General features: G+C 53.2%; 160 protein-coding genes and 1 tRNA gene. 100 read left to right on the top strand and 61 right to left on the bottom strand.

Annotated elements, in window-relative coordinates; genetic code table 11:
• Positions 1 to 10 precede the first annotated feature (10 nt).
• The 4 genes from Pla144_RS16800 (at position 11) to Pla144_RS16785 (ending at position 4584) form a co-directional block, all read left to right on the top strand.
• Positions 11 to 1222, top strand: a complete 1212-nt coding sequence (locus Pla144_RS16800; RefSeq protein WP_146451858.1) for a lysophospholipid acyltransferase family protein — start codon at positions 11 to 13, stop codon at positions 1220 to 1222.
• Between the two features lie 139 nt (positions 1223 to 1361).
• A complete protein-coding gene (locus Pla144_RS16795; RefSeq protein ID WP_146451857.1) occupies positions 1362 to 2732 on the top strand; it encodes a GntP family permease in 1371 nt (456 codons plus the stop codon).
• 23 nt (positions 2733 to 2755) lie between these two features.
• Positions 2756 to 3787 (top strand): galactitol-1-phosphate 5-dehydrogenase, encoded by a 1032-nt coding sequence (locus Pla144_RS16790; RefSeq protein ID WP_146451856.1) that lies wholly within the window; start codon positions 2756 to 2758, stop codon positions 3785 to 3787.
• Positions 3784 to 4584, top strand: coding sequence for an SDR family NAD(P)-dependent oxidoreductase (locus Pla144_RS16785; protein ID WP_146451855.1), 801 nt, complete (start codon positions 3784 to 3786; stop codon positions 4582 to 4584). Before Pla144_RS16790 ends, Pla144_RS16785 begins: the two co-directional genes overlap by 4 nt.
• A gap of 57 nt (positions 4585 to 4641) precedes the next feature.
• Here Pla144_RS16785 and Pla144_RS16780 read toward each other — a convergent pair whose 3' ends face one another.
• The 3 genes from Pla144_RS16780 to Pla144_RS16770 form a co-directional block, all read right to left on the bottom strand.
• Positions 4642 to 6636: a hypothetical protein gene (locus Pla144_RS16780; RefSeq protein ID WP_146451854.1), complete on the bottom strand. Its 1995-nt coding sequence runs from the start codon at positions 6634 to 6636 to the stop codon at positions 4642 to 4644.
• The gene (locus Pla144_RS16775; RefSeq protein ID WP_146451853.1) at positions 6633 to 7457 is read right to left on the bottom strand and encodes a hypothetical protein; all 825 of its coding nucleotides are present in this window, start codon (positions 7455 to 7457) and stop codon (positions 6633 to 6635) included. The genes Pla144_RS16780 and Pla144_RS16775 overlap by 4 nt, the downstream gene beginning before the upstream one ends.
• 1227 nt (positions 7458 to 8684) lie before the next feature.
• Positions 8685 to 9146, bottom strand: coding sequence for a hypothetical protein (locus tag Pla144_RS16770; protein WP_197530761.1), 462 nt, complete (start codon positions 9144 to 9146; stop codon positions 8685 to 8687).
• Positions 9147 to 9809: 663 nt separating this feature from the next.
• On the opposite strand from Pla144_RS16770, the gene Pla144_RS16765 reads away from it, so the two are divergent.
• Positions 9810 to 14264, top strand: a complete 4455-nt coding sequence (locus Pla144_RS16765) for a sialidase family protein (protein ID WP_146451851.1) — start codon at positions 9810 to 9812, stop codon at positions 14262 to 14264.
• Between the two features lie 625 nt (positions 14265 to 14889).
• Here Pla144_RS16765 and Pla144_RS25590 read toward each other — a convergent pair.
• From Pla144_RS25590 to Pla144_RS16730, 7 genes are all read right to left on the bottom strand, one after another.
• On the bottom strand, positions 14890 to 15039 hold the full coding sequence (locus Pla144_RS25590; RefSeq protein ID WP_391580972.1) for a hypothetical protein: 150 nt from the start codon (positions 15037 to 15039) through the stop codon (positions 14890 to 14892).
• Positions 15040 to 15187: 148 nt separating this feature from the next.
• Positions 15188 to 15508 carry a hypothetical protein gene (locus Pla144_RS16750; protein ID WP_146451850.1) on the bottom strand — a complete coding sequence of 107 codons (321 nt, stop codon included), beginning with the start codon at positions 15506 to 15508 and terminating at the stop codon, positions 15188 to 15190.
• A 672-nt stretch (positions 15509 to 16180) separates the two neighbouring features.
• The gene (locus Pla144_RS16745) at positions 16181 to 16606 is read right to left on the bottom strand and encodes a hypothetical protein (protein ID WP_146451849.1); all 426 of its coding nucleotides are present in this window, start codon (positions 16604 to 16606) and stop codon (positions 16181 to 16183) included.
• Positions 16607 to 17091: 485 nt separating this feature from the next.
• The gene (locus Pla144_RS16740; RefSeq protein ID WP_146451848.1) at positions 17092 to 17325 is read right to left on the bottom strand and encodes a hypothetical protein; all 234 of its coding nucleotides are present in this window, start codon (positions 17323 to 17325) and stop codon (positions 17092 to 17094) included.
• Positions 17326 to 17493: 168 nt separating this feature from the next.
• Positions 17494 to 17634 carry a hypothetical protein gene (locus tag Pla144_RS24675; protein WP_197530760.1) on the bottom strand — a complete coding sequence of 47 codons (141 nt, stop codon included), beginning with the start codon at positions 17632 to 17634 and terminating at the stop codon, positions 17494 to 17496.
• Between the two features lie 55 nt (positions 17635 to 17689).
• Positions 17690 to 17971 (bottom strand): carbon storage regulator, encoded by a 282-nt coding sequence (locus tag Pla144_RS16735; RefSeq protein WP_146451847.1) that lies wholly within the window; start codon positions 17969 to 17971, stop codon positions 17690 to 17692.
• 33 nt (positions 17972 to 18004) lie between these two features.
• Positions 18005 to 18406: a DUF2294 domain-containing protein gene (locus tag Pla144_RS16730; RefSeq protein WP_146451846.1), complete on the bottom strand. Its 402-nt coding sequence runs from the start codon at positions 18404 to 18406 to the stop codon at positions 18005 to 18007.
• A 425-nt stretch (positions 18407 to 18831) separates the two neighbouring features.
• Between Pla144_RS16730 and Pla144_RS16725 the strand changes: the two genes are divergently transcribed.
• Positions 18832 to 19209, top strand: coding sequence for a DUF2294 domain-containing protein (locus tag Pla144_RS16725; protein ID WP_146451845.1), 378 nt, complete (start codon positions 18832 to 18834; stop codon positions 19207 to 19209).
• A gap of 69 nt (positions 19210 to 19278) precedes the next feature.
• Here Pla144_RS16725 and Pla144_RS16720 read toward each other — a convergent pair whose 3' ends face one another.
• On the bottom strand, positions 19279 to 19461 hold the full coding sequence (locus Pla144_RS16720) for a hypothetical protein (protein ID WP_146451844.1): 183 nt from the start codon (positions 19459 to 19461) through the stop codon (positions 19279 to 19281).
• 156 nt (positions 19462 to 19617) lie between these two features.
• Positions 19618 to 20958, bottom strand: coding sequence for a hypothetical protein (locus tag Pla144_RS16715; protein WP_146451843.1), 1341 nt, complete (start codon positions 20956 to 20958; stop codon positions 19618 to 19620).
• A 594-nt stretch (positions 20959 to 21552) separates the two neighbouring features.
• Here Pla144_RS16715 and Pla144_RS16710 point away from each other — a divergent pair.
• From Pla144_RS16710 to Pla144_RS16680, 7 genes are all read left to right on the top strand, one after another.
• Positions 21553 to 21753 carry a hypothetical protein gene (locus tag Pla144_RS16710; protein WP_146451842.1) on the top strand — a complete coding sequence of 67 codons (201 nt, stop codon included), beginning with the start codon at positions 21553 to 21555 and terminating at the stop codon, positions 21751 to 21753.
• Between the two features lie 417 nt (positions 21754 to 22170).
• Positions 22171 to 22929, top strand: a complete 759-nt coding sequence (locus Pla144_RS16705) for a helix-turn-helix domain-containing protein (protein WP_197530759.1) — start codon at positions 22171 to 22173, stop codon at positions 22927 to 22929.
• Between the two features lie 371 nt (positions 22930 to 23300).
• Positions 23301 to 24224, top strand: a complete 924-nt coding sequence (locus Pla144_RS16700; protein ID WP_146451841.1) for a hypothetical protein — start codon at positions 23301 to 23303, stop codon at positions 24222 to 24224.
• A gap of 193 nt (positions 24225 to 24417) precedes the next feature.
• Complete coding sequence (locus Pla144_RS16695; protein WP_146451840.1) at positions 24418 to 25407, top strand: hypothetical protein; 990 nt, start codon at positions 24418 to 24420, stop codon at positions 25405 to 25407.
• 75 nt (positions 25408 to 25482) lie between these two features.
• Positions 25483 to 26148, top strand: coding sequence for a PEP-CTERM sorting domain-containing protein (locus Pla144_RS16690; RefSeq protein ID WP_146451839.1), 666 nt, complete (start codon positions 25483 to 25485; stop codon positions 26146 to 26148).
• Between the two features lie 217 nt (positions 26149 to 26365).
• Positions 26366 to 27634 (top strand): hypothetical protein, encoded by a 1269-nt coding sequence (locus Pla144_RS16685; RefSeq protein ID WP_146451838.1) that lies wholly within the window; start codon positions 26366 to 26368, stop codon positions 27632 to 27634.
• 1182 nt (positions 27635 to 28816) lie between these two features.
• Entirely contained in the window at positions 28817 to 34618 is a 5802-nt protein-coding gene (locus Pla144_RS16680) for a choice-of-anchor Q domain-containing protein (RefSeq protein WP_146451837.1), read from the top strand.
• Between the two features lie 504 nt (positions 34619 to 35122).
• Here the strand turns inward: Pla144_RS16680 and Pla144_RS16675 are convergent.
• Positions 35123 to 35815, bottom strand: coding sequence for a gamma-glutamylcyclotransferase family protein (locus Pla144_RS16675; protein ID WP_197530758.1), 693 nt, complete (start codon positions 35813 to 35815; stop codon positions 35123 to 35125).
• 527 nt (positions 35816 to 36342) lie between these two features.
• Here Pla144_RS16675 and Pla144_RS24670 point away from each other — a divergent pair.
• Entirely contained in the window at positions 36343 to 36501 is a 159-nt protein-coding gene (locus Pla144_RS24670; RefSeq protein ID WP_197530757.1) for a hypothetical protein, read from the top strand.
• A gap of 561 nt (positions 36502 to 37062) precedes the next feature.
• Here Pla144_RS24670 and Pla144_RS16670 read toward each other — a convergent pair.
• A complete protein-coding gene (locus Pla144_RS16670; RefSeq protein ID WP_146451835.1) occupies positions 37063 to 37728 on the bottom strand; it encodes a tetratricopeptide repeat protein in 666 nt (221 codons plus the stop codon).
• 285 nt (positions 37729 to 38013) lie between these two features.
• On the opposite strand from Pla144_RS16670, the gene Pla144_RS16665 reads away from it, so the two are divergent.
• A complete protein-coding gene (locus Pla144_RS16665) occupies positions 38014 to 39174 on the top strand; it encodes an STN domain-containing protein (protein ID WP_146451834.1) in 1161 nt (386 codons plus the stop codon).
• Positions 39175 to 39206: 32 nt separating this feature from the next.
• Here the strand turns inward: Pla144_RS16665 and Pla144_RS16660 are convergent, their stop codons facing one another.
• The 4 genes from Pla144_RS16660 to Pla144_RS16645 all read right to left on the bottom strand — a co-directional run bounded on the left by Pla144_RS16660 (position 39207) and on the right by Pla144_RS16645 (position 41334).
• Complete coding sequence (locus Pla144_RS16660; protein ID WP_197530756.1) at positions 39207 to 39512, bottom strand: polyhydroxyalkanoic acid system family protein; 306 nt, start codon at positions 39510 to 39512, stop codon at positions 39207 to 39209.
• Between the two features lie 66 nt (positions 39513 to 39578).
• Positions 39579 to 39776, bottom strand: a complete 198-nt coding sequence (locus Pla144_RS16655; RefSeq protein WP_146451832.1) for a hypothetical protein — start codon at positions 39774 to 39776, stop codon at positions 39579 to 39581.
• A gap of 251 nt (positions 39777 to 40027) precedes the next feature.
• Positions 40028 to 40795, bottom strand: a complete 768-nt coding sequence (locus tag Pla144_RS16650; protein WP_146451831.1) for a (5-formylfuran-3-yl)methyl phosphate synthase — start codon at positions 40793 to 40795, stop codon at positions 40028 to 40030.
• On the bottom strand, positions 40792 to 41334 hold the full coding sequence (locus Pla144_RS16645) for a hypothetical protein (protein WP_146451830.1): 543 nt from the start codon (positions 41332 to 41334) through the stop codon (positions 40792 to 40794). Before Pla144_RS16645 ends, Pla144_RS16650 begins: the two co-directional genes overlap by 4 nt.
• A gap of 375 nt (positions 41335 to 41709) precedes the next feature.
• Here Pla144_RS16645 and Pla144_RS16640 point away from each other — a divergent pair, with 375 nt between their 5' ends.
• Both Pla144_RS16640 and Pla144_RS16635 read left to right on the top strand, forming a co-directional pair.
• Positions 41710 to 43332: a sodium:proton antiporter gene (locus Pla144_RS16640; protein WP_146451829.1), complete on the top strand. Its 1623-nt coding sequence runs from the start codon at positions 41710 to 41712 to the stop codon at positions 43330 to 43332.
• Positions 43333 to 43491: 159 nt separating this feature from the next.
• On the top strand, positions 43492 to 44682 hold the full coding sequence (locus tag Pla144_RS16635; RefSeq protein ID WP_146451828.1) for a ribonuclease D: 1191 nt from the start codon (positions 43492 to 43494) through the stop codon (positions 44680 to 44682).
• On the opposite strand, the gene Pla144_RS16630 is transcribed toward Pla144_RS16635, so the two are convergent.
• Together Pla144_RS16630 and bioB are read right to left on the bottom strand one after the other, a co-directional pair.
• Positions 44679 to 47024 carry a DUF11 domain-containing protein gene (locus tag Pla144_RS16630; protein WP_146451827.1) on the bottom strand — a complete coding sequence of 782 codons (2346 nt, stop codon included), beginning with the start codon at positions 47022 to 47024 and terminating at the stop codon, positions 44679 to 44681. The two genes, Pla144_RS16635 and Pla144_RS16630, sit on opposite strands and share 4 nt — an antisense overlap.
• Before the next feature lie 154 nt (positions 47025 to 47178).
• Complete coding sequence (bioB, locus tag Pla144_RS16625; protein ID WP_146451826.1) at positions 47179 to 48234, bottom strand: biotin synthase BioB; 1056 nt, start codon at positions 48232 to 48234, stop codon at positions 47179 to 47181.
• A gap of 130 nt (positions 48235 to 48364) precedes the next feature.
• Between bioB and Pla144_RS16620 the strand changes: the two genes are divergently transcribed.
• The 4 genes from Pla144_RS16620 to Pla144_RS16605 all read left to right on the top strand — a co-directional run bounded on the left by Pla144_RS16620 (position 48365) and on the right by Pla144_RS16605 (position 54886).
• On the top strand, positions 48365 to 48925 hold the full coding sequence (locus Pla144_RS16620) for a PSP1 C-terminal domain-containing protein (RefSeq protein ID WP_146451825.1): 561 nt from the start codon (positions 48365 to 48367) through the stop codon (positions 48923 to 48925).
• 1116 nt (positions 48926 to 50041) lie between these two features.
• On the top strand, positions 50042 to 51871 hold the full coding sequence (locus Pla144_RS16615; RefSeq protein ID WP_146451824.1) for a B12-binding domain-containing radical SAM protein: 1830 nt from the start codon (positions 50042 to 50044) through the stop codon (positions 51869 to 51871).
• Between the two features lie 583 nt (positions 51872 to 52454).
• A complete protein-coding gene (gene aroC / locus Pla144_RS16610) occupies positions 52455 to 53594 on the top strand; it encodes a chorismate synthase (protein ID WP_146451823.1) in 1140 nt (379 codons plus the stop codon).
• A 56-nt stretch (positions 53595 to 53650) separates the two neighbouring features.
• Positions 53651 to 54886 (top strand): hypothetical protein, encoded by a 1236-nt coding sequence (locus Pla144_RS16605; protein ID WP_146451822.1) that lies wholly within the window; start codon positions 53651 to 53653, stop codon positions 54884 to 54886.
• A gap of 9 nt (positions 54887 to 54895) precedes the next feature.
• On the opposite strand, the gene Pla144_RS16600 is transcribed toward Pla144_RS16605, so the two are convergent.
• Positions 54896 to 56398, bottom strand: coding sequence for an adenylate/guanylate cyclase domain-containing protein (locus Pla144_RS16600; RefSeq protein WP_146451821.1), 1503 nt, complete (start codon positions 56396 to 56398; stop codon positions 54896 to 54898).
• A gap of 200 nt (positions 56399 to 56598) precedes the next feature.
• Here Pla144_RS16600 and Pla144_RS16595 point away from each other — a divergent pair, with 200 nt between their 5' ends.
• The 3 genes from Pla144_RS16595 to Pla144_RS16585 are packed head-to-tail and all read left to right on the top strand — an operon-like array spanning position 56599 to position 60710.
• Positions 56599 to 57882, top strand: a complete 1284-nt coding sequence (locus Pla144_RS16595) for a 2Fe-2S iron-sulfur cluster-binding protein (protein WP_197530755.1) — start codon at positions 56599 to 56601, stop codon at positions 57880 to 57882.
• 57 nt (positions 57883 to 57939) lie between these two features.
• Positions 57940 to 58950 carry a cytochrome c family protein gene (locus Pla144_RS16590; protein ID WP_231936413.1) on the top strand — a complete coding sequence of 337 codons (1011 nt, stop codon included), beginning with the start codon at positions 57940 to 57942 and terminating at the stop codon, positions 58948 to 58950.
• Positions 58951 to 58964: 14 nt separating this feature from the next.
• Positions 58965 to 60710 carry a cyclic nucleotide-binding domain-containing protein gene (locus Pla144_RS16585; RefSeq protein WP_146451819.1) on the top strand — a complete coding sequence of 582 codons (1746 nt, stop codon included), beginning with the start codon at positions 58965 to 58967 and terminating at the stop codon, positions 60708 to 60710.
• Positions 60711 to 61545: 835 nt separating this feature from the next.
• Here the strand turns inward: Pla144_RS16585 and Pla144_RS16580 are convergent.
• The 3 genes from Pla144_RS16580 to Pla144_RS16570 all read right to left on the bottom strand — a co-directional run bounded on the left by Pla144_RS16580 (position 61546) and on the right by Pla144_RS16570 (position 66005).
• Positions 61546 to 62631, bottom strand: a complete 1086-nt coding sequence (locus Pla144_RS16580) for a GNAT family N-acetyltransferase (protein ID WP_146451818.1) — start codon at positions 62629 to 62631, stop codon at positions 61546 to 61548.
• 417 nt (positions 62632 to 63048) lie between these two features.
• Positions 63049 to 64443, bottom strand: coding sequence for a Gfo/Idh/MocA family protein (locus Pla144_RS16575; protein WP_146451817.1), 1395 nt, complete (start codon positions 64441 to 64443; stop codon positions 63049 to 63051).
• A gap of 143 nt (positions 64444 to 64586) precedes the next feature.
• Complete coding sequence (locus Pla144_RS16570; protein ID WP_231936411.1) at positions 64587 to 66005, bottom strand: SUMF1/EgtB/PvdO family nonheme iron enzyme; 1419 nt, start codon at positions 66003 to 66005, stop codon at positions 64587 to 64589.
• Positions 66006 to 66279: 274 nt separating this feature from the next.
• On the opposite strand from Pla144_RS16570, the gene Pla144_RS16565 reads away from it, so the two are divergent.
• On the top strand, positions 66280 to 67335 hold the full coding sequence (locus Pla144_RS16565; protein WP_197530754.1) for a 3-keto-disaccharide hydrolase: 1056 nt from the start codon (positions 66280 to 66282) through the stop codon (positions 67333 to 67335).
• Between the two features lie 149 nt (positions 67336 to 67484).
• On the opposite strand, the gene Pla144_RS16560 is transcribed toward Pla144_RS16565, so the two are convergent.
• From Pla144_RS16560 to Pla144_RS16540, 5 genes are all read right to left on the bottom strand, one after another.
• Positions 67485 to 75464 carry a choice-of-anchor Q domain-containing protein gene (locus Pla144_RS16560; RefSeq protein ID WP_146451815.1) on the bottom strand — a complete coding sequence of 2660 codons (7980 nt, stop codon included), beginning with the start codon at positions 75462 to 75464 and terminating at the stop codon, positions 67485 to 67487.
• Positions 75465 to 75666: 202 nt separating this feature from the next.
• A complete protein-coding gene (locus tag Pla144_RS16555; RefSeq protein ID WP_146451814.1) occupies positions 75667 to 76899 on the bottom strand; it encodes an Lpg1974 family pore-forming outer membrane protein in 1233 nt (410 codons plus the stop codon).
• 198 nt (positions 76900 to 77097) lie between these two features.
• Positions 77098 to 77901, bottom strand: coding sequence for a methyltransferase family protein (locus Pla144_RS16550; RefSeq protein ID WP_146451813.1), 804 nt, complete (start codon positions 77899 to 77901; stop codon positions 77098 to 77100).
• A gap of 76 nt (positions 77902 to 77977) precedes the next feature.
• Positions 77978 to 78718 carry a methyltransferase family protein gene (locus tag Pla144_RS16545; protein WP_146451812.1) on the bottom strand — a complete coding sequence of 247 codons (741 nt, stop codon included), beginning with the start codon at positions 78716 to 78718 and terminating at the stop codon, positions 77978 to 77980.
• Between the two features lie 183 nt (positions 78719 to 78901).
• Entirely contained in the window at positions 78902 to 80479 is a 1578-nt protein-coding gene (locus tag Pla144_RS16540; protein ID WP_146451811.1) for a bifunctional GNAT family N-acetyltransferase/carbon-nitrogen hydrolase family protein, read from the bottom strand.
• A gap of 344 nt (positions 80480 to 80823) precedes the next feature.
• Here Pla144_RS16540 and Pla144_RS16535 point away from each other — a divergent pair, with 344 nt between their 5' ends.
• Positions 80824 to 81051 carry a hypothetical protein gene (locus Pla144_RS16535; protein ID WP_146451810.1) on the top strand — a complete coding sequence of 76 codons (228 nt, stop codon included), beginning with the start codon at positions 80824 to 80826 and terminating at the stop codon, positions 81049 to 81051.
• A gap of 566 nt (positions 81052 to 81617) precedes the next feature.
• Here Pla144_RS16535 and Pla144_RS16530 read toward each other — a convergent pair.
• Entirely contained in the window at positions 81618 to 82898 is a 1281-nt protein-coding gene (locus Pla144_RS16530) for a thioredoxin domain-containing protein (protein ID WP_146451809.1), read from the bottom strand.
• Positions 82899 to 84184: 1286 nt separating this feature from the next.
• On the opposite strand from Pla144_RS16530, the gene rho reads away from it, so the two are divergent.
• A complete protein-coding gene (rho, locus tag Pla144_RS16525; protein ID WP_146451808.1) occupies positions 84185 to 85504 on the top strand; it encodes a transcription termination factor Rho in 1320 nt (439 codons plus the stop codon).
• A gap of 93 nt (positions 85505 to 85597) precedes the next feature.
• Positions 85598 to 85679 (top strand) — tRNA-Ser (locus Pla144_RS16520).
• 103 nt (positions 85680 to 85782) lie between these two features.
• On the opposite strand, the gene Pla144_RS16515 is transcribed toward Pla144_RS16520, so the two are convergent.
• Together Pla144_RS16515 and Pla144_RS16510 are read right to left on the bottom strand one after the other, a co-directional pair.
• The gene (locus Pla144_RS16515) at positions 85783 to 87114 is read right to left on the bottom strand and encodes a sugar porter family MFS transporter (RefSeq protein WP_146451807.1); all 1332 of its coding nucleotides are present in this window, start codon (positions 87112 to 87114) and stop codon (positions 85783 to 85785) included.
• Between the two features lie 169 nt (positions 87115 to 87283).
• Positions 87284 to 88888 (bottom strand): divalent metal cation transporter, encoded by a 1605-nt coding sequence (locus Pla144_RS16510; RefSeq protein ID WP_197530753.1) that lies wholly within the window; start codon positions 88886 to 88888, stop codon positions 87284 to 87286.
• A gap of 458 nt (positions 88889 to 89346) precedes the next feature.
• Between Pla144_RS16510 and Pla144_RS16505 the strand changes: the two genes are divergently transcribed.
• Entirely contained in the window at positions 89347 to 89598 is a 252-nt protein-coding gene (locus tag Pla144_RS16505; protein WP_146451805.1) for a hypothetical protein, read from the top strand.
• A gap of 56 nt (positions 89599 to 89654) precedes the next feature.
• Here the strand turns inward: Pla144_RS16505 and Pla144_RS16500 are convergent, their stop codons facing one another.
• The 12 genes from Pla144_RS16500 to Pla144_RS16445 all read right to left on the bottom strand — a co-directional run bounded on the left by Pla144_RS16500 (position 89655) and on the right by Pla144_RS16445 (position 104715).
• Positions 89655 to 90413: an SDR family NAD(P)-dependent oxidoreductase gene (locus Pla144_RS16500; protein ID WP_146451804.1), complete on the bottom strand. Its 759-nt coding sequence runs from the start codon at positions 90411 to 90413 to the stop codon at positions 89655 to 89657.
• Between the two features lie 53 nt (positions 90414 to 90466).
• Positions 90467 to 91384 carry a sugar phosphate isomerase/epimerase family protein gene (locus tag Pla144_RS16495; protein ID WP_146451803.1) on the bottom strand — a complete coding sequence of 306 codons (918 nt, stop codon included), beginning with the start codon at positions 91382 to 91384 and terminating at the stop codon, positions 90467 to 90469.
• Positions 91385 to 91420: 36 nt separating this feature from the next.
• Positions 91421 to 92656 carry an alginate lyase family protein gene (locus Pla144_RS16490; protein ID WP_197530752.1) on the bottom strand — a complete coding sequence of 412 codons (1236 nt, stop codon included), beginning with the start codon at positions 92654 to 92656 and terminating at the stop codon, positions 91421 to 91423.
• Between the two features lie 22 nt (positions 92657 to 92678).
• Positions 92679 to 94142 carry an enolase C-terminal domain-like protein gene (locus tag Pla144_RS16485; protein ID WP_146451801.1) on the bottom strand — a complete coding sequence of 488 codons (1464 nt, stop codon included), beginning with the start codon at positions 94140 to 94142 and terminating at the stop codon, positions 92679 to 92681.
• A gap of 38 nt (positions 94143 to 94180) precedes the next feature.
• On the bottom strand, positions 94181 to 95548 hold the full coding sequence (locus tag Pla144_RS16480; RefSeq protein WP_146452009.1) for a Gfo/Idh/MocA family protein: 1368 nt from the start codon (positions 95546 to 95548) through the stop codon (positions 94181 to 94183).
• On the bottom strand, positions 95538 to 97766 hold the full coding sequence (locus Pla144_RS16475; protein ID WP_197530751.1) for a polysaccharide lyase 6 family protein: 2229 nt from the start codon (positions 97764 to 97766) through the stop codon (positions 95538 to 95540). The genes Pla144_RS16480 and Pla144_RS16475 overlap by 11 nt, the downstream gene beginning before the upstream one ends.
• Before the next feature lie 120 nt (positions 97767 to 97886).
• Entirely contained in the window at positions 97887 to 98345 is a 459-nt protein-coding gene (locus tag Pla144_RS16470; protein WP_146451799.1) for a hypothetical protein, read from the bottom strand.
• Positions 98342 to 98710, bottom strand: a complete 369-nt coding sequence (locus Pla144_RS16465) for a hypothetical protein (protein WP_146451798.1) — start codon at positions 98708 to 98710, stop codon at positions 98342 to 98344. The genes Pla144_RS16470 and Pla144_RS16465 overlap by 4 nt, the downstream gene beginning before the upstream one ends.
• Positions 98711 to 98931: 221 nt before the next feature.
• Positions 98932 to 99966, bottom strand: a complete 1035-nt coding sequence (locus tag Pla144_RS16460) for a DUF1559 domain-containing protein (RefSeq protein ID WP_146452008.1) — start codon at positions 99964 to 99966, stop codon at positions 98932 to 98934.
• A gap of 319 nt (positions 99967 to 100285) precedes the next feature.
• Positions 100286 to 101788, bottom strand: a complete 1503-nt coding sequence (locus tag Pla144_RS16455; RefSeq protein WP_146451797.1) for a PEP-CTERM sorting domain-containing protein — start codon at positions 101786 to 101788, stop codon at positions 100286 to 100288.
• Between the two features lie 506 nt (positions 101789 to 102294).
• Positions 102295 to 103236: a hypothetical protein gene (locus Pla144_RS16450; protein WP_146451796.1), complete on the bottom strand. Its 942-nt coding sequence runs from the start codon at positions 103234 to 103236 to the stop codon at positions 102295 to 102297.
• A gap of 318 nt (positions 103237 to 103554) precedes the next feature.
• The gene (locus Pla144_RS16445) at positions 103555 to 104715 is read right to left on the bottom strand and encodes a XylR family transcriptional regulator (RefSeq protein ID WP_197530750.1); all 1161 of its coding nucleotides are present in this window, start codon (positions 104713 to 104715) and stop codon (positions 103555 to 103557) included.
• 410 nt (positions 104716 to 105125) lie between these two features.
• Between Pla144_RS16445 and Pla144_RS16440 the strand changes: the two genes are divergently transcribed.
• The 9 genes from Pla144_RS16440 (at position 105126) to Pla144_RS16400 (ending at position 120960) form a co-directional block, all read left to right on the top strand.
• Positions 105126 to 107924, top strand: coding sequence for a hypothetical protein (locus Pla144_RS16440; RefSeq protein ID WP_146451794.1), 2799 nt, complete (start codon positions 105126 to 105128; stop codon positions 107922 to 107924).
• A 33-nt stretch (positions 107925 to 107957) separates the two neighbouring features.
• On the top strand, positions 107958 to 108812 hold the full coding sequence (locus tag Pla144_RS16435; protein WP_146451793.1) for a hypothetical protein: 855 nt from the start codon (positions 107958 to 107960) through the stop codon (positions 108810 to 108812).
• 58 nt (positions 108813 to 108870) lie between these two features.
• Complete coding sequence (locus tag Pla144_RS16430; protein ID WP_146451792.1) at positions 108871 to 110178, top strand: polysaccharide lyase 6 family protein; 1308 nt, start codon at positions 108871 to 108873, stop codon at positions 110176 to 110178.
• 185 nt (positions 110179 to 110363) lie between these two features.
• A complete protein-coding gene (locus tag Pla144_RS16425; RefSeq protein ID WP_197530749.1) occupies positions 110364 to 111173 on the top strand; it encodes an alpha/beta hydrolase in 810 nt (269 codons plus the stop codon).
• A 150-nt stretch (positions 111174 to 111323) separates the two neighbouring features.
• Positions 111324 to 114659, top strand: coding sequence for a transglutaminase family protein (locus tag Pla144_RS16420; protein ID WP_146451790.1), 3336 nt, complete (start codon positions 111324 to 111326; stop codon positions 114657 to 114659).
• Positions 114656 to 117319, top strand: a complete 2664-nt coding sequence (locus Pla144_RS16415; protein ID WP_146451789.1) for a circularly permuted type 2 ATP-grasp protein — start codon at positions 114656 to 114658, stop codon at positions 117317 to 117319. The genes Pla144_RS16420 and Pla144_RS16415 overlap by 4 nt, the downstream gene beginning before the upstream one ends.
• A 72-nt stretch (positions 117320 to 117391) precedes the next feature.
• Positions 117392 to 118267: a transglutaminase family protein gene (locus Pla144_RS16410; protein ID WP_146451788.1), complete on the top strand. Its 876-nt coding sequence runs from the start codon at positions 117392 to 117394 to the stop codon at positions 118265 to 118267.
• A 143-nt stretch (positions 118268 to 118410) separates the two neighbouring features.
• Complete coding sequence (locus Pla144_RS16405) at positions 118411 to 119907, top strand: circularly permuted type 2 ATP-grasp protein (RefSeq protein ID WP_146451787.1); 1497 nt, start codon at positions 118411 to 118413, stop codon at positions 119905 to 119907.
• 72 nt (positions 119908 to 119979) lie between these two features.
• Complete coding sequence (locus Pla144_RS16400; protein ID WP_146451786.1) at positions 119980 to 120960, top strand: alpha-E domain-containing protein; 981 nt, start codon at positions 119980 to 119982, stop codon at positions 120958 to 120960.
• A gap of 76 nt (positions 120961 to 121036) precedes the next feature.
• Here the strand turns inward: Pla144_RS16400 and Pla144_RS16395 are convergent, their stop codons facing one another.
• Positions 121037 to 122146 carry an aldose epimerase family protein gene (locus Pla144_RS16395; RefSeq protein ID WP_146451785.1) on the bottom strand — a complete coding sequence of 370 codons (1110 nt, stop codon included), beginning with the start codon at positions 122144 to 122146 and terminating at the stop codon, positions 121037 to 121039.
• 254 nt (positions 122147 to 122400) lie between these two features.
• Between Pla144_RS16395 and Pla144_RS16390 the strand changes: the two genes are divergently transcribed.
• The 11 genes from Pla144_RS16390 to Pla144_RS16340 all read left to right on the top strand — a co-directional run bounded on the left by Pla144_RS16390 (position 122401) and on the right by Pla144_RS16340 (position 136111).
• Entirely contained in the window at positions 122401 to 123783 is a 1383-nt protein-coding gene (locus Pla144_RS16390) for a glycoside hydrolase family 88 protein (protein ID WP_146451784.1), read from the top strand.
• Between the two features lie 12 nt (positions 123784 to 123795).
• Positions 123796 to 124578, top strand: coding sequence for a 3-ketoacyl-ACP reductase (locus tag Pla144_RS16385; RefSeq protein WP_146451783.1), 783 nt, complete (start codon positions 123796 to 123798; stop codon positions 124576 to 124578).
• Positions 124579 to 124772: 194 nt separating this feature from the next.
• Positions 124773 to 125546 carry an imidazole glycerol phosphate synthase subunit HisF gene (gene hisF / locus Pla144_RS16380; protein WP_146451782.1) on the top strand — a complete coding sequence of 258 codons (774 nt, stop codon included), beginning with the start codon at positions 124773 to 124775 and terminating at the stop codon, positions 125544 to 125546.
• A gap of 20 nt (positions 125547 to 125566) precedes the next feature.
• Positions 125567 to 126733, top strand: a complete 1167-nt coding sequence (locus Pla144_RS16375; RefSeq protein ID WP_146451781.1) for a type IV pilus twitching motility protein PilT — start codon at positions 125567 to 125569, stop codon at positions 126731 to 126733.
• The gene (locus Pla144_RS16370; protein WP_146451780.1) at positions 126733 to 128637 is read left to right on the top strand and encodes an ATPase, T2SS/T4P/T4SS family; all 1905 of its coding nucleotides are present in this window, start codon (positions 126733 to 126735) and stop codon (positions 128635 to 128637) included. Before Pla144_RS16375 ends, Pla144_RS16370 begins: the two co-directional genes overlap by 1 nt.
• Before the next feature lie 87 nt (positions 128638 to 128724).
• Positions 128725 to 129255, top strand: a complete 531-nt coding sequence (locus Pla144_RS16365) for a CvpA family protein (RefSeq protein ID WP_146451779.1) — start codon at positions 128725 to 128727, stop codon at positions 129253 to 129255.
• Between the two features lie 81 nt (positions 129256 to 129336).
• A complete protein-coding gene (locus Pla144_RS16360) occupies positions 129337 to 130053 on the top strand; it encodes a hypothetical protein (RefSeq protein ID WP_146451778.1) in 717 nt (238 codons plus the stop codon).
• A gap of 236 nt (positions 130054 to 130289) precedes the next feature.
• Entirely contained in the window at positions 130290 to 131741 is a 1452-nt protein-coding gene (locus Pla144_RS16355; RefSeq protein WP_231936410.1) for a DUF3108 domain-containing protein, read from the top strand.
• Positions 131742 to 131747: 6 nt separating this feature from the next.
• A complete protein-coding gene (locus Pla144_RS16350) occupies positions 131748 to 133736 on the top strand; it encodes a sensor histidine kinase (protein ID WP_231936408.1) in 1989 nt (662 codons plus the stop codon).
• Complete coding sequence (locus Pla144_RS16345) at positions 133733 to 134431, top strand: response regulator transcription factor (RefSeq protein WP_146451777.1); 699 nt, start codon at positions 133733 to 133735, stop codon at positions 134429 to 134431. The genes Pla144_RS16350 and Pla144_RS16345 overlap by 4 nt, the downstream gene beginning before the upstream one ends.
• Before the next feature lie 414 nt (positions 134432 to 134845).
• Positions 134846 to 136111: an outer membrane beta-barrel protein gene (locus Pla144_RS16340; RefSeq protein WP_146451776.1), complete on the top strand. Its 1266-nt coding sequence runs from the start codon at positions 134846 to 134848 to the stop codon at positions 136109 to 136111.
• Here the strand turns inward: Pla144_RS16340 and Pla144_RS16335 are convergent.
• The gene (locus tag Pla144_RS16335; protein ID WP_146451775.1) at positions 136108 to 136344 is read right to left on the bottom strand and encodes a hypothetical protein; all 237 of its coding nucleotides are present in this window, start codon (positions 136342 to 136344) and stop codon (positions 136108 to 136110) included. The genes Pla144_RS16340 and Pla144_RS16335 overlap by 4 nt on opposite strands.
• Positions 136345 to 136374: 30 nt before the next feature.
• Between Pla144_RS16335 and Pla144_RS16330 the strand changes: the two genes are divergently transcribed.
• On the top strand, positions 136375 to 137664 hold the full coding sequence (locus Pla144_RS16330; RefSeq protein WP_146451774.1) for a hypothetical protein: 1290 nt from the start codon (positions 136375 to 136377) through the stop codon (positions 137662 to 137664).
• 81 nt (positions 137665 to 137745) lie between these two features.
• On the opposite strand, the gene Pla144_RS16325 is transcribed toward Pla144_RS16330, so the two are convergent.
• The gene (locus tag Pla144_RS16325) at positions 137746 to 138447 is read right to left on the bottom strand and encodes a J domain-containing protein (RefSeq protein ID WP_146451773.1); all 702 of its coding nucleotides are present in this window, start codon (positions 138445 to 138447) and stop codon (positions 137746 to 137748) included.
• A 179-nt stretch (positions 138448 to 138626) separates the two neighbouring features.
• Here Pla144_RS16325 and guaB point away from each other — a divergent pair, with 179 nt between their 5' ends.
• The 8 genes from guaB to lysA all read left to right on the top strand — a co-directional run bounded on the left by guaB (position 138627) and on the right by lysA (position 148148).
• The gene (gene guaB, locus Pla144_RS16320) at positions 138627 to 140108 is read left to right on the top strand and encodes an IMP dehydrogenase (RefSeq protein WP_146451772.1); all 1482 of its coding nucleotides are present in this window, start codon (positions 138627 to 138629) and stop codon (positions 140106 to 140108) included.
• Positions 140041 to 141231: a hypothetical protein gene (locus tag Pla144_RS16315; protein WP_146451771.1), complete on the top strand. Its 1191-nt coding sequence runs from the start codon at positions 140041 to 140043 to the stop codon at positions 141229 to 141231. The genes guaB and Pla144_RS16315 overlap by 68 nt, the downstream gene beginning before the upstream one ends.
• Positions 141232 to 141273: 42 nt before the next feature.
• Positions 141274 to 141945: an NAD(P)H-hydrate epimerase gene (locus Pla144_RS16310; protein ID WP_146451770.1), complete on the top strand. Its 672-nt coding sequence runs from the start codon at positions 141274 to 141276 to the stop codon at positions 141943 to 141945.
• Positions 141946 to 142232: 287 nt separating this feature from the next.
• Positions 142233 to 143060, top strand: a complete 828-nt coding sequence (locus tag Pla144_RS16305; protein ID WP_146451769.1) for a biotin--[acetyl-CoA-carboxylase] ligase — start codon at positions 142233 to 142235, stop codon at positions 143058 to 143060.
• Positions 143061 to 143076: 16 nt separating this feature from the next.
• Positions 143077 to 144789, top strand: a complete 1713-nt coding sequence (locus tag Pla144_RS16300) for a M14 family zinc carboxypeptidase (RefSeq protein WP_197530747.1) — start codon at positions 143077 to 143079, stop codon at positions 144787 to 144789.
• A 73-nt stretch (positions 144790 to 144862) separates the two neighbouring features.
• Entirely contained in the window at positions 144863 to 145837 is a 975-nt protein-coding gene (locus Pla144_RS16295) for a S66 peptidase family protein (RefSeq protein WP_146451767.1), read from the top strand.
• Positions 145837 to 146841 (top strand): D-cysteine desulfhydrase family protein, encoded by a 1005-nt coding sequence (locus Pla144_RS16290; protein WP_146451766.1) that lies wholly within the window; start codon positions 145837 to 145839, stop codon positions 146839 to 146841. The genes Pla144_RS16295 and Pla144_RS16290 overlap by 1 nt, the downstream gene beginning before the upstream one ends.
• 35 nt (positions 146842 to 146876) lie before the next feature.
• Entirely contained in the window at positions 146877 to 148148 is a 1272-nt protein-coding gene (gene lysA / locus Pla144_RS16285) for a diaminopimelate decarboxylase (protein WP_146451765.1), read from the top strand.
• Positions 148149 to 148155: 7 nt separating this feature from the next.
• Here the strand turns inward: lysA and Pla144_RS16280 are convergent, their stop codons facing one another.
• Positions 148156 to 149328: an AraC family transcriptional regulator gene (locus Pla144_RS16280; protein ID WP_146451764.1), complete on the bottom strand. Its 1173-nt coding sequence runs from the start codon at positions 149326 to 149328 to the stop codon at positions 148156 to 148158.
• 227 nt (positions 149329 to 149555) lie between these two features.
• Between Pla144_RS16280 and Pla144_RS16275 the strand changes: the two genes are divergently transcribed.
• The 13 genes from Pla144_RS16275 to Pla144_RS16215 all read left to right on the top strand — a co-directional run bounded on the left by Pla144_RS16275 (position 149556) and on the right by Pla144_RS16215 (position 167111).
• On the top strand, positions 149556 to 150299 hold the full coding sequence (locus tag Pla144_RS16275; protein WP_146451763.1) for a nucleoside recognition domain-containing protein: 744 nt from the start codon (positions 149556 to 149558) through the stop codon (positions 150297 to 150299).
• The gene (locus Pla144_RS16270) at positions 150299 to 150856 is read left to right on the top strand and encodes a spore maturation protein (RefSeq protein ID WP_146451762.1); all 558 of its coding nucleotides are present in this window, start codon (positions 150299 to 150301) and stop codon (positions 150854 to 150856) included. Before Pla144_RS16275 ends, Pla144_RS16270 begins: the two co-directional genes overlap by 1 nt.
• 271 nt (positions 150857 to 151127) lie before the next feature.
• Positions 151128 to 152144 carry a DUF1559 domain-containing protein gene (locus Pla144_RS16265; protein WP_146451761.1) on the top strand — a complete coding sequence of 339 codons (1017 nt, stop codon included), beginning with the start codon at positions 151128 to 151130 and terminating at the stop codon, positions 152142 to 152144.
• An 8-nt stretch (positions 152145 to 152152) separates the two neighbouring features.
• On the top strand, positions 152153 to 153736 hold the full coding sequence (locus tag Pla144_RS16260) for a glycoside hydrolase family 10 protein (protein ID WP_146451760.1): 1584 nt from the start codon (positions 152153 to 152155) through the stop codon (positions 153734 to 153736).
• Between the two features lie 6 nt (positions 153737 to 153742).
• Positions 153743 to 155071, top strand: a complete 1329-nt coding sequence (locus Pla144_RS16255) for an AmpG family muropeptide MFS transporter (protein ID WP_197530746.1) — start codon at positions 153743 to 153745, stop codon at positions 155069 to 155071.
• A complete protein-coding gene (locus Pla144_RS16250; RefSeq protein WP_146451759.1) occupies positions 155068 to 156627 on the top strand; it encodes a glycoside hydrolase family 3 protein in 1560 nt (519 codons plus the stop codon). The genes Pla144_RS16255 and Pla144_RS16250 overlap by 4 nt, the downstream gene beginning before the upstream one ends.
• Before the next feature lie 321 nt (positions 156628 to 156948).
• Complete coding sequence (locus Pla144_RS16245; protein ID WP_146451758.1) at positions 156949 to 158028, top strand: DUF1611 domain-containing protein; 1080 nt, start codon at positions 156949 to 156951, stop codon at positions 158026 to 158028.
• Between the two features lie 75 nt (positions 158029 to 158103).
• Complete coding sequence (locus Pla144_RS16240) at positions 158104 to 159126, top strand: dipeptide epimerase (RefSeq protein WP_146451757.1); 1023 nt, start codon at positions 158104 to 158106, stop codon at positions 159124 to 159126.
• A 30-nt stretch (positions 159127 to 159156) separates the two neighbouring features.
• Positions 159157 to 161205, top strand: coding sequence for a serine hydrolase (locus Pla144_RS16235; RefSeq protein ID WP_197530745.1), 2049 nt, complete (start codon positions 159157 to 159159; stop codon positions 161203 to 161205).
• Positions 161206 to 161265: 60 nt separating this feature from the next.
• Complete coding sequence (locus Pla144_RS24665) at positions 161266 to 162954, top strand: Na+/H+ antiporter NhaC family protein (protein ID WP_197530744.1); 1689 nt, start codon at positions 161266 to 161268, stop codon at positions 162952 to 162954.
• Positions 162955 to 162975: 21 nt separating this feature from the next.
• Positions 162976 to 164241: a dipeptidase gene (locus tag Pla144_RS16225; RefSeq protein ID WP_146451755.1), complete on the top strand. Its 1266-nt coding sequence runs from the start codon at positions 162976 to 162978 to the stop codon at positions 164239 to 164241.
• Positions 164242 to 165083: 842 nt separating this feature from the next.
• Complete coding sequence (locus Pla144_RS16220; protein WP_146451754.1) at positions 165084 to 165398, top strand: hypothetical protein; 315 nt, start codon at positions 165084 to 165086, stop codon at positions 165396 to 165398.
• A 267-nt stretch (positions 165399 to 165665) separates the two neighbouring features.
• Positions 165666 to 167111 (top strand): J domain-containing protein, encoded by a 1446-nt coding sequence (locus Pla144_RS16215; RefSeq protein ID WP_146451753.1) that lies wholly within the window; start codon positions 165666 to 165668, stop codon positions 167109 to 167111.
• A gap of 378 nt (positions 167112 to 167489) precedes the next feature.
• Here Pla144_RS16215 and Pla144_RS16210 read toward each other — a convergent pair whose 3' ends face one another.
• The 3 genes from Pla144_RS16210 to Pla144_RS16200 form a co-directional block, all read right to left on the bottom strand.
• The gene (locus Pla144_RS16210; RefSeq protein WP_146451752.1) at positions 167490 to 168347 is read right to left on the bottom strand and encodes a lipase family protein; all 858 of its coding nucleotides are present in this window, start codon (positions 168345 to 168347) and stop codon (positions 167490 to 167492) included.
• Between the two features lie 267 nt (positions 168348 to 168614).
• Positions 168615 to 170336, bottom strand: coding sequence for a gamma-glutamyltransferase (gene ggt, locus Pla144_RS16205; protein ID WP_146451751.1), 1722 nt, complete (start codon positions 170334 to 170336; stop codon positions 168615 to 168617).
• Between the two features lie 38 nt (positions 170337 to 170374).
• Positions 170375 to 170677: a hypothetical protein gene (locus Pla144_RS16200; RefSeq protein ID WP_146451750.1), complete on the bottom strand. Its 303-nt coding sequence runs from the start codon at positions 170675 to 170677 to the stop codon at positions 170375 to 170377.
• A 30-nt stretch (positions 170678 to 170707) separates the two neighbouring features.
• Here Pla144_RS16200 and Pla144_RS16195 point away from each other — a divergent pair, with 30 nt between their 5' ends.
• On the top strand, positions 170708 to 174070 hold the full coding sequence (locus Pla144_RS16195) for a golvesin C-terminal-like domain-containing protein (protein WP_146451749.1): 3363 nt from the start codon (positions 170708 to 170710) through the stop codon (positions 174068 to 174070).
• Here Pla144_RS16195 and recQ read toward each other — a convergent pair.
• The 3 genes from recQ to Pla144_RS16180 form a co-directional block, all read right to left on the bottom strand.
• A complete protein-coding gene (recQ, locus tag Pla144_RS16190) occupies positions 174067 to 175917 on the bottom strand; it encodes a DNA helicase RecQ (protein WP_146451748.1) in 1851 nt (616 codons plus the stop codon). The genes Pla144_RS16195 and recQ overlap by 4 nt on opposite strands.
• A gap of 101 nt (positions 175918 to 176018) precedes the next feature.
• Positions 176019 to 184007 carry a hypothetical protein gene (locus Pla144_RS25315; protein WP_261342329.1) on the bottom strand — a complete coding sequence of 2663 codons (7989 nt, stop codon included), beginning with the start codon at positions 184005 to 184007 and terminating at the stop codon, positions 176019 to 176021.
• Positions 184008 to 184254: 247 nt separating this feature from the next.
• Entirely contained in the window at positions 184255 to 185484 is a 1230-nt protein-coding gene (locus Pla144_RS16180; protein ID WP_146451747.1) for an Lpg1974 family pore-forming outer membrane protein, read from the bottom strand.
• A gap of 488 nt (positions 185485 to 185972) precedes the next feature.
• Between Pla144_RS16180 and rpsO the strand changes: the two genes are divergently transcribed.
• The 19 genes from rpsO (at position 185973) to Pla144_RS16085 (ending at position 210754) form a co-directional block, all read left to right on the top strand.
• Positions 185973 to 186242: a 30S ribosomal protein S15 gene (gene rpsO / locus Pla144_RS16175; RefSeq protein WP_146451746.1), complete on the top strand. Its 270-nt coding sequence runs from the start codon at positions 185973 to 185975 to the stop codon at positions 186240 to 186242.
• Positions 186243 to 186529: 287 nt separating this feature from the next.
• The gene (pnp, locus tag Pla144_RS16170; RefSeq protein ID WP_146451745.1) at positions 186530 to 188653 is read left to right on the top strand and encodes a polyribonucleotide nucleotidyltransferase; all 2124 of its coding nucleotides are present in this window, start codon (positions 186530 to 186532) and stop codon (positions 188651 to 188653) included.
• Between the two features lie 194 nt (positions 188654 to 188847).
• Positions 188848 to 191973, top strand: coding sequence for a PSD1 and planctomycete cytochrome C domain-containing protein (locus Pla144_RS16165; protein ID WP_197530743.1), 3126 nt, complete (start codon positions 188848 to 188850; stop codon positions 191971 to 191973).
• Between the two features lie 20 nt (positions 191974 to 191993).
• Positions 191994 to 193457, top strand: coding sequence for a DUF1501 domain-containing protein (locus tag Pla144_RS16160; RefSeq protein ID WP_146451743.1), 1464 nt, complete (start codon positions 191994 to 191996; stop codon positions 193455 to 193457).
• A gap of 133 nt (positions 193458 to 193590) precedes the next feature.
• Positions 193591 to 194367 carry a two-component system sensor histidine kinase NtrB gene (locus Pla144_RS16155; RefSeq protein ID WP_146451742.1) on the top strand — a complete coding sequence of 259 codons (777 nt, stop codon included), beginning with the start codon at positions 193591 to 193593 and terminating at the stop codon, positions 194365 to 194367.
• Between the two features lie 102 nt (positions 194368 to 194469).
• Positions 194470 to 195864: a sigma-54-dependent transcriptional regulator gene (locus tag Pla144_RS16150; protein ID WP_146451741.1), complete on the top strand. Its 1395-nt coding sequence runs from the start codon at positions 194470 to 194472 to the stop codon at positions 195862 to 195864.
• A gap of 121 nt (positions 195865 to 195985) precedes the next feature.
• Positions 195986 to 197869 carry a DNA mismatch repair endonuclease MutL gene (gene mutL / locus Pla144_RS16145; protein ID WP_146451740.1) on the top strand — a complete coding sequence of 628 codons (1884 nt, stop codon included), beginning with the start codon at positions 195986 to 195988 and terminating at the stop codon, positions 197867 to 197869.
• Between the two features lie 118 nt (positions 197870 to 197987).
• A complete protein-coding gene (aroE, locus tag Pla144_RS16140; protein ID WP_146451739.1) occupies positions 197988 to 199490 on the top strand; it encodes a shikimate dehydrogenase in 1503 nt (500 codons plus the stop codon).
• Between the two features lie 23 nt (positions 199491 to 199513).
• On the top strand, positions 199514 to 200131 hold the full coding sequence (locus Pla144_RS16135) for a shikimate kinase (protein ID WP_146451738.1): 618 nt from the start codon (positions 199514 to 199516) through the stop codon (positions 200129 to 200131).
• A gap of 35 nt (positions 200132 to 200166) precedes the next feature.
• Positions 200167 to 201513 carry a prepilin peptidase gene (locus tag Pla144_RS16130; RefSeq protein ID WP_146451737.1) on the top strand — a complete coding sequence of 449 codons (1347 nt, stop codon included), beginning with the start codon at positions 200167 to 200169 and terminating at the stop codon, positions 201511 to 201513.
• An 18-nt stretch (positions 201514 to 201531) separates the two neighbouring features.
• Positions 201532 to 202071, top strand: a complete 540-nt coding sequence (locus tag Pla144_RS16125) for a hypothetical protein (RefSeq protein ID WP_146451736.1) — start codon at positions 201532 to 201534, stop codon at positions 202069 to 202071.
• Between the two features lie 108 nt (positions 202072 to 202179).
• Positions 202180 to 203007 (top strand): OmpA/MotB family protein, encoded by an 828-nt coding sequence (locus Pla144_RS16120; RefSeq protein ID WP_146451735.1) that lies wholly within the window; start codon positions 202180 to 202182, stop codon positions 203005 to 203007.
• 162 nt (positions 203008 to 203169) lie between these two features.
• Positions 203170 to 203778: an imidazole glycerol phosphate synthase subunit HisH gene (hisH, locus tag Pla144_RS16115; RefSeq protein ID WP_146451734.1), complete on the top strand. Its 609-nt coding sequence runs from the start codon at positions 203170 to 203172 to the stop codon at positions 203776 to 203778.
• A gap of 190 nt (positions 203779 to 203968) precedes the next feature.
• On the top strand, positions 203969 to 204709 hold the full coding sequence (hisA, locus tag Pla144_RS16110; protein ID WP_146451733.1) for a 1-(5-phosphoribosyl)-5-[(5-phosphoribosylamino)methylideneamino]imidazole-4-carboxamide isomerase: 741 nt from the start codon (positions 203969 to 203971) through the stop codon (positions 204707 to 204709).
• A 99-nt stretch (positions 204710 to 204808) separates the two neighbouring features.
• Positions 204809 to 206899 carry an elongation factor G gene (locus tag Pla144_RS16105; protein WP_146451732.1) on the top strand — a complete coding sequence of 697 codons (2091 nt, stop codon included), beginning with the start codon at positions 204809 to 204811 and terminating at the stop codon, positions 206897 to 206899.
• Positions 206900 to 207089: 190 nt separating this feature from the next.
• Entirely contained in the window at positions 207090 to 208022 is a 933-nt protein-coding gene (locus tag Pla144_RS16100; RefSeq protein ID WP_146451731.1) for an ABC transporter ATP-binding protein, read from the top strand.
• Positions 208009 to 208974, top strand: coding sequence for an ABC transporter permease (locus Pla144_RS16095; protein WP_146451730.1), 966 nt, complete (start codon positions 208009 to 208011; stop codon positions 208972 to 208974). The genes Pla144_RS16100 and Pla144_RS16095 overlap by 14 nt, the downstream gene beginning before the upstream one ends.
• A gap of 65 nt (positions 208975 to 209039) precedes the next feature.
• Positions 209040 to 209969, top strand: coding sequence for an ABC transporter ATP-binding protein (locus Pla144_RS16090; RefSeq protein ID WP_146451729.1), 930 nt, complete (start codon positions 209040 to 209042; stop codon positions 209967 to 209969).
• Positions 209966 to 210754, top strand: coding sequence for an ABC transporter permease (locus Pla144_RS16085; RefSeq protein WP_146451728.1), 789 nt, complete (start codon positions 209966 to 209968; stop codon positions 210752 to 210754). The genes Pla144_RS16090 and Pla144_RS16085 overlap by 4 nt, the downstream gene beginning before the upstream one ends.
• A 53-nt stretch (positions 210755 to 210807) precedes the next feature.
• Here Pla144_RS16085 and Pla144_RS16080 read toward each other — a convergent pair whose 3' ends face one another.
• The 3 genes from Pla144_RS16080 to Pla144_RS16070 all read right to left on the bottom strand — a co-directional run bounded on the left by Pla144_RS16080 (position 210808) and on the right by Pla144_RS16070 (position 213871).
• Positions 210808 to 212154 (bottom strand): matrixin family metalloprotease, encoded by a 1347-nt coding sequence (locus tag Pla144_RS16080; protein ID WP_146451727.1) that lies wholly within the window; start codon positions 212152 to 212154, stop codon positions 210808 to 210810.
• Positions 212155 to 212582: 428 nt separating this feature from the next.
• The gene (locus Pla144_RS16075; protein ID WP_146451726.1) at positions 212583 to 213443 is read right to left on the bottom strand and encodes a pirin family protein; all 861 of its coding nucleotides are present in this window, start codon (positions 213441 to 213443) and stop codon (positions 212583 to 212585) included.
• Positions 213440 to 213871, bottom strand: a complete 432-nt coding sequence (locus tag Pla144_RS16070; RefSeq protein ID WP_146451725.1) for a DoxX family protein — start codon at positions 213869 to 213871, stop codon at positions 213440 to 213442. The genes Pla144_RS16075 and Pla144_RS16070 overlap by 4 nt, the downstream gene beginning before the upstream one ends.
• A 226-nt stretch (positions 213872 to 214097) precedes the next feature.
• Between Pla144_RS16070 and holA the strand changes: the two genes are divergently transcribed.
• The 4 genes from holA (at position 214098) to Pla144_RS16050 (ending at position 219091) form a co-directional block, all read left to right on the top strand.
• Positions 214098 to 215150 carry a DNA polymerase III subunit delta gene (gene holA, locus Pla144_RS16065; protein WP_146451724.1) on the top strand — a complete coding sequence of 351 codons (1053 nt, stop codon included), beginning with the start codon at positions 214098 to 214100 and terminating at the stop codon, positions 215148 to 215150.
• A 247-nt stretch (positions 215151 to 215397) separates the two neighbouring features.
• Complete coding sequence (locus tag Pla144_RS16060) at positions 215398 to 216795, top strand: hypothetical protein (protein ID WP_146451723.1); 1398 nt, start codon at positions 215398 to 215400, stop codon at positions 216793 to 216795.
• A 99-nt stretch (positions 216796 to 216894) separates the two neighbouring features.
• On the top strand, positions 216895 to 218373 hold the full coding sequence (locus Pla144_RS16055) for a Gfo/Idh/MocA family oxidoreductase (protein WP_146451722.1): 1479 nt from the start codon (positions 216895 to 216897) through the stop codon (positions 218371 to 218373).
• A gap of 13 nt (positions 218374 to 218386) precedes the next feature.
• Positions 218387 to 219091 (top strand): class I SAM-dependent methyltransferase, encoded by a 705-nt coding sequence (locus Pla144_RS16050; protein WP_146451721.1) that lies wholly within the window; start codon positions 218387 to 218389, stop codon positions 219089 to 219091.
• A gap of 95 nt (positions 219092 to 219186) precedes the next feature.
• Here the strand turns inward: Pla144_RS16050 and Pla144_RS16045 are convergent, their stop codons facing one another.
• From Pla144_RS16045 to Pla144_RS16030, 4 genes are all read right to left on the bottom strand, one after another.
• Positions 219187 to 220728, bottom strand: coding sequence for a sulfatase family protein (locus tag Pla144_RS16045; protein ID WP_231936406.1), 1542 nt, complete (start codon positions 220726 to 220728; stop codon positions 219187 to 219189).
• A 149-nt stretch (positions 220729 to 220877) separates the two neighbouring features.
• Complete coding sequence (locus Pla144_RS16040) at positions 220878 to 222800, bottom strand: ABC transporter ATP-binding protein (protein ID WP_146451719.1); 1923 nt, start codon at positions 222798 to 222800, stop codon at positions 220878 to 220880.
• Between the two features lie 156 nt (positions 222801 to 222956).
• Complete coding sequence (coaD, locus tag Pla144_RS16035) at positions 222957 to 223448, bottom strand: pantetheine-phosphate adenylyltransferase (protein ID WP_146451718.1); 492 nt, start codon at positions 223446 to 223448, stop codon at positions 222957 to 222959.
• Positions 223449 to 223676: 228 nt separating this feature from the next.
• Positions 223677 to 224831 (bottom strand): aminotransferase class V-fold PLP-dependent enzyme, encoded by a 1155-nt coding sequence (locus tag Pla144_RS16030; RefSeq protein WP_146451717.1) that lies wholly within the window; start codon positions 224829 to 224831, stop codon positions 223677 to 223679.
• Positions 224832 to 225035: 204 nt separating this feature from the next.
• Here Pla144_RS16030 and Pla144_RS16025 point away from each other — a divergent pair, with 204 nt between their 5' ends.
• The 5 genes from Pla144_RS16025 (at position 225036) to pdxA (ending at position 230535) form a co-directional block, all read left to right on the top strand.
• On the top strand, positions 225036 to 226259 hold the full coding sequence (locus Pla144_RS16025; protein WP_146451716.1) for a protein-L-isoaspartate(D-aspartate) O-methyltransferase: 1224 nt from the start codon (positions 225036 to 225038) through the stop codon (positions 226257 to 226259).
• Between the two features lie 241 nt (positions 226260 to 226500).
• Complete coding sequence (locus tag Pla144_RS16020; RefSeq protein WP_146451715.1) at positions 226501 to 227469, top strand: TIGR03000 domain-containing protein; 969 nt, start codon at positions 226501 to 226503, stop codon at positions 227467 to 227469.
• 309 nt (positions 227470 to 227778) lie between these two features.
• Positions 227779 to 228531, top strand: a complete 753-nt coding sequence (locus Pla144_RS16015; RefSeq protein WP_146451714.1) for a hypothetical protein — start codon at positions 227779 to 227781, stop codon at positions 228529 to 228531.
• Positions 228531 to 229493, top strand: coding sequence for an HTTM domain-containing protein (locus tag Pla144_RS16010; RefSeq protein WP_146451713.1), 963 nt, complete (start codon positions 228531 to 228533; stop codon positions 229491 to 229493). Before Pla144_RS16015 ends, Pla144_RS16010 begins: the two co-directional genes overlap by 1 nt.
• A 28-nt stretch (positions 229494 to 229521) precedes the next feature.
• Positions 229522 to 230535: a 4-hydroxythreonine-4-phosphate dehydrogenase PdxA gene (gene pdxA, locus Pla144_RS16005; protein ID WP_146451712.1), complete on the top strand. Its 1014-nt coding sequence runs from the start codon at positions 229522 to 229524 to the stop codon at positions 230533 to 230535.
• Positions 230536 to 230686: the final 151 nt, after the last annotated feature.

The following is a 230686-nucleotide window of genomic DNA, read 5'->3' as shown; positions in this document are numbered from 1 at the left end:
GGCCGCACGCATGCAGAATGTCATCATCGATCAACCCTACGAATTCGTGCCTCCGGTCTACGGCAAGTTCTGGCCGTGGCTGATGCAGTTTTATCTCAAGCGTTATCTGCGCAAGGCATTCGCCGTCCAAAGCGTTGAGAATCGCGACGTGCATCTGCTGCAGGAATCGCTCGATGCGGGCCACAGCCTACTAATTGCCCCCAATCACTGCCGTCTATCCGATCCACTAACACTTGGCTACGTCTCGCGAGTAATCAAGCGTGAGATGCATGCGATGGCCTCCTGGCATCTATTTAAGCAGGAGCCCCTCAAACGATTCGTCCTCCGACGCATGGGAGCATTTAGCGTCTACCGAGAAGGCATCGACCGCAAAGCAATCGACACGGCGGTAAATATCCTGGTGGAGGGAAAGCGACCACTGGTTGTGTTTGCGGAAGGGGCGATCTCGCGACATAACGACGTATTGATGCCGCTGATGGATGGCACGTCGTTCATCGCTCGCACCGCAGCCAAACGTCGTGAAAAACTTGGTACTCGCGGTGGAGTGGTAGTACATCCAGTTGCGATTCGTTATTTCTTCAAGGGAGACGTTGTCAAGACGGTCGAACCCGTGCTGGAAGAAATCGAATCTCATTTCTCTTGGTATCCTCAGCAGGGGAAAACACTCACGCGGCGACTGCAACAAATCGGCCAGGCTCTTTTGTCGCTTAAAGAGATCGAATACTTCGGCCATGCTCGTGCGGGAGACTTCTACGAGCGTGTCGACTCGCTCATGGAAGACGTACTCGCTAAGCTGGAAAAGGAATGGCAGATCAAAGACGTCGGGGAGAGCATCGTCTCGCGGGTTAAAGTGCTGCGTTCGGCAATTCTGCCCGACATGGTTAAAAACAATATTTCTCCGGACGAACGTCGCCGCCGTTGGAAGCAGTTGGCGGCCTGCTACTATGTGCAGCAAATGTCGCACTACCCGCGAAACTATGTACGCAACTCTGAGAAGAACATTCCCGAGCACATCCTCGAAACCGTTGAACGCTTCGAGGAAGACTTTACCGATCATGTTCGCGTCCATGGCCCGCTGAATGCCGTCGTACAAGTCGGCCAGGCGATCCCTGTTGCCAGCCAGCGGGATCGAAGTCAAACCGAAGACCCCATCATGGTAGGTATTCGCACGCAATTGACAGACATGTTGACCAAGCTGAGTGCGGAGTCGGTAAAGATCTGAGAACGCGGACCCATCGAGACAGCTTCGCGCTCCCATCCGGGTTACGGCTAAGCAGGGAAGATTGGGTTTCTTGCTCTATGTTTCTGCGCTATACTGGGCGGACTTATAAATCACTTCTTCCGCTTGTTTTCATTCGCCTATGCCCGTTCTCTCTCCCCTTTGGATTCTGATTCTTGGTATTGCGATTGTTGTGGGGATGATTGTAGTGCTGCGGTTGAACGCTTTTTTTGCCATGGTGACGTCTGCCATCGTGGTGAGCCTGCTGGCTCCTGGCGAAGTGGTCGAGAAGATAAGTCGGGTGGCAGAAGCCTTTGGAACAACTGTGGGAAAGATCGGCATTCCGATCGCGATGGCGGTGGTCATTGGCAAATGCATGCTCGATAGCGGAGCGGCCGATCGACTCGCTCAAGCGTGCCTAAGGCTGTTTGGACAGGAACGTGGCGGAATCTCCTTGGCTGCAAGTGGTTTTGTGCTGTCGATTCCAGTGTTCTTCGATACAGTGTTTTATTTGCTGTTCCCGATTGCCAAATCGATGCATCAGCGAACTCAACGAAACTATCTCAAATACCTGCTGGCGATCGGGGCAGGAGGAACAGCGACTCATACCCTAGTTCCACCGACGCCGGGACCTCTGGCTGTAGCGGATAGTCTTGGCGTGGATATTGGCTTGATGATTCTCATGGGAATCCTCGTAGGAATTCCCGTGACGCTAGTAAGTCTGATTTATGCCCAGTGGATTGATCGACGCCTCCTGCTAAGCAATGCGCCTGAGCAGGGCCCCCTGGGGCATGATCACGCTGCCCCTGAGACGCCGCAACCTGGTTTGTGGGCGGCTTCGCTGCCAATTACGTTACCGATTCTGTTAATCTCAACAAATACGATCGTCAGTCGTGCAGACCTGGATTCGCAGAATGTGCTCGTCCAAACAGTGGCCATTCTAGGAAATCCCCTGCTAGCCATGATGTTGGCAGCCACCGCGGCATTGTGGGTGTTCCGGCGGCAAACGCGTGCCAACTCAGCAACGATCTCTCAACTACTGGAGACTTCGTTGATGGATGCGGGACCGATCATCTTGATCACCGCTGCGGGCGGGGCTTTTGGAGGGATGCTCAAGGTGGCCAACGTCGCCGAAGCAATCCAGACATTGGCCTCAGGGGACAATACTCCAGTTACAGGAATTGCCCTTTTGTGGCTCGCGTTTGGCATCACCAGCATGCTAAAACTCGCGCAGGGTTCCACGACGGTAGCCATGATAACCGCGAGTGGAATGTTGGCCGCCATGACAGAAAATATGTCGTTGGCCTATGACAAGGTCTATCTAGCTGCGGCGATTGGTTGCGGGTCGATGGTCGGAGTCTGGATGAACGACAGCGGTTTTTGGATTTTCGCTCGCATGGGGGGCCTCACACCACGCGAGGCCATGAAGTCGTGGTCACCGATGCTCGCGTCGGCTGGGCTGGGGGGAATGTTGTTTACCGTGCTTATGGCAACATTGCTACCTTTGGTGTGAACCTGTGCGTCGAGAGCAAATGCATGAAAGCTTTATTGCTGACTGAACCAGGCAAATTGGAAATCACGGAGCTGGAGAAACCTGCGTTTGGTGCGGATGAGGTGCTCGTGAAGGTCGCGGCTTGCGGGATATGTGGTAGTGACATTCACGGGTTCGATGGCTCAACGGGGCGGCGGATTCCACCACTCGTGATGGGGCACGAAGCTGCTGGGACCATTTGTGAAGTTGGTTCTTCGGTAACAGATTTCCGCATCCGAGACCGAGTCACTTTTGATTCCACGATCTCCTGCGGAAAATGCAGTTTCTGTCAGCGGGGCCAAGTGAATCTTTGTGATTCTCGGCAAGTGCTGGGTGTTTCGTGTGGCGAGTACCGACGCCACGGTGCATTTGCAGAGCTTGTGGTAGTCCCGGCAAGAATTCTCTATCGCTTGCCCGACGAACTGGCTATGGAACATGCTGCTCTAGTAGAAGCCGTTTCCGTCGCTGTTCACGCTGTACGGCGTTCTCAGTTGTCGCGTGGTGAAACGGCGGTAGTCGTTGGCACCGGCATGATCGGTTTGCTAGTTGTACAGGTGCTGAAACACTTCGGATGTAGTCGCGTGCTGGCCGTCGATCAGAATGAGCGACGACTAGAACTGGCGCGAGATTTGGGCGCAGATGAAACGTTTACCGCTGACGAGAATGATCTACTGGATCGTCTATGGACTGCAAACAAAGGCCAAGAACTAGACCATGCATTTGAGGTGGTAGGGATCACTGCGACAGCGCAAACGGCTGTGCATGCGGTCCGTCGAAGAGGAACCGTCACTTTAGTGGGAAATCTCGCTCCTGAGGTACTCCTGCCTTTGCAGGCAGTGGTGACTCGAGAGCTTTCGTTATATGGCACCTGTGCTTCGAGCGGCGAATACCCAGAATGCTTGGAACTAATTGCCTCAGGGGCGGTTCAAGTTGCTCCGTTAATTTCAGCTACGGCACCTCTTGAAGAGGGCCCAGTGTGGTTCGACCGATTATTCCAAGGCGAACCCGGTCTGATGAAGGTAGTGTTAAAGCCATGATTAATCCGTCACCTACAGAATTGTTCAATCTCAGTGGTAAGGTTGCCATCGTCACGGGGGCCAGCCGTGGGTTGGGTCAATACTTCTCCCGTGCTTTGGCGAGTGCTGGTGCTGAACTCGTAATAACGAGCCGGCAGTTGGCCTCGCTGGATGCTTTCCAAAAAGAACTAGCAGACATTGGCTGTCGCGTAGTTCCACTGGAACTTGACGTGACCGACCTTGGCAGCATTGAGCAAACGGCAAGCGCAGCCTTCGAGGCCTATGGCAAGATCGACATCCTGGTGAATAATGCGGGATGCAACATTCGTAAACCGGCGCTCGACATCACCTGGGATGACTGGAACACGGTCCTTGACACCAACTTGCGCGGCCCTTTTTTTGTCGCACAGGCAATTGCCAGACACATGATTCCCCAGAACTCCGGCAGGATCATCAATATCGGGTCGGTTACCTCTGTGGCTGGCTACGCGGGCTTGGGACCCTACTGCGCTAGTCGCGGTGGCATCAAACAACTCACGATGAGCCTGGCAGACGATTGGGGGCCGCACGGGATCACCGTGAATTGCTTGGCACCCGGGTGGTTCAAAACAAAGCAGAACGAAATACTCTACGAGGACCCCAAATGGGTGGAATATCTGGTGGACCGCATTCCGCTCAAACGACCGGGTGAACCACATGACTTGGATGGGGCGCTGTTGTTTCTCGCCTCGGATGCAAGTTGCTATGTCACGGGGCAGACATTGCTAGTCGATGGGGGAATCTCGACGGGGGCGACTCGGGCGACGAGTGAGAAGTGATTCGCGCGTGAAATACGCGCTCCGCTTTACTGAGCAGTTCTCAGTGGCGCGTCGCGGTTAACGAACATCTGCTGCGTGGTAGCGGTGGCATTGGGTACAGCTGTCCCCGGCAGCACCTGGTTTGTGGCACTCGGCGCAGTCTTGGCGAGTCAGCTCGTGGAATTCGGGTGTAAATAATCTCGGATCGGTTTGCTCGTAAGTTTTCATGGCCTGGGCCGTTTGATTCAAGCTGTGGCAGGCGGTGCAGTCAGCCAATTCGAATTGCAGCACGTGTGGCGCATGAGAGAAGACAGTGAACTGGGGACCGTGGTTGAATGATTGCTTGGCAAACCAGTTTACTGTTAATTGGCCATTTTCCGTGCGGTCGACGCTGTGGCAACTGCCACACAAACCGGCGGCGGTGGGTTTCATCATTTGCGAAAATAGTTTCTCGGCGGCGACTTTGTGCTGGCCAGCGGTGGCTTCGACCAGGATATCGATCCAAGCAGTGAGAAAAGGGTCGGCGTGTCCCGTGGCTCGGTAACGGAGCGAGAAAGTGACTGGATCGGTGAACCATCCTCCCGCGGCAACCTTGTTCGAGTCTACTTTATCGTCTGGTGAGGAGAATGAATTTGCGCCCTGCTCCGCTAGCCAATCCGTTGCGAGAATACTGATACTCGCAGGCGAAAGATTTGCTGAGGCGGCTGTAAGCTCTTCAGCGGAAAGTGGTCGACCTAGCAGTTTTTCTAGTCGCGTGTTGATCGCAGTCTGACCGTTGTACTGTAGATCAGCAATCAACCGCTTCGTGGCCTTGATCACATTCGCCGCAGCTTGCAATTGCGCGGGTTCATCAGGGTCTATGTCGTAGAAATCGAAGTCTGCTCCCAGCGTGTCGATCGCTGCTGAAGCTTCTTCGTCGGCAAGTAACAAGAGCTTGGTAAAGAAGGGCAGGGCACCGTCGAAATCACCGGTTGCAGAATCGGGCCAGATGCCAATGTCGTGCCCTGCAGTACTTAAAGTATCGACATCGATCATAGGGAGTAAGATCGCCGGAATGCCGGCAGTCCAACTTGTCTGGATCTTGCTGTCGTGACACTTGGCACATGTGGATTCATAGTCGAGGGTTTCTTGGAACGCACCGCTGGGCCCCTGACGATGGCAATCGCTGCACGCAAAAGTCTGTTTCTCGTCTGGGAAGTGCTTTGCCTGATGGGAAGCGTGATCAAAAGCAATGCGAGTGCGGCGTCGCTCGGGCCACTTGTCGAACTCCGGATGATCGGTCGCAAAGCTGTGAAACTCCTCTCGATGGCACGCCTGGCAGGAGCTGTCGCTCATTGCAGTCAGATCATGTTCGGCACCATGATGCTCCTGGTGACAATTGCTGCAAGCAATTCCGATCGCGGGATCACGGCGGCGAGTGGAGTCGGAGAAAGTTTCAGGTTTGGACTGACCTGGCTCACTGATTGAGAGCAGAATTTCTGGCTCGATATTATGCGCCCAGAGAGCCGCGTCAATTGGGAAGTCCTTCTTGTGGCACTCCAAGCAAAGTGTGCTTTGGGTCGGAGTGGCGAGAGTAGGATTGGTCGCATGGGCCAACCATTGCAACATAGATTGGTTGCCAGCGACGTGGCAGCTTGCGCAGCGATTGGTCTGCTCCTCGCCGCGGACAAGTAACTGAGCGTGATGGACCGAGAGCTTGCCAGGGGCAATAAACTCGTTCCGCCAGTTGCCGCTGAGCAGCAGGCAGAGCGCACCGATGCTCGCCAGAAGGCAGCCCTTCACGAACCGGCCCCGCTTTGCTCTGAGTGAGCGTACAGGGTGGCAAACATAGTGGTGACAACATTTACCCTCGGGAGTCGGGCCCTCGCTGCATTCGCCACCGCGCAAAGGCGCGCGATTGCACTTCCAGCGATCCCCTTCGCGCAGCGGATGGCACGCGGCAGACTGAGGACAATGACCGTTCACGCCAGGCCCCAAGGGACACTGCGGTCCTTCCTCCGACAACCCGCAGATCCACGTTTGATTGGGGCGTTCGTAGCTGTCGCTCTGATCGAAGGAAAATGGTTCTCTCACAGCGCACCCCCGTAGAAGAGGTGTGCAAGCCATCCATGCAGACATGCGACCAAGAGCAGAGGATAGGTCAGCCCGATATGCAGAAACAACCAGGCCTTCAGTCGCCATTGCATGGCGGCGTGAAAATCTAAATCATCGCGGCGGCGAATCAGAGCGAAAAGGGTCTCACTCGCATTCCGCTCGGGTTCTGAGAGGTAGCGAGAAACTTCGGTCAACTCGGCAAGCAGCCTCTTACGAACCTTGCTTGTCGGTCGAAACCAGTAGTCGAGGCCACGAGGTTTTTCTAGATAGCCTTGGACCCGTTGGGCGAAAAATTCGCCGAGCGTATCGCTGCCCGTGGCACGCACCGTCTCGAGGACCGTCTGCTCGGCTCGAGCCTGCACTTGGCTCCGCAAGGCGGGGATGCGTTCGTAGAGGAATTCTTCGCTGACTCGAGCTAACTTGGGAGGAATCGACCGTGTCCAGTACAATCCCACGAGTCCACTGGCAAATGTAAGGAGGTACAAGGCAGCAAGGGCTATTTCCAAGTAACCACTGGGAATCTTGCAAGCAACATGAATACCAAAGACTACGGCCGTGAGCAGGCCGACGTAGATGTGTGTTTGCAACCAGCCTGCTGAAGTGGTCCAGGCAAGCACGGGGAGCTTTTTGCGTGTGTTGTATAATGCAAGGAACACGAGGCAGGAGAGCAGCAGATAGCCGGTCGCAAACTCGGGCCGCCCCAGTCGTGCCTTGCTCCACCAAGCATACCACCCGACTGCCACCGCAACGACAATTGTCAGAATGCTGTTTCGTAGTCTCCGACTAGCGAACGATTTCATGGCAGACGGGGTGAGAGATTCTTGTGAGTTGGCTAGGGTCGAGGGCGACCGGATCGATTGATATAACAGGGTACCCTTTCATGCACTATGTGCGAAGAGAGTTGCAAAAGGTTCAGCAACTTACTCAGTCGGAAAGTTAACCCAACTTGCCCAAATGACTGCCAGAGGCCTCGTTTAGGACGCAGTAAACCCAAGGTGCGCTGCGCGACCCCGGGCTTCGGACTTAAACACCTTCGGCGTAAAGAAAGGCACTCTTTGGTCCCGGGCATAGGCCGCGACAAATCTTCGCAACTTGCGCAAACTGATTGAACAGCAAGTCACAAAAAAACGGAGCGTAAAAAGATGGTTGGACTACTAATCTTCGCTAATCGACGCGAATTATTACGGCGAAGATAAGCGAGGATTATGGTTCCTTTCTTCATGCCTTTGATTATCTCTGCTGCCTCCGTTTCCTCATGTTCACAATAATATTGGTTGCGGCTTGTAGCCGCGCTGGGATGAATCGCAGCTCGTCCCGCGAACAGAGTGCCTACGATCTGTGTGAAACCAGCAAAGGGTCAAAATTAGGGCCTGTTGAGCATGCATTCGTGGCATTGTCCTGCGATAGGCATAGAGGCCCTGTATGGCGCTGGTTCGCTTGGGGCGATCTGTTTTGCAGGGTTGTGACAATCGTCTCCTGAAAATCGAATTGGGAGGGCAATGGATGCGTTCACAGTTTTTGGCCAATTCGCGTAACTGGCCGCGGATTGGTATGCTAACGTGACTTAGCACCTTGCAGCTAAGTGCGGCGGTCAGATTCACCTCAGCAGGTTAGCACGGACTGCCATCTGCTCAGGGTGATGCATCCTCAGCGAGTTGGCCAGTTGCCAAAGTGAACGAAGTCAGATTCACCTCCGCACCTAAAAGGTCACTCCAAATCCGGATGAGAACTGACTCTTATGCGTGGTAGAACTATCTATAAGGTTGTCTCAACCGGCACCGATTCGAAGGCAGTCTGCCACTATGATTGATGACATGGCTTTAGAAACAGCGTGGTGCGAAGATATTGCCGTATTTAGACTAATGTCGACGAGTGCAGTCAAACCAATCTTGTTGATTCGGTGGCTAAACCGTCAAGCCCAAGCCACGTAATAGTACTCGGTCCGGTACTCCAACCGCTGACCGCGCAACGAAGAAGCCGGGCGTCTCGGTGACGCCCGGCTCGAGTTGGAAGATCCAGGAGTTCTACTAGCTCGCTGATCGATTGCGCTTAAGCATACTCTTGGTTTTGCCGACGCCTTTGTTGCCGCCGTTTGGTGAACCGCCGGTGGAGGTGCCGATGTTCGCATTGGGCTCGGCCAATGTCGGACTCGCTCCATTTAACTTCCCGCCCGGGCTCTTGCGGTAGATGAGGCTGCCAAAAGTGCGTGAACAAGGCGAACCGTTCCATTGCTGAATAATGGACTTTAAGTTTTCCAAAGCGGCATCGTACTGGGCTTGGGTTCCGTTCTTGGAGGCATTTTCCAGGTCCCTGACAGCTTTGTCATACTTGTCTTGGACCTGTCCACAACCGACTGATGCGCTGTCCAAACGCGGGCCAGTGGGGACGCGGGCGTCGGCTTCCCGCTGGGCAAACGCCCAGACGGCGAAAACAGCAACGGCGGCGGACAATACAACCAAGCGGCGAGAATTCAGTGATCTTAACATCATTAGCTCCTTTCATGAAGCACGTTGCGGCATGACATTGTCGCATTAGGCGAGGCCAGGATGACGGCCTCTAGCACTTTAAGCGGAGGAATCTGTGGTTCGTTACAAGGCTAGATGGAGATAGCTAGCTTCCGAAATCCGAAACGCGCAAGGTGAAGGCTTGCTTGATGCCCCAAAACCACTCCGTCCGCTCCCTCTAAACTAGAGTCGGTTGGCGTCTCTTAACCCGTCGATGCGACAGCTTCCTGACACAGATTACGGCCTGTATGAAAGCCATACGTTTTCCCGGAATGAGACGCTTGGGAGTTTTTGCCCCGTCGGATCCCTGATCAAACCAACACTTATGACTTGGATTGTTCTCGTCCTGATTACAATCTCCTTTCAAGCCTCAACTCCGGACCCAACGGGAATTCTCTCAAATAAGACTTAATTCTGATTGACTTTCCCACTTGGGCGCTCGACAATACCGCCAGTCCTTTTGGAGGCTATCTTAGCAACATTTCTGGGCGGGGCGTTGCTAGCCCCGTGTGAATTGGAACTGGCGCCAGAGTGCTTTTGCACTGCTGGCCTCTTCTCATCTAGTTTCCCCCCCTGAGACGATTGGTTACGACTCAACCTTGGGAGCAATCTGCGCCCAGAGTACGGCCAAATCTACGGAATCAAAGAATGCGAAATCAACACCGTTCTCGCCGAATTAACAACGTGAAGTCCCCTAATCCGCTCACTCGGCATTTGGCCTTCGAGACGCTAGAAAATAGGCAGATGCTCTCGGTATCGCTGGCGCTCAACGGCCCGCAGACGATTGTGCCGGGAACCACGATCAACGTCAGTAACAACATTAATCAGTCACAATCGGAAATGTCCTTGGTCATAAATCCGACTAATCCGCTGAACGTCGTGGGATTCAGCCATCGCCTCGGCAGTCCCATCACACTCGACGTGTATTCGAGCTCTGATGGGGGACTCACTTGGTCCACTAATGAGATCAACAATACCGACGACGCCCTGGGATCGATCGGTAATCGGTTCGACCCGGCGCTACAATTCGATGCCAACGGTGTTCTTTATCTCGCCTACGGTTATCGGGGTCAGGCTACTGCTCCGCTGCGAAATACCATTCTGGTGGTGGCCAAGAGCACAGATGGTGGATTGAATTTTGGAAACTATGTTCAAGTGGACTCGCAGGCCGACATCCTGACGCCAAGTACGACCGACACTGACATACCGGGGCTGGATAAATGGTACGTGACCACTGGACTCGATCCGATCAGTGGCAATCAAGCCGTGTACTTGGCTTACGTGGCATTTGTTACCGAGGGGTCGGGAATGAGTGCGGGGACAGATGCGCACATTTCCATCATTGGGTCGCGTGACGGCGGCAACAATTGGACCCCTCGGCTGGTCATCAACGACGACTCTGCGCTAGGCTCTTTTGATAGCTCGAGCTATGCCTCACCTATTGTCGATAGCTTCGGTCGATTAGCAGTTAGCTGGATCGACACGGATGAGAATTCAGTCATGTTCGATCGTGATACGGACGGCCTCTGGAGCAACGCTCAGACGTTTAGCAACGACATTACCGTCCGCACCGGTGTCGACGTAAACCGATCCACGGAACTGCCGCCCTCGCAGCCGACGCGCGGCGTCAATGCGGCCCCTATGCTCGAGGTTTGGCGGGGCGCGAATGTGCTCTACATTCCAGTTGTAGAGAAGTTTAACGGCAGCAATACTGATCTCGATATTTGGGTCGGCAAAAGCATTGACTTCGGCAGCACCTGGACATTCACTCGCATTGACGACAGCACCGGCACGGAGTTCAATCCCTGGTTGCAGGTCGATCAGCGATCCGGCACTGTGAATGTCCTCTACTATACGACCGATGGCGACGTCGCTACGGGAAACGACGATGTGCGACCTCGCCTGGCAATGAGCAATGATGCCGGGGCCACCTGGACCAGAACCTTTCTGAGCACGCAACAGTCGAACGAATCGCTCGGTACTGTGGCTGCAGGCAACTATGGCGGTGATTATCTCGAATACATTGGGTTAGGTGTGCGCGACGGGACGGCGCAAGGGCTTTGGGCCTCGCGTTACCCGAGCCTTAATGCTCCCAACGATCTCGATGCCTTTACCGCCAATGCAGCGTTCGTGAGTTCCATTGGAGACAATCGGTTGTTTATCGGTGAGAGCGCGGGGATCGACGATTCCTTCCTGGTCCAGCTATCTCCAGTCAACCCCGCATTTCTTGAGGTGTTTGTCGACGGCATACGGGAATTCACCGGGCTCGTCGCGACGCTTGACAAGATCATCTTCAACCCCGGTGCAGGGATCAACACGTTCATCATTGGGGCCCTCACAGGAATCAGTTCGCTTACCATCAACGGCACGAACAACACGGATGTCTACGACATTATTTCGCTTGGGCTCAATGCGCCGCTGAGTATTGTGCTGGGCGGTGGCAACGATATTGTCACGCTCGGTTCAAGTCCCTTCGCCAGCCAATTCATTCAATCGCCTGTGAACATCTTTGGCGAAGCTGGTGATGACACCTTGTTCCTCGGATCCAATAATGCCGACTCGATTCTTGCCAATGTCACTTTCAATGGCGGAACGTCCGTAGGCGTATTGGGAGATCGGATCATTTTCAACGACACCGCCCCAAATTACGAGATCGACTATGACATAGCCTCGACCGTGATCACACGCGATGGTTTCAATCTCCCGCAAACGGTCAGTTATGCGGCTGTCGAAGGCATTGTCATCAACGCTGGCAGCGGCAGCGATACGGTGACTGTGGGCAATGCTATCCCGGCGACTGTCACCGCCTATGGCAATGACGGCAACGACAACTTCATCGTCGGAGGTGGGAATCTCACTTCGATTCCCGGGACTTTCAACGGCGGAAACGGGAACGATACCATCACGTTTGACGACCATTTCGATTTCGCGCCGAAAATCTGGGAGATTGGCAATAATCAGGTCGGCTTCGGCAGTGTCCACCCGCTGGTCCCGCTGGACACAACGGGCTTCGAGTCCGTTGCAATACTTGCAGGAATCAACGGCGATACGTTCGGCTTCTCGGGTACTATTTCCCAATCACTGTACGTAGATGGCAACTTCGGCAGCGATACGTTTACGATTGGTTCCAATTCGCGAGCTCAATTCTTCGCGCCGGTGACAATCCTCGGTGGTGTGGGGGATGAAAGTTTTACTTGGCAGAACGCGTCGAACAACTGGTACTTTGGTCTCTTCGGCACGATTACCTATCCAATATCGCTCGACGGAGGCGCCGGGTTTAATTCGTTATCAATTAACGAATCGACGCGCACCACCGCCGCCAGCTACCAGTTATATGCTGATCGTTTTTATGCCAATGATCCTGCGGCCTTTCCTCTGGGCGCCGACTTCAATTATGACAATATGGGCGCGATTGGCATCACCCTCAACAACCTTGCCAACAACGTTGCCGTTTACGGCGTATCGTCAGATATTGCCGTCGGTCAACAGGTGACCCTGCTGCTCAACGGTGGCAACGACGGAGTATCGATGTACCCACGGGACTCCGGAGGAAATCTTACGATCAACGGCAATTTCGGCATCGGCGGCGGTTCGGGAACCGACACATTTACCATCCAAAATGCCGCGTCTACGCTGCCCATCGCCTATAAGTTTCAGAATCTTTTCGGATCGGGAACAACTAACATCTCTGGACTCGGAACCGGTGGCTTCGGCGCGGGCAACGATTTTGAGAGTATTGTCATTAATGCTGGTCTGGGAGACGACACCTTTGAGATCGAGAAATATCTGGGCTCTATCCCGTTGACCATCAATGCGGGCGATGGGAACGATACGTTTGAGATCACGCCCGTTTCGAAGAACCTCTCCGCGAATCTTTCGGCGGGAAACAACATATTTGCTTACAACGGCGGGTTGGGTTTCGACACGTTGAGAATTTACAACGACAATAACAACCTTCGTAACTCCTATATCGTCAATGGAACTTCACTGAACATCTCGAGCTTCTTTGACTCACCAACGTTTGCGTTCTTCCTTCAACATTCCGACGTTGATCAAACTTATGTGACGGGTGGACCCAAGAGCGACGTCTTCGGAGTCTATAGCACGCTAGCCGACACATTCTACAGTTTTGAGGGTGGACCAGGAGCTGTGAACGACTCTTTTGGCCTTGGCTATCCGCTAGGAGCGCAGAGCATCACGAGTGTGATCCGCGGCGGTGTGCGATTTGACGGCAGCGGCGGCGGCAGCGACGATGTCACCATATATGACACAGCGGACACGACCGGACGCACCTTCCACATTGCCAACAACTCCCTCGGGCAAGCACCCGGCGACGACCTTTTCGGTCAGGGTGGCTACCTAGAATTCGTTGGTATCACGGGTGCGATGTCCATCAATTTGGGAGCGGGGTCCGACACGGTCTATGCCAGGCCCAACGCGCAGTCGCCGATCACGATAAGGGGAGCCAACCCCACGACGGCACCGGGCGACAAGCTAAATCTCGATCTATCTACGGCCGCCAACTACGTTGTTAACGGAACCCCCCTTTCAGGAAACGTCACCAGCGACAACTTAATGACGCTCACTTACACCGGCTTCGAGACGGGCCCGATCCTCGCCTCCGCTGAATTCGATGGCGACGGCATTATCGATGGCCGCGATTTCCTTGTCTGGCAACGCGGCTTCGGCATACCCAATGCCCAGAAGGCCGATGGCGATGCCAACAATGATATGTTTGTCGATGGCGCGGACCTCGGGGTGTGGCAAGCTCAATTTGGGCTGGCACCACCGTTAATAGCGAGTGAGAGTTTAGAGTTGAGCGTGGAGTGTGGAAGTTCTTTGCCACTCTTGAATAGTGAACTCGTTGATCTGGCGCTGGCAATGGAGTGGATTAGGAAGGCGACGGTCGAGGATGGATTTCAGGCGGTCGAGCGATCAACTTCGGAGGAAGCCCTGATCGACTCCGCGTTCGCTGCGGACGATCTCATGTCAACGGCGAATGTCGCTGAGAAAATGGACTTGGTATTCATTGATTCCAACGATACTGAAGAAATCCCTGTAGCGTGGCTCACCGAAGAACTGCTGGAGCAGGTATTTGGATAACGGCGGTGGGGCAAGAACTTAAACGTTTTTCGAGACTTTCAAGAAACCACTGTATTTGAATCACTTTCTTTTCCAGGGGTGCCTATCCGAACCTTGCGGCAAAGCGACGGGCTCGATGCTTCGCGTACCATTGACGTCTTGCCTTATTCACTGAATGTCTTCTTCTTCTTTTGCCGTCTGGCATAGTAATGCCCTCCTTATTAATACAGCGAAGGAAAGCAGCACTTGTTACAGCGAGTTCAAGGTATATTCGCCGATCTTTATATAGGCGGCCTCGCCAACAGACGCATCAAGGTTTCATGCTCCATGAAAGGAACAATTTTGGCGCGGAGCGTCGCCGCCCAGCGTCCGTCGGACGCCTGCACCGCTGGCTCTTAGCGTTGTATCGAACTTTCTGAGGGTGGACAAGTTTTAGCCAGTTTCGGTCGACGCCAAGTTGCGGAGGTGTCTGACCAGAAGCCACACTGCTTGCAGTTCGCCAGAATTCTTAGCCGCGTTGGCTGATGCATGGGATAGTAAAGCATCGCTCGCAGCATGCTTTCCGGATTGATGACGAACACCGCTCGTACCGCGGATGTATCACCGGCTCCCGACTGGACCATCGCTCCCAGTTTCCCCCAGTACCTCATGCGGTCGCCCGAGTGTGGTACCCGACGACATGTTCTGCCGAATAGTAATCTTTGCCGATCATCGACAACTTTTGCATGTCGAAGCCCCCATTCTGCAATTCACGGATGGCACGCTCTGCCTTTTGGTGAGTATGAAATATAGCCACCACAGTGTTTGTATTTGACTTTTTGAGATTCCAGTTCTTCTAATTGTTTGATGCGACAGTGCCGTCATGGCGGGTACAGCCAACTGAGTACTGGCGTAAGGACGGCACTCGTCGCATCAACCAAGCAATCACCGCACGATTGCCGTCCTCAACTACAACACTTGCCAAATTCGGCATTAGTGTCGAGAGCTTCAATGCCGATTGCTACTCTTCGGTCGTTCTGCTTCGTTGTCACACGAATCTTTGTCCCGGACGTAAGTTCCGCAGCCTTGCAGATTGTTCCATCGCAAGTGAACTGGGCATCGTCGGCCAACGTATGGGAGTACTGCTTACCTTCTTTGTTCGCCATCACCAGCTTGTTGCCGGACACACCGACGACGGTGCCTGCGAACACGTTCGGACGGCATATTTTCTTGCTGATGGTTGTGTCATCGGGTGACACTTTCTTCTCTTTACTGGTTGTAATCATAGTAGTCTCATTTCCTTAATAGTTGCTCAGGCTATCTAACAAACGCAACATACGCCTGTCTTCCAACAGTCTTTTTGATCTATGGGGTCTTCGGTCCCCGCTTGCGTGCGGCTTGGACTCAATTCGCTGCTGGATCAAGACGCCCTCTTCTTCTGGCAGTTTTGCCGACGTGAGTTTCCTTTTCTATTTCCAAGAAGTTGTTTTCCGAGATTTCAACGCGCGCTTAGCGCTGCGTCGAACGAATCGGGAGAGGAAACTCGATTCATCAACAAGTTCCGTCCGGCCATTCTCCAAACGAATACATGAACTGCTTGGAAGGGCATCTCTTTTCGGGCACTCGCTCCCGGTGCGACACGACTCCAACGCCCCACGCGCCGGCATATGTGCCATTTGCGCGAGGCGTAGGATCGTTCAGTGCAGCTGCTACTTTTTAGTAGCTGGCTTTGGCTTGTCCGTCGGCTTAGTGGCGGGTTTGACCGGTGGCTTACTGCCCTTTTGCTCTCCGGCTTTGGTATGACCGGGTTTCTTGTGATCAATCATTGGTTTTATCCTTTCAAAAAACTACCTAACCAAAGGAATCCGTGACGCGGTGCGTCGACAAACTGATTCACTCTGGTACGAAACATTTCCGTCACGGCTCCTTGCCGTGCGCTGCAAACCGTCCGAGGGCGATCACTGGATTCTGCGCGCCGTCGCGACGACCTGCTTCTTCGCCTCTACCTTGGCATCTTTGCCGGTCTTGGGGGGCGCGACTCCCTGCTGCTTCATCATGCTTTCATGGGCTTCGTTCGCCTTCATAATGGATTTACTCACCGCTTTGGAGTGTTCGGCTACTTTGGCGGCATTCGGCATCGACTTGGAAACTTCAGCTTTTAATTCTGTCAACTGTTTCATCGCTTCGCCGTGCTCCTGGTGAATCATCGCCAGGGTATCCTTCGCACTCTGTTTCTCGCTCGCTGTGAGCGAGCCTTCAAGAGACTTCAGCTGCTTATCAGCCGCATCGAGTTTTTTCCCGATTTCATCGACGGTTTCTTGGGCCGTCTCTTGAGGGATCGGTGCATTCTTCATGGCGTGCTGCTCAGCGTGCTCGCGCATCATGCCACAGTTTTCCAGTGCGTGACTGTGCTGCAAATAGAGCGAGCGATGACGCCAATCTCGGGCACCTCTGTTCGTCGCATCTGCAGGTTTCTGATAAACCTGTGCATTGCTCACAGTCGCAAGAACCAACACCAATGTTGCGCCAACTAGGCTTTTTAATCCACGCATAGCTTTTTTTCCTTCAAATCACAAGCGTTCTCGCACCGGCGACTATCCTCGGCGACACTGCCGAAAAAATGACAGTCGCGGTCATTAACGCCCTAACAATTACTTCTCAACTCTCTCACTAACTCAGCTCCGCGCCGTTAGGTCGATTTCGGGGGCTAGCGGATTTCGGCAGAATCGCACCCGGCACGGATCGTGTGGAACCGACCGGAAGTAGCGACTTAACAAGAATCGCAAAGGCCAGAGTACCTAACGCAGCATTTAGTTCTTTTCAATATGGACCCTCGTCTATTTCTGCGAGTGCTGAAGAGCAGACTCCGTCAGCTTCTCGGCTTCCTGGGCGTGGGGCTAACCCCACAGGTCAGTTCGGTAGTCTTGTCTTTTGCCGTTTGGACATCCTGTTTCATCTTGCTCGGGTCGGTTACGAGGATGATGTTTACCTTGCTGCTTCCCGCCTCGGCGGCTGGTTTCGACAAGACGAACCAGCCTCGGTAGAAGCTTAGGGAGATTCCAAGCATCACCAGCGCCATGAGAGCCGCACCAATTTTCTTCATTACTCACCTATCTCGTGCATTTCTTAAAAGTGTGGCTGCTGCCAAGTTGAATCAGAGTCCGCTGCGGATGACCCCGTGACAATCTTATTGCTTCATCAACGTTGCTAAATCGCAATTGCACGGGATCACCCGACGAGCGTTGTTCCTGCCTCTTGATTCACCAGCCATTTAAATCTTGCCGCTGTTCCCCGCTTTGTTGCTTACCTTCTTAGGCGGGGGAGTCACTTGTCGGAACCAACCTTGGCTGTAAGCTAGTCCGGCAGCGACAAGCCCTAGGAGGGCCGCTAGTGTTATTGTCGTGATGTTCATGGATGGTTGCTCTCGCTTAGTCAGTGACGAACTTTTTAATTACTTCGTTGTGGACTTAATAATCTGACCCGGAGATCAGACCTTCGTTCGGTAGCTCGGCATAAGACAGTCGATTTCCTGATTCTGGAACGCGTGGATCGGGATCAAGTAACCTTTCTTCTTCGTGGATACGTTCCCATAGTTCCGCCCGATGAATTGGCACCTCATGGCTGGCCTCAAAGCCCAATTTCACTCTGCCATTGCGAACGTCCAGCACCGTGATTTTGAGCTCTTTCTCAAAACCATGCGTCTCACCGACCACCAAGGATTCCTGGCACTTTCGAGTCAAAACCAGCATGGCGAAACTCCTGGGTTACGAATGAATACTTGATTAACTCTCAATACCAACTGCAGATCCACTGTTCGTGGTAAGCAAGAATACTTGTACAACGTTCCCGGTAGTAAAGGCATGCACGACGGTCCCAGTCGCAGGCTCGACTTCGGCGACTGCCTCACGCACATCCCGACCCGTAATTCTTTTAATTTCCGTTTGTAGGGCCTCAGCCGAAGTTTGAAACAGTTGCCGATGAAACTCTTGCACCTTGGCTGCTCCCTCGGCACTTAGCGTCAGGGCCTTTTCGGCCGGCGTCAACGCGTCGTGCAGTGTGATCACCAGAGTATCCTCGTTTAAGACCACGTTGACCGAAGCAGGCGCATGGCCCGTTCTTTCCGTCTGGAACGCGAGTGCCACCTGGGCAATCTTTTGTGCCATCACGGTTTCGGATTCATTCATGCGATTTGTCCTTGCAGGTGTTCGAGTATCTTTCACTCAACTAGCGATTAGGTGTTCACACGGAGCTTATCAACCTGCACATAATCACAAAAAAAACCGACGTGGCGGAACACCCGAAGGTATTCCGCCACGTCGGCTTACTTGTTACCGAGCCCTCCACAACTTGTGGATTGCCCTTTATTTAGTCATCCGAAAACTACTCTTGGAAACTTGTTTGCCGCCCAAAAGAATCGTCCCGCTGGCAGCAATCTAAAGTTCCTTTTGGCGCATCCTACGACATTCCTATTGAAGAGCAATCCCCTTCGACCCGCCTAAGGACTATAATAATATTGGCTAAAAGGCTTCTTGCTCTTGAATGCCCACGATTTGGTGCCTCGCGGGGCTAGTCGTTGCCTTTAACACTTATTTTGAAAATCGGTAATTCAATGGAGACACGTGGCGAGATCGAAGCTGCCGTATGTGATGGGGTTTCCCATTTCGAGCAGGAGTACATGGGACGCGGCCCAAAAGACATCCGAGCCCATTTGCTTGGCGATCTACTTGTCGTGCGCCTCACGGGAGTTTTGACTGCCGCGGAGCAGCATCTGGTGAAAACGCTGCCCCCTGAAAAGGGGAGAGACCTGCTCAAACAGGTTCGGATTCAACTCATCGAAACGGCTCGGTCTGCCTTGGAGGCAGTGATACAAGGTATCACTGGCATCAAACCAATCAGCTTACACCACGACATCAGTACGCTAACGGGTGAGGAGATTGTTGTCTTTACTCTCGTCGAGGCTCCAATTTGCCGTGAAACGAAGAAGTGATCAATGGGACACCTCGTCCAATGAAGTCTATATCATCCACTTAAGATAGCCGCATTTATAGTCACCAGTTCATGCCGGGCGAACTCGTTGGAGGAGACGACGGTGAATTAGCATCTGCAAGCCGATGACCAAGGCGGCTGAAGTTGCTGCAGGCTCGGGGACGGTTGAAGCTGCACTCAACGCGCCGGCAGAACCGATAGCATAGCCATAGGCCCAAGCATCCAGATCGTCTGCGGTAAAAGTACTGCCCAAGCCTCGCTGCCAGGCGAGAAAGTCCGCACCGTTGACACTGCCGTCGCCATTCAGATCCGGGGAACTGCCATCGGCAAGATAAAATGTGCCGACAGAAAGGAACTGCCCAGCCCAGCCTGTATCAGTCAGTTCAACATCGGTACGGTAAACAAAACGCTAACCTGATGGTACGATGCCTCCGCTGGGGAGGACCCCTACCAACTCGGTCTCCAGCAGCAACGACTCACCCGGTAAGAAGGCGTCAACAGGTTGCCCCTTGTAGTCTGAGTAACCGATCGATGCGCCAAAAGGTAGGGGAGCTTCGCCGATCCCGTAATAGAGTGGCGATGCATCGTGCGCAATGCCTGTCACTTCGGGACGTGGATCCCACCAGCCGACTTGCCCGTCGGCTGTCTCGTAGACAAAGGTGCTGGTGCTGGCCAAAGGGCTTTTGGGAGGCAAATTTATCATAGGGGTTCCGGTCGCGACACCGTTCACGGGCGAATCATCGGCATTGTTTCGCCACTGGCCGTTGGCAGTGTCAAAATGAACTTCCGGCGCGCCTGACTCGTTGTAGGTCACATCGTTCAAGATGCTATTATGAGCCCAACTGCCGGGCACGGAGAGTACGCGACTCTCCCAATTGAAGGAATCGAATCCCAATTCAGCGGCGAGGTCAGCAGGATCGACCCAATCGCCATGGCTATTGAGGGGCGTGTAGGAAGCAGAGAAATTCCAGCTGTCCTGTGCCACATCAATGCCTGCTTTGTTGTGAAAGATCTTCCAGGGGTCTTCTTCGACGAATGAAAAACCCAGCGAGGTAGTATCCGTCAATGAGCCGTCGTAAACAATTAAAGGGGCCGGGTAATATCCATTGGGATACGACGTTCTTGCCGATGCCGCCGCAGACTCCCGGGGAGGGATGTAGCCGGGAGGGGAAACATCGTAGGTTACTTCTGGGACACCGTTTCCGAGAACGTTATCTTGGACAATATCATAGCCCCACATGCCGCCCAATTTGGTGCTGACACTAACCGTGGCTTCACCGAAGTGATTCATCCAGGCACCCGTGGTCCCGCTGCCGAAGTTGTCAGTGCGTACCGCGCTAATCACGGCATCGTATAACACGCTCCCTATGACGACTGTGCCTTCGCGACCTGGGCCTCTCTGGAAAACTTCCACGCTCAAATCAGCTTGGGCGTTGCCACTCCAATGCCCTTCTTCCGCGGGACTGTAGCAGCAACCAGCCCAATTGGTGAAGACATTCGACGAGGCAGCCTGAAAGCTCGCCAACTCGACGATGCCGGATTCAAAGGTTACGGGCCCATCCGCCGACTCATCGGGAGTCGGGGCGAAAAAGTCTGCCGCCACGACGTGCGTAAACGCTTCGCCAGTAAGTGCCCGGGATTTTTGTGGTGGAAGGGCCAGCACCGTTCCCACGGCCAGCAAGGAGAGAATCCAACAACGACGGTGCAACACACATCTGCAAAGACGATGCGACGCGATCTGAGGACACATTCTTAAGCTCCAGTGAAGCCACTTTGCATCCGAATTTCGAACCTTATCTGCGCCAGAATGCCAACCGATTGGTGGCTTCACATTTTCTTCGTGTGGTGTTCTGGAAGAGATCTCCCTGTGGGGATCAACCTGAAACGATTCCAAGCTTGAGGCTTCTCGCATCATAGCCGAACTCCCTCCCCACTTGTCTAGAGATCCTGCTATAAAATCTTCATTCCATAGCGTACCTTTGCTAGCTTTCACCGAGGGCAGTTTCGAAATGTGTACTTTCGTTGCTCCTAAACTGGCGTGGCGGGCATTCTTGTTACGAAGTCCGCTTGGAAGTACCAGGCCAAGCGGGTGCCGCTGCATTTTCGGAGGTGCGACACTGCACGCGAATCCTACCTCCGCAGGACGCGTCGGAGTGCCAAACTTTCGGTAGAAACGGACGCAAACGGAAGTCTCTCAGAATGACCTCACCACGCAAGGTAACCGCGTGTGACGACTCTTTGCCACCACACAAGATAGCGAATGACAAGCATCCTGGGGCTTGTGTGTGACCATTTGTACAGATAGGGTTGACGTGTGAATCCCGGCAACAAGGAGAACGAAGCGATGGAAAACAGCACAAGAATCGAAATGATGGAATCTCAGGGATTCAATGTGGAGCTGAGTGAGACTGGCCGCAAGGACGTCGACCTGTGGGCTTGCTACCTGTACCGAGCAAATTGCGGAAATGGATTCTTTGGAATGAGCGAGGCGGCTGCGATCAAAAAGGCTTTGGAGGCGGTAGAGGCTGGAAACTTGGGGTCGTGATAAGCTGATCCGACTGAAGTCGCAGGCAAACGCATAATGCAAGCGGCGTCGGCCAAATCGTGATACGGGCTCCCCGGCGAGGCGGGACTGATCTGATCCGCCAGCCATCGGTCGCCGGGGTAATCCTGGGGAACTTGGTGGCTCGGCTGTTGTTATAAGTAGCATGCCGTCGCTCGTGAGCAGGTAGGCCGGCGACCGTTGCCAAGCCGTCGTACTGTGGAAAAATAAGACGGTGATAATATTACGACTACCTTTAGCGTCGTATGCAAAGTTTTACGGCAGAAGGCTAGTCGCGGCAGCGCTGAATTCCGCTTCACAAGCGGCCTGTGGCAATTGTTGCAGATCACTACCACAGCCGTTGTTGACTCTAGACCGATCGCCCAACTAGGAAAAAGACTTCCATCAATTAGAAATCGCATGAGCCATCTACCCTTAGCGACCGTCGAGGAGATGATCGCACTCGTTTCCGCTGCTGGGAATCCCACGTGTGAGACGTCCATCGAGAGTTGCAGACGAGCGCTATTAGCCGGCCTTGCCCGTCTTGTGCGAGCGGATTTTTGGGTTTGGTCCATTGCGATCAACAGTCGTGCGATCCTCGGGGATGCGATGACAACCCATACCGTCGATGGCGGCTGGGAGTCGGAGGAGAAACCCGCGGCCTTCGATAGCATTATGAGCGATCCCCGCTTTCGTTTCGCCGAGACTCGGGCCATTGAAAGTTGCTCGGAACGACATGTCACGCATCACCAAGGCATTCTGAAGACGGTCGCCGAACGAAAGCAGTTCATGGAGACTTGGAAACCGATTGGTATAAGCCATCTCCTGCTGTCAGGCTACCCCGTCGGAGAAACCATAGTGAATTTCTTCGCATTCTATCGAAGTTCGCAGCGTCTGGATTTTGACGAACGAGATAACATGATCGTTCACTCGATCGTGGGCCAAGTGAATTGGTTACACAGTTTCAGATCGGTGCAGCCGCCGAATTCGAAAGTGATAAAACTCGCGCCCCGCGAACGGGAAGTGTTGGTATTCTTGCTCGGTGGCGACAGCATCAAATCAATCGCATGCAAAATGGGGCTTAGCCACCACACTATCGGCGACTATGTGAAAGCGATTTACCGAAAGCACTCGGTACGTAGCCGAGCGGAACTGCTCTCTCATTTCATTGGCAAGTGAGGCCGAATAGGGCTCAGCCGTCGACTTCGTTGTCATTTCACGGCGACGCTTTTTATGCTCCCGGATGAACCTCTCTCTAAAGCAAGTGAAGAACCGTTGAGGACTTCCCATCGCTCTTGGTTCAGCTGGGTAATATCTGTATCGCTAGGCGTTGGTCCTACTGCAACGTCGGTATTGAACCCCCGTGTTTTCGGGGATTGCAGCCTGTTGGAGCTGCCCCAACAATTAGATATGTGGAACATTCCACGTTTGAGGCTAGCTAGGAGCATCGCTCATGGACCAGCACTTATTGAACACGTCGACGTGGTACGCAGTTGTATCTCTTGTTGAGTCACCACGTCGGCCGTAGCCCCCCGCAGAAAGCACTCTCCGTGTCCCTTTCCTCTTTTCATAGTTCAACTTTCTACTGCGCCGCTTGTTTGGCACTGACGTGCCTGCTACCCGCGACAAACGCCAACGCTTCACTCTTCGGTGCATTCAGCTTGAGTTCCACCAACTCCGACGTTCCGCCGGTGCCTCCCAATGAGGAGACGTTTGACATCAACAGCTTCCCGGCCACGACCATCGTTCGGCAAGTATTGAGTGGGTACACCACGAATGTGATGGGAATTCCCACGCAGGTCATCAAAGAAACGACAACCGGGCGTCTCTCGGCAGTGAGCCCTCATGTCTTCGGCGCCTCGGCCACCGCCCTCCAAGAAGTCGACCAAACGCATTCAATCAGCGTCGGTAGCTCGGGATCGCCTGCATCTGCCGCCGCGCAAATGCAGTACTTAGACGAAGTCACGGCTACCTACCAGGATGGAGAGCCCTGGACAGGACAACTGCTGATGTTTTGGCACCTCGAAGGAGAACTTTTCATCGAGTCGACGACTCCCCTGGGCGGCCGCATCTCCGATCAGTATGCCGGGGTAAGTATATACTCCGAAACCGATGGCATCCCGGAGCAACAGTACCTGTCGGAGGCGGCCTTCTACTCAAGCTTTACCGGGAATGGGCGGCCAGGACGCAGGATCGACCAAGTCCTTGCCGTGCCGCTTAACATTGACAGTGGTTACGGCTATCTGCAATTGTCGCTCGTAACATTGGCCCAGTCGCACCTTGGTTACGCTGCCTCGCTATTCAGTGACACGATGTCCGTCACCAGCATCCAACTTGCCAATGGCGACAGCCTCGCGAGCATCGGGCTGGACCTGCAATTTGCATCAGACAACGCCGTGCCCGAACCGTCAGCCATATCGCTCGGTCTCGCTCCTGCGATCGCTCTAGTGCTTCAACGGCGTAGGCGGCAATAGCGAACTTAAACGCAAGAGATAGATCGCGCTTGCAGAAAAACGAAACGACACTATTTTTTGGGCCGCGCAACGATCACCTATTTTTAACTATCCACATTGATTGGAGAACGAACAAAAACAGCAGCGAATGTCGCACTAATGTCTGGAGCGTTAGTCCATTTTTCGAGTCATACCTTAACAGGAGTCTGATCTAATGAAGTACACCATTATCATCGCAACTTTCCTTGCCGCGTCCTGGCTGTCAACGCCAGCAAACGCTTACCTCGGTAGCTTCGCTCCCAGCGATGGCTACAACGTTCAATCGGGTTTCGTCTATGGCGACGTTAGCTATTACAATGCTGGGCAGTATGGAGTCAATGCAGGCGGGGGCCCCGGACCCACACAGATCACCGCTGACTCGGGGCTTTGGTCGGTAACAAGTTCCGTGGGCGGCTACTTCAGCACCGTCGTTGATCGGGCAAATTACATTTCGGGAGCGCCTCCCTATGTAAACCCGACCACAAATGCATTGGGGGCTTACATCGTCGGCAACCACGGACCAGGACGCACCGATGGCAGCAGCTTGGCGATCCGCAACGACACCCCGTTGGGCGTCACAGGTCCGCTGGTTTACAACTACGAACTCGACACGTTCGACTTCGGGGGCATCGCCCCTGCCAGTGTGACGACTGGACCACTGCAGTTTGGTTTCTATTTCTGCCCCAACCCGGGAGATACTCCGAGCCCGGACGGTACGTCCAAAGACAAGTTCTTGATGTCGTTAGTCGATAGCGGGGGCAACATAGGTCTCGAGTGGGGCTACGCCCGCGACAACGCGGTCACTTGGCGTGACGGTCCTTCCAGCTCTTGGAACTCAACCGCATTCATCGCCGACCAAACGAACTGGGATGGCGTTCAATTTGACCTTGACCTGACGGCCGACACCTTCTCGATGGACTATTTCGACGTCTCAGCCAATACATGGACGAATGTTGTACCCGCCGGCACCGCCATGGGGCAGGCGATGAACGACTTCACGAATATCTATTGGCAACTCGAAGATGGTCTGTTTGCCGGCACCGGCGGGAAAAATTTCTTCGACGATTTCAAGATCGAGGTGAACGTGCCCGAACCCAGTTCGGTCGCAATGGCCACGCTGGCTTGCATCACCATGCTTGGTGCCTGCCGCAGACGGCTTGCGTGACGTAACACAGTGTCCCCTCCTCCGGAATGCGGCGCTGGATCGCCAACGTTCGGCAACAACAACGGAGAGAGAACCATGAAACGCATTTTGTTCGGATTCGCGGCGTCCATATGTGTCGGAAGTATAATGCACATTCCAGCTGCGAATGGGGCTTTAATTACTATCGTTAATCACAGTTTCGAGGATCCATCGTTGACCGACGGAGTGGATGTTGTTGACTGGAATGGGTGGAACTTTACTCTTGGCACCGGTGGCACTTGGAATATCAACGGCAATGCGTTTTGGAATGTGCCGGCTCCCGATGGCAACAACGTTGGCTATTTGACTAATAGTTTAGAGCCTGGGATTCCGGCCGAGGCAACTCAATCGCTTGACGTCAACTTGTTGGCCAATTCGAGCTACAAGCTTCTTTTCATTGTTGGCCACCCAATTGGATTTGGGGCAACGGTCGGAACAGAATTCACTGCGGACTTACGGGCAGGGGGAAATATATTGGCGTCAGTTTCCGGGACAGGTTTAGAAGGTAGCTTCCAGCAAGTGCAACTTCTATTTGACAGCACAGGTTCGTCGTTTATCGGCCAAGAACTGTCGGTCAACTTCTATAGTAGTCAACCCCAAACCGCATTTGACAGTGTTCAGCTAAGTGTAACGACAGTTCCAGAACCAAGCAGCGCGTTACTGTTCGCGTTTGGGCTGGCGGCGGCAATGCGATTTCGCAGGAAGCGAAGTCTGCCTCAGTGATTATGTACGAAAAGGGGCCGGGCTGGTGAGAAAGCTAGCTCGGCTGACTGGAGAAGTAGGGCTAAGTATGGGTAATCATTGTCTATCTTCATTGAGAGGCCCCTTCGAACGAAGGGGCCGTTTCGGCTGGGTAACGCGATCGTTGGCACCAACGCGCGCGTGTGATATTGTTGGATCAATTAGATTGTCATTTTCGCCTGCTCAAGGAGACGTTTCCATGTCACGTATTCAATACCAGGTTTTATCTGCTGAGGAGCGGATCGGCCAGGTCTGCTCGAATGGTTTACTCGCCGGTGTCCTATCGAGTGATTCAGCAGTTTCGATCCGCGCTATCAGCCTCGGTTTACTGTGCGCGCTTATCGTCCTGATGGTTGCAATAGCAGATGTCGGAACTGCAGCGGGCGGAACGTGGGAGATCGGGGCGTTCACCCGTGCAGAGGTTCACTATCAAGGAATCCCTGAGAACGTCACATTCATTGATAGCTCGAATGTTTTCGCAACCTCGCCGGTTGGAGTTGCAAGATCAGTGTCGACTGCGATACAGGGCGGGAGCACTGCCAGTGCTGTTTCCGCCACCTATGTCAACGTGCCTCCAGACTTTCGGTCGGGCGTATTTTCGAGTTTCAGCAGAGCTGAAGTCTCAGTTGGACCCACTCCCGTTTCCTTGGGTTCAAATGCCTTTGGTGGCACCGGCGGTGTAAATTGGCAAACCGAGGTTGGCGACGAAACCTTGAATATCGCTTACGCATTCACAGGGCAAGGAGGGGATGCATCCATCGATGTGGATTCTAATGGTGGTCTAGTTAATATCAGCGAAGGCACTGGATTCTTAACAATTCCATTAGGGAGCAGCATTGAACATCGGCTCTTGCTGAGTGCAGGGTTTGGAGTCGTCGCTCACGCCTTGACCCCACAAGATTCGCTTCAATTTGCCGTTACGTGGGGTAGGGACGGGCTGCCCGGATTGTCCGTCATGAACCCGTTCCCGCCACAAACGGGGCAGCAATCAGGCACATTTCAGTTCACAATTCCTGTTATGCAGGACTATGGAATTGGCAACACGCTATACTTCGATCCAGTCTTCGCGCATGGTTATGAATACAGAGTCGAAGGGAGTCGATTCGCCAGCTTTACGATCCCTCACGTGCTGCCGAATGGCGACAAACTGTTTCAGCTGGAATTTGATGGCGTCACCTACGATCTGATGGCGGGCAGCGTATTTGACTTTACGTCAATCGACGCATTGGGAGCATCTCAGTTCTTCCTTCGCGGAATCGATGTCGGTGAAATGGTTGACCCGGACATTCACCCACCTTTTGTGAGCGGCTTGAGTTTTACAAGCGAGGGCATCGCGAATGTCAGTCAAATTGCCTTGAGCGTCCCGGAACCAAGTACGTTCGGCATTATGATGGCGACGATGGCAATCGCTGCCGTTCGCCGACGCGCTTCGTGCCGCTCATGTCGATCAAAGTGCGACCGAAGTTAAGAGGCTGAGCCAACAAGACGTCAGCAACGTAGGCCAATCTGGGTCAGAAGGCTTGAGCAGGCCTGGTTGTTAAAAAACCAGCTCAGCTGCTTGGTTGAGATGGAATGAAATCCTAGGCCCTGAGCCGAGGCTTGGCGTTTGCCGCAGACGGCTTACGTAGTGCAATAAATTGTGTCCGCCAATAGCCGCCTTGGCCCTGATTGCTGACGGTACTAGATGACCTTGTAGTATCGAATCGCATGTCGCAAAGCTGCGGCAGCGTGAACACCCGCCTTCAAGTGGAGGCAAGTCTAATCTGCAGCGGATGGACCACTGAATGTCACTAGCTTAAGCCCTCCGGAGGAGATCAGCCACGGGTGCCAGCTACGATTCAATCGAAAAACGGGACGCTAGCACGGTGCGTGTGATCCTTAAGCTAGTGCCATTCGATGGACCACTCGCTGCGAGTTTCGGGTGGAGCTAAGTCACTGAGGTGTGTCTCAGATCTAGACACCTCCGCGCATTGGAAGAACCTCTTCGAGCTGGCGGCTGATGCATCCGCCATCTCGAACCGAATGCCGTTAACAGCAGCGGTCTCGATACCTGCGTCGTTTGGTGACCTGCCTTGGTGACTCCGGTCGGTAGGTCATCGGTCAGCAAGCTCGGCTGCCGTTCCCGAGCCAAGCTCGCTGTGGTTGATCATTCCAATCGCAATCCTCGTAATGCTACCGCCGCGGCACAAGATGGCGGTCTAATTCACCGTAGGGTTGCTCATGTGGGAAGAAGTCCAATGGATTTGTGAGAGGCTAGTCAGAAAGATGGCGAGCCGGGAACGTATGTGACCGGAGTTTATCGCGGGGCAACGTAGACGCGCTGCGCATCGCGGCTAACAAGATGGGCGTTGCGGTTTCCACGCATAATGATTAGTGCCGACGCCCTATTTCTTGATATTCGCCCTCAAAGTAGAGATTTCATACGAAATGCTTGTATTCCCCTCCCAGGTGGCTAGACTCAGAGAGTTGAGGTTTTTTAAATCGGCTTTGCTGAGAGACGATTTACGTCCCGATTGAGCCTTGTGATTCTCGCGAATTGCTGACCTTGGCCGCGCTTTTTCCCCCTGTCGACCAGGTTCCTGTTTTCTTAGCAGCCTATTGCTGCGATGTCTTCTTTAGCCTGCTTGACTTGCATGGAAGGACATTCCCCATGTCCCGGATGCGACGTTTTGAGTGGTTTCGACGTGAGCGAAGTTCTCGTACGAAGACTTCCCCTCGCCACGATCGGCGCTTGCGGATCGAATCGCTCGAAGACCGGCGGATGTTATCGTTCATTACGGTCACGTCGCTGACCGACGATCTTATTGTTGGCGACGGGGTGACGCTCCGCGAAGCGATTTATGCCGCTAATCTCGACATCAGCGTCGATGGTTCGGAGGCTGGATTCTTTGCCGATACGATTATTTTCGATGCATCGCTCTTCGCCACACCACAGACGATCACCCTCAGCAGAGGGGACCTGGATATCACCGAGGCACTCACGATTGACGCCAGGTCGCTACCCCAGAACGTGACGATCGACGCAAACGGGCTGTCGCGGATTTTCAACATCACGGTCGGCGCCGGCAACGTTACACTTGACGGGCTCTCGCTCACCGGTGGTCGGACGACCGGTGACAATCTAAACTCCGCAGACCTCACGCATGCTGGCGGCGGTATCCGCTTTCTCTCAGACGGCGCGTTAACTCTTGCTAGTAGCATCCTCAGCGGAAACAGCACAGCCGGGACTCTCGCCCGAGGCGGCGGAATTTTCTCCTTGGGTTCCGTCTCGCTCATAAGCAGCACCCTCAGCGGAAACAGTACGGCGGGGAACTATGCACATGGCGGCGGCATCTACACCTCTTCCGGCGTGGTGACACTCACCAGCAGCACGCTCAGCGGAAATAGCACGGCGGGGTTCGGCGCCGATGGCGGCGGGATTCACTTCCGAGGCTCCACCGTCACGCTCACCAGCAGCACCATCAGTGGGAATAGCACGACGGGGGATCGATCCGATGGCGGAGCGATTTACTCCCAGGGCGCCGTGACTCTTGCCAGCAGCACCGTCAGCGGAAACAGTACGGCGGGGCTGCTTGCCGATGGTGGCGGGATTTACTCCAAGGGTGCCGTCACGCTGATGCACAGTACGATCACCGACAACCACGCGAACGGCGTAAGTGCCACCGCCGGAGGACTCTGGAACCTTGATGACCCGGTCACCATCACGAATTCCATCGTGGCCGGCAACACGGCCGGCGGCGGCAGCCCTGATATACGGCCCGGCACCGGCATTTTTGCGGTCAATTTCAGTCTCATCGGCGATCGAGCCGGGACAGGCCTCGCCGAGGCACAAGCGCCGGACGCCAGCGGCAATCTTATCGGTAGCGCAGCAGGCGCCGGCATCATCGATCCGCTGCTCGGTCCAATTGCCAACAATGGCGGACCTACCCAGACCCACGCGCTGCTGGCTGGCAGCCTAGCGATTGATGCGGGCGATCCGGGCATCGCCCTCAATTTCGCAGAGTTTGACCAGCGAGGAGCGCCGTTTGTGCGGGTGTTTTTCAGCCGCATCGACATGGGGGCGTTTGAATTGCATTATGGATTTCCTGCCCAGGGCCTGGTTGTGGATACGGTGAGCGATCTATTCGATGGGGATTTCACGATCGGTAATCTGGCGCTGCGTGAGGCTGTTTTCTGGGCCAACCTGAATCCCCTCGCTGATACGATTACCTTCGACGCCAGTCTCAGCGGCCAGACGATCACACTCGGCGGCACGGAACTAGAGATCAGCGAAGCACTCACGATCGACGCCACGGCGCTCGACGCCAACGTGACGATCGACGGCAATATGCAGTCGCGGGTACTCCACATCAACGCCGCCACCGGCGACTTCACGCTGGCCGGGCTCAACCTTACCGGTGGCCGGACGATTGACGGCGATTTTACCGGAGGTGGCGGCGGCATCCACATCCGCTTCGAATACATAAGCACGCTAACACTAACACTTAACAACTGCACCGTCAGCGGCAATAGCACCACAGATGCTGATGCCTCTGGCGGCGGCATCTTCTCGGGTTCCGGCGCTGTGACGCTCACCGACAGCATCGTTAGCGGCAACAGCACCGCGGGTTCTAATGCCCGTGGCAGCGGCATCTACGCGATTTCCGGCGCTGTGACGCTCACCAACAGCACCGTCAGCGGCAATAGCACCACAGGTTCGGCTGCCCATGGCGGCGGCATCTTCACGGCTTCCGGCGCCGTGACGCTTATGGACAGCACCGTCAGTGGCAACAGCACCGCGGGTTTTTTTGCCGATGGCGGCGGCATCCTCACGTATTCCGGCGCCGTGACGCTCACTGGCAGCACTGTCAGCGGCAACAGCACCACGGGCAATTCTGCCGATAGCGGCGGCATCTACACGAGATTCGGCGATGTGACGCTCACCGGCAGCACCGTCAGCGGCAACAGCAGCGGTAACGGCGGCGGCGGCATCCACACGAATTCCGGCGCCGTGACGCTCACCCGCAGCACCGTCAGCGACAATCACTCGTATGGCAACGATACGTACGGCGGCGGCATCCACACGAATTCCGGCGCCGTGACGCTCACCCGCAGCACCGTCAGCGACAACAGTGCCACAGAATCTTTTTTCAGTGGCGGCGGCATCGGTACGTTTAGCGGCGCCGTGACGCTCACCGGCAGCACCGTCAGCGGCAACAGCAGCGGTAGAAGTGGCGGCGGCATCTACACGAGACATGGCGATGTGATGCTCACGGACAGCACCGTCAGCGGCAACAGCAGCGACAGTGGCGGCGGCATCGGCACCACTGAAGGCGCTGTGACTCTCACCAGTAGCACGGTGACAGGGAATTCAACCTACGGGTTCGGGGGCGGGGTCTTCATTCGAGGCTTCGCCACCAACCCAACGCTGACGATTGCCAATTCGATCGTCGCCGGAAACACGGCCATCGGTGCGGGACCCGATTTGATGCCCGATCCCGACAGCACGCTCGTCGTCGATTTCAGTCTTATTGGCGATACGACCGACTCGGGTATTACTGTTGGCACCGGAACAGGCAATATTCTCAATCAATCGGCCCTGCTCGGCCCGCTGGCCGATAACGGCGGATCCACGCTCACCCACGCCCTGATGGTAGGCAGTCCGGCAATCGACGCAGGCGATCCGGACGTTGGTCCCAGTGTGTTTCTGTTCGATCAGCGAGGCGCACCTTTCATTCGCGTCGTTAACAATCCGACCATCCCCGGCTTTCGCGTCGACATCGGGGCGTATGAGCGGCAGTTCGTAGCCGGTCTGAATCTGACAGTCGATACCAATGTCGACGAGAACGACGGCGTCTACAGCGCGGGCAACCTCAGCTTGCGCGAAGCCGTGGGACTGGCAAACGGCAGCATCGGGGCCAACACAATTCTCTTCGCTGCGACCCTTTCCGGTCAGACAATCACCCTCGGTGGAACGGAGCTGCTTATCACGGACACACTTACGATCGACGCCACGGCGCTCGCCGCCAACGTGACGATCGATGCCAATATGCAGTCGCGGGTGATCAGATTCTCCACAAACCCGGGCGACTTGACGCTCTCCGGGCTGACGATCACCGGCGGCCGGACCATCGGAGAATTCGAAGATGGCGGCGGAATCCTTTTTGGCTCCAACAGCACGCTAACACTTAACAGCAGCACCGTTAGCGGAAACAGCACCACGGGTTCTAATGCCAATGGCGGCGGCATCCGCACGTATGGCGGCGCTGTGACGCTCACCGACAGTACCGTCAGCGGAAACAGCACCGCGGGTGCTCTTGCCAATGGCGGCGGCATCCGCACGTTTCAGGGCGCCGTGACGCTTACGGGCAGCACCGTCAGCGGAAACATTACCACGGGAATTGGTGCCAATGGCGGCGGCATCTTCACGAATACCGGCGCTGTGATACTCACGGGCAGCACGGTCAGCGGCAACAGCACCACGGGAACTTTTGCCGATGGCGGCGGCATCTTCACGCTTTACGGCGCTGTGACGCTCACCAGCAGTACGGTGACGGGGAACTCGGCAGCGGGGTGGGGGGGCGGGGTCTACTCATATGACTCTTCCAACAACCCAACGCTGACGATTGCCAACTCGATCGTCGCCGGAAACACGGCCGTCGGCCAGGGACCTGATTTGAAGCCCGATTCCAGCAGCTTTCTCAACGTCAATTTCAGCCTCATTGGCGATACTACCGGCTCGGGCATCTTCGCCGGTACCGGATCAGGAAACATTCTCAATCAAGCTCCCCAGCTCGGCCTGCTTGCCAATAACGGCGGATCCACGCTCACCCACGCCCTGATGGTAGGCAGTCCGGCAATCGACGCGGGCAATCCCAGCATCGTTCCCAATCCCGCGGAGTTCGATCAGCGCGGGGCGCCGTTTGTACGGGTGTTTGACGATCTGGCGGCCGTGGGCACAGGAATCGACATCGGTGCCTACGAGCGTCAGACGTTGCCCGGATTAAGCTTAGTCGTCGACACGAACATCGATGAGAACGATGGCGACTACAGCGCCAGCGATTTGAGCTTGCGCGAGGCGGTCGATCTCGCCGCCGGCGGTCTAGGTACCGACACGATTACATTTGACGCCGCACTTACCGGGAGCACGATCTTTCTCGTCCACGGAGAACTTGTAATCTCCAGCGATGTCACACTCGCGGGCCTCGGGGCAGACGTGCTCACGATCGACGCCCAGGGCATGTCGCGCGTCATAAGAATCTTCGACAGCGCCACGGTCGCCATCAGCGGCCTCACTCTCACAGGTGGCAATGATAACCGCGGTGGCGCCATCCATAATAGTGACGGTGGGACGGTTAATGTTACTAGCAGCACCATCTCAGGAAGCTCCGCGACCAGCGGCGGCGGCGCCATCTACAACACGGGCACGCTGACTGTTACTGACAGCACCATCTCAGGAAGCTCCGTCCCATCAAGCCGCGGTGGTGGCATCTTCAACAGTGGTATGGCGAATGTCACCAGCAGTACCATCTCGGGCAACTTGGCGGAGTATGGCGGCGGCATCTGGAATCACAGCAGTGGCACGGTGACTGTCACCAGCAGCACTATCTCGGGCAACTCAGCGATCGACGAAGGCGGCGGAATCTCTAACAATGGAAATGCGAATGTCACTCACACCATTGTGGCAGGGAACATAGCTGGCAGCGATGCGGACGTTTTTGGCTCTCTGAATACAAATACGTTCAATCTGATTGGCGGCGACCCGATGCTCGGTGCGCTACAGGACAATGGCGGCCCGACCGAAACCCACGCGCTCTTGCCTGGCAGCCCGGCCATCGATATGGGGGACATAGCCGCCTCTCCCGGCGTCGGCAACGTACCCCTCTTCGATCAGCGCGGTGACAACTATGGTCGTGTGCAAAATGGCCGCATCGACATCGGAGCGTTCGAAGTGCAACCAATTGCGGCCTCTGCCGATTTCGATGGAGACGGCGACGTCGATGGCCGCGATTTTCTGGCTTGGCAGCGCGGTTTGGGCACATCGCCCGCCGCAAAGACTGATGGGGACGCGGACAACGACCTGGACGTCGATGGCGACGACCTCGACGTATGGCAGCTGCAATACGGAACTGTCCCGCCAATGGTCGCGACGTTAGCTGTTGGCGAACCGGTCGAATCGGTATCACTGCTTGCGAGTACTACGGAAGACCCCTTAACGAGCTACCAGGCTGCCATCGATGCCGCCATGGCGCTGAATCTGTTCGAGGAAAGTGGCGAGCCCCAATTAGTTCCCCTCACCGAGTCCCCATGGGAACAGGAAATTAGCTACGATTCCATGTTTGCGGATGACACTTTTCTCCCGCGGGGAGGGGGCACTGAGGAAGTCGACTTTGGATTCATTGATTCCAAAGATGCCGAAGAGGTATCCGAAGGGTGGCTCACTGAAGAACAGTTGGAGCAAGTGTTCGGATAACGGCGGCGGGGCAAGAACTCATTGATACATGTCAGTGGTCAACAAGCCACCGTTTTTCGGGGTTCCGGTTCGGGCGTGTGACGTTCGACGATTGCACCCAGTCAAGCCGTGAAGGGTCGCAAGCGAAACCTACTTTGCTCCAATCGACCTACCGCAGTTCACGGATTTCCAAACTGCCCGAGGATGGACCACTCTCAGCAGCTTTGCAATTTGGGCTATGTGCAGAGGTCGTCTTCGAATTTCGACACCTCTGCGAGTTTGCAGAAACCCTTAGAAGCTTAGAGAGATGCAACCGCGAGCACAAAGGAAAATGGTAAACTCGCAATAGTCTAAACCACCTCGTTCGTTTCGGCAGCCGGCGTTCGTGACACGCTCGGGTGCTTCTGATCTCGGAGCTAGACCGACGCACGCTGGAATCTCTTCGCAGCGTCTAACGCAGGCACTGTCATCACAAGGCGCAAGCGCGGCCGCCAAAGCAACTTTGCGCACCTGTCTAGTCGCTGACTACGGATCGATGATTTTCGCCGCGATGGCTTCTTCGATCAGTTTTTGGATCGACGGAAATCCAGAACTGCCCTTTACTAGCTGTTGCATGATAGCTTCTGTTTCTGCTACGGTCAGTCTGCGCCCACGGGTCTCTCCCCACATCAAGCGCGCCTCGCGACAAGGCTGACAGAGCATATGCAGCCGATCTTCCTCCTTGATAAATACGACCTCTTGTTTCCTCAGGCAGCAGGCACATTCGCCGAGATAGGTTTGAGACTTGTTTAGTGCCTCAAAGTATTGCCGCGAGAGAAAGTCTTTTGCCGACAGGATATGATTCAGATAATTCCGAGACGGTTTGAGGCCGCTAGCGATCTTGTCCGGAAGAGCTTGGTAAGTAGTGCACGGCACCAATTTATCCTTTGTTTGGACCGTGATTGCGATTCGCGTGTAGTGATCTGGATATCGTTCCGATTCGTCCAAGAGCGCGAGATGATCGTCAACGATGTCGTATAGTATACCTTCGACAGTACCGGTTGGGTCCTCGTTGATGTTGGCAAAACCGATGTCAGGCGGCAGATTTTCCCGCATTGCCTTCTTGTTGAATAGAAGTCGGTACCCTGGCAACACGGCGTGTTGACAAGAACTGAAGCGGACTCCCTTCTTCTCCATGACTGCGTGGTTGCAGTTTGAGCCGTATGCAAAGTACTTCATGAATTCAGCAACCTGGTTGGCGAATAAGCCTATGTAGGAATTGAAAGGTGTTCTCCGGCACACCATGAACTGACTAACCGTCCAAATAGTCTAGCAAATCCCGGCTGATTGCGACACGACTTTCCTGCCCACCCAACCGACACCATACTGAATATCAAGGACGCTCGGCAGGTCCAAAATCTACGCTGTCCCCCGCCAAAGCACTGCTTCGGCTTTCTTCGCGAAAAATTTCTAGACGGCCTGATTCACAAACTTCGATCCCGAGGAGGTGTAGTGCGAGCGAGCGTCAGAAACTGCAGACGCCCAAAGGTCTGCTGCACTATTGAGAGCTTCTCGAGTTGCGGAAGTTGGAAAACCCAACTCCGTTGGGAAGAACAAGCTATCTGCGGAAGTGTGCGAATCCGCTAACGATAACTGCAGCTAGCACGGTTCCGTGACATCATATGAAAAAGTCTTGAAAAAATAGCGGTTATCCTCTCGCTGAGGGATGCTGTCCATCACCTCCCACTACCACAGGAAACCTATCGATGTTAAGCCTTGGAATCGACCAACATGCACGGCAACTGACGGTTTCACTCCGCAACGAAGAGGGGGACGTCCTGCAGGGAAACAAAGGGGAAGAGAGTCGTTTTCGAACAAGGCTCCCGACCGGCTCTGTAGAAGAAGATTCATTCTTAAAAGGTTAATCGGAGTACTGCCCGTGCAGGGTTGATTGCATTGTCGTGGCTCCCGAAACCTGGGCGATACAGGCGTGTGTGAAGGTTCTATCTGTTCCTACACTTTGTCGCAACTTTGCGCAAGTTTTTGGCCGCGCGTTTTGTTAGAATCGGCCTTGCACAAGTTGCCGTGGCCCACGTTCGTGCTGCGCAGATCTTTGACAATTGAACCCTTTCCACTCTAGCTCAGGTAGCCACCTCGCTCGCAGCGACTGGGCTAGAGATCCGTCGGTAGAGCGCCTGGCCTTCAATTGCGCGAAGCGATTTCTTTTTGTCACGAGGAGCCATAGTTTTGTGTTACAAAACTCACATAAACCTAGAGAGTCGGATGCAACACAAGTCCTGACCTGCCAATGAGTTGAAGCGAGCATGACTAATAGAAAAAGAGGGAGTTTTGTTTTGTAAAAAAAGATTTCTACGAAAAGACCGTGACAAAACCCCTGCCACGGTGCGCAGAAGTGAGCAAAGATGGTTGGCTCTGTGCAACCCGCCGTCGCTAGGCGGGCTTCGAATGAGTGAGGCTACAACTGCTCAGCTTTTGTCTCGCAGAGTGCGCTGCAGATGGATGACCTGGGCGCGGACTTCTTCCATATTTGGATTCAGTCGCAAAGCCCGGCGGAATGAATCCAGCGCCGAGATCGAGTCGTTCATTTGCAAATAAGTTTGTCCCATGGTCGAAGCAGCCAGGAAATGAAACGCGTTGACTTCCAAAGCTTGATGGCAGTCGCGGCTGGCGGCTTCGTATTGTCCCAATTGCAGAAATGCCTTGCCACGGTAGTACCAGGCCTGGGAAACCCAGGGTGCATCTTCAACCAATGCCGTCGCAAGTTGGGCGGCACGTTCAAATTCCTTGTCGTCAAGCTGTTCACCGATCGCCACCAAGTGCCGCTGTTGGGTCGAAGTGCCGATTCTCATCCAGAGCTGTTGGATGGCCGTTTCGGCCAGCGTTCGCACACCGCGATCTTTGTCTACGAGGGCTCTTCCCACTGACGAGTTGGAGCGATAGTCCGCCAGTCGCCCGAGTGCCAAAACGGCTCCCCGTCGGACGGCAATCTCTCCGCCAGCTAGCAAACGTTCCAATCCTCCTGTGGTATAGCTGGAAGAGACGCTGCGGATATAAGAACCGATGTTTTGATCGATCTGATACCGCTCGTAGTGGTAGATGAGCAAAGGCCGCTGGGTGAAATTTTGACTCATGAGAAGAGATATCCCTTATTTTCGGAAAAGACAGAACTAGCCTTCCCAGAAATTTGTCCCCAAATCGAGCACTCCAGCTCGACGACTACCAGAAGAACGATCCAGTGCAGTGCGGTATTGCTTCAGAAGAGTGTAATTACCGCCCTACTATTTCAGTTTAATTACTAGTCATTTTTTCTCAACGAATTTGTGTTGCAGTTTCCGCAGATTCACGTGGGCGAGTAGAATATGGAAAGGGGGGCAATCGCTATATCCGCAATTCAATCCCAGCAGAGGGAAAAATATTTGCGAAAATTTGCTTGCAATTTTTGTAGATTCTTGCTGCGCGGGTGGCGAGTCGGGTTTCTTGTGGTGCTGATCTCATTGGACCATAGCCGAATCGAAGGCGCAGAACATTTGGCTCCTCCTACTGGTCAATGGTATTTTCGCCTCAATGCACCTGTTTCTGCCGTCTGGAAGGGGCAATCCTTAGGAGTCGTTCTAGAGCGCTTGGCCGCTTCTCAAGGAATTCCATTCTGGGTGGATCGCCGCGTAGATATTCAGCGGACCGTGGACTTGCAGTTCAATGACGTTCCTCTTACTGAGGTCCTCGATCGACTAACTAAACTAAACTCGCTGGGTTGGTCTCCCTTGGGAAACATCTGCTATGTCGGGCCACGAGATGCCGCTAGAGAGATTGCCACGCTTCTTGAACTGGCGAAGCAGTCCGTTGAGGGGTTATCAACCGCTAAGAGAGTCCTATGGATGCGCACCAGTCCTATTAGCTGGCCGCGGCTAAGCCAACCGAGATCATTGCTTACTGAATGGCTCAACGATCAAGGAATCACGCTCCATCTTTCTGAATTGATCGAGCACGATCTGTGGGCGGCGAAGAAGCTGCCACCCTTGCCTCTGGTCGAGCGGGTCGTCCTGCTCTTGGCCGGTTTTGATCTGACCTGTCAAATCTCACCAACTGGAGACAAATGCACGGTCGTACAAATCCCACGGCCGGTGAACATCACACTCACATATGAAGCCGGGCAGAAATCGCGAGCAGCCATCGCCCAATTGAGCCGTGAATCACCTCAGTTTCACATCGAGCGGCAAGGTGAAGGACTGACCGCGACAGGTCGATGGGAGGACCACGTTCGTTTCTCCGAACTCCTTGCTGGAAAATCATCACGTGGACAGAATCGTCAAGCTGGTCGTGCCCGTCAGGTATTCAGTTTGAAATTGGAAAACGAACCCTTCGGGAAAGTGATCACTGCGATCGCCCGGCAAGTCCAGTTAGAAGTCGTCTGGGAAGAGGGGCTGCTCGATTCTCCTGCAGACCCGCGACAGCGGCTTATCTCTTGTGAAGTAGTCGATGCCGATCTATCAACGCTATTGCAAGAGCTGATCACACAAGTTGGCGTTGGCTACCGAATAGAAAGTGGCAAGTTACTACTATCTACAGGTGATGAGTAGCCAACTTGAACGAATTAGCAAAGCGTTGAATTTCACACCCGAACAAGCCGCTCAAGCTGCTGCTGTATCTCGGATTCGATCTTACCCTTGAACATCATCGCAGCAATAGGCAGGTCACCGCTCACGACCAGTTTGTCGGGCTCGACACCTATCTTGCCATCGATCCTCATTCCAAAAGTCTTGAAACCGAAAGACAACACATTGTCCGTCCAGGACTGAGTCACGTCCTTGGCTTGGTCACCAAAGCGGCCATGGAGTGACTCGGCAAATCGTTCAAGCCGATCTTGTGCCTCATTTTGTGGAAGTGTGTGGGGAATCTCCAAGTGTAACTTTGGCACAGAAACCTCTCCGTTGCAGTTAGTCCAAAATCTTATCGCGATCAGCGTCGTAAAGGTTACCGGCCCTCAACGCTCGTCATCATATTCCGTGCGATCGCTACCATGCCAGAGGGGCAATCCTGACTCAACACGTTCGGCCAATATGGACAGCTTCTCTCGCGTTCCCGGCATGGCACCCGTGGGATCAAAGCAGTCTTCTTTGACTGATTTCGGTTCAAAATCCCAGACGCCCTCTCTGATTGCTTCCAAAACAGATTTTTGCACGATCCGATCCTCATTTGAACACAGAAACGAACTATCCTAACCGATTCGTTGAAAGGCTTGATAAGAAAGGCGTAGTTGATTCACAACAACATTGCTGAAAACCGCTTGCTTCTAATCCCCCGAACAAACTGGTCGTACAGCCCACGAGTATCGCTGATTTCCACAATTAGTCAAGCATTTTTTCATGCTTGGACATCGGAGGTTCGGATTGATACCGTTTTATGATACTTTCGTCTACTAGTTGAATTCTCCTATTGGTCTATGGTCACAGTAAAGTCAGCAGATGTTGCTAAATCAAGCGCCTCTCGGATTGCTCGTACTGAATCTGGATTAATCTTATTGGTACGCAATCCTTCACATGCAGCACCCCGCACTGCGATTATATCGGCTCCCATTTCTGTCGCTGAGGGAACATCTGCCAATTGCAGGCTACCCGCCAGGACTGTTGCCATGCCTGAGCGATTGATCTGGCTTACGAATTGCTCCAATTCTCCTGGTGAGAAACATGACATCGTCGAACAGGACTTCTTATCCCAAGTGTCTATTAGCACATACTTAGCCCCAGCTCGAATCGCCATAGCCAGTACAGCATCGGGCTGTGGAGCAACTGCACGCTGCCAGTCTGCGTAGACTACTGCTGCCAATTGCTTTCCTTGATCAAATGCATGCTGATTGAAGTCTAGCCACATCGCTTCCCAATTTCTTTCTGAGGCAAGACCGGCCAAACCCAACTTCACAACGCCAATTCCCTGCACTGTCAATATTCTTTGCGAAGGAGAATTTTGCCAATCTACTAGCTCGCCTAGAGCGGCTGAGATCGGCGTTCTTTCGTTGATGGCTTCCACCATGCGACTTGCCATTTCGACAGACACAGGACCCAAGGCTCCTTCGTCGGGCTCCTTAAAATCTATCCAATCGGCTCCACCCGAGATTGCATCCTCCAACTCCGATTCGTCCCGGACGCTTACAAGTAGTCTCGGACGCCGCCCTCTACCAATAATTTCGTCAAGGCGACTCATCGCGTAGCCTCCGCTACTGCGCTTTGTTCGCGAGAGACTTCTCCTAATCGTCGATTGAGTCGGCGAATCAGATCGCCCGTCAGCGGCTCACACCAGCTACCTCTGATGCTGACATAACCCTCGCTCCAACGACCGAGCGCCGGCTTCACCTCAACTTCGGCCCATTGAGTTTCCTTTTGAGATAGGCGAGCTACCAGGTTGATAGCTAATCGGCTATCAGCAGGAACTAGTGGTAGATGTGCAGGACCCTGTCCTAGGAAGAAAGCCTCAACTACATGTACAGGAACAGCAATGGGTGGGCCAGCCTTCAAATAGAAAAGCACATAGCCCTCGCTATATGCAACGCGAGGTGAGAAGAGTTGTTTCATAATAACGAACAAGAGCAGCCCGCTCAGAGCAAGAAATCCAAATGCGACAATTGCCAGCAGAGAACTCTCGGCTTTCACATAAAGAAGTACACCAGCCACAGACAGCAGGGCTACGGGGAGCAGTCCCAGGGCAATGACTCTTCGATTTGAACGCAACCAGACTTCTGGCATGGGACTTTCAACAGCGTGATGGGAGACCCGAGAAACTCTCTTGGTCAAGTCTAACGATCACTTCGGCCCACCGAAAGCGGCATCAGACTAGTCCGATTCTGCTGATTTTGTGGCATGTCTGAGATAGTACGTGGCGCCCTAAGCTGAGATTCCAGACCCGAATCTGAAGAGGAGGCCGCTCGTAACCTAACATTTCCAAGGACTTGAAATAGTGCAATGCCTCAACGCGGGCGTTGGTGACTGCCATGATTGGCTCCAAGAAATGACTGACAGGCGTAGACGAACGCAGAAGCAGACTTTAACCTTTCACCTTAGCTGCGCGGTGCAAGTGCAACCGCCAGAGGCATTAAACAAGTGGCGACGGATATCACGAGCATGACTTCCAGTGGACATCGTAGTCGAGGCAACTCAGTCCTCATAGCGATCGTAAGCGTGGTGGTACTCTATTTGCTGAGTGCGGCGATTTGGGGCCATCCTCAGTATGCGACGAGTCTTGTCGTAGGCGCCGCTTCGAACCACTCTGAGCATTCTGAACCTTCACACGAAGAGGGGCATGACGAGGCTACGGCGCCCCCAGTCTGGACAGTACTACCCTTTGTCTTGCTCCTGGGGGCGATTGCGGTGTTCCCTCTCTTGCATGCCACAGAGCATTGGTGGGAGAGTAATGCCAGCCGGTTTAAGGTTGCAGCAGGACTAGCGCTGATCACACTTTGCTACTACGCATTTATACATGACGCTGCCGTTGAGTCTCACTGGCCTGTCCACTCGTCCGTGGCACCGTCAGAAAGCGCGATCCAAACCGGATTCGTCGGTGCGATGCTGGGAAATGCACTCCTAGCAGAGTATATCCCGTTCATCGTTCTTCTGTTTAGCCTTTACTCAATCGCCGGGGGAATTCGCATAGAAGGTGACCTACGAGCCGACCCTCTCACGAACGCCGCGTTCATGGGCGTCGGAGGCTTGCTGGCAAGCTTTGTGGGAACCACTGGCGCGGCCATGTTGCTGATTCGCCCGTTGCTCGAAACCAATAAAGAGCGCAAACACGTAAGTCACACAATTGTCTTCTTCATTTTCGTGGTCTGCAATTGCGGTGGCTGTCTGCTTCCCATTGGCGATCCTCCGCTGTTCTTGGGCTATCTGGAAGGGGTAAGTTTCTTCTGGACTCTCACTTTGTGGCGTTCATGGCTGCTGGTGAATGGACTACTCCTCCTGGTTTATTGCCTCATCGATCAACTCTATTTCTACCGCCAGGAAACCATCCGAGACATCAAACGTGACATTTCTCAGACACGCAAATTGAAGATTAGCGGTCTCGCACTGAACGGCCCCTTGCTGTTAGGCGTAGTGATGGCGGTCGCACTGCTCGATCCTCGTAAGGCGGTGCCAGGTACCGATTGGCATGCCTGGATGTTTTTACGTGAAGTCGTCCAGCTCGCTTTAGTGGCGCTATCCTTGCACTTCGGCTCAAAAAAGATAAGAGAAGCAAATAACTTCAATTTTGCTGCGATCGTGGAAGTTGCGGCTCTCTTCATAGGTATCTTTGTCTGCATGCAACCTGCCTTGCAAATCCTCACCGAGCAGGGCGATATGTTAGCAAAGTCTCTTGGGCCGGGGGGGTACTTCTGGGCTACAGGTGCTTTGTCCTCCTTCCTCGACAATGCTCCTACCTACCTCGTGTTCTTCAAAACAGCTCAAGATCCGACGATGATTCACTCAGTCACGGCTGGTGTTCCAGAAATAATTCTCAAGGCAATTAGTCTCGGTGCTGTGTTTATGGGTGCCATGACTTACATCGGCAATGGTCCCAACTTTATGGTCAAAGCGATTGCGGAAAAATCTGGTGTGAGAATGCCTAGTTTCTTCGGCTATATGGGTTACAGCTGCTTGATTCTGTTGCCGATCATGCTTTTAAACCAATGGCAGAATCTCTCACACGTCGATGGAGTTCCTCACGAGACCGGCAATACGCAAGTTGCAGCTCCGGTGGAGGACCATTGAGGCTTGGCTTTGCTTTTTGTCAGATTCTATCATACTGCTGTGCGCAGGCGGGCTGTTCGTGACACCTTCGTTCGATTAAACTACTCCCAGTAACTGTCCAATTAAACCAATTCCCCACTATGTACTTCCTAGACTCGTCCACTGTTTGATACCTGCCAAGTGCCCCCTCCGACCATTACCAGCCCCGAAGACCTTGAGAAGCTGTGCGACAAATTGCAGAGCGCTCCGATCATCGGGATCGATACGGAATTCGTTTCCGAAGATACTTTTCATCCTGAGCTTTGTTTAATCCAGGTTGCTACTGCGGACGTTCTTGATGCCATCGATCCGCTTGCTTTGGATGACTTGACTCCTTTCTGGCAAACGATGGTGTCTGGAGACCATGTCACTGTGCTCCATGCCGGCCGCGAAGAGCTCAATTTTTTCCTTCGAGCAGTCGATGCCGTCCCTAAGCACCTTTTCGACGTTCAAATTGCCGCCGGCTTTTGCAGCAATGAATACCCTTCGTCATATAGTTCCGTCGTTAACAAGTTTGTGGGGCATCAACCGGCCAAAGGCGAACAGCGTACTGACTGGAGGCGTCGGCCATTAACTAAGGCCCAGATTGATTATGCCCTGGAAGATGTCCGCTATTTATTGCCACTTCATGAGCGATTCACCCAACTTTTGGCAACGCTCGAACGTAGCGAGTGGTTCGCTGCCGAAATGCTTTCCTGGCAACAAGAGGTCATTTCTGCCAGTAGTCGCAAGGATTGGCGCCGCGTTTCGGGTATTGGAAAACTCAGCTCGCGGAGTCTCGCGATAGTTAGGGAGCTTTGGAACTGGCGACAGCAAGAGGCTGAAAGCCGCAATCAACCGCCACGAAGGATTCTTCGGGATGATCTCTTGGTAGAGATCGCCAAACGCAAGGTGGACTCTCCAGATCGCATCATGGGGATACGTGGCATTGAACGCACCCCTGCCAAGCGGAAGGCACAGGAACTGGCTGACTGTGTTAAGTGTGGCTTGGAAGGCCCCACAGAAAGACTCAATGGAGGAAACCGCAAAGTGGAGCTACCTTCTCAATTAAATCTGCTCGGGCAATTTCTCGCGCCGGCTTTGGGAACTATTTGCCGTCGTGCTGAGATTGCGACCAGTATGGTGGGCACCGCCTCGGACGTACGAGAGTTAATCGCTTATCGCATTGGACTTATCAACGGCGATCAACATATGCCCGCTTTAGCCCAGGGTTGGCGATCTGAAGTTGTGGGGAATGTCATCGACGAACTACTCGAAGGAAAGCGTTCGATCCGAATCAACAATGCTCGTGCAGAAGACCCGCTCGTATTTGATCGAGTTGAACCGGCTTAACGTGTGATTGCCCCAGATTTATCGTTGGAATAGGCCGATTTACCATCAGCCCAGCGATACTGGTCTTCGTAGAACTTTGTGGTCTCCTCTGCCGCCAGCTTGATGTCGAGTTCCTGGCAAGTTACCTCTGCTCGAAAGACATGAGTTCCTTCGCGTGCCGCGACAGCCCGAATTCGCAGCACCATTTCCTCTCCAGCCGGAAGCGTGTTTGGATGGATACTCACGCGGCCATCTCGAACCGTAAACTGAGCACCCTCGACGGCTGTGGGATCGATTCCTTCGGAGAACAAGCCGACTACCCCCACGTTGGGCGCCTCCGTGGTACCCCGATTACGAATGCGAATTTCGTAGATTGCGGTCTCGCCAACCGCGACTGGACCCTTGGGGTCGCTTACATCGAGCTTCAGGTCCGCCACAGCAATCACGTTGGTTTCGATTGAATTAGAAGCGCGTAGTCCGCCTCCTTCCGTTTGAGCGATTACCTCAAAACGATTTGTACCAGCCCGGGCAACCTCGCACCGGATTTGTAGGAACTGTGCGTCTCCGGCCTTGATCCCAGGAAGTTGCCAACCCAAGACTCCCGTAATCGCATCATGCCGATAGCCTTCGCTGGCGGAAGCAAGTTTGGCGCCGCTGGGAAGCTTTAATTGCACTGTTACCGGCTCGGTATCTGCCGTACCAGGATTGCGAATGCGAAAGTAATAGGACGCTTCGGTTCCAGCGTATTTTTCCTCACTGCCACGCCAATCGATTTCGAGTTCGGCTTTATGGCAGAGTACATTCTTGATCGCTTCGGACTTCAATCCTCCTGCTGCGGTGGCAGTTGCCTTCATGGACAACTCACCTGCTTCGCGAGCTGTGAGTTCAAGTTCGATTTCCTTAGAGCCACCTGCCGGCAAGGTGCCGACAGAATGAGAGCTAGCTGAATGTTCGTCCCCGCCAGGAGGAACCAGCTTGACGACAACGTTCTCTGCATTGCCGGTTCCAGGATTTCGAAGCGACAGGCGATAGCGTTGGGCCTTGTTGTAGAGCACCTCTTCCGGACCTCCCAAAGTCATTTCTAGCTTAGGTTCTTGCACCTCTACAATTGTCTGAGATGCAATCGGAGCGAGGGTCCACTGGACTGAGATATTCAGCGGTTTTCCACTGCGGGGTATGAGCTTGAGCGAGAGTGATTGGGACGAACGCCCCGCTAGGTTCTGCAACTGCCATTTGAGTATCCCTGCCGCTTGGGGGTCTGCTTGCTGGACAACACCACTCGTGGAAGTTGCTTCGACAACTTCGGCCCATTCCGGGATCTGGACTTCCGCTGAAAGCTCGCTCGCAGTGGTGTCGCTGGAGTTCTCCAGCGTCACCCGATAAGTTGCTTCGCGACCGATGAGAATCTGTCGTGGACCCTCGACTCGCGAACCAATCAAGGGTTGCTTGCTGCTAAAAAGTATGTTGCCACTCGCTGGCGGGTTGCTAGAAGCGATCCGTGAAACTGGCTGCTGACCTGGTTGATGAATGCCACTAAAGGCTCGCTCTGCCTGGCGATCTCGTATGGGGTTGAGAATCTCTCCATGAGAAGGAGATCGCAAATTCGAGTCCGCCTGTTGTTCCAAGAACTCCAACTGCTGGCGCCGGTCATCGATTGCTTTGGATGAATTAGTGCGGATTGAGGTTTCATTCCTGGGACGCGACACACCTGAAGAGCCACTCTGAGATTTACTAATCAATGCTCTCCGGAGATCAAATTCTTCGCTTCCATTCGATCTTGCCGTTGTCCGCTCGCTGTCGGCAGGCATTCGGTCGAAGGAGTCTTCTGGAATTGGTTCTTCAAATTCCACTTCTGATTCATCGAGTTCTGTTGCTAATAAATCCGCCAGGGCTTCCTGCAATTCATTCTCACGAGTTGTGCTGGGTGACTTACGGCTGTTTTCCACTTCTGGAGTACTGGCAGAACTACTTCCCCGTCGAGGCGAGGCGTTGAATACTTCATCTCCCAATTCATACTCATTGCCGCGATGCCCTGGGTCCGCATTCCGGTCAAAGATTCCCTTAGGAAGTAAATCGCCCTGTTGCACGCGTCCAGTGGAGGGAGATCGAGTCGGTTGCCGCGAGTTGCGATTGGCAGCATTGCGATTACTTGTGGTGCGATTTCCGGCAGAAGCCCGAGCGGTGTGATCCGACTCATCATTCTTTGAGCTCTGATCGCGGACAAAGACACTCTTTAATTGGCCTAAGCGATCAATCAGTGTTGATCCACCAGACCTATTGGTGGGTGTTTGGGCAGAACTCAAAGTCCTAGTGCTGACTAGAATTCCAACTAGAGCAATACCGAATAACAATCGTCGAGACATTTTTCGCTTCCCTGCGCATGGAGATAGATAGAGTCTGCCCCCAGCACTTCCTTGACCTTATCGGCAATGACGCCTGGATAAAATGAGCTGAACTTCAGAGAAAATCCGGTCGAGTAGAGTAGGAAATCCGGAGGGCCTGGAAAAGGCCGATCTGCTAGCGAGAAGCAGTAGTAGCAGGTCGAGATTCGTTCGTTACCTCGAAACCAAGATCGCGAATCATCGCATAATCGGCCTCAGGCAATTGGCCTTTCGTGGTGAGATAGTCTCCCACAAAAATCGAATTCGCTGCGTAGAGGCCCAGTGGCTGCAAGCTACGCAGGCGCAGCTCTCGGCCCCCGGCGATGCGAATCTCACGATCAGGATTCACTAAGCGAAACATTGCTAGCACCTTCAAGCAGTAGTTGGGTGTAAGTTCTGTCTGTCCCGCCAGTGGTGTACCCTCGATGGGATTGAGGAAATTGACGGGAATGGATTCGACTCCTAGTGCCCTCAATTCGAGAGCCATATCCACCACATCCCGGGGAGCCTCGCCCATGCCGATGATTCCCCCAGAACAAAGTTCCATGCCGGCCTTCCGTACAGCTTGCAGCGTTTCGATTCGATCTTGGTATGTGTGAGTCGAGCAAATTTCGCCATAGTATTCGCTTCCCGTGTTCAAATTATGATTCACCCGGTCAACACCGCAGGCTTTCAATCGCTCGGCCTGCTCAGAGGTCAAAAGCCCCAGACAAGCACAGACATCCAGCTTGTAATGCTGCTTTATCGCAGGGATAAGTTCTTCAACTGCTGCCATTTCCCGCTCGTTTGGTCCGCGAGCTGAAATGACGATGCAATAAGTCTTAGCGCCCCGTTCGGCAGCCGCTTGTGCCCCAGCAAGGATTTGCTCTCGATTGAGGAGATTGTATCGCGGGATTTCCGCCTCAGAGACCTTGGACTGGGAACAGTAGCTGCAGTCTTCCGGACAGAGTCCGCTCTTGGCGTTCATTAAGAAATAGAGTTGGACGGTCTTGCCGAAGTAGTGCTGTCGAACGCGGAACGCCCCATGCAAGAGGTCTAGGACCTCTTCATCAGGGCATGCCAACACATCCGCGGCCTCAGATTTAGATAGCTCATCTCCCTTCAGAACACGAGTGGCCAGGGCCTGCCAAGTGGTTTCAACTGAGGATTTTTGACAGGTCGTGGAAGGTTTGGCGGGGGCTGCATTCGTCATAAGTTAGCTCACATTTAATGAAAGAGACGCTTTTTACTCCTATGTAGTATGCAAACCAACGCCTAATTCGCAAGGTGGAATCACCAAACCCCAACTAGCCTTCGACGCCCCAAACCGTCAAACTAGGGATATGGGATACCATTTAGTTCGCTACAGCTTGCTAGGACACGTCGGGCGTTTTGCGTCGGTCGATGCGACCCGCTACCCTCGCCAGACCCGGGTGATCGTCCGCAGTCCGCGGGGTCTAGAAATCGGCGAAATCCTGGCTACCCCTGAGCCTGAGGCCAGTTTCATCCAGGAGGCCGCCGCCGAGGGTCAAATCCTGCGACGCGTCACCATAGAGGACGACCTTCTGCTTGCCCGCCTGGAAAAGCACCGCCACGAGGCCTTTGCCGCCTGCAGCGACCTGTTGGCGTCAGAAGCGGTCCCCGCCGTACTCGTCGACGTGGAGCATCTCTTCGACGGCCAGGGCCTCTTCTTTTATTTCCTCGGCGAGGTCCCTAGCTCCGCCACTGGGGTCATCGAGCGTCTAGCCGCCACTTACGAAACTAAAGTTGAATTCCGCAAGTTCACCGAGACGCTCACCGAAGGCTGCGGCCCCAGTTGTGGTACCGAAGAGGCCATGGGCCAAGGGGGCTGTGCAAGCTGTACCTCCTGCGCCGTGGCAATTGCGTGTGGCACCAAACACTAGACTGCTCACGAATTATCGGCGCCTAGAATCTCCCCATACTGATATCCTTTCGGGCTGATCACATCTATACCGAGGCGACAAGATTCTGGCCCCCAACTACGCCGACTTTGTGTTTGCCCAAGGGAAAGTGAATTTCTGAGAATTATTGGAGTAGATTGTGCGAGCGTCCTCGTCAGGTTACTTGACAAATCTGGACGACACAAAGTGTTCCGAAATACTCTTCCCAATTGTTTGGGGCTGCACTCGAATCATACTAGCAAACGTTGCTAGACAGTCTCCGAGCGCGAAATAGCTGAAGCAATCGGGAATGAACTTTATCAAGCGCAATCGAATTATTGTGCGTTGCCATCGGCAAGGCGAATTGGGATCGGTTGAAAATTACCAGATGTTCTTGAAAAGATATCGTGAGCACCTGCCGTCAGTCGAGGCGATTTCAGGGAGATCAATTTCTGCAAGAAGAAGGATTGCGACCAGCCCGCATAAGCCGGCGCGAAGTGCTTTGCAAGACACTATAGATGGTTTCGTTTGTGAGGTCCGCCTATTGCCAAAAGAGAAAGAACAACTCGGCTATAGAATCCATTAAACCTAGTTTCAGGCCAAACTATCGCGAAAAATCAAAACCTTATATCCAGTATGTTGCTCGGGATAATTGGATCTGGGGATGATCTCACCATCGGTCGTTAATCACTGTGTAAAATCGTAACTATTGCCAGGGAAAATGGTTAGTTTCGCACTGATTGAGAGGTTTCTCGGACCGCCCAGATTTCCGCTCTATATCGCTCGTGGATGGTATAGGGATTGATGCGAGTGGGCTTGTCAGCTCCCAGCGGGGCTTAACGGGGGATTTTTTCGAACAAAAACTCCGGGCGATATATTGATTTGGGATGTTGCCGGAGCCGTCGACCTACTCCAGAGAATACTGGTATGCCCACTTGGCATCACTTCCCAGATCTCAAGTCTTTTTCCACTTCATCGCCAACTCGACCATTCGATGGAACTGATGTAGGATAAGTGTTGTATTACGGCAATCACCGACCACATAGTCGTCGTTTCAAGTACTGCGCTGAGGACCCTGTTGGTTGGTAGCCAAGCGACTTTTTCACGAGGTGGTTTGTCATGTCTAAGCCTACTTCCAACCATCCGCTGCATCCCAGGGGTACGAACGCCCGCGTACTGCTCACTAGTGTCTTCGGGCCTTACGCCCAAGACGACGCCTACGGCAGTCGGCTCATCAATCCGATGGAGCTTTACCACAATCAGGTAACCCGAGTGCAGCAAGGCTTTTCACTACGCACTTTCAATCGCTCGTGGGGTCTGATGCTGATTCAAGTCAATCTGCAAGCCCCTTGTACGTTACTCGATTTCCCTACGGAAGCACGATTCGTTGAGGAACTCAAAACCAACCAGTACGACATCATTGGCATTAGCTCGATCATGACCAACTTGCTCAAGGTTCGCCGCATGTGCAAGCTAATACGCAAGCACCAACCGACCGCAACGATTGTGGTCGGTGGGCACATTGCAAATCTCTCGGTGTTGCCGAAGTACGCCGACGTAGATCATATCGTTCGGGGGGATGGAGTACGATGGATGCGTAAGTTCCTCGGTGAAGATGAGCATCAGCCCATTCGACATCCCGTGGTACGTGCAAATATTGGTTCACGAATCATGGGCGTCATTCTGCGCAATCATCCGGGTGACGACTGCGCGACTTTGATCCCATCAGTCGGCTGCCCGATAGGCTGCAATTTCTGCTCGACCTCAGCGATGTTCGGGGGTAAAGGCAAATTCATTGAGTATTACCAAACCGGTGATGAACTCTATGAGATCATGTCCGAACTAGAATCATCCCTCTGCGTGAAATCTTTCTTCGTCATGGATGAAAATTTTCTCCTCGACCAAAATCGTGCTTTAGGACTGCTGGAGCGAATTGAGAAACATGGTAAACCCTGGTCACTTTATGTCTTCAGCTCGGCCAATGTCTTGCAGAAATACACCATGGAGCAATTGGTTGCACTGGGTGTCTCGTGGGTTTGGCTCGGGCTTGAAGGCAAAGGGTCCCAGTACACAAAGCTCTCAGGCACCGATACGGTCCAGTTTGTAAAGGTGCTCCGAGATCACGGGATTCGTGTCCTGGGATCGAGCATCATCGGACTGGAAGACCACACGCCTGAGAACATTGACGAAGCCATCGAACATGCCGTGAGTCACAACACAGAGTTTCACCAGTTCATGCTCTACACTCCGATTCCCGGCACTCCTTTGTTCAGCGAGCATGAGGCGAATGAGTCGCTCAAGAGTTTAGGGGATGTTTCCATCGCCGACATTCACGGGCAACACATATTTAACTACCATCATCCGCACATCAAAGATGGCCAAGAGACGGAGTTTTTGCTCCGTGCATTTCGTCGTGACTTTGAAGTCAACGGCCCCAGCGTGGTCCGCATCGTCCGGACAGTTCTGCGTGGCTGGCTTAAATACAAGAATCACCCTGATCCGCGTATCCGTGCGAGGTTTGCCCACGAGGCAACGAATCTTCCGGTCCGCTATGCGGGAGTCCTCTGGGCAACTCGGCGCCAGTATCGCGATAATCCTCAGTATGTCGCTCAGATCAACGAGCTGCTGGAAGATCTATATGGCGAGTTCGGATGGCGTTCGCGTCTTGCTGCCCCCATTGCCGGGCGCTATTTGTACCACAAGCTCCAAGAGCAACAGAAACTGCTCGAAGCGGGTTGGACCTATGAACCGCCAACATTTTATGAAACGAATTACCCAGCTGGGCCTCCTGACTCCAAGCAGATCCAAAGCGTCTTGGCATGCAGCAAAGGCCGTTCTATTTCAGCTGTTCAAGTGATCAAAGCCGAGCCGGAACCAAAACAAGAATCGCCGACTCTGGTGGCTTCCCCTTCGAAATATACTGATGAGAAAGTGATTCACGCGCCCTGACTGCATGGGTTGAAGTGTGGGCGTGAATCTTTGGGCACACTCCCACTTACCGAAGCAGATCCCTCATTCCTGTTCGTCGTAAACTGCGATGAGGTGGCTAGACTTCCCTACGCCTCTGGCCACAGGCAATTATATCTCATAAAGCATTCAAGATACTTGCCGTCTCTTAGTTTGATAAAACATCTACTATTTTCGTTGCCGACACCTATTTTTGGACGATTGGATTCACTCAAGTCGCCAAGTAATGACACCAGTAATCCACTTTGCGTTCACACGGAATAGCAGACAGCCGAAAGTTTGTTGAAAACGCTGGGATCAAATGATCCTCATCGGAGCCTGAAAACGGCCATACCATGATTCTGAGATGTATTCCATCTCCGTGTTCAATATTTCTCCACGCGGATCCGTCTCGGCCTCGAGTAGCAGCGGGTAGCAGCAGATAGCAGACTACTGGGTTGCCTATCCTTCCACACTTCGCCATTGTAGAATAACCTTTGTTTCGCATTGCAAAAAAGCTAGCGGGATTCTACCCTCCCGCACGGACTTTCTTCCCCTAACCTCTAGCCTCTAACCACTACCCTCTATGCTTCGCTACTGGACCGCCGGCGAATCGCACGGCAAAACACTGATTGCCCTGGTGGACGGTTTCCCCGCAGGGGTGACAGTCGATACTGACGCAATCGACGTGGAACTCAAACGCCGCCAGGGTGGCTATGGCCGTGGAGGACGACAACGGATCGAGACCGACAAGGTTGATGTTCGCACGGGAATCTGGCACGGGGTTACACTAGGAAGCCCGATCGCGTTGGAGGTGGTCAATCGTGACTACAAACTTGAAAGGCTTGATGACCTGCCACGCCCACGGCCTGGACACGGTGATCTCACTGGAGCGATGAAGTTTCTCGGCAGCATTCGCGGCGTGTTGGAGCGAGCCTCGGCCCGTGAGACGGCCGTTCGCGTTGCAGCAGGAGCCCTGGCCAAACAATTGCTCGCGGCATTTGAGATCACCGTTTTCGGTTATGTGACGGAAGTCGGTGGTGAACGGATTGAGCCGATTGAAGGAACTCTCGACGAGCAACGCTCGATCCGCGATCAGAGTGAGTTGTATGGATTGAACCTGGACCGGGATCCTGCGATCAAGGCACTCATCGACCGAACAGGCAAGGACGGTGACACTCTCGGAGGGATCATAGAAGTACGTGTCGATGGCGTCCCCTTTGGATTGGGGACACACGCCCAATGGGACCGCAAGCTCGATGGTCGACTGGCTCAAGCGGTGATGGCTGTTCAGGCGATCAAAGGAGTCGAGATCGGCATGGGTTTCGAGGCCGCTCGGCGTCCAGGGTCCCAAGTACACGATCCGATTCACTATGACGAAAGTAAAAAGGACACCCCCAACCTGGGCTATACGCGACCATCAAACAATGCCGGGGGCCTGGAAGCCGGCATGACCAATGGCCAGCCGATCGTGATTCGTGCTGCCAAGAAGCCGATAAGCACGTTGGCAAAGCCCCTCGAATCAGTAAACCTCGACACCAAAGAACCCGTAGAAGCCAGCTACGAACGAAGCGACGTTTGTGCGATCTCAGCGGCCAGTGTAATCGTCGAAAATGTCGTGGCATTTGAGATCGCCTGCGCGGTGGTCGACAAATTCGGCGGCGACAGTTTGTCGGAGATGCTGGGACGCTATGAAATGTTTTTGAAAATGGCCCGCGAACGATAAAAACTCCAACCGCCTACTAATTACTATTTTCCACTTAGGGAACAAGGATGTTCTCGATGCATGAAAGAACTCAGCGCCGTGTTTGCCGCGCCGTATACGTTCTCGCGTGCATTGTGCCGACGGTATTCTCAGTCGTTGGCGTGCTCTACTTTCATCGCCCGTGGCAGGAGCAGGACTGGCAACGTGTGCTGGAGAATAACCTGCACATTCGCTCCAGCATTTCAAAGGTGACTGCACCCTCTCCCGGAGAACGGCAACTCTTCGCAGTCCGCCTCGCTGATTTGCAATCAGATTCCACTCTCGCCACGGTCGATAAGCTGCACTTGCTGTCTGACCATTCAATCTTTGCAGATCAGATCGAATTATCTTGCAATAAGATGGACGATCTGACAAGAACATTGCAGGGCTGGCTCTCCGATGCTGAACTTCCCTCAGTAACTATCAAAGTAGACAAACTATTATTCGCGCGAAGTGCGAGCCAGGTTTTCGAATTGGCCAATGTGGTGATAGTCATTAAGGATATGAAAGCGTTGGATCGCAAGTTGATCGTCCAGGCCGACGTGGTAACTGCTGAAGCAGAGCGTGGGCACTTGCGATTTCAAGTTGAGCGAGCAGAAAACGGTAGCTGGGATTTGTCCCTCGACTGCCGAGAGGGTCAACTACCTGCTTGGTTCTTCGCGGATTTAATCCCAGGGGCGTCCAGATGGAACGCCGCCAATTTTACAGGCGCATTACAACTTCATACTGCCCAGGACTCCACAGAGGGAACTTTGCAAGGGACATTCTCACCAATCGATTTGCAAGAGTGGCTCGGCAACGATTCTCCGCACACGTTGCGTTCTACAGCGAGCCTGCAGTTTGAGACTCTCCACTTGCAGAAGCACCGCATCAGTGATGCAAAAGGGTCGCTCGAATCGGAGGCTGGCCAGATCAGCAGCTCTCTTACCACGGCACTGAGGAAGTCACTATTCTGCGTAGCAGGAAAAAAACTCTCTATAGCTCATGCCGCCGACGGACTATCATTTGAGAAGCTGGCCTGTAAATTCCAAATGAGTTCTGCTGGACTGACAGTCACAGGCAACTGTTCTGTCCCTTCGTCTGAAACGTCAGGATGTCTCATCCTAAGCGACGGCGAACCCATATTGTTGCAACCAACCTATTCCAATCTGCCTTTGCCTTACTTCGTACAAGTCTTTTGTCCTCTAGATAAGTATTGGCTCCCTGGGATGCGTAAGGCAACAGAGTTGGCTGAGGCCTTGCCCATGCCCGAGAGTGAGAATCTAAAGAAATAGTCTTCACGACTATTTCTCAAAAATATCGATCACACAATCCATCTTCCCGATGCCCTTGTCCGAAGCCCGACGACCGATTTCCGCATGCCGCATCGTAGCGGCCTGATGTGCCAAGAAACGTGCCGGGCTGACCGAGTCAGCCCTCACGAGATCAGACAACAGTTCCTCGGCATGTGTGAATTCTCCTGCCTCGTAGTTCCGGAGGGCATGGGAGTATTGATCTAACCGAGCCTTAACCTCCGCAGAAAAGCTTGCAGGATAAACTGCGAAAAGTTCCACCGGTTGTTCCAGCCCAGGGAGTCGCGCCGTACAAACTCGAAGAGAGAAAAAACGGTTCGATAACTTCTGCTGTGTTGGCCCGGTTATAAGGAGCGGTGTCTCGAGTTGTTTGGTGGCGGCCTGCACGCGGTTGGCTAGATTAACATTGCTTCCGCGGGGACCGTATTTCAGGCGGAACTTTGTCCCTGCATTGCCAACTAGCACCTCCCCTGTGTGGATGCCAATGCCCATTTCCAAGGGAACCTGCATTGTAGGAAGCCATTGCTCGGAAACTCGTTTTAGAGCGTCGAACATGGCTAGTGCTGCTCTGCATGACAAGTCTGCTTGCTCAGCCTGGTCAATTGGAGCGTTCCACATTGCGAGTAATCCGTCGCCATAATAGTCGACGACAATCCCCGCATGATCGATCACAGCGGCAGTAAAAACTTCCATCACATCCCCCAGCAATCGATAACACTCGGCGGGAGGCAATGTCTCGGCCAACGAAGTGAAGCCTCGAAGATCGGAAAACAGCAGCGTTACCTCGCGCAGCTGACCAGCAAGACACTCGGGATGGCGCTGAATATGCCCGACAACAGTTGGCGAAAAGGCTTGTTCCAATAACACACGGGTCCGTGCCGCCACCTTTTCTAGCTCGATGCGAGCGATACCCACGGCTACTGACTCGGCCAGCACTTGTAACATGCGTGCTTCGAAAGGCCGAATACCCCTCCGCCGATTGGATCCGTAATTATTGCGAACGCCATAAATGCATCCGATCAATTCGCCGGAAGAATCAAGAACTGGTGCGAGTGCCACAGCTTGCGTGTCAACAACTCCCGCTACGTTCGGCAGACTTGATTGATAACAAGCCACCGGATTGCCCGCGAGCATTCTCAAAACCGTCTCATCCGGCCGCACTTTTCCACTGACCGCACAGCCATCGTTTGCCAGCTCGTGCCACGATCCGCCGTGAGGCTGACTTGCATAACTCAAAACGCAGGCCGCATCGAGTCCAATCGTTTCGATGGCGAATCGTACGGCATCTAAAAAAAAAGCCGGTGAATCCGCCGATGCTCGATGCAACTGGGAAATGGCAGTTAGCCATTTGTTCCAGGTGAGCGACGAGGGACCCTCAATCGGCGTAGCATTGCCAAGATGTGGAGAGAAATTAGCGAGCGCAGCCTTACCCAGCAGAGGAGCAAAGTCGTGCGTGAAAGGAGGGGGCGAAGAGTCGAGCATCGTGGCTGCCATGCAGGCTCAGGAAAACAAGGGGTTCAGCGCTGAACAGCCCCTATGAGAAGGTAGGTTATTCCCTGCTCCAACCCTGCCCTCACGGTCCGCAGAATCAATACCACCCTCCGCTAGCTATGATGGCGATTTGTTCTCGACACACCTCGCAGGTTGCGAAATAATGCCGCTTCCCTAGTCTTCCGCCGATGCAGGAAGGCAAAATGACTCAAGACTTGCAAGGATGCAACGTGGATTGGCAATCGCTAGGAATCGTTTCAGGAGCCGCCCTGATTGGGGTGAGTGGCCTGGAGGCGCTTGCTACCATCGTGGGGAACCGATCCAGGACAAGCAGGCTTCGTCGTCGTTACCAAGATCAGCGCACTAGATTTGAGAAGCAACTAGCAGGTGAGCTGAAGTATGCTAGAGCTACCAAGCCAATCTACCGTGCCTGGGCTGGTGAAAGGCCCTTTCGTGTAGCAGCTATCGTGGATGAGGCTGTCGGCTACAAGAGTTTCTACCTAGTTGCCGCCGATGGCCGAGCATTACCACGATTCGAGCCAGGGCAATATCTGACCTTTAGTTTGCCCGTTGATCCACACCGAAAGCCGATCGTCCGCTGTTATTCGCTTTCCGATCGCCCCCGCGAAGATTACTACCGCGTTACCATCAAGAGGTCGGAGTCTCCACTCGAAAGAGCTGACCTGCCGTCTGGCCAAGGGAGCAGCTATTTTCACCATCGTGCGAAGGTTGGCAGCGAGCTGAAGGTGCAAGCACCACAGGGAGCTTTTTTTCTCGATCCTACCGACCATTTACCCATCGTGCTCATTGCGGGTGGCGTCGGTATCACTCCCCTCTTGAGCATGGCCAGTTCCATCGTCCATGAGCGAAGCTCCAGGAGCGTGTACTTCTTCGCTGGATTTCGAAACAGCAGTGAACACCCTTTTAAGAAGCAGATCGCATCGCTTGCCCAAGCCGAGAATATTCATAGCGACATCACCTACTCACGACCTTTGGCCGATGACAGGTTGGGCCGAGATTACCAATATCAGGGTCACATCAGCATTGTCCGCCTGCGACAGTTGCTCCCCTCTAGTAACTTTCGCTTTTATCTCTGCGGGCCTGCAGGCATGATGGAGCAACTTGTGCCAGGCTTATTGAATTGGGGAGTCCCAGAAAAGCACATACACTTCGAGGCATTCGGCCCGGCGTCGGTAAAAAGCTTGCACAAAAAAGGCAATACACTTTGCCAACCCTGTCGTGTCGAGTTTACCAAGTCGAACACCGAACTACTGTGGAAAGGTGATTTCTCGGATCTCTTGGACTTGGCCGAAGATGCGGGACTGGTACTTGATTCTGGGTGCCGTGCGGGCAACTGCGGACAATGTCTCGTGAAGGTTCGTAGCGGCAAAGTCGCCCACAGCAAGACACCGGGTGTTCCGCTGGGCGACGATGAGTGCCTCACATGCATCGGACAGCCTCAGGGTGAAGTGGTACTGGACGCTTAAATGGATCATTGTCTCGCCAAAATCAGAACGAAACACGAGTGGCATTGTCAGAAGGCAATGCTTCGTTGTTTTGCATCGTGCTTGTATTTGTACTGTTCTGCCTCTCTAGTCGCCGCCGAAGCCGAAAATCAGATTTATCAAATCATCAGTGACCCCGCCGAAATGCTGGGGCCCGACTCCTGTACGAAATGCCATGAAAATGAGATGCAAGCCTGGCATGCTACACCACACTTCACCACCTTCGACTCGCTGCATCGCAAAGCCGAGGCAAAAGCCATTGCCGATCGGTTGGGACTTGGCAGTGTGAAACGCAATGATACCTGCGTCAATTGTCATTACACTCAGCAACAGGTTGACGAGCGGATTCGTGTGGTCGCAGGAGTCTCCTGTGAATCGTGCCATGGAGCGGCAAGGGACTGGATCGCCTTACATAACGATTACGGTGGACCAAACGCCACCAAGGAATCTGAAACTCCTGAACACCGCCAAGAACGGATCGAGACCAGCGTTCAGGCGGGAATGAATAACCCAACCAATCTGTATCTCATCGCGCGGCAGTGCCTTGCTTGCCACACGACTCCGAATGAAGCGTTGGTAAACGTCGGAGACCACGCGGCTGGGAGCAAGGAATTCGAACTGGTGTCCTGGTCCCAAGGGATGGTACGACACAACTTTCTGCGCACGGGGGGAGCGGCGAATGCCCAATCAGCTCCTGAACAACTCCGCGTGATGTACGTTGTCGGCGTTCTGGCCGATCTCGAAGCAAGTCTCCGCGCCACCGCACAGGCCACTTCCAAAGCCCCCTTCGGCATAGCCGCGGCCCAACGGGCGGCCGGTCTGAAACGTAAGCTCTACGACATCAGCCAACGCGTCAGCGATCCCCATATCGACGATGCCCTGCATGCCGCATTAAGCGTACCGCTGAAGCTCAACCACAACGCCGAGCTCACGGCCGCCGCTGATTCTGTCGGGAAGGCAGCCTATAACTTTGCCGCTCAAACAGATGGCAGCTCACTCGCCGCAATCGATCCGCTCTTACCCGCGCCAGCCCAATACAAGACTAAATAGACCGCGAGACACTTATGTCGTTGTTAGAAGTAGCCGTCGAGCGACCACAACGCTGGGATGCACCCTTTGGCAATGCCATGGGTGATGCCGAAGTCGATCAACTCCTTGAGCTGGATCCCTTCTACGAGATGGACACGTCGGCGTTTCCTTCGGCCTTGCCCCTGCGAGAGATCCTCAAGAACGACACTCGAATCAATTACTACCCCAGCGGAGGCATCATCGTCCGCGAGGGGGACTACGGTAACAGTGCATTTCTCGTCTTGCGAGGTCGAGCGCAGGTGGTGCTATCGGGACTCGATCCCGAATTGCTTGGTAGGCAACCAAACCAAAAACAAGGTTTCCTGAAATCACTCGTCCGCATGTGGCGTAGCCCAAAACTGCCAGAAGTTCGTCAGGCAATCCGTGCGAGACAGGATTTTGTCGACGACAATATCGAAGAGGTGGCCGATCTCACCCAGACTCGAGTCTTTCTGCAAGATGTGCCACGAGTCTTGGGTGACTCTCGCACGGTGACGCTCAAGCCGGGCGAAATATTCGGAGAACTTGCCGCACTTACTCGTACACCTCGTACGGCAACGGTGTTGGCTGAAGGGGAAGCGTGGCTTCTAGAAATCCGTTGGCAGGGTTTGCGCGATATGATGCGACACACTGATTCGCTCCGTCAACACGTCGAACAGCTCTACCGTCAGAACAGCTTGCGGGTCCATCTCCGTGAAACGCCTCTCTTGTCGCAGTTGCCCCCCGATGCCTTGGAGAAGGTTGTCGCGGATACCGTCTTCGAGTCACATGGCAACTTTGAATGGCACGCTACCTTTGATGTTTCTCGTCAGATGCGGCCTGAAGCAATCGTCACTGAACCATTGATTGCGGAAGAGGGTTCCCCTTGCGATGGCATCCTGCTGGTCCGTTCGGGCTTTGCCCGGTTGAGTCACCATTTTGGAAGCGGACATCGCACGGTTGCCTACTTGGGCAAGGGGCAGGTGTTCGGACTTAGCGAGGCGATTCAGTCCGCCATGGGAAGTGAAATAACCTCGTTAACTCATTCCATGCGGGCACTCGGCTACGTCGACGTGCTGCGCATCCCTCAGCAAGTACTCTCAGAGCATGTTTTCCCGTACTGTTCGCGAGAGTCGTTGGCTGAAGTTGCTATGAAGCACGCAGTCTCCTGCACCACGGAGCATTGCCAGTCTCGTGACGGGCAACTTGGCGATGAACAACCGCGAATCGATACCCCGCTCTTGGAATTCCTGGTCGAGCGACGGCTTATCAATGGCCAACAAGCTATGGTCATTGATCTCGATCGTTGCACACGATGCGACGATTGTGTGCGGGCATGTGCCGCGACCCACGACAACAATCCCCGCTTTGTTCGCCAGGGCCAGCGCCATGGGCCGTTCATGATTGCTCAGGCCTGCATGCACTGTGCGGACCCGGTCTGTATGATTGGCTGTCCCACGGGAGCAATTGGTCGCGATATAGCCACTGGCATCGTGCGGATCAACGACCTTACTTGCATTGGTTGCAGCACGTGTGCCAATAGCTGTCCTTATGGCAATATTAACATGGTCGAGGTCCGCGACACGAGTGGAGCCATTCTTGTCGACCAAAATACCCAGCAGCCGATCCACAAGGCGACCAAATGCGACCTGTGTGCTGATCAGGTCGGTGGGCCAGCGTGTCAACGTGCCTGTCCCCATGACGCGCTGGTGCGTATGGATTTGGGAAACTTGGCTCAACTTTCTGACTGGGTCAGTCGCTGAAACTTCCGCAGCATACTTCGCTCAACTGGGGATCTTTTCGGATGAAGCATCCGCCGGGCGACCGCGGCATGCGCGAAGCCAGCAATCTTTGCTCGCTTCTGCGCACCGGGGCAGGGGTTTTGTCACGGTCTTTTCGTAGAATTCTTTTTTTACAAAACAAAACTCCCTCTTTTTCTATTAGTCATGCTCGCTTCAACTCATTGGCAGGACACGACTTACGTGGCATACGACTCCTTAGGTTTTTGTGAGTTTTGTAACACAAAACTATGGCTCCGCGTGACAAAACTAAATCGCTTTGCGCAATCGAAGGTCAGGTACTCTACCGACGGATCTCTAGCCCAGTCGCTGCGAGCGAGGTGGCTACCTGAGCTAGAGTGGAAAGGGTTCAATTGTCAAAGATCTGCGCAGCACGAACGTGGGCCACGGCAACTTTTGCAAGGCTGATTCTAACAAATCGCGCGGCCAAAAACTTGCGCAAAGTTACGACAAACTGTAGGAACAAAAAAAACCGCTAAATACCCCCAGGTTTCGGAGCCACCCCACTGCGATGAAACCAACGCATACTTTACTCGGATGAACCTCATCTGGCTGGGTAGAAAGAGGCAAGCCAGGGCGTCTACGTCAACGGCAGAGAAACGCCCCCGACCATTCACTCAAGTCCGGTACTTCCCCCCCGAAGGAGGGTGTTTTAGGGCGTCAAGGCCACATCCCTATGTAGCGGCGGTCGATAGAACCGTTCCTGTAAGAGTCTGTCAAGTTAGAAAAGACAAATGTGGTAACTTTCCATTTTGCCGGCGACTGTGCTCGAAGTTTCGCCAGCGACGAGAGCAGTAAATCACGGCATCCCCCGCGTGATCCAAGGCCCCAGCCACCGCGTGGCGTAGACCGGCAAGCAACCCCACAGCTTGATCGGCAAATTGAACTTGCCTCCCGCGCGTCGTAGCGCCTCGGGCGAACCGCGGCGCAAATAGTGCTGCACGGCCGCAGGCTGAGGTTTTGCGCCAAAGCGTTTCTTGAACGTGTAGACACTGGAACCGACAGTCGGACGCCCGAAATCAAAGAGTCGATTGCCGCGCTGCTGCGCGCGCAGTAACGCCTGCCAATGCAGCCAGGTGTTGACGCCGGTGGAACGCAACTCGGTAAGCGAGGCGCTGCGGTGTATCTCGGAGAACCCCTGACCATGTAGCACCATCGCCGCCGCGACCGGTCGATCTAGCTGCCGCACGACGATCAATTCGGCCCGCTGCGGAAAGCAAGCCAGAATCCGCTCGAACAACACCATGCTATCGGTGGGCGTTCCGAAGTCGCGCATGCGCCGGGTGTAGATCGTGTAAAATTCGTCGAGAATTTCCACGCCCCCCCAAGTCCCACGAAACGACAATTTCTCCGCCTTGCGGACCTGATTACGAACTTTGGTGCCGACTTGGTCCCACAGCAGGCCTTCGTCCGCAGGCAACTCCATCAGCATATGGGCTTTGTCGGTGACCACGTGTTCCAGTTGCGCATGTGGTATCAAACGCTGGTGGCGCAATTCAAGAAAATCGACGTTCAAATCGTCGGCGAGCGCAATGGCTTGATCCACCAAATCGAGCGCCGTCGCGGGATTGTCCGCACAAACACCCCCGCTACTCACATGCGGGAGGCTCACCAGAAACCGTCCGAAGAGTGGACCGGCCACCAGTGCCAAAGGGAGTATCCCCCTGACTTGCCCACCATAAATCGCTTCCAAACAGTAGGGCACATGCCCTCGCCCTTCAGCCAAGATCAACAACCACGAGGGATCACGATTCAGCGGTCCCGCACCCTGACGCGCGAGAAATTCTTGCCAATAGCTCAGCCGCGTGCGCAGTTCGTTATGGGCCACAACATTGATTAGAGGTTGTGTGCCAAACGCTTTCTCGATGACATCGATGTGACCCATACTGAAAGATTGCCAGGACGTGGGGAACCGATCAGAACTCACAATCCTTCTAGTATAATCTGGATGAATTCTTGATGGTGGCCTTCTCAGCGCATTATTTCAGCGTTTTTCTGAGCCATCACCGGATTCCCGCCGACCACCTCGCAGGCGGTTTCGCAGTGCAGACTCGTCGATCATCAATCCAACTGACTGATAGGAGAATTGATTCCCGCCGCTACAAACGAGCACTAATTAGAATTGCACTGGTCGGCCCCATATCACCAGCAAGCTGCTTGAGCCTTTAACCCCCAGCACAAGATAGCGGCGAAGATAACGGGACATTCTACTCTCATTTCGGAGAGAAATCGGGGCAGATCGTTTTTTTAAAACCGTTCTGCCCCCTTTTTCTTCCAACGCGTTAGGTGACGCTACCAGCCCTTAAGTCAATAACTCATACTCCGCGTCTCGAACAATACCCGGCTTAGGTATCGGGTAACGACCGTCGGCGTCGGGCATCACTGGGGCGGGGCCGTTGGGAGTAAAGTCGGCGATGTTTGGCGCGAGTTCGTGCGGCCAATCGAGCGCCTGCTGGAAGGTAATTTCCTGGCCCGTGTGTGCCGCAATGCGGCCCATATTGCCGACGAGGCTGGCTTCGACACCGCGGGGGACTTCGTTGTAGGGACGATCGTTGACGATCGCATCGACGAGGTCTTGCCACTCAAGTTGGTAGGGGTTCTGTTCTGGCTGAGGATAGGCCCAAACGATATCCCGGCGATTTTGCCGTTGGCCACTGAACGTGCGAACCTTGCCTGGTGTATGGCCTGCCTCGCTGACGATGGCCGATCCCTTGCTGCCATGGACGGTGCTCGACATGTCGTTGCGACAGCCGGTCATGGTGCGGCCGTCGAAAAAGAATTTGGAACCGTCGTCGAAAGTATACTCGACAGCATATACATCGAAGTTTTGATCGACGTATTTATCGCGATATTCCCGACCGCCAAGGGCTTGGGCTTTAACGGGCCAGGCATTCTTCATCCAGCAGACCTCGTCGATCTGATGAATATAAAAGTCACTGAACAAGCCACCGCTGGCCCATAAAAAGCTGTGAAACCGTTCGATCTGCCACATCAATTCATCACGATCAGCAGGTTTGGCCGTTGAGAAACACGAGCCAACTGGGCCGTGCATTCGATAGGCCCGCATGGCAATCAAATCGCCAATCTCTCCGTCGGCAATTCGCTGGTGTAATTCTTGCCGCCCGCGACAGTGACGAACCATGAGCCCCACGCCGCATTTAAGATTCTTGGCATCGGCTTGAGCAGCAAGTTCATTCATCTGCTTGGCAGTGATACCATCGGCAACAAGAGGCTTTTCCATGAACACATGGAGGCCTCGTTCAATCGCATACTGAAAGTGGAGAGGTCGAAACGCAAGTGGCGAAGCGAAGATAGCAATGTCGCCAGGACGCAAAAGGTCCATTGCCTTGCGGTACGCGTCGAATCCAACAAACCGTTGATCTTCGGGGACATTGACCTTGTCGGGGTCGCTTTCAGTGAACTTCGTAATTTCCTCGTGACTGGAAGCAAGACGATGCTCGAATACGTCGGCCATGGCGACAAGTTGCAATTCAACGTTGTCGTTCTTCACGTATAGTGCATCTCCAGCAGCACCGGTTCCACGCCCCCCACAGCCGATGAGGGCAAGTTGAATCTTATTGCCTGCACCTTCAGCAGCGTGGACACTTGGAAGCGTCAGAGTGCTCAGTGCCGATGCTGCCCCAGCGATTTTAATAAACTGACGACGGTCGGATTGTGGGTTGAATTGGTTTCTCATGGTCATTCTTAGGGAGAGAGAGTAGGTTGAGGTGAGTAGTGGGCAAGAAAGAGGGTTGATAAGAATCAACCGCAATCCTACACGTTTTACTTATAATATCCCAAATCTAGGTATCTGACAAAGCACAAGCTAAAATTGTTTGGTCACCGCTTGTTAGTTGCGCTATTCCAATAAAACTCCATCTCTTCGGCACTTGGGGTTTTCAGTGGTCGGACGATCCGAAAACCTAGCCAACGGGCATCTGTATGATACCAGATACTTTTGGGTAATTGGGGATCTTGCTGTTTCCATGCCGGATCAGAACCAAATCGGTAAGCCGAGCGCAAGTGCTCCGGATCGTCGTACCAGCTACCCCCACGTACAGTTCGCGGGTAGAGTGTTTTCGGTCTGACCAGCGGGTTCTCAGCGTTCCCCTCCAGACGCTCGAAATAATCGGGTAAATACTGGTCGATCGTCCATTCGCTGACGTTGCCATGCATGTCGTACAGGCTCCAGGCGTTCGGCTTTTTCTGGCCCACCTTTTGATACTTCTCATTGCTGTTGTCATAGTACCAGCCATATTGATCAAGTTTTTGCGGGTCGTCGCCAAACGAGTAGGCCGTCGTTGAACCGGCGCGGCAGGCGTACTCCCACTCCGCCTCGGTCGGCAGACGATAGAAGTGGCCTGTTTGGGCGCTGAGCCATTCGCAATACTTGCTGGCGGCATGTTGCGTCATGCTGATGGCCGGATACCCGCTCTGCCCCATCCCGAAACTCATTTCGATATAAGGTGCTGTCGGTTGGCTGATCGCGTCGACCAGGCCGTGCTTGACCGGGTCGTAGTCGGTGCGAGCACCGTTCTTGTGCCGGTCAACTTTTGTGATCATAAACGGTTCGTACTCGTCCCAAGTAACTTCATGCCGACCCATCCAAAATGGTGAAATGGTTACTTCTGACTGGGGACCCTCGTTAGCTTCCCGTAGAGGCTCATCAGGGGGACTACCCATGATAAACTTGCCCCCCGGAATTGCCTCCATCCAGAATTCGACACCTGTCTTGGGGATTTGTTCCTGGTAAGCCTTCATATCAGATTCTGAAGTTTCGCCCGAATGTTTGTCTATCGTTGTCCAGATTTTTCGCACAAGTTCCCGGTTGTCGGGAGATTCAGACTTCTGCGGAACAACTTCGCGTGCGTTAAGAGTGACCTCGCTCGGCCATTCGGCACCCTGGGCGATCCATTGCTTGACAAGCTCAATTTGCGCCTTCTCCAGCGGCCCGTCGGGCGGCATGATCAGATCGTCGTCAGCAGGCAACGTGATGTATGTGTACAACAGGCTCTCATCAGGTTTGCCTGGGACGATCGCCGCCCCACTGCTGCCACCCGTCATGGCAGTCTTCAGAGTCTCCAGTCGCAGCTCGCCATCGGCTTCGTCGCCGCTATGGCAACTAACACACGCCGTCTCGATAATCGGCTGAATCTGGGTGCGGAAGTCTACCCCCGAATTCGCCGCCGCAAAATGATTCAGCGTCAGCATCGCTGCGAGCAAAGTAACGACCGATACCGAATTAAAACGGGTATTCATATGTCTAGATTTCAACCAATTCGAGAACAAGACTAGCAGGGGCATCCTCCAACCCTCGGCGTCGACCACAGGGTACTGACAAGCAGTGAACGCGTGTTTTTGCCGCAATTATTGCTCAGGAGCATAACAACTATTGTAACCCATGGCCCCCTTCGCATTCAATTGAGTCTACTTTACCTATGAAATCATGCGAAGTATGCCTGGCAGCGATGCGGAGCGCCAGCGCACCAGAGCGCGCCTTCCAATCCCAGCCAATTCGTGAACAATGAGAACCATGAAACAACGCAAGACAATCCAAACACTCTCCTGGACTCTGATTTTCGGCCTGGCAACAAGCGGAATTGCCTGTGCGGCCAATGCAGGTCCGTACTGGGTCTCTCTGTTCGATGGCGAAACTCTCGCCGGCTGGCACCAGGAGGGCGACGGCGACTGGGTCGTGGAAGACGGCGCTATCGTCGGAAAGACGCAGAAGGCAGCCAAACTATACGGACTCCTTGTCAGTGATGAAGTCTATAGCGACTTCACCCTACGGCTCAAATTTAAGTCGCTCAAAGGCAACAGTGGATTTTACATTCGCATGGTGGTCGAAAAGCCCGACAAGGCTCATGGACTGCAAATCGAAGTCGATCCCCGCCACAACTCGGGCGGAATCTACGAAAGCTATCGCCGTGCCTGGGTCTCGAAGCCCACCGAAAAATCGCAGCATGAATATTTCAAGCCTGACGAGTGGAACGATCTAGAAATCGCTGCCGACGGCGGTGATGTGACCGTAAAGGTCAACGGTGTGATTAGCGCCCAAGTCACAGACGATCCCAGCCGACCCGCTGGACAACTCGCCATGCAGATGCACTCCGGCAACGAAATGCTGGTGATGTTCAAAGACATCGAAATCCATCAAGGCTCAAAAAGTAATCCAATTAAGTCCTACGGGAAGATTGATCATATTCAACCGAACGCACAAGGTGAGATCGTGCTGTCCGCACTCGCGGCTCAGACCGATCGCGGTCAATTCGCATATGTCTCAGGGTGGGACGCATTAAAATTCTACTCCGACAATGGCGAAGCCGTTTGGAAACTCGAGAGAGTCAAGCCTGGCACCTACGATGTCTTCCTGGAATGGTCCGCCACGTCCGATTACGCCGGTAATGTGATAGTCCTTCAGGCCGGCGGCAAGCAACTTGAGAGCCCCATCGAAAGTACCGGCTCGTCGCAAGTCTACCGCATCAAGCAAATTGGCCGCCTCACTCTTGAGCCGGGAACGGAGAGCATCACTCTCAAGGCGCCACAGCTGAACGTGCGCGAACTGAGGTTGGTACCCGTTCCGCTGTAGGCGAGGCCCTCTTGGTTGGCCTCGCTTGCTACAGCGCGTCGTGGACTGCCAGCCTATTCTCACGTTTCTAGCCCCAAGACACTCACCCCGCATCAGCTGTCTAATCGCCCAAAGGGGGCGCGCATCAAGAAATGCTGTTTTCGATGACGTTAAGCCCACTGTGTCGCAAGATCTGACGCTACTTTTTCGCTTGGAGACGAAAAATCGGCGAATGCTGAATCGAGGGCAGCCAATTGAGATGACTCAATTTCAGTCTGATCTGTTTTCGCCGACCAAGACTTGGCTGAGTAAACTTCCTCTGTTGTGGTGTTTTTGAAACGACGCAGCGATAACCGAGTCTCCTGTGATGAACCCAACTCTAGAGAAGCTGAAATAAGCGAAGAATTTTTTGAAATCACTGATTCAACTTGGAATTGAAAACCAATCTTCTTGGTCACCTCCTCTGACACGATAGCTGGTACGCTCGGGATGATCTCGGGTTTCTTGGCTGAAGTAGTATCTTTCTCTTCGAGTGCTGGAGTTCGTCCCGACTTTGTATCTTCGGTAATGGATTCTCCAGCCAGCGCGGCAAAACGAGTGGCTCTGCTCTTTAATGGGCTGAACAATGACCTTGCATTGAAGCGTGTCGGTTCTTTTTCGTCAGATCCTGACTCTTGAGTCAAAAGCAATTCATTGGTGTCGTCAACAAGTCCGAGAGATACAGTCTCCACTTCGAGCGTCTCAGAAGCTGGGTAAACTTCTTCGGCAAGTGGCGGTGCGGCGCCAAGGATTGGCGCAACAACCATCTTATCAGCAGACTTGATTCGCGAAGTAGCAGACCGCAATGTCCGCAGGCGTGAAAGGGTCGATTCGGGGGACGTCTTTTCTGCTGGCTTTTCGCTTGGTGATTCAACCCGCTCTACAATAGTAGAAATCTGAGACTCGTCGCCTGGAATAGCTGGCAAGGAGTGTTGAGGTACAGACTCTTGCTTGGAGAGGACCGCAATTGACTTCTCAAGAACTTCTTGTTCGACCGTTGCTTGCTGTTCAGTGGATTCATCAAGAATAGATTTTGGGGGAGCGGATTCTGATATCGTGACTTGAGATTCGACCAGCAGGGCTATCTGTTGCTCTGGTGCAACTGACTCGGAAGCTAGCTCAACGGGCTTGGCCTCTTGTTCAGATGGATCTAGATCTGAGGGCAGGGGGACCGTGTTCGTTGGTTCAACAATCCGTGACGTCTTGCCCGCAAATTTGCGTCTTGTAAATCCTCTTTCGGTCACTTCTCTTGTGGACGAATCTGCCTCGGACGGTGTGCCAATCGATTCTGGATTGGTGGCCGGCAGAATTGTCGCTATATAGACCTGGGTTGTAGCTGGCTTGGCGATTTCCGGTAAGGTCGCTGGAGTTTGCGATTGTGGAGTATTGGTTGTTGAAGCAGATGGGAAACCAAAATTACCTACGACAGGCAGCATAAAGCTATTGCCAAATTGCGCGAAAAGATCGTTACCGAATGGCGCCGTGCTGAAGGAAACAAATCCTCCGCCTGCCACGAAACGATTAATGATGTCCGTTTCGGTGGAGGGTGTCAGCGGGTTATCGCCTGAAACAAGGAAATACCACTGAGCCAGTTGACCAGTCACTAACTGGGGACCGTCCGGCACCCAGAGTCCAAGGTCATCAAGTCCATCAGCGTTCATGTCCGCTGCAATAGGTCGCTCACGTACTCCGGCAAAGCCAGTGGCGCTTCCCTGGGCACCGACGCGAGACGTAACCAATACGTTGGACCATGAGTTGGACGCTATCCCCGTGGCGATCGAGAAAACGTTGTTTCCGGACGACGGATTGTAGGTGGCCAGATCTTCGAAGCCGTTTCCGTCGAAATCACCCACGACGGGGTACCCGGAAAGATTCGCGATCGTTACCGCTGAATTCGAATTGAGCTGAAAGTCGTGATCCGTGTCAAAATACCAAGTCGTGCCGGTAAAAACTCCCACTTCGTCGCCATTGTCGGCGTTTCCGTCGAAGTTGCCTGCAACAGGGATGCCGTTGATGTTGAGTGGTTCGTTCTTGATGAGGTCCGGAATGCCATCGCCGTTGAAGTCGATTTGCCATTGCCATTGATTGCCCGCGCGTCCATAAACGGCCAGCTTGTCGAATCCACCGGCTGTATCGGTTGCCGCTTCCACGAACTTTCCGGCAAAGATCGAGTCGCTCGAAGTGCCGAGAAGCAGTACAGTATCGCGGTTGGAAGCATCCGTGTTGTTCGGATCGAAAGTGTAGTTTCCATTCGAATCAATGAATACCTGGCCAGCACCATAGACCCCGAGTTCGGGTCGTGAATCGATCGTGAATCTTGCGACAAAGTCGCCACCCGGAACACCGTCGCCGCTCGGGAAATCAGGAGTCAACGGTTGTACCGCATTCGACTCGCCGTCAAGTCGGTTGCCAAGCGTGTCCTGAATCGAATCCAATAGTGTCAGCGTAAAGCGATCATCTGCCAAGGGAGTGGCAAAGAGGATGCGAATGTTGGCGGTGGCCGGTTGCCCAGGCACGGTTGGATCCTGGTCGATCTGCACATCCAAGATGGGTATGATGCCTGTCGAGTCTCCAATAAGAGAATAAAACGCCTTGTTGTTAGCAAAAGTGAAATCCAAGGCAGGGGCGGTAAATGCACTTGATCGAGGGGGTAAGTCCCGCATACGAACTGTAATGCTCTGCACCGCGACGGTAGGTTCAGCAGGGTTGAACAAGTCGTAGTTAGGATCGTCAGTCACAAAGAGACCGATCACCTGAGGGCCGTTGTTCTGGTTTTCCACTTCTGTGGCACCGATGTCGATGAGCGAGGTTCCATCGCCGTTGCCATCTCGCACGCGGGAGAAAAGATTTCCGCGCTGGTCGAACTGAGGGACGCCATCAATTCCCGCAAAGTCAGCCGGGTTACCCGCATCAATGATGGGACTAGTTGGCATAGGGAGATGCGTGAGTGTAGGCCCGCCGTTGTCGGCTAGTGGGAAGAGTTCCGCAGAAATATCCAGCAGATTTTCCATACCTGTGAGAATTGTGATGCCCGTACCGGTGGTGTCGCCGATCAGGCTATAGTCGACCGTCAGCGTGCCGGTTCCAGGACGCAGGTCAGGATTGCTCCCACCTGCCGTGTTGCCAGCCACGATCGAGCTGCCGATAGTGACGACACCATCGTTAGCCCAAATTCCACCACCATCAGCACCAGCGCTGGAGGTACTGTTGTCGTAGACCGTTGAATTGGTCAGCGAAACATTGCCAAATGCAACCACACCGCCACCATAAGCATTGGCACCCGAAGTGCTGTTGCCACTGACGGTCGAATTGCGGAGCTCCACATTATTGGCCACCAAGCCGCCACCGTAAGCATTGGCGCCGGAGGTACTGTTGCCACTGACGGTCGAATCAATCAGCACGACATCGTTGTACGCAAAGATTCCGCCTCCTGAGGAACTCTCTCCCGCAGTGCTATTGCCACTGACGGTCGAGTTGGTAAGCATGACATTCGTGAAGGCAAAGATCCCGCCGCCCAAGCCAACGTTCTCCATTGTGCTGTTGTCGGTGACGGTCGAGTCGGATAGCGTCACAGTGTAGGCATAGACCCCGCCCCCAAAGGCGTACTCTCCCGCAGTGCTGTTGTCGCTAACGATCGAGTTGGTCAAGATCAGGTTAGCAGCAGAGATCCCACCGCCAAAAGCGTACGCTCCCGCAGTGCTGTTGCCGGTTACAGTCGAGTTGGTTAGCGATACGTCGTAGGCGTCGATCCCGCCGCCAAAGGCGTAATTGCCTGCAGTGCTGTTGCCGGTGATTGCACTCTCATTGATCGAGAGATTTCCAGTAGTGCGCGAGCGGATTGCACCGCCGTTGAACGTGGAGTCATCTCCGATGAGTACATTGTCGCCGATAGTTCGTCCGCCGGTTAACGTCAGACCTTCAAACGTGAAATCGCCGGTTGTCGCTGTGATGTTGAATATCCGCGACATCTGCTGGGCATCGATGGTTAGCAGGCTGGCACCTAGTCCCGTGATTGTGAGTGCCTCGGTGATCTCAAGTTCGCCCAGCTCGAGCAAAATCGTGCCACCGTTGAGTGCTGCCGCAAACGAGATCGAGTCGGGACCTGGACTGACGTTCGCGATGCCGATTGCCTCGCGGAGGGAGAGGTCGCCAGCCGAGAAGTCGCCATCGTCTTCGTCGATTATATTGTCGACCACCAAGGTTCCCCCCAGCAAGGTTTCGATACTGGTGAACGTGATGGCTTGGTGGCTCGAAGCAAAGAAGGCGACCATTCCACTGGTCGGAGGCACGGCCGGCACGATGGCGTCGGAAATGTTTGCAACCTGGACCAACAGGCGATCACCAGGTGCCGCAGTAGGAGAGCCTCCATTCACGTTGATTGGCGTATCCACACTCGGCAGGACTATAAAGGTATCCGAGTCATTCCCGCCATTGAGCGTTAACTGCGTGGCCGAGATCGTGCCCAGGAAGGAGACTACCGAGCCTGTTCCCCCATCCTCATCCGGCAGGTCTGCGCTCACGGTCACATTGCCAGCATTCACGATCGAAGCCCCAGCTGCGAACAAGAAATCGTCGCCCGCACTGAAAGTCAAATCATTACCATCGGTGTCGATGGTGGCGCCGGCGGCTATGGAAAGATTATCGTCGGCAGAGAGCGTGACGTTGCCCGTGGCCGTTACGCCGGCTACGTTCATATTCGAGTCCTCGGTGATTGAGACCGAAGTACCGATAGCTTGAATGCTGCCGAAGTTGACCGTGTCGCCGACGTTGTCACCTAGTTGAATCAAACCACCTGCCGTGAGCGTAGCTAAACCCGCCACATTAATACTCGAGTTGGTCAGATCGGTAATGTCTGTGCCTGCGACCAGGGTTGCCGTGGTGGCGACCAAACTCTGGATCGATACAGCAGTCTCTTCGGTGATTGAAACTGTCCCGCCTGTGATCGATAGCATACCCAGCTCTGTCGTGTCGGCCGCATTATCGCCCAGAGTGATAGCGCCCCCTGCGGCGTTGAGAGTGACAGTACCATTGACAAGCAAACTCGTTCCCGCCGCGTCGGTAATGCCACCGTCGGCATTGATAACCGTCAGCGACGCGCCGGTTGACGACAAATTGATCATGCCCTGAAACACGACAGCATCAGAGCCAGCCTCGCCTTCGATGTTGAGAGACTGCGAGTAGTCGGGCAAACTGGCGACCGTGAAGGTCGCGGCATCGCTACCCAGATTCACCGTCAAACTGTTGGTGGGCGAAGTAAACGTCGTCGTTTCAAACGTGCCGTTCTGGCTGCGGATTCGAGAGATACCGTTGCCTGAGGTGCCATCGTCTTCCAGTATGGCGTTGTCAGCCGTGCCGGGCAAGTTGAAGAACAAGTCGGTGATTGTGCTACCGGTCATATCGACCGGCTCAAGACCGGTGTAGGTGATCGTGGAGCCGGTAGTGCCCGTGTTGAGTACAATGTTGCCCGCGTCCGACCCGGTATGCGTATGGGTAACAGAGCTGAAAGTGCCACCAGTAATCGCAAGGCTATCGCCCGGACCGGTCGTGGGGTCGCCACCTGCAAACGATACGTCCAACGGGAAGAATCCCCCTGCGTAGTCGAGTTCCAACCGATCGTTGCCGGCGGCGGTGTCGACGTCGATTTGATTCGCAGTAATCGACGCCAGCGGCACGCGAACCTCCATCGTCCCCGTGCCGGTTGAGCCAGGAATATCGGTGTCGATTGTTTGATTCGACATGATCACGATGTTGCCGCTGGAAAGCGAAATTTGCAAATCGTCATCGTTGCCGGTTGCCGACATGTCTCGAATTCTAAGTACGCCGCCATCGAGCGACACGATGGTCGCCAGTGTCACAGGAGCAAAATCCGATTCAATTGCCCCGATGTCGATGCGGTCGTTCTTTACCCGCACAAACGGAGTGCCACGCTGATCGAACTCCGCAGGGTCGAACAAAATGCTCGGATCGCCCGCATTGATGGCCGGGCTGCCAGCTACGAGCGCATGGGTTTGTGTCGGCCCGCCATTATCGGCCAGCGGAGTGAGGATTGAAGCTAAGTCCGTGGGGTTCGTGCCGTTGCTAGTGGCAAGGATGTCGCTGGTTCCGCCGATGACGCCACTGAGCGCCTGTAAGTTCGACTTGCTGTTGTCACCAATCAGGTTGAAGCTGTCGAGAGTGAGCGTGCTAAAGACATTGCTGATCTCCCCTCCTGTGGCGGCCGTGTTCCCCGAAATGATGCTCTGGGTGATCATGGCCGTCCCAAGTGCGTTGTAGACTCCGCCGCCGTTTTCGATGGCCGAATTGCCGGAGAGCGTGCTTCGGGTAATCATGACCGTGCCGTCCAAGTTGAAGACCCCGCCGCCGCTTTCGCTGGCGGAGTTGCCGGAGAGGGTGCTCTGAGTGATCGAGACCGTGCCCATAAAGTTGTGCAACCCGCCGCCTAAGCCAGTGGCCGAATTGTCAGAGAGGGTGCTCTGTGTGATCGTGGCCGTGCCATAGTTGGAGACCGCACCGCCGTTGCCGCTGGCCGAATTGCCGGAGAGTGTATTGCTGGTGAGGGTGAGATTTTCTCGATTAAAGATCGCACCTCCATAACTATTTGGAGAGACACCTCCTACATCACCTCCTGTGAGCGTGAGCCCGCTGATTTCAACATCAATATCGGTATCCGTGCCATCGTCGATGTTGAAGATGCGGTAGCCGTTACCGTTTTTCAACCCGTCGCCGCCAAGTCCCGCGTCGATGGAGAGCAGATTGGCGCCGGGGCCGGTGATCGTGAGGGCCTCGGTAATCGTGGGGAGTTGACTTGCGATGTTGATCGTCGCCGCACCACCGCTGGTTAGCGATGGGTCGAATGTGATTTCTTGGGCACCGGCGGTCGTATTTGCACTGGCAATCGCCTCGCGGAGACTCACGAATCCATTATTGGTCTGCTCGTCTTCGAGCGTGCTCACAATAAACGGAGACGCGATGACATCTTGGACCTCAAACGCCCCGATGTCGATGCGACCATTTCTAACGCGATCAAACCCCATGCCGCGCTGATCGAAGTCGGGTGGTGAGGTAAAGTTCGGATCGCCCGCGTTGATTGCTGGGCTATTGGGCAGGAGCGCGTGTGTCAGTGTCGTCCCACCATTGTCCGTTAACGGCGCGAGTCCTGGGTCGTTGGAGAGTATATTATTGTCTCCGACGGAGGGGGTGATCCCTGTGCCAATCAGGCTGAAATTGACCGTGAGAGTGCCACTGCTAGGCCGCAGGTCTGAGTTGCCCCCGCCGGCCGTATTGCCTGCCAAGATCGAGTTGGTGATCGTGAGATGTCCACTGGAGCCCCAGATACCACCGCCATTAGAACTGGTCGCGGTGTTGTTTCCACTCACGGTCGAGTTGGTCAGTGTGATATCATTAACTGCATACACACCGCCACCGTAGGAAAAAAGGCCCGTAGTGTCGTTGCCGCTCACGGTCGAGTTGTTCAGCGTGAGTGGGCTTAGGGTATAGACGCCGCCGCCATGGGCGAGAATACCTGTGGTGCTATTGCCAGAAATAGTACTCCCGATGATGCTTAGATTGCCACTGGTGACCGAGCGAATCGCGCCGCCTCTTCCTTCCAAAACATTGCCGGTGGTTCTTCCGCGTATGAGCGTCAGGGTGTCGAATGTAAAATCGCCTGTGTTGGCGGTGATGTCAAAGATACGCGACATCTGATTCGCGTCGATAGTCAGCATTGCGTCGCTTGGCCCGGTGATCGTGACCGCGCGACTAAGCTGCAACTCTCCAGCGGCAAGCGTAATTGTTTGTGCCCCACCGATGAAGAGGGTGGAATCGAACACGATTCGGTCGTCAACTCCAAATGTTCCCGAAGTGGGGCCGATGCCGTCGACGGCGGCGCCCGCGTTGATCGCCTCCACCGCCTCGCGGAGCGACAAGACGCTGTCACCTGCCAAATTCGCGAGCGTGTCGTCGGAGAGATCGGTAACCGTCATCACGGCCAACATCCGCCGATCTTCGAGAGTTTCGACCGTGAGTCGGCGTGTGAGAAGAGGCCTGGAGCGCGCCTTGCGGCGGACCCCTTTTGGCAAACCAATGGTAAGTAGAGATTTCCAACGAAGCACGGAACGAGCCCCCTCGTTGTGTAGGTGTCAATCAATGTGGTCAAATCTTGCCTGTTTTGCTGGATTCATACCGTTCAGACTAGCCAGGCAGCTAGGGACTATCCTAGACGGGTGGTTCAGGCAACGCAAACATATTACGGCCTAGAAAATTGGAGAAAGCCCGAAAAAGAGAAGCTGCTAGGCGAGAAACTGGCTAGCAGCACTAGAAATCCCAAGTGATGCGGGACGTGAGGCCATCGAAGGTGAGTGTGCCGGTGGGATTACTGAAATTGCTGGTCTGCACCGCGTTGATCCAGTCTTCCGTCTTCACGACGTTGAACCAGGCACTGACCATATAACCACCGGTCAGCTTCAACCGTCGCCGAGGGCCAACCCAACCGACTCCGACTTCAAAATCCACCACGGGTACGACTCTTCCTGCCGACCAATTGGTAAAGGCCTGAGTTCCGGCGAAGGTGTTCGTTTGCTGGTAGCTCGCGTCGAACTCGCCAACCAGAAGATTCGCGATGCCACTGCCGTAGACGAAGAGGCCTCTTGCCGTGGTGTGCTGTTCCCCTGTCAAACCTAGGCGGATACCGCCGCCGGTGAAATTGATGTTGGTATTCACCGACGTCGTCCCTGCGGCAGTGAAATTCGAACCAAAGTCTTGGTCCATCGTGGCGTAGCGACCACCGATGATGTAGTTTACGGCACTAGCGCACATAGTTTCGCAAGATTCACGGCCCACGATTAAACCTCGATAGTCTGCATCAATCAGACTGTAGTCGATCGATGAAGAGGCATTTGAATCCAATGAGTCGGTGGCCGCGTTGGCGCCAAGCGGATGGGTGACCAACGAACGCAGCACGCCATCTGCCGGGTTGATCGACGCGGAGCCGGAGGCGTTGCTGCTGAAGTAAGTGTATTGGACAGCGATGCTGCTTTCAGCGCTCAAGCACCAGCTGCCTCCTGCTCGAAATCCTGGGTCATAACCAAAGTCGACCACGGCTGTCGAACCAATCGGCACCTCGTTTCCTAATACGGGCAAGACCGGTCCGTCGATTGGCAGAGCGTATGCCACTTCCGCATTGCGAGCTCTAAGGAAGAGAAACTCACCAAAAAAACCAGTGCGATGATCATACTGAGGAGGAATCGGAGCTCTGAAGAAGTAATCAGAAAATGAACCAGCTTCCGTTGAAGCACTTGGTGCAGTGCTTGGCAGAGGTTGGGACATCACGGGTTGGCCGACCATAGTACCAGCAGGCGCAGCATAACCAGGGTTCGAATAGGCCGCATAGGGTCCATCGAGATGAACCATCCCGTCAGGGGCGACCTGCAGAAGGGGGACTTGTCCATAAGACGGGGTGCGCGGAGGTTGAAAATTCTGCGCGAAAGCACTTGATGCCAAGGCAAGCAGGAAGATCGCTGAGCAGAGATTGCGTTGCAAATGAAGCATGTGTCGCTACTAAGAGCAGAGTTCAAGTCGACTTTCGCGAGTGACTACTAGGAATGCCGGGAGCTTATAGTGGAATTAGCAATTTCAGGTCAATAGCCCGCTCACAAGAAGTGCTAGCAGTGCCGACATGTCCTGAGAAGAATCAACGCGCTCCGCTCTGCCGAACTCCACTCGGCGGGCGCGTCGCGGCTAACCACTTTACACAAACCAGAAGGTGCGGCGTTTCCACTGCAGGTAATTTTCGCCAAACGCCTGTTCTAAGACACTATCTTCTAGCTTCGAGCGATAGAGCTGTAGAGCGACGAAGGCGCAATACAGTCCTATCCAGATGACGTGCAGACGAGCGAAAAAAAGGAACACGCCGGCTTGTGCCAGGAATTGGCCCAAGTAGACCGGGTGGCGGACAAAGCGGTACGGGCCGGTGGTCTTCAACTCCCGTGCCTCGGGTACGATGCCAAAGCTACGACAGAGTACCAGATAGCCCCAGACATCGAGGACATTGCCAAGAGTGATGAGGATACCTCCGACAAGCGCGGAATACCAGGTAATCGGACTCCGCCAGAGAAAACCGTTGTAGGCGACTTCCCAAGTTGGATTGAGCAAGCCAAGTACTGGAGCCATCCACACGACGAAAATAAAAGGCGCAAAGGCAGTAAACAGCGTGATGAGTATGATCCTGCCGTCGGCTGCGCGTGACTTTGGCTGAAAGCGGACCAGGAAGCTGACGGCGATCAACAGATAGGTCAGGTCCACCAGCATCGGCACCCACCACATGCGGATGACTTGCCCGCCTGGCATACGCGCCCAGGGAACGATCTCTGAAAAATCTTCCCGTAGGTACTTCTGCATGCTGAACCAGACAAAGACTGCGAAGAACGCCATTCCCACCACACGAAACAACCAATCCGGCGCAGCAAGCCACAACCGCATGGGCCAGGCGTGGGCTGAATGCGATTTCGCCGACATATTATTGGAAACGATGGTTGCGTGAGTCTTGAGCATCCTACCCAAAGTATAGGACGCGGAAATACAGTCGGACGAGACCTAAAAAAGCGATCTTGATTTGCCGTACACTATTTCAACTTTCTGCTGTGGTCAGCAGACTAGTGTGCTTTTTCAGATGGCGAAGCACTAAGTAAACGATGGCACCCAGGCCCAAGAACGCCACCCATTCTGGCTCGAATACCAGTCGATGGTCCAACGCTAAGTGCTCCAGAATTTCCTCTCCGAATAAGGCAACAACTGCGAGGAAAAAGCTCGTATACTCCTGGCGCAAGACTCTTCTCCAAGAAAAAGGACGTGATGGGGCCACCCAGTTTGACAACCGAGGTAGAAATGCAGGAGTCCGCGCAGCCCATTGAGTAAACTGTTCTCCGAACTTTTGACGAAGGAAAGACTCTTCTGCGAACATGATCCTCTCGTAATACAACCAAAAGCCGAGACAGAAGACCAAGATCAACCAAGCGTCCAGACAAAAAACAACAATTCCACCCCACATCAGAAAGTTGCCAACATATAGTGGGTGTCGAACTACCGAATAGAGTCCGGTGGTATTAATGTTTTGGGCGACTTGCTGCCTCGTGTTCCGACCCGAAGTGCCATCCGGGGCGTAGCCAGCTACGAGGGCACGAATAGCTAGTCCCGAAAAAACGACTGCCATGCTGACAATGTGCATGACCTCATGCAGGCCATTGCTTCCCCAAGGGAAATGATAGCTGCTCATCTTGACCAGGAACGGAATGAGGAACAGTAGTGGAACAAAGCTACGAAACCGGAAAAGCCAGTTACCGCTCACCTCAAGTTCCTTACGGAGTCCCATGCTGTGTTTCCTCGTATACTTTTTTCAATGATGCGAAAGGCGGCAGATTAAAGTAGCAATAACCCTATGTAAAGACCAAGGATTCTTCTTACTGCTCAAACACTTATTGAAGACGAGTCTCAATAACAACCCATTGACGAACAACGTGGCAAGTTACGCAAGATCTACATTCAGTTGCTACCCTTACTCGACATAAACCACTTCTACTGGCGTTAAGGCGTTGACTTCGTAGAGATCGCTCCGCCGATCCTGCAAGGGTTTGACGCTTCCCAGGTCGCGCTGCACGGCCAAGTCGTTCAGGTCCAGTTCACAGATCACAACGGTTTCGAAATTGGGCTCAGCTTCTGCCATGATGCCATCCATAGGGAATGCCACATCGCATGGAGTACAGACTGCCGCTTGGCCATAGTTCACCAAGAAGCTACGGACCTGCGGCAAGTTGCCAACACAGCCGGCGAGTACTACATATATGATGTTTTCCACTGCTCGGGCTTGGGCACAGTGGCGAACGCGGTGATAGCTCTTACGCTCGTCCGTGGCAAACGGGACAAAGAGCACATCGATACCCTTGACTGTCAAAAGCCTGGCCAATTCAGGAAATTCCACGTCGTAACAGATAAGAATACCAATTCTGCACAGTGGAGTATCAAAGACCTTGAGTTTGTCACCCGGTTGGACGTCGTAGTAGTGCCGTTCGACCGAGGTAATGTGAAGCTTGTCCTGAGTGTAGACATTGCCGCTAGGTGTAACCAAGTGCGCAGTGTTGCGCAACTCACCCTCGGTCTCGACCGGATGAGAACCCGCGATGATATACAGACCATAGTCGGCAGCCGTCTTCTTAAAGAGTTCCAGATATTGTTCGTGGTACCCGGCAACTACTCGCACCGCCTCCAAGGCTTCCATGTCGGGTGGCAACATGCTGAAAAGCTGAGCCGTGAACAATTCGGGGAAGAGCAAGAAGTGGCAATGATATTCGTTTGCTGTCTGGGCAAAGAACTCGACCTGCCGCTCGAGATCGTTCCAAGAGGTAACGGGCCGCAGTTGGTATTGGGCTGCACAGACACGCACTTTGCGGTTGGGTCGATGAATGGGGGCCCCGGCTATCATTCGTTTGGCAGGATCGAACGAGGGGTTTTCCAGCTGCAGGAAGGTGGCATAGTTCATGCTCTCGCCATCGGTTAGATAGGCGTAGTGAACACCTAGCACGTCGTAACCGGCCTTCAAGTGAGCGGACAAAGCCATGTCCTTGAGTTCTCCACGCTTTACCTTCTCGATGTATCTCTCTGGGGTCATCTTCTTGGAGTACTGGGAATAGCCAGGAATTCTGCCGCCACCGACCATGCGTCGCAGATTCAGCCGCTTCAAGAGTGCCTTACGCCGAACATACAACTTGGCTGCCACCCCCTGTCCGCGAAAATCTGGGTGGACTGCGATGTCGGAGCCATAGAGAGTGTCACCGCTCGGATCATGCGTACTGAATGTGCCGACTCCAGTGATCTCGTTGTAAGAATACCAGGGAGAATCCTCGTCGAGCAGGACGATCAGCGAGGTGCAGTAGCCAATTACCCGCCCATCCACCTCTGCAAGAATCTGTCCCTCAGGAAATGCCTCAAGTTGCATCTCCATCTTCCGCTCATCGCAAAGGCTCTCGCGGGCAATCTGAGGATAGGCAGCCATCTGACATTCGACGACCGCAGGAATATCTGACTTCTTCCAACGACGGACTTTGATGGCAAGTTTCTGGTCATTAGTTTTCGGCATGGGGTCATCCTGAGGTGCTATATAATCCTCCTCCCTGGTACTCCATGAAGGGGGCTAATGGTTTAAGGTCACGGGCGCCTATTTTAACGGATGACGCTCAAGCTACCTAGATCGACTTGGCTTCTCATTGTTTCTGATCGTCAAGTCGTCTTTCTCTTTAGGCGGTTGACTCTCACCCCGCTCTTATAGGCTTATATGCTCGAATCCCCTAAGCAAAATCCAAGTACCTTAGGCACCACTGATGAAATTGGAAAGGATTCGGCGCTTGTTGAAAACCTGCTACAATCAAACATCAGTGTCAATTCATTCATTCTCAGGTATCAATCACACTAGGCACGAACGTTATGTCTGATACACAACACGATCAACTGGTAACCTGGCTAAAGGAACAAGGCCATACTCCCGATGAGATCAAGAAGATTTTGGCCAAGGTTGCGGAGTACGATGCTCGGACTCTGCGCGAGTCGGTTTTTGACTCGATCAACTCTGGGACTATCGATCTGGCGGCCTTGGTAAAGGAAGCTCTCGAAGCAGAAGAAGGCAATGAAGGCGTTGATACTACGCGGGAATAATGCGAAGCAATTAGCGATTAGCAGTTAGTCGGCAAATCTTCTTGCAGTTGTTCTCGAATCGCTCAAGTGAGAGAGGAAGTTTTCTCTCCGACCTCTCAAGACATAGGGCTCCTCAAGTGCCCGCGTCAGCAATCGCAGTGCTTCGTCCCCCCTAACAACTCTCCTAGCTAATCCAACGCCAATTCAAGAATCGGTAGCTATCGAGTGGGCACGTCGGCCTCAAGAAAAGCAGGCACGTAATCAAAAGAAGGAGCCTCTCCAAGCATGCCGAGCTTGGTATTACGCAGTGTCTCGAGTCTCACTCCGTTTGACTGATTCTTCGGACCAGCTCGCCGTCGGCATGTAGCGCTTACAGAGGCTCACCCGTAATCGTACCAGATCTCAATTCATGGGCAAGGATTTTCTTTGCGCACGCTTGTAGATTGCATGGCATTCAGTTCGTTACGAAGACTCACCTGGGTAGAGAGGGCACCCCTCGGAGGGGGTGCCTTCTTCGCAATCCGTCCCAAATCTCCTAGATGCCCGCCTGCGCGTAATTGACAAGCAATCGTTTCGGATAGTGCTGATTACCGCAATACCGTGTCGCTCGTCGAATTCGTCATACGATTCATTGCTTGCTTCACCCCAGCCGCAAATTGGTCAGGCTGAGATTTGAAGCGTTCCATCGACTCTTGTGAGGCGAATAGATAAAACGCTCCACGATACTCAAAGCCAAAACGGCGCGAGCCTTCGACAATTTGATTCGACTCTAACAGCATGACTGGATCCATACCCGAGAAGACAGGGCAGTACGCATCGGGGTTGGAGAAGAACTGCTGACGCTGTTCGTCGGAAGTAAACAGGAAAGTGCGGCCACGATGAATGGCCCCGAATTTTGGATCACCAGCTACCCACTTGTGAGCGGACCGCAAAGTTACTGGACAATAACCATCAAATGCCAAGGGAGGACTACCCGCTGGCAACTCAGGACGGAGCGAGATGTGCGATGCCTTGGCGACTTGCGACGCAGCCGGATTCATTACATGAGTCGGAGTCGTAGAAGTAGCAGCGGTTGGACTCGACTGGGCGACAGCACTATTGGCAACATTCGGCTGCCGATTTAGTGGTACCTGTGCAGGTGCCGACGCAGACTGCGATTGATAACTGTTGGGCATCGCATTCGCAGGTAGTGCTACATCGGAATTCTGGTTGTTTGCTGGAGGAGCATAGGCATTGCTGGCAACTGGTGTCGCAGCAGCCACCGTCTTGCTAGGTTGAGCTGCATAAGGATTATTAGTCGTCGCTGGGGAACCGGCTTGTGGCCCGGGCTGATTAGTATCCTGAGCATATTTGTTCTGTTGTTGATACTGACCTACTTGTAGCCCCGCGTAAGCAGACTGTACTGGAGACTGGGAAGGTGCTCCTTCGCGCGACTGGTAGACACGATAATGATCGGCCAGATTCGACAGTTGGCCTATATAGTCGGGACCATTTTGAGGGCAAGACAATTTGGCGACCACATTTCCCTGCGGAGTCATGACGACTTCCGAAGGAACTCGTTCAATCTGATAGGCGCTGGCCAGTGCCCGCGCTTCTTCTGCGTTAATCTTCACTGGGATGTAGTTCTTTTCGAGTGACTCGGCAATCTGTGGTTGCGAAAAGACGCTTTCATCGAGCATGCGACAGGGGCCGCAGGTAGTTGTATAAAAGTGCAGAAGCACTAACTTACCCGACTCGATAGATTCGATCTTTGCGGCGTCGAGATTGTCACGCCATCTCACAGCTTCTGTACCAAAGGCCAGGGGACTAAGGGTGGTCCCGACCAGCAACGAAAGAAAAGTGCAAGTGATGAGCTTCTTGTTGGTCATGGCGATTCCGTTCGCATTAGTTCTAGTTGTGGTACATGATCATGCCAAATTGGCCGATCCGCTATGGGCAGCACTTCTCGAACCTGAAAACAGGGCGGCTAGAAAAGGGGCCTCTGATCGGATAAATCGGACCGGGGAACTCTGAACTTTGTTAAATTCTTCCGATTAGCCAAACTTTGCGGAGAGAAGGGTTTGAATTGCTGGCACTCATGGTTTCTGCTCGGGAAATGGGATTTCCGTAAGTCCCTATTATGAATGCTTTTATGAACATTTACTCATGATTGCCTGCCTACCTTTTCATGGTGTCAGCGAAATGCTCCATATCATGGACCGATCGAATAAGAGAATGGTTGCCAGATTTGCAATTGCTGTCGCAAGATTAAAATACTATGCGATAACCGGCCCAAAATAGAGAACTAATCTTGACAGTTCTGTATTTTCGGCTAATACTATGGTGAGTTCATAATCCTGCGTCTCCGGCAGGTTCTAAATGCCAATGTTCGGCTTCTTCGCTGGTTAAATGGAACCTCGTGAAGAACAGGCACTCTCGCTTGTGAGTTGATTTTGTCCAATTCCGGTTTCCGAATCCTGCTAGAGAGATTCCCGGTTGCGATTTTTAATCCACTAAATGGCCTGATGGCTGCTGGGGATTTTTTACTGGCTCATTGCCTTAATGAAATTGAGTGGGGCTGCAGAAACGTAACGTTGGGCGGAGTTCACTTTGGTCTTTCGTGGTTTCCACTAAGTTATGCATTTGAATTCAGCTCGTAATTTATGTGTGGTAATTTACTCAAGTAGGGCTGGCAATTCGCATTGCCTGTGATTAGACTGATTTCACTCTGAAGCATATGAGGACATGTTTTCCTGATTCGCGCGTTTACCTGATTCGCGCCAGTAAGATGTAAGGATAGATCAGGAATCAATTGCACCAGCGAAATCATCGCAATCAAGCGGTGAATCCATCGGTTGGGGGCACACCGTCTGTTGGGTGTTTGAGGCAGGGAGTCTCTCGGTTGCTCACCAAATTACGACGCTGGTGAAACACATTTCCGGGAACGGTATTTTCCGGTAGCAGTTACGTTTCAGGTGACTCGGTTACCTACTATAGCGCTGCCCGGCACCGCAAATCGGGCTTCGCCCGGTGGGGAAAATTTCCTCTCTGGTCTGGGTAGGGCAGGGTGGTCGAGCAAAATTTTTCATGTTGGCCTTTTTTGGCTTTTTTAATGTTGCCCGTTGATTTTCAGGGTGGCAACTATTTGATAGGAACCTTTGGGATTTAGATTGTGATGGCGAACAAGCGTCAAAGATCAGGTGGATCGGGTGGAGCTGGCGGTGGACGATACCGCGGCAGAAACAATAACAACAGCAATAACGGTCGGCCGTCGAATCGGTCTGGTGGGGGCAATCGCGGCGGGAACCGTCGACGAGGTTCCTACCAGGATTCTCAAGAACCCGATTACACCGAGAGTGGCGATCCGTTGCCCCTGGTCCCCGGCTCAGGTGTGCTGGAAATGCACCCTAATGGCTACGGTTTTCTGAGAAACCCGTCGACCAACTTTACGCGTGAGCGGACCGATCCCTTCGTTCCTGGAACCATGATCGAAAAGTTTGGCCTCCGGGAGGGCCTTTTGCTCAGCGGCATGGTGCAACACCACCGTAAGCAACAGGGTCCGAGGCTGAGAGAACTGTTGGATGTCGACGGAATCGCGCCAGAAGACTATTTGGATGTGAAGAATTTCGATCAATTGACTCCAATCAACCCAGAAGAATGGTTTCAGTTGGAAACGGGTGCTGAACCGATTAGCACACGTGTGATGGACTTGCTTACGCCACTTGGTAAAGGGCAGCGGGCATTGATTGTGGCCCCGCCGCGCACTGGTAAGACCATGCTCCTGCAGCACATCAGCAATGCGATGTCGAAAAATTATCCCAATGTGGCGTTGATGGTTTTGCTGATCGACGAGCGTCCGGAAGAAGTCACCGACATGCGCCGCAATATTGTTAACGGCGATGTGTTTGCCAGCAGCCTCGATAACGACGTGGAAAGCCACGTGCGCTTATCCCAACTCGTGGTGGCTCGCTGCCAGCGACTATCGGAAATGGGCAAAGATGTGTTCATGCTCATGGATTCGATCACCCGCCTGGCCCGCGCGTTCAACAAGTGGGTCGGCAATACTGGTCGCACAATGAGCGGTGGTGTGGACATTAAAGCGATGGACATTCCCAAAAAGCTCTTTGCCACGGCTCGTGCTTTTGAGGAAGGTGGATCACTTACCATCGTCGGTACGGCCCTCATCGACACCGGCAGCCGCATGGACGATCTGATCTTCCAGGAGTTCAAAGGAACCGGCAACATGGAACTGGTGCTTGATCGCAAATTGGCAGACCGACGCGTCTGGCCAGCTATCGATATCGAACAGTCGGGTACACGTCGCGAAGAGAAATTACTTCCTCCGCAGACATTGCATGCCACGACGATGCTTCGGCGAACTCTCTCCTCAATGCATCATATCGATGCGATGGAGCAGCTCACTACTAAACTGGGTAAGTTCAAGTCGAATGATGAGTTTGTCAACCTTATTCAAGGCGCGAACGCCATCGACTGAGTATGAATCTTAACTCTTTACGCACACCTCGGTGCGATGCGATTGCAATTGCAGTCGACCGTTTCTATCATAGCGGTTCCGAGCGATCTGTTCGGAGGGTAAGCGAATGGCTAGCGGCCTGATTGGAATTCAGGTGCCGGGTAACCGGTTGTGGGTTCGAGTCCCATGCCCTCCGCTCTAACAACAAACAGCAATCCAATAGACTCGTTGCCTCTAACGGGTTTCTTTCTTGTGTATCCTGGAACAAGCGAGTTAGGCAGCCTAGCCTAGAACAACGGCTAATGAATTCCTAGTTGTTCTTCTATCTGCTCCAACGGCACTCCCTTAGTTTCTGGAACCATGGTCACTACCCACAGAAGCTGCAAACACATCATGCCGCAGAAAAAAGCAAACACTGAACCCGGGCTAAAAGCGGTAACCATTCTGGGAAAAAAGAGCGTCAAGAGTGCAGCGAAAATCCAATGGGTAAAGCTTCCCAAGGATTGCCCTGATGCACGATGCTGATTAGGGAAAATCTCAGAAATAAAGACCCAGATCACGGCACCTTGCCCTACGGCATGCGCGGCGATGAATGCGAAAATGCACGCAGGCACAATGGAGACGTTGCCTGAATAGAATGCCCATGAGCACAGTCCAAGCGATGCAATATATCCCAAGGACCCGATCACTAACAAAGTGCGACGGCCCAGGCGATCAATCAACCAGAGTCCAAGAAACGTGAATATAAGATTTGTAATTCCTATTCCCACGGATTGAAGCAAGGCAGCTTTGGCAGCCAAGCCCGTCATTTCGAAAATGCGGGGAGCGAAATACAGCACTGCATTGATCCCAGAAAGCTGATTGAAGAATGCAATCAGAATCGCCAGTAGGATCGGAACACGATGGCGCATTGTCCAAAATCCACTCTCGTGGGTGTCTTCCTGGGATGCTGCTTCAATGTCCGCAGCAATTTGTATTATTTCTGCTTTGGATGCAGTGGCATTGACCTTCGCGAGCACTTTCAACCCTTCATCCATATTCTTTTGGGCACCAATCAACCAGCGTGGGCTTTCAGGTATTGCGAAACAGGAAAGTGTATAGATGAGCGCCGGAATCGCCTCGACGCCAAGCATCCAGCGCCAAGCATTCTCCCCAATTTGCTTTAGCAACGCATTCGACATGAATGCCATCAAGATGCCAAACACGATGTTGAATTGGAACATTCCAGCAAGGCGGCCACGCAGTTTTGCCGGAGCGATTTCAGAGATGTATAGAGGAGATGCAACGGTAGAAATGCCAATCCCCAGGCCGCCGATGAAGCGGGCAACCATGAAGGAATTAACGTCCTGTGCGAACGCTGACCACACGGCAGAAACGAAAAACAGTAGCCCGAGACTAATGAGGGTCTTTTTCCGGCCAAGGTGGTCGGTCGGCCAACCTCCTATCAACGATCCTAAAACGGTCCCCCAAAGCGCCGCACTGATCGCCAGTCCATGGAGTGTTTCACTGAGATTCCAAAGTTTTTGGATCGTTTGTTCAGCGCCAGATATAACGACCGTATCAAAGCCAAAAAGAAAACCACCTAAGGCAGCTACGATGGAACTCGTGTAAAGAACTTTGGATTGTTTCATAGAAGTAAAAAACCTCAGCAACTACTCAAGCAAAACCTTTCGAGGTTAGTCGAGAAGTCTGGCAAGATCCCTTGGAATATCTCAGGAATGACAACGCCAGATGATCATCTCTTTTGGCATGCAAGTGAAACTCTACCCCGGCGAAATGTTCAGACGCAGCGCGACACAGCTACTCTTGAACATCTAATGAGGTTGGTAACACGAGAGCGGTGGCGGTCACCTCCTTGGCAGGCAGAATCTTCTTGACAACGTTGCTGTAAATCTTGATGCCCGATCCAATCGTAGCTACGGCCAGGGCGATTACGAGGATGACGTTGAACACCAAACGGCTGAAGCCATGCCCCACGGCGTCGCCGATATAGCTGCGTTTGTTGTTCATTATGAGGAATGCGAGGTAGGCGATCGGCAACATGGTAAAGCATACGGCCGATGCGGCCACGGGAAACCACATGGGAAGGGAAGCGATCACACCCAGGATGCCGATTGCGGGAGTGAGGGAGAACAGTCGGAACCGTGATTTGGTTTGTTCCAGACCGAGCATTTCACAGAAAGTGAAACCACAAACCACCATGTGTGTACTGATCGCACCGCAGGTCATGCCGATCAGGCCCAGATTAAACACAATTCGGCCCATATTGTCCCCCAGCACCCCGCTCAGTACTCCAGCGGCTTCCAATGGTTGCATGGTGGTGTTGACGACGTCGGCTCCGCTATAAACTCCGCCTACTTTCATCGCGATAATTACGAGCGAAGTAACCATCACGAAGGGGAGGAACATAGTCATCCCCAAGTCCCAGCGAGCAAGTTTCTTGTGATGTTTGCCCCAACCCTTCTTCAGTAGCGAGTAGGGGTAGAGAAAGGTCATGTTGATCCCTACGGCCGCACCCAGCATGCCCAACACTTGAGTCACGGTGCTATTGTTCAGAGTGCCATCGAGATTCCAAAGATTCGGGATTCCGTACCACCCGAAAAGGCCTTTGCATATTTCGCCAAATTCGGCTCTTACAACATCGAATTTTGCTACAACGACGATGCCAAACATCACAATCACCAAGGCGATACAGCCGCGCAGGAACCACTCGTATATTCGGACTCCGCGTGAGTCGCCGCCGTAATTAAATGTGGCGACAATATTAATGCAAAGTATGAGAATACCTACGCCAAAACTCAGCATCAGTCCAGAATTAGTGTAGCCCAGTCCCAAGAGTGTAGTGTCTTTTTTGACCTGGTTTAAATTAGCTTTGGCTTGATTGATTTGGGGCTTGTCTTTCGTTTTCTCGGCCGCTGCCAGCAAAGTATTCGCCTCGGTGACTTCGACAGGAACGCTTATGACGCCCTGAAGGTTGCCAAGATCACGCGCGGCACTGGCCGCCAAGCCATACTGGGGAAAGTGCCAGATGACCGAGGCCATGATGGTGCCTAGAGCCCACAGGATCACCAGCCACTTGCCAATCTCGCGACCAAAAGATTTGTAGGGGCGTTCGCCCGTGGTGAGTACGACGTTGCTGAGCGCACCCAACATCATCACTCCCAGGAACATCGCGACGGGTTGGACCCAGAGCAACTTGTAGCCGAACGAGGCACCGGCGATTACAGATGCTGCGGCGCTTCCAGCGCCTAGGGTCATTGCGCTTTGCAAAAGGCCAGGTCCGGTGCGTTTGATATAGCCGAACGCACTACTGGCAAACGGTAGTTGATCCAGCCTCTGCAATTCGGTGATTTCGCGTTGCAATCGGTCGGTGTCCGTATTGCTTCCTTGGGACTGTTCTGCCATCGCAAGGCTCCTAGGTAATCGGTTTCGAAATGAGTCGAAAAGATGGTGTAGTAGAAAGGCACTCGCTGTGCGGCCAAACATCTAGGATAGCAGATGACCCAGCGTAAATATACGGGGCCTTGATTGGGCAAAGAGCACCAATTCAATCACCGCGATGCACTGTGCGAGTGCGAAGTCCTTTTTCGGATCGCGAAGAATTGATACAGCCTTATGCTTCTTAGGTAGATTGGGAGGATTGGAGACTAATCCTCGTCCGAGAGCCACTTGGTTAATTCCGTTTTCGAGGACTAGCGACACTAAAAATCGGTAGTCCTCGTTCGCTTTTCGGAACTTACCTCAAGTCGCCTACCCCGTTACCATGAAGTTCAAGTATATGAGAACAAATTTTCTTTCTAGCGTCCGACCTTTTCGCAACCAATGAATTTAAGTAGATGGTTTCATGTCGGAAGAATTACTGCTTGAAAAAAATCGTCAAATTATCCTCGATGGGGAATCAAGAGTCTCTGATGGGCAGCGAAAGGCCACAAGGTGTGAAGCGAGTAGTCTGGAATATGCTCATGGGATTTGCCGCATTGGCAGCTACCGCCGCAGGACTATCGGCGATCATGAAAAAGGGGGGCTATCCGGGCCTCGGATTTGCCGCCGCATATATTTCTCTGGTGTTGGTTGTGCAGCTGCTGCGAAGTCGCAAGAAAGAGGTCGTTGCGTAGTGCATGTGCTTGCGGCACCAAATTTTGTACCCATTGCATCGCGCTGACGCTTAATTTCAGCAACCGAAGACTCCACCATTGATATCCAGAGTTGCTCCTGTGATGAATCCGTCGAATTCACTTGCAAGAAAAGCCACGGCCCTTGCCACGTCTGCCGGATTTCCCGCTCGCCCTAAGGGAATTCCAGCTACGGTTTCTGAGGCAGATTCCGGTGTCGTATGCGTTGCATGAAACGCCGTGCCAAGAATCAGACCGGGAGCGATGGCATTGACTCGGACCCCCTGAGGGCCAAGTTCCTTCGCCAGGGACCTCGTCCAAGTGAGTACGGCACCTTTGGCTGTGGAATAGACCAGAGATCCCGCATGCCCGCCCATGCGCCCGGCAAGAGACGCAACATTCACAACACTGGAATTCTTACTGGCTTGTAAATGTGGCACGGCCTGGCGAGTCACAAACATCATGCTCATGACGTTCACATCCATGACTCTTCGCCAAAAATCAAAATCAACTTCGCCTAGCCTACGTCGCGCAATTATATCTCCCGAATTGTTGACAAGAATCTCCAAGCCGCCGAGGAATTTCACAGCTTCGCTAACCATCGCAGAAGCGGCCGACTCGTCAGTCAAATCAGCGGAAAAGCATTCCGCACGTATACCTGGAGGGGCAGCCTGTTTGACTTGCTGGCTCCCTTCAGCACTCTTGTAGTAGTGAATCGCGACGTCGCATCCTTGACGCATTAACTCTTCAACGATGGCTCGACCTAATCCCTGGCCACCTCCTGTGACAATCGCCTTTTTGGATGTTAGTCGCGACAAGCGAAGGATCCCTCATTAAATGTGAATATTGCCTTAGCTTCGTAAGTCTTTTCTCAAGCAGAAAGCATCTTCTTCAAGGTTTGCAGATCCGTCTTGAGCGCTTGCAGGTTCTCCGCAACTCCTGCTTTGGGGAGATATTCAACGTGAACCGAGATCGGCCCCGAAAAATTTGACGCATTCAGAAGCTTGAAACATTTTGGGTCAAGTCTTCCTTTTCCCAAAGGGGTGTGCTGAGACTTCAACCCGTCCCAGACGTAATCTTTAACGGATACAGCGGATACCTGGGGTTCCATCACATTGTAGTAGACGGGCCAGGCCTCACCGGCTTCGACGGCAGCATGACGGAAGTCAAAGACGCAGCCAAGTTCGGTAACAGGGTAGTCTTTGATCAACTCGTGTAAATCCCAAATGGTTGCCCCGACGAAATCGGCCCCACAATGATTTTGATAAATTCCTGCAATGCCGAGCTCGCGGTTCATCGCTGCAAGATCTCGGAACGCAGGTTGTAACTCTGTGATCTGATTCAAGATGGGTCGCTTCATATCATAGCGATGAAAGCCAAGACGATAGCGGGGAATTTTTAGGTCAGCAGCAGCTTGAAGCGTTGCTCCTGCATTCGTTTGGTCTGCACTCAAAATATCCGTCGTCAGTATTGTGATTTCCAGGTTTCTTTTTGCTAGGGCTTCCTGGAGCTTGGGCAACTCGTCGGCCGCGGCAGCCGGGAGAATATATCCTTCCTTTTCTCGAGCGGTCACTTCGACACCGTCAAAACCGGCGTCAGCAATTGCCTCGGTCAGCTGATCGTAATCGAGTGCTTGCAAGAACTTGACGAATGCGCAGAATTTGTGCTTTGGTTTGACCGCTTCGGCCGCAATTAACCTGGATGGAAGAGTAGTAGCGGCCGCAGCCAATGCGACGCTTACACCGAATTCTCGCCGGGAAGGTCGTGAGATGATTTCTTTGGGTTTCATGTTTTATGCAAACTCCATAGTGGGTTGGACAATGAATCATTCCGCATTTTGCCCATCATAGGCAGCGTTTACTAACATGGCGGAATCAAACCGGGGATAGCCTTCTAGCAACTTCTTAGAGACATTTAGCCAATTTGGCTCTGCGTATCGCACCGACATCATACGGAACATCTGGTTAGTAAGCGGCGACACGTGGTATTCACTGATCTGCTCGTGCGGCCAATCTGCTTCGCCATTCACGTAGGGGAGCAGATACTCGGCGGCCTGCTGCATACCTTTGCCATTTTCATCCCGATAGTGCCACAGATCGTAATTGAGCGATTCCCCCATACGGGCTAAGATACCCATCGCTTGGAGGTTGAAAATGCTGTAGTGGAAGGAGTTGGTTCTTGCGAGCTCTTCAGGCTGAGTGCCATCAGTCGCGACTTGACTGGGTATCAAGTTGTCTCGGACGTGATCAAGTAATTCTCTTGCCAATTCCGTTTTGCCTAAAAACAGTGCAATGCGTATTGCTTGGACATAGTACCACGTACCGTGATTGTTGTTTGCTTGACTTTCTTTCTTGCCAAGCTCACTGGTTTGCAGCCACTGTAGGTATTCCGTAAACCAGCTCTTCAATCCGTCTTCAAAATCCTGGTTATAGGTAGGGGATTCCTTGAGCAATTCAAGCGATTCGAGGACATACATGAAATCCCTGGTATCGATAACCCCAGAGTTCTTGCCTTCGTTACGTCCCAGCACAGCCTGGGCATATTCGAGGTGGGGATTCATGCGGGTTTCTGGATTTAGAAACCAATCGTCAATGAGATGGATCGCATGTCTTGCATAGCGTTCATCCTCGAAATAGTAATAAGCGAGCGATAGTGACTCGACGTCTTTAGTGAACTCACCAAAATGAACCTTATCTCCCAGCTTCTTCTGCTTGTAATTCGTCACGCCATCGCGGCGAATGAATGGCAAGCCATCTGGTTTTGAAGGGTCCGGCCACCAATAGGCGCCAAAGCTGGCATAATCGTGCTTGTCGCCACTGGGAGGCACATGCGCGTTGTAGGTCACCGAATAAGATTTATTGCCCAGTGCATCTTCCGCCTGCTGACGTAACATTTTTGCAGCACCCTGCAATTCCGGTGTCGGATCATCTAGATCTTGCTTGAGTTTGGTGAGTTGCGTGCCTTCCCAAATCAGCAGCTTGGGTTCCGTGTCTGCTACAAGCTCGCTCGAAGAACTTATGAACAGTAGAAGTGTGAGCAACAACGAAGCGGTTCGAATCATGAACTTACTGTTTCCGAATGCGTTAGTCTTTTGCGAAACTTCCGAAGGTCGCGACGGGATCGCCAAGCTCTCGTGCAATTTCATTCACACGATAGCCGAATCCAGAGCCTTGGATCGAGCTCAGATCGAGCTTGCCCTCTCGACGTTGATAAAGGCCCGGATGGACCTTTGCCTCGGGAAGTGAGGCCTTGGGATAAAACTGCATCGCGTTTGACTCGACCCCCCGCATGGTTCCCGCGTGTGCAGCGAGCAAGACATGAGGAATCTGAGCGAGCATCGGATTTGTCAGGTCCTGGACCATAATACTCATCTTGTGGGCCTTGGCCCAACAAAGAGTAAGGATCGCGCCGGTCTGGGTCTTACAGGTCTTCAGAGCCACACCGGTCCAGCCGAGTTTCTTACCTAGCCTCACCAACTGCCAATTATGGGCGCTTTCGTCCATCAAAAGGGGCTTACGACTCGATACACTTGAAACGTCGATCTTGTTTGCTTCGAGATCATAGGGAAATGGCTGCTCTACGTAGAGAATCGCATCGAAGATATCACGATGTTCGGCCGCAAGTCGATCGAGAACTGCGTTGACATAAGCGGGATCCAATACCGTGCAGTTGAAGTCCGCGCTGAGTGTGTAGGGGCCATGCCTGCCAGCAATCAAGCCGACCTGAACCAGACGGTCGAAGTCCCAGTCAGCATCGTTGCCGCGGAGCTTCACCTTTAAGTTTTGCAAGCCGTCTCGATTGATCCAGTCTTCGAGCACAAATGGCTCGCCGTCGAGCGGAATGTCGCCATTCATTTCTGCCGGGTCAAGCAGATCAACGCCGCCTACCAGGTGCCAGACGGGAAGAGTCTCGGGAACTTTTGGGCTTATGAAATCAATAGGATACTTGCCCTCGAAATCTGCTCCTTCTGAATCTACGCCTTCCAGAAAGTAAGCCAAATCATGGTTCATGAACTCTGCGGTGTAGCAATCATAGATAGGACGTTCGTGCAGATTTCCGTAAGCATCATGCAGGGCAATATCGAAGGGTGAGCAGCAAACCAATCCGGCCAAGAGAGGCATACGTTCGTCGAGCGCGCAGTCTCGGTTGAATCCTGCCAGAAGAGTCGGCAAAATGTTTTCTTGAAACTCGTAGCCAATCTCTAGGGGATGCCCATACATGGAAAAGGCAGACCAAGCCGACGCAAGCTGCTCACAAAAATCTCGCAAAGCCAGGTCTCGCGTGCGATGAGAGATCGTGCTAGGCCAGACCCAAGGGACGCTGAGCGGAGTTTCGCCCCAACCTTCTGCTTTGCGCCCAGAGCGGTCTTCGACACTTACGCGCACTCGCGCACACGTAACGGATGTCAACGTCTCTGAGCCGAACTTAAGCGGCACGCGTGTGGTAACTGGCAAAAAGTACAGCTCCACACCAGCGATGGCGATATCGGTCGACTTGCCAGTCGTCGATAGTTTCGCAAGCGTTTGTGGTGAGTTAGGTGGAGTCATACGGTTTAGCTAAGGTTGCATTCGCATAAATCAGGAAATCAGGCCTGCCAGGCTTGGTTCGTTGGACGGTTCATCATGGCGCTCGCTTCTTTGTTTCCAATAATCTGCTCATTAACTGGATCCCATTTCACTTTGGTCTTAAGACGCAGTGCGATATTCCCCAGATGGCAAACCGTAGCACTTCGATGACCGACTTCGACAGATGCCGCCGGTTCTTCGCGGGACTTAACACAGTCGATGAAGTTGCGCTGGTGGTCGTCGTTGCTCACATACACATCAGGTACGTCCGTACCACACACTTTGGCCTTGATTCCTTCAGGGATCGTGAAGAAATTGCGACCTTGATTTTCAACGCGCACGCTTCCTTCGGTCCCTTCAATGATGCAGCGGACTTCAGGAACCCCTGTCATGCAGTCCAAGACGATGCCGTTGTCGTAAGTGCAGCGAAAATGCGTGTAGGTGGCCGCATTGAACAGACTCCCCTTCGGCAAGTAGTCAGCATAAACATGCTCGACCAGAACGGGACCAGATTTATCCATGCCGAGTGCCCATTGGGCCATGTCGAGCGAGTGAGCACCAAAGTTCGTGACCTGGCTGCCAGCATAATCGTAGTTAAAGCGGAAACGATAGAGGCAACGATCCTTGTGATACGGAGCATCCGGCGCGGGGCCGAGCCACATTTTGTAGTCAAACCCCTCCGGTACCGGCATCGGCTTCCACCCAGGGCCAGGGCTGATCATGTTGTGACGTCCCACATTAGCGACGACACGTTTCACGTCACCGATGGCGCCACTCTGTACGATTTCAACCAATCTGCGGACGTTTGGGTTGGAGCGCTCGTGACTGCCGGTCTGCAGGATTCGACCATTTTCGCGAACCGCCTTGACCATCGCTTTTTGATCGCCAATGGTCAGCCCCAAAGGCTTTTCACAATAAACGTCCTTGCCTGCCTTGGCAGCTTGAACCGTCATGATGCTGTGCCAATGATCGGGAACAGCGATGACGACTGCGTCGATATCTTTGCGACCGATGATATCACGAAAATCGTTGTACGCTTCGCAGCCTTTGTAGGAGCCCGACTCTTTCGATTTCGCGTAAAATCCTTCGACAGCATCTCTCGCGGGTTCGCGTCCGTAGAAATGCTTGTCATCTTTATAACCATTGCTCCCACGATTCACATCGCAGACAGCTAGAGCCTGACATTGATCGTTCTCAAGGAACCGCTGCATCACGGGAAATCCCTGATTGCCAACGCCAATAAAGCCCAGAGTTACGCGATTGCTCGGCGCGTTGGCTCCGAATACTGAAGCCGGTGCAAAATAGGGTGCGGCTGCAGCAGCAGCCAGTGCCGATGTCTTGATGAATTCGCGGCGAGAGCTGCTTTCTGATTTATGGTTATGAGGCATGGCTGAGAATACTCCTGATAAAAGGTTGCAATGAGTTGCCGCTCCTGGTGCAAACTGCCGACACCAGGAGACCAATGAGACACAGCGTCATCCCCGAACGCTCGGGAACCGCAACGGTCTGGGAGGCAAGTGGCGCTGGCCCCGTATATCCGCGTTGCCAGATAAGAAAATCGTTTCCATCGACGTCGCCATCTTCGTCGGCATCTCCGTCCAGATGGCTTGCTGAGTTGGGAGTCCCATATCCTGTCTGCCAGGACAATAGATCGTTTCCGTCAACGAAACCATCTTCATTGAAGTCACCCGGGTCAAAGACCGGTGCGAACAAGGCGTCCAGCTCTGCAGGAGTGAGCGAGAGGTCCAGGTCGAGTACTAAGGCATCCAGTTGATTCGATCCTTCACGCTTACCGATACGAAACTCGAGAGGAACGCCGACATTCGATGGACTGATCGTGAACGTATTACCAACTTCCCAGACGTAGGTGCTATCATTGGAAGTGTTCTCTTGCACCGTAGGATCGATATTAAAATTATTGGGAACATAGAGGCTGTCTGAACTGCCGTTGAATCCCTTGGCCCGATAATAGGCGCGATAGGTACCGGCCTGTTGGAACTCCATGTCGTAGACGGCAATCGTGTCTTGAGGGCCAGACTGAGTGTATGTATTCCCACCAGGGGCTCGGATTGCCTTGCCCCCTAGGGCATCAGTATCGTCGACCGTAGTATAAAACAAGCCATTGTTGTTGGGGTCGAGAATGGCAGCAAAGTCTTCCGCCTGGATCGAACAGCCACGGGCAAAGCATCCCCCACCACCACCACCGACAGGGGGTTCGTCAGGACCTAGCCAACTTGGCCCCACATCTGCAGCCGCAAGGGGCTTGCGGACAATCTGTGCCATGGAGAACTCATCAGCACCTATGTCGAAAATTCCAATGCGTGCCTGGCCATCCATGTCGTTGGCGATTAAGCCGCCGTAACTGCCGGTTCCTGAGTTGATAGCAGGGCTGGTAGAACTAAGCCGCCAAAGCCCATCGGGATCTATTTGGAGTTGGGGATCTACTGCAGTGATGCCGGCGGCGCCTGCTTTGGGACCCAGACTGCCACCGAAGGCGATGTTTCCTTCCCAAGTCCAGCCCGTACCCTCACTCCCCTCAAAGATTGTCGGTCCGTCACTGCGAAAAATGTTGTTGGCGACGGTGACATTTTCTGCCTTTAAAGTCCGTCCGCTACTTCCCAGCCCGTCGTCGAATGTGAGCATCACTCCCTGGGTATTGACCAGGGTATTATGAGCAATGACGGCGTCCTTGACTTGGTAGTATTGATTCAGCGCCGAATTGGGAACTCCCGCAGAAATGGATATCGCGCCACCGGCGCGATCGTCAACATTGGCAATGTAATTGTTGACGATCGTCTGCCTCTCGCCGATGACGCGAATTGCTCCACTATTGTTCGTGTCTCCCCCAAGAAAGAAATTTCCTTCAACAAGCGTATCGTTTCCGTGGCGGAGAGTGAGAGTCCCTTTTGAATCGCGAAATGTGTTGTAGCGATAGGTATTCTGGCCCGATTTGTTCGAGATGATCTCGATTTCACCATCAAGTCGCTCAAAAAGATTGTTTTCCACGGTGGTGAACGAATCGCTGAGCGATTCGTCGCTTGTGCCCACGCGAATCGTCTCAAAACCATTGGGATCGCTAGGATTGTTTGGCACCGGGCGATCCACAAAGTGATTGGCGTCGATCAAATGATTGTCTGCTCCTGTATCGTCCCGCCGCACGACGACGGTAACGCCAGAGTGATTCTGATTTTCGAACCGATTGTGATCCACACGATTGTTTTGGCCAAAAATTTCTACCCAATGGTATCGGTCGTCGACACTGGCGGGGTTGTAACCAATGATGGCAGAGTTAGTCAGTCGGCTATTGGTTGCTTCCCCTTTGGAGCCGCGAAATTCAACGATAGCACTTGACCCGTTTGCGAGAGCGCCTCCCTCAAACCTGAGGCCGTCGGCCACCAGCCAACTACCAGTAATATCCAGCGTTGAATTTCCATTGAGGATCACCTGCCCGGGGGTTTCGGCTCGCAGTGTGATCGGGTTCGTAGAATTGCCAAACCCACCGAAACTGATCTGCTGATTAGTCCAGGTGCCGTTGGTCATGATGAGCGTATCGCCAGGCTGGGCAGTTTGCATGGCTGTCGTGATTTGTGAGGCAGAAGAAACCATAAACTCAGTTGCGTAGGCACTAGTGCACCATAAATGGCTAGCAATCAGAATTATGGCGCAGCAATTCCAAGGATCCGTTAAAGTCAAGGGATGCGTTTTCATGTTGAGCGAAGCCAGAGTCTATTGGACAAATGGCTTCCCGCCATCCCACGTTAGTTCAATCTTCAAATCATCCGTCGGCTCTGTAATCTCATAACTGAGTTCTGATGTGAGGAAATCGGCATACTTTGGCGGCGCCATCCATCTCACTTTGCTCGCACTAATTACCTCCATTGCGGAGACCTGCACGCGATGTGTTCCTGGAACGACTCCATCTCCCCCGTCGTAACAGGTGAGTGTAAAGTTGCCGTTTGAATCGATTGCTCCAGATGAGGGGCGAGCACCCTCAGGAACAAACTTGACGTTTCCAACCGTGAGAGGCTTTCCATCAATCAACACCTGCCCGGATACATTTACCCGTGCAGGTCGACCATCACCGCAGCCTAGAATCACTGCCATGAAAGACAACAACAAGGCGAACCGCCAGTTACTCTGCGCGATACTCTGGCCAAATATAGATACATTGAATTCAGATTTCACGATTTCTCCGGAGCCTCCTCATCCTGAGGTTTGTCAGTAGTAGAGTCTGATGTAGCCTCTTCTGATGCATCTTGAGCCTGATGTATTTTCTCAGCATCACTTGCGCTCACGTCCTCGGACAGTTCATCCCCTTCCCAGGTAAGGTCGATTTGCAGGTTTTCCTTCGGTCCCGCTATATTCAGTTCAATGCCTGAAGTAGTGGAATCAGCATATTTACTGGGAGCCAGCCATTCGACTTCGTTCGATCCTTCGCTGAGGATCTTGGTAGCGGAAACGGCCACCTGGTAGGTACCGGGGAACACACCAAGTTGTTGCTGTGAAGCCGACACAGAATTCTCAGACAACTGGAAGGAACCATCTTTCATAATCTTGCTCGTAAACGGACGCCCCGACTTCGGCACAAAACGGATTGAACCAGTTGGCAATGGCCGGCCATCAATGAGCACCTTTCCGGCAACTGGAAAACGAACCGGAGGTTCATCACACCCCAACGATGCGCCGAGCAGTAAGAGGATAACCAGTCGAATAACCTCTACCGGAAATGTTATTGAATAATGTGTCATATTTGTTATTAACCCGAGGGAGATCAGTCCCCTTTGCAAGTCTCATTTTTGTCAATTTGATCCATCACTGACCGATGTCCTGCAATGGTGGAAAGGTCGCGATACGTTTCCAAATCGATATCCTCTTGCAGAAACCCGACATGTCCATCAACGTATGCGAATTGCGCACCACCCGGATGTCTGCTGGCGAAGGCACCATTGACAATGTCCCCGTTCACGTTGAGCGTTTCGGCCCAGGGGGGCGTATTGAGGGCCACATCGGTGACTCGAAAACAATCCAGATAACGGAGGACATAGGACCAGATGTTGGAAGCATTTGCTCCGTTGATGGTTCCAATCGAGTTCTCGATCGTTTCACCCACGGAAATCGTATTGCTAGTACCATCCTGAATCTGCTTAAGCTGGACGACTGTCCGATATAGATGAGGGCCCGTGTTGTGATGTTTTACCATACAAGCGTTTACGGGAGTGTAGAGCGCTCCACCGTTCACGCCTCGGTGACCTCCCACGAAGGCATAGGAACCAACTGCCGGAGGAGGATCCCAAGAGGTCCAGTCTTCCCGATACGGCTTGCTCCCCTCGGAGGGGCAAATAAACTCAGCAACACTAGTACCGATCGCCGTGAGCCTGTCCGGAGTTTTCCAGTTACCTACAACGAAGTCTTGTGCGGGCCAAATACTTTGATTGTCGTACACATCGAGTTGAGCGTACAAAGCGTTTTTCTCTATATAGGGGAGCAATAGGACAAACCCACTCGCTCCCGAGCGTTCTACCGCTGTCCTCAACTCCCTCATCTCTCTTGAACCGGTTGAGTCGGGACCAAGCCTGGCAGGAACCAGATTACCGTTAGTACTTTCATAGTTGAGATCCGCCAAAGCGTCCTGCTTCAAGTTGTTGGTGCAAGACATCCGCCGGGCTGCCTCACGAGCAGCCTGCACAGCCGGTAGCAAGAGGGCTACCAAGACGCCTATGATAGCAATCACCACCAGAAGCTCGACGAGTGTAAAGCCCTTTGAAACTCTTCTGCCTAAGCATTGCTGACAACTAGTCGTGAACATGGATACGATGCTCCTAATTACCTAACGCTACTGAAATGACGAGACCACCAACGGCATCCAAACTGCCGCATTTCACATTATTTTTAACTTGAATTGACTTGAATTGAATGTTGGATTCAAATCCAAAGTCTTGAACAGTAGGCAACAGAGCAACCAAAGTTTCGATGCATTTCTCTCTGCTCTCTCAGCTTCCTTATGTTCAAAAGCTTTTCTGAACTACGATCTATCCGTGCTTAATCCTTCGATCTGTGGCCAAATCCTCCCCTCCCCGGCCATCGATCGCAGTTGTGGCCGAGGAAGGGTTTGGGAGAAAATAGCTTTAACTTCTACTTCGACGACGCACGGCAAGAGACAATACGCCACTCAGGCTAAGCAACAGCAGCGACGAAGGCTCTGGCACAGCACCGATTGCCGCTGCGAGGGGCGTCGTCCCGTACTGGGACTTCCAAAGGGCCAAATCGCCTGAGTTAATTCCGTTTGGCGATCCGCCCCGTTGCCACACAAGGAAGTCACGACCATCCACGTCACCGTCACCATCGAAGTCCGCGTTGTCACTCGGCTCGTTGCTTCCAAAGATTTCAAGCAAGAAGTTGTCGACCAGCAAGTCCATGTCATCGAGACCCGTGTTGCGGAGTGCAAAGTAGTCCCAGGAGTCGCTCGAGATTCCATCGGGAATCATGCCACCCATCCCGTCATCTACCATCACATTTTCGTAGTCAGACAACGTATAAGAGAGACCGCTCGCTCGATCAGTCGTCGTCAAGCTTGCCTTGATAGTATCGCCAGGATTCACGTCGGTGAATCTCTCCAATGTAAGCGATAGGTTATAGACATTACCAACAACCAGATTGATCAAACCAAAGTCGTTTCCACCCGGAGTCATAGGCTGGGGGACAGCGACGGTATCGTCATCACCGGTTCCTTGCATGATGCGTTTATCATTTGGATCGGCCCCTGGCACGTTGGTCTCTTCCCGAATTCGCCAGTCACCACCGTTTTGTCGGCCAAACGGCGGAGGAAATGAGCCATTCGGATTCTCAACGACGACTTGTCCATACCAACCGCGATCATTTGTGCTACCGATATCACTTCCTGTGACGGCAATAGATCCTCTCGTTCCATCAAAGTAACCGTCGTCAAATCCCCATCTCGCAGAAGTCATTGCGCCATCTACATCGGGACCAGCTACCGGGTTGATCTGCCCTAGTTGGCTGTCGGTATCTTGAAAGAGGCCGAATCGCAATTGGGCGTCATCCGGTTGCTGCACGGCATTGGCGTTGGGTGCATCTGCCCATACACGAAAATCAAAACTAACTTTAACTTGGTCCCCCACCTCCGGCCCGAGGGAAACTGTTTGACCGAAAATGGCGGTCATCGAGTTGCCACGACCCTTAGAGTTGTAGGAAAGCGCGTAGCCGTCATTGATGGCAGTGGTACCCAAACCGCCAGCGACAGATGTGGGTTGTGTCTCCACCATCGCAAGATTTGCATCGTCAACAATTGCGATAAATGCCCTGCGATCACCGGTGTTTGATCCGGTGAAACCTGAATTCGACAACCAGCGCAAGCCCTTGTCATTTGAATCCAATGCGGTAGCTACTTCATTATTCGTGGCCATGGCGGTATTCGAACTACGGGCAGGAATGTAGGTGCCAATTCCGTCAGTGCCTGTATCTGTATCCGAGCCGTCAATCACATTGTCATTGTTGCGATCGGCATCGCCGAAGCCGTCACTTAACACAACGGCTGCTTGTAAGGAAGCAGGCACAAGAGTCAATAGAATGGCAACCGTTACTGCCAAAATTGTTCGGGTTGTTTTCATGAGAGGAACCTTTCTTGATGATTGAGAAACAAAGAGCTTTTGGAAAAAACCTCGAAGAGCTGTAACTAAACCCAAAGCTTTACGGCTTGTGTCCAATGTCAGTGAAGGAGCAGAACTGAGAGGCTTAAACGGAAGAGTCTTCTTCGCCTGTACCTATCCTGCTCGAATAATTCAAATCCGACAATCCAATTACTCAGAAATTGATTCTGAAATTTCGGCATTTATGAGATTGGCCTCACCGGCGGATTCCTTGACCGGTGAATAGATCGTGAAATTGTCGACTGCTAAGCAAGCGTTTTGCTTCCCCCGACGAGCTCACGAAAATGGTTGTGGTAAGCCTTTGCCGTCGTGTCGGCTTAATTCTGAAAACGTCCCATGAGCGAATTAATTCAATAAGCTGATCACAACCATTCGTTCTAGTACTAATAGGCAAAGAACCACGAATGTCGAAGCAGAACTTCCACATTCGTGGTCTCAATTAGCATAGAAACTGAAAGTTTATCGAATTACAAGCGTCTGCCCAAACCAGGCAAGGCGATCAAGGCCCCAATCAGAAGAGCGACTGATGCGGGTTCTGGAACTGCACAAAACTCGACTGTGATGTTTGAAAAATCAATACCGTTATCAGCCTCTCCGGCAACGTTTGAAGATCCGAAAATATTCGAGTTCACATGGAAACCAAGCATGTCGATAGTATTCGAATCAAATGCATCGGTAACGGTGTGAGTCGCTATGCCGCCAATACCCGGATCCAGCGTACCAGTGAGCTCCATTTCAGTGGCGCTAATTCTTTTCACTTGAAAGGAACCTGTATAAGTGGTGTCAGGAAGGAACTGATAGGCACCATCGGGGCCACTGTTAGGGACGCTGTTGAATCCAGTCGTTGTTGCCAATAACCGACCGGTGGCATTAGCCGTATCATGTTCGCGGAAATTCAGATCTTCGGTGGTGCCATCGCCAAGATCCATGTCCAACATGTAGCCCGGCAAACCAGCAGTCGGGGGTACGGCCCCAGTCCAACCATAAAGCTCGTTCGGCGAACCTGATGAAGCGGATACGTCGGCATTTAATCCTGCACGGCCAAGTGAGTCAAAAAGTCCGACCCGAAAAGGAGCAGAAGAAGGTCGTCCAACCGTAGCAGGAGTAGTAAACGTATACGTCGCAAGGATCTTGTCCCCGACGTTGGCCAATGTTTGTGCTGGAAACACGGTGTGGATTCCGCGACCTGATGTGCCCGTGACCAAACCCATGGATCCGACGGAAACCTCGATCCCACTGCTGGAACTTGAAGTCCACCAGTTTGTGTCAAGGGCACCAGTCTTGGCAAGGTCGCCGTCAGACCAGTCGTCATCGACGATTACAGTTGCCTGCAGGGAAGCAGTGAGTAGAGATGCTATTACAAAAGCACTCACAGAAAGTAGAAAAGTCGTTCGTCTTGTGGAGTTCATTAGAACAATCCCCTCTCAAAGTGAACAAGAAACAAAAAAGCAAGCAAAAGTGAAAAACTATGCTCGAAACAGACATTCACGAAAAGCTACTGCTTCTATTAAAGGCATGGATTACAATTCAGGCAATCTTTTATTTCGCATCCCGACTCCGTTTTTTCGGCAGTTTGCATAGGCTAATGAGAAAGAAATGGGCCGCGCACAAACGCTTATATAGCGAATTAACGTGGATTTCTTTGAAGTGGCTCTGATCCGCGAATATACGTCCAATCAGTGTTCATCTGAGTTCCAATATCTCCCTATTCATCATTCGAATCTCGCTCAATCTCGATCTCGGAACCGATTTCGGTAAGCCGTTGCGGTCATGTTTTCGTTCTTGCGAAAGACGTCGCAGAAGTATTTTGGCTCGCTAAAACCCGTGCGAAGGGCGATTTTCGAGATGGGGAGCTCGGTTTCACTTAAAAGCAGCTTGGCCCTTGTCAGGCGGATCCGAGTAATTTCTGCCTTGATTGTGCGGCCGAGTATCCGTTTGATACGTCTCTCGAGAGTGCTTGGCGAGCGCGAGGCGAGTTTTAAAACGTCTTGCACTAGGATTCCCTCTACCGCTTTTTCCCGGATGAAACGAATAGCCGAGGCTACTTCCTCATCCTCAACCGAGAGCATGTCGGTCGACTGGCGAGCGGCTACGCCAGATGGGGGGCCCAGGAGTACGGCTTCGGTGGGGACCTTCTTTTCTTCCATATAGCGGTGCAGAAGCTTCGCCGCCTCAAAACCGATGCGACTCGAATTGACGTCGATACTGGTAAGAGGCGGAGTGCAAAGGTTGCAAAGGTAGGGATCGTTATCGACTCCGATCACGGCTACCTCATCGGGAACCTGCAATTCGGCCCGACGACAGGCATCCAACACCCATCGGCCACAATCATCGTGACAGGCCATGATTCCTACAGGCTTGGGCAGCGTCCTGAGCCAATTGGCAAGCTGTTGCTGTTGTTTTTCCCAATCAGGGGTCTTTCTTTTTCCTTGTTCGACCAGGAAAACCTCACACTTGGAACCCGCCTGGTTTACTTGTTCGATGAAGAAATCACAGCGGAGATCTTGATTGGGGTTTTCACCACGAGGGGTTCCGCAGAAGGCAAAGTGGCGTAGGCCGCAGTCTTTGAGATGTTCGTAGGCCAGTTGGGACACGGGCTGGTTGTCGACCCCGATAAAAGGGAGGCCCAAGTCCTGAAAGGCGCCACGGACATCCACGGCCGGGATCCCTGTTGCAAGGATCGCGTCGGCCATACGCTGGTCGTCGATGCGGGCCAAAATGCCGTGCCCTTTCCAGGTTTTTAACCAGGAAGGGGGCGGATCATTGAGTCCATGGGGCTCAAAAAATATTGACCAGGGGCCAAATTCCCGGTGATATCGGGCAACCCCGCGCAGCAGTCCTCGCGCGTATTCACGGGAAGTTTCGATGAGTAGCGCAACGTGGAGCAAGATTCCCGCCTGATGGTCATGATTAGGCCATAAGTGAAAAGGATTTGCTGAAAGTCGGAAGTGTCTTCCCGAAATCATACAGAATCGGGACCCTGGTGGTTATCCTAAAATTCAGCATCCGGTTCCGATTTTCACGTATCTCTAATTCTCCGAGATTGAGAAAAGGAGTGACACGCTTACGTGCCGTTGAAACAGCAGCCAACATGACCGCCCAAAGGAGATCGTTTCTGTCTGCAGCACCAAACTGCCAAAAAAACGGAAGTCTTGTTTGTCTTTCAGATTGCCAACCATTCACGTGCAATTGATTATTAATGTGGGTTTAATAGAAGTAGGACAGAGAGATTCTCTTTTATAGTCGTCGATTCCCGACGTCACACGATTCCCTTGCACTGATCAATGATTGGCCGCGGATGATGTTTCTAAATCGCTACTCCCTCGTTGCGATTGGGGTTTTGCTAGCGTATCCCTGCCTGGCGGCGGAGAGCCAATGGGTGCAGACCGGTGCTACGGGCAGACTCGTCTATGTGCCCGATGCGGAAGGGGATCGCATCATGGAGTTTTCCAACGTTGGTTATCGCGGGCGAGGGACCGAACTCATTCCCAACAACGTACCGACGATTATCACCGTTTCTCCGGTTGCAGGCGATGATACGGCCACCATCCAGGCGGCGATCAATCTAGTCTCGGCGATGCCACTTGGACCGAACGGGTTTCGCGGTGCCGTGCTGCTGGAAGCCGGCGACTACGACATCGCCACAAAACTAACAATCAACACCAGCGGCGTTGTGCTACGCGGCGTAGGCCGCGAATCGAACGAGACGGTGCTCCATGCGCGGGGAACAACTCAACGCTCACTGATCGAAGTAGGAGGTTCCGGTTCGCAATCGCTTACTGGCTCGACGCGGAACATGATTGATAAGGTCGTGCCGGTAGGTTCGCGAAGTTTTCGAGTGGACTCGACCTCTGGTTTTACGGTGGGTGATACAGTGCGGGTCACGCGTCCCACCCCTAGCAATTGGATCAGTGAACTGGGCATGGATATGATCCCGCCTCGCTCGGATGGTGGTACGGTTAACCAGTGGACGTCGTCCACGCTCAAATTGTATTTCGATCGCGTGATCACGCGTATCGAGGGCGATCGCGTTTTTGTTGATGCCCCGCTTCCTCAGTCATTCGATCAAACCTATGGTGGCGGGACGATACGTCGCTACACATGGACTAATCGCATTGAAAACGTGGGAATTGAAAACTTGCGCGGTGATTCGGACTTCACATCTCCCACAGACGAGAATCATGCTTGGGAGTTTGTCTCGATCGATGATGCACAGAACGTTTGGGTGCGAAACACGCTATCGAAGCATTTTGGCGACTCTTCGGTCGTGGCCAATCCTGGTGCTAAATGGGTCACGGTGGACAATGCAATCAGTGAGACTCCGATCAGTGTTGTAACCGGTGAAAGACGCTACACGTTTGACTTGAGTGGCGAGTTGGGATTGGTCACCAATTCTGTTGCAAATGAAGGCCGACACGACTTTGTCAACAACAGCACACAGCCGGGAGGACCCAATGTCTTCCACAATTCGGTGGCACATACAGCCCTCGATGAGACCGGCCCCCACCAACGCTGGGCCACGGGGACACTGTTTGACAACATCACCATCGAGGGGGATCAAATCAATGCCCGCAATCGAGGCAATTTCGGTTCTGGCCATGGCTGGGCAGGTGCAAACATGGTGGTCTGGAACTCCACGGCCGACAGCTTCATCGTGCAAAACCCACCAACTTCGCAAAACTGGTTGGTGGGATCGAAGGGCACGATCATCAATGACACTACGTTTGGGCCTCAGCCACCGGGGTATTACGACCAATCCGGGCCGAGTGCATCACCTGTCACTGCAGGGGGAAAGACAAGTCTGTACGAGGCTCAGATGGACGATTCCCGCGACATCCGCGAATACCATGCTCAAGGGACTGGCGACTGGACCGACGCAACCTCGTGGGACCAACGCGTCGCACCCGAAGACGCCTACAAGGTTTCGCTGCGCGATTACCTGATTGGGGATATTGACAACTATGTGTTTGACGGCAGCGGTAGCGTCGATAATGCCTTCATCGACCCTTCTTGGCAAACCGACATCATGAATTCGTCGGCACTGCCGATTACGGGGTTCGATAACCTGACTGGCAATCAGAACGTCGCCTTTACGATTCAGCACACGCTCGATGCTGGGGAAAAGGTTGTACATGGCTTCGTGGCCCTAGGACTCAAACAGGGGGGTGGGGGATTGGTGAATACTGACTTCATTCGCTTATTTGATACCGATCCCGCACACAAGTTCAATTTCTCTGACTTGGGCTGGGACTCGCAGATCAACCAGAGCAACACGTTCGTGGGAGTACTCGATTTGGGGTCGTATCTAGACGAACTCCAAAGTGGGGCCGTCAACGTTCAGGTCAATGACGATACCGGCGTGGACTGGGCGATCTATACGATCGCGGCAGCCACTCCCCTTAACGATGCCGCCAGCACGTCGGTGTTTATCGATGGCGGTGCGTCAATCCAAGTCGATGCAGCCGTGGGACCAATCGGAGAACTCTATTTGGGTGGCACATCTCCAGGTACTCTCGCGTTGACCAGCGGGGGAGCAGTGAATGTCGCTCACGACTTCACTCAAACCACAATAGGCACCTTGGCTGTGGAACTTGCGGGCAACAGTTTTGGTTCACTGAGCGTGCTCGGCACGGCAACAGTCAGTGGAATCCTGAACGTGAGTCTAGATGGTCTCTTCACGCCTGTCGCCGGAAATGAGTTTGAGATCCTCTCCGCCACATCTGTGAGTGGTGAGTTCCAGCAAGCAAACCTTCCCGCATTAGCCTTTGGATTAGTTTGGGATCTCGCCTATAACCCGACCGACATCACTCTCGCCGCGCTCTTCGCCGCGGACTTCAACGCAGATGGAACTGTCGATAACCAGGATCTAACAGATTGGCAAACGAACTACGGCATGCAATCCGCCAAACATGCCGATGGGGATGCCGATGGTGACGGAGACGTGGATGGTGTAGATTTCCTGGTTTGGCAAAGGCAGTTTGGCAATTCATCACTCACTTCGACTCTCGCGACAAATATCCCCGAGCCTCACTCCTGCCAACTTCTAGCGTTCCTGGCTATCCTGGCCCTGTTCGCTTACCGTCCAAGTAATGTCTAGTCTCTGAGCAATGCATCAATAGGGAGCTAAGCGATGCCTTCGCTAAAAGTTTTACGATTCAAAATCTCTGCAGCAATTGGTTCTGCCTGCTGTATTCTGATCTTGCTCTCTGCCTATACATCTGCCACAGAAGTCAGGCAGCAGCAATTCACTATGGATTCCCCCGCTGCAGGTGAAGTATTCATCGAACCATTGCTATCCGGCGAGATACCTGGTGTCGAGGCAACCCATATCGCCATTACTGGACCAGCATCCTATTCAGAATCGGCAAGCGATGATCACGCACTCGTCATGCTGTTTTTGGATGGCAAGGGAAAATTGCAGTTCCAAGGCGAGGAGCACGAGTTAGTTCCCGAAACCATCGCGATGCCAATCAGCAAGGAAAAGATAACAACTCACGTCGCGGAAGGCGACACCCTGCATGCGCTGAGTATTCGCAAACACTGCTCTGACCAAGACCTTGAGGACATAAAGGACTTTGCTGCCCGAAGATCCGGTGGCATGTACTTCAAGAAATTTACCGATTGCGAGTCTTACAAGGAAGCGATCAAGAGCCCCAAAACTACCAGTCGCACAGTGCTTCCCAAGGATCACATTTCCCGAGTTGCCATGGGAACTGTTGAAACTATGGGACCGGATGAAGTAGGAGCGCATCGTCACGCCATGCTCGATCAATTATTTCTCGGTTTATCGAAGAATGACTCTACCGTCATAGCCGACGAGACCGAGGCAGCGTTCCCGGAATTTACGCTTTTGCATATTCCATTGGGTTCCTTGCATGGAGTGAGAGCAGAAGACGGGAAGCGAATGTACTACATGTGGATGGATTTCTTTCTCACCAAGGAAGGCGAAGAGTGGCTCAAAACACATAAGCCGGATACCAAGTAACCCCGCGACGGATTACCCCCTCGGCGGGCGGCAATTGCCACAAAAAAAAGATTCTACAGTGCCTTGGAATAAGATTCACAACAAGTTCGATTTCGAATCCATTCTCGGAGTCATTGTTGTATTGCTTTTGGCGGTCTCTCCGCTCGCTGCCAAAGACATAATGATCGATTATCCGGCAATGCTGGAGTCGGCACAGAAAACCGCTCAGCCAGGTGACGACCTGATCCTCGCCGAAGGAGAATGGAGGGATGCCAAGCTGGTTTTTCGAGGGCAAGGCACTGAATCCGCTCCTATCAGATTGAAAGCCGCTAAACCCGGCAAGACTGTGATTACTGGAAAAAGCATCCTGCGAATTCATGGTGAACATCTCGTAGTCGAGGGTCTCTTGTTTCAGGACCCCGATCCGACAGTTAGCGATTTGATTAATTTCCGCATGGACTCGGATGAACTCGCCCATAATTGCCGCATGACCGATTGCACCGTGATTAGTACGCAACAGGGCAATAGCTCGCAGGAAAGTCGCTGGATTGGGCTATACGGATCAGACAATCGGGTCGATCACTGTACTTTCGAAGGCAAATCTGGCAAAGGGACCACGTTTGTTGTCTGGCTAGGGAATGGCAGCGAGGGTCGACATCAAATCGATCAAAATTATTTCGGTCCTCGCGAAAAACTTGGCAAGAATGGTGGCGAAACGATCCGACTTGGGGATAGCAAATCATCCATGCTCACTGGCGCTTGCGTTGTCGAGAAGAACCTATTCGAAAAATGCAATGGCGAAACCGAATGCATCTCCAACAAGTCTTGTGGCAACATTTATCGCGACAATACTTTTCTGGAAGTCAGCGGAACGCTTACCCTCAGACATGGGAATGACTGCCTTATTGAGAAGAACGTTTTTCTGGGAAACAAAGCCCGCGGCACAGGTGGCGTCCGCATCATCGGCGAGGATCATGTGGTTCGCGGCAACTACTTTGAAAAACTGACGGGCGACGATGCCCGCTCGGCTCTTACTTTAATGATGGGCATTCCTAACTCAGAGGCACACCGATACTTTCAGGTCAAACGCGCCATCGTGGAGGACAATGTACTCGTCGGTTGCGAGCACTCTCTACTCATTGGACTCAGCGACGACAAAAAAGCCAGTCTCGCCCCGGTGGATTGCGTTATTGAAGGCAATTGCATCAGTTGCCCAAAGTACACTGCAATCGAAGCTCGCTGTGACCTCGACGGAATTACATGGCAGGACAACCATTTTGCAGGCAAAAATTTAGGAATCCCTCCTGTTGATGGCATCTCGACTAGCGATGGAGATTTTACTCCGTTGGCACCAATCTCTCGGGCTGAAGTGGGAGTGACTTGGTGATTTTTCAATTGCAAATAAAATATCTCTTACGGAAACCCAGAGGCGCCGAGAATGGACACCTATCAACTCGGCTGATTCAGCCTCTTTGTAAGGGTACCATTCAATTGATTGGGGTTTGTTTAATCGGACAGTTGAGCCTGCCCTTTTCTGCGTCTGCGCAGCAGACGGTACAGAATGTTCGGGAATTGCTCGACGTCCCATACGTGACCGGTGGACATGAACGGCAAAAGCTCGATCTGTTTTTGCCGCAGGTTCCTGACGATAAACCTTGCCCGGTAATCGTCCGCATTCACGGCGGGGCTTGGCGGCATGGCGACAAAAGCGCTCAGCGGGGTGTCGCCGGTTATGTCAAGCAAGGCTACATTGGCGTGGCGATCAACTATCGCTTCAGTCAGCAGGCGATCTTCCCTGCCCAAATTGAGGACTGCAAAGCAGCCATCCGCTGGCTCCGGGCCAATGCAGAGGAGTATGGTATCGATCCTGAGCGTATCTGCGTCGTTGGTTCTTCGGCAGGAGGACACTTGGCGGCACTATTGGGCACGACGGGTGACAGCCAGCATTTCGATGTGGGTGAGCACCTTGGTTTCTCCAGCGCTGTTTGCGCGGTGGTCGACAACTTTGGGCCGACAGACCTCTTGGAAGCAAACCGCACACCAGGCTTCGAGAATAGAATGTCAATGGTAACCCAGCTCTTGGGCGGGACGGTTGCCGAAAAACCAGAGTTGGCTGCAGCGGCAAATCCCATCAATTATATTTCGCTGGCTGATCCTCCCTTTTTGATCATTCATGGAGATGCAGATCCAATAGTCCCGATCAATCAAAGCGAGTTGTTGCACGCAGCATTAGAAAAAGCAGGCGTGCCATCACAAATCCACATAGTCCAAGGAGGAATGCACGGTGGCAACCTCTTCAAGACGTCTCAATGCAAGATTCTCCTCAAGGATTTTCTGAAGCAGCAAGTCATGGAAAAAACGGTTATTACAGATCGAGATTAATTCCATTCTTAAAGGAGGGGTTCGCATGTTTCAAGGCGCTCCGCCAAGCTGGGTAAAATCCAGCGGAGCGTTGCGGCAAACTGAAAAGCTGTCTCCGGCGCTTTGTGGTATGGCTATTCGTGATGCGGGGACTCGCGTAGGATAGGGGGCATGACCATTCGCATTGCTCTCAATCATCGGACCAGTTATCGGTATGATCGGCTGGTAACGCTATCTCCCCAAATCATTCGGTTACGCCCGGCACCCCATGCCAGGACGCCTGTGCTGAGTTATTCCTTGAAAGTTCGTCCAGCGGAGCATTTCGAGAATTGGCAGCAAGATCCCCATGGGAATTTTCTTAACCGGTCCGTGTTTCCCGAAAAGGTTCGAGAGCTAAGCATCGAAGTGGACTTGATTGCCGATATGACGGTCATCAATCCATTTGATTTTTTTGTTGAGCCAAGTGCCGACGAGTGGCCATTTGTCTATGATCCATGGCTGGCAAAAGACTTGCGGCCGTTTCTGGAGTGTGAGCCGCCGGGCCCCAAGCTGGCCGCCTGGCTGGCCAAAGTGGATCGCACTAAACGGAATACAGTGAACTTTGCTGTCGATCTAAACCGGCGGCTTCAAGAGGAAATCAGTTATCTGATTCGCATGGAACCGGGGGTGCAGACTTGCGAAGAAACCCTCACAAATCTATCAGGGTCTTGCCGCGATAGCGCGTGGCTACTGGTACAAATCCTGCGGAATCTGGGGATTGCTGCGCGGTTCGCCTCGGGGTACTTAATTCAACTCGTGGCGGATGTGAAGTCGCTCGATGGGCCTTCGGGGACCGACAAGGATTTTACGGATCTGCATGCTTGGACCGAGGCCTATATCCCTGGTGCAGGATGGATCGGTCTAGATCCGACTTCAGGCTTACTAACGGGAGAAGGGCATATTCCGTTGGCTTGTACGCCTGATCCGATGAGTGCGGCTCCGATCACTGGCGGCGTCGACGCTTGCGAAATGGAATTCGACTACGCGATGTCGGTATCGCGAATTCACGAAGATCCTCGTGTGACCAAGCCCTATACGGATGAAGAGTGGCAAAAAATCGAAGCGGTCGGACACTCCGTGGATCAGCGACTACAAGCGGGGGATGTGCGACTTACGATGGGAGGCGAGCCAACTTTTGTATCTATCGACGACATGGAAGGGGCCGAATGGACTACCGCTGCTGTGGGACCAACGAAGCGCCTTCGGGCGGCAGATTTGTTCCTAAGAATGCAGCGTCGGTTTGCACCCAACAGCCTGCTGCACTTTGGCCAAGGGAAATGGTATCCGGGAGAATCACTCCCGCGATGGGCATTTAGTTGCTATTGGCGAAGCGATGGCGAACCAATTTGGAACGAGTCGAAGCTCGTTGCCGAGGAAGGTAAGTCTTATGGTCACACCGCCGCTGATGCGGAGAGACTTGTCAAGACAATTGCCGAAAACTTGGAAGTTGGTCCGCAGTTTGTTATCCCAGCTTACGAAGACGTTTGTCAGTACATTGCCCAGGAGCGTCGGCTGCCGGTGAATGTGAATCCCCGCGACAACAAGCTTAAGGACCCTGAAGCACGGGCGAGGTTAGCTCGCATTGCCGAACAGGGCTTGGGTGAGGTTGCGGGGTATGTGTTGCCGATTCGTCGGCAGTGGTGGCAGGCCCAGGCACGATGGGAGAGTAGTCTCTGGCTGATTCGATCTGACTCGATTCTACTGTTGCCTGGAGATTCGCCACTCGGATTGCGTTTGCCACTTGATTCGCTTCCCTGGTCACAGGAAGGCGATGAAATCAATGAGGTAGATCCGTCGGCACCGAGAGACTCCTTGGCTCCCCATCCCTATCAGCGAGGGAAGGTTGCAGAACGCGTGCAGCAAGAGGTTACACCATCCGAAAATGAGGATGAACTATCTCAAACTCGGCAAGCTGAACAGACACTCGATCAGAAGAGCAAAGTCGTTAAAACGGCGATGTGTGTCGAGCCGCGCAACGGAACGTTGCACGTATTCATGCCTCCCACCGAGCGGCTAGAGGATTATTTGGATCTGGTAGCTGCCGTCGAGCAGGCTGCCGAGACACTTGATACGCCAGTTGTGTTGGAAGGATATGTTCCCCCGAAGGATCACCGCCTAAATAACATCAAGGTGACACCGGACCCGGGGGTGATTGAAGTGAATACACATCCGGCTGCCACATGGGATGAGCTAGTCGAGTCTACAACAGCTTTGTACGAAGAGGCTTTTTACAGTCGGCTGGCGACAGAAAAATTTGACCTCGATGGACGACACACCGGGACGGGAGGGGGAAACCACGTTGTGCTGGGCGGACCCACACCGCAGGATAGCCCGTTCTTGCGACGGCCAGACTTGCTCAGTAGTCTGGTCGCGTTTTGGAACAATCATCCGTCATTGTCGTATCTTTTTTCCAGCAGCTTTATCGGTCCGACGAGCCAGGCTCCGCGAGTGGACGAAGGACGGCGAGATGCTCTATACGAATTGGAAATCGCTTGCGATCAAGTACCTGACCCATTTGCTGGCAGTAAGCCAATCGCTGCTTGGGAGGTAGATCGTATATTCCGCAATCTGTTAGTTGATCTTACCGGAAACACACACCGGGCCGAATTTTGTATCGATAAACTGTACTCCCCGGACACGAGTACGGGGCGATTAGGATTAGTGGAATTTCGAGGATTTGAAATGCCACCCCACGCCAGAATGAGCTTGACGCAGCAACTATTATTGCGGTCGCTGGTGGCTCTCTTTTGGGAGCAGCCCTACCAGGAGAAACTTATCCACTGGGGCACAAGGCTCCACGACCAATTCTTATTGCCACACTTTGTTTGGAGCGATTTGGGAGAAGTGATTGACGACTGCCGCGAGTTTGGTATTCCACTTGAGCGTGATTGGTTTGCGTCTCATTTTGAATTCCGATTCCCTCGGATCGGCACGATCAACCAATTGGGCATCGAAATGGAACTACGGCAGGGAGTTGAGTTGTGGTATGTTCTGGGGGAAGAGCCCGGTGGCGGAGGGACAACTCGCTATGTTGATTCCTCGGTGGAGCGATTACAGGTGAAAGTTACCGGCATGAACGACGAAAGGCATTTCGTTACCTGCAACGGCCGGCGTGTGCCGCTGCGTTCAACGGGGACAGCAGGAGAATACGTCGCGGCGGTACGCTATAGGGCATGGCAGCCGCCTAGTTGCTTGCATCCGTTGATCGGAGTACATACGCCTTTGGTGTTCGATTTGTTTGACTCTTTCAACGGTAGGAGTATCGGTGGATGTACCTACCATGTTTCTCATCCAGCAGGACGCAATTACGAGACCTTCCCGGTGAACGCCTATGAGGCTGAGGCCCGCCGGGCATCCCGCTTTTTCGCTGCGGGTCATACACCCGGCCCGATGCGAACGCCTGAGCTAGAGTTGAACCCTCTTTTTCCGTTGACGTTGGACCTACGACGGGTTAAACCGGATTCATGAGCCGAGTCGAGGTGAGTCCGTTTGCAGGTGAGAGCCTCTTTGCAGAGTATGCTCCCGACGACTCATTCTATGACGAAATATTCCGTGGAAGAGGTGAAGTGCGTGCCAGTTGGAGTGATTTTCTCTCCACAATCGCGAGTATTGGCCGGACGGAACTGATGAGTAGGTGGCTTCAGGCGCAAGAAGATATCCACGAGACGGGCATTGCTTACAACATCTACGATCAGTCCGATGGTGCGGTGCGACCGTGGGAACTCGATCTGCTGCCACAGTTGATTTCCCCGGAGGAGTGGTCGTCCCTTTCAGTTGGATTAGTTCAGCGTGCCAAATTGCTGAATCGACTTCTGGCGGATTTGTACGGACCCCAGGAATCACTAAGACGAGGCCTATTGCCCGCAGAGTGGCTTTTTTCCCACCCAGGATTCCGCAGAGTGTTTCATGGCCAAACACCGCCGAAGGGAACTTTTCTCCACTTCTATGCAGCAGACTTAGCACGGGCGCCCGATGGTCGTTGGTGGGTTGTGGGAGATCGCACCGACGCGCCGTTGGGTTTAGGTTATGCACTTGAAAATCGCATAGTGACTTCGAGAATGCTCTCCAATGCAATTCGCAGTTTTAACATCGAACGCCTTGCACCATTCTTCAAGACCCTGCAAGGAACGCTCCGAGCAATGGCTCCCGCGCATCGCGACAATCCTAGAATTGTACTGTTGAGCCAAGGACCAAGCGGTCCGAATTACTTTGAGGACGCGTATCTCGCACGTTACTTGGGATATACATTAGTCGAAGGTGGGGATCTGGCCGTTCGGGAGGACCATGTCTTTCTAAAAACACTCGCTGGACTCTTACCGGTCGACGTGATCCTTCGCAGATTGAGCGACGAGTTCTGTGACCCCTTGGAGTTGAGAGGCACGGCAGGGCTCGGGGTGCCCGGCTTATTGCAGGCTGCTCGTCAAGGTCACGTTGTTGTGGCAAACACCCTGGGAAGTTCTCTTGTGGAATCTCCTTCGTTAATGCCATTTCTGCCGGGAATTGCCCGGGAATGGCTTGGTGAAGAGTTGGCGTTGCCTTCAGTGGCAACCTGGTGGTGTGGCCAGGAATCGGCTCGAACCCATGTCTTATCACAATTCAAACCTGGCGTAGAAAATCAGCTCTCTCTACGCTCAGCCTTTCGATTGGGGCGGAGAGATGCAATATCGGAAGATCGCATGCGTCAAAGAAATACTCCCGAGATTACAAAGTTATTGCAAACAGAACCTAGCAGACTAATCGCTCAAGAGGCGGTGCAAAGATCGACTACCCCGGTGTGGTGTGATAGTTCGCCGACCCAGTGGCACTTGGCAATGCGAGTTTTCTTGGTGGCCAAAAAACATTCATACCACGTAATGCCGGGTGGATTGATCAGACTTGATCGTAACTCGTTACCTCTCGATCTGTCAGTGCTTGGCGGCCGCCTGAGCAAGGATGCCTGGGTGCAGGCGACGGGGCCTGTACAGGAAGTGACTCTGCTGGCGACAGCGAAGCAACCAGTTGTACTGCGCCGCAGTGGGGCTGAGCTACCTAGCCGCGTAGCCGATAATTTATTTTGGTTCGGCCGACGTATTGAGCGGGCTCAAGGGACTTGTCGTTTGTTGAGGCCCGTGGTAGCCAGACTTACTGGAGAGGGTGAATCCGAAGGTTCGGAAGAACTCGCCTACTTGATTCACTGCTTGGCAGAGCAGGGCCATATTGAACCCGGTTTTGCGGTCGAGGGGATGAAGGATCGATTGCCGACGATTGCCAATATCTTGCCGGCATCGGTAATGGATGCTGAGATGCTTGGCAGTCTTCGGCACTCGGTTGCGGAGGCCCATCGGAATGCCTCGCTCGTGCGAGATCGGCTGTCGCTCGATAGTTGGCGGATCGTGCATCATATCGAGCGACTCTTGATGCGAGCTGCCCAGCTGCAAGAGTCTTCTGAGCCTTCATCGAAAAATGGTAAGGCGAGTGATTCGCAGAAAGGGATTCTAACTCCTGATGAAGTAGGTGCCCTCATAAGGCAGCCTTTCGGTCTGGTTGAGCTAGATGAATTGCTGGGTGAGTTAGTAGTAAATCTATCGGCCCTCGATGGTTTGATCGGCGAGAGTATGACAAGGACGTCGGCTTGGCGGTTTCTGGAATTGGGAAAACGACTTGAAAGGTCGTTGCATGTGGTTTCACTCGTGCAATCTTTTTCCTCGACATCCGATAAAGAAGAAGGTCGTGTTTTGGAGGCGATTCTGGAGGTTGCCGATAGCATAATGACCTACCGCAGCCGCTACCTGGCCGCGGTCAGTCGAGCAGCGGCGCTGGATTTGCTGCTGACGGACGAGACGAATCCTCGCTCGTTAGCTTATCAACTAGTGTCGATTGCCGACCATGTGGCACACTTGCCGCGAAATGAATCCAAACCGCTTGGTTTCCCCGAAGAGCGTATTGCGATTTCTTTGTTAAATAATCTGCGGATGCTCGAAGTCGAAGACCTTAGTATAGGAAGCGGTGGTAAGCGAACCAAACTAGAACGCTTCCTCCAACAAGTGGACGAACAATTACCAAAGCTTTCCGACCTAATTAGCCATCGCTACCTGATCCACGCAGGAGTAGCTCGGCAGATGTCGGGCAGAGGTGGTAGCGTTTCGTGAGAGCAAAATGAAAATTCATACTTTCTAATTAATGCGATCCACCCGGCTGGCACGATGCGGCTTGCAAACAACATGAAGTACAAGGTAACCCACACGACGAAGTACGATTACGACGCGCCGGTACCGGTGTGTCATAATGTGGTTTATCTCACGCCGCGAACCACGAACGTTCAATCCTGCTCGCGACATCGATTGACCGTGAATCCGACCCCCACCACGCATTCAAAGCGGATAGACTACTTTGGCAATGCCGTTTCCTCCTTCTCCATCGCTACAAGTCATAGGCTGTTGCAGATCACGGCTAGCAGTTCAGTGACGATACAACCACGTCAGCTGCCCTCAGAAGGAAGTACTCTCGCTTGGGAATCAATTCGCAATTCTCTGGCAACCGAACGCTCTGCGGAGGGGTTAGCTACGTATCAATTTGCATTTCCCTCACCACACGTTCCCTTCCACCCAGAGTTATCAGACTATGCCCGTGAGAGCTTTAAGCCTGGTCTCCCGATTCTTGAAGCGATTCGCTCATTAAATGAGCGACTTCACGCAGATGTGAAATATGATCCGAAGGCCACGACCATCAGCACGCCTATCATTGAAGTATTTGAACACCGGCGGGGCGTCTGTCAGGATCAAGCGCATTTGATGCTTGGATGTCTGCGAGCTCTAGGGCTCGCGGCGCGCTACGTCAGCGGTTATGTGCGAACGCAGCCCGCCGGGGAATCACCACGATTGGTCGGAGGAGATGCTTCCCATGCTTGGGTATCAGTCTACTGTGGCTCTGCGGGTTGGATCGACGTAGATCCCACCAACGATTCGTTTCCTCAGACTGAACATATCACTGTTGCCTGGGGACGAGACTTTAGCGATGTTTGTCCCGTTGCAGGCATGTTCATTGGCGGAGGAAACCACCAACTTGATGTCTCGGTGGACGTGATGGCTATCGAGTAGTTTACGATGCGCTCAAGCAATCTGAACGTTCATGTGACATTGCGGACTTGCCAAATGGCACTCAAGATGCGAACATGTTTCACAGGCGGTCGTTATGTCTCCTGACGGAAATTGGAGACGCTGTACTATCAAGGCCTTTGCGGATGAATCAATCACAGACGAACGCCACACAGCTTAATTTTCGCGGCTACGATACCAAGGGTTTTTTCGATGAGCTGATCGACGAACACGACAAGCCTCGTCTTGGTGCGGAACTCTTGCTGCGAAAGTTCGAAGAGCTTCCCGACGAGGAGATTCTGCAACGGCAGCAGATGGCGGAGCGGTCCCTCTTTCAAATGGGGATCACATTTAATGTCTATGGAGACAACCAGGGCGTTGAAAAAATATTTCCGTTTGATTTAGTGCCGCGTATCATTGCCTCCGAGGAATGGAACCGCTTAGAGCGCGGCCTCAAGCAACGAATTCGCGCACTCAATCTGTTCATTGATGACATCTACCACGATCAAAAAATCATCAAAGACAAAGTAGTGCCAGAGGTAATGCTGAAGAGCGCGAAGAGCTTTCGCGAACAGTGTATTGGCATAAATCCGCCTGCAGGAATCTGGTGTCATATCACGGGCACCGACCTGGTGCGCGATAAGGATGGCACCATCTATGTATTGGAGGACAACCTACGCTGTCCTTCGGGCGTGTCGTATGTCTTGCAGAATCGTTTCATAATGAAACGCAGTTTTCCCTGGCTGTTTGACGCGTCCAATGTGCGACCAGTACTCGATTATCCTGGGCGACTTTTCCAATTGCTAGAATACTTAGCTCCGGAGGGGATCGAATCTCCCACCGTTGCGGTTTTAACTCCCGGGGTTTTCAATTCGGCCTACTACGAGCACTCTTTTTTGGCTCAGCAGATGGGAGTCGAGTTGGTTGAAGGGCGTGATCTGGTGATTCACGATGGCTATGTCTGCATGCGGACAACCAAAGGCTTTCAACGTGTCGACGTCCTCTATCGCCGAATAGATGACGACTTTATCGACCCTAAGGCATTTCGAGAGGACTCGATGCTCGGCGTCCCGGGATTGATGGAGGCGTATCGAAATGGCCGCATCGCTCTGGCGAATGCACCCGGGACGGGTATCGCCGACGACAAAGTGATTTACGCCTATGTCGAGAAGTTGATCAAGTATTACTTGAACGAGGACGCCATCATTCCTAACGTGCCGACCTATGTTTGTTACGACGACAAGGAACGTGAATACGTGCTGGCTAATCTTGATAAACTCGTCGTAAAAGCAGCCAATGAAGCGGGGGGATATGGAATGCTGATCGGCCCGCACGCCTCCGAAGATGAGCGCCGCAAGTTTGCTGATTTGATCCAGGAAAATCCTCGCAACTACATTGCTCAGCCAACGCTCTCTCTGTCGAGAATCCCCACCATTGTGGAGGACAAATTTGAAGGTCGGCATGTCGACTTACGGCCGTACATTCTTTACGGTGAAGACATTTTTGTATTGCCAGGAGGGTTGACGCGAGTGGCTCTCAAGAAGGGGTCACTTGTGGTGAATTCCTCGCAAGGAGGCGGCAGCAAAGATACATGGGTCATTGGATCTTCCCCACAGCAAAGTCAGTCCCAACAACAATCGTAGAATCCAGTGCTATTGATTTGGAGTTGCGAGCTTCGAGTCATCACTAACCGCTAACCACGAACTACTATTCACATGCTTAGCCGTGTTGCCGATTCAATTTATTGGATGAGCCGTTATGTCGAACGGGCAGAAAATCTGGCTCGCTTTGTTGACGTGACTCACAACATGTCGCTCGACCTGCCTCGAGGCTCTGAGCAGCAATGGGGGGCGTTGGTTTATGCGTCTGGTGATCAGGAATACTTTGAAAAGCATTACGGGAAGCCGACGCGTGAAAATGTAACGCAGTTTCTTACTTTCGACCCTGAGTACTCTGGATCGATCCTCTCTTGTGTGCAGGCGGCCCGTGAAAACGCGCGAAGCGTACGGGAATCGATCTCATCTGAAATGTGGGAGCAACTTAACCAGTTTTATCTCACGGTTTGCGATGCTGCGAGAGCCGGTTTGCCCGAGTCGCCAAACGATTTCTACCTTCACGTCAAGAATTCTAGCCATCTCTTCGTGGGAATTACGGTAACGACGTTTTCACAAGGGGAAGCATGGCATTTTTCACGTCTCGGCCGAGTTCTGGAACGGGCCGACAAGACATCGCGGATACTCGATGTAAAGTATTTCACATTGCTGCCAAGCGTCGCAGACGTGGGAACTCCGATTGATGATTTGCAGTGGTCGGCCGTGCTGCGAAGTGTCAGCGGATTTGAGATGTTTCGCAGACGTCATCACGGCATCACGCCGAAGCGAGTGGTTGGGTTCCTGGTGCTCGACCGCCAGTTTCCACGTGCGATTATGCATTGTGTCGATACTGCTTTTCGATCACTCCATTCAATCTCCGGGTCGCCGCAAGGCACCTTCTGGAACATTGCCGAGAAGCAACTCGGTCAACTTCGTAGTGAACTGGCTTATTCTACGGTCGACGAAATTATTGCCATCGGCTTGCATGAGTTTCTAGACTCATTACAGACCAAACTCAACGACATCGGCGGAGGGATCCATCAGAGCTTCATTGCGATGAATCCAGACGGTCAGGCTAAACCGTCAATTACCACAGAGGCTTGAGTCGGGGAAACTTGCTCCAATTCGCGGTTTGAAGGTGCAATTGGTATTGGAATAGTCACTGAGCCGTGGGTGGCAGTTACTCATTATCTACCGAAAACTTGAATACGGTTTGCGAGTCAAGCGTCTCGCCCGGTTTTAGAATAGTGGTAGGGAAATTCGGCTGGTTGGGGCTATCTGGAAAGTGCTGCGTTTCAAGGACCAGACCGCCACGATAGACGTAGGGCTTATCGCTCTTGCCTTTTAGATTTCCTTTCAAGAAATTACCGCAGTAAAACTGTATACCAGGCTCAGTGGTAAGCACCTCAAGCACGCGTCCTGAAGTTGGCTCGTATAGCCTAGCTGCGAGTTCGAGTTCGCCATCACGCTTCTCGCGATTCAGAACCCAGTTGTGGTCATAGCCTCCGCCGTAACTAAGTTGGTCATCTGTTTGATCAATGTCCTGGCCAATTTTCTTGGCTTCGCGGAAGTCGAACGGAGTACCGTCGACAGGCGCAAGGTCGCCCGTGGGTATGAGGATATTGTCCACCGGAGTATAAAGATCGGCGTTGATCCTAAGTTCGTGATCGAGAATCGTGCCTTCACCTTCACCCTTGAGATTAAAATAGGCGTGCTGCGTCAAGTTCACTGGCGTGGATTTGTCGGTTGTCGCATGGTAATCGATCACGATTTCGTTCTCGTCAGTGAGAGTATAAGTGACACTCACGTTGAGGTTGCCGGGATAGCCTTCCTCCATGTCCTTGGCTAGATAAGAGAACTTTACTGCTTTGTCGCCGACGATCTCTGCATCCCAGACAACTTTGTCAAATCCGATAATACCGCCGTGCAGAGAGTTGGGGTAATTATTGATTGCGAGCGTGTACTCCGTGCCATCGAGTGTGAATTTGCCTTTGGCGATGCGATTGCCATAACGACCGACCACTGAGCCAAAATAGGGTTTGTCGACGGCATTCATGTAGCCCGAGACATCGTTATAGCCAAGGGTAATATCGGCAACGTTCCCCTTACGGTCAGGAACCTCGATGTTGGTGATAATCGCACCATAGTTGGTAGCCTTGACCACCATTCCATTGGAATTCGTGAGAGTAAATACTTCAATCGAGTCAAAGTCCGCCACGGATACCTCTGCCGAGGCAAGCTGTGTCAGGAGGTTCATTAAAACGGCGAACAAAAGGATTGCTCTAATCATCGAGGAACTCTCAGATTTTGAGGGAAAAGCTACGAGACAAAATGACAAACTAAGAACACAAGCAGGCTTGGAATTCAACCACGTGTCTTATTTTTCGATTCTTGAAGGGTTTCGCAAGGGGAAATGTCTGGGATAATCTGATTTCGGTACCTCGACATGCGAATGTAGCTTCGGCTCACCGCCAGTGCTTGAGTGAAGCGTCATACGGGGCAGCGGACTCTTAATGCATGACAACTAGAAAGACTTAGTCGAACATGATTGATATTAACGAAGAAATCCAAGCGACCGATCTATTGCCTCGACTCGAAGTTTTCTGGGAGGCCTCGGGCGGCTCAATCAATGCGGTTGAGGCGAGTTGTCCGCCAGGTTCCGCGTCGCCTGTATTTACGATTGCTGGCAAATATACCGCCAAGGGATGGACCGAATGGACGCAAGGTTTTCAATATGGCTCGGCGCTATTGCAGTTCGACGCAACCGGGGACGAGCGATTTTTGGAACTTGGACGCCAGCGGACGACCGAGGTGATGGCCCCTCATCTGACACATGTGGGAGTCCACGACCATGGGTTCAACAATGTGAGCACCTACGGAAATCTTTGGCGGCTGATGAACGAAGGGCGGTTTGCAGAAGAATCCTGGGAACGCCACTTCTATGAACTCGCTCTGAAAGTCACAGGTGCTGTTCAAGCAGCTCGGTGGTCGGCCACTCGGGATGGAGGTGGATACATCTACTCGTTCAATGGTCCACAATCGCTATTTGTCGACACGATTCGTTCTTGTCGGGCCTTGGCAGTGTCGCACCAATTGGGACACGCACTCATGGGAGAACGAGACGAAAAGATTTCATTGCTTGAGCGGATTGTGCACCATGCCACTACTACGGCCAATTACAACATTTGGTACGGAGCGCAACGCGATGCGTATGACATTTGCGGGCGCACTGCCCATGAGTCGGTGTTCAACACGAACAACGGCGAGTATCGTTGCCCTTCTACGCAGCAGGGCTACTCCGCATTTAGTACTTGGACCCGAGGACTTTCATGGGCGATGGTTGGATTTCCCGAGCAACTAGAGTGGCTTGCCACGCGCAGGGATGAAGAATTGGAAGAGGTTGGTGGTCGTGCGACGATAGAGGCAATCTTTCTTAAAGCTGCCCGTGCGACATGTGATTTCTACATCGAACAGACCCCAGTGTGTGGAGTGCCTTATTGGGATACAGGAGCACCGGGACTGGCTAACATGGGCGATTATCTTAGTAGGCCTGCCGAGCCATTTAACGATTTCGAGCCGGTCGATAGTTCAGCTGCTGCGATTGCGGCCCAGGGCTTATTGCGACTAGGCAATTATCTCTCCCAGCGAGGTGAAACAACCGGCACCCGCTATCGGCAAGCGGCATTGACAGTAGCCGAAACATTGCTGGATGACCTTTATCTCTCGACGAACTCTGAGCATGAGGGCTTATTGATGCATTCGGTCTATCACCGTCCCAATGGCTGGGATTATATTCCTCCCCAGCGGAAAGTGCCCTGTGGCGAGTCGAGTATGTGGGGCGACTATCACATGCGAGAATTGGCACTAATGCTGGGGCGCGAAGCAAAGGGTCATCCGTATTACACTTTTTTTGGTCCTATCCAGTAGTGAGATGAAAACATGGCAGCGAAAGCCAAAAAAGTAGCACTCGTGACGGGTGGAACCCGCGGGATCGGTCTGGGAATCTCCCTTCAATTGGCAGAGAGCGGGTTTGATTTGGCTGTGAACGGTCGGCGCGAAGAACCTGAAGTCGCAGACTCACTTGAAAAAATAGAGTCTCTTGGCGCGACAGTGTTGTACTGTCAAGCGGATGTGGCTGATGCCGCTGCCCGATCCCAAATGCTGAATGAGATTCGCGAACGCTTTGGTCGACTCGATTTGTTGGTGAACAATGCTGGCGTGGCTCCCGAAGTACGGACAGATCTGCTCGACGCCACTGAGGAAAGCTTCGACCGACTGATAGCGATCAATCTCCGTGGGCCATACTTTCTCACTCAAGAAGTCGCACGCTGGATGGTAGAGCAACGTCAGAGGGAAAGTACCTTTGCCGGGATGATCGTGAATATCACATCGGTCTCTGCAGCCCTGGCCTCGGTCAACAGAGGAGACTATTGTATCTCGAAGGCAGGCATTTCGATGGCTACGCAATTGTGGGCGATCCGGCTCGCCGAATACGGAATCGATGTATTTGAAGTGCGTCCGGGAGTAATCCGTACAGACATGACCAGTGGTGTAGCTGAAGTTTACAACAAGCGAATTGCCGAGGGGCTGACTCTTGAACCACGCTGGGGGACCCCGGAGGATGTAGGTAAGGCAGTAGGATTACTCGCCCGAGGTGAACTCTCTTATGCAACAGGCAATGTCCTGGTGGTTGATGGCGGCCTGACCGTGCCTCGCTTGTAACTCTGACTCCATTGATATCGGGCTAGCGCAACTTATCAATCCCTCTTGATCGAGTTATGGAAAAGGTGCGGGTGTTACCAATGTTTCTCCCTTAGTTGACCGCCCCCCTTTTCGTACTTAAACTAAAGGGTTTAGGAGACTTCGGCGGTTTCCTCCCTACGCCTTCCTCATTTTTCTTCGGAACTCGTTCTGCCATGCTTGCCAAACGTGTGATCCCATGTCTGGATGTGGACCGTGGCCGAGTGGTGAAGGGGACCAATTTCGTAAAGCTCCGCGATGCGGGGGATCCAGTCGAAGTCGCGGCCCGCTACGAAAAGGAGGGGGCCGACGAGTTGGTATTTCTTGATATCTGTGCCAGCCATGAAGGCCGTGACATCATGCTTGACGTAGTGCGACGCACCGCCGAGCAGGTGTTCATGCCTCTGACGGTGGGAGGAGGAATTCGAAATCTCGACGATATCCGGCAACTTCTGTTGGCAGGGTGCGACAAGGTTTCGATCAATTCGGCAGCCGTGAGAGACCCAGAGTTTGTGCGGGCGGCCGCCTTGCGTTTCGGCAAGCAGTGTATCGTAGTGAACATCGATCCGAAACGAGTGATTTGCGAGGGGCGCGAAGTCTGGGAAGTCTTTATCAATGGAGGACGCATTGGCACCGGCTTGGAAGCGGTGGACTGGGCGCAGCAAGTGGAAAGTCTCGGCGCCGGCGAGATCGTGCTCACGAGTATGGACGCCGACGGTACTAAGGATGGCTATGACTTAGAAATAACTTCAGCGGTCAGTAGCGCGGTGTCGGTCCCCGTAGTCGCTAGCGGTGGGGCAGGGTGCCCTCAGCATCTGGCCGATGCGGTGACGATCGGCAAAGCAGACGCAGCATTAGCGGCAAGCATATTTCACTTTGGTGAGTTTACGATTCAAGAAACCAAGCGCGTGATGGCAGAGCATGGTGTGATCGTGCGCCTGGCGGCTTGATGGTATCGGCGGAGGCAACCATGTCTAAATCTCCTAGCAAATCTTCGATTAACGAATCGGATTACGATAGTTTTGTGGCCCGCCATCAAGAGCTGGAAGTCAACAAGCTTTTCCGTGCGTGCGTCAAACTCGAAGCAAGCGATTTGCATCTCAAGGTGGGGCGCCCACCCATGGTGCGGGTGGATGGATCATTGAGGCCAATGAATCGCGAACCGGTAGATGATGAGGAAATGGTGCGGCTCTGCTTTCCACTGATGAACGAGCGAAGCCGTAAGATTTTTGATCACGATGGTGGAGCCGACTTTGCTCACATGTGCGATGTAGACGGCACTAATTGGCGGTTCCGTGTGAATCTCATGCAGCAACTGGGGCACATCGGCATGGTGGCCCGACGGGTAAATAGTTGGATCCCCGATTTCGAGGGGCTAAATCTGCCCCCTTCTATGGAACGACTCTGCACCTATGACCAAGGCATGATTCTACTGGCTGGTGTGACCGGCTCCGGCAAGAGTACCACTATTGCGTCGATGCTTAACTGGATCAATGCGCGCTATCGCAAACATATTCTCACGCTCGAAGACCCCATTGAATTTGTGTTCACCGAAGACAAATGCTTGATCAACCAGAGGGAGATTGGCCTCGACGTAGTCGATTTCGAAATTGGCATGAAGCATGCCGTGCGTGAAGATCCCGACGTAATGCTTGTTGGTGAAATGCGTGACAAGGAAACCTTCATGACGGCGATTCACGCCGCGGAAACCGGTCACTTGGTATTTGGAACCATACACGCAAGTACCGCTTCTTCGACAATTGGCCGTATTCTGGACCTATTCCCACAGGACATGCACAGTGCCCTTCGAAGCGCGATTGCGATGAATATGAGGGGGATCGTGGCCCAAAAGTTGCTTAAGTCGATTAAGCCGGGCGTAGGCCGGGTGCCCACGGTGGAGATCATGACGTTTTCTCCGACGGTGCGCAAGCTTGTACTCGAAGAGGAAGATCACCGTCTCAACGGTGCGATCCGCGTTGGCAAGGAAGACGGCATGCAGAATTTCACGCAAAGCTTAAAGAAGTTGGTCGATGACCAATTGATTGATCGAGAAGTAGCCTTAGAGGTTGCCCCCAATCGCGAAGAATTGAAAATGGCACTCAAGGGAATTGATGTTTCGCAAGGCGGTATGATTTGATGCAAAAACTGACTGGATTTTTACGTGCGATTGCCGCTGCCGGATTGCTGATTGTTGCTGTGCAGAATTGGCTAGCCCCCGCAGTTGTTTGGGGCCAAGCGGGATTGGCGGATGTAACCGCCGCTCAGGGGATTTCCAACGACTTGGATAGTGGAAGATCCAGCTCGGTGGGAGCAAACAACGATCAACCGGTTGATGCAGAGGAACCAGCATCGACCCCCTCGACTACTGACGCTTCACTCGATTTTCCCCAACGTGCCCTCACCTTAAGTTTCAACCTAGGTGTACTTCTCAAGCTGATCGGGTTGGTAGTGATTTTCTTGATTTGGGTGGCGGCTGGGGACTGGGTCAATCGCGACAACCAAATTCACGGCCTGGGCTGGCACAAGTGGAGTCTCATCTATTACCTCCCATTCTTGCTGATCACGTTCCTCTTGTTTTTCCTGCCGGCACCAACATGGCTCCGTGCATTGTTGATGTTCCTCACTTTCGCGTTCTCCTGGGTTCCTTATGTGTTGGTCCACAACAAGAATGTCGAACCGCATGAGACCGTGCTCACTGGTTCCTGGTGGCGATATGCGATGGCTAGCATGCTCAGTAGCGTGGGAATCAAGATGAGTTCGGAAAGGAAAGCCGACTACGAAAAGGGGGTGCAAGTCGATCTCATGGCAATGGGGGCTGAAGACGCATCAACCAACAGTGTGAACCTTATTGCCGCACGTCAATCACCCGGCTACTTGCTTCTTAAAGAGGCAATCGCAGGTATTGTGTCCCGCCGTGCAGACAAACTTATGCTCGATTTCACTCAGCAAGGAGTCACGGTTCGCTACGAAATAGACGGCGTTTGGCACAATGGCGAACCGCGAGACCGAGAATCGAGCGACGTAATGTTGGCCGTAATTAAGACTCTGGCAAATCTGAATGTCAAAGATCGCAAGAGTAAACAGCAAGGCCAATTCGGTGCGAAGTATGAGGGAAAAACCTATATCTGCCCTGTGGTTACGCAAGGGGTCGCCACGGGAGAACGCGTGGTGATTTCGCGTATTGGCGAGAAGCAGCACATGGCACATTACGAGGACCTCGGCATGCGGGAAGGCCTGCAAAAACAGTGGGCCGAACTAATGGGTGCCGAATCCGGCTTGTTGATCTTTTCTTCGCTCCCCGGTGGAGGACTGACCACGATGATGAATGTCTCGTTGGAGGAGACAGATCGACTCATGCGGGACTTTGCAGCTATCGAGGAAGTCTCCAATCGCGAACATGACCTTCAGAACATCTCCGTCACGACCTACGATGCCTCTAAAGGAGAAACTCCAGCAACGATTATTCCGACGCTAATCCGAACTTATCCCAATGTCTACGTCCTGCGAGACATGACTGACGTGGAAGCTGCCAAGCTGCTTTTTAAGGAAATTCAGGACGAGCATCTGGTAGTGACGAGCATTCGGGCGAAAGAGGCTGCCGAAGCACTGTTGCGTTTCTTGCAATTAAAGATGCCGGCCAAGGAGTTTGCTAAAGTCACCAAGGGAGTGCTTTACCAGCGACTCATCCGCAAGCTATGCACCGACTGCAAGGTGGGTTACACACCTTCTGCCGACGTACTCCGCAAGCTGGGTATTCCGGCTGGCAAGGTGGAGCAACTTTATCGCCCCCCAAAACCAGAAGAGATCGAAAAACCTTGCAAGACCTGCCAGGGCTTAGGCTACGTTGGTCGTACAGGTCTGTTCGAACTATTGACCGTTAATGACAAAATGCGCGAAATATTGATAAAGCAGCCAAAGCTCTCGCTATTGAAAGAGGCCGCACGTGCGGCACGGCAACGCTCTTTGCAAGAAGAAGGCATCCTGCTGGTGGCTCAAGGAACTACGTCGCTGCAAGAACTGACCCGGGTGTTGCAGCAGTAGAGCAATAGTGCTCTGCGGCTTGAGGCTAATTGATAGTCAGATTTATGAGATAACTTTGTATTTTCTTGACTCAAATAGGTAAAACAAATGCTCTACCTTGGCATACTGATTTGTGCTGTACTCTTCGCCGGTGTAGCGATGACGGTGAATGAAGGATTGTGGAGTAATGCCATCTCGCTGATAAGTGTCACGCTAGGAGGCCTGTTCGGTATCTTTGTCGGAGTGCCGGCGGGAAATTTCCTCGCGGAGCAGGCGGGGAAAGGCCCGACAAACGCTTGGTACTTTGTTTTTGCAGGTGTGTGGGGAGTCTTCACGATTTCGGTGCTGATAACCCGCATCATTGCAGACCGCACCTCGCGCACTAAGATGCGATTCATCCCACTGGTAGACAAATTCGGCGGACCTCTGGTCGGGATTCTAGTCGCAGTGATGTTCGCTAGCTTCGCCGCATACACGATCGACCGCATACCAATCAAAGCGGGGGAGTGGAAATACGCGGATAGCCCTGGTTTTGCGGTATCTGTGTTTAACAATGTGCGAAAGCCTTTTTGGCAGGTTGCGAATGCCTTCGCCCAGGGTGAGAACATTGACAAGACATTTACTGCAGGTAATCCCTAGTTTCGCTGAGGCGTTCCAAGACTATAAGAGCGTTAGTTTAGCGAAGTGCATCAAGTCACGATTCAGTCCGGAGCAAATAACATGGAAGCTTATGATGCTGACGAACTTGTTTCGTATCGATCTCTGAGTAGCTTGGCGATCCTAGCGCTTGTGTTGGGCCTGTTTTCCCCCCTGTCGTTAATCGCTCCGCCGCTCTTTGTTATCCCTCTAGCAGGAATGGCGGTTGCGCTGTTGGCGATCAGAAATATCCTCGCCCAACCGGGTATTCTTACAGGTATGACGCTCGCCAAGATTGCACTTTTTCTGTGCACCTTCTGCTTGGTGGTTGCCCCTGTCAAGTCCGCGGTAAGTGCTAGTATCTACAAGAAGCAGGCCGATCAAGCCGCGCAACGTTGGTTCGAAACTATTGTCGAGGGGGATCTTTCGGAAGCTCTCGGCCAGCTCTCTCCAAGTGCGATCGGAGGACTCTCGCGTCCTGATCCTGCGAGCGGCAATCCGGCAGATCGTCAACCATCTCAGCCTGCCATCGAAGATGTTGTTGAAGCGTTGGGCAAGGACCACTTTGTCGAGGACCTTCGTGCCCAGGCTGAGAGTGGACCGCTTGATTTTACGGCCGTTTCAATGAGCGTTGATACAAATCGATCTCAACCCGCTGTGTCAATCGACTATTCAATAGACAATAAGGGTGGCTCCTCCTCGGTAATGATTCAATGTCTTCGGGTGAACACTCCACCCTCGGGCAAATCATGGAAAATTGATGCCTGGAAACAAGCCGCAGATCATACGCATTCGCACTGAGTGCGTTCTCAGCCTCATCGTCAAAGCGGCAAAATCATTCGTATTCGCACTGAGATCGTGCAATCGGTGCATCTCGCGGAAGAAATTCTGAAATAGGACAATTCGAGAACATTAAGGTAACACAGCGGTAACATGGAGTTCCTATCTTAGAGAGCGTTGCACCTGATGTTCGGGTTCAATTCGCCAGGGATTTGGTCCTGGCACCATTTCGATTACTCTAGGAAAAGGAGCACGCAATGTTTTGTTCACAATTCAACCTGAGCCGGATGAATCGGCAGATTGTTTTTGCCAGCTTGGCAATTTTTGTCCTCGCGAGTCCAGCTATGGCTGCCACGGCGTCGGAGTTGCTGGAGAAGGGGATCTACACCGAAGAGACGGTTGGTGATCTCGATCAGGCCATCAAGGTCTACAAGAAAGTTGTTGTCGAAGGTAAGGCGGCTCAGGAAGTCGCCGCCCAAGCTCAGTTTCGGATCGGCTTATGTTACGCCAAGCTAGGCAAGGCCAACGAGGCGAAGGCAGCATTTCAGGCGGTGATCGATAACTTTCCCCAAGCAGCGGGCATCGTTGCCGAGGCCCAAAAAAGGCTACCAAGGGAACCTGAGTTACTGCCAGTACCGTGGGGAGATGGAGACGAGTTGCTACTTGAAATGCAGCTCCCCAACGGTATGGGAGTCGGACAGCAAATCTATCGGGTCTCCGCCATCGAGAAGGAAGGCCATTCTCATTGGGAGTGCCAGACTTGGCAGACTGTGGTGCTGAATGGCCAGTTGGGCAAAAGTCGCGTGCTGATCGACAAGGAGACCTTTGCTCCACTTAGCAGCATTTGGAAACACACCATGCTAGGCAAGGCAACTGCGACCTATGCGAAGGATCAGGTCGTGATCCAGTCGTCCAATCAGACCGAACCGACGACACTAAAATTTACGGGGCAAGTCTTCGACAACGAGCAAGCCGCGGAGATGTTTCGTCGCCTGCCACTTGAAGTGGGTTATAAGACGACTGTGCAGATCGTGTCGACATTGGGATCGATTCTGATCCCACTAGAATTAAACGTTTCGAAACTTGAGACGATCGAGGTTTCTGCGGGAAGTTTTGAGTGCTTTCGGCTGGAACTGAGTATTGGACAGACTTTCTGGATTTCTACAGACGAGCATCGGTACATCGTCCAGTTCCGTGGCGGGGGGGTGACTGCGGGTTTGAGCGAGATTCGTGAAAGCCCTTTTGATAAGAGCACGGAAGTGGAGGAACCGAATTTTTCAGTCACGCTTCCACCAGATTGGTTTGCCTACACCCCTAGCGGCAAAGAGGATGACCCCAGCCCGACGACTTCGATCGTTGATCCTGAGTCGATCTCGAATACGCGGATCGAGGCGGGTCCCCTTGACGGGATTCAGAAAGACCATGCTTCTCCCGAGGCCTGGTTGGAAGCTTCGATCGAGGAATATCGCAATCGGATTAATGAATTCAAGATGCAACCGCCGGGGATTGAAACTACCACGGTAGGCGGCCAACCGGCGGCGAAGGCGACCTTCGAATTCGAGGAGGGCAATCGAGCAATGACAGCCCAGCGGATTACGATCTTTGGCAAGACCTCGGCGGCGAACGTGCGTTTTGCAGTAGAGACCGATCAGCTTGAGCAATGGATGCCAGAGTTTGAGGAGATATTGTCAACGCTCAAGTTGAAGTAGAAACTCATGCGAAGATTCTGGCAAACGAGCTCTGACGGCGACCGCCTCGCGTGGCCCATCTTGCTGCTCTTGCTGACGGTGTTAGTGCCTTCGGTAGGGACAGTGTGGATGATGCGCGAGGCGGTTCGCAATGAGAGACTTGCCACGGGACAGCGACTCTCGGAGGCATACCAGGCGCAACTCCAGTCTGCCAGCCAAGTTGTCGTGGACCGTTGGAACGAGAAGCTTGAGCAGTTGTCTGAGCTATTAGACCATGCAACCCCCGCTCAAGTGTTTGCCGAAGGTGTGTTGAATAGTGTCGCTGATAGTGTCGTCGTCTGCGACGAAAAAGGTCGAATTGTCTACCCCGACGCGGCACCGACGACTAAATTCGAATCAAACCAGAAGGATTCCGAGTGGGAGCGGGCCGAGCAATTGGAGTTTAGCCAACAATGGTCGGCGGCGGCTGAAGCTTATGGGGAACTGGCAAAGAGTGGGATTTCTGGAGTCGAAACTGCTCAAGCTTGGCAAGCCCAGGCAAGGTGTTTATTGAAAGCGAGTGATCGGTCCACAGCAGTTGAGGTTCTATACAAGCTGCGCGCGCAAGAAGGATTGCATGACTCGCATGGAAGTTCGTTCTCCGCTGCGGCGGAGTTGAGACTGCTTGAATTATTGGACCAGCAGACGGAGGCGTGGGATGAAGTGGCCGGTTCTCTTCAGCGACGACTCGGAGAATACGGGGAGAATTCGCTATCAGCCCCCCAGAGAAGGTTCTTAATGACCATGCTCCAGGAGCTGACATCCGAAAGAATAAATTTGCCCACACAGACAGCCGAGCAACTGGCTGCGGCGGCGATGAGCGTTTACGAGCCTGGTTTCTTAGCGCCAAGGTTACACACCACGCCATTGGCCGATATCTGTAGCTGCGCGTCGCGGGATGGTCGCGTGGTGGGATTGTATCGAATGGCGACCATTCATGAGAGGATTCTCGCTTTGACAGAGGGATTGGCACTCCCTCAGAGCATCAACTTCATCGTGACAGGTCCTCAGGAAACTTCTGAGGCACTGATGGACACGTCGCTGGGGAATTCGCTGGCGGGCTGGCGATTGGGGCTCATGACCATCGGGGATCCCTTCGACGAGACTTCGCAAGAGCGCAAAGCAGTCCATATCTGGATCGCATTATTGGTAGTCGCGCTGACTTGCGTGTTGGGTTGGTTGCTGGCTTCAGCCTTGCGCCGAAGACTACGCTTAGCGCGGCTCAAGAACGACTTGGTGGCGACGGTCTCCCATGAACTCAAAACGCCACTTGCATCGATTCGCTTATTAGTCGACACGCTCTTGGATGCGGAAGAGAGCGTGGTTCCCGAGAATTCGCGGATCAATGTCCGCGAATATTTGGAACTCATCTCCCAAGAAAATGCGCGACTCACACGACTGATCGACAACTTTCTGACTTTCTCTCGCTTGGAACGAGGCAAGCAACGGTTTGATTTCCAGGTGATTGATGCTCGCGACGTGGTCCAGCAGGCCTCAACAATTTTTCGGGAGCGGTGGTTTGAAGATGCTGATTGCTTGCACATCGAATCGAATGGCCAGGCACTCGTTTTGGGCGACATGGATTCGCTAGTCACAGCGGTGGTCAACTTGCTGGAAAACGCAAGAAAGTATTCTGGTGAGAAAAAGGAAATCACGCTCACTTCTTCAACATCGGGCGACCAGGTGACCATCGCCGTGCAGGACAACGGCATCGGACTGAGTTCCCGCTCAGCGCGTCATATATTTGATCGATTCTATCAGGTAGACCAGCTCGTGGCTCGTAGCGAGGGAGGTTGCGGCTTGGGGCTGAGCATCGTGGCCGCAATCATGAGCTCACATGATGGCAAAGCCCGGGTCGAGAGTCAGTCGAATGCAGGCAGTACGTTTACTCTTTACCTGCCAAAGTACATCAAAGCCACTGAGAATGAATCCGCAACAGTACGTGGAGTGACAGTTGGCCTGGGGGGGGATCGATGAGTCAGGTTGGGCACCAGCAGAGAATTCTAATCGTCGAAGACGACGCGACTTTACTTCGCGGACTCAGTGACAATTTCGCGGTAGCTGGTTTCGACGTCCAAACTGCGACGGATGGCCAGGCAGGCATCGCTCACGTGCTGGCTGATCCTCCCGATCTGTTGGTACTGGATATTATGATGCCTCGAATGAATGGCTACGATCTCTGCCGGCGAGTGCGTCAGGCCATGTTGGATATGCCGATCTTGATGCTCACTGCCAAAGGGCAGGAAGAAGACATCGTGCGAGGCTTGGAACTGGGCGCGGATGATTATATGACCAAGCCGTTCGGCATGCGAGAATTGCTGGCTCGGGTGAAAACGCTCTTACGTCGCCAGGGAAACGAAATGGCAGAACGGATGGTGATCGGAGATCTGCTATTTGATCGCACATCTCATACGCTCACCCGTGATGGACAAGAGATTCCTCTGACGAGCAAGGAATACGCGTTACTAGAGTACTTTTGCTCTCGTCCGAACCGGGCACTCACACGCGGCGACATCATCTCTCACGTATGGGGAAGGTCGATCATTGTCAGTGGCCGGAGTGTCGATCGCTGTGTCGCCACGTTGCGGAGCAAGATCGAACCCACGCCGAGCCAGCCGCAGTTTATTCATACAATCCGCGACGTTGGATATCGTTTTGGATTGCCGGAGTGATGGGCTGACTTCGCCCAGTGGTGGCAACCCCTGGGCGTTGGCTGAGTCGTGTTAAACCTTGCGGGTCGCGCAGCTTTTCCTGAATACAAGTGACTTTTCACTTTCGTTGACGAGGGATCTTTGACGTCGCTATCCCGCCATTCATGGCTAGCGGGCAGCAAAAATCCTTACAACCCTCACTGTTTGCCATTTTCGAGGAGGAATCATTGTTCTTCTCTGAGAATCGTGTAGTACCGGCTCGATTGTCGTTCTAGGCATAGTCGATACATGAGAGCGAGGCGGACATATCACCCGCGAATACGGTCCCCCTGCTGACCGTCCAAGGGGACCTCAGTTCGTCAGATACAACCTTGCCCCGATGCACAAGTTGGTTGGAACCTACAAGCACACGGGCAGAACAGAAGGAGCTTTAAGGTGAAATTAAGAACTTGGACAGCAAGTATCGCTGCTCTAGTGTTTTCTGCGGCGCCAGTGTTCGCCGTCGAGGGCAACGTGCAGTGGTCAAATGATGGAATGTTGCAACCAGCTAGTTGCGATAGCTCCTGCGATCCCTGTGATTGCGGCGACCCTTGCGATTGCGGTTGCGGAGTTGGTGGTGCTGGACTCTTCAGTGGCATCGGTGGAGGTTGCTTAGAGAACTTCACCCTTGCCGGTGCTTTGGGTTTCGCAGATGATTCTCAATGGGAAATCGGTGGCTGGTCTCAATTCGGTTATCATGACCAATTGACTCCGCTCTCGACCGTTCGAGGTGACAATTTGTCATTCAACGACGTTCCCAAGGACCTGAATCTGCAGCAGCAGTGGTTCTACTTTGGACGTACCGTTGATGGATCCAATGGGTTTGACCTCGGTTTCCGCAGTGACTTCATCTACGGTACCGATGCCCAGAAGACTCAAGCTTTCGGCAATCCTGGTGCAGAGTGGGACAATGGCTGGGACAACGGTGTTTACGGCTGGGCTATTCCCCAGTTGTACGGTGAAGTAGCCATGAATGATCTTTCGATCAAAGTTGGTCACTTCTTCACCATCTGTGGATATGAAGTCGTACCTGCCACTGGCAACTTCTTCTATAGCCATGCACTGACGATGTTCAACACCGAGCCGTTTACTCACACCGGTGTGTTGAGCACCTACACTGGTTTTGAAGGCCTCACCCTCTACAATGGTTGGACTGCAGGTTGGGATACTGGCTTCACCAGTTCCAATGCAGGCAGCACCTACCTGGGTGGTTTCACGGCTGAATTGGGCGACAACGTTGCCTTTACCTATACCTGCACCTATGGCAACATCGGTTTGCGTGGTGCTAACTTCAATCCCGCGAACCCAAACAGTGACGATGACTACTCTCACAGCATCGTCATGACCGCCAGCCTGACTGACAAGCTGAACTACGTCTTCCAAACAGACTACCTTCGGATTGACAACCAGGCCATCGCCTATGCAGAAGAGGATCTTGGTATTAACCAGTACCTGTTCTACAACTGGAGCGATGCCATCGCCTTCGGTACTCGTATCGAATGGTGGAGGAATGATGGGGTTTCCAACAACGAATTGACCACAGGCGTCAATGTCAAGTTGCTTGATAACCTCATCATGCGACCTGAAACTCGTTGGGACTGGGTTCCAGCCACTGGTTACGATGAGAACGTGACTGCCTGCGATTTCATCCTTACCTACTAGATCTCGCCGGGTGGTCCTTCGCCCTGCTCGATAAGAAGTGTAAGATCCCCCTCGCCGAGGGTCGTCTCCGGACGACCCTCGGTTTTTTTGATTTCCGAAGATTTCTTTATAGATTCGGTCGGGGTTAGCAAGCCTGCAAGGAACTCAGCGAATAGAGCGGTAGCCTGATTCGTTCTGCTGGAGGAGTAGGGTCCGCAATCTTGCAGGATCGATACGCCAGTTGAATCAAGCACCCTACCTCTCAATCTCAAGGAGCCGGGCAAGTGTTTTTCTTCCGCAAGCGATTCTGGAAGCGTGTCGGCTTCGGCTTTCTCTTCTTAGTTGGTGTCTTCATTGTGGCCTATGTCGGATTAAGTCTGTGGGCTAATCGGTTGTCAGCCCGGCTTGAGAAACTTCGCTCAGCGGGCGAACCCACCTGCATTGTCGAGTTGGCTCCCCCACCTGTCCCCGGCGAGGAGAATGGGGCAGCCTATATGGCGAAAATCGGACCGGAGATCGAGGCTTTTGCCAAAGACCATGGACGGTTTTTCAAAACGCCTTTGGGTGAATCCTACGTTGAAAAAGATGACAAAGGAGAGCAACCTTCTGCAGAGGAAATTGCAGCGATTCGTACGATATTGGACAGATATCCGACAATCGAACCAGCACTGCAAGAGGCTGTAGATTGCACCTCTTATGCTTCGCAACTGGACTACTCACTCGATTACCAGCCCTTCCTGCAAACCTTGCTAAACAAAGCTCAGAACGTACGAGCTTGCGCACGCATGCTTGATTGGAAATCACGGGTCCTATTGGCCGAAGAAAATGTGGAAGGAGCTGTGCAAGCGGGTCTTCTCGTGATGCAGCTCTCCCGCTTGCAAGAACAGGAACCGGCACTGGTTAATGGACTCGTAGCGGTGGCACTTCGTTATAATGCCATTTCCATTATTAATCGTGCATTGCGTTCAGGACCCATTGGAGACGAATCACGGATCTCGCTCGGCATAGAGCTAGCCAAGTATGATGAGCTCGACTGGTTTGTACGCACCATGAAATCGGAACGAGCTCTCAATTTGAGCGCGGCCATCGATTTATTCCCTCATTTTCCCGTCACTTGGCAGGGAACAATCCTGCAAGCAGATATGATTGACTTCTATAATAATTATCTTCCTCTCGCAGCGAAGCCTATGTATCTCTCCTCCAAGGAATTCTCGGCTCTAGAGCATGAGTCATATAGCACTCCCATCAGCAATTCATTGATTCAACTATTGTTTCCTGCGATAGAAAGTGGGCATGAGGCAGCGAATCGCGACTTAGCTCTTATCCGCTGTTTGCGAGTCCTTAATGCCCTTCAAGCTTATAAAGAAGCCCATGGCGTAGAAGCAACTAATTTGTCCGATCTCGATTTACCAGACTCGGCCACTATTGACCCGTTTGATGGAAAACCGCTCAAACTCAAATGGACTGACGAAGGGTGGATCATCTATTCAGCATACAAAGATGGCGTGGATGATGGTGGCGTATTCGATGAAGAGCAAGATGTTGGGTTGGGGCCGATGGGGTTGCTTCCATGAGGCAAATACACCAAAAAAGGACCGCATGAAAGTAGGCCAAAACTCGTGTTACTCGTTCCGGCCGATGATCTCCGGCTCGCCTTACCTCAAAATTGCTGGCTTTTCTTCACGTCGTCTTTGCAACTCGGCTGCAACTCTGCGCCGAGACCACCACCACACTTTCGAGCCCAATAATTCTAGGCTCTCCAAGTTGGGTAAGCGATCGACAATCGCTAGTGCCGTCTTGGTTACAGGCGTGCGCGACAGGTCCATGTGCTGTAACTGCTGAAACACTTCGCAGCGAAGCACCCCCTGGTCTGACACCTGACACCCTGGCAGTTCCAACCGCACGAGCTTGGCCAGGGCTTCTGCATTCTTGACCATCTCGTTTAACATTCGCTCGGCTTGATTAGAATTCTCGAGCCGCACGGCGGTGATCGCTTCGGTCAAGTCGGCGAAATCTCCAAAAGAGCGTTGCAGCCAATCAACCGCATTGGTCTCGACCTGAGCGCCAAATGACACCAACTTATCGGCTAATTCTCTCGACTGAAGATACCCGTCCATTTGCTTCGCGATCCAGCCGCGCGAGTCGCGCTTGAATTCCAAATATTGCTTGGCCTGCTCAAAGGCTTCGTGCAGTGCGCTGAACTCGTGGGGATCTCCCCCCCGATCGGGATGCAGGAACTTGGCCTTCTGAAAATAGGCCTCGCGGACGTCGTCTTCTACATAAGGAGGAGCCACCCCCAGCACGACCATGAAGTCGGGCCGGCCGTCAGCGTCGCGGTGGACTTGTGGAGCAGGCATACCTCTTATTGTAAAGGGAGAGCCGGAGGACGTAAGTCCCCATTGCCTCTGTGGTTTTCGTGCATACGGGCCGTTCCTGTCTTTCCTGCGTAGGCGGGAATGTCACGCGGCGTCCCCGGTTGCAAACTCAGCTTGTGCTTCCGATAATGCGGGATTCCCCCTTGAATTGGAGTCTCCCCATGCAGGATAAACTGCCCGCTTCCACCGCTTTGACTTTCGATGATGTGTTGATTGAACCTCGCTACAGCGAAGTCGTGCCGTCGGATGTCGACCTTCATACTGATCTTACTGAGCGGATTGAGATGCGGGTTCCCATTCTCAGCTCCCCCATGGACACCGTCACCGAAAACAAGATGGCCATCGCCCTGGCTCAAGAGGGTGGTCTCGGCGTAATTCACAAGAATATGTCCGTTGAACGTCAGACTGAAGAGGTTGATAAGGTAAAGCGAAGTGCCAACGGCATCATCGTGGACCCCGTCACGCTTCCCCCTACCGCTAGCGTTGCTGTCGCCCGGCAGACAATGGACGAATCGAACGTGTCGGGTATCCCGATCACTGCAGACGGCAAGCTAGTAGGTATTTTGACGCGCCGCGACCTGCGATTTCTCGAAGATAACAGTCTTCCCATCGCGAAAGTGATGACCAGCGAACCTTTGGTGACAGCGACGGGGACTGTAACGCTTGGGGAAGCTGAGAAGATTTTAATGGCAAAAAAGGTCGAGAAACTGTTGCTCGTTGACGAAGAATACAAACTGACAGGCCTGATCACGATCAAAGACATCGATATGATGCGGCGATTTCCTCAGGCCTGCAAAGATGCCCAAGGACGCTTGCGTGTGGGTGCGGCAATCGGTGTGTTCGATTTCGAGCGGGCCGCAAGCCTCATCGACAAGGACGTCGACTTTTTGGTCGTCGATAGCGCGCATGGGCACTCGTCGAACGTTATTGAAACAGTCAAACAAATCAAAGCAAAGTGGGACATCGAGATCGTTGCCGGCAATGTGGCAACGGCCGAGGGTTGCCGCGACCTGATCACAGCGGGTGCCGATGCCGTTAAGGTGGGAATCGGGCCCGGTTCGATCTGCACGACTCGCGTAATCTCAGGTATCGGAGTTCCACAAGTTACAGCGGTTTACAACGTCGCTCAGGCGGCGAAGGGTTCCAAGGTTCGCGTCATTTCGGACGGCGGGATCCGCTTTTCAGGAGATATTACAAAAGCTCTTGCGGCTGGTGCCCACGTAGTCATGTTGGGTGGCCTGCTGGCAGGGTTGGACGAAAGTCCCGGCGAACGTGTCCTTTATAAAGGCCGCACTTTCAAGGCCTATCGAGGCATGGGTTCGCTAGGGGCAATGGTTCATGGTTCAAGCGAGCGCTATCGCCAATCGGGCGAGGGCGCTGGCAACGGCAAGTTGGTCCCCGAAGGAGTCGAGGGCCGCGTGCCATACAAAGGTCCGTTGAGTCCCTACCTCTATCAACTAGTGGGGGGCCTGCGGGCAGGAATGGGTTACTGTGGTACGAAAACTATCGAAGAACTGCGCACGCACGCCCGATTCATACAGATTTCGCCAGCGAGTGTGCGGGAGAATCATCCCCATGATATTGCCATCACGCAGGAAGCGCCGAATTACACCGCTGAGTTTACCTCAGTTGAAGAGCATTGAGCTGGCTCGCTGGCTAGCCGCTAGTCTAGCGGTTGGCATCTTTTCATTCGCTTTTTTTGCTCCCGCACAGGCTGGAGACCTTGGCTGGGGACGCCCCGGCCAGGAACGAGAACCAGGGTTTTCTGATTCCGGTAACCCTCTAAGGGCAACCACCAGTGAGCCTGCAGTGGTCGTCTCTGCTTGGGAGTCAGATGATTCACTGGCTGCCGAATTGGAAATTCCTATTGCCGATTCTAATCTCGAATCATCGCAACCGGACCTCGAGAATTCAGCCAGGGAGAATCCATTGCACACGGTCGATCCCTTTGAGGCCGACGACCGAATTGCGCAGCTTGTGAAAGATCCATTCGAAGAACCACTCGAAGGCCCCATCCCACAACTCGACTCCGACCTCGACGAGATCGAAGAGGCACTTGATAAAGAGCGTCAACGGCGAGAAGAAGAAGCGGAAGATGAACCTGAAGTGATGATCGATACTCTAGAAGTCGATGATTTCGACGAGGACACGTCTGGTGATCAAGAGGAGTCGACACAAGTCCGCGAAGGTGGCAGAAACGATTTTACCTTTGACTTGAAAGTGCCAGACGCAGAGTCTAAGACCAAGCGTCCCAGCCAGTTCCGCGATAACCGGTTTGGGACTGATCGTTCAGCTGAAGAAAAGAAGAATTGCCAGGAAGAGCTGGCTTCTGCCAAGGCCGATAAAGTGAGCAGTGTCGACTTGAACATTCGAGTGGAGGGAGTCCCTGGTGAAGACTTCCCTTACGAATGTGCCTTCGGCAATGAGACTGCGACACATCGTTCTTGGCCAGAGATTACCTACAACTGGAAAGCATCGGCTCTATGTCATAAGCCGTTGTACTTCGAACAAAATCAATTAGAGCGATACGGGCACTCCTGGGGACCGTACATGCAACCGATCATGTCAGGCGTACATTTCTTCACCAGCGTTCCTATCTTGCCATATAAGATGGGAATCGAAACTCCCAATGAGTGCATCTACGCCTTGGGGCATTACCGTCCGGGCAGTTGTGCTCCGTACTTGATTGAGGCGACACCATTCACCTGGCGAGCAGCATTCTATCAGGGAGCCTTCGTTACAGGCACGTCTTTCGCGATTCCTTAGCAATGCTTTGTTCCGTCGCATGATTGGAACCGTGGCGATATAATGTCGTTTATGGATCCACTCACCCGACAAAAAGCACGTGACATCGATCGACGCGCAACGGACGAACTCGGCATCCCGAGTATCCTGCTGATGGAAAACGCAGGCCGCGGTGTAGTCGACGTACTCCTCAGCCGTGAGGCAACGCCTCACACGGCCTTCATCCTCTGCGGCAAAGGTAACAACGGTGGTGATGGTTTCGTCATCGCTCGGCATCTGGCAATTCGAGGCGTGACGGCCAAAGTGGCGCTGCTCGCCCCGCCAAGCGAGCTCAGTGGTGACGCTCTCACGAATCACCGGATACTTGAGCATTCGAAGATCCCAGTGGTTAATTTGTCCCAGGCCGAGGATCTCAATCACGCTCTAGACAAAGAGGCTGCAAGTTCCGACTGGTTGGTTGATGCTCTTTTGGGAACTGGTGCTGAAGGGGAGCCACGCGAGCCTTATCGTACGACAATCGAGTGGATAAACCGGCAGGATGCCAAGCGACTGGCTGTCGACGTCCCCAGCGGGCTCGACTGCGACTCAGGCCAGCCGGCATCTAGCACAGTCCGGGCTGATCTGACATGCACTTTTGTCGCACCGAAGATCGGTTTTGGGAATCCAGCAGCGGCCGAATACCTTGGCGAATTGCATGTTGTGGATATCGGTATCCCTCCCAATTCTAGTGGATGATGTTATCATCTGCTTGTACTCGGGGAGAACAACTGGAAATGGAAGAGTTTTTAGCTACAGAGTTCCATACGCTCCGCACATCTCAGAAATATCGTAATTCATTGTTTGGAAAGGAAGATGAACTCTCGCAGAGACGCGGAGACAGCAGGGCATTAAATGGGTTCTCTCTGTGCCTCTGCGAGAAAACTCTTTTGGTTGCGTCGCATACCCGCTGGGTTCAACAGCGTTCATTCTGTGGCTACAAATGGTTTTGAGTGTAGCCAGTATCTTCACATTTTTATCTACACATGACGTCACGCGACTCACAGCAATCTAACATTCCAGCGTTTTCGCCCGATGAATTGGCCCGCATCGTCGCAGATACATTTGTTGCGCGCGTGGACTATCATACCGAGTTGGAATCGACAAATAACACTGCCCTGAAACTTGTGCGTGACCTACCTGAGATTCCAGTTGCCACTCTGGTGCTGACCGAGCATCAAACGGCGGGGCGGGGGAGGGGGGAGAACCGTTGGTGGTCGGGTGAAGGAGGGCTGACGTTTTCGCTGCTCATAAACTGCGATGCATTGCAAATACCACCCAGCCGTTGGCCAATTATTTCTCTGACCACTGGCCTTGCTGTTTGCGATGCGATTGATCGTGAACTCGGCGACGTCAAGCCAAGACTGAAATGGCCGAATGACGTTTATCTCCGCGGCTGCAAAGTCTGTGGCATCCTGGTTGAAGTGCCGGACAGTCGGCACGCGCGTGTTGTGATTGGAATCGGCATTAACGTGAACAACTCCGCCGAGCATGCTCCGCTTGAGTTACGCGGGTTCGCGATTTCCTTAAGTGATCTGGCTCAACGGACTCTCGGGCCAACCGATATCTTGATCAGCATTCTGCAGAGTTTAGCGGGGAGGCTGGAAAACCTTGCCACTGGATGTCTGGACCTTCGAAAAGACTGGCAGAAGAGATGCCTGCTCACTGGACAAACAATTCAAGTCGAGCAAGACAAGCGACAATTGTCAGGACTCTGCCACGGTATCGATGAAGACGGCGCCCTGGCATTGGAGACCGACCTGGGACTTGAACGGTGCCTGTCTGGCACGGTCACGCACTTCAGCAAAGATTAAATCCGACGGAAGTACAATGTTTAAGTGGAACGAATACCAGAACCTCCAAAAGTACTCCACACCACCGCACCAATTGCGCCATGCTCACATTGTGCAAATGCTTTCCGAGCTGCAAGCCATCCGACCTGAGGCGATGGAGTTATCGACTCTTGGTGAATCCTACGAAGGCCGATCTATTCTTTGTGCAACCATCGGTACCGGCTCGAATCGTGTTTTGGCTTGGTCGCAGATGCATGGCAACGAGCCAACTCACACAGCAGCCCTGTTGGATCTAATCGGCTTCTTGCAGAGAGACCCCGATCACAAGACTGCTCAGGCGATCCTCGAAGGGAGTACGCTCAGTCTCGTGCTAATGCTCAATCCCGACGGTGCAGAACGATACCAACGTCGCAATGCCCAGGACCTCGATATCAATCGCGATGCCCTGCACCTGGCCAGTCCCGAAGGACGAATTTTGCACGATCTAGTCGAGAGTTTGCATCCCCAATTTGCGCTGAATCTGCATAATCAGAATCCGCGCACTGCGGTCGATTATGACGGACTAAAACCGGCGGCCGTATCGCTGCTGGTTCCCCCTATCGATGCTGCGGATTCACAAACTGAAGGGACTCAGCAGGCCAAGCGACTGGCCAGCGTATTTCTCTCGGCAGTCCAGCCACATTGCGAGGGGATGATCTCGCGTTATGACGCCGACTACATGCCCCGCTGCTTTGGCGAATGGGTTCAGCAGCAGGGGAGCGCCACTCTGACGGTCGAAGCCGGGGGCTGGACAAGTATCGATTCATCGCCGCTGGTCAGGTTGCATTTCATGGGATTGATCCACGTGCTCGAAGCGATCGCTACTAATCGTTTTCTAGATGCCGACCCGGCTGATTATGATCAGCTGCCGCGCTCGAGTGAGCACTATTTATTTGATCTGATGATCAACAAGGTGCGAGTCGTAAATGGTGATTTAGCAAATAGTTTTGTAGCCGATCTGGGGATCAATGTCTCTGGTGTTGGCCCCTGCTCATCAGGCGCCGGCGGCACTATCGAAGACATGGGCGATCTGCATGTCACGACCGGCAAAACGAACATCGCGGGGGATGGCCTGCTGTGTCTGCCGGGCAGAATTGCTTATCTGCCACACATCACGCCCAGCAGGTTACCGACTCCAAAGGAAGTCGAGAAGTGCCTGAGGGTGGGAGTGACAACACTGATCGGCAGAGTTGATTACGCCAGCGACGATGAGTTGATTGCTTTGGAGCAATTATCTGACAGTCAGGAGTTAACAATCAATCTTGGTTTCATCGCTGCACAATCCACTCGTTCTGTGCCGGGCAGACAAATGGATAGTCTCTCTTCTGCGATTTTGCAGGGAGTTCTTGGCATGCTCAGCGATGCAATTCCTGATCCAACGCGTAATACGTTGGGAAGTCTAAACTTTCGTTTGTTTTATGAACATCAACTTCCAGGTGATTTGGATACTCTGATACCCATCGATGTGTACTCGAAGCAACTAGAGTACGTGGCAGATTTTCTTGGACTCACAGGTAGGGGGCAAATACAACTGGGAACACCAGCCGACCTGCTCCTCCTCAGGACACCCGCGACACATGGCAATCAGACGACAATTGATTGGAATGACTTGCAGCAGGTAATCGTCGCGGGTAGGGTTGTGTTCGACGGCGAAAAATGCCTAAACGAGAGGGCGGGAAAGTTATTGAAGGGCAGCGCCTTTCGCAATTAATCAAATACTTCGTCTCCTACCAACTCAATGCCTGGCCAGACTGGCAAGATAGTTTCCTTATTTTGGTTTTCCCATGAAATCCATCTACCCACGCGCGTTGAAGCCCGGTGATACGATTGCTCTCGTGGCCCCCGCGGGCCCTGTAATCCGCGAGCGGATTGAGCTTGCGATCACGCGGTTGGAAGAGAGGGACTTTCGCGTCAAGGTCTATGGCGACTTGTATCGTTCGCACGGCTACCTGGCTGGCGATGACGCGACACGTGTCTCCGAATTGATGCAGGCCTTCGCTGATCAGGAAGTCGCCGCTATCTTCCCCGCCCGAGGCGGCACTGGCGTAACGCGAATCCTCGACATACTGGACTATGAAGTCATCCGCCGCAATCCGAAGATATTCACTGGTTTCAGCGACATCACCGCGATTCATGCCGCCATTTACAGCCAAACAGGGCTCATCACTTTTCACAGTCCCAATCCCCAGGATGGCATCGGCATGCCGGATGGCCTATCGGAACTTTCGGACCGTACTTTTTGGCGAGCCATACTTGCCGAGAGCTACGCCAAGCCGCAGTCTAGTTGCTACGAAATTCCCCTCACCGCCTCGGAGAAGGAGAATCTCATAACTCTCAACCCAGGGCTGGCACAAGGTCGACTCGTCGGCGGAAACTTGGCATTGGTCAGTTCAGTTCTCGGGACTCCGTATGAAATCGACACGAGCGGAAACATCCTCTTTCTGGAAGACATTGGCGAGCACCCATACCGCATCGATCGCTTCTTGAGCCAACTCCGCTTGGCAGGAAAACTCGACGTCCTCTCCGGATTGATCTTGGGCCAGTTTACCGACTGCGATCCTGCGCCAGGAAAGCCTAGCCTTTCGCTGGATGAAATCTTTGACGACTACTTTTCTGAACTGGATATTCCTCAATTGAAGAATTTCCCCTCTGGCCATTCGAGTGACAATGCGACGCTGCCGCTGGGAGTGGAAGTCGAACTCGATGCGGGAGAAAAAAAACTGACCCTCCTTGAGTGCCCCGTACGGTTGGGAAAGTAATGGTCGAGATCGACATGATGTTACACGCCCAAGAGCCAGATCGATTACGGTTGGCTCAATTGCCGACGCCCGTTGTCGAGTTAAAACAACTGTCTCGGCACGCCGGTGTGCCACGCATTCTGATGAAACGCGACGACCTCTCGGGCCTGGAACTCAGCGGCAACAAGATCCGTAAATTGGAATACGTCGTAGAGGATGCCCTCGCCCAGGGTGCCGATACGCTGGTCACTCATGGAGGATTTCAGTCAAACCACTGCCGGGCAACCGCTGCCGTGGGTGCTCGCTTGGGGCTAAAAGTGCGGCTTATTCTTCGCTCGGAGGATCCAATGCCCGAGGCAGATGGCAATTTGTTCCTGGACCGGCTATTTGGAGCAGAGTGCTCATTTCATCCTCCAAAAGAATACCAATCGCAACTCGACAATTTGGTTGAAACGACGCTTGATGCGGAACGAACCGCCGGGCGAACCCCGTATTTCTTCCCCGTGGGAGCGAGTGTGCCGCTGGGGTGCTGGGGTTATATTCGCTGCTTTGCCGAGTTGGCGGAACAATTAGGTCGAGACAGTCCGGTTGATCTTTACGTAGCTACCTCGTCCGGCGGTACGCAGGTCGGACTGATGCTCGGACGCGCCTTGCTGGATTGCCACAACTGGAGTGTTCGAGGCGTGCCCGTGAGTGACAGCGTGGATTACTTTCGGACTTCGTTACGGGAGCTGGAACGACAGACTGTCGCTGAATTCAAACTCAACGTTCCAATCGATCAAATGCCCATTGAGCTGGTCGATGGTTTCATCGGGGAAGGCTACGCGATTCCCTATCCGGATGCAGTCGAATCCATCCATTTGCTTGGTCGGAGTGAAGGGATTGTGCTCGACCCCAGCTACACCTCGAAATCAATGACTGGTATGTTAAGCGAACTGGCTCAGCGCGGGAGTTCGAGACTGCCCGTGTTCTTACACACAGGCGGATCATTTGGCCTGTTTGCTCGCCGCGATCTGTTAAGTTAATCGTCTCATAGCTTTCTTCAAGTATTTTATCTTCAATGACGACAACGAACTTCCCCACTAGAATCGAAACTCTTGCCGGACAGCCGATCCCGCAGTTGGCCGAAAAATTCGGCACCCCGCTGTATGTTTACGATGCGGCGACTATCGAAGCGCGCATCCGCGAGTTTGCGGCGTTTGATGTGGTTCGGTTTGCGCAAAAGGCGTGCTCGAATCTAGCGATTCTCGATTTGATGCGTAAGGCTGGCGTGTTGGTAGATGCAGTGAGTGCGGGGGAAATTCGGCGTGCCCTTGCTGTCGGTTACCAACCCGGTCGGGGCGAACATCCCGAGATTGTGTACACAGCCGACCTTTTTGATCGCGAGTCACTTGACTTGGTCGTCGAAAACAACCTGCCTGTGAATTGTGGATCGCCCGAGATGATTGATCAACTCGGCGAGCGCATGCCAGGGTGCGGGATCACGCTACGGATCAATCCAGGGTTTGGGCACGGGCACAGCCAGAAAACCAACACCGGTGGCTCTGGATCGAAGCATGGTATCTGGCATACTCAGATTGCCGACTGCGTCAAGCGCGGTGCGAAGTACGGCATTACCGTCACGGGCCTCCACATGCACATTGGCTCGGGTACCGATATGCAGCACTTGAGCCAGGTGTGTCAGGCAATGGAAAAGACAGCCATGGAGGTCGGCCCCACCTTGCGCTCGATCAGCGCTGGGGGAGGCCTCTCAGTCCCTTATCGTGAAGGCGAACAACGAGTTGATGTCGCCGCCTATTTCGAATTATGGGATGCAACTCGGCAAAAGCTTGCCATCGCCCTTGGTACACCTCTTACTTTGGAAATTGAACCGGGCCGTTATTTGGTAGCCGAGAGCGGCAATCTGCTGACAGAGATTCGAGCCGTTAAACAAATGGGAGAGAACCTCTATTACCTCGTAGACGCAGGTTTTAATAACCTTGCAAGGCCGATACTTTATGGGTCCTATCATCCCATGGCGATCTGCCAGCAAAATCACAAGTCAGAGGTATTGCTCGACGTCGTAGTGGGGGGCCCTTTGTGCGAATCGGGGGACATTTTCACGCAGGAGGAAGGTGGATTTGTGAGCACCCGTCAGCTTCCCGAGGCCAAGGTTGGCGACCTGCTAATCATCGGCTGTGCAGGTGCCTACGGTGCCGTGATGGGGAGCAATTACAACTCCAAGCCGCTGGCTGCCGAGATTCTGGTCAAGGATTCCGATGTCCACTTGATCCGCGCGCGTCAAACCTTTGAAGATCTCATTCGAGGTGAAAATATTCCGGCGGGTAAGTAAGTCGATACTAGGTGTTGGTCCGCAACAGTTGTTTGCGATACGCCAAGGGAGTTTGCCCATACTTTTTGCGAAACGAGACTCCAAATCGCGTAGAATTCGCAAATCCACAAGCGACCGCGATCTCTCCTATCGACATTTCCGAGCGAGCCAGCAACTCGCGACCCTTGTCCAAACGCACGCGGCGGATTTCCTCAGCAGGCGAACGGCCCAAATAGTGCTGAAATTGAATTTCCAGGCTCCGTCGAGAGATGGGGACCTCATTCAGAATATCTTTGACCACGATATCTTGAAATGCATGGGTGTGAATGAATCTTAGCGCCCGCACAACGGCTTCATCATCAATCGCCATGATATCGGTCGAGTGACGACTAATGACTCGTAGCGGTGGAATGCGATAGGATTTCTGCTCGGGTTTTTCGCCGTTCATCAAACGATCTAAGAGCGCAGCAGCCTCGAAGCCAATCCGCCGAGCTGCGAGCGAAATGCTCGACAAGGGTGGGGTACAAACATCACACATGAGCTCATCTGTGTCACCAGCCAGAATGGCAACTTCGTCGGGAACTCGAATCCCACTGAAGTAGCATATATCTGCGAGCTGACGACCTTGATGTGCATCGACCGTGAGAATGGCCACAGGGCTAGGGAGCGACTTAAGCCAGCGGCTAACGCGGCGTTGCTGTTCCTCCCAGCCAATTTTCCGCCCTGCGCGATAACGCGGCTTGTAGACTCGGCAGCTATAACCGGCCCGTTCAACCGTCTCTATGAATGCCCGCCCTCGTTTGTCCGAGTATTTAGGGCTGGGGGGAGCAAAGTAGGCAAAATGCTCGAATCCCCGATCTCGCAAGTGGGCCAAGGCCAACTCGGCCCGCTGATTGTCGTCGGTAATTACATCGTAGAACCCTTCAATTCCTTCAAAGATCGTATCCACATTGATTTTAGGTTCACTCCGGCCACGAATTTGCTCGAGCTGGGTCTGACTACCGAGACGTGCAATGATGCCATCTCCGTCCCAGAGATCTGGTAAGAGCAGACGCTGCTCCTGATCGCGGGGGTCGATGAGCAGATTCCAGTGACCGTGATCTTGGGAATAGTCAGCAATCCCGCGAATGACGCTGCAACCCCAGCTATCTTCCGTCTCCACGAGTACAGCAACCCGACGAACTAGATACTCTTGATCCATAACCGCAAGCAAATGACTAGAGAACCCCAAGATGTACCGACGAATTACGATCTTTCACTATAATCAACGCTTTGCGCAATTGCGAGAGTTGAGGGGCTATTTTTCACATGCCACCTTTATAGCTGTTTTTGATCTCATTACTGCCGTTTGCGATACTTGCCACATGAAACCATCAACAGTACGGTTGGGACTGTGTTTTAGGACCAACCCCATGAGAAAGCGTACCGATGCTCAATAAGATCTGGTTTTGGCTCTTGCTGTTGGGAATTCTCTATGGCTTCGGCAAGGCCGCTCGCAATAGTTGGCTTGAATCACAAGAGGCTCCCAAGGCAATTGCCGTGGCTGAGGGAGCTTCCGAAGAAACCGCGACGACGGTACCCGACCGCCGCGACTTGCAAGAGATGGGCAGGGATATCAATGCCGCAGCCCTAGACGCCGCCGAACTGGCGGTTTCGATCTGCATCAGTCTGATCGGCATCATGGCTTTGTGGTTGGGACTGCTAAACATCGCCAAGGACGCTGGGCTAGTCGACGCACTGGCAAGACTACTCAGTCCGCTGATGCGATGGTTATTTCCCGAGATACCCGACGGACACCCCGCCCAAGGGGCGATGTTGATGAATATCTCCGCAAACGTGTTGGGTCTGGACAACGCTGCCACTCCGATGGGACTCAAGGCGATGCAGGAACTGCAAACCCTTAACCAACACAAGGACACTGCCACTAACGCGATGGCCATGTTTCTAGCAATCAATACCAGCAACGTAACTCTTGTGCCGTTTACCATTATTGGATATCGCGTGGCCGCCGGGAGCACCGACCCAGCGGGCCAACTGGTGCCGATCATTCTCGTAACCAGTGTGACAAGCATTGTGGCAATTATTGCCGTGCGAACTCTGTCCCGCTTGCCGCGTTATGCGATTGCTGAGGATTCTGCCACACAAGACTCAGAATCAAGGGAGGTGCAATAATGGATTCCTTGCAACTCTTAATGGACACCGTCAGCCAATGGACGATTCCTGGCACAATCCTGTTGATCATTCTCTGGGGTGCCTACAAAAAAGTGCCGATGTACGAGTCGTTTGTCACAGGTGCTAAGGAGGGCTTCACCGTGGCCGTGACTATCATCCCCTATCTGGTGGCCATACTTTTCATCATCAAGGTATTCACTGCCAGCGGTGCCTTTGATGACATCAAGGTCGTGGGAAGTTGGGTATTCGCCCAGATTGGCCTAGGCGACTATAGTGAATCGCTCGAACTGCTACCGCTGGCGCTAACTCGACCGCTAACAGGAGGAGGTGCGCGTGGTGTACTCTTGGAGATTTTTGATACGCAAGGTCCCGACAGCTTCCTGGGCAAGACGGCCACGTTGATGATGGGGAGTACCGAGACCACCTTTTACATCATGACGGTGTACTACGGATCGATTCAAGTAAAGAAAATTCGCCATACACTTCCTGCCTGCCTAATCGCTGATGCAGCAGGCATTATCACAGCGGTGGTACTGGGTTACATCCTGTATGGATAACTCTTGAGCAACGATTGCACTGCTACTTTAGCTAATCGAAACAACGTTGATAAGTTGCCATCGCGAATTGGCATATCCCTATAAGGTGAATCACAGCTGCTCTACGCTAAGCTGATGAGTGCCGACCTGTATTCGCAAAAGCGATACCAGAATGCGCAAGGTTGAGGCACAAATACTCCTTCCGAGGTTGTTGCCCAATCAGAAGTTGAATTACAATCAACCTTCAGTGAATCGGAGATTCACTATAGCACACACCTCAAAGGGAGCAAAGATGAGACAAGAGGCAAATCGAAAAGGCATATCTAGAGCATTCACACTCGTAGAACTTTTGGTAGTGATTGCCATCATAGGTGTATTAGTAGGACTTTTATTGAGTGCCGTACAAGCTGCGCGGGAATCATCACGGCGGATGAGTTGCGAAAACAACCTCAAGAATATTACCCTGGCGAGCCTTAACTTTGAGTCTGCGCGGGGAACATTGCCGACAGGTTCAACAATTAACAGAGTCGGCCAACGCAATGGATTTAGCTGGGAAGTTGGGCTACTTTCTTATCTTGAAAACGGCGCATTGCTTGCGGAAATACAACGCCAAGCGGATGAACTGCAAAAAATCGATCCTGCGAAACAGCCTCCGGACATCTTCAAGCTCAAGAATGTCAATGAAGTACAGATTAGCCCATATCATTGTCCGAGTGACGATGAAGTCGTCGACAATCGCAATGGAGAAGGACTGGCGGCCTCAAGCTACGCGGGAGTCACGGGCTCAGCAGCCAGTCGGGGGGCAGCAGAAGATGCTTTCGGAGACAATAGCGGACTTTGCGGTGTGTTGAACAGTGATGGCGTTTTCTTTCCCGGCAGCCGGACGGTGCTTGGCCAGATTCAAGACGGCCTCAGCAACACCTTCCTCGCAGGGGAGCGATGGTACCAATTGCGGGCGTGGACAGCAGGTGCGTTTTGGCAGGTAGCAGTGCTCAACGCGCCTCCCTCAGGTCCTGCACCGGGATACTGCATGAGTAGCATGAAAAACATCGACGCAGCCATTCCCTTAAATGCCGAGCTTGAGACAGTTGGCTACTACAAAGGCCATGAAGACGACGATCGACCTGACCCTGTGTCCGTTGGAGAGAAGAAAATTCCGTTTAACAACTTACCTTACGGTAGCTTCCATCCCGGCGGCGCCAATTTTAGCCATGTCGACGGGAGCGTTCACTTCGTGGCGGACGACATCGATTCTGTCGTATATGTTGCTCAGGCCTCGAAGGACGGTGGAGAGGTGGTAACCGAATGATTGCACTTATGAAAACAGTTTCTCAAACATTTCGAATTTGTGGCTTCCTTAGTTTTGCTGTTGGAGTAATTCTCGCGTCCTGCTCGGGGTTGCTTTCTGCTGAGGAACCAGCCGGCGAGATTGCTGGTGAAGTTCCACCCGTTGAGCGTGAGTTTCGTGCTGCTTGGGTTGCAACCGTTGCCAACATCGACTGGCCATCGCGTCCAGGACTTTCGACCGAGAAGCAGCAGGCAGAGATGATCGCAATCCTGGACACGGCGGTTCGTTTGAAACTCAATGCGATCATTCTCCAGGTACGCCCCAGTTGCGATGCAATGTATGCTTCTGAATTGGAACCCTGGTCAGAGTTCCTCACCGGGACAATGGGCAAACCACCCGAGCCCTTCTACGATCCGCTGGAGTTTGCCATCACCGAAGCGCATCGCCGTGGGATTGAATTGCATGGCTGGTTCAATCCCTATCGTGCCCGACACAGTGGAAGCAAGAGTCCTGTTTCGAAAAACCACATTAGCCAAACACGGCCTGAATTGGTGAAACAATATGGCGGTTACAATTGGCTCGATCCCGGTGAACCAGCTGCCACTGACCATACCTTGGCCGTAATCCGCGACGTCGTCGAGCGATACGACATTGATGGAATCCATATGGACGACTACTTTTACCCTTATCCCGTTAACGGCGACGACAAGAAGCCCGTCTCTTTTCCTGACGACCCAAGTTGGCAAAAAGCTGTCGCAGCCGGTACCACGTTGGAACGCGATGACTGGCGTAGAGAAAACGTCGACCAACTTGTGAGCCAAATGTATCGCGACATCAAAGCAGTAAAACCCTGGGTAAAATTTGGCATCAGTCCTTTCGGAATCGGCCGCCCGGAAAAACCGCCACAAATCAAAGGCTTTGATCAATATGAGTCGCTCTATGCGGATGCCGAGAAATGGTTCACTGAAGGGTGGGTGGACTACTTCACCCCGCAGCTGTATTGGAAAATTGGTCCGCCCGAGCAGAGTTATTCAGCACTGCTGTACTGGTGGAACTCGCAGAACAAGGCTAAGCGTCACCTCTGGCCAGGGAACTATACATCGAGAGTTGGAGGAGCGGATGGCAAGTCCTGGCCTGCGAAAGAGATTGTTGCCCAAATTTGGGTTACGCGCGCACAAGAAGGGGCCAGCGGCAATGTGCATTTCAGTATGAAGGCTTTGCAACGTAACGCCGGCGGCATCGCTGATGCGTTGCGAAGTAATGCCTACCAACAACCGGCCCTGGTCCCTGCAAGCCCCTGGCTCGAATCAACTACAAACAAGGAGCAGGCTAAACCTAAATTCACAGTGAAAAAGTCAAGTGGCGAGTGGGTTGTCTCTCTGGAGACTATCGATTCCGAATTGCCATGGCTGTGGGTTATTCGTTCCAAGCACGCAGGCAAATGGCACGTAGATATTGTCCCGGGTGGCGAGACTACGCGACAGCTGTATCACGGAAAGCAGGCCAAAGCACGACAAAAACCTCCCTCAACCGTAGCGGTATCGACAGTCAATCGCATCGGTGAAGAGAGCCCGCTGAGTTGGTATGGGACAGAAAGCCCACAGTCGGAATAAATTCGCTTGTCTGAAATCCCTACTTTGAATGATGATTCCACTTACTCACGCCGCCAGGCATGGCGGTGGATTCCGAGTTTGTATTTTGCCCAAGGGGTGCCTTATGTGGTCGTGATGACTGTGGCGGTCATCATGTACAAGAGGCTGGGAGTCTCGAATACTGAAATTGCTCTCTATACGAGTTGGCTCTATCTACCCTGGGTCATCAAGCCCTTCTGGAGTCCGCTGGTCGACGTGCTGCGCACAAAACGCTGGTGGATCGTTTCCATGCAGTTGTTGATTGGCGCTGGGCTGGCAGGCGTCGCGCTTACGTTGCCGACGAGCAACTTCCTTCAATACTCGCTCGCCTTCTTGTGGTTATTGGCTTTCAGTTCGGCGACACACGACATTGCTGCGGATGGTTTTTACATGCTTGCCATGCCAGCGCATGAACAAGCATGGTTCGTTGGGATTCGCAGTACGTTCTACCGCCTAGCTATGATCGCCGGTCAAGGCTTATTGGTAATGCTGGCTGGGGCACTCGAGAGGTTGCAAGGTATTCCTCAAGCTTGGGCAACTACTTTTTACTTACTCGGTGGCTTCTTTCTAATTTGTTCTGCCTACCATGGATTCGTGCTTCCTGTGCCAAGCAGTGATACTCCCGGTACCGACCGCACAGCCTCAGAGGTGATCTCCGACTTCATAGAAACTTTTATTTCGTTCTTCAATAAGCCAGGAATTGGTCTCAGCCTCGCGTTTCTGCTGTTGTATCGATTCTCGGAAGCACAACTTGCCAAAATGGCTTCACCATTCTTACTTGACCCAATAGCCAAAGGAGGGTTGGGATTTACAACTGAACAAGTCGGCGTAGTTTACGGCACGGTAGGTATCGCCATGCTCACTTTGGGCGGTATTCTCGGTGGAATTGTGGCTGCCAGGCAAGGGCTTAAGTTCTGGCTCTGGTGGATGGTTGCCGCGATTAATCTCCCCAATGCGGTGTACGTGTTCTTATCCCAAGTGCAGCCTGAAAATTATATCGTCGTAAATCTTTGTGTAGCGATCGAACAGTTTGGCTACGGATTTGGGTTTACGGCGTTCATGCTCTACATGCTCTACATTTCACGAGGCGAACATGAGACGGCCCACTACGCCATATGTACTGGTTTCATGGCACTTGGGATGATGCTGCCGGGAATGCTCAGTGGTTGGCTACAGGAACTCATTGGCTACCAACGCTTCTTTATTTGGATGATGATCGCTACGGTTCCCAGTTTTATTGTGTGCGGCCTAGTGAAAATCGATCCTTCCTTTGGGCGCAGAAACACACAAGAAATTACTGAAGAGTCCGTTACATGAGCAATGCAATTCGAGAAATATCACAAGATATACCACTACGCGACAAGTTAGCTCAGCTGATGTTCGTTCGCATAGGTTCGAATTTGCCGCCGGTGAGGACCGTGGAGGAGGACGCCGAGCGTATTGAGAGCCTGCTTGGCGAATGTGCAATTGGAGGATTGTTGCTTTTCAATGGCCGCCAAGATGCCACGGCTCAGACCTTGGCTCACTTACAATGTCTTTCTAAGTACCCCTTATTGGTTGCAGCTGATATAGAACGCGGGGTGGGCCAGCAGTTGCGAGGCGAAACGCTTTTTCCTCACGCGATGGCCTTCAGTGCGCTCGGCGATGATGCGGAACAACATGTCCATGAGTTTGCACGACTGACTGGGCTGGCTGCCCGGACCAATGGAATTCACATCTCTTTCTCGCCTGTGGCCGACGTGAATGTTGATCCGCGCAATCCAATTATCGCTACTCGATCGTTTGGCTCGGATCCCCAACGAGTCTCCAAGCTTGTATCGGCTTACATCGCCGGTTGCAAAGCAGGGGGACTTTTGGCGACTGCTAAACACTTCCCGGGACACGGCAACACGCATGAGGACTCTCACCACGCACTCCCAACTGTTAAGGCGAGCCGTGAGGAGATGGAGACCTGTGAACTGGTTCCATTCAAGGCTGCGATCACAGCAGAAGTGCCGCTGATCATGACGGCCCATGTTCGTTATCCAGGTTTGGATCCAAGCGGAACACCTGCGACGCTCTCAAAGCCGATTCTCGTTGATCTGCTACGAGATTCGCTTGGTTTTCAGGGAGTCGTCGCGAGTGATAGTTTGTTGATGGAAGGGGTAAAATCGCAAAGTCAAAATCCTGGGGAACTCGCTTTGAAAACACTGCTGGCCGGGGTCGATCTACTACTTGACGTGGAGGACCCACTCTCAACCTTAGCAGCACTTGAATCGGCGGTAGCGAACGGCCACCTTTCCATTGAGCGAATTGATGAGGCTTATCAACGGGTTTGCGATCTCAAGCAGCAAGCCGCAGCAGCTGACACCGTTTCTGAGTCAATGCAATCTATTCGCAAACAAACGGAGTTACTAGCCAAGCAGGTCGCCAAAAGTTCCATCCAGCTTGTTACTGCTGAGAAGCAACTTTTACCGTTCGCATCCGAGCGATCGTTATGCGCAGTATTACTCCGGCCTCATCAATCGCACCTGGATCCACCTGAACAACCTCTTGGCGCTGCGCTTCGAGATCTTTTTCCCGATCTGGAGTATCGTGAACTGGGCCCGAACGCAAAACCCGAAGACTATTCTCAGATGCTAAACATTGCTGAGAAATCTGATCAAGTTTTGATCGTTCAAATCGTCAAGCCGGCTGCTTGGCATAGGTTTGGTTTGCTTCCCGAACAAGACGCGTTTGTGAAGCAGCTTATCCAAAAACGCGCATGTGTTTTGGCCTCCCTGGGTACCCCCGAGTCACTCGATGTTTATCCAGAAGCCAACATCAGAATTTGCGCGTATAGCGATGTGCCCTTCTCTCAAGAGGCGCTGGCTGACTTTATTGCTTCAGCCTAGATTTCGATTAAGCCCGTTAGTGCGCTTACGCAATAGCAACATGCGCGAATCCGTGAGCGATCCGGGGGTGATTCAACCCCGTATAGTTTTCATAAGTTGCAGAAAAATTGCTCATCGGCATCAGAAGATGAAACTCTTTGAAGTTCTGAGGTTTCAAACTCTTCTCTCCGACGGATGTAAAGATTACACTTAAGTCTGGCAGGCTAAAACTTGTTTAGCTTGAGAATGATTTAGACATCCGCGATGCGCAGTATACAGTGGCAGTTAGCCAGTTAGTTATTCACTGAAACTATAAAACAATCGAGTCATAAAAAGGTGGCCATGACGTCCTTCTCGAACAATGGGGCAAGAACTTCCGATTCGGATCGTCGGTTGATTATCTTAACCGAAGGCCACACAGAACCCGTGACGGGAAAAACTGCCACTTGCGTGGTACGCTATCGCCCCGAACAAGTGGTGGCACTGCTAGATTCAACTCAAGCCGGCAGAACAACGCAAGAACTTCTTAGTGTCGGTGGAGATATACCTATCGTTGCAAGTCTCGACGATGCTCCACTTGCGAATGCATTAATGCTCGGAATAGCTCCTTCCGGCGGGCGGATTCCCCCTGCCTGGCGCAAGATCATTCTGACAGCCATCAACCGTGGCATGGATGTGATTTCTGGGCTGCACGATTTTCTTTGTAACGATCCTGAGTTTGCAAACGCTGCCGCTCTAAAAGGTGTTCACCTTATTGATGTTCGCAAGAACAACGAGCGCGATGTAGCCTCGCGCCTCAACATCCGCGAAGAGTGCCTACGCGTGCATACCGTCGGCCAAGACTGCAGTGTGGGCAAGATGCTCGTGGCCTTGGAACTCTCCAATGCCATGAAGGCCCGAGACATAAGCTCCAAATTCGTCGCCACGGGTCAGACTGGCATCATGGTCGAGGGAGACGGCTGTCCGATTGATTGCGTAGTTTCGGATTTTCTTAGTGGTGCGATCGAGAAACAAATCCTCGAACATCAGCACCATGATGTGCTGTTTATTGAAGGGCAGGGGAGTATTTCGCATCCCCGTTATTCGGCCGTTACTTTGGGTCTGCTCCATGGATGCCTGCCGCAAGCGATGATTCTTTGCTATGAGGTGGGTCGCAAGGCAGTTTACGGAATGGACTATATGCCACTCAAGTCTCTGGTTGAATTACGCGAAGTCTACGAAACGATGGCAAACCTAATGGTTCCCTCGCGCGTGATTGGGGTGGCCATGAATTCCCGCAAAGTCTCGGCAGAGGAAGCTGAAAAGGAAAGAGAGCGGGTCCGTCAAGAGCTGGGGCTGCCCGTGTGCGATGTGATCAGACATGGCCCTGAAGATTTGCTCGATCCGATTCAAGCGATGCTGCCCCAAACAGTAGCGAGCTAAATCAAAGATTCCAGAGCCAAACTTCAGGCTCCTCCCATATTGTGCTCAAGCACCCTATCTGCCTGGAAAAAAGTCGTGGAATTGATAACGCATGAGTTCGAACTGCCCTTGCAGCATACGTTCACAATTTCACGCGAGTCTACCAATATCCAACCCACGTTGATTGTCGAACTCTCCGACGGGAAACATCAGGGATATGGAGAGGCTACGACTAATACCTACTATGGTATGTCGCTTGCCAAAATGAAGGAAGGCCTCGAGCGGGTTCGCCCAACTCTTGAAAGGACCGAGACTCTCGATCCACCTGCACTTTGGCACGAAGTCGCTCCGCAGCTTCAGGATTGTCCGTTTGCGCTCTGTGCCTTGGATCAGGCTGCCTACGACTTGTGGGGTAAACAGCAGGGGAAACCGGTTCACCAATTGTGGGGACTCGACATCAAGAACGCGCCGCTTTCGAACTACACGATCGGCATTGATAACATTGATGTGATGCTTGCCAAGTTGGAAGAGATGCCAGGTTGGCCAATTTACAAAATCAAGTTGGGCACTGCACACGACTTAGAAATCGTCCGCGAACTTCGCAAGGCCACCGATGCCGTATTTCGTGTGGATGCAAATTGCGGCTGGAATGCCGACGAGGCAATCCGCAACTCGCATGAACTAAAATCGCTGAATGTCGAGTTTATCGAACAGCCACTCCCGGCTGACGATTGGGGCGGTTACCGCAAAGTGTTCAAGGAGTCGGCCCTCCCCATCGTTGCTGACGAGAGCTGTATCACTGAAGCTGACGTCTCCCGCTGCCACAATCATTTTCATGGCATTAATATCAAACTCGTTAAGTGTGGTGGCCTGACCCCGGCTCGACGGATGATCGATGAGGCTCGCAACCTGGGCATGAAGGTAATGGTCGGTTGCATGACCGAGTCGAGCGTTGGGATTTCTGCAATTGCTCAGTTGCTGCCACTCTTGGACTATGTTGACATGGACGGAGCAGTGCTGCTGGCTCAGGACATCGCCACCGGAGTAGTGGTCGACAAAGGTAAGTGTAACTATCCAGACGTCGACGGCAACGGAGTACAGCTCTTACAAGTTTCTTAGGTTCCTCGATATCCGTCTGGAGTAATGTCTATGTTCCCTTCGTACTCAAACCATCGGGTTAAACGGTCTCTCGTTCTGTCGATCCAGTGGTTGTTTATGGGGCTCGCAATCTTTGGAACGTCCCCGGTGGTCGGTGCTGATCTGGCGAGCCGGATTCAGCCGCTGATTGATTCCTTTGAGGGGGAAGTCGGCGTGATGATCAAGCAGCTTGAAACCGGCGAGGAATTTGAGTATCGCTCGACCGAATCAATGCCCACGGCTAGTCTCATCAAGTTTCCGCTGATGATTGCGACGTACCAAGCGATTGAAGATGGAAAGCTGGACCTTGACCAAAGAGTCACCTTGCGAGACGAGGATAAAGTACCAGGTTCGGGAATCCTGACGGCCCATTTCTCTGACGGCTCAGAACTGTCGCTCAGAGACGTAATCCATCTCATGATTGTATATTCAGACAACACGGCAACCAACCTGGTGATCGATCAAGTCGGTTTACCCAGCACGGCTGAGTTAATGAAATCAATGGGATTTGCGGAAACGGTTTTGAATTCCAAGGTGTATCGGCGTGATACGTCGATTTTTCCTGATCGAAGTCGCAAATATGGCTTAGGGAGCACGACTGCCAAGGATATGGTTTCCCTGCTGGAAAAGCTTCAAGCGGGTCAACTTGTCAGTGAGCATGCCAGCAAACAAATGCTTGCCCACTTGAGAGCCTGCGATGATACGTCGAAGTTCCCTCGGTTGCTGCCTCCTGGTTTGACCGTGGCACACAAGACCGGGGCGGTTTCCGACACGCGAACCGACGCGGGGATTATTGAAAGCCGCGACGGACCGATTGCACTCTGTGTTTTGACCACGAACATCGAAGATCGTGGTTGGAGCGACGATAATGCAGCTGAATTGTTGTGTGCAAATATCGCCAAAGCGGCTTACGATTATTTCCACAACGACACCGATGAGGAATCTGCTGGACCGCAGATCTTGAAGTCGGGTGATACGGGCGCCTTGGTGGAAGCGTTGCAACGCACGCTCAATGTTCGTCTAAAACCCTCGCTCGATATCGGGACAGACGGTGACTTTGGTCCCCAGACCGAGCAAGCCGTTAAGGCCTTTCAGCGTCAGGAGAGTTTAAAAGAAACTGGCGAAGTTGATGCCCAGTTGTGGGCAGCTTTGGGACCACTTGTCGAGGAACAACCGGCTCCCGATCCCGCAGTTTTCAATGCAGAAAAAATCAAGAAGCAGCCTGCGGAGAAACTAACTGGTCCACCTGCGACTACCTGCCAGGCTTGGGCGATTGGCGATAGCAAATCTGGTAATCTCTTGTGGGGAATGCACGAAGACGAAAAGCGTGACATTGCGAGCACTACAAAGATCATGACTGCTTACTTAGTGCTCAATTATGCCCAAGATCACCCGGAAGTCTTGGATGAAATCGTAGAGTTTTCGAAGAGAGCCGACAATACGGGTGGCTCCACCGCAGGCGTTCGAGCCGGGGAGAAGATTTCCGTACGAGAATTGCTATATGGTTTACTGCTCCCTTCGGGCAATGACGCTTCCGTAGCGATTGCCGAACATTTTGGACCTCGTCTTCTGGGAGATAGTAACGTCAGAGATCGGGACGCCTATGACTGCTTTATTCAAGCTATGAATGACATGGCTATTCAACTGAAGATGACCAGCACAGGGTTTAAGAATCCCAACGGACTGCCACAAGAAGGACATCAATCTACTGCCGGCGATCTGTTGAAGCTGGCCCATCATGCCATGCAACTCCCCACGTTCCGCGAGTACGTTGCTACGAACCAACATGGTTGCACCGTGACGGGTCCAGGTGGTTATCAACGGAATCTTGCTTGGAAAAATACCAATCGACTCTTGCGTACCGAAGGCTACGAGGGAATTAAAACCGGCACGACCAATGCCGCTGGGGCATGCCTTGTCTCTCAAGGAACTCGCAATGGGGAGTCATTGATTGTTGTAATTCTCGGTGCAACGTCCTCTGACGGCCGATATGTCGATGCTCGCAATCTTTATCGCTGGGCTTGGCAGCAGCCCATTTCTGAGCCAGGTAATGGAAATTGAACGCGCACGAACCACGATCATCGGCTTCTGTCAGTTTTCATCGATAGCAGATCTTGATTTATGACAACGCATCCGTACGGCTGGCTGAGCTTGCTGCCCCCTTTGGTGGCGATTGTGTTGGCTATTACCACGCGTCGGGCGACTTTGTCGCTTGTCGTAGGTCTATTCTGCGGAGTGCTCATCACCAAAGGTGGGAATCCCTGGCCCGCTCTGCATGACCTATTTGAATTGCATCTCTGGCCCACGTTCACGGACCCCGGCAAACTCCGCGTGTTTTCATTTACTCTCATGATGGGAGCCATGATTGGCGTGATCTGTTATTGCGGCGGCATGAAGGGTCTCATCGGCCTTATATCGCCCCTCGCTAAGACGCGCCGCGGAGGGCAGATGGTCACGTGGCTCTTAGGCTTAATGATATTCTTCGACGACTATGCCAACTCTATTCTGCTGGGCAACACGCTCAGACCGCTCTGCGATCGCTTAAAAGTTTCCCGGGAGAAGTTGGCCTATCTGGTTGATTCAACGGCCGCGCCTGTGGCGGGTATTTCGCTTTTGTCGACGTGGGTTGCGGTCGAGATTGATTACGTTCGCGAAGGGATCGAGTCACTCGGCAAGTCGACCGAAGTGACGGCCATCGATCTCTTCCTGGGAAGTATCCCCTATCGCTTTTACGTGCTCTTGTCTCTGGTAATGATACCCATGATTGCACTCTCAGGACGTGATTTTGGACCGATGCTCAAAGCAGAGCGGCGCCGCTTGCGGAGTACTCTTGATGATGAAGCGAAGCTTCACCCGGTGGATGAACTTAGTGAGCATATTCGTGAGGGGATCCCTGCCCGCTGGTTTAATGCCGTGCTTCCCATTGCGACAACCCTTTTGGTAGTCATGGCATTGCTCTACAGCACGGGCCTCGAAGCACTCGCGCTTACACCTGGCGATCCGACGCCCAAACTCCGAGATATCCTCGGGGCGGCCGACTCCAGTCTGGCGTTGCAATATGGCGCACTGGCTGGTCTGGTACTGGCCGTTGTCTTGGCGATGGTGCAACGATTGGCCAATGAAAAGGAAATAATACGTGCGATGGGGCAGGGGGCCAAAGTAGTTTTGCCGGCTATCGCGATCCTTTGGTGCGCGTCGGCCTTGTCGCGAATGACAGGCAGTCGCTCAGTCGAAGGGGCCATGAGTGCCACTCCCTATGAATTCAAGAGCCATCGGCTCTACACGGGAGAATTTCTCACGCAGTTCTTGGTGACCGAAGAAGATGACACCGGCCCCTCTTTTGCGAGTGGTTCACTTACTACCTTCACCAGACTTATGCCAACGACGGTGTTCGTGTTGGCCGCGATCCTATCGTTTGCTACAGGCACCAGTTTTGGCACGATGGGAATCTTGCTGCCGATCGTCGTTTCTCTCACGCATTCGCTTCTAGGGAGCCACGGGGGGGATATACCAGCGGGAAATCCGATACTCTTGGCATCGGTCGGCGGAGTGTTGGCCGGTGCCGTGTTCGGCGATCATTGTTCGCCTATTTCCGATACCACGATACTTTCTTCACAGGCTTGTGGTTGCGATCACATGGCTCATGTTATTACCCAACTCCCGTATGCCTTGCTAGTGGCGGGCGTCACGATAATCTGCGGTACTCTTCCCTTGGGCTGGGGCGTTTCTGTTTGGCTACTGCTCCCTTTGCAGGTAGTCGCACTCGGAATCATTGTGACCTTCATGGGCCGAGACGCTGAAACTATTTAACTTCATTTGACGGCAATTTGCATGAACGAATTAATAAACAACCACTACCTCTTTACCTCGACAGTAATTCTAACGGCAGTTCTCTCGACTACTTGTCGAGGAGAAGATAGTGCGGGACCGCAGGATCGATCTCCTGTGGTACTCACAGATCAGGCACGGGAAATCCATTCGCGGGCAATCGTTATCGACGGCCACAATGATCTACCCTGGGAACTGCGGGCCCAAGGGTCTCTCTCGTTCACTCGCCTGGACATATCGCAGCATCAAGACTCTTTGCAGACCGATATCCCCCGACTACGTAAGGGGGGACTCGACGTTCAGTTTTGGTCCGTTTATGTTCCCGCCAGCACTGCTTACGATGGCACGGCTTTGACGGCGACGCTTGAACAGATCGAGATGGTCAATGCGATGATCGATCGCTATCCGGAGACTTTTGAACTGGCGTTAACCGTGGCCGACATTCGCCGCATCTGCGCCGACGGGAAAATCGCCTCGCTCATTGGTGTCGAAGGTGGCCACTCGATCGAGAACTCGCTCAATGTACTTCGCCAATTGTACCGCCTGGGCGCACGTTACATGACGCTAACACACTCGGACACACTTGATTGGGCCGATTCAGCGACAGACAAACCTCGGCATAATGGACTGACCCCATTCGGCGAAGACGTCGTTGCAGAAATGAACAAGCTCGGCATGTTGGTTGATATATCTCATGTTTCACCGGACACGATGAAACATGTCCTGCGAGTCACAAAGGCCCCAGTGATTTTCTCCCACTCATCAGCCCGGGCAGTAGCAGACAGCCCTCGCAACGTCCCTGACGATGTCTTGAAGTTAGTTGCCAAGAACGGTGGAGTCGTGATGGTGAATTTCTTTTCAGGATTTGTGGTCCCCTCTGCAGCGGATCGTTATCATCGTCGCCTAAACTACGAACGAGAGCTCAAGGCGGAATTGGATGATGATACCCAAGTTCGCATTGAGATACGAAAATGGGATAAGCAGGAACCAAAGATGGAGCGTGGCACGATTCACGACCTTATCGACCACATCGACCACATCGTTCAGGTGGCAGGCATAGACCACGTCGGCCTTGGTTCCGATTTCGATGGCGTCTCCGTCCTGCCAACGCAATTGGACGACGTCGCCAGTTATCCTTACATCACCCAGGCGCTGTTAGATCGCGGCTATAACGAAGCCGACATCAACAAAGTGTTGGGGGAGAATCTGCTGCGCGTGATGGAAGAAACAGAAAAAGTCTCCGAGCAGTTGGCCACGGAGAAGAAGTAATCCACTTTTTCCCCAGCTGAATTCCCAAGATTACAGGTTGCGTAAAGCCACCCATCTTTGCTCGGTCTTGCGCAGCCGCGGCGGGAGTTTTGTCTCGTCGATTTCGTAGAAAACTTTTTTCACAAAACAAAACCTCGCCTCTCCGTGACAAAACTCCAAGTGCTTCGAGCTCTCGAAGATGAGGCAGCAACTCCGCTAAATTACCCTTCCACAAGTGGGAGAGTGCCTAAAACGCCTGATCATCGCGTACGGTGATTCAGCCACGTCGCAGTTCGCGGCCAGATGAAAAACAGTTCGATTGTCAAAGATCGTCGTGCTGGCTCTTAACCGTCTGCCAGATATTTATGCGATACTCTTGTTTGATGTCTGAAAACCGTTGGCTGACTGCTTTCACTTTGTTCTAACAGATCGGGTGGCCAAAAACTTGCGCAAAGTTGCGGGAAATGGCTGGCAAAGAAAAATGGCACAATGCGGCCAGAACGCATCGATTTTGGAGTCATAACGATGTGATGAACCCGCCATGATTCACATAATTTTAAATTCCTAAATCGCTTCGGCGTTTGCCACTTGTGCAGTTTGATAGCGAGATCGAGTTTGTTGTTTTTCGCTTGCGTGGAATTCAGCCAGCTATTACATGACACGCTTCGCTCTGGGGTTAGGAGTTGTCAGGTCCGTGAGGAGCGTTTTCACTTTTACGGCGCGAACCCACCGACCACGTCGCAGCGCCATAAATGCGACGAATGCTAGGAAAATTAGGTTTGCCTGCAAGGTCATCGTTGATGTAAATTGTGGTCTTTCGCTGCAGGTGGGATACAAACTCTGACATAACCTGGGAGTCTTCGATGACAAAGAAGTCGAAGGTGAATAGGGATCACGAGCAACGGCGGCTGGGTAATCTGATACCAATGTACAGTTTCTTTCTGAATCCCTACAGAGACCTTCGCTTTACCAGTTCATGCCCCAGCTTCTCCGGCAAGACAAAGCAACGGAAACTTCCATTGGCTATCCACGTGAGTGATTGGGGGATGGTCATCCTCAACAAGACTTGCTGGTTTTGTCCTGTGTGCGAACTTTTGATTTGTCATCAGGATGAAATCGAAGGACTTCTAGTGCAGTTGTTCGCGGAATCGGCACCACGAAGAGTGGGAGAATCTTAGCATTCGGCGGGCTTGCCGCTCTCGTCGTGGCCGGTCAGGGGCTACTGATCATAGTCGGCCTTCTCAGATGAGCGACATTCGGCCGTTCTTTCGCCCACGATGAGTATTGGCTACAGGTTTGACTCCGCGCCCGTCGCCCAGTAAAATGATGCTTCTGCACTGAGTCTTCTGCACCTGACGTTCGAGAGGCGATTTGTGAGTTCTCAAGGAACTTAAATTCCGATCGCAAGGTTCCTTTTCCCTAACTTGGCTTTCTATGACGGTCGCATGAAAGCAAACGATCCCGCGCACGAACACTACCGCACGCTTGGGTTGCACTGCGATGCAAGTGCCACTGAAGTTCGGGATGCGTATTACCGGCTGGTATTTTCGCATCACCCTGATCGCAACCAGGGTGACCCCTACGCCGCAGCCCGCTTCAAGAAAATTCAATTCGCGTATGAGTGGCTGTGCAAACGTCGCGTTGAGGCGGAACCACGGGAGATCGAGCAGTTTCCATTCATTTCTCCAACGAGTCCCCGCGTTGGATTCTCTTGGCATTGGCTCACGGCTGTCATCGCTGCGGCAGCACTGGCTGCGATGCTATTGGCGTTCGGACGCGAGAAGATTCTAGTTGCAACCGCACCCGTTCTGGAGTCCGTTGCAAACAGTCAGCCTAGTGGCGATAGCCATGCGGCGGCACCGCTTCATGAGGCATCGCGACCCGTTTTCGCTAATGATGGCGACTTGAACGAGGCACCCAACGTTTTTGTATTTTTTCCCAAAGATGAATTCATGAGTCGCAGCGACGACCTTGCGACGACGCCGACAGTTACAAGTCAAAACAAGGTGCAAAGTGCGTCGGCCGTGGAACCGTCTGAATTCGGCCCGCTCGCGGCTGCTCAAGAACAAGTGATTTCTGCCAACAAGGGCCCGAGCAACTCCCCTGATTCCGAGGAATACTCGGCAGCCTGGGCCGATCTGGAGTCGGCTACCGACTGGGAAGCGGAGCACGAGGCTTACGAATATCGCCACCATACGTCGGCATATCGCGTGAATCGTGACTACCAATGGGTATCCGGTATTCAACCGCTTCCGGAAACTCAAAGTCACGCATCGATTCCCGCCGTTAAACGCATGAACCAAATTCCTAATAGCGCGGCTTTGCCTGACTGGGGTCAGACAAACTTTCCTTGGCAGCGGCCACTTGATTCGCGAAGCGACCACGCTGCACAGATCGGAGTTGGGCTCCCTGGCTTTGGACTCAATGGCATTAACACGAAGCCAACGGGCTTCCAGAGTCCGTCGTCCGCTAACCAGCCGACCAAAAGACTGGCACCTCCAAATCACCCTGGCTCACTTGATATGTCACGAATACATCAGCCAGCGCCGTTTGATCATCCGGTCGCTGGCAATGCCTGGGAGAAGTCGCTACCTTCAAAACTTCTGCTTAAGGTCGAGTCGCGGCCGCTGAAATCACTGTCCGAGACGAACGGGCTCTGGACAAAGAATACCAATTTACAATCTCGTTCTGACGCCATTCTATCTGCCCCCAGTTTCTCTCGGGAAAAAGTCTTCTCTCCAGAGAAGGCATTACTGCCTGCCACCTACGGTAACAACAATCGGGCACTACAACCAACCGGCCAGCGGATGGAGAAGTTACGCTTGCCGCCAACGAGGGCCAGCACCATCGACGCACCTATCGACTTTCACTCCGAGTGGTCGATTCGCTAATCCGCGACGGAACGAGTAAGACGCTCATAGTGAGCGAAGTGAAGCCATGGACGGCCTAAAATCGGAAAGGCGGACCAAGCGACACCGAGATCCTCAGGATGTGGCAGCAGCACAGGCTGCCATTGCATCCGGCGTGCAATTTAAGGATAAACGTAATCCTGGGTGGCGACAAAGTTCGCGGAGCTCACTTTACCTTACCCAGGGCTAAGGGCTTTAGTCACTTCGTGATACCGACGCATTGAGCCATTGGTCGAAACAATTCCAAGGCTTTCTATCTGCGGAGTTGGAGCCACTGTATTTCCTGACGATCCAATTGGGCTTCTCAGTGAATTCGGTGGAGGCCATTGAGTCGTCGGTGTTCGGTCACGTGACGAAACCTTAGTCACCCTTGTCATCTCGGCCCGCGACTATCGACTGGCTTTCCTTCTCGACCGCTCGGGCGATGTGGTCGGTATATTGGTGGATACTATGATCGCTAAGAAAGTCCAGCTTCCACTTGAAGAGCCCTGCCATGAGTCCCCGCCAGCGATCCCGGCTGCGAAGGACGCCTGTTAGCTTACGAATACGACCATAGCGATCAAGATAGACCTCCTCGCCACTGTGGCGGAAACCCATCCACGCTGGCGGTACCCGGGTTACAACGTCATTGTTGTGTACCCAGCGGAAGTGTTTGACGTTGCCTTGCTTGACGTATCGCCTGCAACCCACACGAGGACTCCCAAAAGTGTGAAGTTCTTGGGGGTTGGCCAACATCGAACTCTGCAGGCAACGGAAGGCACAGATCGTGGCAATCGCACCACCAAGAGAATGGCCACAGAACCAAAGATCTTTGTCATTCTGTTGAATCGCACTTTCAAGCAACGGCCATACATCGTCCACCTCACGGTTAAAGCCGCTATGGACTTTGCCAAGAGCACCCACCACTGCTAGTGTGGCATTGGCATCAGCCTTGACATCGTTCCATTCGTTGGGCTCCGTCCCCCGACATGCAACGACGCAATCGTAATCATTGCGAAATAGAAAGGCTTGAGCTCCGTCGTTGTCGAGCAATGTTGCGGAGGGAAAGCCTATTGCTGTCGATGCTCTGTGGGCTTCACTTTCGTCATTATACGAGATCATGGCAAGTTCGGCGAAAACCAAAGCTCGCTCTAAGAAACTCAGGCTTGGCAAGGGAGCTTGCACGGCCGAGTGAAGGACGAGTGGCTTTTCACCAGTATCTTGGATGATTTGTGGCATGAGAACCTCTCTCGTCGAAACATTATCGTAATATTTCCGAAATCGTGTGCCGAGGAACTAATATATCATTCATCCGGTTCTCGCTACGAGAAGTAAGTTCAAGTGAGGGTGTCCGGTAATTCACATCGGTAGGATGGGTGGTTCAGTCGGCCAATTCGGGTCATTGACTCACTCCGCTCTCTGCCGACAGGTTCACCCATCTTTGGTCTCATTTCAAAGATGGGTGCAAGCACCCCATCCTACGGATCTCACAATTTCCTAACTCCCTTAATTCCTTGATTGCTTCTTCTGTTCACGGGTAACCGTCCCTGCCTTGCCTGGCACGCGGGGATCATGCACACCGGTCAATTTCCCCTTCGAGTCTAATCCCACGGCTTGCGTTACGCCGCTTGAATCAATCGACTCAATCTTGTGCCCTTTCTGCTTAAGACCTTCGATGATTTTCGCAGGGACCGCTGCTTCAGCAAGCACGCTATCGGGGTGCCATTGGTGATGAACGCGTGGCGCAGCAACTGCGGCGGGGAGTTCTTCCTGCAAGTCGAGATGGCGGAGAAGTGTTTGCAAGACCTGTGTGATGATTTTCGGGCCCCCTGCGGCACCAACCGTGAGGATTGGTTTTCCTTGCTTGTCGAGGACAATGGTTGGACTCATACTCGACAAAGGGCGCTTGCCGGGAGCGATCGCATTGTTCTCTGCTCCGACCAGGCCGAACGCATTGGGTACCCCTGGCTGGCTGGAGAAATCGTCCATCTCATTGTTCAAAACGATGCCCGTGCCGGGGACAATCACTTTGGATCCAAACGTGGTGTTGACCGTCGCGGTGATTGCCACCCAGTAGCCTTCTGAATCGGCAGCGGAAATGTGTGTGGTGTGTTTGCCGAAGACTTTCTCTTTCGCGCGGGGAGGAACGCCGTGCAGAGGGACAGGCCGAGCCTTCTGCGGGTCAATTCGCTCAGCAAGTGTCTTGGCATAATCTTTGCCGATCAATTCCCGTGGCACCTCGACGAAGTCAGCATCACCGAGCCAATAGGCCCGATCCACGAAGGCCAGCTTCATGGCTTCGATCACGATGTGGGTCGCACGTACCGGATCGCGCTCGTACTCTTGGGCCAGATCAAAGTTTTCCAGGATGTTGAGAATCTGTGCCACATGCACACCACCCGAACTGGGCGGGGGGAAGCCGATGATTTGCCAATCGCGGTAAGTCGTTACCAAGGGTTCGCGTTCAACAGGCTCGTAGGTGGCGAAGTCTGCAGCCGTCAGAATTCCGTCGTGCTCAGCCATCCACTGGCCAACCTGCTGGGCGAACTCACCCCGATAGAACCAATCCAACCCGTGCTCGGCAATTTGGCGATAAGAATTCGCTAAGTCCGGTTGTCGTAGTACCTCTCCTTCTGAATAGGGGTTGCCATCCTGTCTTAACAAAGGATTTTTTCCGCCCGAGAGCCTTGCCAACGTTTTTGCTTCCCTTGCCAACTTACCAGAATAAACCCGATCAATCGCGAATCCTTTTTCCGCGATCTCGGCTGCAGGCAAGATGAGTTCAGGCAAGGTCCGCTTGCCGTATTTCTCTAAGGCGAGGGAATACGCCGCCAACGCGCCTGGCACTGCGACGGCCAGCGGTCCCGTGGTACTAAGCTCAGGCTGTGCAACACCTTCACGGACATACATATCGCGAGTTGCAGCAGCTGGCGCTTTCTCGCGACCGTCAATGGCTGCCAATGATCCATCGGGCAAACGAATAAGAATGAAGCAGCCACCACCTAGACCGGAATTGTGGTTGTCCACGACTCCCAAAGTCAGTGCAGTGGCTATGGCAGCATCGACAGCATTGCCCCCCTGCTCGAATGCATCCAGTCCCGCCTGAGTTGCGAGAGGGTTTACTGAGGCTACCACGCACTCATCAACCGCATCGGCAGCAAGACTAGTCATGTTTAATAAGAGCGTGGTTAGCGACAGCAAGCCCAAGAGTGTTAGCCTAGTTTCCATAATGAATGTTTATCATTTTCGTGTGAGTTGTAATACGATTAAGAACGCATATCAATTAGCAGTATGCCATAAGAATTCAGCTTCTTGTAGGCCGGACCGAGTGTAGCGAGTTCCGGCAATGGGACACGTGAGATTAGGCACTGCCGGGACTCGCGTAGCTCGTTCAGGCCCATGGGTTGGGAACGCTTGAGCGGCAAACCGAGGTTTTGCGCAGTCTGTTGTCTGCGTTGCGCACCGAAAATAGGGGCTGCCAAAAGCTGTTTCTTGGCGAAATGCCGAGTATAATGGAACTTGGCACTCCCGGAACAAATGGCACCGCGACCAATCTCATTGGTTCGCATTCTTATTCTTTAATCCTTTGATGGTATCCGATGAATCTTAGATCGCTGAAACTAATATCCAAGAGTTTTTCAACATCACTTAGCCGGAAAAAGGCAAGCAAGAAAAATCCTGAAAAGCAGCTTCGCTACGAGCCGCTCGAACCACGGCTGGTTCTCGCTGCAGCAGGGTTGGTCGACGTTGGTGCGCAGCCCGAGGGGGCGCTCTCTGGCAAGATCGTTTACACGAGTGGTGGACATGGCATTGTCGCCAACAGCAATGGCAACTGGGGGTTTCAGCGTCCTCTGCTCTTAAACATGATTGAAGACCTGGGAAACCAGGACCAAATGTCTTCATTCGCAGAGTATGCCTTCAATGCCGGAGCGACGGTCGTACCAATGCGACCGGTTGGCCATCAACCCAACGAGATTATTCTTGACAACGATGATGTAGAAGTGACTTTTTCAGGTGCTTGGAGCAACAGCAGCGCGAGTGTCTATTTTGGCGATCCAGGCGATGTTCCTTATCGCTTTGCGAGTACCTCTGCTTCAGAAACCGCGGTAGCGACCTATCGGCCTAATGTCTCCGAAGCAGGTTTCTATCCCGTCTATGCCTGGACGCGTGCCGGTTCGGATCGAGCATCGGATCAGCTGTATCGAGTGAATCATTCAGGGGGCAGCACGGAAGTCACGGTCAATCATCGTATGGTCGGTACCGGAATCATCTATCTGGGAACCTACTATTTTGAGGCGGGCACCGCTGGCTCTGTGGAGATCAGCAATCGATCCAGTGACGGTAGCAGGGTCGTGATTGCCGACATGATTCGCTTTGGCAACGGCGTAGGAGACATCAACCAAGGGGCAGGCGTTTCCGGCCGCGACCGATCAGACGAGGCCTCACTCTACTGGATCAAATGGCATGTCGATCACTCCCAGGGAATTCCTGATTCTGAGTATCGATCTTCGTCAGATGATGGAAGTGCCAATGTGAGTGCACCCATCCGCTATGCTGAATTTATGAATCAGTCTGGAGAAGGTTCAATCTCAGATCGCGTCTATGTCGGGTTTCATTCCAATGCCGGAGGCGGACGGGGAACTGTTGGTCTACATAACACCAACTCAGGTGGCGCTACTCCCAATCAACTTCTTTTGGCTCAATCGCTTGGCAAGGAAGTCAACGACGACTTAGTCGATCAGAATGGTGTTTATGAGCACAACTGGAACGACCGAGGCAACAATATTACGTACCAGGCTTCATTCAATTACGGTGAGCTCAACAACTTATACATCAACAACGAGTTCGACGCGACCATCTTGGAAGTGGCGTTTCACGACAGCCAACTCGATGCTGAGTTATTACGCGACGCTGATGTAAGAGCGGCCACCTCTCAGGCAACTGTGCAAGGCTTAGTCCGCTTTTTTAATTCCATCGATGGGGGGGCTACTCCGATCGCCATGGCCCCCGGCAAAGTCACTGGCATCCGAGCCGAGACGGCCGGCAGTGGCAGCGTGACCGTTTCGTGGGTTCCTCCTGTAGCGAACACCTACAATGGCGATGCCGCTACAGGCTACATGGTCTACGGTTCGACCAATGGTTATGGCTTCGATGGCGGAACGTTTGTTGCGGGCGGTGCGGCGACTTCTCATACTTTTACTGGACTCGATTCGAATGAAGGGCCCTATTACTTTAAGGTGGTGACCATCAACGCGGGGGGAGCATCCCCCGATTCAGAAGTTGTTGCGGCAATCCCAAATGTGGGACCAAAAGACATTCTGATCGTCAATGGTTTTGACCGGCTTAGCCGCCAGCAAAACCCGGTCCAGTCTGGTGCGGAACGGGTACGTCCTCGTCAGAGCAATTCTTATGACTACGTCGTACAAGTTGCCTCAGCAATTGAAGCTAGCGCTCCAGGCTTAGTGGTCGACACGACTTCTAACGAAGCTTTGATCTCAGGTAACATTCAACTTGCCAATTACTCAGCGGTGTTTTGGATTCTGGGCGAAGAGTCGACCGACGATCACACCTTTGATCCAACCGAGCAGTCGCTCGTTTCCAATTATCTTGCTAGTGGTGGCCAGTTGTTTGTCTCCGGCAGCGAAATCGCTTGGGATCTCGATAGCCAGAATAATGGCCAAGCGTTCTACAACAACAGTTTGCGGGCCGATTATGTTGCAGACGATGCCAATACTTACAATGTTCAGGGGGCAGTCGGCTCGATCTTTGAGGGACTCACCTTCTCCTTCGATAATGGCAACCAATTCTACAACGTGGACTTCCCCGACAGGATCTCGCCACTGGGAGGGGCTACCACATCACTCAGTTATGTCGGGGGCTCCGGTGGAGGAGCGGGAATTCAATACGACAGCGGATCAGGCACAAAGGTAGTGAATGTGGCGTTCCCAGTTGAAACGATCACCAGCGAGTCGCTGCGGAACGCTTTCTTTGGCCGAGTTCTTGACTTTTTCAACTTCGATGTCGAGCTCTCCGACCTGGAGCTGATCCTGGACAACGACGATGGCCCAGGTGTTTACACTGAGACTGGCACTTGGACGACTTCCACCAGCCCGGGATTCAATGGAGGTACTTATCGGTTTGGTGTCGTTGGCAGTCCTGCCACTGCGACTTGGAATTTTTACGCACCCTTCGCCGGTGAGGGAGAAGTCTTCGTCCAGTATGCCAGCGGGTCAAATCGAGCGGACGACACGGTTTATCACGTCAATACTGGTAACGGCGTTGAAGATGCCAGCATTGACCAAAAGGTGAACAATCTGACCTGGGTTTCGTTGGGGAATTTCTCTTTCACGGCTGGCTCCAACCAAATAGTTCTCGATGCCCAAGCCAGCTCGGGCGGTTCCGTAGTGATCGCCGATGCGGTACGGGTTCTCATCCCGGCACCTTCGACCGACTCAGCAGATTTCGATGAGGACGGTGATATTGATGGCCGCGATTTCCTTGCCTGGCAACGTGGCTTTGGCAAAGCCAGCCCAGTGCTTGCTGATGGAGACGCGAATACGGATAGCAGTGTCGATGAATTGGACTTAGGGGTCTGGCAGACTCAATACGGTACGACACCATTGGTAGCCTCACTCGCGATTCCGGACGTTGATATCTCGATAGCCCTGGTTTCCACGGCGGTAGAGGAAGAATTCAGTGAACTGGCAGGAATTGTACAAACCTCGCGAATCAGCCAAATTTCATCTCGACCAGCATTCACGGCAGCGAGACGCGTTGCAATGGACTCGGTGTTCGAGAAAACCTTCGAGTCAGAGCATTCTTTGACACGTAACGCTGCGACCCAAGATGCAGAATCATTTTTCTTGCATCTAGTCACGGACTCGCTGCAAGAGGACGAAGAAGTTAATGTCGCACTTGACTTGGCATTTGAGGATTTGAGCAGTGAGATCGATGCGTTTTAACCTGCACTTAGAAACTGACGAATGCAGGTGACAAACTCATCTCCATATTCGCTCAGTTTCTTCTCGCCGACTCCCGACACTTGTCGGAATTCGGCGAGCGTCGTCGGCTGGCTACGGGCCATGTCGCGAAGGCTCTGATCGCCGAACACAATGTATGCCGGCACGCTCCGTTCGTGAGCCAAGTCCCGTCGTAGCCTGCGGAGTTCTTCGAACAACTCGCGGTGAACTCCTTCCCACTGGTCGCCTTCCTCTGTCGATCGGCTTCTGGATGAACTGCTCGCTTTAACAGGTTTCAAGAGCCTCGGAGTGAGCTCGCCTCGCAACATCTCACGCCCCAATTGCGTCACGGTGAGCAAGTTGTATTCGCCTGACTTCTCCAAGAATCCTTGTCCAACCAGTTGCTCCGTCCAGTCGCGCACAGTACGCAGCGGGAGTTCCTCCAAAAGGCCATGAGTACTTAACTTCTCGTGCCCCCTTTCGATGATCCGCTGGTCGTTCGACCCGACGAGGACTTTCGCAGTGTAGTCGGCTCCATACCGCTCTTCCAATCGCAAGACACAAGAAAGAATTTTCTGCCCAATAGTCAGAGCGTCATCAATCGTTTCGATCTCGCATAGGCACGCATCACAAGCGCCGCAATTGTCTCGTTCTAGCTGCTGACCAAAATAAGCAACGAGGGAATGATGGCGACAGGTCGCCGAGTGGCAAAAGTCGGACATGGCATTAAGCGCTTCAAGAGCACCTAGCTGCCCCTCTTCGGCTCCAGGCTGATTCTGTGCTCCTTGCTCGATCAGTCGCCGCCACAACGCCGCGTCGCCCCCGGAATAGAGCAGCAAACATTCTGCTTCTAGGCCGTCGCGGCCAGCGCGACCGCTTTCTTGCTGATATTGCTCAAGAGACTTGGGCATGCCGGAGTGGATCACATATCGCACATTGGATTTATCGATTCCCATGCCAAAGGCGACTGTAGCAACGATCACATCGACCTCTTCCTGGGCGAATTCACTTTGATGCCGCTGTCGTATCTCATCGTCCAGACCGGCATGATATGGTCGCACCCGCACCCCCGTTGCCGCCAGCGTTGCGGCGGTTTCTTCCACCTGCTTGCGGCTGATGCAGTAAACGATGCCTGCGGCACGAGGGTGCTGATCGATAACCGAGCGAATCTGATCGATGGCCCGATTCTTTCGCTTCACGCGATAGATGAGATTAGGCCGATCGAAGTCACCCACCAACATCTGGGCGTCCTCTAAATCAAGCTGCTCGGCGACGTCCTGACGCACGCGTTCAGTCGCTGTCGCCGTATAGGCGTGCATACCGACGCCAGGCAAGGCCTTTCTCAATAGCCGCAGTTGCCGATACTCAGGACGGAAATCGTGGCCCCAGGAACTGATACAGTGGGCCTCGTCCACAGCGATTTGGGCAACAGGAATCGACTTGAGGAATTCGATGGTGCGTGGCTGCACGACTCGTTCCGGGGCCACATACAGCATCCTCATTTCACCGCTGCGAATTTCCTCGGCGATCTGACGTTTCTCGTCGGGGCCTATCATACTGTGGACACAAGCGGCACGCACGCCGCAATCGGTAAGTGCGTCGACCTGATCCTTCATCAGCGAGATCAGTGGCGAGACGACCACCGTGAGGCCTTCGAGGCAAACCGCCGGTACCTGATAGCAGAGGGATTTTCCGCCACCCGTCGGTAGAACAACTACCGAGTCGCGATGCTCCATGGCACATTGCATGGCCTGCAGTTGCAGGGGCCGAAACTCATCATACCCCCAATAACGGCGCAGGGCATCCAGCAATTTTTGGTCGGCGGCGGTCGAGGCGGTAGCGTGGCTCATGACCGCAGTATTGTACGAACAGCGGCGATGGAGCAACAGATGCCCGATGCATGAAGTCGAATTGCTCTTACGATACGACTTTTTGGGGCTGACCCTTCGACCTAGCTTCCCATTTCGCTGAACACTTCGTCGAGGACTAGCTCAAAATCACTCTCCGATTCGCTTTCATCAGCACCTAAGTGAAGCTCTTCGGCATCCCATTCGTTTCTGGAAGTGACGCTGAAGGAGGCTCTCTCAATGCGGGCCTGTTCAAATTGAGGTTCGGCAGAACTATCGATGTATTCCACTTCGGAGCGAGCACTCGCTTGTCCGGGAAGGCTCAACCAGAACAGGGCAGGGGAGATAGCAGCTTCACTGGCGGAGGATACCGAGGTCGTCGTCGGGTTGTTGTCCTCTACCGAGAGGGAAGCAATGAGCGAGACATGACTGCCATAAGCTGCTTGCCAACTGCTGAGGTTCGCACCGCCAATTCTTTGCAATGCGAGGAAGTCTCTTCCGTCCACGTCGCTGTCACCATCCTTGTCACCACTTGTTGCTGCAAGAGAACTGGAATTTGCATAAGCATTTGCCCATGCAGCCAGATTCTGAGTGGAACCATTGGTGCGTTGCAAAGCAAGGAAATCGCGGCCATCTACGTCGCCATCGCCATCGAAATCACCGCTACTGCCACTGGGTGAACTGGAATTCGCATAGGCTCCTGACCACATCGTTAGATCACCGCCATCAACCGATCCATTGTGGTTTCCATCCGCTGCCAGATATTGGGAGGAACCAAATCCGCGTTGCCAGGCGAGAAAATCTCGCCCGTCCACGTCGCCATCGCCGTCGTAATCCCCTTCCATGCCGGACTGTGGGGTGAGTGAAGGAGCCTTAGTGTCGTCATGTGGACCCGTAGGTTCATTCACTTGCAGCGAAGCTACTGGCGGATCGAAATTCCCAACGATCGGCAGGGCCAATTCGTCACCAAATTCAGCATAGATATCGAAGCCGAACGGAACCGGCGTAAAGGGATGATTGAGCGTGTTGGCCATCCCTGTGATACGGGCCGTACCGGCGTAGTCGTTGGAAATCAGGAAATACCATTCAGCAATAACGCGATCTGGCTGCGAGCTATTTCGCGGCACCCAGAGACCAATGTCGTCGATGCCATCCTGATCCATGTCGGCTGCCACAGGTCGATCGAGCACTCCTGGGAAGCCCCAAACAATTATTTGATCTGCCGCATCCGCAAAACCGTCGTTTGCAAAGTTGAAAAAGAACTGGTTGTTGTTGAAAACAGCCAGATCATCCAACCCATCGCCGTCGAAGTCTCCGACAATCGGATGTCCAAGTAGTGTGGTGGTAATGATCTCACCAGCCTGAATCACGAAATCGCGATTCAAATCAAAGCCCCATTTGCCCTGATTATAGAGGCCAATCTCGTCGCCATTGGCTGCGTTGTTGTCGAAATTACCAGCTACGGGTATGGCACCAGCCACATTGAAATTGGCCAAGAGCGGCTGAATGGTGATGATCTCACCATCCTGCAAGCTGACCACGCCATCATGGTTTTGATCCACAATCCAGCGGAAGTTTGGTGTGGCATTGCCCGGGATACCCGCCGCAGACCAACCGTAGGCTGCCAGGGTGTCAAATCCGCTGATGGCACCTCCTGCAACTCCTCCTCCCCCTCCGAAGGCTGCTAGTAATTCATTGGTATTGGAGAAAGTGATCGCTGCAGGATCGATCTGCTGCAACGAGGCGAGCGATGCTCCAGGCCCTACGCCGAAAGCCCGCAGGTTGTGGCCGAGTGTGGTCCCAATCGTGGTGACTTCATCGGCGAATGATCCTCCCTCATTGGGTAATCCGTCTGAGAGGAACACGACATTGGCACTGCCATTGGCTATTCCTGCCCCGTTAATGATGGAAATTGCATCCTGCAAGCCTGCCTCGAAATTGGTGCTGCCGCCGTCTTGCAACAGCATCAGGAGCTCGTCCACATCACGCATTCCATTGGCATTGCTGTCAGCTAGCGGGGTGGTAGTCAATTGCACGCCAGCGGTTACCGGGTCCATGTCGATAATCATGCTATTGGAAGCGAATGCCGCGATTCCAACTTGTGCTGTATTGCCTAGCCCGCGATCAATCAGTTGCTGGTTGAGCAATTTAAAGGCTGCAATCTGAGCATCGAGAATCGTATTTGAGGCACCGTCGTTATTCTGATCGCCGACTGGGTCGCCACCAAAGGCAGAACTTGTGCTGCCAGATACATCGATTACAAAGATGGCATTGTCTCCCTCGATCAAGCCGCCGCCGAGGCCAAATTTCCCGGCAAACAACAGGTCATGCACATTGTAAGACCCGGGAGCAAGCACACCGTTGATGTCGGCTACTGGCAAGGTAAAGGCAATGTCGACATTGCGCGAGTCACCACCCAATGGTGGATTCGGGTCCCAGGTGAAGTTCCCGTTAATGTCGATCGATATGCTCTGGGCTACGAAGGAGCCGATTTCTGGCCGGGTGTCTACGGTAAAACGTGCCTGGAAATTGGTTCCAGGAACTCCATCTCCGGAGGGGAAGAGAGGATCATCCAGTGGCTCGACGCCGTTGGATTCGCCATCCAACTTGTTTCCAACAGGATCGACCAAGTTGTCAAAAACGGTTAGCGTGAATCGATCATCAGGAAGTGGTTCTGTGAACGTCAAGATCACTGAATCAACCGCGGGCATTCCATCCACGTTCACGCCGGGTACAAACGTGATAGTCTGAATAGGGATGATCCCCACGTGATCGCCCACCAGCCGATAGTTGCCAGGAGTCTCGGCGATTCCCTCGACCAATCCGGGATAGTCGAAACCTGGTATTAACCTGTTGGGATTATCAACGAATTCGATAGTGAGTTGGTTCACCAGTGGAGTTGGGCCATCGACCGAAGGCTTGGGGTCAAAGAGGTCGTATTGGCGCTCGTCGGTGATGTAGACGTCATTGACTTGGGGGCCTTGGGTGTCGATGAAGATATCCAGATCGCCCACTCCATCGTTGATGATACCGTTCATTGGCATCGGGTTGCCAGCTACGTCCTCACCAGTGACCAACAAGCTCCGCAACCCATCTTTCGGTAAGCCAACAATCTCATTCAAATCGAGTGCAGTTACCAATTCCCAGTATCCTTCGGGATAAGCAACATTGCCATCAAGTGGCACGGCAACTGTTTGGCCTAAGAACGTATCGGTCGCCAGGTCGATGATGCCGTTGCCGTCGCGATCTAGATAGACTCGGATGATGCTATCAGCTTCTGCACGGCCCCACAGTCGCGGGGTGGTATCGCTAGTGATGCGATCTGCGTAGGTAGCGGGGACGGTGGTCACACCCGTGTCGCTGTCGGCAGCGAGACCATCCATTGCATTAACTCCGTCAGGCAACCCGAAGGATACCGGAGGAGTAAGTGTGTCGAGTTCTACCTGCAATGCCTGAGACAAAGCATGTCGACCAAGTTGGGCGGGATCGGCCGCGTCTCGGATCCAAACGGCTGCGCTAATGTGGTTGAAATCGCCCTCGCTCAAATCTCCTGCGGTAGCCGTGAATTCCCAAGTATTCCCAACACCAGTGTAGTAGGCGAAGCCAATCGAAACGGCATTGTTGAATACCTCGACGCCATAGTCGAACCCGAGAGTGGGAAGATCGTCGTTCACCGTGTCGGGACTAAGGTCGATATTGGCAAACTCATCGATACGGTCATCGTCGAGAATAATGTTAAACGTGGGAGTAGTAATCTTCGTAATATCGTCAGTGTTGTTGCGGCCTGAGTCGCTGGCAGCTTGCAGGTCGACGAGTTCTGGAATCGGTGCGGCAGTCACAATACCGGTGAAGTTATAGACGTTGATGCCGGAAGTGCCACCAACGGACTGGCCTTCAACTCGCAAGTAGTAGGTTTGATTGCGAACCACAGGAACATCGACACGTTCGCCAATCTTGATGCCAGTTGGGCCAAGAAGATCAGAAGCCGTGGCGATGGCTATCGGTAGACCATCGGAGTCATAAACACGAGCCAGGAGTTCGCCGTCTCCGGGAAGTCCTGCGCGACCGTTCGCTAAAGTACCAATTGGCTTGAAGTACAATTGCAAATCGAGAACACCAGTCTCCTGGGCAACGAACTGGAAGAAGTCGTTGTCACCTGGAATACCGAAGGGTCCCCCACCCGGATCGATGGTAGGATCGACATTAACGGTCGGTCCCGCTCCGAGGAATGTGGCATTTGCCAGCGAGTTGTTCGGCTCGAAGGGGTCGTACTTGAATACCACGAGTTGCCCCAGACCATCGGCTCCCGTGCCAGCAGTGATTGGATCGAGTGGCAGGACGAAAACCGTTTCCATAGTTTCATAAGCGATTTTCGCCAACGGACCTACCGAGACCGTACCACTTCGTCCATCAGGACCTAAGCGATGAACGACGGTGTCGCCCAATCCGTCGTCATTCACGACGAGGATGTCGCTGGCATTTGGCGCGTCACCAACAACAGTCACAGGGAGGCTCAAGGCTGGCGTGGCAACCAAGGTATCGGCGTGGGTCACGCGAACGGCATCATCACCATCGAGCAATTCGACGCGAATTCTTTCCACAGTCGAAAGGGTGTCCGTACGAACATTGCCGTTGACCGTCGAAATGACGGTCGTGGCATTTTGCTGACGAACATCGATCTCATCGTTCAAATTCGTGCCAGAGATCAATTGTGTGTCGGTACCGGCGCCACCTGTCAGAGTATTGTTGCCAGCGTTTCCAACAAGCGTGTCGTTTCCGTCATTGCCCGAGATCGTATCATTGCCGGCCCCGCCGATGAGAATATCATTGCCAGCCCCACCACTAATCGTTAGTGGAGTTGCCACGGCGAGTAAACTAGCGTCCACATTGTCATTACCTGCTCCCGCATTGATGGTCGCGGATACAAAACTGGTGGCTGACGCATCAGGAAGGCTTAGGATATCGATCCGGTCATTCCCGTTGTCGGCTTCGATCGTAATAGTTTGTAATCCAACCGGAAGCGCAGCATTGTTTAACACAATCGTATCGTCAGCATTCTCGGCGTCGATGGTCAGATTCGTTTTATTGGAGAAGTGGATCGGCTCAAAGGCATCCACGGTGATGCGGCCCGACGTTGCCGGGAACAGATCACTTTGATCGTAGGTGATTTGGTTGGCACCATTGAGCAAGCTGCCAATCATTGCACCGTTAACCACCATGTCTATTGCCGGAACATTGTCGATAATCGGCTCGAGTTCTTCGAAATAGATCGTTTGCACATTGCCCGCACCAGCTCCGACTATTTGGCTGATCCCTTGCCCAACGTCAGCACCGATGGTGATCGTATGACTTTCCCAGGTAGTGCCGTCAGTTTGAGCTAATTGCAGAGTATCGATCCCACGGTCGTAACCAAAACCTAATTCCTCATGCGGACAGGCTCCATCGCCATCGAAGCGAATGCCATCAGGGACGTTGATCAAGCCGTTACTGCTGTCGACGATCAGCGTATCGTTTCCTCCGATGCCAAAAACATTGATCTGCTCGACCAAAGCCAGGGCTACCGAGAACACGGGTGCCACCGAGTTGAGGAAGACGTCCAAGATGAGCGGATTCATTGCGTTGCGTATCAGCGTAATCACATCGTCTTGATTGACATGATCTTCATCGCCACAAATGTTGAGAACGCCAGACTCTTCAACGACAATCGAAGCGTTGTCAACAGAGTAGACTCCGCGGCCGAAAGTACCGGCAACGAGTATGTCGTCTGTCGCGTTATAATCTAGTTCATCAACGACAGCATTCGGCAAACCACTACCAAATCGCGTCCACTGGTCGCCAGGAGAGTCTAAGAGCAGTTTCGAAACGCCTAAGTTCCCGCCGACGACGAGTGCCCCAAGCCCGGAAGTGGGAACATAATCGATCGATTGAAGTCGCGTATTGATTAAACCCAGGTTGCGGGTGAGATTATTCCAGGTCATGCCCGCGTTCGTGGTTTCATAAACCGACGACCCATCGGCAACAAACATGTGTTGCCAATCTTCTGGATCGACGGTGATATCTTGCACCGTACCCCCTGGGAAGGCCGTGGGCGTAGCCGTCAATGTTCCGCCGACAGCGGAGCGAACATAGACGCCACTGCCTGACCCCGCGATCAAGACTTCCGCATTGTTGGCGCCACCTGTCCGTCCGCCATAAACCAATGTGCCTCGATTGACGCCCACGAATCCAGCACCGATCGGCACAGCTTGCCAGTTGGCCGCCGCGGCATTAGCAGCGGTCGCTGCATTGAGCAATTCATAAACTGGGCTCGTGCCCGGACTGTTGCCACTGGCGCCTGTTACCAACCTTGCTGGAGTCACTGTATTTAGTTCGTAGTGGGGCACAAACGGTGCGTTGAAATTCGCCAACCCGCCAGCCGGCATGAGGTCCACCTGGGCACCGACGATACCCGTGGCGGAATTGAAGGTGTAACGATTAAGCACACCAAGGTTTTGCGTGCTTGCGTAGCGAAAGACCTGCCCCGCACCCGCATTGACCGTATCTACCACAACATCGCCACCATCGGAGCCTTGAAATTGAGTCCAGATGACATTGCCAGGGCTATTCTGCACACTCGTCCCATTGTCCTGAGCTCCTGCAAACGCAACGTTGAATGTGCTGTCCCAAGAGACGTTGTGATACTCGGTAGCCCCAAGCCCTGTAGGTCCACTGCCATGCAACGAAGTCCAGCGATTGTTGGCCGCATCCTGGGGGTTCGTCATGAAGTAGACGCCCCCATCGTTGGCGTGGATCAAGACATTGTTCCCGGCAAACTGTAAGTCGCGACTGTCGGCGTGTGGACGAGTACCGCCATTTGCTCCCCCGCTGTCAATTAGCACCCAGCTGGATCCACCAGGATTGTAGCGATAGAGAATTGGACTGCCGCCGTAACCTTTGGCAATGTAAACGATGAGTGGATTGCTCGGATCGATGATCAATTGGTCGGAGGCCAAGCCTGTGTAAAGATCGGGCCGAGAACCATCAAAGCCGGCCGGAACTGCGCCAAGTTGGGTCCATGAATTCCCACCATTGGTCGAGGTAAAAACGACCGTTCGGACAGCGGCCAGTGTCATTGCAGCGTTCGAACCAGTGAATCCTGAAATCATCGCGTATAAGCGGGTTGTGCCGCCATTCGCATGCGCGGCCACCTCTATCGTCGAGGAAGTAGCAAGATTTGTCAGGTTGGTGTTGACTGCGGTCCAGTTCAAACCTCCATCTGTGCTTCGATAAACCCCTTGGCCTACAACGCCGGCGAAATACTGAGATGCATTATTTGGATCGGCGATGATTTGGGTAACGGATCCTGTCGGCAAACCATTGGTACCGGAAATGCCAGTGTAGGTCTGGCCTCCATCGGTGCTGCGCCACAGGCCGGTCGTATTGTTGGCACCCACGAGAACTACTTGCTGAACACCGCCTGCAACAGGGTCCGCATCAAAGGTAGTCGGCAAAACGGCCCGGATTTGCGGCTCAGTTCCACCCGGATTCACGGGAAACACCTGCCACGTATCACCACCATCGGTAGTGCGCATAACGCCAATGGAAGTTCCCCCCGCATTGGCCAGGCTGCTGGCACTACCAGTACCGGCAAATAGCGTGTTGCTTGTAACGTCCAAAGGATCGAAACGAATATCTCCGATTGCAAGCGAAGGGAATTGATCGGTCAGCGGTTCCCAATCGGGCTGCTCAGCAGGATCGTCGATTCCATTGGCTCCGTCATCATCCACCCCATTGAAAGGGGCATCACCATTCGTGGTCCGCCAGATGCCGCCATTCACCGTGCCAAGAAACATCCGCGAGGTATTGCTTGGATCAATGGCTATATCCTCAACACCGCCACTAGCAGGATTTCCTGGATCCGAAACGCTCCCAGCACTCACCATCGGACTGGAACCTTCGTTAATCCAGCCGGCCACATTCATGAGATCGACCGTTAGCATTTGACGGTCTTCGAGGTTTTCCATCCTCAGCAGTCGACCACGATAAGACTTGTATTCCAGAATGCGATCAAGCGAGCGGGAATGAGAAAAGAAAGAGCGAATACGGCCGACCATGATGTAACCCCCGGATGTTCGTGACTGAACCCTCCGTGGTCACTTGCGATAGCGCATCTCGAAAAGTCATCGAGCACAACTGGCAGAACCGGTCCCCGGTCCACCTGTAGTGGTTGCAAACCCAATATAGTCTGGGCAAAATAGGAGATTCAAGTGCTTTTTGCCCAAGGCGCAAAAAAAGCCCTGGCGAACTAGCCGCCAGGGCTTTGAAGGTGTTACTGAGTAAGGAGTTAGAGGAATTGATCTCTTACCAACGGAATTCTGCTCGAGTCACCAAGCCACTGAATGAAAGCGGGCCCGAAATATCCTCGTAGTTGTCCGCTTTGACTCCATTAATAAACGAATCGGTCGTTACGGCATTGAACCACTGGTAAACCGTGTACCCTGCCGAAATGCGGAAGCAATCACAATTGCCGCAAGTAAAGGCTAAACCGGCTTCGTAGTCCAAGAGCGTCGTGATGCGATCATCCTGCCAGTCGGCAAGTGCTAAGAGCACCTCAGTTGAGACGTTTTGCATTGAATAGTCTGCATGAAAGCGGCCAGTCATCGGCGAAACATTGATTTTGCCATAAAGCGATAAACCGCTGCAACCACAGCGACGCTCGCCATCCAGGCCAAAGATAAGACCGCCTCCATCAAAATCGATTTCCGTGCGAGTGTCGATCTGGCCAGCCGAACCACCGGAGAAGACTCCGGACTGCAAGAAATCCTGTTCCAAATGTCCGTAACGACCACCGACACTCCAGTTGATAACTTGCGAAGCACCCGAACGCCAAACGCGGCGAATACCGAACTCAGCGAGCTGAAAATCAATATCGTAGGCACTGTTCATAGGGCCGACCGACGCAGTAATGCTCGCCCCGGGATGATGCACGAACGAGCCGACTGCTCCACCGCCACCTGGAATCACAGGTGGCAGCAAGGTATCGTATTCCGAACTTTCGAAGTAAGTATATGACCCGAAGAGGCTAGAGCAATTCGACAAACAAAGTGAGCCGCCGGCACGAAATCCAGGTTCGTAGTCCAAGCTGGCCACGCCGATTTGCCCAAACGGAACCGTTCCTGCACCGCCGATGCCGTTCTGCTGCTGGGCGTGAGTGACGTCTGCATCCGCGGGCTGCAGGTATAAATACTCACCAAAGACCGAATTGCGATGAGCCCACCAAGGAGGGCAACAACAGCAAGGATCGCAGCATGTATCACAACATGTATCGCAGCAACCTGAACCACCCAAGTCACAGCAAACATCGCACGAGGCTGGCTGCGCAAAGCCTCGCTGGGCAATACTTGATGAGTCATCCTGGACGCTGACAAAGTTGGCGGAGTTGCTAGTAATTTGTTCGTCTGAAGAGTCTGCCTCGGCCAGCCAAAAGTTGGCTCCCATGGCCGAATTTGGCTGGGCTCCTACTTTTTCAATGGATGGGCAAGTGAGTAACGTCGCTATTGATAGCGCGGCAACGAGAAAAGAGTAACGCATTTTGGTAATCCCCCCTATTGGCTGATCCTGGGTCGGGCTGAATTCCTGCTATCAGCCACTGAGATGGTGAATCAGATATTGAGGATTATTCGGTCTGTGCCGGGTGTGAGGATTATATCGTTTGTAAGTCGAGGCATATTCGACTCATTTAACCCAATTTAACAAGCTTCTTGCTTCGAAGAGCTGCTCTGTTCCTGGAGCAGACACGAATGAGATGCGCCGTCATAGCAAAGTATTAAGGGGTTTTTGCTCTGTTCCACGGAAAATTGTGCTTGCCAGTGGACGGCAGATCAGTACATTAGAGGGGTCGTATTTTAATTTTGGTAACACTAGTAAAAGTAGGAACAGCCACAAAACAGGTCCCCGGAAGTAGTTCGTCTGGAAAGTCGTAGTATGAGATTTTCCGCAGCATTTGGCTCGCGGCAGAACGATATCCAGCTACCATCGGTGACTAGCTTGGCAACAAACAGTTCAAAAAGCAGGAAAAGATGTCGGTTACGAAAGAACGAAGACAACAGTTGGTCACTGAATACGGACGTGGAGAGTCGGATAGCGGCTCGCCCGAGATTCAGATAGCAATTTTGACCTCCCGAATCGCGGAACTCACCCGGCATCTGCGAGACAACGGCAGCGACCACGCTTGCAAGCGTGGCTTGATCCGTATGGTCAGTCGGCGTCGCCGTCTCTTGGATTTTGTCAAACGCAAGAATCCGCAACAGTATCTTGAACTGTTACGCCGGCTAGATATCCGCAAGTAATGGATATTTGTGTCTAGGGCCATTCGGGAATGTTGCCCGCTTCAGATTGTTGAGATCCTGCTTAGGTCTCTGCAATTGCCGTGATGCTCTGACTTTTCGCTGACAGGTCGAGAGTTTGAGCTTCAAGGGAGCAGGTAACAATCACCATGTCGCCTGACGCACTCGCTTGGTGCCCTGGCTTCTGGGAGCGGTAATTATGCCTGCTCTCGTGATCGGTCGCTCTTCGTTTTGGATACAAGCGACGTCAATAGTGCTGTTTCAGGAAATCAATGTAGGAAGAAAGAAAATTGAATAAAATTCGTGTAGAAAAACAAATTGGTAGTGGAATTTTTAGTATCGAAACGGGCCTATTGGCCAAGCAAGCCGCTGGTGCATGCATCGTACAATATGGCGACACCACGGTGTTGTGTGCCGCCGCAGGTGGGCCCTCGCGGCCTGGAACTGACTTTTTTCCCCTGACGTGTGACTATCGAGAGCGGACCGCCGCAGCTGGTAAGTTCCCCGGTGGCTTCATGAAGCGTGAAGGTCGCCCCACGACCAAGGAAACGCTCACAGCCAGGTTGATGGATCGGCCAATCCGGCCGATGTTCCCTGAAGGATACAACGACGAAGTCCAAGTTCAGGCCTTCGTAATGTCCAGCGACAAGCAATCCGATGGCGATGTCCTGGCGATGAATGGTGCCTGCGCTGCCTTGGCTATCTCGCCCTTGCCGTTTCATGGCCCGCTCGCCTCGGTGCGAGTCGGATATGTTGATGGCGAATTCATTCCGTTTCCCACTCAGGATGACTTGGAATCGAGTTCACTCGACTTGATTGTCTCGGGAAATAAGGATGCCGTGCTAATGATCGAGGGCTTCGCTCGCGAAATGCCTGAGGACACGATGGCCGAAGCGATCATGGCTGCCCACGGTTTCATTCGTGAATTGTGCGAATTGCAAGAAGAGCTGATTGCCAAGGTCGGTACGGAAAAGATCGCCTACGAAGCTCCTGCGTCAGATGGCCTGTTTGATGAGCTTGAGAAAAAGTTTGGTAAGAGATTCAGCGATGCAAACCTTATCGATGGGAAGCACGCTCGCTACGAAGCGGTCGTTGCCTTACGAGAAGAAGCCCTTGCCGCGCTGATCCCCGATCCGGCGGCCGATGGTGCTTACAAGCTTGAATCGTTCTACAAAAACTGGCATGATCTCGAAGCCCGCGTGAGTCGCGAGCAGATCCTGAGCGGAACACGCTCGGATGGTCGCAAGAGCGATGAACTTCGTGACATTTACTGTGAAGTAGATCTCTTGCCTCGCGTGCATGGTTCGGCATTGTTCCAACGTGGTGAGACCCAGGCCTTTGTTACGGTCACCTTAGGCACAGGTCGTGACGAGCAACGCGTCGATGGGTTGTTCGATGAATACACCAAGCGGTTTATGCTCGATTACAATTTCCCATCGTTTTCGGTGGGAGAATGCCGACCGATTCGTGGACCAGGCCGTCGAGAGATTGGCCACGGTGCCTTGGCTGAGCGTAGCGTGAATCCTGTTCTACCGGATCACGACAAGTTCCCTTACACGATCCGCGTGATTTCCGACATTCTCGAATCCAATGGGTCGAGCTCGATGGCGTCAGTCTGTGGAGCGACGTTAGGTTTGATGGCCGCAGGTGTGCCGATCAGCAATCCAGTAGCGGGCATCTCGATTGGCCTTGTGAAAGAAGGCGAGAAGTGGTCGCTCTTGACCGATATCATCGGCAACGAAGATCACTTTGGCGACATGGATTTCAAGATCGCTGGCACTCAAAACGGCATCACCGGCATCCAGCTCGACTTGAAGATCAAGGGCATCAGCGAAGAAATCATCCGCGCGACGCTGAAGCAGTCTCGTGAAGCTCGCATCGAGATCCTACGTAAGATTATCAGCGCAATCCCCCGTCCTCGAACCACGACCTCCGAGACGGCTCCCCGACTCCTGCGAACCAAGATCAATCCGGAGAAGATTGGCCTCTTGATTGGTCCAGGCGGCAAGACAATTCGGGGCATTCAAGAAGAGGTCGGTTGCACCATCGATGTCGATGAAGATGGCACAGTGACTGTCGCCGCCGCTGATCAGGCCGGTGCCGAAGCAGGCTTGGCAAGAGTGGATGCACTCACTGCCAGCGTTCAAGTCGGGAAGATCTACGAGGGACGGGTCACCAGCGTCAAAGACTTCGGTGCCTTTGTCGAAATCCTCCCTGGTCGCGATGGCCTATGCCACATCAGCGAACTCTCGAACGAGTACGTCGGCAACGTGGGGGACGTTTGCTCAGTAGGTGACCGCATGAAAGTGAAGGTCATCCTGGTCGATGAGCAAGACCGAGTGAAACTCAGCCGTCGCGCTGCGATGGAAGAACTGGGGGAGCAAGAGGCTGAGCCCGCTGACGCCGCGACCTGAGCGGTGGATTCGACTCGAAGCGGGCTTCATCTCAGTACTGACGGTTAGAACGTGGGCTTTGTAGCTTGCCTTCTCGATCTCAGCAAAGTACTGGGGAAGCCGTATAACAACTGAAATCCCTTGGCTCATATCGAGCCAGGGGATTCTTTTTTGCTATAATGCGGGAAACTCAACCCGTCGTATGCAGAGCTAATATGCGTGTACTCACATGCTTCCTAATCGTGCTCATCTGCCAACATGGCTTCGCGGCACAAAATGCGCAAGAATATAATCGCGACGTACGTCCGATTCTCTCTGAGAATTGCTTTGTGTGCCACGGCTTCGATGAAGCAGCACGCGAAGCCGATCTTCGCCTCGATGTTGCAGAGTCGGCCCTGGCTGATCGCGGCGGTTATGCCGCGATTGTGCCCGGCGATCTGGAAGCGAGCGAACTATGGCGGCGCATCAATAGCGAAGATGAATTCGAGAAGATGCCGCCACCCGACTCCCATCGGGAACTATCCGCCGAGCAAAAGGAAACACTCCGACAGTGGATTCTACACGGCGCTCCCTATGCCAAGCATTGGTCCTTCATACGTCCTAAAAAGTCTCCAATTCCTCAAGTCGCAAACGGAGAGTGGCCACGCAACGAAATTGACCACTTTGTTGCAGCGAAACTGGACCAAGAGGGCCTCGAGCCCTCACCCATAGCGGATCGCCACATGCTAATCCGGCGGTTGACTCTCGATCTGACCGGGTTGCCGCCCAGTGCCGAGGAGGTTGAAGAGTTTGCGAATGACGACGACCCGAAAGCATACGAGGGGCTGGTCGAACGCTTGCTCGCAAGCCCTCATTTCGGTGAACGGATGGCACTCGAGTGGCTCGATGCAGCGCGTTACGCAGACACAAACGGTTATTCAATTGACGGGGGTCGACACCTCTGGCTGTGGCGCGATTGGGTAATCAATGCTTTCAATGAGAATATGCCATACGACCAATTCATAGTGGAGCAGATTGCCGGAGACTTATTACCCCACCCAACCGACGCGCAGCTCATTGCGACGGGGTTTCAGCGGAACAACATGGTGACCCATGAAGGGGGGACAATTCCCGAAGAAAACCTTGCAAATTACAACGCCGATCGCGTGAAAACTTTAGGGGAAGCAGTGCTAGGACTGACATTGGGTTGTGCGCAATGTCACGACCACAAATATGATCCGATTACGCAGCGCGATTACTACCGGATGTTTGCCTACTTCAATACGCTCAGCGATGTGGGCCTCGACGGTGGCGGCGGCGTGAATCCGCGACCTTTCATTGAGGCAAAGACGGTGCTTGCTACCGGCGAGTTACCCAGCTTGCAAGAGAGAATTGCTGCTATTCATGAGGAGCTAAGACATCTAAAACCGGATGTGCTGGCCAAGTGGGAAGAAAATCAGCAAGCGCTGCTCCGACAGCGAGGACAGGACTTCGCACTTCATTCAATCAAACTTCTCAAAGTCAGTACTCCCAACAGTGGGGCGGGTTTCGATATTGAAGAAGATCGCTTCGTAACAATTTCTCAACCTCCTAATTTTGGTGCATACGACGTCTCGATGCGGCTCCCCGACGGGGGACTGCCAATCACGGGTCTCCGAGTCGTATTTCACCCCGACCCCGCTGCGCCCGAAGAAGGTTGGGGATATGGTACGTTGCCCCAGCAAAAGCCGGGTTTAGATTCGGATGCAATTGGTAAGGGAACGTTTGTGTTGACTGCACTGGCAGCAAGCGTTGGTAGCGTGCCTGGTGATCAGGTAGACCTCCATCGCTTATTTGAAATCCAACGCGTGACGGCGAACTCTTGGCGCGAAGACTACCTCCCAAAGCAGGTGCTCGACGCGCGGCGAATTAACGGATGGTCGCCAGAGATTGAGTCCATGGGTCCTGTCCACATTACTTTGACACTTGCTGAGCCGATCGACGTGGGACAGACGCCGTATCTCACGTCGCATGTCAATTTTGGCCACCCTGGAAAGCTCGTGGGAGGTCGATTCGAGTTTTATGCAATGACAGGGATTGACGAAGACAGCGATTTGCCAGGAGAGGTGCTTGCTGTTTTAAAGACACCCTTCGGAAAACGCAGTCCGCAACAAAGTGAACTCTTGCAGAGATATTGTGCTGATCATGCCGAAGCGACCGAACCACTTCGCATAGAATTAGAAAACCTCGAAGAGAGGGTACGGGTGCTGACCGAAAAGTTCCCAACTATGGTAATGGACGAATCTGTTGAACCACGCGAGACACGCATCTTGATTCGTGGCAACTATGCCTCTCCTGGCGAGAAAGTGACTCCCGGCACACCCGCAGCTTTGCTGCCTCCTCCCGCCAATGCAAATGCCAATCGATTGGGATTGGCTGAGTGGCTCACAATGCCTACGCATCCGCTGACAGCGAGAGTGGCTGTTAATCGCATCTGGCAGATGCTATTTGGTTCGGGGATAGTCAGCACCGCTGCTGACTTCGGCTCGCAAGGTACGTGGCCTACCCATCCCGATTTGCTTGATTGGCTCGCTGTTGACTTTGTCGAAAGTGGATGGGATACGAAGGCGTTGGTTCGCAAAATCGTGACCTCTGCGACTTATCGCCAAACTTCGGCAACAAGTCAGACATCTACCGTACTAGAACTCGACCCGGACAATCAGTTCCTTGCTCGTGGCCCCAGGTTCCGATTACCGGCAGAATTCATTCGGGACGCAACACTCAAGACAAGTGGGCTGCTAGTCCCCCGCATCGGTGGCCCGAGTGTCAATCCCTACACCCCCGGAGATTTGTGGCGCGAGGTAAGTCACTATGGAAGCACGCCGTCGACGGCTCAAACTTTTTTTCAAGACCATGGTGAAAAACTTTATCGCCGATCGCTTTACACATACTGGAAACGCACTGTTCCCCCTCCAAATATGGTTGCCTTCGATGCACCACCTCGTGAGACTTGTAGCGTCCAACGCGCTACCACGACGACACCATTGCAAGCCCTTGTACTCTTAAACGACGTGCAATTCGTCGAAGCCTCGCGGAACTTTGCGGAGCGAATCCTCGCACACAGCGATCATGACAAGGAACGCATTCACTGGGCATTTAAAGAGTGTATTTCCCGAATGCCAGCCACGAAAGAGTTCGACATAGTGACCAACACGCTGGAGCGTGAAAGGAAACGTTATGATGCTGACGAAGCCGCTGCACAATCTTATGTGTCCAATGGAGAGTCTCCACGGAACGAAGAGATTCCACCAGCCGAACTCGCGGCATGGTCGCAAGTCGCCGCCCTGTTGATGAACCTGAGTGAGACCGTTACTTGCAATTAGGGTGAGTAATTGATTTAAACATGAATCCTCTACAAGACAAAGAATGCCACGAAACTCGCCGTACCTTCCTTGGAAAGACAGCCGGCGGAATTGGTCAAATTGCCCTCGGCTCGCTCTTGTCGGCTTCGATGCCGCATGCAGTCCATGCTGCCGCAGACAATCTTGGCAGCGGAAAATTACCGCATTTCGCTCCCAAGGCAAAGCGGATTGTGTGTCTCTTCCAGGCTGGAGGAATGTCGCACGTCGACTTGTTTGATAACAAGCCGTCGCTCGCCAAATTCAATGGACACGAGATCCCGCCTTCGGTTAAAGGGGACCAGCGGCTCACCGGAATGACATCGGGTCAGTCGGCTTATCCGGTCGTCGCTCCGCTTTGGCAGGGACGACTTTGTGGCCAACAAGGCACTTGGATCAGTGACCAGCTTCCGTACACACAGTCAATCGCGGATCAAATTTGCCTCGTGAAGACGGTCTACACCGAGGCGATCAATCATGACCCAGCCATCACCTTCATGAACACCGGCAACCAACAGCCAGGCTACGCGAGTATGGGAGCGTGGTTAAGCTACGGTCTTGGAAGTGAAAACAAAAACCTGCCGACTTTTATAGCTATGGTATCGCAAGGGTCAGGAAAAAACCCTGGTCAGCCCATATTCTCGCGACTCTGGGGCAGTGGTTTTCTTCCTTCTTCACATCAAGGTGTGGGACTGCGAGCGGGTTCCAATCCGGTCCTGTACCTCAACGATCCCCCCGGCATAAATCGGTCGCAACGACGCGAGTTACTCGACGATTTGGCAAAGCTGAACCACTTGAGGGCCAAAGAACTCGGCGACACTGAAACACTGACTAGAATCAACGCCTATGAAATGGCATTCCGCATGCAATCATCCGTGCCGGAACTCACTGATATCAGCCAAGAATCGCCTGCTACCTTAGCAGACTACGGGCCCGAGGTTCACAAGGCGGGTAGTTATGCAGCGAATTGCCTGCTGGCAAGACGCCTTCTGGAGCGCAACGTTCGATTTGTGCAACTTTATCACCGCGGTTGGGACCAACACATTGCCATTAGTCGGCAACTACCGAATCAATGCCGGGACATCGACCAACCAACGGCCGCTCTCGTTCGAGATCTTAAGCAACGCGGTCTATTGGAAGATACCTTAGTGGTATTTGCCACCGAATTTGGCCGCACGGTCTTTAGCCAGGGAACACTTGGAGATCCTAGAATGGGTCGCGACCACCACGGACGCTGCTTCACAGTGTGGCTCGCAGGTGCCGGAATCAAAAGCGGCATGGAATACGGAAAGACAGACGATTTCTGCTACAACATTGCTGAGAACCCAGTCCATCTGCGCGATCTGCATGCCACCATTCTGCACTGTCTAGGGATAGATCATGCCCGTTTTACTTATCCATTTAGAGGACTAGACGCGAAATTGACCGGCGTTGAAGAAGCCAACGTAGTACGTGGAATTCTGGCTTGACAACTGAATCGCTAAAACGCCCAATACTCAGCAATCACCTAGGATTGGGTGTTTTATTTTCTTGAGGTGTTCCTGACTCCGGTACCATTACTCTATCATAGTAAACTCGATTCGTGTTGTCCCTGGTGCAGTGATGGCGATTGATCCCTCTCCTATTGGTAATGAACAAACTTCCCAAGCCATTCAGCGGCTGATGGATCAGTATACGGAGATTGCGCGGCTTGCTGGAGGGCTGGCACACGAGATCAAGAATCCACTTTCGACGATTCGACTCAATATGGAGCTACTGGCCGAAGACCTAGAAGAGGGCCAAACTCCCGCTCAGCGCCGAGGCCTGAAGCGCATCGGGGTCATGCAAAGGGAGTGCCAGCGACTGCAGGACCTCCTCGATGATTTTCTGAGTTATGCCAAAGTTCGACACATGAATCTGGTGCCGACCGATTTGAATATTGAGATCAACGAGGCACTTGATTTTTTTCAGCCAGAAGCCAGCGAAGCGGGTGTCGAAATCGTTCGTTATCTTGATCCGGAATTGCCCTCCGTAATGCTAGATCGCGAAGCCTTTCGTGGCGCATTGTTTAATCTAATTCTCAATGCCAAACAGGCGATGCCTACTGGTGGACAGTTGGTTGTCCGCACGGCTGCCACAAACGGCAGCGTTGCCCTATATTTGATTGACACCGGCTGTGGGATGGATGAACGGACGGCCGCACAAATGTTTGAAGCCTTTTTCTCCACGAAACCTGGAGGTTCAGGTCTGGGTCTTCCAACCACTGCCAAAATCATTGACGGACACCGAGGTCGCATCTCTGTACAAAGTGAAGTTGGTCGAGGGACTCAATTCACGATTGAGCTTCCTATCCCGGCAAGACTTCACCAGCAAGTGCAGATGGAGGAAGTCGATAAATAGTCATCATTCGCCGACGAGTCTCCGGAGACTCGGAGGTATGCCTAGTTGCCAGGCGATTGCTGGGCATGTTTAAGATAAACCGTTTGTCACTTTAAGAAGAATATGTCTGATAACAGGACTACCGCCACCACTGGCCCGCCGATTCGTGCTTTGATCATCGATAATGATGCTGCGCACGCAGAGACGATGGCCGACAGTTTGTCGCGAGTTGGATACGAATGTACTGTTGCCACGACAGGCACTGAAGGTGCGGACCTCTTAGAGAAGGGGGCCTATGAGATTGTGGTGAGCGACTTGAAGATGCCAGACATTGGTGGACTAGAGATACTCACCAAGAGTCGCGAGGAACTGCCTGATGCAGAGGTGATTCTAGTCACCGGCCACGGCACGATTCAATCTGCCGTCGAAGCGATGCAGCAGGGGGCGTTTAACTATCTTTTGAAGCCCTTAGATCTGAAGCAACTTCGCGCTGTAGTAGACAATGCTGCTCGCAACCAGCACCTGCGCCGAGCGAATGCCGAGTTGAGTCGCAGGCTGGACGAAAAATTCGGCTTTGAGGGGCTGATTGGCAATAGCCCTCAGATGCAGGAGGTGTTAGATCGGCTGCGTCGCATCGCCCCAACCGATGCGACCGTGCTCATCCAGGGAGATACTGGTACAGGAAAAGAGCTCGTTGCTCAGGCGATCCATCAAAACAGCCCTCGCAAGAATCGCCCTTTTGTGGGACTAAACTGTGCTGCACTTAGCGAGCATATTCTCGAAAGTGAATTATTCGGTCATGTCAAAGGAGCGTTTACCGACGCGAGTGCCGACCGCATCGGCAAGTTCGAATACGCTAACGGTGGAACGCTCTTTCTAGACGAAGTGGGTGACATGCCCCTTCCCACACAGATCAAGCTCTTAAGGGTCTTGGAAAGCAGCGAAATCACTCGCGTGGGGTCCAACGATCCAATTAAGGTCAACGTGCGCATTCTATCCGCGACCAATCGGGACTTGGAAGAGGCCATAGCGGCAGGTACTTTTCGCGAAGATCTCTACCATCGGCTCAAAGTGGTGACCATCACTCTACCGAACTTGGCCGAACGGGCTCAGGATATCCCACTGTTAATAGAACATTTTCTCAAGATGCACAGTCAGCGGCATCACAAAGAAATCAAGAGCATTACCACCGCCGCTCGGCGCAGGCTGATGAGTTACGATTGGCCAGGAAATGTGCGGCAATTGAAGAACATTCTCGAGAGTATGGTTGTTGTCGATTACGACCACGTGCTTGATCTGGATGATCTTCCTGATGAGCTAGCAGCGGGGGGGCCCCTGAATACCGAGATTGGCACCAAGGGACTGGCTGGGTTGGTCGGCAAGCCCCTCTCCGATGTCGAAGCACTCTTTATTGCAGAGACACTAGAATTCACAGGCGGCAATCGTGAAGAGGCAGCGAAATTGCTGGGCATCGGCGAACGGACCTTGTATCGCAAAATCAAAGAATACCAGTTGTGAGGAGGGGCATAGATTGTGTGATGAGTGTTGAGTGATGAGCGAACAAAGCCGGAGGCTTACAACACCGGAAGCGATTTAGTATTCATTCCACTTTCTGCAATCCGAATTCCGAATTCAAACTATGCCTACCATTCGCCAGCTCTCTTCGCATGTCGTCAATAAGATCGCCGCTGGTGAAGTGATCGAACGACCTGCGAGTGTCGTGAAAGAACTGGTAGAAAACTCTGTCGATTCAGGTGCAACTCGAATTGATGTAGCGATCGAGCAGGGGGGCGTTGCAATGATCCGCGTGACTGACAATGGATGCGGCATTGCAGCTGATCAATTGCAACTGGCAATAGCAAGTCACGCTACGAGCAAGATCGCCGATGCAGATGACTTATTTCGTGTCGGTACCCTCGGATTTCGTGGCGAAGCACTGGCCTCGATCGCGGAGGTAAGTCGTCTGGTACTTCGTAGTAGGCCGGCCGATTGTGAGGCGGGTGCGGAATTGGAAGTCGTCGGAGGACGTGCCGAGCCTATACGCCCAGTTGGCTGCCCAGCGGGAACGACCATCGAGGTCCGCCAGTTGTTTTTTAACACTCCGGTGCGGCATAAATTCCTGCGGACAACGCAGACCGAGATGGGACATATTACCGAGTCTATCACTCGATTGGCTCTGGCAGCGCCCCGGGTGCATTTCACTCTCAATCACGGTGGTCGGCTAGTTCACGATCTGCCTCCTGTTACCAATCTGCGCGAACGAATCGCTGCCCTTTTCGGGGCGGAATTGGCCGATGGGCTTATCGAGATTGAAAGCTCTGAAGAACAAAGCCCTGAGCAAATTCACCTCTCAGGATTTGTTGCCAATCCGAGCCATAGCCGCGGCAATAACCGATTGCAGTATTTGATGCTCAATGGCCGCACGATTCGTGATCGTTCTCTGCAACATGCCCTGGGGGAAGCGTATCGGGGCCTGTTGCTCACAGGGCGGTATCCGATCTGTTTCTTGAACCTGAAAATCCCACCATCATTGGTAGATGTAAACGTGCATCCCACTAAGCTGGAAGTGCGGTTTCAGGACGGGAGCCGCATCTATAGTCAACTATTGGGAACATTGCGTTCGAAGTTCCTCTCAACCGATTTGGTTGCCCGAGGAGCATTTCCTGACCGAGCAAGCGCTGAGGCTGAGAATTCAGGTGCAGGTGACTCTGCAGCGGCAAGCGAATTGTATGCCTGGGCTAAGAATCAACTTGGCCGATCTCCCACATTGCAGTCGGAGTTGACTGGGTTCTCGTCAAACGAAATACCAGGCGGGGCCAGTGAAGCATTACGACTACACGAGGTCGGCCCTGATGTCGTTGGTAACCATCCCCAGAGAGTTGAAAGCAGGCCCGGCGAGTCTGAAAGTGTACGGATCGATGGTCCGACGACGAGTGTGTCCCCTCCGCACGGTTCCCCAAGGGCACTACAGATTCACGATCGTTATCTGGTCGTCGAGAATGAAGACGGCTTGGAGGTAATCGACCAACACGCTCTTCACGAACGCATACTCTACGAGCAACTCCGCGATAAGGTCTCACAAGGAGAACTCGAGAGCCAACGCCTGCTGGTTCCCGAACCTGTTGATCTGGCCGCCAGCGAAGCGGCGGTGCTCTTGGAACAGCGAGAAGTGCTGTCTCAGTTGGGACTGGAGTTGGAACCTTTTGGCGGGGAAACTGTTCTCGTGGCTGCCTATCCTGCAATGCTGGCTAACTTCAGTCCGCGGGAGGTTCTCGGTAGCTTGGTCGAACAGCTACAAGCCCAAGGCAAACGCCCCGAATCGAGGGATCTGCTTGACGATCTGATGCATACGATTGCCTGTAAGGCGGCAATCAAATTCGGTGATCGTCTGTCTCCCGACGAGGTCGAGGCCCTGCTTTCCCAGCGACATTTGGCCCGAGACCATCACCATTGTCCACACGGGCGCCCGACGGCCCTGGTTTTCACCCGTGAACAATTGGACCGGCAATTCAAGCGGATTTGATAATTCTCAGGAGTTCTAGCACAATAGACATGGCAAGTTTTCCCAGTGGCTCGTTTGAGCAGTAAGTTACCAGCGTCAACATTCCTTACTATTTATGTCTTTAGGAGTTTCTCCCTCAATGATCTGCGTTGCTATTGGGCGAAGTCGTCACAAACATATTTTGGCTGAGCATCGCCATCTTTGCGAGCAAGGTGCCAAGCTAGTCGAGTTGCGCTTGGACTATGTTACCAGTAAGATCAATATACGTCGCTTGCTCGCTGAACAAAAAGATCTTGATTGCAAGATCATCATTACTTGCCGCCGCTTGGAAGATGGAGGTAAGTGGACCGGCAGCGAAGAAGCTCGACAACTTGTCCTGCGCGAGGCCATTGCTGAGGGAGTGGATTACGTCGATATCGAGGAAGATGTCGCCGGCCAGATTCCTCGATTTGGCAAGTCCAAGCGAATCATCAGTTACCACAATTTCCGAAAGACTCCCGAGAACCTTCGGGATCTTCATCGGGATATGTCAAAGCTCGATCCAGATATTATTAAAATCACCACGATGGCCAACGATCCGCACGATAATCTGCGAATGTTGGAGATGATGCAGGAAAGTGAGATTCCCACTGTTGGCATTTGCATGGGAGACGTGGGTACGCCCTCGAGAATTCTTGCAGCGAAATTTGGAGCTCCTTTTACGTATGCTACATTCCACCACGAACGGACCTTGGCCCCGGGACAGCTCAGCTTCCAGCAGATGACGGATATCTATCGGTACGAAAAGATCGGGCCGGATACAGAAGTCTACGGTGTGATTGCTGATCCGATCGGACATTCTCTGAGCCCCCATGTACACAATGCAGCGTTTGAAGCTCGTGGGATCGATGCGGTATATTGTCCCTTCCGTGTTCCCTCAGACGGCTTGGAGCAGTTTATGATCGATGCTCCGCGACTTGGAATTAAGGGATTAAGTGTTACGATTCCCCACAAAGAAGCCATTGCTAAGCACCTCACCAAGGTCGATCCGGCAGTCAAGAGTATCGCAGCAGTAAATACAGTCGTATTCGACGGCAGCGAAGTCATTGGCTACAACACAGATTACAATTCAGCCATGGATTGCCTCGAACATTCCATGGGAGGTATTGGAACAAAGCCCAGTCCCTTACGAAACCAGCGAGCTTTGGTCTTGGGAGCAGGTGGGGTTGCGCGACCCATTGTTTATGGCCTAAAGAGTCGTGGAGCCTTTGTAACGATCGCTTCACGGACGAAGCAACGAGCCGATCGATTGGCCGATGCCTTCGACTGCAAGGCCATCGATTGGGAATCTCGTCAGCGCGCCCAGTGTGACATTCTCATTAACTGCACGCCCATCGGCATGCATCCCAACGTCGACGAATCACCGGTAAGCAAGACCTTTCTCAAACCGTCAATCCTGGTATTCGACACCGTTTACAATCCCGAATCGACGCTGCTGGTTAAAGATGCCCGAGCGCGTAATTGCGAAGCCATCACGGGGGTAGAGATGTTCGTGCGGCAAGCGCGGTTACAGTTCTACCTTTTCACCAAACAGGAAGCGCCTCCCGGCTTGATGCGTGATGTGTTGAAGAAGGCGATTGGGCCCATCGGCATTGGCCGGTAGAAACCAGCGATCAGGTAACTCCTGTGACTGTAACTCGCCGTTCCCTGCGGGTCGGTACAATGCAGAATTGTCTCGCTCGGAATGCGGCCGCCCATTATGCTTTAAATATGCCACCTATCGATACACGACCGATTGCTCTTATTGGACTCCGTGGAACGGGAAAGACAACCGTCGCGCAACTCCTTGCCCTGCGAGTTGGTTGGGATTGGGTGGATGCCGACGTCGAAGTGGAACTGCGGGCCGGGAAATCGATTGCGGCGATTTTTGCGGACGATGGCGAAACGGAGTTTCGTGACCAGGAGACGGAGGTGGTGGCCGAGCTTTGCGAGCGGGCGGAGACCGTGCTGGCCCTAGGTGGGGGGGCCGTTTTACGAGAAGCGAATCGCCGCTGCCTCGCAAACTGTCAAGCGGTTGTGTGGTTGCAGGCTTCGCCCGAGACCCTCGCCAGACGTCTGGAAGCTGACGCCACGACCCCTGGACGGCGTCCTAACCTGACTAATCACGGCGGTCGTACCGAAATTGATGCCCTCCTGGCCGAACGAGAGGTGATTTACCGGGGGTGTGCTACCCTTGAGGTCGATACCGAAGAGAAGCAGCCAGCCGAAATTGCCGAGGAAATCTTTGCGGCACTAGGGGGCTGACTTACTCTTGGATTCCCTCACCCCGGCCCACTTGCATGTTTTCGCTGGCTGCCATCCCGTTTTCCCTTGAGCAACTCGGCGTGTTTCTCGCCGGTATTGCGTTAGGTGCGTTGGCGAACTGGGCCATCTACAGACTCGCGTGGAATCCGCGCGACATTTCCCCATGGGGACCGGTACCTTCAGGTGCATCACCCAGGCAATTGCTGGATCGAGTTCCGATCATCGGTTGGTGGAGTCTGCGTCGCGAGAGCTCTGAACATGGGGGTGGATTTTGGATCAGGCCGCTACTGATCGAGCTGGCTATGGGCATCGGCCTAGTACTTTTATGGTGGTGGGAGGTTGAACAGCGCGGATTGGTGCTCGGACAACTGCAACATATTCTGCAGGAATTACAGTTCGGACATATCACGGTCCCTAAACTAGCGATTCCTTTCACAGCACTATGGCCTACCTTCTGGGGTCACGGACTGCTGATCACCTTGATGGTCGCGGCTAGTTTTATTGACATCGACGAAAAAATTATTCCCGACGAAATCACTGTACCGGGAACGTTGCTGGGGCTCATTCTAGCAACCTGTCTGCCAATGAGCTTGCTGCCGCTGGGAACTTTTCCTCAAGTTCCCCCAGCCATAGGCGTGGCCGCTCCGCTACCTCAGATCGCGCCGAATCTCACTGCGTATGTAGAACCCACGACGTTGACATCACCTAATGCATGGCCAGCAGAACTGTTACCGGCACCGAACTGGAAGTCGCTGGCGGTGGGTCAATTCTGTTGGTGGCTCTGGTGCTTTGCCCTGGCGCCGAGGATTTGGCGAGGACGCCGAGGAGCCTGGCAGGCAACGACCGTGATATGCCGTCGAGTGGTGCGTGAGGTTTGTCGTCCGCCACTTGGGGTGATCGCCTGGTCGGGTGCGGTGGCAATCACTGCCGTATGGTTGTGGGGCACATCCGTCTGGATGGGATTGCTCACGGCTCTAGTCGGTCTGGCAATGAGCGGAGCTCTAGTCTGGATCGTACGGATCGTCGGCAGTGCGGCCATGGGCCGAGAGGCAATGGGTTTTGGCGATGTCACGTTGATGATGATGGTCGGCACGTTTCTGGGCTGGCAAGCCTGCGTGATTGTGTTTTTTGTGGCGCCGTTTGCAGGATTGGTAGGAGGCCTGGTGCAGCTTATCACCAAACGTGACGATGTGATTCCCTATGGCCCGTTTCTCTGCCTGGGGGCATTATTCGTAATGGTTTGCTGGGCTGGGGTGTGGAATCGGGTCGCGTTTGCGTTTCAGCTTGGATGGTTGGTGCCGGCGGTGCTACTATTTTGTTTTGTGCTGTTGGGCGTGCTGTTGTTCATATGGCAGCAGATTAAACGGTTGCTGTTTGGATAATCACTGAGGACACGCACCATGAGATTTACTCATACACTTACTTGTCATTCTTACGACCAGTGGCAGGCTGGGCTGCCAATGATTCGCACAGGGCGGTATGGGGTAATCGAAACGGCGGCGGGAAAACTCGTGGCGGTCCATTTGCGATGCTGGCCAAAAGTACTTTCATTACCGGAGTTGTGGCCAGTGGGCAATGACTACCATGCTGGTGGGACAAGTGACCGCTGCTGGTTGTACTATAACCAACCGCGAAGTTGCCCCAGTTTTCTTGCACTCAAGTATGTCGTCTCCAGCCGGGGGACCCGAGTATCGACCGCATTGGCCGCCGCAATGGTACTCGATGCCATCGCCGAAGCGAAGCAAGCCGATGCTATCGTGTGCGATGCAGCCAACAGCCGGCTCTCGGATCGGTTCCTTGCCCGCCAGGGTTGGGAGCCCCACAAACCGCAACGATGGCACCGCAATTTCATCAAGCGATTTTATGGGGAATATCCCCAGATTGAACTGCCGGTGAAATTCGCTTTCGACAGTCTTGCTAGCATCTGTGTGGCGAGCTGATCTTGTTGCGCAGGACGGTGCTTGCTACCGTTCCGGCCACTCGTCGCGGTTGAATCCGTGGGGGGTGCGTTCGCGCTATTGGGTTTTCCTCAGCATTAATTGCGATCCATGTCTATTCGCTGCCTCATGTCGCTCTGTTGCACTGTGTTGCTTCTGGCAACCGGATGTGGGCGACTTGCGTACAAACCCAATCAGCAGGCAGCCGCTGCGGCTGAGCAACAAATGCAATTGGTGGCGCAGCAGAGTCAGGAATACCAAAGCCGAGCCCAATCGCTTGACCGCGACAATCAAGAGTTGGAGACCATACTCGCACAATCACGGCAAAAAGTACAACTCTTAACCGACGAGATCAACACGACCCGCGATCAACTCCGCACGACGACCGATCAATTGCTCGCCATGCGTGAGGATAATTCACAGCTCCGCACTAAGACCTCGGCGCTGATGGCCTCGGTCAATCAACGCGAGCAAGGGGAGATTCGAGCGAACAACAGCATGATGAAAAATCTGGCGTCGGGCGACTTGCCTGGTGTGCAGGTGCGCCAAGACGGAGACTTGTTGCGGGTGGAGATACCCGCCGATCAGCTCTTCATGCCAGGGAGCCCGTATTTGAAAGAAGGCGCCCAGCAACTCCTGACCAGCGTTGCAAACGATCTGCGGCAGAACTTTCCGGAACACATCATCGGCATCGAAGGCCATACTGATGACACGGCCACCCATTCGCAACAGTACCCCTCGAACCACCACCTCTCCGCCGCCCAAGCTCTCTCGGTCTACAATGCCCTCATCGAACGGGGAAGCCTGCCGGCCGTGCAACTCTTTGTTATCGGACACGGCGGTAATCATGCCGTGGTATCCAATGCCACCGATGCGGGCAAGGCACGCAACCGGCGTATAGAATTCGTGGTCTATCCCGAGCGAATCGCCAGCCGGTAGGGATGATTTGAGGGCCTGAATCCTTTCTTCTGATTTACAGCCGGTATGCACTGGCCTAGTTTCTTGTCTAGAATGTGGACTGTCGCCGAACACTTTCCGCCTCGTGCGTGTCCTCTGAAGCGAACCCATCCTTCATTTGTCTCTGGCCGGAGAAACCAGATTATGATCGCGATTATCGACTATCAGATGGGCAACCTCCGCAGTGTGCAAAAGGGGTTTGAGCGTGTCGGACATGCGGCGGCGATTACGAGTGATCCGGAGATATTATCCAAGGCATCTCATATTGTTCTCCCTGGTGTCGGAGCGTTTGCCGATGCGATTGCAGAACTCAAGCGACGTGATTTAGTCGGGCCAATTGGCGATGCAGTCTCGAGTGGGAAGCCTTTTCTCGGTATTTGTCTCGGCTTACAACTCTTGTTCGAGCGCAGTTTTGAAGATGGGGAACATGAAGGTCTAGGAATTCTAAGCGGCGAAGTCCGTAAATTCGATATTCCTCGCGAGTACAAGGTCCCACATATGGGCTGGAACCAGGTCCATTTTCGAAAGAAAGCACCGATCTTCGCTGGCATAAATGACGAAGCGTATTTCTATTTTGTGCATTCCTATTTTGTCGTTCCCAAAGACCCCGGTGTCTTGGATGGAGAAGCGTCGTATCCCAATCCTTTTTGCGCGACGATCTGGCGGGAGAATCTCTTTGCTACACAGTTCCATCCCGAGAAGAGCCAAAGCGAAGGCTTGCGAGTTCTTCGCAATTTCGCCGAGTTGGCATAACCAGTAGTTGTACGGGATCCAGTATGTGGAACAGCCAGGGTGGCTCCAATTGCGGTCTGAAAGCCTGTATCGGGAACGACTCGCCTTACCGTTTCTTCTGAGCTTTCACTGCCTTGAAATCGCCTCCACTGTGTGCGATATTCAGGGTCTATTGGCAATCCCAATCACTTCCACTTGCGGTGGCTCCAGAATGCAAATTTGGCCTGCGATCGATCTGCTGGGTGGCAATTGCGTGCGTCTGCAGCAGGGCGATTATGGTCGCGAGACGGTCTTCTCCGACGACCCGGTGGAAATGGCACTTAAGTTCCAAGCCGCCGGTGCCAAGTATCTCCATTTGGTCGATTTGGATGGTGCCCGTGATGGTAAACCCACCAATCACGACATTGTCCGTGAGATTGTTGCGGCAGTGGACATGCAGTGTGAACTGGGAGGAGGGATTCGTAGCCAAGAAACAATCGAAAACTTATTTACAACCGGCCTTGAAAGACTGGTCCTCGGAACTGCTGCCCTGAAAAATCCCGAATGGTTGCGAAACATGGCAGACGCCTACCCGGGGCAGTTAGTTCTGGGAATTGATGCGCGGGACGGATTTGTCGCCACGCATGGCTGGCTCGATGTCAGCGACGTGCGGGCGAGCGACTTTGCTACTCAGTTTGACGATGTTCCCCTGGCAGCGATTGTCTATACGGATATCGCTACCGATGGCATGCTCAATGGTCCCAACGTGCCTGAAATGGCGAAGATGCAGAAACAGGTGAGTGTGCCAGTGGTCGCATCGGGTGGCGTGACAACTCTGGATGATATTCGCGCATTGGCGGAGGCTGGGTTGGCCGGAGCAATTGTAGGGCGGGCCCTGTATCAGGGCACGCTCGATTTATCCGAAGCGATTAAAGTAGCGGAGGCGGTAGATGTATCGAGTGTAAGTGAGTAGGAAAAGTCAATTCCCTACTTACACATCATATTTTAGAAGGCAGTGATAACACTTAAAGCGGTTAAAGTGCCGCTCTCATTCTCTTCATCAGGAGCAACCATGGTCAGAAATGTTGCAGATATTCGGAACCTTGCCATTTGCGGACATGGCAACGCGGGAAAGACTTCGCTGGTCGATCAACTCTTGGTACTCAGCGGTGCCGTCACTACCAAGCCGAGCGTCGATGCTGGTACGAGCATTTGCGACTTCGACGAGGAAGAGAAGCATCACAAGCATTCCGTCGAGGCAAGCGTCGTACATTTCGATCATGCCGGCAAGCGGATCAATCTGATCGATACCCCCGGTTACCCCGAGCTAGTGGGGCAAATAATCGGCTCTCTGCGGGCCGTTGAAACCACTCTGATTGCGATCGATGCGCACGCGGGAATCAAAGTCAACACGCGCCGGGCCTGGAATGAAGCTGGCAAGGCCGGCTGCGGACGGATCATCGTACTTACCAAGCTAGATACCGAGAACATCGACTTTCCTGGACTCATCGACACAATCAAGGAAGTGTTTGGTTCGGAATGTGCACTACTAAACGTGCCGCTGGGATTAGGAGACTCGCTGCATGGTGTGGCCAGCACACTCGAAGTTCCCGGTGATGTGAGTGATGCAGCCATCGATCCGCAATCGATCCATGAGGCGCTTGTCGAGTCGATCATCGAAGTTGATGAAGCTGTAATGGAACGTTACTTCGAAGGAGAGATGCCTAAGTCTGCTGAACTGCTGAAGCTAATGGTGCAGGCGATTGCCGCCGGAACGCTTACCCCCATCGTGTGTGTTTCGACTAAGAAAGAGGTGGGACTGAAAGAGCTGATGGACTTATTGGCGAATGGAGCGCTACCACCCGATGCAATTCCACGACAGGGTACCAAAGACGGTGACACCGTTACCCTCAAGCCCGATCCCACAGCTTCGCTAGCTGCCCAGGTATTTAAGACCCGTATTGATCCCTTTGTGCATCGGCTGAGTTTCTTGCGTATTTTCTCCGGTACGCTGCATAAGGATGCCATGATCGATGTCGCAGGTGCGCGCAGAGGGTTTAAAATCGGCCCGCTCTTGAGTGTCCAAGGTGAACACACGGAACCGATCGACGAAGCCGGCCCTGGCGAAATAGTTGCAATAGCGAAGTGCGAGGAGTTGCACACCGGTTCTTCGATCGGGGAAGTAAAGCTGCCGCCCCTTAAGTTCCCGACACCGATGGTGGGCTTGGCCGTGGTTCCTAAGACACGCGGAGACGAAGCCAAGCTCTCCGGGGCGCTTCACAAAATTACGGAAGAAGACCCAACGATTCATATCGAGCACGATGCCGAGACCAAAGAGATGGTGCTGACCGGCATGAGCGATCTGCATCTGATGTTGATCCGCGAGCGTCTCAAGCGGCGCGATCATGTCGAAGTCGAAGCCAAAGAACCGAAGATTCCCTACCGCGAAACGATTCAAACCAACGCTGAAGGGAGTTACCGTCACAAGAAACAGTCCGGCGGGGCAGGGCAGTTTGCCGAAGTGCATGTTCGCATGTATCCCTTCCCTGAAGGAACGGTACTTGAGGAATTTGCCACCAAGGATCGTTTTCCACATCTTAAGTCGCACCACTATCAGGAATCGAGCCAATTCCTCTGGGTCGATTCGGTCGTGGGAGGAACCATCCCTGGGAATTTTATGCCCGCTATTGAAAAGGGTTTCCACGAGCGGATCAAGCAAGGGGTCATTGCCGGGTATCCGATCCAGAATGTCTGCATCGAAGTTCACTATGGCAAAGATCACCCGGTCGACAGCAACGAAACGGCTTTCAAGATCGCTGCCAGCCGAGTATTGGCTGAAGTGTTTAAACAAGCTAAGCCCGGATTATTGGAGCCGGTCGTCAACATGCATATCACGGTTCCCGCCGACAATGTGGGGGACATATCAAGCGATCTCTCAGGTCGCCGGGGACAAATGGTCGGCATGGACGCAGTCGGCGGCGGTATGACCACCATTGAAGCCAAGGTGCCGTTAGGGGAGGTCTCAACCTATGCCCGCACTCTTTCCTCTATGACCGGAGGGCAGGGGAGCTACACGATGGAGTTCTCTCATTACGATGTCGTGCCCGGTAACGTGCAGCAAGAGATCATCTCGAAAGCGAAGCTAAAGGAGGATGAGGACTGAGAATGAATTCTACGCACAGGATTCAGAGGCGCAGAGACTGTTCTATATTGTCTGCTTTGCAAAATTCTGCGTCTCAGCGATTATCTTTTCTCAGTAATACTGGCAAGAATCGCACACCTTTGGCGAATCGGTTATGATAGGTTCTCACAAGACATAGCCATCCGTCACCTGAACCCTTGCCGAAGCTTTGATGAACGCCCTGATTGAGTTGGACGAGATCTCGAAGAACTATGGCTCGTATCAGGCGCTAGACCGGGTTTCGCTTTCGATCGATTCGGGTATTACTAGTCTCTTGGGTCCCAATGGGGCCGGTAAGAGCACGCTCATCAAGATCTTGCTCGGGCTCCTGCGGGCCACGAGCGGTGAGGGACGCCTGCTGGACTTTCAGCTTGGACGCCACAATCGCCAGATTCGCGAGCGAGTAGGCTATATGCCCGAAGATGATTGCTATCTTTCGGGCCTGTCAGGGGTGGAATCGGTACAGCTCTCCGCCCAGTTATCTCGGTTTCCGCGTCTGGAGGCACTACGCCGTGGACACGAGATACTCGACTTCTGTGGGATGGGCCAGGAACGCTATCGTGCGGTAGAAACCTACTCGACCGGCATGCGTCAAAAACTTCGCTTCGCACAGGCTCTAGTTCACGATCCGCCGATTCTGATCCTCGATGAACCAACATCCGGGCTCGATCCTGGCGAACGCGAATCGATGCTCAATCGCATCAAGATATTGGCTCGCGAGAAGGGAAAGGCAGTGCTCTTATGTACGCACATCTTGCCCGATGTGCAAGCGGTGAGCGATGCAGTTGTAATTCTCGCGAATGCCAGGGTGCGTGTGGCCGATCAATTGGAACATCTCAGTGTGCCGACGGCTCCTTCTCTTCGCGTTAAGATTCTAGGAGATGCCGATGCATTTGAATCGCATCTGCGACGAGTTGGACTTTCTGTGCAACCTAGCGCGAATGGTGCAATCACTGTTGAAGGGCAACACGAAGAGCTGGCCGAGAGAATATGGCAGCTGGCTCGTCAGGCGCGAGTCGGGGTACGATCAATCGAGCCCTCGCGGAATTCTTTGGAGGAAATCTTTCTCAATGCGGTGAGGGAACAACCTGATGGCCATTCATGATGTAGGCTACCGTGCTTGGGAGGGAACTCTTGCCTCGCCTTGGACACGCTGGACGGTGATTACCAAAGCGGGGGTTCATCGAGCTTGGCAGAGCACCTGGCTCAAGCGAATGATGCTCTTTGCGTGGTTGCCAGCGATTTGGTTTGCCGTTGGATTCTTTCTGTGGGAGCAATCTCTGCTGAATCAAGACATCCAAGGAGGTATGGAGATGTTTCTTGACGATGAATTAAGCAAGTTGGATTTAAAAGGGTTTTCTGCTGGGTTTCAGATCGAAGACGAGCGAGTAGCGCGACATAGCGTCTGGTCGTGGCTCTTGTATTTCTTTTTCCGCTATATGCAAGGCGGAATCATGGTGTTGATGGTGGGGATCATCGCCCCACCGCTCATCTCACAGGACGTTCGATCCCGAGCCTTTTTGCAATATTTCTCTCGTCCAATCGCACGATGGCAGTATGCGCTTGGCAAACTTGCCACTGTCTGGTTCTATCTTCTGATGATCTCTGCCGCACCTGCACTCTTGCTCTATGCGTTGGGAGTACTCATGTCTCCCAGCATCCAGGTCATCGTCGATACCTGGGATCTCCCGCTCCGTATAGTAGCGGCGTCAGCCGTGCTAATGATCCCCACGGCTTCCTTAGCATTATGTTTTTCTTCGCTCACCGAAGAGAGTCGCTATGCAGCTTTCACATGGTTTGCCGTGTGGATCTTGGGTTGGTTTACCTACGCCGTGATGATCTCAGTGGAGCATCGGCACTCTAATCAACCGAGAAGCGAGCTTTTCGAAAAGTGGTCTCCAGTCTCCTTGTATCATACGCTGGGGGAGGTCCAAAGCTGGATTTTTGGCTTTGCCACGTTCGAACAAATTGAAACTGCTGCGATAACGTTGGTCGGAATCACTGTATTGTCCACTTTAGTAATGTTCCGCAGAATTTCTGCTCCCCTACGTGCATAGTCACAATGCCGAACTTTCCCGACTGACAACCAATATCAGATGCTTACGCTTCCGCCTCGCCATTTATGATTCAACTCACCAATGTTACCAAACTGTATGGCACAGTGATCGGCGTGAATGATATGACGCTCGATTTGGCTGCAGGTGCGTATGGTCTGCTGGGACCCAATGGATCAGGCAAGACTACCTTGCTGAGTCTATTGACGGGGCAATTGATTCCTACGATCGGAAGTGTACGGGTGCTTGGCGAGTCGCCTCGAAATAATGCCGAACTATTTCGTCGACTTGGTTACTGCCCGGGGAGCGAAGGGCTGTATGCCAATGTTTCAGCTCTTGAGTGGGTGCGATACTTGTGTCAGTTGCAGGGATTTACTTCGAAAGATGCGCGCCGGGCTGCTGAAGCGGCCCTCGCTACAGTGGGTATGACGGCGGCGATGAATCGTCCGATTGCCAGCTATTCGCGTGGCATGCGGCAGCGAGTGAAGCTCGCCCAAGCGATTGCTCACGATCCTGATCTCTTGATTCTTGATGAACCGTTCAATGGCCTCGATCCCATCGGTCGGCATGAAATGGGAGAATTGCTCAAGACGTGGATTGCCGAGGGAAAGAGTTTACTCCTGGCCAGCCATCTGCTTTACGAAGTCGAATCTATCACCGATCGCTTTCTGCTCATTAACGGTGGAAGGCTCCTGGCCTCAGGGACAGCGGCAGAAGTGCAAGCCCTACTTGTTGACGCGCCCAACGAAATTACCTTGCGAACTACTCAGCCGCATCGTCTGGCTGGTTTGCTCGTCGAGCGCGAGATTACAGATTCCCTAAGAATCAGCGACCACTCGGTGGTCCTCTCGACGCGTCACCCTGGGCAACTCTATGAGCAGCTTCCGAGCTGGCTTGCTGAATCGCAAATCGCCATCACAGAAATGCACTCGGCAGACGAATCCTTGCAGGCCTTATTCAATTCGCTGCTGAAAATCCATCGAGGGGAAGTGGTGTGATCTTCAGAAGCGTAGCAACCGTGTTCTGGTTCGAATCGCGGCGGGCGTTAACCGCTTCGCGATTGGTGTGGTGGGGAGTGTTGACACTCTTCCCGTCCTTGATTGTTGGCATGATTCGCATGGCAATCGCTGACGACCCCAACCAACCGGGCCCTGAAGTTTGGACTGTGTTCTTGTTCGCCCTCGTGCCGATGCTGGTTAGCATGCTTGGCACGTTCCTGTGGGCAACGCCTGTGGTTTCGGCCGAACTAGAAGGCAAGAGTTGGGTCTATCTGGCAGTACGCCCTTACGGAACCATTGCAGTCTTGTTGGGTAAATACCTGGCTACCATCGCCTGGGTTCTAAGTTCGGCAATCGCAAGCCTGATTCTCGCCGCTTTGATTGTACCTCTCGACAACGTTGGAGGAATCTTCAGCACTATTCTACCACTGACAATACTCTCCTGCCCCGCATACGCGGCTATCTATCTCTTGTTGGGAACCTTGTTTCCCAAGCGGTCGATGGTGATAGCGGTGGCTTACACACTCATCTTCGAACTAATCGTGAGCATGATCCCGGCGCTGATCAATACCTTCACGGTACAATTTCGGCTCCGCACTTTGCTGTTTCAGTGGGCAGATATCCCGATTCGTGGCGACACCAATGTCTTACTTGCGTTTGTGGGAAATCCTCCTGCCTGGGAGCATGTCGTGGTGCTCGTCGCATTCACTTTGATACTCTTGCTCGTTGCAATTGGTGTCGTGCGGGAGCGGGAATTCTCTGCGAGCGAAGAAGGGAATGGCTAAGGAAATGGAAAATGTAGGAATAGGGGAATGAAGGGATGTAGGAAGTTGACAATTTATTCCTTCATTCTTCCATTTCTACAACTGATCCACGGAATCAATCCGGCCAGCAATAGGACCACTCCTGCTGGCTCGGGGACCATGGCCAGGTCGAGTTGATAGAACTGTGCAAGATTCTGCGCACCGGAGATACGGATAAGATATTCACCTGCTGTGGGAAGTGCAAAATTGCTAATTCGCTCAGCTTCCCCCAGGCCTCCGGCAGTCGAATAACCTAGCAGACTGGTTCCCGTACCGTTGTACAAGAACAGCCCCAAATCATTTCTGGCCGAGGTGACATATGGGGTCTGCGTACCGCCGTGCGGTCCCTCTGGATAGGTGGGGCCAAGTGGCGTAAGTAGAATATCCACGATGCTGGGGACCGTTACATTAAATCTGAAATAATCGGTATCGGAACTTTTGTTGATGCTCACGAAATCAACGTCGATAGGTGATATCGCGGCATCTACCGCATCCTCTCCCAGCTTAATCGATTGCCCTATTTGAAGACTTCCCAGGTTAGTTGCTTTGAGCGGCGTATCATTGCCACCATTTTCTTCGAAGCGATCGCCATAAAGGCTATGGACCCCCAAGATATCGTCAAATTGCGGGCCATCAATCGAAGTATCTAGAAAAGCCTCCATCAAGAAGTTGTGGCCTTCAGAAGCTAGGTGGTTGAGGCCAAGTCCGTGGCCAATCTCATGCATCATTGTATTGCGAAAACGCAAATAGTTGCCCGAGGGATTTCCGAAGCGTCCGACTTCGTCCGTGTCGAGCACCATGTCGGAATTGTTGGGAAAGTAGTTGTAGGCGACAATTGTCGGACTAATAGCCCCGTCAATTGAGTGGCCTCCAATACGATGATCACCTCGGATACCCAGAAAACCTTGGGCACTTCCCAATCCTGTTGCTGGAACGCCATTGACTACACCATCGTCATGCGACTCGTAGGAAAATACTAGGCCAGAAACGTCATCCCAGCGATCGAAGGCGCTCTTAATCAAATGAAACCAATCGCGTTGCATCAAGTCGGACCCTCCTGGACTTGCTCCACCATGATGAATCCCATCGAGAACGGCGATCAGATTGCTGGGCGAAGAGGGTTCTCCCACACCCTGAGGCATTGCAGTGAGATCAGGAACAATGCTCCATGTCAGAATTGCAGGTTCACCTAGGGGTGAAAAACCACCCGAAGTAGTGCTCCAACCGTTTCCTACTGTTTGAAAAGCTTGGAGGTCATCTCCGCCTTCCTGGAAGCCATCCAGGAGAGCCCATGACTCGCCCCTCAGGATGGAGCTAGACTGCGAAATTGCAGACAGAAAGGCTGCGCCCGCAAGAAGAAAACAGAATGTGGTTCGTTGCATTAGAACTTCCGCTGCGAAGTAAGTTATGCCTAAGGGCCTCAAGCAATCAATGCTCGGCGAACCCAGCGAAGCAGGCAGCGGTAAATGCAATTTAACGAGAAAAGTCTCTAAGAGTCACTCAATGCCCAACAAAGGTTAGCGACCGACTAGCTGGTAGTTGGGTGGCCATGTGAGTGAATATCAAGCGGTGAACAACGGAGGTTGCCCACACTATCACCTCATGAGACTTGCCTCTTCTCGATTAGATTGATTTGGTTCCGATGACAACTTCAGGATCAGTGGATTAATCCCATAATCCCGCTTACTTCAGAATAATTAGGCCTTTCGGGAGTGGCAAGTATTTGGCCAAAAATCTACCACTTGGGCGAGAAAAGAGGTGCCGACCTCGTCTGATGGGAATGTTGTACGGGTGTTACTGGCCCTATGGGTCAAGTAAGCCGCCCCATGCGACCGGCCTTATAGTCCTGAATTGCTTCACGAATCTGCTCGCGGGTATTCATAACAAAGGGCCCTTCGCCGACAACGGGTTCGCCCAGTGGTTCACCAGTGAGAACCAGAACACGGGCCGGAGTCTCCGCCTGGATGCTCAATGAATCACCCTCCCGTTCGAATAATGCCAGTTCAACAGCCTTAATCGGTTCGTCGTTCGCTAGCAATTCGCCCTGTTGCACAACAAGCATAGAGGTATGACCGGAGGGGATCGGCAAATCATATTTCCCTCCCTTGTTGAGTTGTAGATCCCATACGTTAATTGGCGTGAAGGTTGAAGCTGGGCCGTGCGTTCCAATAAGTTCGCCGGCAATCACTCGGGCCTTCCCGGCACTCTCAGCCAGTGGAACCCAAGGAATCTCTGCGGCGACAATCCCTTGGTATCGAGGGGTAGATAACTTTTCCTTGGCCGGGAGATTGACCCACAGCTGGATCATCTCAAACATACCACAGTTCTTGGTGAACTCTTTGCTATGCAACTCCTCGTGAACTACACCCGAGGCAGCCGTCATCCACTGCACATCACCGGGACCGATCGAGCCACGACTACCGCTCGAATCGCGGTGTTCTAGCTCGCCTTGATAGACGATCGTTACCGTTTCGAAGCCACGATGTGGATGCTCCCCTACGCCTCGTTTAGCTTCTGCAGGCTCAAATTCATAAGGCCCACCGTAGTCGAGCAATAAGAACGGGTCGAAAGTTGCCCCCTCCCGGTATGAAAACAAGCTCCGCACGGGAAAACCATCCCCTACCCAGTGAAGTGGTACATCGCGGACGATTCGCAGAATCTTTTTCTTCATACTTTCCCCTCAATCTTGTTTGCCTGCTTTCTGCCTCCCCAGATCAAATGATCGAGCGAGAACCGCCCACCTCCGGTGAAAATCAGTGCTGCATAGACTGCCAGATAGGCGGCGGCCAGCTCCTTCCGTTGCCAGGGATCGGCGCCGTGGACAACAAAACAGGCCACGATCATGGTAAATGCCAAAGGTGAAGCCGCGAAACGAGTTCCGAATCCGATGATGAGCAGCAGCGAACAACCAACCTCCGCACCGATCGCCGAGATCAGGCTAAGCCGACTTCCCATGCCAATTGGATCTGCGAAATTGTCTGCCATTTCTTTGAAGCCCATCAGCTTCTGCCAGCCGTGAACGAGCATGAACAGGCCAAAGGAAACCCGCAGGGTCAGGAGTCCAATCGAATTCAGAGTCTCTCGATTCGTGAACGACATCGTTTCTCCTTGGGAGTTTGGATCTTGCCACAAGAGATGGAGGTTTTCTGCTTCTTGACTTGTATCCCGACTGGCAAGAGAAATCAAGGATCCGCAATAATCCTGCATGGGGTAGTAGAACACTAGTTGCGATTTCGTGTAAATTGGATTTACTGTCGTCGTACTCCTGGAGAACTATCCTCTGGCTAAGCAATCTGCACATATTGTTCCCGCATTAAAAGTGCTCATGAAGCCGGGAGACTTCCCCGCCGCGGGAGTATGCGCCATCTCGGGGGATGATCCGTTCCTCAAGCATGAAGTCCGCAACGCCCTAGTCAAATCGACTTTAGGGGATGCTTCCGAAGGATTCGGGGTCGAAGTCTTCGAAGGTCGTCAAGCGGAGTGGCGAGACGTGCAGGATGCCCTCCGCGAGCGGTCGCTCTTCGGCAGCTCGCAACAAGTAGTCGTTGTGGAAGATGCCGATCCGTTTGTGAAACAGTACCGTGAAAAGCTCGAAGAGATTGTCGAGACCACACCGGTTGGAAGTTCGCTGATTCTGGAAGTCACAAGCTGGCCAGGCAACACACGTCTGGCGAAGGCTGTAGCCAAGAGCGGTCTGACGATTTCGTGTGCTACACCTGAGAAGGGAGCCGAGCTCACGGCACACACAAAGCTGCTCAAGGATTGGCTGACCCATCAGGCGCTTCACGTGTATGGAGTGAAACTCGAACGCGGGGCCGTCGATGTTCTGCTGGAACAACTCCCCAGCGAGTCAGGTATTCTGTGCCAAGAGATTGCTCGCCTCGCACTGCTCACAGACGACAAGGCACCTATCGATATTGCACTCGTGAAAGAGCACGTCGGTGGTTGGCGAGTGCGCAAGACCTGGGACATGATCGATGCCGCTGCCGACGGCCGCGCTGACGATGCTCTCAATCAACTCGATCGCCTGATGGCCGCGGGGGATGAGGCCTTTGCCTTGTTGCCACAGATGGCATCGACATTGCGCCGGTTTGCCGCCGCTGCGCGAAACTACGAACAGGCTGAACAAGCCCGCCGCCCGATGTCGCTCCGCGCTGCCCTGGAAGCAGGAGGGATTCCCCCTTTCAAACTGGGAGCTGCCGAGGTCCAGCTCAAGCAAATTGGCCGCCCTCGAGCGAAGCAGCTCTATCGGTGGTTGCTAGCAGCCGATCTTGAACTCAAAGGGCACAACTCGACCAAGGATCGTGCCCGCCGGGTGCTAGAGACGTTGATCGTGCGACTTTCTAAGCAAGCAGCTCCGGCGCGCAGCAAGGCTTAGGCTTTTCGGGCGGACGATGCTAGCTACTATGATAGCCAAGATGGATGCCCCTCGCGGGGGGCAATGAGCTTGTCAGTTGCGGCGCGGTTTTCTATGCTTCCGCCCGCCTTTCTACCCAACTTTTCTTACCAGAGCTACGCGACTGCCGAGTGGAAATGTACGCTCGCTACGAACCGTCAATTTCGGTAGTCATATCTGAATTATGATTCGAGCCACTGACAATAGGACTTCGCCCTGCAAGATGCTAGTGATCGCTTGTACGGTGATGCTGCTTGCAAGCGGATGTGCTGGACCGTGGCACGCCCGTCAGGACGTTCGATCTTCGGCGGTTGCCCATGACGAAGTTGCTCCGCCAAAAGTCGCGACCGCCTCGCCGTCCCAAGAATCTGCCGCCCTAAGAATTGATCCTTATACTTCCTTGGCCAAACACGAGACTCCTGCTGACCCAGCCCAGGAGACCGCGCTAAACATCTTCCTTTCTGAGGTCCGCTCCAACATCGCCCTCGATGCCACTGCAGAGGCACAACTGCGTAAAGAACTACTGCAATCGCGACAAGATGAGTGGCCGATGGTGCTGCGCCAGTTTCGTTCTGCACTCAATTATCGACAGGAACTCCTAGCGCGAGAAGCAAGGCAATTGACGGTTCCGCCTGACAGCCACTCTCGCAGCATATCACCAATCACTCACGATCCAATCACCCATCAGACCACATTGAATCCTGCCACGATGCAGCTTGAACAGTTGCGTACCGAGCTTGCACAGGAAAGACAGACACAATTCGCCAATCATCAACGCCCCGTTCAGCCCCAGGTTGCAGAACCATCTGCCTCCTTGCCGATTCAAAACGCGATTTTGGCAAACCACACGACGGCTCTACCAAACACCCAGCAATCATCTGCCATCGAGCCTGCTGGCCATACGACAGCGGTTAAGCCAGCACAACTTGCCTGGCAAGATCACCTCACCGATGCGATTACCGCAATGCAGCAAGAAGTGAAGCCGTTGCCAGGGAGCACCGACGAACTTCAAGAACATATGCGATTGAGAATGTTGCTCCTGACGGCAGGCCGAGAAGAAGATTCGCTAGAGCCAATCCCAGGAGCATCGGCCTCGGAACAGGACTACTGGTCTAAGCAATTGTTTGCCATCTCAGCATTGCTCGATTCGGAGCGGCAGCCAGACATGAAACAGCGAGCTGCTGGGGCTTTGGTTCATCTCGATCAGGCACGAGCCCGACTTGGTGAACTGGCTTCGTTGCAAGTTCGCAACCTCACGTTCGCTGACTCGGTCGACGGATACGGACTCTATGAACCTCACGCCGATACCAGGTTCAAACCGGGTGACCAGGTAACCCTCTACACAGAGGTCGAGAATTTTCGCAGCGAATCGACTAAGAAGGGTTTCCGCACATCCCTGGCGACCAGCTACGAAGTTGTTGATCCCCATGGGCGACATGTCGAAGGGGCGCAATTCCCTGAAGTCGAAGACATCTGTCAAAATCTACGACATGATTTTCACATGCAATACGGCCTGGCCCTGCCAACACGCATCTATCCGGGCAGCTATGAACTGCGACTGACAATCACCGATCAGCTCAGCAACAAAATCGGGCATTCGACGATTCCGTTTGAGATTATCGAATAAAGCACTAGTTGCAAAAAATCGCCTGATTTCCCTCCGCCGCATACTTTGCTAGAATGGGAGGATCTGTTCCATATCCATTCTTCAGGAGGCTCTCTTCCCATGACCGTATCGAGACGTCAATTCATCACATCGACCGCCGCCACGGCAGCTTCTTTGGGACTAATTGGGATCAGTTCTGCTCGTGCTGCCGAGACCGCCGACATTCGTGTTGGAGTGATCGGCCTAAACGGTCGGGGCAAGACACATCTTGGAGAACTTGGAAAGAATGTTGTCGCCATTTGCGATGTCGATGAAGATGTGCTTCACAAAAGCGAATCAACGTTCCAAGAAAAGCATGGCCGTAAAGTGGACATACTCTCCGACTATCGTCGCCTGCTAGAGAGAAAGGACATCGACGCTGTATCAATTGCCACGCCGAATCATACTCATGCCCTGATAGCCGTCGCCGCCGCTCAGGCGGGCAAGGACGTCTATTGCGAGAAGCCGATCGCCCATAATATCTGGGAGAGCCGCCAGGTAGTACAGGCCGCTCGCAAGTATGATCGCATTATTCAATGTGGCACGCAGGCCCGATCAAGTCGCAGCATCAAGCAGGCTGTCGATTACTTACGCAGTGGAGAGCTGGGTAAAATTCGCTACGCCGTGGGAACCTGCTATAAGCCACGTCCCAGCATCGGCAAGCTAGACCAGCCACTGAAGATTCCTGCTTCGATAAACTACGATCTGTGGTGTGGCCCTGTCGAGATGAAAGAGATTTATCGCCCGAGCCTTCACTACGATTGGCACTGGGATTTCAACACTGGAAACGGTGATATGGGCAATCAAGGCATTCATCAGATGGATGTTGCCCGTTGGATGCTGGGAGTCGATACACTTGCCCCACGTGTGCTGAGTATTGGTGGTCGTTTGGGTTACGAAGACGCCGGCGACACGCCTAATACGCAAATTGCTTATTTTGACTATCCTGAAGCTCCGCTCATCTTCGAAACTCGGGGGCTTCCCCATTCGAAAGCGGGTCAGCAGAACTGGGGCGATTCGATGGATCGCTATCGAGGGATGCAAATCGCGGCAGCAGTGCAATGTGAAGGAGGGTTTGTCGTTGCAGGTAGTTCCTACAACGACGTCGTAGCCTATGACAATGAGGGAAAACAAATCAAACAGTGGAAAGACCCCAGTGAATCACATTTTGCCAATTGGCTTAAGGCGGTCGCCAGCCGCAATCGCTCTGAACTGAACGCCGAAATTCAAGAAGGACATCTCTCCAGTTCCCTCTGCTTCATGGGGGGTATCTCTCATCAGTTGGGCACGAAGAAACCCACTGCTGAAATTGCCGAAATTGTCACCGGGCGAGAATTACTCGCTAACTCTTTCGACCGCATGGCGAGCCATCTGCGGGCCAACGATGTGGATATCGATTCCCAGGATGTGCTCACTTTAGGCGCGGCCCTTGAGTTGGACCCCACGAACGAGATGTTCATCGGCAACGATGCCGCCAACACCCTCCGTTCCCCCAAGCAGCGTACCCCCTTCGCCGTTCCCAATCTGGAAAGCGTAGACACCCGCACCGCCGCGAGCTAGTTGATCTGGAAATATGGCTCGACGACAACAAACCATTGGGCAGGGCTTGATGCTTCTCAATCTGCTGGTGGGTTGTGCGAACGCTTACGCTCAAGAAGCTGCGCTTGCGCAGCCTGCTAAGGAATACTACGGTCGCGAGATAGCTACTACGATGCATTTCCTGGGGGCGCCTTGGCTTGTTCGAGAATCTCGGCAGCGCGAAGAGGACTGCGAAAAGCTGCTCGCAGCCCTGAATCTCAAACCGGGGCAAACAGTCTGCGACCTTGGCTGTGGAAATGGGTTTTATACTTTGAAGCTCGCCGAGTTGGTCGGCGAGGAGGGGCGTGTCGTCGCGGTCGACATCCAACCCGAGATGCTCGGAATGCTCCGTGCCGCGGCGGAGGCAGTTGGCTTGGAGAACATCGAGCCTGTACTCGGCACCGAGGTAGATCCCCGCCTACCAGCCGAGACATTTGACTTGGTCCTGCTAGTTGACGTGTATCACGAATTCTCCCACCCTGCCGAGATGCTCGCAGCGATCCGCAAGAGTCTCAAGCCCAATGGACGCATCGCCCTGGCTGAATTTCGTGAGGAAGATCCCGATGTGCCTATCAAGCCACTGCACAAGATGAGTAAGGAGCAGATACTCAGAGAGTACGCCCCCAATGGCTACCGACTCGTCGAAGAATACGACGACCTTCCCTGGCAGCACTTGATGTTCTTTGGGGAAACTGAATGATGCATGTGCGAATGGATTTTCACAAACTGCCGAGGAATGTGAGCGTGACAAACGAAAACGAGAAAGAAAACCTTCAAGTCGAAGGTTGTGCTTCACTATTCAAGCACCGTACGTGCCCCAGAACGTTGCTGAGCCAATAGTTGCTTTAATCTGTTCACCATTTCAGGTTGATCTGCATAAAGATTGTGCCTCTGTGCGACATCCTGCTTCAGGTTGAACAAGAGGCCTGGTGTCCGGCACTTGATGTATCCGCGCGAATCGTTGTAGGCTTCTGGTGACTTGGTGTGCTCGCCTGAAGAGGCATTGATATAGAGCCAATCGCCGGAACGGATTGCCCACTTGTTTGGATAGGTATTGTGGATCAGTGATTCGCGAATCGGCTGGGATGGTGCTTTTCCTAAAAGTAATGGCATCAAGTCGTGACTATCGACTGCAACCTGCTTGGGTAATTCAACATCGACAGCAGATAAGATGGTTGCGAACAGATCGATTTGACTGACCAATGCTTCAGTCACCGTTCCAGGCTTGATCCATCCTGGCCAGCGTACAATGAACGGTACTCGGTGACCTCCCTCCCAGACGTCGCGCTTCAACCCTCGTAGATTTCCGGCACTGGCATGTTGGTATTTAAGTAAGCGGTCGAATGCATAATGTTCTGGTCCATTGTCGGAAGTGAAGATGACCAAGGTAGTGTCCGCCAATTTTTTTTCTTCAATGGCTTGGAGCAACTGGCCCACCACCCAATCAGTTTGATAGACGAAATCACCGTAGGCGCCGGCATTGGTCGAGCCGACGAACTCGTCATTGGGAATGATTGGTGCGTGTGGCGAAGGGAGGGCGAAGTAAAGGAAAAATGGATGTTCGACATTTTGATCATGAATCCACTCGACTCCCTTCTTGGCAATCGCAGGAAGCACTTCATAGGGGTTCCAACCATCAACCATGGGACCGGTCCGGAATTCCCAATTCCCCTCTCCAGTTTGTAGATTTCGGGTACGGAGGTAATCCACGGTCATCGTCTCCGTGGGTGCCTTTACAACGCGATCATTCTCAATCCAGCAGTACGGAGGAAAGTTGATCGTTCCATCGCCAAAATAAGAATCAAATCCCACAGAACAAGGTCCTGACGGAATGGGCTGTGACCAATCATAGGCTGAAACGGGATAAGGCTTCGCCATTCCAGGGGTGTTTTTCAAGTCGGTTTTCTCGGCACCCGGTTTCAGCAATGCATTCCAATCCCAGCCCAAATGCCATTTTCCAATGCAGCCCGTGCGATATCCTGCTTGCTGGAGTAGCATAGCGATAGTTACGTCACCTTGCCGGAATATCGATGGACCCATTTCTTTCACGATGTCGTGCTGCCGACGCCAATGATACTGTCCTGTCAGTAAAGCAAACCGACTTGGTGAGCAAATTCCTGAAGAACTATGGCCGTCGGTAAACCTCATCCCCTGGCTAGCGAGCCGATCTAGATGCGGCGTGCTGAGTTTTGCATCAGAATTCTGGCAAGCCAGATCACCAAACCCCATGTCATCTGCGTAAATGATCAAAACATTGAGTGGCTTGGCAGCAAATAGTCGGGGTGTGATCGACCAATCGCACAACAGCGTGAACAGGACAACTAGGAAAAGTCTCACCTGAACATAACCATTGACCACTTATTGACCCCGCAAAATACCGTCAGCTAGGTGAGAATAGTAGAACGAGAAAGATATCTTTGTCAGTTTACCCAAATTGCCGATGACCGAGGAGGAGTCTTTCAACTTATCCCTTCCCGATTTGATCGTCAAAGTGAAATTGACGAGTTAGCATTGGCTTTCGTGGCTTTTTTCTCCTGCGGTTGGGTCTGCAAGTCCACCATCCGCCGATATTTTCCGTTGGTAGCCATGAGCACGTCGTGTGTGCCTACCTCGCTAATCTGACCGTGTTCGAGTACGACAATCCGGTCGGCATGTGCGATCGTGCTCAGGCGGTGGGCGATTACCAGACAGGTGCGGCTAGCCATCAGGTTGGCTATACCCGCTTGAATGGTCCGCTCGCTCTCGGTATCGAGATTACTTGTCGCTTCGTCGAGAATCAAAATCTTGGGATCGGCCAACACTGCTCTGGCAATCGCGATTCGCTGTCGCTGACCGCCACTGAGCTTGACTCCTCGCTCGCCAATCAGTGCGTTATATCCATTGGGCAATACCTCGATAAACTCCGCCGCGTTGGCCACCTGGGCTGCCTGACGGATTTCCTCTTCACTTGCATGGCGATTGCCGTAGGCGATGTTGGCCGCAATGGTGCCGTCGAACAGAAACACGTCCTGTTCGACGATGCCGATGAGTTGGCGATAGCTGTCCATGTCCAAATCAGCGAGGTCCTGGCCATCAAGCAGAATCCGTCCGCTGGTCGGCTCATAGAATCTGGCGACCAGATTGCACAGCGTTGTCTTGCCCCCGCCACTAGGTCCCACGAGCGCGATCATCTCGCGGGGAGCAATCTCCAAGTTGATTCCTTCCAGCGCGAAGGCATCGGACCCTGGGTAACTGAACGATATGTTCTCGAGTGTGATGCCTCCCTCCACCTCTGTCTTTTCGATCTTTGTCGCGGCCGTGGAAGATATCTCGCGCGGTTCTTCAAGCAAATCCAGAATGCGGTCGAGGCCTGCCAGTCCGTTCTGAAATTCCGCCGCACTCTGGGCCAATACCGCCAATGGTCCCAACAGCATCAAGAGATACGCCAGAAACATCACTAATTCGCCAGTCGAAAGGGCTCCACCAAGTACCCGATAGCCACCGTAGAGTATTAGCGCTCCACTCGCCAAGGGCATGAGGATTTCCCACAGGATTTCTATCCACCGCATCCACCACCAGGAGTACAGCTCCTGGCGACCCATGAGATGGTTGCCGCGCATGATGCGGCTCGTCTCGACCCGCTGGCCGCCAAAGGCCCGCACGACCCGCATTCCGCCAAAGGCTTCGGTGGCGAGTGAATCGACTTTTTCGCGTTCTGCGCGAATGCGGCGATGTTGCGGGCGAATCTTGCTGATCCACATGCGGTGGGTCGCAATCACCAGCGGTATCACTAGCACTGCCCCCAGTAGCAATCGCCAGTCTACCCAGGCTAGTACGCACAGACTCCCCACCAGTTGCACAATCGCTCGCCACGGGTTGTAAATCATGCCAAACACAAGTTCGCCGACGCTGCCGGCATCCTGCCGCAATATGCTGGCCGCGCCGCCTGACTTGAGTTCCTGCACGCGATGCAGAGGAAGCCGCATCACATGCGAGAAGACTTTCTTACGAATCGACAATTGTAAAAGTTTGGTCACCCGCGTGGCGTGCCAACGTCCCCAGACATGCAGCGCTAGCCGCACCACCGAGATCGCAAACACACCTACGACGATGGCCACGAGTAATGACCAGCGATCGCTGGGGAGCCACTCTGCGAGGCTAGCCGGAAGAGGCTCGTCACCGAGCACATTCTCAATGACGATCTTGGTCGTTGCCGGGGGAATCAGGGCCAGGATCGTAGAGATTGTCAAAGTGCCGAGGGCAAACCCTAGAGCCGCCCGTTGACCACGCAATAGTTCAAAGAAGCTCGCAACAAGCGCCCAAGTGGAACGTTCTCGTCGTTTCTTCCCCTGATCCGACTTGACGCCAGCAAACATCTCCCTGCGGTAGTCATCGAATCTCTCTTTACTGGAAGCGGAAGTCTTCCTCATCGGCGGGCTTTCTCTGCGGGGTCGCGGCGGGGCTCGCAGGTGAACCACCCGCGAGATCGCCTCATTTTACGCATGATTCCCCCAGAAAGCGAGTTGGTCTTTTGTCGAATACCACAAGCATGGTCTTCGACTCTCGACAGTCTGGTTTCAGCCTTGTCACCCCGCCAGCTTCTTCCGCAAATCACCAACAATCTCGCGCGGTACAAAACGAGCCAACTCTTCATCCCCAGCCAAGGGTGTTATTTGCTTAATCAGACTGCTGGACACGTGCGAGAATTCGTCGTCGGCCATGAGGAACACTGTCTCCACACCCGGGTCAAGTTTGCGGTTGGCCAGGGTCATGGTAAATTCCGTTTCCATATCAGTAAGCGACCGGATACCGCGGATGATCACGCGGGCGTCACATTCACGGACAAACTGCACGGCCAACCCCGCGAAAGTTTTTACGATTACGTTCGGCAGATGCTCTGTTACACGCGAGAGCAATGCGACGCGCTCGTCGGCCGTGAAAAGCGACTGCTTCTCGATGTTGATACCCACGCCGACAATCAATTCATCGACGAGTCGGCTGCTCCGCTCAATGACATTCAGGTGGCCGAGTGAGATGGGGTCAAACGAACCAGTGTAAACCGCACAACGAGATGACATGAGAAGCCTCAATAAAAGATAGAGTAATTTGTCGTCCCAAAGAGTTTGCCACGACTCATTGTCATCCCGGTGGGAGTTCTGCGACCAGAGGGATCTGGGCGCCAAAATCTTCACGGATGAATTGCGAGCAATGTGTCTACCCAGATTCCTCAGGTCGTGCGCCTCCCTTCGGAATGACAGACTACACGCCCAATTGCCACCCATTCTGTCGCAATATTGTTCACAACGCTAGCCAGATTTGAATTGCTCTATTGCCGCAATCAATCGCTCCAAGTCCTCTTCGGTGTTGTAGGCGTGAGCGCTCAGCCTCAAGCGGCCGGCGCGGCAGTTTAGGGCAATTCCCTGATCCAGACAGAATTTGCGGAACCGATCGGGGTCGTACTGAGGCAATTCGAAAGAAACGATTCCCGAGCGGGCTTCTCCATTACGAGGTGAACAGATCCTTGCCCCGGCGGCTGCCAGTTTCTCGCAGGCGAGGTCTGTTATGTCCAAGATAGTGGCAGCGACATTCTCAATACCGAGCGAAAGAAGCAACTCAAGACTCGCTCCTAGGCCGATGAAGCCTGCCATGTTGAGTGTGCCACCTTCGTAGCGTGCCGCGGTTGGTTTCAAGTTCAATTCGATCTGATTAAAATTTCCTCCATGCACGACACTGTTCCAGCCTATGCCAATCGGTTGCAATTGGTCGAGAGTTCGGCGACTAATGTAAGCAATCCCAGCCCCCTCGGGACCCAGGAGCCATTTGTGACCATCGGCCGCCAAGGCATCGATGCCGTCTTCATCCACATCTATCGGAAAGACACCTAAACCCTGTATCGCGTCGACAAAGAACATGGCCCCGCATCGGTGGGCGATGTCAGCGATAGGTCGCAGAGGTCGACGGCAGCCGTTGGAGTAACAAACCCAACTGACGCTCACCACGCGGGTTCGCTCATCGCAATGCTCGGCAATAGTTTCCGGATCAACACGCCCCTGATCCGTGGGAACTAGTCGGGTTTCAACTCCGCGGTGTTTGAGTTGCATCCAAGGGTAAAGATTCGAGGGAAACTCGTCCGCGAGCGTCACTACATTGTCACCACTGCGCCAGTCGAGCCCCTCGGCCACCAAGTTAATTCCGGCGGTTGTGTTGGGCAGGAGAGCAATTTCCTCCGGCTCGGCCCCGACCAAACTGGCCGCACTCGTGCGGACCTTGGCCACTTGCCGCGCCCAATCGAGCCAGACGGTGTCCCCATCCTCGGCAGCCTGCGCGAGCCAGTTGGCCATCGCCTCCGCAGCGGGTTGCGTGATCGGTGCCACGGCGGCATGATCGAAATAGGCCCAATTCCGCGCAACAGGCATCGCAGCACGAAGAGTTTGGCGAGTGGCGGAAATGGATTGGGACATGCTGGTCACGATTTTATTTTTCGAAGACGGCGGGAATAATCTTGGATAGGAGGAAATAGGCCGCGGACAAAAGCGGATTTTTCGCAGATCAGAAGAAACATTTCCTTTAATCCGCGTAAATCGGCCAAATCAGTGTTCTAATTCTTCTTGACTCTTCCTCCGTTCATACCGTTTCCTCCTTTTCAATTCGTTTGATTAGACACCATGCGACGGCAATTGTTCATAACTTGGTTTATCCTCGCGGCAACTGCACCCGTCAGCATAGCACAAGACTTTGCTGCACTACGAGAGAAATTGGTGACCGAAGAAATCGAAGCTGCCGGGGTAAAGGACGCTCGTGTTTTGCAAGCGATGCGTACCACGCCTCGCCATGAATTCGTTCCCGCAAAATGGCTTCCGCAGGCGTATCTAGATGCGGCGCTGCCGATTGGGGATCAGCAGACAATCTCTCCGCCGTATGTTGTCGCCTACATGACGGCGCAGCTAAATCCGCAACCCACCGACCGTGTATTGGAGATCGGCACGGGGAGCGGCTACCAAGCGGCAGTGCTCAGTCCATTGGTAAAAGAGGTTTACACGATCGAGATTGTTCCTCGACTGAGTCGACGTGCCGAGCAGATTCTCCGCCGTCTCGGATATGACAATGTGCACGTCCGCGTGGGGGATGGCTATGAAGGTTGGCCCGAGGTTGCCCCGTTCAATAAGATTATCGTCACCTGCTCGCCTGAGGCGATTCCTATGCCGCTGATCGAGCAACTTGCCGAGGGAGGGCAGATGATCATACCCATCGGCGAGCGCTATCAGCAAAATCTTCTCCGCGTCTCCAAGCAAGAAGCCAAGTTAACCCAAGAGCCATTGCAGGCAACCCTGTTTGTACCAATGACCGGCAAAGCCGAAGACGCGCGCTTGGTGCTCCCTGATCCCGCCAACCCAGGGATTGCCAACGGCGACTTTAAAAGGGTGCTCGGCAAAGATCGCACCCCCGAGGGTTGGCACTATCTCAGAAATGTCGAGGTTCGTACGGAGGACACCGCCAACCTAGCCACCTTAGATTCCGCTTCCGACAACTTTCTCTCCTTCCAAAGCACGCAATCGGGGGAGCCAAGCCGGGCACTCCAGGGACTGGCCCTCGATGGTCGCAAAGTGCGATCAGTTCGACTCTCAGCTCGGATCCGGGGGAAAGACCTACGGGCCGGTCCCACTCACGATCAAATCCCGGCCATTGTCTTGACCTGCTACGACCATCGACGCGCGGCGATCGAAAACCAAATTCTCGGCCCCTGGCAGGGGAGTTTTGACTGGAAAACTGTAGAGGCCCGACTGCAGATCCCGTCTGCCACCCGTGAGGCCATTCTGCGACTCGGACTGCTGGGTGGGACGGGCAAGCTTGATATCGACGACGTGAGGCTTGAGGCCGGGAAAAAGTAGGCCGTGCCGAGACCCGCTCTTCCGCAAATTCCCTCCAGGCAAGGCAAACCGCCTGCTATTCGTGGAAAACGACGAGATATTGAGCCAGAATCCCAGAAAACTACCCAATCCCTAGAGTAGGTTAATTTTACGTAGCTTGCTTGAATTAAACGCTCGGCCTGCTATCCTGGGAGTTTGCTAGCAGGCACTGCGTCCTGGGGTCGGTTTAACAAAATAACTGGAATATTGGGAGACACGGGTGATGAAAAACGTAAGCAATCTTCAGTGGCAAATCGCGTTGTTGGCAGCGGCTTTGGTCGCTGGAATGACAACCGAATCCATGGCATGGTCCCACGGGAGTTGGGGCTCCTATGGTTCGTCAGCCAGCTACGGAAGTTACGGTAGCTCCGCGAGCTACGGCAGCTATGGCTCAAGTGGTAGTTACGGAAGCTATGGCCGCGTGGGGATCATCGGAAGAATCCATGCCCGTCATGCTGCTCGTCACGCAGCACGCGCCAGCTACGGTTCTTATGGAAGCTATGGCAGTTCGGGTAGCTACGGTTCCTCTGGCAGCTATGGCTCTTCAGGCAGCTACGGTTCCTCGGGTAGCTACGGAAGCTCAGGCAGTTATGGCGCAACCTCCTATGAAATGGGAGTCGAGACCGAGGTGGCCAGCAACTCCACCGACAGCGCGATCGTTGAAGTCTCGCTTCCAGCGGATGCTCGCGTCTTTGTCAACGACAACGCCACGACCAGCACAGGTTCTTCGCGAAGTTATGTTTCCAACGGCCTCAAGGCCGGACAGACCTATCGATACAACTTCCGTGTTGAGTACGAAGTGGATGGCCAGCCTGTCGTCAAAGAGGAATCAGTCAATCTCACCGCCGGGGACAATTTGGCCCTCTCGTTTGGCACTGAGAACACCGCTGAAGTGGCCTCGATTCCAGCCAAGACTGAGCTGAAAGTGACCGTTCCTGCTGAGGCCAAGGTCTACCTGGCCGGCGCCCCAACCGAGCAGACCGGCACCAGTCGTAGCTATTCAACCAGTAAACTTGTCAGCGGACAGATCTGGTCGGGTTACACGATTCGGGTGGAAATGGAGATTGATGGTGAGCCCGTCGTGCGGGAGGAAACCCTCGATATCGAGGGTGGCCAAACCTACGAGCTAGCATTCAATTTCGATAACCAAACAGAAGATTTGGCCGACAATTTGGCCCAGTTGACCAAGTAGAGTCAGCGACTGGCCTTCAGTTTCTTAAAACAACCCCCATTTCGGTGTTGACCGGAGTGGGGGTTTTTCTTTTGCTAGGGAGTCGAAAAGAAGCTAAACGCGGACATCTCCAGGTCACAGAGGAGAACCAATGTGAATCTCTGATTCGCCAGTTCCCTACTTTTTGTGCTTCTTTTTTGTCATTAGGCTACTTCATCCTGTAAGGAATATGTAAGTTTTCACTCTTTCTACTCTAACCCTATTTAAACTTGTTCAATTTATTTCACGGCCAATGGCTGCGTGGGACTCTACTTTTAACGATTGTTGACGATGGCGAAATTTGACCAAAAGCGAGAGTCCCAGCAGACTGCGAAGCCGCCCCAGCAGGCTCCTCGTCAGGATGCTGCTCGCTCAAACACCAACATTGGCTGGCATCCGGCATGGCGCGTTCTAGCCAGTGTTATGGTAGTGCTACATGTGCTGGCCGTCTTTTCGGCGCCTTGGGATCTCTCTACCCTGGCTGCGCTGCCGCCGGGGTATCAGGCGGGGACTGACAGTCTGGGGCGCCAACCGCAGCTCCCTCCTCTCGATAGTGAAGTCTGGCAGGAGCCAATCGTGCCGCGCGGCCTGCGCCGCTTTTTCCGTCACTATTTGAACCTGATGTATTTAAACCATGGCTACGAGTTCTTCGCTCCCGACCCTGGCGGGAGCAATATTATTCGCTACACGATTCGCGATAGTGGTGGGCAGACGATAGCCGAGGGGCAGTTTCCTGATCTCGAACAGGAGTGGCCCCGCTTGTTCTATCATCGCCACCTCATGCTCGCGGCTCAAACGGGTGACATGGGACCCGAATCGGGCCGCCATTATGCCCAGCATTTGCTCAAGGCGAATGGTGGGCAGACGATTCGTTTGGAGTGGCTCATCCACGCGTTGCTTTCACCTCAGCAGGTTGCGGACGGCACTCCGCTCGATGCTCCACAGACCAAACTTGTGCTGGCTAACATCGACGAGACCGCCGGGGCCCAGGTTGGGCCACCTCCCGGCGAGTCAGCCGTCACCATTCCAGGGAGTGGCCGCTGATGGGAGTCTTTTCCGATACTCGCGGCTATGTGGCCGAGTCTTGGCAGGCCTGGAACCGCTTTTGGTTTCGCCCGGTTGATCCCGCAACGCTCTCGATGATTCGCCTGTTGGCCGGGACGATGCTGTTTTACACGCATCTGGTGTGGTCGCTTGATCTGCAAGCCTTCCTTGGGCAAGAGGGTTGGCTCCCTGTGGAATACATCCGCCGAGTCCAGGGCGAACAGTGGTCGGTGTGGAGCGTCTATTTCTGGATCAAGCCGGTGTGGTTGCTGTGGACGGTTCATATTGTGGCCCTGCTCGTTTTCTTCTGCCTGATGTTGGGGCTCTTTAGTCGCACAATGGCGGTTCTGGGGTTTCTGTTTGCCGTGTCTTATGCCCATCGGGTGAGCCCGGGGGCATTCTTTGGCCTCGATAAGATCAACTGCATGTTGGCGATGTATCTTATGCTTGGCCCCTGCGGTGCGCGATATTCGCTTGACAGTGTGCGGCGACTCCGAAGAGGTGACACTCAAGAAGTCGCCCCCAGTACGGCGGCCAACCTAGCGATACGGTTGCTGCAAATCCATCTCTGTATCATCTATCTTTTCTCGGGGCTTGCCAAACTCACAGGAGAGAACTGGCACGCGGGAACCGCCGTCTGGTGGGCCTTAGCAAACCAGGAATATCAGTCGATCGACATGACCTGGATCGGCAACTATCCCGTGCTGATCGCACTCGCGACGCATGTCGCGCTTTTCTGGGAATTGTTCTACTGCGCATTAGTGTGGAATCGGTACACCCGGCCATTGGTCTTATGGATGGCGGTGTTCGTTCACGGAGGGATCGCCCTCTTCATGGGCATGATCACCTTCGGCCTGGCGATGTTGATTGCCAACCTGTCGTTCATCAAGCCGGCCACGGTGCGCCGCTGGGTTGATCCCGTGGCTGGTCGGGTAGGGCGGTTGCTGGGCGGCGGTCGCTAAGCTTCAAGCGGCTTGTTAGAATCTCGCTATGGCAACAGAGAAGAAACGACTAGCAATCACCATGGGAGATGCCGCGGGCATCGGTCCAGAGGTGATCGTCCGCGCGTGGTCTGACCCGCGGATTCACGCGTTTTCTCGGCCGGTGGTACTCGGACATCCCCAAATCATGCAGCAGGCCGTGGAGTTGCTTGGTGCAAAAACAGAAGTGGTCGAGGACAACTGTGAGTCGGGGCCTGCGACGATGCCCTGCTTACCTATCGGCGACGACAACGTGTTGTCCGTGGCACAAGGCACTGTGGATCCCCGTACAGGACAAGCCGCTTACGAGGCTCTGATCCGTGCAATCGACGAGACGCTCGCCGGGCGATTCGACGGGATCGTAACTGCCCCCTTGAGCAAGGCGGCCTTGCACGCGGCGGGTCATTTCTATCCGGGGCACACCGAACTACTGGCCGAGCGGTGTGGCGTCACGGATTTCGCGATGATGCTCTACCTGCCGCCGCAAGAGTTGCCCAACAGTCCTGCCGGCTTGGGAGTGGTGCATGTGACGCTGCACATGGCACTGAGTGACGTGTTTGCAAACCTGTCGTCGACGGCAATCGTCGAGAAGTGTCACCTCGCCCAACAGGTGATGCACGAGGGCTTTGGACTTGCCGCACCCAGAATTGGAGTGTGTGCACTGAATCCCCACGGCGGCGAATCGGGTCTGTTTGGCGACGAGGAATCGCGGATCATCTCTCCAGCCGTCGATCAGGCTCAAGCAGCGGGGATCAACGCAACAGGGCCATTTCCCACCGATACGCTCATGGTCCGCGCCCGCGACGGCGAATTCGATGCGATTGTAGCCATGTACCACGACCAGGGTCACATCGCGCTGAAACTCCTCGGAATGCACCGAGCTGTGAACATTACCCTGGGCTTACCCATCGTCCGCACCAGCGTGGCCCACGGCACTGCCTTCGATCGCGCCTGGCAAGGAACTGCCGAAGCGACCGGCATGGTCGCGGCGATCACGACCGCCGCAAAGCTGGCAAGAAAATAGAGATAGGTGATGAGAGGTTAGCAATTAGTCTCGTCAACGTTTATTTGTAGCGGTATCCGCAATGTCGGAGGTAGTTTCGGCATTCATGTTCGGTGAATAGATCGAGAACTCTTCCACAGAGTTCGGTTAGTTTTTCTATGGTACGTTGGGC

The organism is Bythopirellula polymerisocia (assembly GCF_007860015.1).
In the GTDB taxonomy this organism is placed as follows: domain Bacteria; phylum Planctomycetota; class Planctomycetia; order Pirellulales; family Lacipirellulaceae; genus Bythopirellula; species Bythopirellula polymerisocia.
Note: the sequence above shows the minus strand (reverse complement) of the source record. Positions and strands in the feature narration are given on the sequence as shown.

Excerpts from the sequence above, each read along its gene's own strand:
- Pla144_RS16800 (WP_146451858.1), top strand. The coding sequence starts at position 11 with ATGCAGAATGTCATCATCGATCAACCCTACGAATTCGTGCCTCCGGTC.
- Pla144_RS16795 (WP_146451857.1), top strand. The coding sequence starts at position 1,362 with ATGCCCGTTCTCTCTCCCCTTTGGATTCTGATTCTTGGTATTGCGATT.
- Pla144_RS16790 (WP_146451856.1), top strand. The coding sequence starts at position 2,756 with ATGAAAGCTTTATTGCTGACTGAACCAGGCAAATTGGAAATCACGGAG.
- Pla144_RS16785 (WP_146451855.1), top strand. The coding sequence starts at position 3,784 with ATGATTAATCCGTCACCTACAGAATTGTTCAATCTCAGTGGTAAGGTT.
- Pla144_RS16775 (WP_146451853.1), bottom strand. The coding sequence starts at position 7,457 with ATGAAATCGTTCGCTAGTCGGAGACTACGAAACAGCATTCTGACAATT.
- Pla144_RS16770 (WP_197530761.1), bottom strand. The coding sequence starts at position 9,146 with ATGATGTTAAGATCACTGAATTCTCGCCGCTTGGTTGTATTGTCCGCC.
- Pla144_RS16765 (WP_146451851.1), top strand. The coding sequence starts at position 9,810 with ATGCGAAATCAACACCGTTCTCGCCGAATTAACAACGTGAAGTCCCCT.
- Pla144_RS16750 (WP_146451850.1), bottom strand. The coding sequence starts at position 15,508 with ATGATTACAACCAGTAAAGAGAAGAAAGTGTCACCCGATGACACAACC.
- Pla144_RS16745 (WP_146451849.1), bottom strand. The coding sequence starts at position 16,606 with ATGATGCGCGAGCACGCTGAGCAGCACGCCATGAAGAATGCACCGATC.
- Pla144_RS16740 (WP_146451848.1), bottom strand. The coding sequence starts at position 17,325 with ATGAAGAAAATTGGTGCGGCTCTCATGGCGCTGGTGATGCTTGGAATC.
- Pla144_RS24675 (WP_197530760.1), bottom strand. The coding sequence starts at position 17,634 with ATGAACATCACGACAATAACACTAGCGGCCCTCCTAGGGCTTGTCGCT.
- Pla144_RS16735 (WP_146451847.1), bottom strand. The coding sequence starts at position 17,971 with ATGCTGGTTTTGACTCGAAAGTGCCAGGAATCCTTGGTGGTCGGTGAG.
- Pla144_RS16730 (WP_146451846.1), bottom strand. The coding sequence starts at position 18,406 with ATGAATGAATCCGAAACCGTGATGGCACAAAAGATTGCCCAGGTGGCA.
- Pla144_RS16725 (WP_146451845.1), top strand. The coding sequence starts at position 18,832 with ATGGAGACACGTGGCGAGATCGAAGCTGCCGTATGTGATGGGGTTTCC.
- Pla144_RS16715 (WP_146451843.1), bottom strand. The coding sequence starts at position 20,958 with ATGTGTCCTCAGATCGCGTCGCATCGTCTTTGCAGATGTGTGTTGCAC.
- Pla144_RS16710 (WP_146451842.1), top strand. The coding sequence starts at position 21,553 with ATGGAAAACAGCACAAGAATCGAAATGATGGAATCTCAGGGATTCAAT.
- Pla144_RS16705 (WP_197530759.1), top strand. The coding sequence starts at position 22,171 with ATGAGCCATCTACCCTTAGCGACCGTCGAGGAGATGATCGCACTCGTT.
- Pla144_RS16695 (WP_146451840.1), top strand. The coding sequence starts at position 24,418 with ATGAAGTACACCATTATCATCGCAACTTTCCTTGCCGCGTCCTGGCTG.
- Pla144_RS16690 (WP_146451839.1), top strand. The coding sequence starts at position 25,483 with ATGAAACGCATTTTGTTCGGATTCGCGGCGTCCATATGTGTCGGAAGT.
- Pla144_RS16685 (WP_146451838.1), top strand. The coding sequence starts at position 26,366 with ATGTCACGTATTCAATACCAGGTTTTATCTGCTGAGGAGCGGATCGGC.
- Pla144_RS16680 (WP_146451837.1), top strand. The coding sequence starts at position 28,817 with ATGTCCCGGATGCGACGTTTTGAGTGGTTTCGACGTGAGCGAAGTTCT.
- Pla144_RS16675 (WP_197530758.1), bottom strand. The coding sequence starts at position 35,815 with ATGAAGTACTTTGCATACGGCTCAAACTGCAACCACGCAGTCATGGAG.
- Pla144_RS24670 (WP_197530757.1), top strand. The coding sequence starts at position 36,343 with ATGTTAAGCCTTGGAATCGACCAACATGCACGGCAACTGACGGTTTCA.
- Pla144_RS16670 (WP_146451835.1), bottom strand. The coding sequence starts at position 37,728 with ATGAGTCAAAATTTCACCCAGCGGCCTTTGCTCATCTACCACTACGAG.
- Pla144_RS16650 (WP_146451831.1), bottom strand. The coding sequence starts at position 40,795 with ATGAGTCGCCTTGACGAAATTATTGGTAGAGGGCGGCGTCCGAGACTA.
- Pla144_RS16645 (WP_146451830.1), bottom strand. The coding sequence starts at position 41,334 with ATGCCAGAAGTCTGGTTGCGTTCAAATCGAAGAGTCATTGCCCTGGGA.
- Pla144_RS16640 (WP_146451829.1), top strand. The coding sequence starts at position 41,710 with ATGACTTCCAGTGGACATCGTAGTCGAGGCAACTCAGTCCTCATAGCG.
- Pla144_RS16630 (WP_146451827.1), bottom strand. The coding sequence starts at position 47,024 with ATGTCTCGACGATTGTTATTCGGTATTGCTCTAGTTGGAATTCTAGTC.
- bioB (WP_146451826.1), bottom strand. The coding sequence starts at position 48,234 with ATGACGAATGCAGCCCCCGCCAAACCTTCCACGACCTGTCAAAAATCC.
- Pla144_RS16620 (WP_146451825.1), top strand. The coding sequence starts at position 48,365 with ATGGGATACCATTTAGTTCGCTACAGCTTGCTAGGACACGTCGGGCGT.
- Pla144_RS16615 (WP_146451824.1), top strand. The coding sequence starts at position 50,042 with ATGTCTAAGCCTACTTCCAACCATCCGCTGCATCCCAGGGGTACGAAC.
- aroC (WP_146451823.1), top strand. The coding sequence starts at position 52,455 with ATGCTTCGCTACTGGACCGCCGGCGAATCGCACGGCAAAACACTGATT.
- Pla144_RS16605 (WP_146451822.1), top strand. The coding sequence starts at position 53,651 with ATGCATGAAAGAACTCAGCGCCGTGTTTGCCGCGCCGTATACGTTCTC.
- Pla144_RS16600 (WP_146451821.1), bottom strand. The coding sequence starts at position 56,398 with ATGGCAGCCACGATGCTCGACTCTTCGCCCCCTCCTTTCACGCACGAC.
- Pla144_RS16595 (WP_197530755.1), top strand. The coding sequence starts at position 56,599 with ATGACTCAAGACTTGCAAGGATGCAACGTGGATTGGCAATCGCTAGGA.
- Pla144_RS16590 (WP_231936413.1), top strand. The coding sequence starts at position 57,940 with ATGCTTCGTTGTTTTGCATCGTGCTTGTATTTGTACTGTTCTGCCTCT.
- Pla144_RS16585 (WP_146451819.1), top strand. The coding sequence starts at position 58,965 with ATGTCGTTGTTAGAAGTAGCCGTCGAGCGACCACAACGCTGGGATGCA.
- Pla144_RS16580 (WP_146451818.1), bottom strand. The coding sequence starts at position 62,631 with ATGGGTCACATCGATGTCATCGAGAAAGCGTTTGGCACACAACCTCTA.
- Pla144_RS16575 (WP_146451817.1), bottom strand. The coding sequence starts at position 64,443 with ATGAGAAACCAATTCAACCCACAATCCGACCGTCGTCAGTTTATTAAA.
- Pla144_RS16570 (WP_231936411.1), bottom strand. The coding sequence starts at position 66,005 with ATGAATACCCGTTTTAATTCGGTATCGGTCGTTACTTTGCTCGCAGCG.
- Pla144_RS16565 (WP_197530754.1), top strand. The coding sequence starts at position 66,280 with ATGAAACAACGCAAGACAATCCAAACACTCTCCTGGACTCTGATTTTC.
- Pla144_RS16555 (WP_146451814.1), bottom strand. The coding sequence starts at position 76,899 with ATGCTTCATTTGCAACGCAATCTCTGCTCAGCGATCTTCCTGCTTGCC.
- Pla144_RS16550 (WP_146451813.1), bottom strand. The coding sequence starts at position 77,901 with ATGCTCAAGACTCACGCAACCATCGTTTCCAATAATATGTCGGCGAAA.
- Pla144_RS16545 (WP_146451812.1), bottom strand. The coding sequence starts at position 78,718 with ATGGGACTCCGTAAGGAACTTGAGGTGAGCGGTAACTGGCTTTTCCGG.
- Pla144_RS16540 (WP_146451811.1), bottom strand. The coding sequence starts at position 80,479 with ATGCCGAAAACTAATGACCAGAAACTTGCCATCAAAGTCCGTCGTTGG.
- Pla144_RS16535 (WP_146451810.1), top strand. The coding sequence starts at position 80,824 with ATGTCTGATACACAACACGATCAACTGGTAACCTGGCTAAAGGAACAA.
- Pla144_RS16530 (WP_146451809.1), bottom strand. The coding sequence starts at position 82,898 with ATGACCAACAAGAAGCTCATCACTTGCACTTTTCTTTCGTTGCTGGTC.
- rho (WP_146451808.1), top strand. The coding sequence starts at position 84,185 with ATGGCGAACAAGCGTCAAAGATCAGGTGGATCGGGTGGAGCTGGCGGT.
- Pla144_RS16515 (WP_146451807.1), bottom strand. The coding sequence starts at position 87,114 with ATGAAACAATCCAAAGTTCTTTACACGAGTTCCATCGTAGCTGCCTTA.
- Pla144_RS16510 (WP_197530753.1), bottom strand. The coding sequence starts at position 88,888 with ATGGCAGAACAGTCCCAAGGAAGCAATACGGACACCGACCGATTGCAA.
- Pla144_RS16495 (WP_146451803.1), bottom strand. The coding sequence starts at position 91,384 with ATGAAACCCAAAGAAATCATCTCACGACCTTCCCGGCGAGAATTCGGT.
- Pla144_RS16490 (WP_197530752.1), bottom strand. The coding sequence starts at position 92,656 with ATGATTCGAACCGCTTCGTTGTTGCTCACACTTCTACTGTTCATAAGT.
- Pla144_RS16485 (WP_146451801.1), bottom strand. The coding sequence starts at position 94,142 with ATGACTCCACCTAACTCACCACAAACGCTTGCGAAACTATCGACGACT.
- Pla144_RS16480 (WP_146452009.1), bottom strand. The coding sequence starts at position 95,548 with ATGCCTCATAACCATAAATCAGAAAGCAGCTCTCGCCGCGAATTCATC.
- Pla144_RS16475 (WP_197530751.1), bottom strand. The coding sequence starts at position 97,766 with ATGGTTTCTTCTGCCTCACAAATCACGACAGCCATGCAAACTGCCCAG.
- Pla144_RS16465 (WP_146451798.1), bottom strand. The coding sequence starts at position 98,710 with ATGAAAGATGGTTCCTTCCAGTTGTCTGAGAATTCTGTGTCGGCTTCA.
- Pla144_RS16460 (WP_146452008.1), bottom strand. The coding sequence starts at position 99,966 with ATGTTCACGACTAGTTGTCAGCAATGCTTAGGCAGAAGAGTTTCAAAG.
- Pla144_RS16455 (WP_146451797.1), bottom strand. The coding sequence starts at position 101,788 with ATGAAAACAACCCGAACAATTTTGGCAGTAACGGTTGCCATTCTATTG.
- Pla144_RS16450 (WP_146451796.1), bottom strand. The coding sequence starts at position 103,236 with ATGAACTCCACAAGACGAACGACTTTTCTACTTTCTGTGAGTGCTTTT.
- Pla144_RS16440 (WP_146451794.1), top strand. The coding sequence starts at position 105,126 with ATGATGTTTCTAAATCGCTACTCCCTCGTTGCGATTGGGGTTTTGCTA.
- Pla144_RS16435 (WP_146451793.1), top strand. The coding sequence starts at position 107,958 with ATGCCTTCGCTAAAAGTTTTACGATTCAAAATCTCTGCAGCAATTGGT.
- Pla144_RS16420 (WP_146451790.1), top strand. The coding sequence starts at position 111,324 with ATGACCATTCGCATTGCTCTCAATCATCGGACCAGTTATCGGTATGAT.
- Pla144_RS16415 (WP_146451789.1), top strand. The coding sequence starts at position 114,656 with ATGAGCCGAGTCGAGGTGAGTCCGTTTGCAGGTGAGAGCCTCTTTGCA.
- Pla144_RS16410 (WP_146451788.1), top strand. The coding sequence starts at position 117,392 with ATGAAGTACAAGGTAACCCACACGACGAAGTACGATTACGACGCGCCG.
- Pla144_RS16405 (WP_146451787.1), top strand. The coding sequence starts at position 118,411 with ATGAATCAATCACAGACGAACGCCACACAGCTTAATTTTCGCGGCTAC.
- Pla144_RS16400 (WP_146451786.1), top strand. The coding sequence starts at position 119,980 with ATGCTTAGCCGTGTTGCCGATTCAATTTATTGGATGAGCCGTTATGTC.
- Pla144_RS16395 (WP_146451785.1), bottom strand. The coding sequence starts at position 122,146 with ATGATTAGAGCAATCCTTTTGTTCGCCGTTTTAATGAACCTCCTGACA.
- Pla144_RS16390 (WP_146451784.1), top strand. The coding sequence starts at position 122,401 with ATGATTGATATTAACGAAGAAATCCAAGCGACCGATCTATTGCCTCGA.
- Pla144_RS16385 (WP_146451783.1), top strand. The coding sequence starts at position 123,796 with ATGGCAGCGAAAGCCAAAAAAGTAGCACTCGTGACGGGTGGAACCCGC.
- hisF (WP_146451782.1), top strand. The coding sequence starts at position 124,773 with ATGCTTGCCAAACGTGTGATCCCATGTCTGGATGTGGACCGTGGCCGA.
- Pla144_RS16375 (WP_146451781.1), top strand. The coding sequence starts at position 125,567 with ATGTCTAAATCTCCTAGCAAATCTTCGATTAACGAATCGGATTACGAT.
- Pla144_RS16370 (WP_146451780.1), top strand. The coding sequence starts at position 126,733 with ATGCAAAAACTGACTGGATTTTTACGTGCGATTGCCGCTGCCGGATTG.
- Pla144_RS16365 (WP_146451779.1), top strand. The coding sequence starts at position 128,725 with ATGCTCTACCTTGGCATACTGATTTGTGCTGTACTCTTCGCCGGTGTA.
- Pla144_RS16360 (WP_146451778.1), top strand. The coding sequence starts at position 129,337 with ATGGAAGCTTATGATGCTGACGAACTTGTTTCGTATCGATCTCTGAGT.
- Pla144_RS16355 (WP_231936410.1), top strand. The coding sequence starts at position 130,290 with ATGTTTTGTTCACAATTCAACCTGAGCCGGATGAATCGGCAGATTGTT.
- Pla144_RS16350 (WP_231936408.1), top strand. The coding sequence starts at position 131,748 with ATGCGAAGATTCTGGCAAACGAGCTCTGACGGCGACCGCCTCGCGTGG.
- Pla144_RS16345 (WP_146451777.1), top strand. The coding sequence starts at position 133,733 with ATGAGTCAGGTTGGGCACCAGCAGAGAATTCTAATCGTCGAAGACGAC.
- Pla144_RS16325 (WP_146451773.1), bottom strand. The coding sequence starts at position 138,447 with ATGCCTGCTCCACAAGTCCACCGCGACGCTGACGGCCGGCCCGACTTC.
- guaB (WP_146451772.1), top strand. The coding sequence starts at position 138,627 with ATGCAGGATAAACTGCCCGCTTCCACCGCTTTGACTTTCGATGATGTG.
- Pla144_RS16315 (WP_146451771.1), top strand. The coding sequence starts at position 140,041 with ATGATATTGCCATCACGCAGGAAGCGCCGAATTACACCGCTGAGTTTA.
- Pla144_RS16310 (WP_146451770.1), top strand. The coding sequence starts at position 141,274 with ATGTCGTTTATGGATCCACTCACCCGACAAAAAGCACGTGACATCGAT.
- Pla144_RS16305 (WP_146451769.1), top strand. The coding sequence starts at position 142,233 with ATGACGTCACGCGACTCACAGCAATCTAACATTCCAGCGTTTTCGCCC.
- Pla144_RS16300 (WP_197530747.1), top strand. The coding sequence starts at position 143,077 with ATGTTTAAGTGGAACGAATACCAGAACCTCCAAAAGTACTCCACACCA.
- Pla144_RS16295 (WP_146451767.1), top strand. The coding sequence starts at position 144,863 with ATGAAATCCATCTACCCACGCGCGTTGAAGCCCGGTGATACGATTGCT.
- Pla144_RS16290 (WP_146451766.1), top strand. The coding sequence starts at position 145,837 with ATGGTCGAGATCGACATGATGTTACACGCCCAAGAGCCAGATCGATTA.
- lysA (WP_146451765.1), top strand. The coding sequence starts at position 146,877 with ATGACGACAACGAACTTCCCCACTAGAATCGAAACTCTTGCCGGACAG.
- Pla144_RS16280 (WP_146451764.1), bottom strand. The coding sequence starts at position 149,328 with ATGGATCAAGAGTATCTAGTTCGTCGGGTTGCTGTACTCGTGGAGACG.
- Pla144_RS16275 (WP_146451763.1), top strand. The coding sequence starts at position 149,556 with ATGCTCAATAAGATCTGGTTTTGGCTCTTGCTGTTGGGAATTCTCTAT.
- Pla144_RS16270 (WP_146451762.1), top strand. The coding sequence starts at position 150,299 with ATGGATTCCTTGCAACTCTTAATGGACACCGTCAGCCAATGGACGATT.
- Pla144_RS16265 (WP_146451761.1), top strand. The coding sequence starts at position 151,128 with ATGAGACAAGAGGCAAATCGAAAAGGCATATCTAGAGCATTCACACTC.
- Pla144_RS16260 (WP_146451760.1), top strand. The coding sequence starts at position 152,153 with ATGAAAACAGTTTCTCAAACATTTCGAATTTGTGGCTTCCTTAGTTTT.
- Pla144_RS16250 (WP_146451759.1), top strand. The coding sequence starts at position 155,068 with ATGAGCAATGCAATTCGAGAAATATCACAAGATATACCACTACGCGAC.
- Pla144_RS16245 (WP_146451758.1), top strand. The coding sequence starts at position 156,949 with ATGACGTCCTTCTCGAACAATGGGGCAAGAACTTCCGATTCGGATCGT.
- Pla144_RS16235 (WP_197530745.1), top strand. The coding sequence starts at position 159,157 with ATGTTCCCTTCGTACTCAAACCATCGGGTTAAACGGTCTCTCGTTCTG.
- Pla144_RS24665 (WP_197530744.1), top strand. The coding sequence starts at position 161,266 with ATGACAACGCATCCGTACGGCTGGCTGAGCTTGCTGCCCCCTTTGGTG.
- Pla144_RS16225 (WP_146451755.1), top strand. The coding sequence starts at position 162,976 with ATGAACGAATTAATAAACAACCACTACCTCTTTACCTCGACAGTAATT.
- Pla144_RS16220 (WP_146451754.1), top strand. The coding sequence starts at position 165,084 with ATGACAAAGAAGTCGAAGGTGAATAGGGATCACGAGCAACGGCGGCTG.
- Pla144_RS16215 (WP_146451753.1), top strand. The coding sequence starts at position 165,666 with ATGAAAGCAAACGATCCCGCGCACGAACACTACCGCACGCTTGGGTTG.
- Pla144_RS16210 (WP_146451752.1), bottom strand. The coding sequence starts at position 168,347 with ATGCCACAAATCATCCAAGATACTGGTGAAAAGCCACTCGTCCTTCAC.
- ggt (WP_146451751.1), bottom strand. The coding sequence starts at position 170,336 with ATGGAAACTAGGCTAACACTCTTGGGCTTGCTGTCGCTAACCACGCTC.
- Pla144_RS16200 (WP_146451750.1), bottom strand. The coding sequence starts at position 170,677 with ATGCGAACCAATGAGATTGGTCGCGGTGCCATTTGTTCCGGGAGTGCC.
- Pla144_RS16195 (WP_146451749.1), top strand. The coding sequence starts at position 170,708 with ATGAATCTTAGATCGCTGAAACTAATATCCAAGAGTTTTTCAACATCA.
- recQ (WP_146451748.1), bottom strand. The coding sequence starts at position 175,917 with ATGAGCCACGCTACCGCCTCGACCGCCGCCGACCAAAAATTGCTGGAT.
- Pla144_RS25315 (WP_261342329.1), bottom strand. The coding sequence starts at position 184,007 with ATGGTCGGCCGTATTCGCTCTTTCTTTTCTCATTCCCGCTCGCTTGAT.
- Pla144_RS16180 (WP_146451747.1), bottom strand. The coding sequence starts at position 185,484 with ATGCGTTACTCTTTTCTCGTTGCCGCGCTATCAATAGCGACGTTACTC.
- rpsO (WP_146451746.1), top strand. The coding sequence starts at position 185,973 with ATGTCGGTTACGAAAGAACGAAGACAACAGTTGGTCACTGAATACGGA.
- Pla144_RS16165 (WP_197530743.1), top strand. The coding sequence starts at position 188,848 with ATGCGTGTACTCACATGCTTCCTAATCGTGCTCATCTGCCAACATGGC.
- Pla144_RS16160 (WP_146451743.1), top strand. The coding sequence starts at position 191,994 with ATGAATCCTCTACAAGACAAAGAATGCCACGAAACTCGCCGTACCTTC.
- Pla144_RS16155 (WP_146451742.1), top strand. The coding sequence starts at position 193,591 with ATGGCGATTGATCCCTCTCCTATTGGTAATGAACAAACTTCCCAAGCC.
- Pla144_RS16150 (WP_146451741.1), top strand. The coding sequence starts at position 194,470 with ATGTCTGATAACAGGACTACCGCCACCACTGGCCCGCCGATTCGTGCT.
- mutL (WP_146451740.1), top strand. The coding sequence starts at position 195,986 with ATGCCTACCATTCGCCAGCTCTCTTCGCATGTCGTCAATAAGATCGCC.
- aroE (WP_146451739.1), top strand. The coding sequence starts at position 197,988 with ATGATCTGCGTTGCTATTGGGCGAAGTCGTCACAAACATATTTTGGCT.
- Pla144_RS16130 (WP_146451737.1), top strand. The coding sequence starts at position 200,167 with ATGTTTTCGCTGGCTGCCATCCCGTTTTCCCTTGAGCAACTCGGCGTG.
- Pla144_RS16125 (WP_146451736.1), top strand. The coding sequence starts at position 201,532 with ATGAGATTTACTCATACACTTACTTGTCATTCTTACGACCAGTGGCAG.
- Pla144_RS16120 (WP_146451735.1), top strand. The coding sequence starts at position 202,180 with ATGTCTATTCGCTGCCTCATGTCGCTCTGTTGCACTGTGTTGCTTCTG.
- hisH (WP_146451734.1), top strand. The coding sequence starts at position 203,170 with ATGATCGCGATTATCGACTATCAGATGGGCAACCTCCGCAGTGTGCAA.
- hisA (WP_146451733.1), top strand. The coding sequence starts at position 203,969 with ATGCAAATTTGGCCTGCGATCGATCTGCTGGGTGGCAATTGCGTGCGT.
- Pla144_RS16105 (WP_146451732.1), top strand. The coding sequence starts at position 204,809 with ATGGTCAGAAATGTTGCAGATATTCGGAACCTTGCCATTTGCGGACAT.
- Pla144_RS16100 (WP_146451731.1), top strand. The coding sequence starts at position 207,090 with ATGAACGCCCTGATTGAGTTGGACGAGATCTCGAAGAACTATGGCTCG.
- Pla144_RS16095 (WP_146451730.1), top strand. The coding sequence starts at position 208,009 with ATGGCCATTCATGATGTAGGCTACCGTGCTTGGGAGGGAACTCTTGCC.
- Pla144_RS16090 (WP_146451729.1), top strand. The coding sequence starts at position 209,040 with ATGATTCAACTCACCAATGTTACCAAACTGTATGGCACAGTGATCGGC.
- Pla144_RS16080 (WP_146451727.1), bottom strand. The coding sequence starts at position 212,154 with ATGCAACGAACCACATTCTGTTTTCTTCTTGCGGGCGCAGCCTTTCTG.
- Pla144_RS16075 (WP_146451726.1), bottom strand. The coding sequence starts at position 213,443 with ATGAAGAAAAAGATTCTGCGAATCGTCCGCGATGTACCACTTCACTGG.
- Pla144_RS16070 (WP_146451725.1), bottom strand. The coding sequence starts at position 213,871 with ATGTCGTTCACGAATCGAGAGACTCTGAATTCGATTGGACTCCTGACC.
- holA (WP_146451724.1), top strand. The coding sequence starts at position 214,098 with ATGAAGCCGGGAGACTTCCCCGCCGCGGGAGTATGCGCCATCTCGGGG.
- Pla144_RS16055 (WP_146451722.1), top strand. The coding sequence starts at position 216,895 with ATGACCGTATCGAGACGTCAATTCATCACATCGACCGCCGCCACGGCA.
- Pla144_RS16050 (WP_146451721.1), top strand. The coding sequence starts at position 218,387 with ATGGCTCGACGACAACAAACCATTGGGCAGGGCTTGATGCTTCTCAAT.
- Pla144_RS16040 (WP_146451719.1), bottom strand. The coding sequence starts at position 222,800 with ATGAGGAAGACTTCCGCTTCCAGTAAAGAGAGATTCGATGACTACCGC.
- coaD (WP_146451718.1), bottom strand. The coding sequence starts at position 223,448 with ATGTCATCTCGTTGTGCGGTTTACACTGGTTCGTTTGACCCCATCTCA.
- Pla144_RS16030 (WP_146451717.1), bottom strand. The coding sequence starts at position 224,831 with ATGTCCCAATCCATTTCCGCCACTCGCCAAACTCTTCGTGCTGCGATG.
- Pla144_RS16025 (WP_146451716.1), top strand. The coding sequence starts at position 225,036 with ATGCGACGGCAATTGTTCATAACTTGGTTTATCCTCGCGGCAACTGCA.
- Pla144_RS16020 (WP_146451715.1), top strand. The coding sequence starts at position 226,501 with ATGAAAAACGTAAGCAATCTTCAGTGGCAAATCGCGTTGTTGGCAGCG.
- Pla144_RS16015 (WP_146451714.1), top strand. The coding sequence starts at position 227,779 with ATGGCGAAATTTGACCAAAAGCGAGAGTCCCAGCAGACTGCGAAGCCG.
- Pla144_RS16010 (WP_146451713.1), top strand. The coding sequence starts at position 228,531 with ATGGGAGTCTTTTCCGATACTCGCGGCTATGTGGCCGAGTCTTGGCAG.
- pdxA (WP_146451712.1), top strand. The coding sequence starts at position 229,522 with ATGGCAACAGAGAAGAAACGACTAGCAATCACCATGGGAGATGCCGCG.